The organism is Psychrobacillus sp. MER TA 171 (genome assembly GCF_023713305.1).
Taxonomy (GTDB): domain Bacteria; phylum Bacillota; class Bacilli; order Bacillales_A; family Planococcaceae; genus Psychrobacillus.
Genome location: NZ_JAMAWN010000006.1, coordinates 1 through 195,141 on the forward strand (window position 1 = coordinate 1; position 195,141 = coordinate 195,141).

General features: G+C 37.0%; 182 protein-coding genes, 2 pseudogenes, 1 riboswitch and 1 other annotated feature. Of the genes and pseudogenes, 65 read left to right on the forward strand and 119 right to left on the reverse strand.

Going from position 1 to position 195,141, the window contains the following annotated elements; translation table 11 throughout:
* Positions 1–522: 522 nt before the first annotated feature.
* The 10 genes from M3627_RS07375 to M3627_RS07420 form a co-directional block, all read right to left on the reverse strand.
* Complete coding sequence (locus M3627_RS07375; RefSeq protein WP_251553484.1) at positions 523–1,713, reverse strand: glycine C-acetyltransferase; 1,191 nt, start codon at positions 1,711–1,713, stop codon at positions 523–525.
* A 126-nt stretch (positions 1,714–1,839) separates the two neighbouring features.
* Entirely contained in the window at positions 1,840–2,925 is a 1,086-nt protein-coding gene (locus M3627_RS07380) for a hypothetical protein (protein WP_251553485.1), read from the reverse strand.
* Between the two features lie 52 nt (positions 2,926–2,977).
* Entirely contained in the window at positions 2,978–3,625 is a 648-nt protein-coding gene (locus M3627_RS07385) for a YczE/YyaS/YitT family protein (protein ID WP_285841662.1), read from the reverse strand.
* Between the two features lie 103 nt (positions 3,626–3,728).
* Positions 3,729–4,220: a Cys-tRNA(Pro) deacylase gene (ybaK, locus tag M3627_RS07390; protein ID WP_251553486.1), complete on the reverse strand. Its 492-nt coding sequence runs from the start codon at positions 4,218–4,220 to the stop codon at positions 3,729–3,731.
* 10 nt (positions 4,221–4,230) lie between these two features.
* The gene (locus tag M3627_RS07395) at positions 4,231–4,893 is read right to left on the reverse strand and encodes a hypothetical protein (protein ID WP_251553487.1); all 663 of its coding nucleotides are present in this window, start codon (positions 4,891–4,893) and stop codon (positions 4,231–4,233) included.
* Positions 4,894–5,107: 214 nt separating this feature from the next.
* Positions 5,108–5,434, reverse strand: coding sequence for a four-helix bundle copper-binding protein (locus tag M3627_RS07400; RefSeq protein WP_169360873.1), 327 nt, complete (start codon positions 5,432–5,434; stop codon positions 5,108–5,110).
* A gap of 77 nt (positions 5,435–5,511) precedes the next feature.
* A complete protein-coding gene (locus M3627_RS07405) occupies positions 5,512–6,060 on the reverse strand; it encodes a YdhK family protein (protein ID WP_251553488.1) in 549 nt (182 codons plus the stop codon).
* A gap of 95 nt (positions 6,061–6,155) precedes the next feature.
* Positions 6,156–8,573 carry a heavy metal translocating P-type ATPase gene (locus tag M3627_RS07410; RefSeq protein ID WP_251553489.1) on the reverse strand — a complete coding sequence of 806 codons (2,418 nt, stop codon included), beginning with the start codon at positions 8,571–8,573 and terminating at the stop codon, positions 6,156–6,158.
* A 78-nt stretch (positions 8,574–8,651) separates the two neighbouring features.
* Positions 8,652–8,861: a copper chaperone CopZ gene (gene copZ, locus M3627_RS07415; RefSeq protein WP_169360864.1), complete on the reverse strand. Its 210-nt coding sequence runs from the start codon at positions 8,859–8,861 to the stop codon at positions 8,652–8,654.
* 11 nt (positions 8,862–8,872) lie between these two features.
* Positions 8,873–9,202, reverse strand: a complete 330-nt coding sequence (locus M3627_RS07420) for a metal-sensing transcriptional repressor (RefSeq protein ID WP_205964123.1) — start codon at positions 9,200–9,202, stop codon at positions 8,873–8,875.
* A 154-nt stretch (positions 9,203–9,356) separates the two neighbouring features.
* Here M3627_RS07420 and M3627_RS07425 point away from each other — a divergent pair, with 154 nt between their 5' ends.
* The gene (locus M3627_RS07425; RefSeq protein WP_169360863.1) at positions 9,357–9,512 is read left to right on the forward strand and encodes a hypothetical protein; all 156 of its coding nucleotides are present in this window, start codon (positions 9,357–9,359) and stop codon (positions 9,510–9,512) included.
* A 95-nt stretch (positions 9,513–9,607) separates the two neighbouring features.
* Here the strand turns inward: M3627_RS07425 and M3627_RS07430 are convergent, their stop codons facing one another.
* From M3627_RS07430 to M3627_RS07455, 6 genes are all read right to left on the reverse strand, one after another.
* Positions 9,608–11,797, reverse strand: coding sequence for a DNA topoisomerase III (locus tag M3627_RS07430; RefSeq protein WP_251553490.1), 2,190 nt, complete (start codon positions 11,795–11,797; stop codon positions 9,608–9,610).
* A 261-nt stretch (positions 11,798–12,058) separates the two neighbouring features.
* Positions 12,059–13,060, reverse strand: a complete 1,002-nt coding sequence (locus M3627_RS07435; RefSeq protein WP_251553491.1) for an SPFH domain-containing protein — start codon at positions 13,058–13,060, stop codon at positions 12,059–12,061.
* Positions 13,061–13,097: 37 nt separating this feature from the next.
* Positions 13,098–13,874 carry a TPM domain-containing protein gene (locus tag M3627_RS07440; protein ID WP_251553492.1) on the reverse strand — a complete coding sequence of 259 codons (777 nt, stop codon included), beginning with the start codon at positions 13,872–13,874 and terminating at the stop codon, positions 13,098–13,100.
* The gene (locus M3627_RS07445; protein ID WP_251553493.1) at positions 13,868–14,896 is read right to left on the reverse strand and encodes a TFIIB-type zinc ribbon-containing protein; all 1,029 of its coding nucleotides are present in this window, start codon (positions 14,894–14,896) and stop codon (positions 13,868–13,870) included. Before M3627_RS07445 ends, M3627_RS07440 begins: the two co-directional genes overlap by 7 nt.
* Positions 14,897–14,973: 77 nt before the next feature.
* On the reverse strand, positions 14,974–15,693 hold the full coding sequence (locus M3627_RS07450) for a PspA/IM30 family protein (protein WP_251553494.1): 720 nt from the start codon (positions 15,691–15,693) through the stop codon (positions 14,974–14,976).
* Between the two features lie 234 nt (positions 15,694–15,927).
* On the reverse strand, positions 15,928–16,686 hold the full coding sequence (locus M3627_RS07455; protein ID WP_169360857.1) for a glucose 1-dehydrogenase: 759 nt from the start codon (positions 16,684–16,686) through the stop codon (positions 15,928–15,930).
* A 152-nt stretch (positions 16,687–16,838) separates the two neighbouring features.
* Between M3627_RS07455 and M3627_RS07460 the strand changes: the two genes are divergently transcribed.
* The gene (locus M3627_RS07460) at positions 16,839–17,429 is read left to right on the forward strand and encodes a TetR/AcrR family transcriptional regulator (RefSeq protein ID WP_169360856.1); all 591 of its coding nucleotides are present in this window, start codon (positions 16,839–16,841) and stop codon (positions 17,427–17,429) included.
* 120 nt (positions 17,430–17,549) lie between these two features.
* On the opposite strand, the gene M3627_RS07465 is transcribed toward M3627_RS07460, so the two are convergent.
* The 5 genes from M3627_RS07465 to M3627_RS07485 form a co-directional block, all read right to left on the reverse strand.
* Positions 17,550–18,848, reverse strand: coding sequence for an arsenic transporter (locus M3627_RS07465; RefSeq protein ID WP_251553495.1), 1,299 nt, complete (start codon positions 18,846–18,848; stop codon positions 17,550–17,552).
* Between the two features lie 481 nt (positions 18,849–19,329).
* Positions 19,330–20,640, reverse strand: coding sequence for a DUF4179 domain-containing protein (locus tag M3627_RS07470; protein WP_251553496.1), 1,311 nt, complete (start codon positions 20,638–20,640; stop codon positions 19,330–19,332).
* Positions 20,633–21,151 (reverse strand): sigma-70 family RNA polymerase sigma factor, encoded by a 519-nt coding sequence (locus M3627_RS07475; RefSeq protein ID WP_251553497.1) that lies wholly within the window; start codon positions 21,149–21,151, stop codon positions 20,633–20,635. Before M3627_RS07475 ends, M3627_RS07470 begins: the two co-directional genes overlap by 8 nt.
* Positions 21,152–21,347: 196 nt before the next feature.
* Positions 21,348–21,914: an NADPH-dependent FMN reductase gene (locus M3627_RS07480; RefSeq protein ID WP_169360854.1), complete on the reverse strand. Its 567-nt coding sequence runs from the start codon at positions 21,912–21,914 to the stop codon at positions 21,348–21,350.
* 206 nt (positions 21,915–22,120) lie between these two features.
* A complete protein-coding gene (locus M3627_RS07485; RefSeq protein ID WP_251553498.1) occupies positions 22,121–22,876 on the reverse strand; it encodes an oxidoreductase in 756 nt (251 codons plus the stop codon).
* A gap of 110 nt (positions 22,877–22,986) precedes the next feature.
* Between M3627_RS07485 and M3627_RS07490 the strand changes: the two genes are divergently transcribed.
* The 3 genes from M3627_RS07490 (at position 22,987) to M3627_RS07500 (ending at position 25,962) form a co-directional block, all read left to right on the forward strand.
* Complete coding sequence (locus M3627_RS07490) at positions 22,987–23,991, forward strand: hypothetical protein (protein ID WP_251553499.1); 1,005 nt, start codon at positions 22,987–22,989, stop codon at positions 23,989–23,991.
* A gap of 47 nt (positions 23,992–24,038) precedes the next feature.
* Positions 24,039–24,221 carry an SE1832 family protein gene (locus M3627_RS07495; protein ID WP_169360851.1) on the forward strand — a complete coding sequence of 61 codons (183 nt, stop codon included), beginning with the start codon at positions 24,039–24,041 and terminating at the stop codon, positions 24,219–24,221.
* 178 nt (positions 24,222–24,399) lie between these two features.
* Entirely contained in the window at positions 24,400–25,962 is a 1,563-nt protein-coding gene (locus M3627_RS07500) for an ABC-F family ATP-binding cassette domain-containing protein (protein WP_169360850.1), read from the forward strand.
* Between the two features lie 83 nt (positions 25,963–26,045).
* Here M3627_RS07500 and M3627_RS07505 read toward each other — a convergent pair whose 3' ends face one another.
* Positions 26,046–26,321: a hypothetical protein gene (locus M3627_RS07505; RefSeq protein WP_251553500.1), complete on the reverse strand. Its 276-nt coding sequence runs from the start codon at positions 26,319–26,321 to the stop codon at positions 26,046–26,048.
* A gap of 256 nt (positions 26,322–26,577) precedes the next feature.
* On the opposite strand from M3627_RS07505, the gene M3627_RS07510 reads away from it, so the two are divergent.
* Positions 26,578–27,051 (forward strand): hypothetical protein, encoded by a 474-nt coding sequence (locus M3627_RS07510; protein WP_251553501.1) that lies wholly within the window; start codon positions 26,578–26,580, stop codon positions 27,049–27,051.
* Here the strand turns inward: M3627_RS07510 and M3627_RS07515 are convergent.
* Entirely contained in the window at positions 27,048–27,215 is a 168-nt protein-coding gene (locus M3627_RS07515; protein ID WP_251553502.1) for a hypothetical protein, read from the reverse strand. The genes M3627_RS07510 and M3627_RS07515 overlap by 4 nt on opposite strands.
* Before the next feature lie 81 nt (positions 27,216–27,296).
* A complete protein-coding gene (locus M3627_RS07520; RefSeq protein WP_169360847.1) occupies positions 27,297–27,845 on the reverse strand; it encodes an RNA polymerase sigma factor in 549 nt (182 codons plus the stop codon).
* Positions 27,846–28,045: 200 nt separating this feature from the next.
* On the opposite strand from M3627_RS07520, the gene M3627_RS07525 reads away from it, so the two are divergent.
* Positions 28,046–28,522, forward strand: a complete 477-nt coding sequence (locus tag M3627_RS07525) for a hypothetical protein (protein WP_169360846.1) — start codon at positions 28,046–28,048, stop codon at positions 28,520–28,522.
* A gap of 98 nt (positions 28,523–28,620) precedes the next feature.
* On the opposite strand, the gene M3627_RS07530 is transcribed toward M3627_RS07525, so the two are convergent.
* From M3627_RS07530 to M3627_RS07555, 6 genes are all read right to left on the reverse strand, one after another.
* Positions 28,621–29,886: a hemolysin family protein gene (locus M3627_RS07530; RefSeq protein ID WP_285841663.1), complete on the reverse strand. Its 1,266-nt coding sequence runs from the start codon at positions 29,884–29,886 to the stop codon at positions 28,621–28,623.
* Between the two features lie 289 nt (positions 29,887–30,175).
* A complete protein-coding gene (locus tag M3627_RS07535) occupies positions 30,176–31,462 on the reverse strand; it encodes an ABC transporter permease (protein ID WP_251553503.1) in 1,287 nt (428 codons plus the stop codon).
* Positions 31,463–32,560 (reverse strand): ABC transporter permease, encoded by a 1,098-nt coding sequence (locus M3627_RS07540; RefSeq protein WP_251553504.1) that lies wholly within the window; start codon positions 32,558–32,560, stop codon positions 31,463–31,465. It lies immediately after the preceding gene.
* Positions 32,561–32,570: 10 nt separating this feature from the next.
* Positions 32,571–33,443 (reverse strand): ABC transporter ATP-binding protein, encoded by an 873-nt coding sequence (locus tag M3627_RS07545; RefSeq protein ID WP_251553505.1) that lies wholly within the window; start codon positions 33,441–33,443, stop codon positions 32,571–32,573.
* A gap of 163 nt (positions 33,444–33,606) precedes the next feature.
* Positions 33,607–34,512 carry a cation diffusion facilitator family transporter gene (locus tag M3627_RS07550; protein WP_251553506.1) on the reverse strand — a complete coding sequence of 302 codons (906 nt, stop codon included), beginning with the start codon at positions 34,510–34,512 and terminating at the stop codon, positions 33,607–33,609.
* A gap of 201 nt (positions 34,513–34,713) precedes the next feature.
* A complete protein-coding gene (locus M3627_RS07555) occupies positions 34,714–35,400 on the reverse strand; it encodes a cyclase family protein (protein ID WP_251553507.1) in 687 nt (228 codons plus the stop codon).
* A 224-nt stretch (positions 35,401–35,624) separates the two neighbouring features.
* On the opposite strand from M3627_RS07555, the gene M3627_RS07560 reads away from it, so the two are divergent.
* Both M3627_RS07560 and M3627_RS07565 read left to right on the forward strand, forming a co-directional pair.
* On the forward strand, positions 35,625–37,022 hold the full coding sequence (locus tag M3627_RS07560; protein ID WP_169360840.1) for a dipeptidase: 1,398 nt from the start codon (positions 35,625–35,627) through the stop codon (positions 37,020–37,022).
* 105 nt (positions 37,023–37,127) lie between these two features.
* The gene (locus M3627_RS07565) at positions 37,128–37,895 is read left to right on the forward strand and encodes a hypothetical protein (RefSeq protein WP_251553508.1); all 768 of its coding nucleotides are present in this window, start codon (positions 37,128–37,130) and stop codon (positions 37,893–37,895) included.
* A 47-nt stretch (positions 37,896–37,942) separates the two neighbouring features.
* Here the strand turns inward: M3627_RS07565 and M3627_RS07570 are convergent, their stop codons facing one another.
* Complete coding sequence (locus M3627_RS07570) at positions 37,943–38,524, reverse strand: nitroreductase family protein (protein ID WP_251553509.1); 582 nt, start codon at positions 38,522–38,524, stop codon at positions 37,943–37,945.
* A gap of 168 nt (positions 38,525–38,692) precedes the next feature.
* Here M3627_RS07570 and M3627_RS07575 point away from each other — a divergent pair, with 168 nt between their 5' ends.
* Together M3627_RS07575 and M3627_RS07580 are read left to right on the forward strand one after the other, a co-directional pair.
* Positions 38,693–39,277 (forward strand): glycerol-3-phosphate acyltransferase, encoded by a 585-nt coding sequence (locus M3627_RS07575; RefSeq protein ID WP_251553510.1) that lies wholly within the window; start codon positions 38,693–38,695, stop codon positions 39,275–39,277.
* A 68-nt stretch (positions 39,278–39,345) separates the two neighbouring features.
* A complete protein-coding gene (locus tag M3627_RS07580; protein ID WP_251553511.1) occupies positions 39,346–40,197 on the forward strand; it encodes a DegV family protein in 852 nt (283 codons plus the stop codon).
* Positions 40,198–40,273: 76 nt separating this feature from the next.
* On the opposite strand, the gene M3627_RS07585 is transcribed toward M3627_RS07580, so the two are convergent.
* The gene (locus M3627_RS07585; protein ID WP_169360835.1) at positions 40,274–40,762 is read right to left on the reverse strand and encodes an amidase domain-containing protein; all 489 of its coding nucleotides are present in this window, start codon (positions 40,760–40,762) and stop codon (positions 40,274–40,276) included.
* Positions 40,763–40,879: 117 nt separating this feature from the next.
* Here M3627_RS07585 and M3627_RS07590 point away from each other — a divergent pair, with 117 nt between their 5' ends.
* On the forward strand, positions 40,880–41,902 hold the full coding sequence (locus M3627_RS07590) for a DUF2804 domain-containing protein (RefSeq protein ID WP_169360834.1): 1,023 nt from the start codon (positions 40,880–40,882) through the stop codon (positions 41,900–41,902).
* A gap of 145 nt (positions 41,903–42,047) precedes the next feature.
* On the opposite strand, the gene M3627_RS07595 is transcribed toward M3627_RS07590, so the two are convergent.
* Positions 42,048–42,521 (reverse strand): hypothetical protein, encoded by a 474-nt coding sequence (locus M3627_RS07595; protein ID WP_251553512.1) that lies wholly within the window; start codon positions 42,519–42,521, stop codon positions 42,048–42,050.
* Positions 42,522–42,914: 393 nt separating this feature from the next.
* Entirely contained in the window at positions 42,915–43,952 is a 1,038-nt protein-coding gene (locus tag M3627_RS07600) for an NAD(P)/FAD-dependent oxidoreductase (protein ID WP_251553513.1), read from the reverse strand.
* A 118-nt stretch (positions 43,953–44,070) separates the two neighbouring features.
* On the opposite strand from M3627_RS07600, the gene M3627_RS07605 reads away from it, so the two are divergent.
* The 4 genes and pseudogenes from M3627_RS07605 (at position 44,071) to M3627_RS07620 (ending at position 47,852) form a co-directional block, all read left to right on the forward strand.
* Positions 44,071–44,871 carry an ABC transporter ATP-binding protein gene (locus M3627_RS07605; protein WP_169361511.1) on the forward strand — a complete coding sequence of 267 codons (801 nt, stop codon included), beginning with the start codon at positions 44,071–44,073 and terminating at the stop codon, positions 44,869–44,871.
* Positions 44,868–45,788 carry an iron-hydroxamate ABC transporter substrate-binding protein gene (locus tag M3627_RS07610; protein ID WP_169361512.1) on the forward strand — a complete coding sequence of 307 codons (921 nt, stop codon included), beginning with the start codon at positions 44,868–44,870 and terminating at the stop codon, positions 45,786–45,788. The genes M3627_RS07605 and M3627_RS07610 overlap by 4 nt, the downstream gene beginning before the upstream one ends.
* 59 nt (positions 45,789–45,847) lie before the next feature.
* Positions 45,848–46,846 (forward strand): FecCD family ABC transporter permease, encoded by a 999-nt coding sequence (locus M3627_RS07615; protein WP_169361513.1) that lies wholly within the window; start codon positions 45,848–45,850, stop codon positions 46,844–46,846.
* Positions 46,843–47,852: pseudogene (locus M3627_RS07620) on the forward strand (FecCD family ABC transporter permease). The gene M3627_RS07615 and the pseudogene M3627_RS07620 overlap by 4 nt, the downstream one beginning before the upstream one ends.
* A 151-nt stretch (positions 47,853–48,003) precedes the next feature.
* Here the strand turns inward: M3627_RS07620 and M3627_RS07625 are convergent.
* Both M3627_RS07625 and M3627_RS07630 read right to left on the reverse strand, forming a co-directional pair.
* Positions 48,004–48,726, reverse strand: coding sequence for a glycerophosphodiester phosphodiesterase (locus M3627_RS07625; RefSeq protein WP_251553515.1), 723 nt, complete (start codon positions 48,724–48,726; stop codon positions 48,004–48,006).
* 1,270 nt (positions 48,727–49,996) lie between these two features.
* The gene (locus M3627_RS07630) at positions 49,997–50,857 is read right to left on the reverse strand and encodes a hypothetical protein (RefSeq protein ID WP_169359005.1); all 861 of its coding nucleotides are present in this window, start codon (positions 50,855–50,857) and stop codon (positions 49,997–49,999) included.
* A gap of 102 nt (positions 50,858–50,959) precedes the next feature.
* Here M3627_RS07630 and yidC point away from each other — a divergent pair, with 102 nt between their 5' ends.
* Entirely contained in the window at positions 50,960–51,718 is a 759-nt protein-coding gene (gene yidC, locus M3627_RS07635; protein WP_251553516.1) for a membrane protein insertase YidC, read from the forward strand.
* Positions 51,719–52,085: 367 nt separating this feature from the next.
* On the opposite strand, the gene M3627_RS07640 is transcribed toward yidC, so the two are convergent.
* The 4 genes from M3627_RS07640 to M3627_RS07655 form a co-directional block, all read right to left on the reverse strand.
* Positions 52,086–52,982: a GNAT family N-acetyltransferase gene (locus M3627_RS07640; RefSeq protein WP_251553517.1), complete on the reverse strand. Its 897-nt coding sequence runs from the start codon at positions 52,980–52,982 to the stop codon at positions 52,086–52,088.
* Positions 52,983–52,991: 9 nt separating this feature from the next.
* A complete protein-coding gene (locus tag M3627_RS07645) occupies positions 52,992–54,812 on the reverse strand; it encodes an ABC transporter ATP-binding protein (RefSeq protein ID WP_169359008.1) in 1,821 nt (606 codons plus the stop codon).
* Positions 54,796–56,532 (reverse strand): ABC transporter ATP-binding protein, encoded by a 1,737-nt coding sequence (locus M3627_RS07650; RefSeq protein WP_251553518.1) that lies wholly within the window; start codon positions 56,530–56,532, stop codon positions 54,796–54,798. The genes M3627_RS07645 and M3627_RS07650 overlap by 17 nt, the downstream gene beginning before the upstream one ends.
* A gap of 140 nt (positions 56,533–56,672) precedes the next feature.
* Positions 56,673–57,590, reverse strand: coding sequence for a DMT family transporter (locus tag M3627_RS07655; protein WP_251553519.1), 918 nt, complete (start codon positions 57,588–57,590; stop codon positions 56,673–56,675).
* A gap of 146 nt (positions 57,591–57,736) precedes the next feature.
* On the opposite strand from M3627_RS07655, the gene M3627_RS07660 reads away from it, so the two are divergent.
* Positions 57,737–59,767: a sensor domain-containing protein gene (locus M3627_RS07660; protein WP_169359011.1), complete on the forward strand. Its 2,031-nt coding sequence runs from the start codon at positions 57,737–57,739 to the stop codon at positions 59,765–59,767.
* 113 nt (positions 59,768–59,880) lie between these two features.
* On the opposite strand, the gene M3627_RS07665 is transcribed toward M3627_RS07660, so the two are convergent.
* The 4 genes from M3627_RS07665 to M3627_RS07680 form a co-directional block, all read right to left on the reverse strand.
* Positions 59,881–60,612 carry an MBL fold metallo-hydrolase gene (locus M3627_RS07665; protein ID WP_169359012.1) on the reverse strand — a complete coding sequence of 244 codons (732 nt, stop codon included), beginning with the start codon at positions 60,610–60,612 and terminating at the stop codon, positions 59,881–59,883.
* Positions 60,613–60,770: 158 nt separating this feature from the next.
* Positions 60,771–61,223 (reverse strand): threonine/serine exporter family protein, encoded by a 453-nt coding sequence (locus M3627_RS07670; RefSeq protein WP_169359013.1) that lies wholly within the window; start codon positions 61,221–61,223, stop codon positions 60,771–60,773.
* 12 nt (positions 61,224–61,235) lie between these two features.
* Positions 61,236–61,979, reverse strand: a complete 744-nt coding sequence (locus M3627_RS07675) for a threonine/serine exporter family protein (RefSeq protein WP_169359014.1) — start codon at positions 61,977–61,979, stop codon at positions 61,236–61,238.
* A gap of 274 nt (positions 61,980–62,253) precedes the next feature.
* Positions 62,254–64,356 (reverse strand): beta-propeller domain-containing protein, encoded by a 2,103-nt coding sequence (locus M3627_RS07680; protein ID WP_251553520.1) that lies wholly within the window; start codon positions 64,354–64,356, stop codon positions 62,254–62,256.
* A gap of 176 nt (positions 64,357–64,532) precedes the next feature.
* Here M3627_RS07680 and M3627_RS07685 point away from each other — a divergent pair, with 176 nt between their 5' ends.
* Both M3627_RS07685 and M3627_RS07690 read left to right on the forward strand, forming a co-directional pair.
* Positions 64,533–65,849, forward strand: coding sequence for a short-chain fatty acid transporter (locus M3627_RS07685; protein WP_251553521.1), 1,317 nt, complete (start codon positions 64,533–64,535; stop codon positions 65,847–65,849).
* Between the two features lie 393 nt (positions 65,850–66,242).
* Complete coding sequence (locus M3627_RS07690) at positions 66,243–66,746, forward strand: GNAT family N-acetyltransferase (RefSeq protein ID WP_169359017.1); 504 nt, start codon at positions 66,243–66,245, stop codon at positions 66,744–66,746.
* 379 nt (positions 66,747–67,125) lie between these two features.
* Here the strand turns inward: M3627_RS07690 and M3627_RS07695 are convergent, their stop codons facing one another.
* The 4 genes from M3627_RS07695 to M3627_RS07710 all read right to left on the reverse strand — a co-directional run bounded on the left by M3627_RS07695 (position 67,126) and on the right by M3627_RS07710 (position 71,929).
* Entirely contained in the window at positions 67,126–67,902 is a 777-nt protein-coding gene (locus M3627_RS07695; protein WP_251553522.1) for a DUF7683 domain-containing protein, read from the reverse strand.
* A 184-nt stretch (positions 67,903–68,086) separates the two neighbouring features.
* A complete protein-coding gene (locus M3627_RS07700) occupies positions 68,087–69,280 on the reverse strand; it encodes an acyl-CoA dehydrogenase family protein (RefSeq protein WP_251553523.1) in 1,194 nt (397 codons plus the stop codon).
* On the reverse strand, positions 69,277–70,440 hold the full coding sequence (locus M3627_RS07705; RefSeq protein WP_251553524.1) for a saccharopine dehydrogenase family protein: 1,164 nt from the start codon (positions 70,438–70,440) through the stop codon (positions 69,277–69,279). Before M3627_RS07705 ends, M3627_RS07700 begins: the two co-directional genes overlap by 4 nt.
* A gap of 13 nt (positions 70,441–70,453) precedes the next feature.
* Positions 70,454–71,929: an aldehyde dehydrogenase family protein gene (locus tag M3627_RS07710; RefSeq protein ID WP_169359021.1), complete on the reverse strand. Its 1,476-nt coding sequence runs from the start codon at positions 71,927–71,929 to the stop codon at positions 70,454–70,456.
* Positions 71,930–72,607: 678 nt separating this feature from the next.
* Between M3627_RS07710 and M3627_RS07715 the strand changes: the two genes are divergently transcribed.
* Positions 72,608–73,405 carry a TIGR00266 family protein gene (locus M3627_RS07715; RefSeq protein WP_251553525.1) on the forward strand — a complete coding sequence of 266 codons (798 nt, stop codon included), beginning with the start codon at positions 72,608–72,610 and terminating at the stop codon, positions 73,403–73,405.
* Between the two features lie 276 nt (positions 73,406–73,681).
* Positions 73,682–73,882 carry a C4-dicarboxylate ABC transporter gene (locus tag M3627_RS07720; protein WP_169359023.1) on the forward strand — a complete coding sequence of 67 codons (201 nt, stop codon included), beginning with the start codon at positions 73,682–73,684 and terminating at the stop codon, positions 73,880–73,882.
* Positions 73,883–73,998: 116 nt separating this feature from the next.
* Here the strand turns inward: M3627_RS07720 and M3627_RS07725 are convergent, their stop codons facing one another.
* Complete coding sequence (locus M3627_RS07725) at positions 73,999–75,150, reverse strand: hypothetical protein (RefSeq protein ID WP_251553526.1); 1,152 nt, start codon at positions 75,148–75,150, stop codon at positions 73,999–74,001.
* Positions 75,143–75,658 carry a sigma-70 family RNA polymerase sigma factor gene (locus M3627_RS07730; protein WP_251553527.1) on the reverse strand — a complete coding sequence of 172 codons (516 nt, stop codon included), beginning with the start codon at positions 75,656–75,658 and terminating at the stop codon, positions 75,143–75,145. The genes M3627_RS07725 and M3627_RS07730 overlap by 8 nt, the downstream gene beginning before the upstream one ends.
* Positions 75,659–76,444: 786 nt before the next feature.
* Here M3627_RS07730 and M3627_RS20790 point away from each other — a divergent pair.
* Together M3627_RS20790 and M3627_RS07735 are read left to right on the forward strand one after the other, a co-directional pair.
* The gene (locus M3627_RS20790) at positions 76,445–76,567 is read left to right on the forward strand and encodes a hypothetical protein (RefSeq protein ID WP_285841665.1); all 123 of its coding nucleotides are present in this window, start codon (positions 76,445–76,447) and stop codon (positions 76,565–76,567) included.
* 35 nt (positions 76,568–76,602) lie between these two features.
* The gene (locus M3627_RS07735) at positions 76,603–76,785 is read left to right on the forward strand and encodes a hypothetical protein (protein ID WP_251553528.1); all 183 of its coding nucleotides are present in this window, start codon (positions 76,603–76,605) and stop codon (positions 76,783–76,785) included.
* 178 nt (positions 76,786–76,963) lie between these two features.
* Here the strand turns inward: M3627_RS07735 and M3627_RS07740 are convergent, their stop codons facing one another.
* Genes M3627_RS07740 through M3627_RS07750 form a run of 3 tightly spaced genes read right to left on the reverse strand, consistent with a single transcriptional unit; the run spans position 76,964 to position 81,736 of the window.
* Positions 76,964–78,778, reverse strand: a complete 1,815-nt coding sequence (locus M3627_RS07740) for an ABC transporter substrate-binding protein (protein WP_251553529.1) — start codon at positions 78,776–78,778, stop codon at positions 76,964–76,966.
* Between the two features lie 27 nt (positions 78,779–78,805).
* Positions 78,806–80,296 carry an ABC transporter permease gene (locus M3627_RS07745; protein WP_251553530.1) on the reverse strand — a complete coding sequence of 497 codons (1,491 nt, stop codon included), beginning with the start codon at positions 80,294–80,296 and terminating at the stop codon, positions 78,806–78,808.
* Between the two features lie 15 nt (positions 80,297–80,311).
* Positions 80,312–81,736: an ABC transporter permease gene (locus M3627_RS07750; RefSeq protein ID WP_251553531.1), complete on the reverse strand. Its 1,425-nt coding sequence runs from the start codon at positions 81,734–81,736 to the stop codon at positions 80,312–80,314.
* A gap of 241 nt (positions 81,737–81,977) precedes the next feature.
* Here M3627_RS07750 and M3627_RS20795 point away from each other — a divergent pair, with 241 nt between their 5' ends.
* The 3 genes from M3627_RS20795 to M3627_RS07770 all read left to right on the forward strand — a co-directional run bounded on the left by M3627_RS20795 (position 81,978) and on the right by M3627_RS07770 (position 85,511).
* Positions 81,978–83,714: an ABC transporter ATP-binding protein gene (locus tag M3627_RS20795; RefSeq protein ID WP_285841666.1), complete on the forward strand. Its 1,737-nt coding sequence runs from the start codon at positions 81,978–81,980 to the stop codon at positions 83,712–83,714.
* Positions 83,715–83,786: 72 nt separating this feature from the next.
* Positions 83,787–83,889, forward strand: a riboswitch (SAM riboswitch).
* A 115-nt stretch (positions 83,890–84,004) separates the two neighbouring features.
* Positions 84,005–85,111: a 5-methyltetrahydropteroyltriglutamate--homocysteine S-methyltransferase gene (locus M3627_RS07765; protein WP_251553532.1), complete on the forward strand. Its 1,107-nt coding sequence runs from the start codon at positions 84,005–84,007 to the stop codon at positions 85,109–85,111.
* A 100-nt stretch (positions 85,112–85,211) separates the two neighbouring features.
* Positions 85,212–85,511: a hypothetical protein gene (locus M3627_RS07770; protein WP_251553533.1), complete on the forward strand. Its 300-nt coding sequence runs from the start codon at positions 85,212–85,214 to the stop codon at positions 85,509–85,511.
* Between the two features lie 139 nt (positions 85,512–85,650).
* Here the strand turns inward: M3627_RS07770 and M3627_RS07775 are convergent, their stop codons facing one another.
* The 4 genes from M3627_RS07775 to M3627_RS07790 all read right to left on the reverse strand — a co-directional run bounded on the left by M3627_RS07775 (position 85,651) and on the right by M3627_RS07790 (position 87,602).
* On the reverse strand, positions 85,651–85,833 hold the full coding sequence (locus M3627_RS07775) for a DUF6019 family protein (protein ID WP_251553534.1): 183 nt from the start codon (positions 85,831–85,833) through the stop codon (positions 85,651–85,653).
* 14 nt (positions 85,834–85,847) lie between these two features.
* Positions 85,848–86,546, reverse strand: a complete 699-nt coding sequence (locus M3627_RS07780) for a DUF3169 family protein (RefSeq protein ID WP_251553535.1) — start codon at positions 86,544–86,546, stop codon at positions 85,848–85,850.
* Positions 86,546–86,746: a helix-turn-helix transcriptional regulator gene (locus M3627_RS07785; RefSeq protein WP_251553623.1), complete on the reverse strand. Its 201-nt coding sequence runs from the start codon at positions 86,744–86,746 to the stop codon at positions 86,546–86,548. The genes M3627_RS07780 and M3627_RS07785 overlap by 1 nt, the downstream gene beginning before the upstream one ends.
* Positions 86,747–86,852: 106 nt before the next feature.
* Positions 86,853–87,602: an HAD-IIB family hydrolase gene (locus M3627_RS07790; RefSeq protein ID WP_169359034.1), complete on the reverse strand. Its 750-nt coding sequence runs from the start codon at positions 87,600–87,602 to the stop codon at positions 86,853–86,855.
* A gap of 81 nt (positions 87,603–87,683) precedes the next feature.
* Here M3627_RS07790 and M3627_RS07795 point away from each other — a divergent pair, with 81 nt between their 5' ends.
* Positions 87,684–88,376 (forward strand): Crp/Fnr family transcriptional regulator, encoded by a 693-nt coding sequence (locus M3627_RS07795; RefSeq protein ID WP_169359035.1) that lies wholly within the window; start codon positions 87,684–87,686, stop codon positions 88,374–88,376.
* Positions 88,377–88,402: 26 nt separating this feature from the next.
* Here the strand turns inward: M3627_RS07795 and M3627_RS07800 are convergent, their stop codons facing one another.
* Positions 88,403–88,750 carry a DUF3147 family protein gene (locus M3627_RS07800; RefSeq protein ID WP_169359036.1) on the reverse strand — a complete coding sequence of 116 codons (348 nt, stop codon included), beginning with the start codon at positions 88,748–88,750 and terminating at the stop codon, positions 88,403–88,405.
* Positions 88,738–89,157, reverse strand: coding sequence for a MarR family winged helix-turn-helix transcriptional regulator (locus M3627_RS07805; RefSeq protein WP_251553536.1), 420 nt, complete (start codon positions 89,155–89,157; stop codon positions 88,738–88,740). The genes M3627_RS07800 and M3627_RS07805 overlap by 13 nt, the downstream gene beginning before the upstream one ends.
* A gap of 227 nt (positions 89,158–89,384) precedes the next feature.
* On the opposite strand from M3627_RS07805, the gene M3627_RS07810 reads away from it, so the two are divergent.
* The 5 genes from M3627_RS07810 to M3627_RS07830 all read left to right on the forward strand — a co-directional run bounded on the left by M3627_RS07810 (position 89,385) and on the right by M3627_RS07830 (position 92,559).
* On the forward strand, positions 89,385–90,290 hold the full coding sequence (locus M3627_RS07810; RefSeq protein ID WP_169359037.1) for an AEC family transporter: 906 nt from the start codon (positions 89,385–89,387) through the stop codon (positions 90,288–90,290).
* Positions 90,291–90,519: 229 nt separating this feature from the next.
* Positions 90,520–90,738 (forward strand): hypothetical protein, encoded by a 219-nt coding sequence (locus tag M3627_RS07815; RefSeq protein WP_169359038.1) that lies wholly within the window; start codon positions 90,520–90,522, stop codon positions 90,736–90,738.
* On the forward strand, positions 90,735–91,001 hold the full coding sequence (locus tag M3627_RS07820) for a spore coat protein CotJB (RefSeq protein ID WP_169359039.1): 267 nt from the start codon (positions 90,735–90,737) through the stop codon (positions 90,999–91,001). Before M3627_RS07815 ends, M3627_RS07820 begins: the two co-directional genes overlap by 4 nt.
* A 13-nt stretch (positions 91,002–91,014) precedes the next feature.
* Entirely contained in the window at positions 91,015–91,584 is a 570-nt protein-coding gene (locus tag M3627_RS07825; protein ID WP_169359040.1) for a manganese catalase family protein, read from the forward strand.
* A gap of 246 nt (positions 91,585–91,830) precedes the next feature.
* Positions 91,831–92,559, forward strand: coding sequence for a polysaccharide deacetylase family protein (locus tag M3627_RS07830; protein ID WP_169359041.1), 729 nt, complete (start codon positions 91,831–91,833; stop codon positions 92,557–92,559).
* Positions 92,560–92,660: 101 nt separating this feature from the next.
* On the opposite strand, the gene M3627_RS07835 is transcribed toward M3627_RS07830, so the two are convergent.
* The 4 genes and pseudogenes from M3627_RS07835 to M3627_RS07850 form a co-directional block, all read right to left on the reverse strand.
* Positions 92,661–94,757 carry an MMPL family transporter gene (locus M3627_RS07835; RefSeq protein ID WP_251553537.1) on the reverse strand — a complete coding sequence of 699 codons (2,097 nt, stop codon included), beginning with the start codon at positions 94,755–94,757 and terminating at the stop codon, positions 92,661–92,663.
* 86 nt (positions 94,758–94,843) lie between these two features.
* Positions 94,844–95,434 (reverse strand): TetR/AcrR family transcriptional regulator, encoded by a 591-nt coding sequence (locus tag M3627_RS07840; protein WP_251553538.1) that lies wholly within the window; start codon positions 95,432–95,434, stop codon positions 94,844–94,846.
* A gap of 104 nt (positions 95,435–95,538) precedes the next feature.
* Positions 95,539–97,023, reverse strand: coding sequence for a D-alanyl-D-alanine carboxypeptidase/D-alanyl-D-alanine endopeptidase (dacB, locus tag M3627_RS07845; protein WP_251553539.1), 1,485 nt, complete (start codon positions 97,021–97,023; stop codon positions 95,539–95,541).
* Between the two features lie 155 nt (positions 97,024–97,178).
* Positions 97,179–98,441, reverse strand: a pseudogene (locus M3627_RS07850) (erythromycin esterase family protein).
* 86 nt (positions 98,442–98,527) lie between these two features.
* Positions 98,528–98,788, forward strand: a binding site (T-box leader).
* Positions 98,789–98,850: 62 nt separating this feature from the next.
* Here M3627_RS07850 and M3627_RS07855 point away from each other — a divergent pair.
* Positions 98,851–100,056 carry an MFS transporter gene (locus tag M3627_RS07855; RefSeq protein WP_251553540.1) on the forward strand — a complete coding sequence of 402 codons (1,206 nt, stop codon included), beginning with the start codon at positions 98,851–98,853 and terminating at the stop codon, positions 100,054–100,056.
* Here M3627_RS07855 and M3627_RS07860 read toward each other — a convergent pair whose 3' ends face one another.
* Positions 100,057–100,794, reverse strand: a complete 738-nt coding sequence (locus tag M3627_RS07860) for a class I SAM-dependent methyltransferase (protein ID WP_251553541.1) — start codon at positions 100,792–100,794, stop codon at positions 100,057–100,059.
* Positions 100,795–100,927: 133 nt separating this feature from the next.
* Here M3627_RS07860 and M3627_RS07865 point away from each other — a divergent pair, with 133 nt between their 5' ends.
* On the forward strand, positions 100,928–101,614 hold the full coding sequence (locus M3627_RS07865; protein ID WP_251553542.1) for a TVP38/TMEM64 family protein: 687 nt from the start codon (positions 100,928–100,930) through the stop codon (positions 101,612–101,614).
* Positions 101,615–101,893: 279 nt separating this feature from the next.
* On the opposite strand, the gene M3627_RS07870 is transcribed toward M3627_RS07865, so the two are convergent.
* On the reverse strand, positions 101,894–103,009 hold the full coding sequence (locus tag M3627_RS07870; protein ID WP_251553543.1) for a hypothetical protein: 1,116 nt from the start codon (positions 103,007–103,009) through the stop codon (positions 101,894–101,896).
* Between the two features lie 194 nt (positions 103,010–103,203).
* Between M3627_RS07870 and M3627_RS07875 the strand changes: the two genes are divergently transcribed.
* Positions 103,204–103,941 (forward strand): metallophosphoesterase family protein, encoded by a 738-nt coding sequence (locus tag M3627_RS07875; RefSeq protein ID WP_251553544.1) that lies wholly within the window; start codon positions 103,204–103,206, stop codon positions 103,939–103,941.
* A 197-nt stretch (positions 103,942–104,138) separates the two neighbouring features.
* The gene (locus tag M3627_RS07880; RefSeq protein WP_169359051.1) at positions 104,139–105,176 is read left to right on the forward strand and encodes a PTS sugar transporter subunit IIC; all 1,038 of its coding nucleotides are present in this window, start codon (positions 104,139–104,141) and stop codon (positions 105,174–105,176) included.
* A 91-nt stretch (positions 105,177–105,267) separates the two neighbouring features.
* On the opposite strand, the gene M3627_RS07885 is transcribed toward M3627_RS07880, so the two are convergent.
* The 6 genes from M3627_RS07885 to M3627_RS07910 all read right to left on the reverse strand — a co-directional run bounded on the left by M3627_RS07885 (position 105,268) and on the right by M3627_RS07910 (position 114,275).
* Positions 105,268–108,387 (reverse strand): hypothetical protein, encoded by a 3,120-nt coding sequence (locus M3627_RS07885; protein WP_251553546.1) that lies wholly within the window; start codon positions 108,385–108,387, stop codon positions 105,268–105,270.
* Positions 108,388–108,392: 5 nt separating this feature from the next.
* Positions 108,393–109,814: a glycosyltransferase family 2 protein gene (locus M3627_RS07890; protein WP_251553547.1), complete on the reverse strand. Its 1,422-nt coding sequence runs from the start codon at positions 109,812–109,814 to the stop codon at positions 108,393–108,395.
* Positions 109,814–110,863 carry a HEAT repeat domain-containing protein gene (locus M3627_RS07895; protein ID WP_251553548.1) on the reverse strand — a complete coding sequence of 350 codons (1,050 nt, stop codon included), beginning with the start codon at positions 110,861–110,863 and terminating at the stop codon, positions 109,814–109,816. The genes M3627_RS07890 and M3627_RS07895 overlap by 1 nt, the downstream gene beginning before the upstream one ends.
* Positions 110,854–111,726: a response regulator transcription factor gene (locus M3627_RS07900; RefSeq protein WP_251553549.1), complete on the reverse strand. Its 873-nt coding sequence runs from the start codon at positions 111,724–111,726 to the stop codon at positions 110,854–110,856. The genes M3627_RS07895 and M3627_RS07900 overlap by 10 nt, the downstream gene beginning before the upstream one ends.
* A 327-nt stretch (positions 111,727–112,053) precedes the next feature.
* On the reverse strand, positions 112,054–112,908 hold the full coding sequence (locus M3627_RS07905; protein ID WP_251553550.1) for an effector binding domain-containing protein: 855 nt from the start codon (positions 112,906–112,908) through the stop codon (positions 112,054–112,056).
* A gap of 869 nt (positions 112,909–113,777) precedes the next feature.
* On the reverse strand, positions 113,778–114,275 hold the full coding sequence (locus M3627_RS07910) for a flavin reductase family protein (protein ID WP_169359057.1): 498 nt from the start codon (positions 114,273–114,275) through the stop codon (positions 113,778–113,780).
* A gap of 136 nt (positions 114,276–114,411) precedes the next feature.
* On the opposite strand from M3627_RS07910, the gene M3627_RS07915 reads away from it, so the two are divergent.
* Positions 114,412–114,738: a YflT domain-containing protein gene (locus M3627_RS07915; protein WP_169359058.1), complete on the forward strand. Its 327-nt coding sequence runs from the start codon at positions 114,412–114,414 to the stop codon at positions 114,736–114,738.
* Positions 114,739–114,758: 20 nt separating this feature from the next.
* On the opposite strand, the gene M3627_RS07920 is transcribed toward M3627_RS07915, so the two are convergent.
* Complete coding sequence (locus tag M3627_RS07920; protein ID WP_285841668.1) at positions 114,759–115,976, reverse strand: MFS transporter; 1,218 nt, start codon at positions 115,974–115,976, stop codon at positions 114,759–114,761.
* 282 nt (positions 115,977–116,258) lie between these two features.
* Between M3627_RS07920 and M3627_RS07925 the strand changes: the two genes are divergently transcribed.
* The gene (locus tag M3627_RS07925; protein WP_251553552.1) at positions 116,259–118,400 is read left to right on the forward strand and encodes a type IA DNA topoisomerase; all 2,142 of its coding nucleotides are present in this window, start codon (positions 116,259–116,261) and stop codon (positions 118,398–118,400) included.
* Positions 118,401–118,470: 70 nt separating this feature from the next.
* Here M3627_RS07925 and M3627_RS07930 read toward each other — a convergent pair whose 3' ends face one another.
* Both M3627_RS07930 and M3627_RS07935 read right to left on the reverse strand, forming a co-directional pair.
* A complete protein-coding gene (locus tag M3627_RS07930; RefSeq protein WP_251553625.1) occupies positions 118,471–119,517 on the reverse strand; it encodes a DmpA family aminopeptidase in 1,047 nt (348 codons plus the stop codon).
* A 12-nt stretch (positions 119,518–119,529) separates the two neighbouring features.
* Complete coding sequence (locus tag M3627_RS07935) at positions 119,530–120,921, reverse strand: bifunctional metallophosphatase/5'-nucleotidase (RefSeq protein ID WP_251553553.1); 1,392 nt, start codon at positions 120,919–120,921, stop codon at positions 119,530–119,532.
* Positions 120,922–121,060: 139 nt separating this feature from the next.
* On the opposite strand from M3627_RS07935, the gene M3627_RS07940 reads away from it, so the two are divergent.
* Together M3627_RS07940 and M3627_RS07945 are read left to right on the forward strand one after the other, a co-directional pair.
* On the forward strand, positions 121,061–121,558 hold the full coding sequence (locus M3627_RS07940) for a TspO/MBR family protein (protein ID WP_251553554.1): 498 nt from the start codon (positions 121,061–121,063) through the stop codon (positions 121,556–121,558).
* Positions 121,559–121,656: 98 nt separating this feature from the next.
* Complete coding sequence (locus tag M3627_RS07945; RefSeq protein ID WP_251553555.1) at positions 121,657–122,097, forward strand: restriction endonuclease subunit S domain-containing protein; 441 nt, start codon at positions 121,657–121,659, stop codon at positions 122,095–122,097.
* Between the two features lie 358 nt (positions 122,098–122,455).
* Here the strand turns inward: M3627_RS07945 and M3627_RS07950 are convergent, their stop codons facing one another.
* On the reverse strand, positions 122,456–124,105 hold the full coding sequence (locus M3627_RS07950) for a glycerol-3-phosphate dehydrogenase/oxidase (protein ID WP_251553556.1): 1,650 nt from the start codon (positions 124,103–124,105) through the stop codon (positions 122,456–122,458).
* Between the two features lie 158 nt (positions 124,106–124,263).
* On the opposite strand from M3627_RS07950, the gene M3627_RS07955 reads away from it, so the two are divergent.
* Positions 124,264–124,827 (forward strand): glycerol-3-phosphate responsive antiterminator, encoded by a 564-nt coding sequence (locus tag M3627_RS07955; protein WP_251553557.1) that lies wholly within the window; start codon positions 124,264–124,266, stop codon positions 124,825–124,827.
* Here the strand turns inward: M3627_RS07955 and M3627_RS07960 are convergent.
* The 4 genes from M3627_RS07960 to M3627_RS07975 are packed head-to-tail and all read right to left on the reverse strand — an operon-like array spanning position 124,822 to position 129,486.
* Positions 124,822–125,604, reverse strand: a complete 783-nt coding sequence (locus tag M3627_RS07960; protein ID WP_342567461.1) for an HAD-IIA family hydrolase — start codon at positions 125,602–125,604, stop codon at positions 124,822–124,824. The genes M3627_RS07955 and M3627_RS07960 overlap by 6 nt on opposite strands.
* Positions 125,605–125,613: 9 nt before the next feature.
* Entirely contained in the window at positions 125,614–127,317 is a 1,704-nt protein-coding gene (locus M3627_RS07965) for an ABC transporter permease (protein WP_251553559.1), read from the reverse strand.
* A complete protein-coding gene (locus tag M3627_RS07970) occupies positions 127,314–128,444 on the reverse strand; it encodes an ABC transporter ATP-binding protein (RefSeq protein WP_251553560.1) in 1,131 nt (376 codons plus the stop codon). The genes M3627_RS07965 and M3627_RS07970 overlap by 4 nt, the downstream gene beginning before the upstream one ends.
* A 16-nt stretch (positions 128,445–128,460) precedes the next feature.
* Entirely contained in the window at positions 128,461–129,486 is a 1,026-nt protein-coding gene (locus tag M3627_RS07975; RefSeq protein WP_251553627.1) for an ABC transporter substrate-binding protein, read from the reverse strand.
* 396 nt (positions 129,487–129,882) lie between these two features.
* Here M3627_RS07975 and M3627_RS07980 point away from each other — a divergent pair, with 396 nt between their 5' ends.
* Complete coding sequence (locus M3627_RS07980; protein ID WP_251553561.1) at positions 129,883–133,173, forward strand: DUF6359 domain-containing protein; 3,291 nt, start codon at positions 129,883–129,885, stop codon at positions 133,171–133,173.
* Between the two features lie 56 nt (positions 133,174–133,229).
* Here M3627_RS07980 and M3627_RS07985 read toward each other — a convergent pair whose 3' ends face one another.
* The 5 genes from M3627_RS07985 to M3627_RS08005 form a co-directional block, all read right to left on the reverse strand.
* Positions 133,230–134,081, reverse strand: coding sequence for an MBL fold metallo-hydrolase (locus M3627_RS07985; protein ID WP_251553562.1), 852 nt, complete (start codon positions 134,079–134,081; stop codon positions 133,230–133,232).
* A gap of 293 nt (positions 134,082–134,374) precedes the next feature.
* Entirely contained in the window at positions 134,375–135,322 is a 948-nt protein-coding gene (locus M3627_RS07990) for an exonuclease domain-containing protein (protein ID WP_251553563.1), read from the reverse strand.
* Between the two features lie 60 nt (positions 135,323–135,382).
* Entirely contained in the window at positions 135,383–136,231 is an 849-nt protein-coding gene (locus M3627_RS07995) for a YflT domain-containing protein (RefSeq protein WP_169359073.1), read from the reverse strand.
* Positions 136,232–136,542: 311 nt separating this feature from the next.
* Entirely contained in the window at positions 136,543–136,980 is a 438-nt protein-coding gene (locus M3627_RS08000) for a YusW family protein (protein WP_251553564.1), read from the reverse strand.
* 82 nt (positions 136,981–137,062) lie between these two features.
* Positions 137,063–137,311, reverse strand: a complete 249-nt coding sequence (locus tag M3627_RS08005; RefSeq protein ID WP_205964018.1) for a hypothetical protein — start codon at positions 137,309–137,311, stop codon at positions 137,063–137,065.
* 427 nt (positions 137,312–137,738) lie between these two features.
* Between M3627_RS08005 and M3627_RS08010 the strand changes: the two genes are divergently transcribed.
* Positions 137,739–141,500 (forward strand): S8 family serine peptidase, encoded by a 3,762-nt coding sequence (locus M3627_RS08010; protein WP_251553566.1) that lies wholly within the window; start codon positions 137,739–137,741, stop codon positions 141,498–141,500.
* A 107-nt stretch (positions 141,501–141,607) separates the two neighbouring features.
* Here M3627_RS08010 and M3627_RS08015 read toward each other — a convergent pair whose 3' ends face one another.
* The 5 genes from M3627_RS08015 to M3627_RS08035 all read right to left on the reverse strand — a co-directional run bounded on the left by M3627_RS08015 (position 141,608) and on the right by M3627_RS08035 (position 147,392).
* Positions 141,608–142,594: a YecA family protein gene (locus M3627_RS08015; protein ID WP_169359076.1), complete on the reverse strand. Its 987-nt coding sequence runs from the start codon at positions 142,592–142,594 to the stop codon at positions 141,608–141,610.
* 114 nt (positions 142,595–142,708) lie between these two features.
* A complete protein-coding gene (locus tag M3627_RS08020; RefSeq protein ID WP_169359077.1) occupies positions 142,709–144,091 on the reverse strand; it encodes a sensor histidine kinase in 1,383 nt (460 codons plus the stop codon).
* Complete coding sequence (locus tag M3627_RS08025) at positions 144,088–144,762, reverse strand: response regulator transcription factor (protein WP_251553567.1); 675 nt, start codon at positions 144,760–144,762, stop codon at positions 144,088–144,090. Before M3627_RS08025 ends, M3627_RS08020 begins: the two co-directional genes overlap by 4 nt.
* Before the next feature lie 280 nt (positions 144,763–145,042).
* Positions 145,043–145,264: a hypothetical protein gene (locus tag M3627_RS08030; protein ID WP_251553568.1), complete on the reverse strand. Its 222-nt coding sequence runs from the start codon at positions 145,262–145,264 to the stop codon at positions 145,043–145,045.
* 25 nt (positions 145,265–145,289) lie between these two features.
* On the reverse strand, positions 145,290–147,392 hold the full coding sequence (locus M3627_RS08035; protein ID WP_251553569.1) for an MMPL family transporter: 2,103 nt from the start codon (positions 147,390–147,392) through the stop codon (positions 145,290–145,292).
* Between the two features lie 192 nt (positions 147,393–147,584).
* Here M3627_RS08035 and M3627_RS08040 point away from each other — a divergent pair, with 192 nt between their 5' ends.
* Positions 147,585–147,983, forward strand: a complete 399-nt coding sequence (locus M3627_RS08040; protein ID WP_169359081.1) for a hypothetical protein — start codon at positions 147,585–147,587, stop codon at positions 147,981–147,983.
* Positions 147,984–148,285: 302 nt separating this feature from the next.
* On the opposite strand, the gene M3627_RS08045 is transcribed toward M3627_RS08040, so the two are convergent.
* From M3627_RS08045 to M3627_RS08075, 7 genes are all read right to left on the reverse strand, one after another.
* Positions 148,286–149,050 carry a 3-hydroxybutyrate dehydrogenase gene (locus tag M3627_RS08045; protein ID WP_240949656.1) on the reverse strand — a complete coding sequence of 255 codons (765 nt, stop codon included), beginning with the start codon at positions 149,048–149,050 and terminating at the stop codon, positions 148,286–148,288.
* Positions 149,051–149,066: 16 nt separating this feature from the next.
* Complete coding sequence (locus tag M3627_RS08050) at positions 149,067–149,831, reverse strand: SDR family NAD(P)-dependent oxidoreductase (RefSeq protein WP_169359083.1); 765 nt, start codon at positions 149,829–149,831, stop codon at positions 149,067–149,069.
* Positions 149,824–150,771 carry a 3-hydroxyacyl-CoA dehydrogenase family protein gene (locus M3627_RS08055; RefSeq protein WP_251553570.1) on the reverse strand — a complete coding sequence of 316 codons (948 nt, stop codon included), beginning with the start codon at positions 150,769–150,771 and terminating at the stop codon, positions 149,824–149,826. The genes M3627_RS08050 and M3627_RS08055 overlap by 8 nt, the downstream gene beginning before the upstream one ends.
* A 77-nt stretch (positions 150,772–150,848) precedes the next feature.
* Complete coding sequence (locus M3627_RS08060) at positions 150,849–152,171, reverse strand: GntP family permease (RefSeq protein WP_169359085.1); 1,323 nt, start codon at positions 152,169–152,171, stop codon at positions 150,849–150,851.
* Between the two features lie 26 nt (positions 152,172–152,197).
* A complete protein-coding gene (gene hisD / locus M3627_RS08065) occupies positions 152,198–153,475 on the reverse strand; it encodes a histidinol dehydrogenase (protein WP_251553571.1) in 1,278 nt (425 codons plus the stop codon).
* A 112-nt stretch (positions 153,476–153,587) separates the two neighbouring features.
* The gene (locus tag M3627_RS08070; RefSeq protein ID WP_251553573.1) at positions 153,588–154,580 is read right to left on the reverse strand and encodes a LacI family DNA-binding transcriptional regulator; all 993 of its coding nucleotides are present in this window, start codon (positions 154,578–154,580) and stop codon (positions 153,588–153,590) included.
* A 112-nt stretch (positions 154,581–154,692) separates the two neighbouring features.
* A complete protein-coding gene (locus M3627_RS08075) occupies positions 154,693–155,829 on the reverse strand; it encodes an MFS transporter (RefSeq protein WP_251553574.1) in 1,137 nt (378 codons plus the stop codon).
* Positions 155,830–155,961: 132 nt separating this feature from the next.
* Between M3627_RS08075 and M3627_RS08080 the strand changes: the two genes are divergently transcribed.
* A complete protein-coding gene (locus tag M3627_RS08080; RefSeq protein WP_340886985.1) occupies positions 155,962–156,288 on the forward strand; it encodes a nucleotide pyrophosphohydrolase in 327 nt (108 codons plus the stop codon).
* 187 nt (positions 156,289–156,475) lie between these two features.
* On the opposite strand, the gene M3627_RS08085 is transcribed toward M3627_RS08080, so the two are convergent.
* A complete protein-coding gene (locus tag M3627_RS08085) occupies positions 156,476–157,276 on the reverse strand; it encodes an SMI1/KNR4 family protein (RefSeq protein ID WP_251553576.1) in 801 nt (266 codons plus the stop codon).
* A gap of 115 nt (positions 157,277–157,391) precedes the next feature.
* Here M3627_RS08085 and M3627_RS08090 point away from each other — a divergent pair, with 115 nt between their 5' ends.
* A complete protein-coding gene (locus M3627_RS08090; protein ID WP_251553577.1) occupies positions 157,392–158,300 on the forward strand; it encodes a DL-endopeptidase inhibitor IseA family protein in 909 nt (302 codons plus the stop codon).
* A 152-nt stretch (positions 158,301–158,452) separates the two neighbouring features.
* Here M3627_RS08090 and M3627_RS08095 read toward each other — a convergent pair whose 3' ends face one another.
* Together M3627_RS08095 and M3627_RS08100 are read right to left on the reverse strand one after the other, a co-directional pair.
* On the reverse strand, positions 158,453–159,826 hold the full coding sequence (locus M3627_RS08095) for a DUF4179 domain-containing protein (RefSeq protein ID WP_251553578.1): 1,374 nt from the start codon (positions 159,824–159,826) through the stop codon (positions 158,453–158,455).
* On the reverse strand, positions 159,819–160,340 hold the full coding sequence (locus M3627_RS08100; protein ID WP_251553579.1) for a sigma-70 family RNA polymerase sigma factor: 522 nt from the start codon (positions 160,338–160,340) through the stop codon (positions 159,819–159,821). The genes M3627_RS08095 and M3627_RS08100 overlap by 8 nt, the downstream gene beginning before the upstream one ends.
* Before the next feature lie 413 nt (positions 160,341–160,753).
* On the opposite strand from M3627_RS08100, the gene M3627_RS08105 reads away from it, so the two are divergent.
* The 4 genes from M3627_RS08105 to M3627_RS08120 all read left to right on the forward strand — a co-directional run bounded on the left by M3627_RS08105 (position 160,754) and on the right by M3627_RS08120 (position 164,099).
* Positions 160,754–161,191, forward strand: coding sequence for a hypothetical protein (locus tag M3627_RS08105; protein WP_169359092.1), 438 nt, complete (start codon positions 160,754–160,756; stop codon positions 161,189–161,191).
* A 326-nt stretch (positions 161,192–161,517) separates the two neighbouring features.
* Positions 161,518–162,546 (forward strand): sensor histidine kinase, encoded by a 1,029-nt coding sequence (locus tag M3627_RS08110; RefSeq protein WP_251553580.1) that lies wholly within the window; start codon positions 161,518–161,520, stop codon positions 162,544–162,546.
* A 216-nt stretch (positions 162,547–162,762) separates the two neighbouring features.
* Positions 162,763–163,872 (forward strand): sensor histidine kinase, encoded by a 1,110-nt coding sequence (locus M3627_RS08115; RefSeq protein ID WP_251553581.1) that lies wholly within the window; start codon positions 162,763–162,765, stop codon positions 163,870–163,872.
* Between the two features lie 77 nt (positions 163,873–163,949).
* Complete coding sequence (locus M3627_RS08120; protein ID WP_169359095.1) at positions 163,950–164,099, forward strand: YfhD family protein; 150 nt, start codon at positions 163,950–163,952, stop codon at positions 164,097–164,099.
* Positions 164,100–164,146: 47 nt separating this feature from the next.
* Here the strand turns inward: M3627_RS08120 and M3627_RS08125 are convergent, their stop codons facing one another.
* The 8 genes from M3627_RS08125 to M3627_RS08160 all read right to left on the reverse strand — a co-directional run bounded on the left by M3627_RS08125 (position 164,147) and on the right by M3627_RS08160 (position 170,635).
* Positions 164,147–165,244: a Ger(x)C family spore germination protein gene (locus M3627_RS08125; protein ID WP_251553582.1), complete on the reverse strand. Its 1,098-nt coding sequence runs from the start codon at positions 165,242–165,244 to the stop codon at positions 164,147–164,149.
* Positions 165,237–166,316 (reverse strand): GerAB/ArcD/ProY family transporter, encoded by a 1,080-nt coding sequence (locus M3627_RS08130; protein ID WP_285841674.1) that lies wholly within the window; start codon positions 166,314–166,316, stop codon positions 165,237–165,239. Before M3627_RS08130 ends, M3627_RS08125 begins: the two co-directional genes overlap by 8 nt.
* 14 nt (positions 166,317–166,330) lie before the next feature.
* Positions 166,331–167,803 carry a spore germination protein gene (locus M3627_RS08135; RefSeq protein ID WP_251553584.1) on the reverse strand — a complete coding sequence of 491 codons (1,473 nt, stop codon included), beginning with the start codon at positions 167,801–167,803 and terminating at the stop codon, positions 166,331–166,333.
* 123 nt (positions 167,804–167,926) lie between these two features.
* Positions 167,927–168,343, reverse strand: coding sequence for a pyridoxamine 5'-phosphate oxidase family protein (locus M3627_RS08140; RefSeq protein WP_251553585.1), 417 nt, complete (start codon positions 168,341–168,343; stop codon positions 167,927–167,929).
* A 71-nt stretch (positions 168,344–168,414) separates the two neighbouring features.
* Complete coding sequence (locus M3627_RS08145; RefSeq protein ID WP_251553586.1) at positions 168,415–169,287, reverse strand: patatin-like phospholipase family protein; 873 nt, start codon at positions 169,285–169,287, stop codon at positions 168,415–168,417.
* Positions 169,288–169,429: 142 nt separating this feature from the next.
* On the reverse strand, positions 169,430–169,594 hold the full coding sequence (locus tag M3627_RS08150) for a hypothetical protein (protein ID WP_169359100.1): 165 nt from the start codon (positions 169,592–169,594) through the stop codon (positions 169,430–169,432).
* Between the two features lie 148 nt (positions 169,595–169,742).
* Positions 169,743–169,886, reverse strand: coding sequence for a hypothetical protein (locus M3627_RS08155; protein ID WP_251553587.1), 144 nt, complete (start codon positions 169,884–169,886; stop codon positions 169,743–169,745).
* A gap of 29 nt (positions 169,887–169,915) precedes the next feature.
* Positions 169,916–170,635, reverse strand: coding sequence for a gamma-glutamyl-gamma-aminobutyrate hydrolase family protein (locus M3627_RS08160; protein WP_251553588.1), 720 nt, complete (start codon positions 170,633–170,635; stop codon positions 169,916–169,918).
* A gap of 147 nt (positions 170,636–170,782) precedes the next feature.
* On the opposite strand from M3627_RS08160, the gene M3627_RS08165 reads away from it, so the two are divergent.
* Entirely contained in the window at positions 170,783–171,658 is an 876-nt protein-coding gene (locus M3627_RS08165; protein ID WP_251553590.1) for an SDR family oxidoreductase, read from the forward strand.
* A 68-nt stretch (positions 171,659–171,726) separates the two neighbouring features.
* Here the strand turns inward: M3627_RS08165 and M3627_RS08170 are convergent, their stop codons facing one another.
* Together M3627_RS08170 and yhbH are read right to left on the reverse strand one after the other, a co-directional pair.
* Positions 171,727–173,121 carry a SpoVR family protein gene (locus tag M3627_RS08170; RefSeq protein WP_251553592.1) on the reverse strand — a complete coding sequence of 465 codons (1,395 nt, stop codon included), beginning with the start codon at positions 173,119–173,121 and terminating at the stop codon, positions 171,727–171,729.
* Positions 173,121–174,275: a sporulation protein YhbH gene (yhbH, locus tag M3627_RS08175; protein WP_251553629.1), complete on the reverse strand. Its 1,155-nt coding sequence runs from the start codon at positions 174,273–174,275 to the stop codon at positions 173,121–173,123. Before yhbH ends, M3627_RS08170 begins: the two co-directional genes overlap by 1 nt.
* A gap of 27 nt (positions 174,276–174,302) precedes the next feature.
* Between yhbH and M3627_RS20800 the strand changes: the two genes are divergently transcribed.
* From M3627_RS20800 to M3627_RS08180, 4 genes are read left to right on the forward strand one after another with little or no spacing between them, the layout of a single operon-like run.
* The gene (locus tag M3627_RS20800; protein WP_285841669.1) at positions 174,303–174,428 is read left to right on the forward strand and encodes a hypothetical protein; all 126 of its coding nucleotides are present in this window, start codon (positions 174,303–174,305) and stop codon (positions 174,426–174,428) included.
* On the forward strand, positions 174,425–174,553 hold the full coding sequence (locus tag M3627_RS20805) for a hypothetical protein (RefSeq protein ID WP_285841670.1): 129 nt from the start codon (positions 174,425–174,427) through the stop codon (positions 174,551–174,553). Before M3627_RS20800 ends, M3627_RS20805 begins: the two co-directional genes overlap by 4 nt.
* Positions 174,550–174,678, forward strand: coding sequence for a hypothetical protein (locus M3627_RS20810; protein ID WP_277347109.1), 129 nt, complete (start codon positions 174,550–174,552; stop codon positions 174,676–174,678). Before M3627_RS20805 ends, M3627_RS20810 begins: the two co-directional genes overlap by 4 nt.
* Complete coding sequence (locus M3627_RS08180) at positions 174,675–174,866, forward strand: hypothetical protein (RefSeq protein WP_251553594.1); 192 nt, start codon at positions 174,675–174,677, stop codon at positions 174,864–174,866. Before M3627_RS20810 ends, M3627_RS08180 begins: the two co-directional genes overlap by 4 nt.
* 51 nt (positions 174,867–174,917) lie before the next feature.
* On the opposite strand, the gene M3627_RS08185 is transcribed toward M3627_RS08180, so the two are convergent.
* Both M3627_RS08185 and M3627_RS08190 read right to left on the reverse strand, forming a co-directional pair.
* On the reverse strand, positions 174,918–176,813 hold the full coding sequence (locus M3627_RS08185) for a PrkA family serine protein kinase (RefSeq protein WP_169360167.1): 1,896 nt from the start codon (positions 176,811–176,813) through the stop codon (positions 174,918–174,920).
* 139 nt (positions 176,814–176,952) lie between these two features.
* On the reverse strand, positions 176,953–177,840 hold the full coding sequence (locus M3627_RS08190) for a DUF4349 domain-containing protein (protein ID WP_251553596.1): 888 nt from the start codon (positions 177,838–177,840) through the stop codon (positions 176,953–176,955).
* A 199-nt stretch (positions 177,841–178,039) separates the two neighbouring features.
* Between M3627_RS08190 and M3627_RS08195 the strand changes: the two genes are divergently transcribed.
* The 7 genes from M3627_RS08195 to M3627_RS08225 all read left to right on the forward strand — a co-directional run bounded on the left by M3627_RS08195 (position 178,040) and on the right by M3627_RS08225 (position 182,319).
* On the forward strand, positions 178,040–178,252 hold the full coding sequence (locus M3627_RS08195; RefSeq protein WP_251553598.1) for a hypothetical protein: 213 nt from the start codon (positions 178,040–178,042) through the stop codon (positions 178,250–178,252).
* 119 nt (positions 178,253–178,371) lie between these two features.
* Positions 178,372–179,850, forward strand: coding sequence for a histidine ammonia-lyase (hutH, locus tag M3627_RS08200; RefSeq protein ID WP_251553631.1), 1,479 nt, complete (start codon positions 178,372–178,374; stop codon positions 179,848–179,850).
* Between the two features lie 190 nt (positions 179,851–180,040).
* On the forward strand, positions 180,041–180,376 hold the full coding sequence (locus tag M3627_RS08205; protein ID WP_251553600.1) for a L,D-transpeptidase: 336 nt from the start codon (positions 180,041–180,043) through the stop codon (positions 180,374–180,376).
* A gap of 392 nt (positions 180,377–180,768) precedes the next feature.
* Entirely contained in the window at positions 180,769–180,909 is a 141-nt protein-coding gene (locus M3627_RS08210) for a hypothetical protein (RefSeq protein WP_169360170.1), read from the forward strand.
* Between the two features lie 441 nt (positions 180,910–181,350).
* Positions 181,351–181,479 carry a sporulation histidine kinase inhibitor Sda gene (sda, locus tag M3627_RS08215; protein ID WP_169360171.1) on the forward strand — a complete coding sequence of 43 codons (129 nt, stop codon included), beginning with the start codon at positions 181,351–181,353 and terminating at the stop codon, positions 181,477–181,479.
* 100 nt (positions 181,480–181,579) lie between these two features.
* A complete protein-coding gene (locus M3627_RS08220; RefSeq protein WP_251553602.1) occupies positions 181,580–182,041 on the forward strand; it encodes a hypothetical protein in 462 nt (153 codons plus the stop codon).
* Positions 182,029–182,319, forward strand: a complete 291-nt coding sequence (locus tag M3627_RS08225) for a DUF2653 family protein (protein ID WP_169360173.1) — start codon at positions 182,029–182,031, stop codon at positions 182,317–182,319. Before M3627_RS08220 ends, M3627_RS08225 begins: the two co-directional genes overlap by 13 nt.
* A gap of 499 nt (positions 182,320–182,818) precedes the next feature.
* Here the strand turns inward: M3627_RS08225 and M3627_RS08230 are convergent, their stop codons facing one another.
* Positions 182,819–183,019 carry an alpha/beta-type small acid-soluble spore protein gene (locus M3627_RS08230; protein WP_251553604.1) on the reverse strand — a complete coding sequence of 67 codons (201 nt, stop codon included), beginning with the start codon at positions 183,017–183,019 and terminating at the stop codon, positions 182,819–182,821.
* A gap of 247 nt (positions 183,020–183,266) precedes the next feature.
* On the opposite strand from M3627_RS08230, the gene M3627_RS08235 reads away from it, so the two are divergent.
* Positions 183,267–183,569, forward strand: coding sequence for a YunC family protein (locus M3627_RS08235; RefSeq protein WP_169360175.1), 303 nt, complete (start codon positions 183,267–183,269; stop codon positions 183,567–183,569).
* A gap of 227 nt (positions 183,570–183,796) precedes the next feature.
* Here the strand turns inward: M3627_RS08235 and M3627_RS08240 are convergent, their stop codons facing one another.
* The 4 genes from M3627_RS08240 to M3627_RS08255 form a co-directional block, all read right to left on the reverse strand.
* Positions 183,797–184,366: a hypothetical protein gene (locus tag M3627_RS08240; RefSeq protein WP_169360176.1), complete on the reverse strand. Its 570-nt coding sequence runs from the start codon at positions 184,364–184,366 to the stop codon at positions 183,797–183,799.
* A gap of 127 nt (positions 184,367–184,493) precedes the next feature.
* On the reverse strand, positions 184,494–188,888 hold the full coding sequence (locus M3627_RS08245; RefSeq protein ID WP_251553633.1) for a S8 family peptidase: 4,395 nt from the start codon (positions 188,886–188,888) through the stop codon (positions 184,494–184,496).
* 774 nt (positions 188,889–189,662) lie between these two features.
* Positions 189,663–190,418 (reverse strand): YqjF family protein, encoded by a 756-nt coding sequence (locus tag M3627_RS08250; protein WP_169360177.1) that lies wholly within the window; start codon positions 190,416–190,418, stop codon positions 189,663–189,665.
* 422 nt (positions 190,419–190,840) lie between these two features.
* Positions 190,841–191,569, reverse strand: coding sequence for a LysM peptidoglycan-binding and 3D domain-containing protein (locus M3627_RS08255; protein WP_169360178.1), 729 nt, complete (start codon positions 191,567–191,569; stop codon positions 190,841–190,843).
* Between the two features lie 262 nt (positions 191,570–191,831).
* Here M3627_RS08255 and M3627_RS08260 point away from each other — a divergent pair, with 262 nt between their 5' ends.
* Positions 191,832–191,981, forward strand: coding sequence for a hypothetical protein (locus M3627_RS08260; RefSeq protein ID WP_251553606.1), 150 nt, complete (start codon positions 191,832–191,834; stop codon positions 191,979–191,981).
* Between the two features lie 566 nt (positions 191,982–192,547).
* Here the strand turns inward: M3627_RS08260 and M3627_RS08265 are convergent.
* The 3 genes from M3627_RS08265 to M3627_RS08275 are packed head-to-tail and all read right to left on the reverse strand — an operon-like array spanning position 192,548 to position 194,507.
* Positions 192,548–193,180, reverse strand: a complete 633-nt coding sequence (locus tag M3627_RS08265; RefSeq protein ID WP_251553608.1) for a phosphotransferase — start codon at positions 193,178–193,180, stop codon at positions 192,548–192,550.
* Positions 193,181–193,189: 9 nt separating this feature from the next.
* A complete protein-coding gene (gene lepB, locus M3627_RS08270; RefSeq protein WP_251553610.1) occupies positions 193,190–193,978 on the reverse strand; it encodes a signal peptidase I in 789 nt (262 codons plus the stop codon).
* Positions 193,965–194,507 carry a sigma-70 family RNA polymerase sigma factor gene (locus tag M3627_RS08275; RefSeq protein WP_251553612.1) on the reverse strand — a complete coding sequence of 181 codons (543 nt, stop codon included), beginning with the start codon at positions 194,505–194,507 and terminating at the stop codon, positions 193,965–193,967. The genes lepB and M3627_RS08275 overlap by 14 nt, the downstream gene beginning before the upstream one ends.
* Between the last annotated feature and the right edge of the window lie 634 nt (positions 194,508–195,141).

Consider the following 195,141-nt stretch of genomic DNA (forward strand, 5'->3'; position numbering starts at 1 on the left):
TATCTAGGTTAAACTTTAATTGGGTCATCTTAATTCCTCCACATTGTTTATCGTCGTTGAAAACATTGTACCCAAGAGGGATTAATTTGACCCTTTTACTTTTTACACAATTATACGGACTTAATCCTTTATGGGACACTCTCATCCTTTTATAGGACACTTCTAACCTATTTATGGGCGCCTTCCGCTCATTTATGGGACACTTTTTGGAGTTTACGGGCGCCTCTACTTTTTATGGGACACTCTCATCCTTTTATGGGACACTTCTAACCTATTTATGGGCGCCTTCCGCTCATTTATGGGACACTTTTTGGAGTTTACGGGCGCCTCTACTTTTTATGGGACACTCTCATCCTTTTATGGGACACTTCTAACCTATTTATGGGCGCATTCCCCATGTTTATGGGTGGTCCAACATCCCCCCTAGCTCCATTCCCCTATGACTTGCCCAGTCTTTTATTCCAGCTGCCACCTCACCGCACAAAAAAAGCTACCAAATCAATTGGTAGCGGTTATTCGTTCTTATTTAATTACGCCTAGTTCTTTTCCTACTTTTTCATAGGTAGCGATGGCTTCGTCTAGCATTTCTTTTGTATGGGCTGCTGTTGGCATGTTGCGCACTCTGCCGGTTCCTTTTGGTACTGTTGGGAACACGATAGATTTTGCGTAGACACCTTCTTCAAACAGTCGTTTAGAGAATTGTTGCGTTAGCTTTTCGTCTCCGATGATGCATGGAGTGATTGGTGTTTCAGAATCACCGATGTTAAATCCAAGCTTCGATAGGCCAGATTTAAGGTAGTCTCCATTTTCCCATAGCTTGTCATGAAGCTCTGTAGAATCGATAATCATTTGGACTGCTGCAGTGATTGCTGCTACATCGCCAGGTGGTAAGGCTGTAGAAAATAGGAATGGACGTGAACGAACTTTTAACCAGTCGATTAAGTCCTTCTTCCCTGCAACGTATCCGCCAACAACTCCGATTGCTTTGGAAAGAGTACCGATTTGGAAATCAATTTCTTTTTCTAGTCCAAAGTGCTTCACTGTACCTTTACCCTTACCTGTCACACCAGAGCCATGTGCATCATCCACATAGGTGATTAGGTCAAACTCTTTTGCTATTTCTACGATTTCTGGAAGCTTCGCGATGTCACCATCCATAGAGAACACACCATCTGTAATGACCATTACTTTGTTGTATTGGCCTGATTCTGTTGCTTCTTTTGCTTTCTTGCGAAGATCCTCCATGTCGGAGTGATTGAATGGAATGATTTTTGCTTTAGATAGACGACAGCCATCGATAATAGATGCGTGGTTTAATTGGTCAGATAGAATCGCGTCATTTTTATCCATTACCGCGGATATAGCAGCCATATTACAGTTAAAACCAGATTGATAAGAGATTGCTGCTTCTGTTCCTTTGAATTCGGCAAGCTTTTCCTCTAGCTTTACGTGTAGGTCTAGCGTTCCGTTAATCGTACGTACCGCTCCTGCTCCAACACCATATTTATCTATAGTTTCTTTTGCAATACGCTTTAACTCATCATTTGTAGCTAGTCCCAGGTAATTGTTTGAGGATAGATTGATTAGCTCGTTACCGCCAACTATAATTGTTGGTCCGTTCGCTCCCTCTACTGGATCGATTTCGTTATATAGACCTTGACTCTTTAGTTGCTCTAGGTTTTCTGTCAGAAAACTATTTAATACTTTAGACAAGTTCATCTTCCTTTCACACAAATATTCCACTTTATTTTACCATTGTTGTAGAAGAAAGACTAAGATATGTCCCTTTGAAAAATCCGTACTCCCCGCAAATAAAGAAAAGCGAGTAGGAAACCCTACTCACTCAACTGTTTCTAGCATTCTATTGTGAATCTCTCTCCATTTTTCCTCATCTATTGCAGAGTCGTAAAGCGATTTAATAAGCTTCGCCTCTGCAAAATAAGTACTGATGTAGTCTGTAGCAAGCTCCATTTCACCTGTATAAGTCTCTCGGATTTTCGTCAATTCATCTTCATCCCATTTTGTTTGGTCAATATATGGGAAGAAATCAACAATGTCATCACCCTCGCGTTCTGGATCGTAGACATGAGGACTTGTTGCATCAACAATGCTCAATTGAAGCTCTGGAACCACAACCCCGTCAATACTATTTGCATCGAGTCCGCACCAAATGTATTGAACATCTAGTCCGTGCGATTTCGCTTCTTCTCCAAACTTTTTCATAAAGGAGGACTTTCCGCTCCCTGGCAGTCCCTTTATATACAAGCGGGTTTTTAAATTTTTGGAAATGGAAGCAAACGTATCTTTTGCTCCTAAAGGTGTGAGCGAACCCATTAAACGATGAGTCAGCTTAGGGTTTTTTTGAAGCTTTACGAATCCTATATGCTTCTTTTGAAGTTCCTCTAATAAAGAATTAATGCCGTTCCAATCCATCCCCGGCTGGATGAGCTGCTCCCAATCATCATGGATGAGCTTAGCTCTGGATAGTGCTTGCAAGCCCTTCGCTAGCCAAGCCTCTCCCTCAAGGTGCTTATCACGGACAACTAGTCCCACATCACGAAGTCTGTCCGGTTGATAGGCGTCATAGTAAGTTACCCATTCATGACCAGTCCCATAGAAGAAGGGATCAATAGTATTTGTTTGAAGATAAAGTGTTTTTGTATCCACAATATAAACAGCCTCTACTGCGTCCTCATCTAGCGGATCTAAAAACCATTCCATATCATTGCCTCTCCGTATCGCTGCGTATCCAATTTCCTTCAACGTATCTGAGAGTCTAGAACTTGCTGGCCCTTTAAAAAAATATACCTTTTTTGCTTCCTGAATGATCTCCTTATAGAAGTTTTTAACACCTTGTCCTGTATAAGATTTGCCCATAAAGTGCGTAATTGTTCCGTTCAAATAGTCACCCTTTCTATGGTTCATTCAATAGATAATGTATGCTCCGCTAATTTAAAATATGAAAAAGCGCTGAGAATCATATATGCTTCTCAGCGCTTTTGTTCATGAAGGGTAGTGTATAGCCACTTATCTTTTGTAAATATTTTTGTGAGGCGGGTAATGTGTAATGCACGAGCTGGCCAAGACCAAAAGCAATAAGGATAGTTCCAATCCCCACCGGTCCACCAAGCAGCCAACCGGCAATAGCTACGATAACTTCAATGCCTGTCCGCACCTTCTTTAAGCTCCAGCCTGTTTTGTCCATTATAAAAAGCATTAAAGAATCCCTTGGTCCAGCGCCAAGATTCGGTGATACATAAATCCCGATCCCGATGCTCATAACTATTACCCCTAATATAAATATCACTGCCTGACCCAAGAATTCTGTCGGATTAGGCAAAAGCCAATTAAACAAATCGATGAATGATCCTACAAACAAGATATTAAGCCATGTACCTAATGCAGCAATTTTTTTAGTGCTGATCATTGTAATGAAAACAATTATAATGCCTGTCAAAATAGCCCATGTACCAATGGATAACCCTAGATGATTAAAAAGACCAACGTGTAAAACATCCCAAGGTCCTATACCAAACAAGTATCCTTTAATAGTCATTGAAATTCCTAATGACATAATCGTTATGCCCACTATAAAAAAGGCCCAACGCAAACCAAGTTCCTTCATAATTCAGTCCTACTTTCCTTTAACGAAAAAACCATTCTCAACTAAACAGTTGGAATGGAATCATTTCTAACTATATCTATTATAATCGCTTGAAGGAAGAATGCTAGTCCATTTTGGAATTGGTAATTAAAGCCGTTTTGCCTTTCGTCATGTGAAGTAAGTCAGTTAGTGCCAGCTTCACCTGAAGCCCTATCCTGCCTCCACTAACAATGATATAGTCATTATTTTCTGCGCTACTGTCCACAATGGTTGGAAATAACTTTTTCATTCCGATGGGAGAGCAGCCTCCTCTTATGTATCCAGTCGTCGGGAGGAGATCCTTTAGATGTAGCAGCTCCACCTTTTTCTCTCCAACCTCCCTTCCCACTCTTTTGAGATGTAACTCCTGGTCCACAGGGATAATGCAGACATAATATTTGTTTGGTCCAGCTGTCACAAGTAGTGTTTTATACACGACAAAAACGGGGTAGCCTATTTTATTTGCTACAGTTACCCCATCCACTTGATCGCCAGTCAGCTCATATTCAATTAATTCAAATGGTATTTTTTGCTGCTCCAGCATGCGGACAGCATTGGTTTTTTGTTTTTTAGCCATTCAATTACTCCTATGCTATCTGGAAAAAGCTTGGTTGTTGATCAGAAAAGCCATACATTTTTAAATGAACCTGATAAGAATATTTGGCAATTGCCTGCTCCTTTAATCGCCTCGCTTGTAGATTTTGCAAATCATCCTCCAAAACCTTTGGTGTTTGAAAATCTACCTGCATAGAGCGATTAAACACTTCAGACTCTATATCCTTTTGTCGTTGAACCTCAATCTTGATTTGTCTATTCGCCATTTCATTTAACGTAAGTTGGGCTTGCTCTTGTCTAATTTTCGAGGTTGCACTTGCAGCGACCAATAAATGCTGTGGCGTTGCAGGTGTTTCTGCAAGAGCTTGACTGCGAACTTTTTCCAATAGTTCTATTGTCTTTTCAGGTGTCGGTCCTCCTATGCTTTGTATGGGAATACCCGGCCCCTTAATATCCATTATAGATTGCTTTTCCATTTGCTGAAACTCACGAATAGCAGCAGAAAGCTCTGGTGTGTCTTTCTCTTTTTCTTTATTCCCCAGTAAAAGTTCTTCTAAATCATTTAAAGAGGGAGTTTTTGGCAGGAAATACTCTGCGTGCCTTCTATATGCCTGACCTGCATCCTTACGTTGTACTGCCTTTATACTAGCCGTAAAATTAGACATCCCATTGCCAGTCGCTTTAACTAAGCTCATCCTAATCACCATCCCTTCCGTACCTTATTGTTCTTTATAGTTTAACTAATTTGTCAAAATAATTAAATAACCTTTAGTCATAAGTTGATATGAGGCATAATAATCAATTAAAATTTATGTATTTTTTCTATCAATTAGTATAAAATACCTAATTTTACGAATAAAAATAAGACAGCTATAAAAAGATATAGCTGTCTGGTAATTTTCCCTTTTTTTACGCGACCATTTGACGACAAATTTCAGCACATTTACGACAAGATTCTGCACATTTCTGACAGTGTTCATGATCGTGTTTGGCACACTCTTCACCACACGCATCACAAATTTGAGCACAAAGCTTACAAATTTCCTGCACAAACGGGCTATTTCTTGTCATAGCCTGGACTGCATATGCACAAATATCTGCACATTCACGATCTAAACGTATGCAACCTGCCATCATTTTTACATGATCTTCCTTGAGACAAGCGTCATAACAATGATTGCAAGCCTCTAGGCATTCTAAACATGCCTTTATACATTCTTCATACTTCGTATTCATCATTAGTCCTCCTCAAGTTTTACGTAACTTTTATTATTTTTCCCTAACAGTTAAGATTTAAACAATAGAGCTTTCGGTCACTTAGCTTCTGATAGTTCATCCTCTGTAACCCATTTATGATTCTTAACCTCAGTATCATCGGTAGTCGAAACGTAATCAATCATGTAAACTGTCGTGTCCTCAGACGATTCAATGATAGCCTCTGCTCCGTCCATTCCCTCCATGTGTTTAGCATTTAGTATCACATTAGAGCCAACTATTCCCTTGCCATCCGTAGCTTCTAATTCCTCATGTATTACCCATTTATGGTTCTCTACTTTTTTACCGTCCGTTGTAGACTCGTAAGTAACCGCATATACAGTAGTATCGAAGGCACCAACAATAGTAGCCTCTGCACCGTTCATGCCTTCCATATGATCTGCTTCTATTATGGCCTTGCTTCCTACTTCAAATTTAGGGTTCTCCGCCTCAGCCAAGCCCTCCGGAATTACTCCACCGTCGTCCATATGATCCATATGAGCATGCTCCTGCTCTGTATTTGTGTCTTTTGCAGCTTCCTTACTATCATCACCACAGCCTGCCAGTAAAAATAATGAGCATAACCCTGTTATAGCTATCTTCTTCATCTATCTCGCTCCTCTTCATGCATAGTCTATATTTAATAGTATTTTTCTTATGTAAAGAAAACGACCGCCACTCAGCAGCCGTTTTCCTTATTACTCTATTTATCCAATTTAACTCGTTGTAAACGTAAAGCGTTCAAAACTACCGAAACAGAACTAAATGCCATGGCTGCTCCAGCAACCCATGGTGCGAGCAATCCAACTGCTGCGATTGGGATCCCTAATACGTTATAAGCAAATGCCCAGAAAAGGTTTTGCTTTATATTTCTCATTGTTTTGCGACTCATTATAATAGCATCCGCAATACTGTTTAAATCTCCGCGAATTAATGTAATATCAGCTGCCTCCATGGCTACATCTGTTCCTGTGCCGATTGCCATTCCTATATTGGCAACTGCTAATGCAGGTGCATCATTGATGCCGTCTCCAACCATCGCTACTTTTTTCCCCAAGGATTGCAGCTTTTTAATTTCCTCAGCCTTGCCTTCAGGAAGCACCTCCGCTATAACATGGTCAATTCCAGCCTGTTTTCCTATTGCAGCAGCTGTTAGCTGATTATCCCCTGTGATCATCATGACCTCAATGTTCATATCCTTCAATCGTTGAATTGCCTGAATGGAAGATTCCTTAATGGTGTCAGCAACAGCTATCATACCAGCGTACTTCCCATCTATACTTGCGAGCATAGCTGTCTTTCCTTGTGCCTCTAGTTCCTCCATTTGATTAAGAATGGCCACTATTTGGACATTGTTTTGATTCATTAATTTTTTAGTTCCAACCAGTACTTCCTGATCATTGATCATTGCTTTTACACCGTAACCAGGAATTGCCTCGAAGGATGTGACTTGCTGCAGCGTTATTTCACGTCCTTTAATGCCATCCACAATCGCCTCTGCCAGAGGATGTTCAGACTGTTTTTCAGCAGCCCCGATATATGAAAGAAAGTCGAGTTCTTTTATTTTCTCTGCCACCATTACATCTGTTAGCTTTGGCTTTCCATAAGTGACTGTACCGGTTTTATCTACAACTACCGTGTCAATATGGTGTGTCGTTTCTAAATGTTCGCCACCCTTAAACAATATTCCAAACTCTGCAGCACGACCAGAGCCAGCCATTATCGAAGTGGGTGTTGCAAGGCCTAACGCACATGGACAGGCTATGACGAGTACCGCTATTAACGCTTCCAGTGCTGGCGTAATCTCTCCGGGATCGACGAAGAGGAACCAAATGAGAAATGTAACAATTGCAATTCCTACTACAATGGGAACGAAAATCCCCGAGATTTTATCTGCCAAACGCTGAATAGGAGCTTTTGATCCTTGAGCGTCCTCTACTACTTTAATAATTTGAGCAAGCGCGGTGTCTCTTCCAATTTTTGTTGCCTGCATTTGAATGGATCCGTTCTTATTGATAGTAGACCCAAACAATGAAGCTCCAGGTACTTTATCAACAGGTATACTCTCTCCGGTTAGCATGGATTCATCCACTGCACTATTTCCTGTGAGTACTTCTCCATCCACAGGGATTTTTTCTCCAGGTTTTACTAGAATGGTATCTCCAACTAATACTTCCTCAATAGGAATTACAAATTCCGCTCCATCTCTAATGACTAAAGCCGTTTTCGCCTGTAGCCCCATTAGTTTTTTTATAGCCTCTGAAGAACGCCCCTTTGCCTTTGCTTCGAATAATTTCCCTAATAAAATAAGCGTAATAAGAACAGCACTTGTTTCAAAGTAAAGCTGAGCGGAATGGTGTTCACCGACCGTTATAATAGCTTGATAAACACTATAAAAATAAGCCGCCGATGTACCTAACACGACAAGGACATCCATATTAGCACTACCATTTTTCAATGCTTTGTAAGCACTAATATAAAACTGTCCCCCAATGATAAATTGAACAGGTGTTGCTAGTGCCATTTGCACCCACGGATTCATCAAAAATTCAGGTACATAAAGAAATGTTGTAAAAGAAAAATGACCGACCATCGTCCATAGAAGTGGCAAAGAAAATATCGCTGCAATAATAAACTTTGTCTTTTGCTTCTTGATTGCTTCCTCTCGGTAGTCAACCGTCTCTTTATCCTCAGATTTTATAATTGCTCCATACCCTAACTTTTCTACCTTTTCGATAATGTCATTTACCGTAAGAGTGGAAGGGTTAAATTCTACAGTTGCTCGCTCCAGCGCTAGGTTCACATTGGCAGAGCTTACACCTTCTAATCTATTTAAACCTTTTTCAATACGGGCTGAGCATGCTGCACAAGTCATGCCGGTAATAGCAAATTCTTTTTTCTCTTTCACCACGCCATAACCAAGTGCCTCAATTTTTTTCTCAAAATCTTCTTCTGTTACTTTCTCCGGGTCATATTTAATGACAGATTTCTCTAGTGCCAAATTAACATTAGCTTCTTCTACACCATCCATTTTGTTAATAACCTTTTCAATTCTCGCAGAGCATGCTGCACAGGTCATACCTGTTATCTTGTAGCTGGTCTGCTTTATGTTGTTATCCATTTTCATTACCTCTCCTCACATACGGCTGGGGGGTATATTCAGATTAAATAAAGAGAGTGCTAATTAGCACCCTATCTATTATTGAACATCGTAGCCTTGCTCATCGATCGCATCTTTAATTTTAGCTAGAGTAACTTTATCTTCTTCATAGGAAACATCTACTTTGCCTGATTCCAAATAGACTTTTACTTGCTCTACGCCATCAAGCTCACCTACACTAGTTTCTACTGACTTAACGCAATGTCCACATGACATACCTTTAACTTCTAATGTAACTTGATTTAACATTTCCATTCCTCCTATTTTCTCATTAGTTTTTGAATCGTCACAAGTAATTCATCTAATACTTCTTCATCGCCTTCTGCTAGCCTATCAGCTACGCAGCCTTTTAAATGCCCTTGCAAAAGAACTTTAGCGACGCTGTTTAAAGCCGACTGAGTTGCCGACAGCTGAGTGATAATATCATCACAATAGATATCCTTCTCAACCATTCCTTTAATACCCCGGATTTGACCTTCCACCCGATTCAGTCTATTGGTTAAATCTTTTTTTACATGCTCAGGATGGTGACTTTTCCTACAGGACAAATCAGTTGGTAATATTGTATTTTCCTCTATTACATTGTCCAAGTAACCAACCTCCTATTCTTATTTACAGTATATGATACCCTTTAGGGGTATGCAAATGAAATGATTTTAAATTTTCGAGAATAATAAATTCAAGTCGGATGAATAAAATGAAATAGAATAGTTCATGCTTCTAAAAAAGAAAAAGGAGAACAAAATGATAAACTTAAACGATTTTTATGTAGACATCCTTAATGACCTAGTAAAACAATTTAATGAACTCATACCTGAAAATGCACCTTATTCCTATTCCTCACAGGATGTTATTGAATTACTTATCATTCGTGAACATGTAAATAGCGAACTGAAATGACTAGACCTTGAAGAAGGTCTTTTTTGTGTTTTAATGAGCACTTTTTTTGTACAAAAAATGAGCTGGTCAAATATGATCCAACTCATCTTTTGTAGTTATTTATCGAATTTTATACCTTTTAATAAATCCGCAAATGCATTATTAATCGGTTCTTCTTCTTTATTTTGCTTTTTCAAGTACTGCTGCACTGATTTTTTATCTACTTTACCGCCGCCTTCTTTTTTGCGACGAGCCTCAAAAGCAGATAGCTTCTCACGGTGACCACATTTACATACGAAGATTTGACCATCGCCTTCCCCGCGAAGCTCTAACTTTTTCTTACATTGTGGGCAACGAGCGTTAGTCACGCGTGCCACATTTTTACGGTGACCACATTCCCGATCTTGACACACAAGCATTTTACCTTTTTTGCCGTTCACTTCAAGCATAGGTTTTCCACAGTCAGGACAAGTTTTAGTGGATATATTGTCGTGCTTATATTTTTTATTACTGCCTTTAATATCAGAAACGATTTCTTTCGTATAGTTCTTCATTTCCGCTATGAAAACTTCTTTTTTCAATTTCCCTTTAGCGATTGCTTCCAGCTTTTGCTCCCACTCACCAGTTAATGTCGGAGATTTTAACTCTTCAGGCACTAGGTCAAGCAGCTGACGGCCTTTTGATGTAATATGAATATCCTTCCCACGCTTCTCAATTAAAAATGAGTTGAATAGCTTATCAATGATATCCGCACGAGTTGCAACTGTCCCTAGTCCACCAGTGGATTTTAACGTGTCCGCGAGCTGTTTATCCTGCGTTTCCATATATTTTGTAGGGTTTTCCATTGCAGTTAGTAACGTAGCTTCATTGAAACGTGCAGGTGGTTTTGTTTGACCAGACGTTTGAGCTATTAACTTAACATGTAAAGAATCTCCCTTTTCGATACGTGGTAAAATCTGTTCCTTTAAATCCTCCGTTGACTCATCTTCCATATGATTTTGATAAACTTCTTTCCAACCACTCACTAATATCGTTTTTCCTCTAGCAACAAAGTTCTCGTCACCAATTTTTGCACGCAACGTTAATTGTTCGTACTCAAATGCAGGGAACATCACCGCTAGGAAACGTTTTACAACTAAATCATAAATTTTACGTTCCTTATCATTGAAGGCAGAGAAGTTTACATAACCTTCCGTTGGTATAATTGCATGGTGATCCGATACCTTGCTGTCATCTACAAATGATTTAGAGGCCTTTATAGGCTTGCTTAAAATTTTATTTGCTAATGGTCGATACTCACCCACCGCGCAGGCTTTCAAACGTTCTGGGAGAGTGCTCACAATATCGGATGAGATAAAACGTGAATCTGTACGTGGATAAGTTAATACCTTGTGTTGCTCATACAGCTTTTGCATGATATTCAACGTATCTTTTGCAGAGTAGCCAAAGATTTTATTGGCATCACGTTGCAGCTCAGTTAAATCATACAGGCCAGGGGCGAATGACTTCTTCGGCTTTTTCTCAATTTCTGTTACGGTAGCGTTACCTTTACCAAGCTTTTTCACGATCACGTCTACTTTTTCTTTTTCAAAGCTACGACCATTTCCTTTTGCATCCTGCCAAGTAAGCTTTAAATTATCTACTGTTTGTGCTTCAATTCCATAGTAGGTTTGCGCTTTGAAATGCTTGATCTCATCCTCACGTTTTGCAATAATCGCCACTACTGGAGTCTGAACTCGTCCACAATTAAGCTGTGCATTAAATTTGGTAGATAGTGCACGGCTGGCATTAAGCCCAATGTACCAATCTGCCTCAGAACGGGCTACTGCAGAAGCATAAAGATTTTCATATGCTTTACCTGGTTTTAAGTTTGCAAAGCCATCCTTGATCGCTTTATCTGTTACGGATGAAATCCAAAGACGTTTAACCGGCTTATTCACCTTTGCTTTAGCGATAATCCAGCGCGCAACTAGCTCACCTTCTCGTCCAGCATCGGTAGCAATAATAATCTCATTAATATCACCACGTGTAAGCTGTGATTTAACAGCATTATATTGTTTACCTGATTGTTTAATCACAGTCAGTTTAAGGTTTTCTGGTAACATCGGTAAATCTTCTAAATTCCATGTTTTATATTTAACATCATAGCTTTCTGGGTCTGCTAATGTTACGAGGTGCCCTAGAGCCCAAGTCACTACATAATCTTTACCCTCTATATAGCCATTTCCTTTTTTATCACATTTAAGTACTCTTGCAATATCTCTTGCCACAGATGGTTTTTCTGCTAATACTAAGCGTTTTGCCATTCCAAACATCCTTTCGTAAATCCCTATGAATAATATAGCATAGGTTTTCGTTAGATTCAGTTAGCAGCGCAAGAGTTACTTGGTTTTATCACCGTTCGTAGGGGGTTATCACCGTTCGGAGCCGTTTTATCACCGCTTAACGATTTTTATCACCGCTTATCGAGATTTATCACCGTTCACAGTAGTTTTATCACCACTTAGCTTAAACTAACCCACAATAAAGGGATAATCTACCCAACACAGGTTGATTATCCCTTTTGATTAAACTAGCTTTTGTCCACAGTTCGGACAGAAATTGGCACCTGTTGTTTTTTGTCCGCAGTTAGGACAGAAGTTTGGCATTTGACCATTGCTTGAGCTTCCACTGCTCGAATGATTATTTTGTGATGAAGACTGACCTTGACCTTGGCTAGAGTTACTTTGGTTCATGTTTTTCATCATTTCATTTGCCATGTTCATACCCATCATCATTCCTGCCATGTCTGAAGCCGTGCCTGATCCAGAAAGCTTTCCAGAGGCCATTGCATCTGTAACAGAAACCTGCTGATATTTAGAGAGATCTCCAATCATGCCATGAGAAGCATTTTTAGTAATCATATCTTGAATCTCCTTAGGATAATTGAAGCTCATAATATGGAAGCCAGTGATTTTCATCCCCATATCCATGATTTGCATGTCTAAATCGTCTTTAATACCGCTAGCTATATCTGAGGCATTAGCCTGAAGGTTGAACATATCCTTGCCTTCTTTGCTAATCCATTTCATTAATAGCTGATCTAAAACAGAGGTAATACGAATTTTAATATCCTCTACTAGATAGCTTGTGCGAACGCCAGCAATCTTGTCGATTAGGGCCATGTAGTCATTTACTTTAAAGTTGAATGTTCCGTTCGCTCGAATAGGCATTCCACCTGGCATCTGAGGCGTTGGAATATTAATTGGATTCTGTGTTCCCCATTTTACAGTAAATTCCTTCGTATTGACGAAAAGAACCTCCACGCGCATCCCACTATTAAATCCAAATCTAAACCCTTTTAATGTAGAAAGAAACGGTATGATTTGAGACTCAATATCATATTCGCCGTCGTCCTCGAAGACTCCTTCGATGCGTCCGCCATTGAAAAACACAGCGTCCTGACCAGGTCGAATGATTAGCTTACTCCCTTTCTTAATTTCTTCATTGCTCCACTTCCAAAAAATCATATCTTCTCTGAATTCTCGCCATTCCACCACATCTGAAAATTGATTTCTAAAAAAAGACATATCCTCATTCCCTTCATGATTAAGAAAGCTTTAAGCGTTAAAATTTCCCGCTACTTCCGCTAAATGATCTACCACCACTTGTAACACCGCCACCACTGCTTCCTCCGCCATTATTATTGTTCGTAGGCTTCTTTACTTTGGAAACCGTTTGATTGACGAAGACATCACGCTTACTGTTTATTCTTGAATTATTTTCTTCAAAGTAGGTTCTACTATTTACTGTTACCCTACCTCCCGAGTTAAATGCCATCATACCAACAATTATACCTCCAAGAGCTAGAGAAGCTCCAAGCTGGAACCACCATTTGAAAAGGATACTTTCAGGATTTACACCAGGATTATATTCCATATATTTATCCGCGGTAAGGATAAAATTACTAAATGCATCGTAATAGCTTCCTGCAGATAACTCAGGCGTAATTTTATCTCTGAGTAGGTCCATTCTTTGATTATCAAGGTATTCCTCAGCTTTATCGAAGCCCCTCAATACAACATCTCTATTGACCATATCTATGCCTACTATGGTAGCACTGCCATTGTGCTTACCGTAGCCAATTCCTGTACGATCTGCAAAGTCTTCTACGTAAGTATCTAGTCCCTTATCATCTGCTCCATTAGTTGTAAGAAATACAAAATCTGTTTCGTTTTTCTCGCTATATTCGGATGATAGCTTCTCTAATGCGTCTATTTCGCTAGCAGTCAATAGCCCTGCCTCATCAAAAACGCGTTGCTTTGTGTCGGCTGCTTCGGTTAGTCCTATAGGAAGCAATAAAAGGAATAGTGCAATGAATAAAATAGAATACTTTTTCACCATAGAACACCACCAACTGCAAAGGAAATGCCCTTCAGTATAATAAAGGACGCGGCAGCTATACCACTAAACCAGCCAGCAACCTTGCCCATACTAAGCGGTGGCTTTCCTACTACTTTTCCTGTCTGGCCATTCATAGCAAAAATATGCTCTTTATTGCCAAAATCATAATAAACCATCCAAACTGGTAAAAGGACATAGTGTGCCGTTTTCTTATTTGTATTAATTTGTTTATTTTTATATTGAACGGAGGAGTAACCAGCAACTGAAGAGCTAATATAACTGTCTATGTATGGCTGCACCTTCGTTTTGACTCTAGAGAATAGTTCCTGGTCTGTATAATTGTATTTTTCCGCAATATAACCTGCTAAATAAGGGGTTTTAAAATCCTTTAGACTGTTGTAATCGTATGGCTCCAGCTTATCCATTAGCTCATCGTCCAGCTTTTCAGATGCATCAACAGGCACCTTTACATACCTAAGATCTAAATCTCGATATACATCATAGAACTTAGTTTCCGTATAAATATAGTCTCCTCTTGTATATGTTCTCACCTTTGTACCAACTGCATCGACTTTTGCCTTTGTATCTAAATCATACAGCCAAAAGGGCACATAGATTCCAGTGATCCCTTTTACTCTGTCCGCAGTCATAAATCCAGCTGGTGTTAGCCGACCGTTCTTACACCATTTACGAAATGCTTCCATCGCCTGTTCCTTATTAATGGTAAAGGGAATAACCTTAGCAGGAGCAAGATCACCGGACAATCTGTCCCCTAATACTACAGCCGCTCCACAAAAACTGCAGCTAGTGGCTGTCGTATCTGCCTCCGTGATAATAACAGCTCCACAGTTGTTGCAATTGTATTGCTTTGCTTCGTCCTCCTCAAATGTCGTCGTAATATATTCATCTGAGAAGTCCTCTATGTTATCCTTTCTACCACAGCTATTACAGGACAACATACCTGAAGTGCTGTCAAATTCCATATCAGATCCACAGTTTGGACATTTATAATGGATAACCATCTTTTCGCTCCTCGCCTTTTCGTACTATTTTTTAAATAGGCTGCAGCGTATGCCACAGCCTATTTATTGTATCTACTCTATTCTTCTTTCGTTTGTAGCTGTTCCTTTAAAGCTGCCAGCTCATCATCTACGTTTAATTGAGCCTTCAGTGCAGAAAGTTCGTTTTCCACATTTGAATCTGTATCATACTTAGAAGCAAGATCCTCAATGTTTTCACCTGTGCCTTTGTTTAGCTCAGCCATTGCATTTGCTTCATCTAGCTCCTGGTTTATTCTAGCTTCCATTTTATCAAATGCAGACATTGAACGAGTTGCCCCTCCCACGGAAGTTGCAAATTCGTTGACCCTCTTCTGAGTCTTGGCTACAGAAGCTTTTCCTTTAAGAATGGATCTTCTAGATTCCAGTTCTCCAATATCCTCTACTAGCTTATCGTGCATTTGTCTCATTTGAACCGTATTCGCGGAGGCTAATTCTTTTGCAGTTTTTAAATCGGTTTCCTTCGCCGTGTATTCTGCCTTTTTGCTCAGGAATTTCCTTGCATCCTCTTCATTACCTGCTTCTAATGCCTTTATTGCATACTTTTGCATATTTGCGATATCTTTTTGACACTCCTCTAGCTCGCGTGTCGCACGTTTTTCAGCAGCCATAATTGTTGCTGTTTCAGATTTTACTTTACCAAGATCTCTATTTAGGTCGCGTAAGTATTGGTCAATCATTTTTTCTGGATCCTCTGCCTTATCCAATAAAGCATTGATGTTACTCGACATAATGTCACGGAATCTTCTTAAAATTTCCATTACGCACTCTCCCTTATCGTTTTATATTATAGTTTAACAATTGGATATAACTCCTACAACTGTAAGGGATTTCTTTTCTTATCACCATTTTAAATTGGAGCTATTTTAAGCTACCTTACCTATGAGTTATATCTTTTATACGAGAAAATGCAACCAAAGGTTTCATCCTATTTACAAATATAAAAAACCACTGAAGTTAAAAGTAACTTCAGTGGTTGAGAATTTTTTTACCTATTAGTAAGTAGTCCAACCGCCATCAGCTGTTACTACTACACCATTGATGAAGCTAGCATCTTCAGAGCCTAAGAAGATAGCAAGTTTTGCGATTTCTTCAGGTTGTCCAGCACGTGGGTTTAATGGCATACCTAGCTGTTGTTTTCCAGCTCCGTATGGGCTCACGTTGTTCATAGTGGAAGAGATATTTGTTATTACTGCACCTGGTGCAATTCCGTTACAACGGATTCCTTTGTCAGCAAACATGAATGCTGTGTTTTTCGTCAAACCAACAACTGCATGCTTAGAAGCTGTGTATGCTGCTCCAGCACGACCTCCATAAAGACCACCAGCAGAAATGTTGTTTACAATTACCCCGCTTCCTTGTTTTAAGAAAAGGTCAGTTGCAATACGCATTGTTTTCATTGTTGCTGTAGTATTCACTGCAAATACCATATCCCAGCGTGCATCTGAAATTTCATTTACTGGCTCCATGCCATCCATAATTCCAGCGTTATTTACAAGGATATCTAGCTTGCCATACGTTTTAACCGTTTCATCAAATAAACGAGTAAGATCGTCGTCCTTAGTTACATTTGTGTCAATTGCAAAGGCAGTTCCACCATTAGCTATGATTGCTTCTGCAACCGCTTTCGCACCTTCTAAATTCATGTCCGATACGACAACTTTTGCACCTTCTGCTGCATAGCCTTCTGCGATTGCTTTACCCATACCGGATGCTGCTCCAGTTACGATAGCTACTTTGTCTTGTAATTTCATGATTTTTTCCTCCTTTAAGGATATTTTATTGTACACCTGTTCATTTAAAATTATACTTAATCTAACTACTTTTCACAAACAACACAAAATCTAAAAATGTACATTATAGGACGAAATCCAAAAATATGTTTATTATCATTTGGAGGAAAATAATGAAAACTGATTTACGGATTATAAAAACACAGGAAAGCCTGCGAAATGCACTTCTAATACTACTTAAAACTAAACCGTTAGAATCCATTAATATTGCTGAGCTTTGTCGGTGTGCCAAAATTAATAGAGGCACCTTTTACCTTCACTATCAAAATGTACATGGTGTTTTTGAAAGCTATTTCGAGGAAATCATAGACGATTTAAGAAAGTCTTACGAAGAGCCATATCATCAAACTGACTTTAATATACAAAATTTAAAATCCGATATGATTATTATCTTTCATCACGTAAAAAGGTATGAAGGGTTTTACCAAATCATTTTTGATGAAGCCAATCCCGTTAAGTACTATTACAAGTTATTTCACGCGATCCGAAAAATGATGAAGGAAATGACGATGAATTCCATCGACTACCTTCCAGATGAAAAAATGGAGTATTTTGTTAGCTACCAAACCAACGCCATTATGGGTATTTTAGTGGAATGGCATAGCAATCAATTTGCTACCTCTCCTGACGAGCTAAACGAGTATCTCTACTCTTTTTCCAATTCACTCAACTGGTTCCCGAATAAGCAAGGGGATGCAAACTAAATCATGCATGGGCTAAGAATTGGGAAAACTCGTTAAGCGGTGATAAATTCTGATCAACGGTGATAAGCCTCGCAACACTCCATACAAAAAAACGTCTGAGCGATAAACTCAGACGTTTTTTTATAAAATAATGAGTAGCCAAATATAGAGACCTACCAGCGTTATAAAAAGGGTTGGTACAGTAAGAACGATTCCTACTTTAAAGTAGGTGCCCCAGGAAACTTTTACTCCTTTTCTAGAGAGCACATGCAGCCATATCAATGTGGCAAGCGACCCAATTGGAGTAATTTTTGGTCCAAGATCAGAGCCTATAACGTTAGCATAAATAAGAGCTTCACGCATAATTCCAGTTGTGGATGTTTCCGCAATGGCTAACGCATCAATCATGACTGTCGGAAGGTTATTCATTACTGAAGAAAGTATAGCAGCTATAAAGCCCATCGATATTGTTCCAACAAAAAGACCCTGGTCTGCTGCTGACTGTATCACATCCGCTAAAATCGACGTCATCCCGACGTTTTGTAGTCCGTAGACAACAACGTACATTCCAATTGAAAAGAAAACAATATTCCAAGGTGCTCCCTTAATAATTTTACCGGTTTCAATTGAAGGGCTTCTTCTAGCCATAATTAAGAAGAAAATCGAAATAACTCCCACTACAAAGGAAACAGGTACTCCAATAAATTCGCTAGAGAAGTAGCCTATCAGTAAGATCGCTAATACATACCAGGATAGCTTGAACATTTTCACATCTTTTACTGCTTCCATCGGACTCTTCAAATCAGCGGTGTCATAATTTTTGGGAATACTTTTTCGGAAGAATAAATAAAGCACGATGATACTAGCTACCAATGAAAATAAGTTAGGCACAATCATTCTGGATGCATACTCCACAAATCCAATTCCGAAAAAGTCAGCAGATACAATGTTGACTAGATTACTTATGACAAATGGAAGTGACGTAGTATCTGCTATAAATCCACTCGCCATGATAAACGGAAAAACCATTTTTTCATTGAAGTTCAAGTTGCGTACCATCGCTAGAACAATTGGAGTTAAAATTAGTGCAGCTCCGTCATTCGCAAACAAAGCGGAAACTACCGCACCTAAAACAGTTACAAATATAAACATACGGACTCCATTACCTTTTGCAGCTCTCGCTACATGGAGTGCAGACCACTCAAAGAATCCTATTTCATCTAAGATTAAAGAGATGATGATGATTCCTATAAAGGCAAGAGTCGCATTCCATACGATACTTGTCACATCGAGTACATCCTGTAAATCAACTACTCCAACTAGAAGGGCTACTAACGCTCCCCCGCATGCAGACCAGCCGATGGACAAATTTCTAGGCTGTAAAATAACTAATGCGAGAGTGATAATAAAAATGATAATTGCTAATACAGTTGAAACCATAAAAACCCTCCACTACGAACGAATCAAATAATATTACTATAATCGGTTGAGTGGATATAGTAAATAGGATTATCCCTAAATCTAATGCTAAGTTAAAAAGGGTCTGGAACAAAACCCACGTTGGAAAACGAAAACTCCTTAAAATTTAATCATATGCCACTGTTGTTTTCCGCTATGGTGGACGCTTTCCGGGGGGACAGCCTCAAGCCTTCTCCCTCGCACCGCTCAGTCCGGGTGCTTCAGCTTGTCCTGTTCCCCCTGGAGTCGTCACCTGCGCTCCAAACAACATTTATTCATACTTTTTTACAAGTATTCCATTATCAATAGACTATAGTAAAATTACACCTAAATGGTATTCCTTATCCAGCTATTACTGTATTAAATAGAAAAACATACTTTCAGTTGCAATTTATGTGTTCATCTATAGAGGCTAGTTATATCCCTAGCCCCTTTAATAACGAGAAACACAGCCTAGTAATTATCACTTTATCCTGATGGATGCTGAACCCTTTAAATAGTTCGGGTAGGCATAGAAGGGTAGTTTTACCGGGTTAAACATGTTTCCTTCCAATTGAATATCTTCATATTGGTATTCTACGTCCTTCCAGCTTCGTTGCAATGGTATATATATATCTTCACCTTTCTCATTCTCTCCCTGAGAGAACAAAGAATAGGTATGGTTGTCTCTCATAGGTTTATACCTAACCTCTAGACCCCCCGGTAAAATCTTCGTAATTTCTATTTTTCCAAAGGATGGTTGTTCTAATATTTCTTTTTTATCGAAGTCTATTAACAGATAGCTTTCCTCTTTCGGAAGCGCCTGAACCTTATCAAATTTTAAATATAGCTCCTTTGGCTCTTTAAAATAGTTACTTTGTAGAAAGTACGTTTTCTCTAAATCCCCAACTCCGCCAAAGCCGGAGGAACCATTTCGTATAGAGCTCCATACCTCTCCTTTTTCATCCTCCAACCGAATATCCTCAAATTGAAGTATTTCCATCGTATTCTTTTCATCAAAGTGAATGTTAAGTGCTACTCGAAGAGGATAAATGTTTACTTCTTCTATGAAAATCTTTTGACCATCTATTATTACTTCCTTATTTACCTTATATTCTTTTCCGCTCATTAAATCATTTTTAATCGTAAATGGAACTTCAAAGGCTGTTGTCTTGTCTCTTCCTTCCATTATTTCAAATTTAATTTTAAAATCCTTCGTTTTAAATTTCTCTATGTCACTAAAGGTAAAACTAAATTTGTCTAATTTCCGATTCTCTTCTTCTTGATTGGGAGAATTGTAACTAATAGAGCTTACCAATTCTTTATCACCATTGAAGAATTTTATATCACCATAATCGATATTTTTTATAGAGTAGGGTGCTTCTAGCGTATAAAAAATCTCTGCACCCGTTTCGTCTATAATTACACCATCTAACGTGAAAGTAATATTATTCTCCGTTTGACTAATACCAACTGGCTCATAATATTCCTGATCAATGATGGCTTCTAAACCTTTATCAAACTCTGGCTGAAGTATTTCGACAAATCGTTCCAGCCCAGGAATAGAGGCTACTGCAGTTGCAAATGTAGGAGAAACCCGTATAGAAGTTGTAAAAGTAAGCATGAGGATAACTGCCACTCCAATTGTCCATATTGATTTTCTACGGTTGCGCCTTTTTGCTTTTGCTTTTAACAGACCATGTTGAATCGCATGGTTTACTGATTCCTCAGGAATAGACATTTCCTCTAATCGTTTCTTCGATTTGCTTATCATTTCTTCCTCTTTCTCAAACATGGTCTGCTCCTCCTTTCTCCGATAAAAAACTCCTTAATGATTTGAGTGCTTTATGAAGCCGAGACTTCACTGTTCCTTCAGGAATATTCTCTAATACTGCAATTTCCTTAATCTTAGATTCTTGATAGTACTTCATATAAATAAGCTGCTGTTCTTTCTCTGACAGAGACAAAATTGCTTCCTCTATTTCCAAATAAGAGCTGTTTTCGTCATACCCTTGCACTTGAAGGGCATCAGTAGATATGAATCTTTTATTTTTCTTTAGCTGAGTCTGACAGTAATTGATCATAATTCTGATTAACCATGTTTTTATATATTTTGGTTCCTTTACTGTATGTATTTTTTGATAGGCACGAAAGGTGACCTCCTGCATTGCCTCCACTGCCTCATGCTCACTTTTCAAAAATGCATATGCCGTTCGGTAAAGAGCGGCTTTATGCTCCTGCATTAATTGCAAAAAAGCCTGCTCATCTCTTTGTATAGCTTTATTTGCAATTTCTAACTCCTCCACATGGACACCCCTTTTTAGCTTTCTTCTATACATTAGACACACGAACACAGAAAAAGTTCATCGAAAACATTATTTTTTTCTGAAAATTAACTGAGTAGGTAAATGAAAATGAGTATAAAAAAGACTATAAACAACTATGAAAGATTGTTTACAGTCTAGGTCTGTCTTCCCCATTACTAGAGCATAGGGAAAGCAATTAATTTATTCGAATCGTTGCCTCTTTTGTTAGGCTGTTGCTCATATCTGCATATAAAACAAATACGCGAGCAAGCTCCTTTAATCGAGCATGGACATCTTTATCAATGATTTTGTTGTTTTCATCAAAGTGACTCGTTTGCGTGTACACGTAGTTTGGAGTAACTAAGCATTTAAAATAATCTAGAATAGGCTTCAACTGGTTTTCAACCACTAGATGATGCTGAAATGTACCTCCGTTAGCTACGATGGAAACCGGCTTGTAACGCATAGATTTTGGATGCAAGAAGTCGAAGGTATTTTTTAATACGCCTGGAATAGATCCTTGAAAAATAGGCGTCGCAAAAATAAACCCGTCTGCTTGATCAAATTTACTAACCAATAGCTTCATGTCATCGTTATATTGTTGAAATGGTCGCCCGTCCACAAATTGATGCTCATAATTAGAAAGCTTGATGATTTCCAATGTATAGTCTTTATTGATTTCTTCTATATATTCTTTCACTTGTTCTAATAATACACCTGTTTTTGTTCCGATAATTGTTCCGTCCACCAATAGAATTTTCACCTTAACAGAACCTCCTTTTTCCGTTCTTATTATATCAAAAAAATAGATCCATTTTAGTAGAAAAGTTCCTGTTTGATGAAGTTCATCCTTTTGACTGAAATAGCTCCCTTCTGGGCTACACCCAGTTTTATCCCTGTAAATACGGGATTACCTAGTTTAATGCAGTATATGCACTTCTTGCATGAACGACAATAGCATCTTTCTTACTAATCCTTTTTTTCCTTATCAACAAAAATACCTTCTCTTTTCTCCCAATTAAAAAGGTCTTCTCTAGAAATAGGCTGCTCTTCCTTCACTTCGATTTGTTTAGCATTTAAAATATCTATGTTTTGATAAATATTCACCTTATTCCTCTGACCATGAAGGGCGTAATGATACATAGCAAAGGCAAGCTGGTGTCCTTCGACTGCCCTCATCTTTTTAAAGGGACCTGTCAGCACTGGGTTTAACACTTTAAATAAACCTTCGGATAGACGTTCACCTAATCTGAATTCCTCTCTCCCACCGATTATTAGAGATGGCTTAAAAATGGAGAGACTCGGCATATTTAGTGCTATTAACTCTTCCTCTAGTTTGCCCTTTACCTGACTATAGAGAAAAGGAGACTTTTTGTTTGATCCAACCGCAGAAATTACATGAAAATTAGGTATACCTCTCTTTTTTGCTAGGGAAGCAATTTGTAGAGGGTACTCAAAATCCACTTTTTGAAAATTTTCTTTCGACTTAGCTTTTTTTATCGTAGTCCCTAAACAACAAAACAAGTCATCTGCAATTTCTAGATCCTTTTCCTCCAGTTGCTCAAAATCCTTTACCCTTACGTCAAGCTTTGGATGATTAAAATCAGGTTTCCTCCTAGCAATAATTGAAATTGCTGTATATTCATCACTCTCACAGAGCTGCTTTACTAAAAATTGACCTGTAAAGCCCGTCGCTCCAACTACTATAGCTGTTCTTTTAGTCACTTTTATACCTCCTCTTAAATGTAGTCATCACTTTCCTAGCCAAATTGTCATATCCCCCTGCCCGTCCCCATACAATAGAAGGAATATGTCTGAAAGGAAGATGATGAAATTTGAAACTTGCTTATTTATTAAACACGCTGCCTCATCGTGGATTGTATCCTGCCGATCGTGCAAATAGCCTTCTTTCTGTAATGAAGATGAAGGAAAACAAAGTTTTTGTTCCTTCTACTAATACAAGCCTCATTTACTACTTAGAAAAAAAGCAGATTAAACCTTTCTTGTATAAAACAAATGCTCAATTAGTAGCAGAGATGGACTCCTTCCAGCCGGATTGTATCATTCACGATAGTGGTAATTCTGAGAAAGACCTCATTAAAAGATTAAAAAAGGATAACCGATGCCTGGTTCATTTTGATGATCATGGAGATGGCGGATTACTCGCTGATATTGTCTTTCAGGCACTCTATGAAACTCCTAAAGAAGTTTCCAAGGAGAATTATGTATATGGGCCAACTGGCTACATTCCTGTACACAAGATCGTTTATAAAAATAATAACATGCCGGACTTGCCTCCGCATATAGTGGTTGCTTTTCCACATGAGGATCCCGAAAACTTAACGTACCGAACACTTCGGCATCTAGTACAGCTCCATATTCCATTGCGCATCAGTGTACTTGTGAATGATCAATATAAGCATGATGTAACGGAGCTAAAACGTTTCGCTCTCACAAGGAAATCTATCGGCATTATTAAAACGAATGAACCGGAAATTTATATTCCATTAAGCGATATCGTGATTAGCTCGGGATCCTATGTGCCTTATTTAGTTTCACAATTCCAGGTACCATGTATTGTCCTATGTGCGCATGAGGAAGAGGTTAACTACGGTTTTCCTACTGAGAAGCATGGTTTTACAAATCTGGGACTCGGAAGAAAGATAAAACAATCCTACTTGCAAAATGCAATAATGGAAATCATTCTCCACGAGAATCGCAAAAATGCCTACAAATATAAACAAAAGCAACTAGATTTTAGCAATCACCTTACAGATGTAGTGGAACTCATAGAACAATTGATAGTCTCCAAAAAAGAGGAAGAAGAAATTGCGCATTAAGTTAATTTTTGTGCTACAATGGAGCAAAAAGCTGAAGGTGAACATTCATGACAAAACAACAGCTGCAGACACAAATCGCTGAGTTAAAAATGGACTATATTCGATTACAAGGTGACATGGAAAAGCTTGAATCAAATGGACACCCTACTCAAGTCGAGAATGCTGAGCGTAGACTAGCACAAATGGAAGAAGACCTTGCTAAACTAAACAAACAGCTCGCTGAACTGTAAAACGTATTTTTCTGTTTGCAGATAGGGGAAAGAGACGTATGGAAACCCGTCCTTTGGTAGGGTTGGAGTATGTTAACTGCCCCGTCTGTAATCTTTGCGATGCTTTTTTAAGCAAAGATACAGAGAAAATTATCGTTTTATCAGTTTTGCGAGCTTTCTTTTTGGAGGAAAAAATCATATGTTAAACGTAGTAAATTTGGGACATACATTCGGTGATCGTACATTATTTAAAGAGGTTTCATTTCGCTTAGTTGAGGGCGAACACGTAGGGCTAGTTGGGGCAAATGGTGTTGGAAAATCAACATTGATGAGCATTTTAACGGGAGAGATTATATATGACGAGGGTCGAGTAGAATGGCTTCCAGGTACGCATTATGGATATTTAGATCAGCATACACGCTTACAGCCAGGGCGTTCCATGTTCGATACACTTCGTGATGCCTTCTTGCCTCTATATAAAAAGGAAGAAGAGCTTAACGAGATTATTGGAAAAATGGGTGATGCTACACCTGAAGAGCTTGAAGTGTTACTCGAACAAATGGCAGAAATTCAAGATGCACTGGATGCTGGAGACTTCTATTCACTAGATATGAAAATCGAAGAGGTTGCTAGAGGACTTGGTCTAGATGCAATCGGACTAGACCGTCCAGTAGAGGCATTATCCGGTGGTCAGCGTACAAAGGTTTTACTTGCCAAGCTTTTATTGGAAAAGCCAAAAGTTCTTTTACTAGATGAGCCTACTAACTATTTAGATGAAGAGCATGTAAATTGGTTATCCAACTATCTTAAAAACTATCCACATGCATTCTTATTAATTTCTCATGATACAGAATTCATGAATGGAATTGTAGATGTCATTTTCCATTTAGAATTCTCGAAGCTTACACGCTACACAGCTTCCTATGAAAAATTCTTAGAGCTTGCGGAGCTAAATAAAAGACAGCATCTGGACGCTTATGAAAAACAACAGGATTTCATCAAAAAACAAGAGGAATTCATCGCTAAAAACAAAGCACGCTACTCTACAACTGGACGAGCTAAGTCTCGCCAAAAACAATTGGATCGCATTGAGCGTATTGACCGTCCTGAGACTGCAGCGAAGCCAGAGTTCGGCTTTAAGGAGTCTCGTAGCTCTGGGCGTTATGTCATTGAAGCGGAGCATTTAGAGATTGGTTACGACAAAGCACTTCTTCCCCCTTTAACGTTTACGATAGAGCGCGGAGAGAAAATTGCCCTTGTAGGGATGAATGGTATTGGTAAATCTACCTTACTAAAAACCATGCTAGGGAAAATCCCTCCAATTGGTGGAAAAGTAATCCGAGGCGACTTCCTCTTCCCTTCTTACTTTGAACAAGAAGTAAAAGCTGGTAACATTACACCAATTGAGTCTGTATGGGAAACTTATCCAAGCATGGAGCAAAGCCAGGTTCGAGCAGCATTGGCACGCACCGGACTTAAAAGTGAACACATTACTCGCCCTCTTTCCAGTTTAAGTGGTGGTGAGCAAGCGAAGGTTCGTTTATGTAAGCTAATGATGGAAGAAAGTAATTGGCTAATTTTCGATGAGCCAACTAACCATTTAGATATTCATGCAAAAGAAGAGTTGAAACGTGCAATGAAGGAATTCAAAGGCACAATTGTTCTTGTCAGCCATGAGCCTGAATTCTATGAGGGCTTAGCGACAAAGGTTTGGAACGTTGAAGAATGGTTCTCTACAGGGAAAGAAATTATTGAAGAGTAAAACTTTAACCTGATAAACATTAAAAAGCTGATCGTGAGAAGTATCGCGATCAGCTTTTTTGCATATTCTTTTGACTGGAAACGTTAGTTATCTCCCATATCGACAGTTAACTCTAAGTCTATCTCTTTTTTCATAGCATGCCATTTTGCTTGATATTTGGCTTTTGGAATCCCAAGATGTTGCTCATAACGGCACATCCAACAAGAACAATGAACCTTGCCTTTGTTAAACTTACCTCTTACGGGCGTATATTTTACTCCTTTGTCGTCCCAATTAAAAACGTTTCTTACGATTCCTATCTTTTTTTGAATGGCTCGCTCTCGCTGATGGCGAGTGTAAGATTTCGAACGATTTTTCATATTGTATCAGCTCCCTTGAGAAACCCGAGCTTGCAAGGTGCTTCAAGGAATGGCAATAGCGCACCCTACAAGCTCGGCATGTAGCTGAACAATTGGATTATATAATTCATAGTGTCTTACCCCTCTATTTTTTTACAATAATAGCATATCTCAAAGCAGACACTAACAGCTATTTCTATAACATATTGCATAGAAATTTTTTTGTTCATCGTGTATAAAGTTATAAAAGAGATTATTATTTAAGGAGATTAATAAAGTGAAAACCAATGCTCTATTTTATAAAATACAAAAAAGAACTGTGACCACTAAGGACTATGTGAATTGGTCCCATAACTTATTAGCAAACGATATATCATCATCATCCGTAAATATAGTTTCTTCCATCTCATATAATGAGAGTATTTTCGAAGTGGAAGTTTATTTCAAAAGGGCTTTACAAGAGTTATCAATACAAGCACCAACCATTGAAACATGTACAAGAGATTATTTAGGTCATTTAGCAGCTAAAATACTAGAGGCTAATAGTCATTCTGCGATATTTGATTTGGCTTACATGATGTATCGGATTATTGCATCTGATTTAGAGTATCCGGACGATTTGATGGAGTGGTATGAGGTAAGTGAGCTCATCGATCAGCTGCGCTATAGCGTTGAACCTACTGAGCTTAATGAAGAAGAAGTAATATCAAGGATTAAAATTGAGGCTAGCAATTATCCCGTCAAAGACTAATTAAAATAGAAAAACGAACTTGGGTTTGCTATTCCAAGCTCGTTACCTTTTAATAAATATAACGTACGTGTCTTATCATTCTTCCCATTGGAGTCGCAGCCTACTGCTACAATCGGCACAAATAAAAAGTTCATAATAATCACCGCTTTTGTCATCGATTTCATTCAATTGAATTTATTGCCTAACTAAAAAATACTAAAACGTGAAACCTTCATCAAGATTTCACGTCCTTATTTATACATATTTTACGCAAAAGCTAATGATTCTTTTGCTAGATCGTCATTCATAATCATTTCTTTTAGACGTTGTTTTGCTCGGAATAAGCGTGATTTTACAGTTCCTATAGACACTTTCATAACCTCTGCAATTTCATTCAGGGAAAATTGATGTACATAGAAATACATGACAGTCTTTTGATAAATAGCATCTAGTTCAGAAATCTTAGTGCGGACAATTTCACAAACGTCTTCTTTTTCTAGCTGCTCCTCTACTGATAAAACATCTGAAGCAATGAGGTCCAGCAATGAAATATCTAACTGATCAGGTTGATTTGCAACGTATTTACTGCGTCTTACTTGCTTACGGTAACGGTCGCGGAATGTATTCATACAAATAGTTGTTAACCATGCTTTTACGTGGTCTACTTCCTTCATATAAGACTCGTACCTTACAACTTTCATCCATACCTCTTGCATTAAATCTTCTGCTTCTACAGGGTTTTTAGTCAGTTTCAGACATAGGTAGTATATGTAACGGTTATATTCTTCATATATATTCTCAATTGTAATTTGCATTTTTAATATCCTCCGGTTGGCTTTTCTTATAACTATATAATGCCAAATCCTAACCTTACCCTCCATCGGATTCTCTTTCAGAAAAATTACAAACGTGTAAGAAACAAGAAAGGTATCATGTAGTAAAGTACGCATCAACCAACCTACACTATCTACTAGCGGCCAAAGCCAACCACTAACTTCCTAGGAGGAATATAATTTTGGAAAATGGAAAATTAATAACTTGGGAACCAATACAAAACAATCCATTTGACCGTTTTAAAGAACCAATGGACTTAGTATCCATGCATTATGATTTTGAAAAATTCGAATTAACATTCGCAACATGTACACTCAACAACCCTGTACAGGAATTTAAATTCACATATAAGCAAGACGAGAATTATTTTTATCCAGTTCGTCATTTTCGCATTTTGGAAGAACATATAAGATCGGATTTGGAAAACCTTTTTGGTGAAATTTACAAGGAAAGAAAAGACGCTGCTTTGCCAAATCACTTGTACGATTCTACTTTTTACAAAATAGAAAATTCAAGTTTTGAATCCTGGTATAAAAGTATTGACGGTAGTCTTCCGTTACCAGAAGATTCTACTCTTGAACATCACTTATATGTAACAGGCAATCATTTTATTGATGTATTAAGTGAAGTACAACCCACAATTACTAAAATAAAATAGATAATATAACCACTGTATACTTTTAGTTCGATCTATTGCATTGTCTTCTATAAAAAACCAATTAAAAATGGCACCTAAATAAAAAAACACAAGAGAATTTAATCCTCTTGTGTTTCGGTAGTATCTTCCTCTGAATCCTTTGTAATCGTTACTCGTACAATTCTATTGCGATCCATTTCGTTTATTTCTATATACAGGTTTTCAAAACGGAACTTTTCATTTTCTTCTGGTACATGACCGAGTTGTTCTAAAACGAGACCACCTATTGTATCATTTTCTGTTTCAATAGAAAGCTCGAACATTTCATTTAGGTCTTCAATTTCAAAACGTCCGGAGCATACCAGATGGTTTTGCGATTGTTCAAACAGAAGGATTTCTTCATCCTCATCCGTCTCATCCTCAATTTCTTGGCCAATCATTTCTTCTATTAAATCTTCATGCGTAACAATACCAAGTGTACCCCCGTATTCATCTAAAACGATGGCCATATGCTTTTTCTTGTTGAGCATTAACTTAAATACTTTTTCTACACTTAATGTTTGCACGACAAACAATGGTTCTTTGTCCACTATTTCCTCTAGCGTAAGTGACGGTTCTATTGACCATTCTATTAGCATTCTCGAATAGAACATCCCAACAATTGTGTCTAAGCTCTCTTCATATATAGGATAACGTGTATATGAGTGTTCTAAAATGATGTCTCTTACTTCCTCATAGGTAGCTTCGATTGGGATTCCTACCACATCTGTTCTATGTGTACAGAGCACATCGGAGACATCCTTGTTCGGAAAATCAAGAATTCCTCTGATTCTCTCCGATTCCTCTACCTCAAACGTACCATCACTTGATGCAAGATCCACCATGGAAAGCAATTCTTCCTTCGTAATCATTGTTTCTTTTACTGCCCCATTAGAGCCTATTCTGATGAGCATATTTGTAAACTCTGAAATCAAGATAGTAATAGGACGAAGAATTGCAACTAAGAAACGTATTAATGGTGCTACTATGTAAACAATCGTTTCAGAAAATGTTGCTGCAATTGTTTTCGGCAATACCTCACAAAATAATATTATAAATGCTGCCACAACTACAACGGACCAACCAATATGCCAATCATAGTGATCTGCTATTAATATAGCTAATAACGTCATAGATGTATTAGCTACCGTGTTACCAATAAGAATCGTTATGATCATTCGGTCCGGCTTCATTAGCTGGGCAAGTAATTTAACTGCAGCAACCTCCCCTTGCTCTGCTTTCAGCTGGACCTTTGTCCTATTTACTGTCATTAAGGCTGTTTCACTTCCGGAAAGGAAAAAGGAAGCTACAATGGAAACAGCTAAAAGTACAAATTCTATGTACAATTTAAAATCCTCCTATTTATTCACGTTCATATATTTTAATTATAAATATAGCATACCGTCATTCAAGTTGTCACAAAATTAACACAACTCCAAAAACTAAGTGTAACTTAACAAAGAAAAGGAATACTCTATCATTATACTCTATAATTATTTTTCCATGCCAATTAATGACCAAAAAATCCCTCTCTATACTAGTAATTTAAAATTTCTAGTATAGAGAGGGATTAAAGGCTAAGGAGAATCATGCATATATAGTTGCACCTAGATACACAAATGAAAGGCTTCCTATTCAAGTTACTTGTCTTTTAAATCGAAAAGTTAGATAACCCAAAATGGTTAGAATAATGCCTAAGGCCAGAGAGATATATAAACCTGTATTAAATGTAAAACCAGAATTAAATGTACGGGTAGCTATTTCTCCAGTGATAATTCTATGGATATCTGTATATACAAAAGGATTAAATTCAGAAGCAAGAATGTTCATCCCAATATAAGTAATCGCCCCTGACAAAACCATGGAAAGGCTCGCATTTTTGGTCAAAAGGGCAAATAAGAAATAGATTGAGTATATAAAGAAGGAAAAAACGATTAAGAATATGAAGACCTTCCAAAAATACTCTTGGAATTCTATAAAGTGAAATTGGTCTTCTCTAGGATTCAACGAGTTACCAAAAATACTTGTTGATTTTGTACCTTCATATACAAGGATTGGATTTTTTAAAGTACCTAGCCCTTTGGTGAAGAGGCTACAAACTAATGGAATTGCTAACATAAGTAGAGAAAAAATAAGTAGATATATGTATCCACTAATATATTTTGCGAAAAATAGTTTCCATCTAGAATAAGGCAATACTCTATAGAAATTCAGCCCCCTCTTCTTTTTGGTTGTTTCGGATGCAATGCTATTCCCAAAAATAAAGCAACCAATCAATACAACTGCAGGAATATAAAATAACTGAATGAGTTGAACTAAGAAGGAAAAGCCTTCTTGACCATACCTTTTGGTTGTGATTTGATACTGTTCCAAAGACGTCCCAGTAAAATCATCATATATTGTCGCAAGAAGAGGCAGAGATGTCGTATTTTGAACAAAAGGCTTACTGTTGATATCCTTTAGCAGTTTTAATTCCTCGTAAGTGGCTCTTAAGGTAAAATAAGAGACCAATTGTTCCTCAATGCCGTATGTTGCGGCCTCTGGTTCGTTTACAAATATCTGTAAACTATCAATATCTTTTTCATGTAAGAACATCCAATCTTCTTGCTCATAGGCTTCTATCATTTTTTCATAGTTGGCAATGGACTCTAGATTCCTATGGATGAATGAATCCATCTCTTCCGCTTTGGCGGTATCCCCTGCCTCGATGGCCTTGTCTTTTTCTGCTCTAGATTCATTTACGAAATTTGTGAACAATTCAGGATAACTTTCTAGCCTGGTAATATTTCCTTCGTGAATTTCTTCTGCTACCGCATAGTTAAAGATATAAAGACCAACGGCAGCGAGAAAGGAGAGGAAAATCGAAATTAATATCGTCTTCTTTTTAAGTACCTTTTTAGACTCAAATAAAAATCCTCTCATCTAGGTTCCTCTCCTTTTACTCATATATATAGCAACCAGGATTAAAATGATGGATACTCCTAATAAGAGACTTCCTCCAAAAAATACCTTAGTTTTATCATTCAACACAGCGAGATCAATCATACCGTATGTAAATGGGTTTACCTGATAGACAAAATCATTCACCAATACGATGTAGTTTCCGATGTGTAAAAAGATAATAAGCAAATAACTTATGATTGTATTCCTTACTAAAAAACCCGTTAGAGTGATTAAGGCAACGGAAAAAATCATATAGACGAAACTATAGGAAAACGCTTCTCGGAGGTAATTGCCGGATGTAAGAAAATTTCCTTCGGTTGTAGCCAATGGATAAGAAAAACCATTTTCCATGTTGTCAGTAAATAGATAAGGAAGTAAAAAAGAAGTCAAAAACACGATGGACATCCAAAGTACACCTAATACAAAAAAGCTAACGAACTTATTCATTAAATAATAGTGTCTCGACAAGGGTAAAACATATACCATTTGTATGTTTTTCTCCTCAAACTCTCTCGTAATGGATGTCCCAAGAATCAATAAGAGAACCAAAAATCCAAAAGGATTTAATAGGAGAGCAACTACATTTTTCATAAAGAGGGATGTCTGAATAGAAAGGTTTAAACCCTCCTTTGGCAGTCCTTCCTTTAACAGCTCTTCATTGAGCGAAATTGTATCCAACATGTCTGCCTTACTCTGTCTGAAGTTACCATTCATATCTTGATAAGCGATCGCAGATTGATAGACTTTAATTTCTGTTGCCAGTTCTACTTCCCATTTTTTATCTTGTACAGCTTGAATGAGTTCAGTTATTTCATCATATAAGTTTAGGGCAGCGTTTAATTTGTTCTCCGCTTCTGGATCTGAGGCTGTTTCTAGTTCCTGTCTGTTTCGCTCGATTTCCTGAAACACATTGCCTCTATGTTCGGAGAATTGCTGTACCTTAGTAGCACTGATCATATCTTGCTGAAGAACATTCCGGGTATATAATCCACAAATAAATAACACAGTTAAGAGAATGAAGATGGTAAATGCCTTTGCATGGAGTATTTTCTTGATCTCAAATAGGAATATTTTCACATTGAGCTCCTCACAGTCCAAATAATTCTTCATATAGTTTTTCTGAACCCGTTATTTCCTTTTCGATGTCGTAGATTTCTACTTGGTGTTCCTGAAGAATGCTTATTACTGTGGATAAGGACTGCTCTTTTAACTCAAATTTGAGTTTGTCGTGTTGTTCGCTGACTAAAAAGCCATTTTTACTAAGAAAGGACTTCCCCTTTTGAGAATCCGACAAAGTGAGATAATAGGTAATAGATTCGTGGTCTGCCATATTGACTTGGAGTATTTTTTTGTCTTTTAAAAATAGGATTTGTTTGGTCACACGGTCTATTTCCGCAAGATTATGGGAGGAAAGAATAATAGTTGTACCCTTCTCTGCCAACTCTAGCAATATCTTTCGCATGAGAATGGCACTTGTCGGATCTAAACCATTTAATGGCTCGTCCAGTAATAATAGCTTTGGCTTATTCACCAAAGCCATAGCTAGCAATAGGTGCTGCTTCATACCAAGAGAATAATTCCCCACTACCTTTTTTACATAATTGGTCATGCCCACATATTCCGCTACTTCATTTATTCGAGTTTTACTTATTTTATTTACCTCACATATGTATTTTAAGTGATCATAGCCTGTTAAATATTCGAACAGCACGGAACTATCTTGTAGATAAGCAACCTCTTTGAACACTTTATAATCTTTATTTGATTTACCGACCAATTCTACGCTTCCTGAACTAGCGGAAAGTATGTTAGTAATAACATTTAAGAAAGTAGTTTTTCCCACTCCATTTGGTCCAACTAAGGCCCAAATTCCCGGCGAATCGATGGTTAAACTAATATCATCTAGTACTTTTTGTTTCTTATAGCTTTTTGAAAGATTTTTAATCGCTAATCTAAACATTCTTTTCAATCCTCCTCCATAAATTACAGAATATTCATTATTTTTAATCAATATAACATTATAAACTATATTTTTCAAATCAAGGTATGACATATATTTTTACGTTATAAAAAAAGTCAAAACCCTATTAAATCAGGGTTTTGACTTTTTTCTTCTGTGCTGGCTAAAAATGATAATCATCTTCCGAAATAACCATTTCCTTCGGGTCATACGGTTCAATGTGGACAAATGTAACGGCCTCACTGTTAAGAGATTGTATATGTTGTTCAATTTTATTAGAAATATCATGCGATCGGCGAACGTTTAAGTTTGGATTAACACTAATGGTTATATCAATTAGCATCATACCGCCATGCTGACGACCTCGAATTTCAGTAATTTCACGTACTTGTGGCATTCTTTCTATATCTGCACGGATTTTAGCTAAAAATTTACTGTCAAAGCCATCTGTTAATAAATATACAGCCTCTTTAAATATATCAATTGCAGTCTTAATAATGATAATACCGATGATAAAAGCTGTTATCGTATCAATAATCGGGAAGCCTATTATTGCGGCTACAATCCCAACAGCTGTTCCAATACTTACAAAAGCATCGGATCTATTATCATAAGCAGCGGCCTTTACGGCTGTACTTTTAATCCTTTCAGCCAAATTGTAGTTATATTTGTAGACACCAAACATAATGACTGCGCTTATTAGGGCGACAAATATTGTTAGTATGTCGGGGGTTACTTCCACAGGATTAGTCATACTCTTTACCGCAGATATCAATACCTCGATTCCAACGTATATCATAATAAAGGAAGCAATTAGCGAGGCTATTGTTTCGGCACGAAAGTGGCCGTATCGGTGGTCATCATCTGGTGGTCGCTGTGAAATACGTAACCCGATTAACACTGCAACAGAAGCAATGATGTCTGTCGTATTATTAAGACCATCTGCCCTTAAGGCTTCTGAATTTCCTAGATATCCTGCTGTTAGTTTAAAAATACTTAGGACAATATAAGTCACTATCGATAAGTAAGCACCTTTTTCACCGGCGCGCAAGTTTGTGTAAAGCTCCAAAATGTTTCCCCTCCGCAACTTCCCTTAAAACACGAAAGAGGCTACCCATTGCCTAAACTGGCAATTGGGTAACCTCTATACTGAGTTTTTTTATTATATCATTCATTTGATCTTAAAGAAAGATTTACACCGAACAGGTTAGTAATTTAACTATTCACTATTCTCGCTTATATATTGATTCTATTTCAAAAAGTCTAATCTCTATTCCTCCACTTGTACGATGACATTAACTACCGATGCATCATGGTCTTTGATACGTAGTGGTGCGGTGAAGGCAGAAATAAGTCTTTTGCCTATTAAAGGTTCAGGGTTAATGTCTTCGTAAATAAGCATGGTCGGTTCTTTGTACCTTTCATGGTCTAAGAAAGCATGGTGTACGAAATAGCCATTCTCTTTTGCTTCTGTTAAGTTTTCAATGCTTAGCGTATCAATAGCGACTGCTTTACAGTTCGGCAATTTTGTCCGAATATATTCGGCTGCTTCTGGTGAGACAGTCGGAAAGTTATTAGCATATTTTTCAAAGTCAGTTCCGCGGTGTTTCCAGTTTCCTGTATTAAAGATAAGAATATCAGCAGTCTTAAGATCTTCATATTTTTCAAGTAGCTCAATTGTTATAAAACCATTAGGACCAACTGGACAATCAATTAATAGTGGATTTTCGTAAATGAAGTCTTCAATGGGAATAGCATCTATCCCCTTCCCATTATTTAAATGGTGATAAGGTGCATCTACATGGGTGCCCGCATGAAGATACATACTAAGAACGCTACCGTTCCAATCATCTCCTTTTTCCAAACGCTCTCTTGGCTCTAATTTAACTTCTGGTAAACCAGGATAAACAGGCATCCCTTCATAGATTGGATAACCAATTTCAACATATTTCTTCATTCCTATCCACTCCCTCTATCATTTTGATTTTTTTGTAATAGCCTATCTTCTATTTGAGTTAATCGTAGTTAGTATTCTTTATACATAAGCTAAAAACCTTTATAATTTACATAGTGATTAATTCGTTAATCTCTATCTTTAACAAACTTTTCTAATGATTTAGTTACCTTGAAATTGTGATATACTATTTTTACTAAACTATCTTTGGAAAGAAGGATAAATCTATGAGCCAAATAACTAATTTAGATAACTATTTTGCAGAAAAAAGAGAACAACATTTAGAAGAATTAAAAAAATTCCTTAGCATACCAAGTATTTCTTCCTTGTCAGAGCACAAAGCGGATATGCAAAAAGGTGCAGAATGGCTTGCAAACTCCTTTAAACAAGCGGGACTAGAAAATATTGTAATTGATGAAACGAAAGGTCATCCCGTAGTATATGCTGACTGGTTACATGCGGAAGACAAGCCAACGGTACTGATCTATGGACATTATGATGTTCAGCCTGTAGATCCATTAAACCTTTGGGAATCAGAGCCATTCAAGCCTGAGGTACGTGATAATAAGCTATATGCTCGTGGTGCCAGTGACGATAAAGGACAAGTTTTCATGCATGTCAAAGCTGTGGAAGCACTTCTCCAATTAGAAGGTTCACTACCAGTTAACGTGAAGTTTCTAATAGAAGGTGAAGAAGAGGTTGGTAGCCCTAACTTAGAGGAGTATATCGAGAATAATAAAGAAAAGCTGGCAGCAGATGTAATCGTTATTTCTGATACAGGAATGCAGGGACCTGGACAGCCTGCTGTATGCTACGGTCTACGCGGCCTATGTGGTGTACAAATTGATGTAAAAGGAGCTAAGGGTGACCTTCACTCTGGGCTTTATGGTGGAGGAGTACAAAACTCTATCCATGCATTAGTTTCTATTCTCGAATCTTTCCGCAGCGCAGAAGGTACAATCGAAGTGGAAGGCTTCTACGACAATGTTCGTCCATTAATGGATGAAGAACGTGAAGCATATGCGGCACTTGGCTTTAATGAAGAGGAATTAAAACAAGAGGTCGGTGTAGATGAGTTATTTGGAGAAAAGGGTTATACACATTTAGAACGAGTTTGGGCTCGTCCAACTCTTGAAATTAACGGGGTATTTGGTGGTTTTTCTGGGGAAGGCATTAAAACGGTTTTACCTAGCGAGGCAGGAGCTAAAATTACTTGTCGCTTAGTACCAGACCAAGATCCAGATGAAATAGTTGAAAAGCTGAAGGCTCATATTGAAAAGCATAAACCTGCAGGCGTGACCGTAACAGTAACTGAATTTGATAAAGGTAAACCTTTCATCACTCCTTTCGACCATCCGGCTATCCAGGCTGCAGGACGTAGCTATGAAAAAGTATATGCTGTCCCAACGGCTTATACACGCGGTGGTGGATCAATCCCAATCGTAGCAGCATTTGATGAAATTCTTGGACTTCCAGTAGTATTAATGGGCTTTGGATTATCCACTGAAAACTTCCATGCTCCTAATGAGCATTTCCATCTAGAAAATTTTGATAAAGGATTACGAGTTATTGGTGATTACTATAGTGAACTCGCTAGCCTATCAAAAGATGAATTAAAAAAATAAACAATAAAGCACATGAAGTCTTTTAGATTCATGTGCTTTTTATTATGTAATTACTGTATAATTCTTACAACAAGAGTTAATATTCCAATGAAAAGGTGGAGATGAATGAAAGACCAAGTGATCAAACTCATCACTAGAAAAGTTGTTACTACTCTTATCACTGTCATGCTTTTTGCTTTAAGCTTTTCTTCTTATGGCCTGATTGGCAACGCTTCTCTTTCACCATATGATCGTGGAGAAGAATTTATCGGCTGGGCTATTCTAATATTTTACTACGGTGGTATCATCATTTTTATATACGGGACAGCCGTTTCTATTGTTTTAGAATTAATGCTAAGAAAAATATTACCCAAGTATAATTGGTTATATATTTTGTTACATGGCTTATTTGGTGGTATTTTCTTATTCCAGGATCTAGACATACTATTTTTAGGAATAGTTCCGGCCTTCCTATACGGCCTAGTGGATAGATGGCTATACACTCAAAATATGGATGGTCGCCATATTAAATTCGGACTTCTTATACCGATTGCCCTCACTCTAGTACTATGGGCAATTTTCTCCCTCACGTCTGAGACACGACCCTCTATTACTAGTGAAGAGGCAATTGAGCGTGCTACATCAGGAGAAGGTACTATTTCTAGTAACTTTCCAAAGGATAAAAAGAAATGGAATGGGGAAATTGAAGGCTTTCAGGTATCTAGAAAATCCTCTGCAAGAAAAAGAGGCGATAATGAGTATATTGTTACCCTCACAGAAAGCTGGGAAAAGGGGTATTTGAACGGAACTTACAAAATTCATTATATAGTTGATCGAAACACTGTATCTCTTCATAGTAAAAGCGGCCTAGTTCCCCCCTACTATAAAAAATAAGGCAAGCAAAATCAGGGCTTCCCCTCTTTTTGCTTGCCTTTTGCATTTTATTTTTGATTTCCAAAAAATGTTACTACTTCATCAATACTCTTACGTGGTTTTGGTTGAGGTGCTTCATTGAAATAACCGACCTGGAACATGCTGATAATACGTTCTCCAGATTGAACTCCTAAAGCTTCACGGAACTTTGGATTGTCTAGGAATCCTGGTGTCTTCCAGCATGATCCAATACCCTTTTCCCAAGCTAGAAGTTGGATGTTCTGAACAAGCATACTAGCTGCTGCATAATCCTCTAAACGTTCCTTTTGACGTGCATCTTCCGGAACAATGACAAATAGGTATGCTCCAGGATTTTTAAATTTTTGCATTTGTTTCTCTAGAGCATCCTCTGAAAGCTCTTTCCATTTTGGAATACCAAATTCTTTTAACAGCTCATGTAATTCTGTTAAACCTTCCTCGCCACATGCTGCGATAAAACGCCATGGCTGTCTCATCTGATGATTTGGAGCCCAGAGAGCATCCTCCATAATAGATACTAATGTATCTCGATCAACTAGCTCTCCATTAAATAATTTAATAGATCTTCTTTGGATAATTGCGTCACGTACTGATAATGATTGTTCCGTCATATTAACACCCTCTTAATTGTCAGTCTTTTTCATCCTTCTAATCATACCAATTTCTATGAAACTTTAAAAGTCTTCAGTTACTGCTAGAATTATGTATGCAGCAGGTATACTTAGTGTAAAATATAGTATAAATAGGAAACAATACAAATGTTATTTTGAGGTGATTTGTTGGTTCTCTACTGGATTTTCAGCTATTTTGTCGGCAATATTCTTACAGCCTGGTGGATTGGCAAATGGAAGAAAACTGATCTTCGGCACATGAGAAGTGGGAACCTCGGTGCTAGAAATGCAGGCGCTGTTCTAGGTAAGACTGCCTTCATCTTAACCTTTCTTGGAGATGCTTTAAAAGGGGTTCTCGTTCTTTATATTGGACATTATTTAGATTTTTCGATTTTGGTTATTTCGATTGCAGCATTCTTTGTTATTATAGGGCACCTATATCCTGTTTGGTTAAAAGGAAAAGGAGGCAAAGGAATAGCTACGTTCATTGGGGTATCCCTAGCACTTAATCCATTTTTATTTGGAATGCTAGCTATTATTTTTTTATTTTTCTTAGGTCTTTTCAGAAGTGCAACCTTAAGCATGATTTTCGCCTTCAGTGCATATGGTGTTTTATGCTTAGTTATACCTGAATACCGGGAGCTTGCCCCCTTATCTCTAGCTATTGCCATTATTCTTTTCCGTCATCGGTTTGATATAGTTGATTCCTGGAATGAACGTTGGTGGAGCAAGTCAAAAGAAACTAACAACTAGTCAATATAACACTTACATTTGAATATGCTACATTATTATCGTAAATATATATAGATAGGATGTACAGAATGATTCCACATAAAATTGCATGGGTTATTGATAGCAGCGCATATATAAATAATTATTTACAAGAACATCCCGATGTCTTTACAGTTCCGATTAATATACATTTCGGTACGGAGCAGTTTGTAGATGGTGTAGACTTAACGTCTGAGCAGTTATACGAACGAATTCGTAATGGTGCGGATTCTATAAAAACCTCCCAGCCATCAGCAGGTGAGTTTGCTCAGCTTTACTCGAAGTTAAGTAAAGAGTACGAATCCATCATCGCCATACATGTATCAAATAGTTTAAGCGGGACCCTTTCATCGTCTGTTGCCGGAGCACAAATTGCTCAAGTGCAAGTAGATTGTATAGACTCCCTATCACTTTCTGCTGGAATTACTGGTTTAGTTGAAAAGGGTATTAAACTACAACATGAGGGACTGCCCTATACCGAAATAGTGGAACACCTAAAATCAGAGGCTACTAAGTTTAAAAACTACATCTTAATCGGTAATCTTACTCAGCTATATAAAGGTGGACGTTTAAGTAGCGCCCAATTTTACTTAGGCAGTCTCTTAAAAATAAAACCAGTTATCCAAATAAATAATATGGGACAGCTACAGGAGCTAGATAAGGTACGCTCCCATAAAAGAGCAATTCAATATTTAGTGGATAAAGTTGTAGACTCTGTTGAAAATGATGGTATCGAGACTGTTTATATTATGCATGCCAACGCTCTTGGGCAAGCGGAAAGCTTAAAAGAAACTATTTTGCTTTCTTGTCCAATTTTAGATGTAACCATAGGTGAGATAAGCACCTCTCTTGCAGTACATGCAGGTGAGGATACAATAGCAGTCCTATGGTATTTGCCTTAAGTAAGAAAGACATTTTAAATATCAATGCTCCCGAGTAGGTTCGGGAGCTTTTATTGTTCTGGTATGCGTAATTTACTTAAAAATCATCCTTTACATGAAAGAATACATACTTCGTATTAGGGGTGTACGCATAGGAATCCTGATATTCCCAATATCTATTTCTACTGTTGTTTGTATGAGCATTCACGTACGGCACCCCGTCTTCAACCCTTGTAACAATTGTAGAATGATCCCACCTTCCATCCCCTTGGAAATCATAAAAGATTAAATCTCCTATTGTTAGCTGGCTTGCGGAATTAACCTGTGTTGCCTGCAATCCAATTGTAGATCCAGCTAAGTACCACCGTAACGAATGGGGTGTCGTCCAGCTTAAGCTCCATGAATTGTTACTTAACCACCACCCTTTTTCCCTATTTGCCTGCCCTCTCATAGGGGCCCCGCCTGCCAATAAACATTGTGAAATATAATTTGTACAATCCACATCAAATATAGGGAAATTAGGATTATAGCTGTTCCACCATTGATCCGCATAATGAATGGCAGCGTTTCTATTATATTTTGCCATTTTTACCACCTCCTCTTATCTTGTTTATATGTATTTAAGAAGAATATATGCTAGTATGAAGTTAACTGAACAATCTTTTATCTTTTATTCTATATTTTTGGGAAAGGAAGTTGGCTGATGCGACAACATGCAGAAAAGGAAATCTTAGTGCCGACTTTGCTCTGCGATGATAAGGGAAATTTAAATCCGAAGGCAATTGGATTCGCTAGAAGACCTATAATTGAAAGTAATCTTAAAGGTCACTATATGCGAAAGAAAAAATGGAATTATTGGTGCATCTTTGGAGATGAAGTCTTATTTTCAGTAACTATTAGTCATTTAGATTATGCTGCTGTCTGTTTTGTTTATTTCCTAAATTATGAGACGCAACGCTTTGTCGAAAGAACGGTAACTATTCCTTTAGGTACAAAGGTGAAAATGCCAACTAATGTACTGGAAAGCGTTCGATTACAGTCTGAGGAAATGTCCATTCAGCTCCTATATCTTCAAAACGAAACTCATATGACAGTTACAGTTCCAGATTTTGATGGAGAAGTTTTGCATGCTGATTTGGTTATTTCTCATCCACCAGATGAGGATTCTTTAAATGTGGTTATTCCATGGAACCGAACTCAATTCCAATTTACTGCGAAGCATCACCTCCTTCCTGCTAAAGGCTTTGTGAAGATGGGTAGTTCCTCTTATTCCTTTCAAGGCGAAGATAACTTTGCAGTACTCGACTATGGAAGAGGCGTTTGGCCTCGCGAGGCAATTTGGAACTGGGGCTTTGCATCTCAACGTGTAGGGGCAAGAAAAATTGGGCTTAACTTTGGAGGTAAATGGACAGATGGCACTGGGATGACAGAAAATGCTGTTATTGTAGACGGTCATTTGTCAAAGATTCATGAGGATTTAGTGTTTCAGTATCAAAATACTGATTTCATGGTCCCTTGGAAAATTAAGACTAAGTTTTCTAAAGACGTTGATCTCACCTTCACTCCTTTCTTCCATCGAGTAGCGAAGACAGATGTTAAGTTGGTTTCCTCGGAAGTAAATCAGATGATGGGGTATTATAATGGCAAGATTCATTTAGAAGACGGAACTATTCTAACGATCCAGCAGATGTTAGGATGTATTGAAGAGCACAAGGCTAAATGGTAAAAAACTTTTCTTTCAGATCAAAAAAGTAGACCATTTTATTTTAAGTAGTTCAGCTAATGGAGAAAACTCGAGCTATCCATAGTAATAACATTTAAATAATAACAAATAAAAACGCTTGGACATATCCAAGCGTTTTTATAGTGATTTATTGAACTTCGTTTGCTAGTTTAATTAATTCATCAATTTCTAATTTGTATTCTCCTAATTCAGTTGTATTACCATTAATAAAGTAAATATATCGAGCAAGAAACCCATCTTCTGTTTCCCACCATAAAGATTGGGAAGTTTCCCCCTCTTCATAAAATGCGAGTACACCATTTTCAAGTTTGTATTCTGTCATGTTATCATTAGATACTTTTTCGGGTTTTTCTAATACTTTACTGAGGATATAGTTGATTTGTTGAGTAGTTTCAATGTTACGATAATGAAAAATAAATTGATGAAGGAAGTCTGGAGCTTCTAAATCAATATTCGTAGAAACATCATTTACTTCAAAAGGAAATTGTGTAGGTTCTTTAAATTCATACCTAATTGTTTCAACCTTCAGCTCGGGATTCTGGTTGCAAGCATTTAAGAAAACAAAAGCAGAACATAGTAAAATTAATAATTTTATTTTCATTTTTTCTCCTTTTCATTAAGATGGAAGTATCTACGATTTTATCATATAATTCACTTTTTATTATTAAGAAAAAATAGCAACATTCATTGGAATGTTGCTACCTAGATAAGTTATGTTATTTTAACTTAAATTCTTTGTTAGTAGTTCCTAATCATTGGATAGGTTCACCTTTTCCCCACTTTTTGTTAGGTAACACTTCTCCAACCTTTAGGTGTGCTTTTCACTTCTTTAGGTGACACTTTCCGATATTTAGGTGTGGTGTTACCACTTAGGTAACACCGGCTCCTTTTTAGGTACCACTCCCACATCCTTTAGGTGCTCTTTTCTCTCCATTTAAGTCGACATCTTCTACACCATCATCACTTGTCTTAGACAGGCGTAGGCCCTCACTTCTTAGATAAGCTGTTTTTGCATTTGTTTGTTCTTTTCCTTAAACATGTCGTTATGAGAGGATACCATGGCAAAGCTATGTGCATCTGGTTCAATGAATTGTTTCGCTCGGTTTACCGCATTTGCCGCATCTTGGAAAGTACCTGCAATTAAGTGCAGTTTTCCTGGATGAGCTAATATGTCTCCGGCTGCGTAAATACCTGGAACGGACGTCTCACTTTTACTGGTGCCAGCTACGTAATATTCATCCTTCACTGCTATATTTACCGTACTTTTTTCAATCAACTCGGCATCTCTTTCGTAGCCATGATTGATAATGACTTCATCCACTTCAAGATAAGTAATTTCCCCTGTTTCATTGTTTGAGAGGGCTACCTGTTCAATAATGTCACGGTTATTAGACGCGATCAGCTTAGTGATAGACGTATTGAATAAGCAGGTTACTGAGCTATTCATCAATTGAGTTATTTGAGCTTCATGTCCATTTAACGCATCCTTGCGGTAAGTAACAAATACTTTTTTGGCAATTGGCTCCAGTTCGTTTGCCCAATCAATCGCAGAATTCCCTCCACCTGAGATGACGACGGTTTTATCCTTAAAGCGACGAATAGATTTGATCGTATAGTTTAGGTTACTAACCTCAAAGCGATCTGCTCCACGTATATCTAGTTTAAGAGGGTTTAGGATTCCTCCCCCGATTGCAAGGATAATGGTTTTGGAATAATGAATTTCTCCAGAAGCTGTAGTTAAACAAAAGACATTGTTATCCTTACTAATTGCTTCTACCTTTTCGTTTACTACTACTTCCGGATTAAATGTTAACCCCTGCTCTACTAGCTGATGGATTAATCGTTCACCCGAGATTGGAGGCTGTCCCCCCACATCCCATATCATTTTTTCTGGATAAACATGAATTTTACCACCTAGCTGGGGTTGGAATTCAATAATCTTTGTTTTCATTTCTCGTAATCCACTATAAAAAGCAGAATATAAGCCTGCTGGGCCACCACCAATTATCGTTACATCAAATATTTCACGCATACTGTAATCCCCTTTGAAATTTATTGTTGACTTCTGCCCAAAAATTCCATATGCTTTCTTTATGATAATGATAATCGTTTTCATTTATTTTATCAACTGTTAGTTTGGAGGTTTTTAAATGGTTCGCCTTTATACGGAAGATTTGTCTATAGGCTATGGAGAAAAACTTATTGTGAAGGAGCTATCTATACAAATTCCTGACCAAAAAATTACAACAATTATTGGCCCTAATGGCTGTGGCAAATCCACCCTTCTAAAAGCAATTACGCGGATTATTCCACACCAATCAGGATCTATATTGTTAGATGGGAAAACAGTTTCAAGAGAAAACACAAAAGTGCTTGCTAAGAAGATGGCGATTCTCCCCCAAACTCCGGAAAGTGCAAGTGGACTTTCAGTTGGTGAACTAGTATCCTATGGTCGTTTCCCCTACCAAAGCGGTTTTGGACGTCTCACCAAAAGAGATTATGAGGTAATAGATTGGGCAATGGAAGTGACTGGAACCCTTGGGTTTAAATATCTACCAGTAGATTCCCTTTCAGGAGGACAGCGTCAAAGAGTCTGGATTGCTATGGCGCTTGCACAGGAAACGGAAATCATCTTTTTGGATGAACCAACCACCTATCTCGATATGGCCCACCAATTAGAAGTACTAGAGCTTTTACAGAAGTTAAATGTTCAAGAAAAAAGAACTATTGTTATGGTTTTACATGATTTAAACCAAGCTGCACGCTTTGCTGATTATATTATTGCTCTCAAAGATGGCCATATTATTAAGGCTGGTAATTGTAAGGAAGTCATCACAAAAGAAATATTAAGAGATGTCTTTCAAATTGATGCTGAAATAGGCTTGGATCCAAGGACAGAAAAACCAATGTGCATTACATATAACCTACTAAAGGGAGAATATAAAAAATGAAAAAGCTTCTTATACCAATATTGTTTTTACTTATCTTATTAATGAGCGCGTGTAATAATGACGAAACAAATGGAACAGCTAATGAAAGTCCCAAAGAGTCTACTACTATTACATATAATTCAGAGGAAGGTCCGATTGAAGTTCCTGCTGATCCGAAACGTGTTGTGGTGGTATCTACCTATGCGGGGAATGTAGCCGCACTTGGAATCAATATAGTAGGTGTCGATGCTTGGTCGAAATCTAATCCTCAGTTTGATAAGTATTTCGCAGATGTAGAAGAGGTTTCAGAGGATAACCTAGAAAAAATTATTGAGCTAGACCCGGATTTAATCATTGGACTTTCCACTGCTAAAAATTTAGACAAATTAAAAGAAATTGCACCAACTGTTACCTTTACGTATGGAAAAGTAGATTACCTTACTCAACATTTAGAAATTGGAAAACTATTAAATAAAGAAAAAGAAGCTCAGGAATGGATAGATGATTTCAAGAAACGTGCACAAACAGCAGGTGAAGAAATCAAAACCAAAATAGGTGAAGATGCAACTGTCTCTGTTATCGAGAATTTTGACAAGCAATTATATGTATTTGGTGATAACTGGGGTAGAGGAACAGAAATTATCTATCAGGAAATGAAGCTAGCAATGCCTGAAAAAGTAAAGGAAATGGCATTAAAAGATGGGTTTTATGCTTTATCGCTCGAAGTATTGCCTGAATATGCAGGAGATTACATTATTTTCAGTAAAGCAGGGACACAGGATAACTCCTTCCAAGAAACTGATGTATACAAAAATATTCCTGCCGTAAAAGAAAGTCGAGTTTTTGAGGCTGTTGCTGAAGAATTCTACTTCAATGACCCAATTTCTTTAGACTATCAACTAGCGTTCTTTAAGGAAAATTTTTTAAACAATAAATAGTGTACTGGAGGGATTCATATTGGAATTCCTCCTTCTTCATGTCAGAAAGGAACTAAAATATGAACTCTTCTCTGCATTTTAGTATTAAATTAATAATAAGTTGCTTCCTGCTTATCATTATGTTTGGTTTTGCTATCATCTTTGGAGCTGCAGAAACTAGCATTGTAGATGTGTGGAACGCAATTTTCACATTCCAAAACAACGATTCAATAAATATTATTCGAGAAATACGTCTTCCTCGTGAGGTGGCTGCAATTATGGTAGGTTCAGCCTTGGCTATATCGGGAGCTATCATGCAAGGGATGACAAGAAACCCTTTAGCCGATCCTGGTCTACTTGGTCTAACCTCTGGGGCAAATGCAGCTTTAGCTGTAACTCTTGCCTTCTTACCGGCTACCAACTATTTAGGTATTACATTTGCTTGCTTTGTTGGTTCTGCGTTAGGGGCTATATTAGTCTTTAGTATAGGGGCTGCTAAAAAAGGCGGATTCTCGCCTTTGCGTATCGTTCTTGCAGGAGCTGCCGTCTCTGCCTTTTTATATGCCATTGCAGATGGAATCGGTATATATTTTAAAATATCAAAGGATGTTTCTATGTGGACCTCCGGTGGTTTAATTGGTACATCGTGGAGTCAGCTACAGGTCATTGCTCCATTTGTTATAGCAGGCGTTATTGTCTCACTTTTACTATCTAGACAGCTTACTATTTTAAGCTTGAATGAAGAGGTAGCAGTTGGATTAGGGCAAAGAATTTTTTTAGTGAAGACCATTCTATTTTTAGTAGTTATCTTATTAACCGGCGCATCCGTAGCATTAGTTGGTAACATGGCTTTTGTTGGTCTTATGGTTCCTCACATCGTTCGGGCCATTGTCGGCACTGACTATCGATTTATTATCCCTATGTCCGCTATTTTAGGAGCTATACTAATGCTTTTAGCTGACACTATCGGTCGTACGATTAATATTCCATATGAAACCCCTGTGGCGGCAATCATTGCAATAATGGGTCTACCATTCTTTTTATTGATTGTTCGAAAAGGAGGGAAAATATTTCAATGATTCATCCCAAAGTTATAAAAAAACAACGTATATTATTTGTTAGCTTTCTAGTTTTAATTTTAGTGACTGCTTTCGTGAGTGCGGGAATTGGCTATTCTTCTCTATCCTTTGACCGCTTGATTCCAACTTTATTAGGAGATGGCTCCTTTAAGGAAGAGTTTGTACTATTTTCTATCAGGCTCCCACGAATTATTATTACCTTACTTGCAGGCATGGCTCTTGCTTTATCAGGAGCTATACTTCAGGGGATTACTCGAAACGATTTAGCGACCCAGGGATAATTGGTATCAATTCTGGAGCAGGTGTAGCAATTGCTTTGTTTTTTTTATTTTTCCCTATAGATCCTGGTTCATTTATTTACCTTTTACCTATTGTGGCATTTTTAGGAGCTTTACTTACAGCATTTCTAATCTATATCTTTTCCTATAATCGCGAAGTTGGACTCCAGCCAGTACGTTTAGTATTAATAGGTGTGGGCTTTTCCATGGCGCTTTCGGGCTTAATGATTGTTCTCATTTCTTCTGCTGATACTAAAAAAGTTGATTTTATAGCCAATTGGTTAGCAGGAAACATTTGGGGCGCGGACTGGCCCTTTATTTTAGCCTTACTACCTTGGTTGATCGTACTGGTTCCTTTTACCATGTATCGAGCAAACCGGTTAAATCTATTAGGACTCAGTGAGCCTGCTGCAATTGGAGTTGGAGTTTCCATTGAAAAAGAACGTATAGCCTTCTTAATGGTGGCAGTAGCTTTAGCAGCTGCTGCAGTTAGTGTTACGGGTGGTATTGCATTTATTGGTTTAATGGCTCCACATATCGCGAAATCGCTAGTAGGTCCAAGACATCAGCTATTTTTACCAATTGCCATCCTATTAGGCGGCTGGTTATTGTTACTAGCTGATACAGTCGGACGAAATATACTTGAGCCTAGCGGGATACCAACCGGTATTGTAGTTTCCCTTATTGGTGCTCCTTACTTTATGTATCTCTTACTTAAGAAATCTTAAGTACAGATAAAGGAGCACATTCCTGAGCCACAACTTGGAGCTGTCCAGTGAAAAAAATGAAAACGTGAAATCAAGTAGTGATTTCACGTTTTTGTACTTTAATGACTAATTATTGCCCACTCTATTTTAATTGTGTTTAGACTTCCGCATACTACCTTTTATTTAAATACTCGTACATTTTTTTCGGGTAGTCAGTAAAAATGGCATCGATCCCAATCTCTTCTAACATGTCCACATAAGCTTCCTCATTTACTGTGAAAACACGTACCTTTTTCCCGCTTGCTACTGCGTCATGACCCATCTTTCTTATAACTGTTGGGAAAAACGCATGTAACGCATCTGCTCCTACTAAATCTGCATATTTGTGAGGAGCAATCATTACTTCCATAAATAAAATGGCTGTTTCTATATTTGGTGCCTTTCTTTTAAAACTTTGAATTACCTCGTGATTAAAGGATGACACGACGACACGATTTGTGAGCCGGTAATCTTGGAGCATTTCAATTACCTTGTCCTCCATCCCTTCATAAGGGAATATATCTGATTTCAATTCAATGTTTATATGATGATGAGTATCTTTAAACACATATAATACTTCTCTTAAGGTTGGTATTTTTTCTCCTCTACACTTTTGAGAATACCAAGCTCCAAAGTCATACGCTTCTAGCTGGGAAAGAGTCATATCTTTGATAAAGCCTTGTCCATTAGAAGTACGATCAATTTTTTCATCATGAATGACGACAAGTTCTCCATCCTTTGTCATATGAACATCAAATTCTACTCCGAATATAGGTAAAGCCGCCGCTGCTTTAAATGCTGAGATTGTGTTTTCTGGATGAGTTCCAGCCGAGCCTCTGTGTGCATAAATTTTCATGGAATGCCCCCCTCATATAGATACATTAAGTATATCTTCACGTAGAATATAATGGAAATAAATTTTCTAAAAATTTCAAGAAAAGCGCAACCGCCTATCCCTGCCCCGACAGGCAAATGGAGAAAAGCGAGGAGGCAGCTCCTCAGCCACCGCAGTTTTTATCCATTTGACCCCGAGGGGCAAGGCGGTGGAGCTAGACATCAAGAAAAGCGCAACCGCCTATCTCTGCCCCGACAGGCAAATGGAGAAAAGCGAAGAGGCAGCTCCTCAGCCACCGCAGTTTTTATCCATTTGACCCCGAGGGGCAAGGCGATGGAGCTAGACATCAAGAAAAGCGCAATCGCCTGTCTCTGCCCCGACAGGCAAATGGAGAAAAGCGAGGAGGCAGCTCCTCAGCCACCGCAGTTTTTATCCATTTGACCCCGAGGGGCAAGGCGATGGAACTAGACATCAAGAAAAGCGCAAGCGCCTATGTCTGCCCCGACAGGCAAATGGGAAAAAGCGAGGAGGCAGCTCCTCAGCCACCGGAGCTTTTATCCATTTGACGCCGAGGGGCAAGGCGATGGAGCTAGACATCAAGAAAAGCGCAACCGCCTATGTCTGCCCCGACAGGCAAATGGGAAAAAGCGAGGAGGCAGCTCCTCAGCCACCGGAGCTTTTATCCATTTGACGCCGAGGGGCAAGGCGGTGGAGCTAGACATCAATTTTTCCACAGGTTCAGAACTTTATAATTTCTTAACAATAAAAAAATCGTGATATCGACTACTATCACGATGAGGTCTACTAATAGCCACGGCTAAAAGAAACTAGAAAATGGTTCCTTACTTATGTTTTGACGGAATAGAGTTCCGTCTGGGGATTGCTATGTATTTGTGCTTGGGTGGTCGCGTTTTCTTTAAAATCATCCACTGTAACGTTAGTTGAATTTTTTGTTTTACATGGGTAATACGCATAGAATGTAACCTTTTGTCTGAATTCTTCATTGTTACATGTTGATCGTTTAACCCCAATAAGATCGCTCCTTTACGATTGAATGTTTCTACATTCATCTTATAAAGATATTATGAAAATAATATAGGCGTTATGTTTAGAGTTTGTAAATGTTTTCTTTAGCCAATTTTATTGTAAAAGCAATGTGCGAATTAAAACGCATCAAGATAGTTCAAAATGCACTAAAAAAATGAGCTGAGATATTTTCTCCAAGCTCATTTTAATATGATTTCCTTTTTACTAAATTAACCTCCATTAGTTGAAAAAGGATATATATTTTTTAAGATTTTTTGGTTAAAAGTGCGAATTCTTTATATAATAGTTCTTTAGTATCCTCATCTTTATAGATGGTCAGCAATTGTTGTATTCTTTCTAATTCACATTCATAGGGGCGCTCCAAATAAAAAAGACAAATTGCTTTTCTTTCAAAAAGGAGTGCGGATGTTTTCGGACGCATTTTATGTAAGAAGTTAATTTCGGTTTCTTCAAGTAAAATCAAACACTCTTCAAACATACGCATTTCAATATAATGCAATGAAAGGTCAATGCGAAAATAAACATATAAATATGATACATCGTAAGGAAAATTATTATATTTTTCGAGCCTTCGTTCCGCAGTTTTTGTTATCTCTATTGCAATTTCGAACGGAAAAAGAAATAGAATGGCATTTAATAATTCAAAATCGTTAATATACCAATCATCTAAAATTTGCAACTGTTCCCATATAGGTGATACCATTTGGCGGGCTTTTGCTAAGTCATTTTCTTGTTGTAATACAATAAATGTTTCATAGATAATTTGTAAATAGTAAATATATTGATCCTCAGGATATTTTGTTAAGTAACCTTTTACTTCACTTAGCATTTGTTCTAAGTTTGGAGTATTAGCTATTTCTAAGGAAGTAAAAGCTTGAATAAGTGTTTCTCTATCGGTTAATTGATAGTTATTTAGGATATATGAAAACTCTTGTAAACTAATATTCACTTTTGAGATCAATGGGATAAATTGATTGAAATTTATGGTTAGTTGCGACTTCTCAATTTTACTGTACGCACTTTGAGTCATAATACCTTTTACAATATTTGCTTGTGTAAGCTGGCGGCTTTTCCTAATTTTCTGAAGTGTACGACCAATATCCAATTATCCACCTCCAATATTCTATATGGAATAAATTGCTTTAAGTCTATTGAACAACCTTATACTAAAAATGTAAAGAGAATTCAATAGAAACAAGGTGAGCAAATGAGAAAGTACATTATATTGTTAGGGAGCGTTTTATTATTAGCGGGATGTTCAGAATTTAATCAACCTATTTCAAGTGAGCATGAAGGTATTTGGAATCAATATATAGTGTGGCCGATTGTAAGTGTAATTCAAATTGTAGCAGAGTTTACAGGCAGTTATGCGGGGGGCATAATACTCGTTACAGTGCTAGTGAGAATTTGTATATTACCGTTATCATTAAAACAAATGAAAAGTTCGCGAGCTATGCAGGCATTGCAACCTCAATTAAGGGAACTTCAAAAGACCTATTCACCCAAGAATGAAGAGACGCAGCGACAATACCAACAGGAAATGATGAAGTTAATGCAAAGTACAGGTGCTAATCCAATAGCTGGGTGTTTGCCAGTACTTATTCAAATGCCGGTATTACTTGGTCTTTATCATGCAATTAGTCGAATGAACGTCACACCTATGTATGAGTTAGGTTCTATTTTTAATGTTCCTTTAGCAACCTCAAGCATCATTTTTGCGATTTTAGCAGGAGTTATGCAATATATAGTAGTGAAAACGGGACCAACATTAAAGGCAAATTCTCAAATGTCTTTTATGCAATATCTACTACCAATCATGATTATGATATTTGGTTTTATAGCTCCAGTAGCAATCACATTATATTGGATTATAAGTAGTTTCATTTCAGTCTTACAGAATCTTTATCTATACAAAATTCTTTATCGTGAAAACAAAGATGTATCTTTAATAAGTGAAACTAAATAGCATAATAAGTATGAAAAATAGTCGTTTTAGAAAGTTTTCAAAGACTATTTTTCTTTATTAGAGATTCTATAATTTGTGGAATTTTTTCAAACCCTCGTGTGGTAATATGTCATTACTTACTGTTGTTAATCTAACGTTAGTCCTTGTTGCACTAACTGCGTAATTTAGTTCAAGTGAACATTCATAAACAATACAACCTCGCGAAATATCCATCCTAGTTCTCTAACATATCCATAAAAAAAAGATTGTAGACATCTCGAATTTCTCCAGAGCTGTCTACAATCTAAATATTTTCCCACCTTTAAATCTGGTGGCTTTAAGACTATTATCTCCTACCTCATTAAAACTAACAAAATACAAAATATATCTAGTTTTCTTCTGACTCCACCACGTCATTCTTTCTATAAAACAACGTATTAGCTACTGTTTGGAAGCCTTGTTTTTCGTAAATAGAGAAGGCAATATCATTGTCCGTTTCTACGTCCAAATAGACTTGTGTCTTCCCAAGTTTATAAGCTTCATGCTTACACCAGCTCAATAATGCCTTGGCTACTCCTTTGCCCTGCGCCTCTTTATGCACACCTAAGCCAGTTATCCAAAGCTGATCTTCATTTTCTACAATGGTAGTTGTGCCTAAAACCTTTCCTTCTTGCTTAGCAAGCATTAGCTTGCGGTTCGGTGTTTGCAGGTTAAAGGCAATCATTTCCTGTGCCTCTTCTGCTGTATCCCCAAAAGCATTTTCTAGAACTTCTATTAGCTCTTCACCTTCATTTTGAAAAGGCGTCACTTCAAATGGACTATCCACTTGTATTGAATCTGCATTAGCAACCATCGTAATTTCGGAAAGCTCGTATGAATAACCCCGAGTTGCCAGCATATATTGTCCCGTCTTTGCAACGCTTGCAACTAACGCTATATCTCTAGAGGCTCCTCTTAGCTCTAAATTTCTTTGTAGTTCTTGCAGCAGTTTTCCTCCAATACCTAATTTGCGGGCACTTGGAAGAACGACAGCGCTCCATTCGTAATCTAAAGTAGCTAATCTATCAACAGCAGTTAATACTCCAACCAATTGATCCGATTCGTCGCTATATGCTAAAATACAAAATCCCTTTAAGAAATAATCTGTTAGCTCTGACGTATTTAATAAATGATTGTAATCAATTAAATCGATATGAGCAGCTTCCTCTATTAAGTTTTCCATCTCTTCCCGTGTTTCCATATCAATTGGAATCGACACAGTCATGACTGATATGTCCAAGTCCATACTTCCCTTCTAAATCTTTGAATTCATAAGCATACTATAAAAACGACCTTGCGCATTTATAAGATCCTCTTGTGAACCTGATTCTATCAGCTTTCCATTTTCCATGACAAATATTAAGTCTGCTTTTCTTACCGTATTTAATCGGTGTGCAATCACAAAGCTTGTTCTGCCTTCCATTAATCTCTCAAGAGCCTCTTGTATTTTCAATTCCGTAACTGTATCAATACTTGAGGTTGCCTCATCCAACAGCAAAATTGCTGGATCTGCGACTAATGCTCGTGCAATAGAAAGTAGCTGTTTTTGACCTTGACTGATTTCTCCACCGTCTGCCGAAAGAATTGTATCATATCCATTTGGAAGCTTGGCAATAAACTCATGAGCATTTGCTTCTTTAGCAGCCTGGATAATCTCTTCATCTGTAGCATTGAGTTTTCCATAACGAATATTTTCTTTTACACTCATTTCAAAAAGGAAAGGGTCCTGCAATACAAAAGCCGTTTGGCTACGTAACGTATAGCGAGGCATTTGGTCGATTGCGATACCATCAATTATAATTTTCCCTTCATTTGTCTCGTAGAAGCGGGCTAACAGCTGCATAATAGTTGTTTTCCCTGCTCCGGTGGCTCCAACTAGCGCCGCTGTCTTTCCTGCCTCTACATGAAAGGAAACTTTTTCAATCGTAGGCTTTTCATCTTTTGTATTGTATTTAAAAGTTACATTCTCAAAAGTTACATTACCCTTCAATTTCAAGTCTTTATTTTCCATTACTGTATCCTGCTCTTCTGGCTCATCAATAATAGCAAAAACACGCTCCGCACCAGCAATTGCAGAAAGTACAGTGTTGAATTGATTGGCTAAATCGTTTAGAGGTCTTGTAAATTGGCGGGCATACTCTGTAAAAATAACTATCTCCCCGATTGAAACATATCCGTGGTATGCAAGGACACCCCCAGCAGCGGCAACTAATGTAAAACTTGTATTGTTCAGCAGGTTCATTACTTTAGGTATGAATCCTGAGTATGTAAGCGCCCAAAACCCTGTTCTTTTCAAGCGTTCACTTTTTAAAGCAAAATCCTCTAGCATCCGCTGCTCCTGTGAAAAGGCTTTGACGATTCGCTGGCCAGAGATTGTTTCTTCAATCATCCCATTCAATTCTCCAACCGCCTGCTGCTGCTCCTTAAATAATTTGGATGTTCGCTTAGTAATCCATTTCATTGCAAAGAACATCACTGGAACAATAATTAGCGTAACCAAGGTTAGTAATGGACTCAACATGAGCATCACCACAGTTGTTCCTACTAATGTTAGTAAACTAGAAAATACTTGGATAAAGGAAGAGTTTAAGGTTTGGCTGACATTTTCAATATCATTTGTCATTCGACTCATCAGCTCTCCGTGCTGACGCTTATCAAAAAAAGAAACAGGTAGCTTCTGAAGCTTATTGAATAGTATAGTTCGTAGACGATAAATAGTTTGCTGCGCTACACCAATCATCCAATAACTTTGTAAGTACATAGAAATAGATAAGAATATATAAACAACAATTAGAATGCCTATTAAGCGTGCTAAGCCTTCAAATACACTTACTGTAATATATTCATCAATAATTCTCCCTACTAAATAAGGGCCTAACAAGGATAATGCAGAACTTACTACTACTAATAGCAAGACAACGATTAGTAAAAATCGTTGTTCATCTACTAGCTTCCATAACCTGCTAAGTACTCCTTTCCAATCAGATACCTTTTCTACTTTCTTTTTGTTATTTTTCTTCAAATCTTCCTTTGTAATAACCGGTTCATAGCCAAAAGGTTTACGAATGAAGCTCATCTTGTTCGTCCACCTCCTGTTGCGATTCTGCAATCTCTCTGTACAGCGAAGATTTTTTCATAAGCTCCTCATGCGTACCATATGCCGATACCTCTCCATTCTCTAAAAGAAGAATTTGATCTGCTCCTTTAGCAGTTCTAATTTTTTGAGTAATTACGAGCATAGTGGCATTTTCTCCTTCTAATGCTTCCCACAATGCATTTTCTGTAGCAATATCCAATGCACTAGTACTATCATCTAATAGTAAAATTTCTGGTTTACGTACTAAGGCCCGCGCAATAGAAAGTCTTTGCTTTTGCCCTCCAGACAGATTAACGCCTTTTTGACCAACTCTAGTGTTGTATTGCTCTGGGAAGCGTTCAATCGAATTGTGTATCTGTGCTTGCTTTGCAGCTTCCCTCAATAGATCCTCCGTAGCAGTGGAGTCTCCCCATCCAAGGTTTTCCTCTATACTACCGGTAAAGAGAATAGATTGCTGAGGAACTAACCCAATCACCTGTCTAAGTTCTTTTAATGGCCATTCCTGTACTTCTTTTTCATTGATAAGAATTCGGCCTTCTGTTGCATCAAAGAAGCGAGGAATTAGATTTAGCAGGGTCGTTTTTCCCGAGCCAGTGGCTCCCATAATGGCAAGTTTAGATCCTGGTTCAACAGTAAAGGAAACGTTTTTAAGTACTGGTGCGTTCGTTCCTGGGTATGTAAAGGAAACGTTTTGAAATTCTAGCTTACCAATAGTAGAAAGATGCTCAGTCATTCCACCTTCAAAATTTTCTATCCCTTCATTCACCAGCAGTACCTCCTCCATCCGTTCTGAAGAAGCTTTTGCTCGGGAAAAGAATATAATGATGAAAGAAAACATAGAGAATGCACCTGTCATTCGCATAGCGTAATTGACGATCGCTACTAACTCTCCAATTTGTGCTCCACCCGTTTGGATTTCCTTAGCGCCAAACCAGAGAACTGCCATTAAGCTTATATTCATAACAAATAGCAGGACTGGGAGGATCAATTCCATAATTCTAAAGGCCTTCACATTATCCACCTTTAAAATGTTAGCTACCTTTCCAAAACGACTAGCTTCAAAATCTCCTCTTAAATAAGCTTTAATCAATCTTACTGCTTGTAAGTTTTCTTGAATCTTACGAGTTACATTATCTACACTTTTTTGTACCTTAGAGAACAAGGTCAGTCCTTTTCTGCTCATAAAATAAAGAAAAATTAATAGAAAAGGAGCACCAATTACTAGATATAGGGCAAGCTTTGGATGAACAATGAACGACATGATAATACTTCCTATTACTAACAACGGTGCTCTAAGCATGATCCGAAGACCCATAAAGAGAAGATTCTGAGTAATAGTAACATCACTTGTTAATCTAGTAATTAAACTAGAAGTCGGAAACTTTAAGAATGTAGTCATTGTAAAAGATTGAACTTTTCTAAACAAAGCCTGTCGAATATCAAAGCCATAGCTCTGTACAGCATGCGAAGCTATAAAAGTATTAATGATACCAGCTAAAAAGGCAACGAAAGAAAGCCCTAGCATGATACTTCCCCAGAAAATAATAGATGATTGATCTCTTCCAACAATTCCTTCATCTATAATAACTGCAATTAACAGTGGCTGAATGAGCTCTACGGACAACTCAATCAACATAAAAAGTAAAGCTGTTACTACAAGCCATTTATAAGGCTTTAAATAAGAAAATATGGTCTTCACATAAAACACTCCTAAATTCTTCGTCACTCGAACTAATTACTGTAAAACCTATTATGCCACATCCCTACTATAATAAATAGAAAAAAATTAATAATCTGTTTATTTTAAAGATAGGGTACTGTAATACCCTAATGTTAGATTTATTTCTTCTTTTTAAAACGATCCCACTTAAGATCACCTGCTACTGAGAGCCAAGTCACAAATACTAGCATGACTAATACCCCTGTATACTGCCAGCCTCCTAATATTTGCCCAAACCAAAATACCGAGATAATCATTGCTGTCAAAGGCTCTATGCTGGATAAAATACTCGTTTCTACCGCTGTTATGTATCTCATACTTGATAGGAACATAACAAAAGCAATCGTTCCCATTAAAACTATAATTACTACAAATATGATAATAGGATAACTCACCAATTCGCTCCATTCATTACTATTCCAAACTTGAGAGAGTAATGCTAAAACAATACCTCCAATAAGCATTCCCCAGCCTACTACAACTAGTACCCCCCACTCCTTCATAAGTCTTGCTGGATATACCGTGTATATAGAAAAGGTAACCCCCAGCAGCAGTCCCCAAAACAATGCTTCATTACTTATTAACAGCTGGTTTATGTTCGCATTGGTCAGCAATAAAAATAAGCCTAGCAATGTTCCTATTATTCCAACCACCTGGTATTTCGGAGGAAAAGTCTTACCCTTCCAGGAAACATATATGATGATGTAAATAGGTCCAAGAAATTGAAGCAGGGTTGCTATAGATGCATTACTGGCTTCAATCGCAGCTATAAAAGTATATTGCACTCCGAGCATACCCAGTAAAGCGAAGATAAACAATTGCTTCAACCAGACGGGTTCTTTCCATATAATAAATACCTTTTTCTTTTGAAATTTTAAAAATCCTAAAATACTAGTCCCTGCAACAATTAGCCTTACAGTTAAGAAAAAAGACACACTTAATTCGCTATTATGTAGGACCCATTCCATCATGGGACCTGTTGCGCCCCAAAGAATAGACCCAATAATAATTAAAATTATTCCCTTTGACCTTTTCATATTGATTTCCTCCTTCATAACTCAAATATTTAGTAGGTATTTTAGTCTATATTTAATTATTTTGTGAATATATTGTTCTATGCTAATGACTATATTATCTATATTCTGTATAATTACTATTAGATAATTTTTATGGGGGACTGACGATGTATCTGCAGGAAAAACAACTGGATTTAAGTGAAGCTGTGTTAAATCATATACCATACCCAACCTTTTTAACAGATGAGGATGGTCATATCGTTTGGTGGAGCCAAGAAGCAGAAAAGCACTTTGGATATACTTCTGAAGAAGTAAAGGGTTCAAATTTACCATTTTTTAATGATTATACTCATGGTCACCTTATTGCCAAATGGGACAAAATTATCGCGAAAGAAGAACCAATTCGCATTAATTCAGTAACATTGTATAAAAAAGATAAACAATTATTAAAAACATCGCTTATACTAAAATCCCTAACTATTCATGATATAACGTACGTCTTATTTCAATTTGATACCGATCAAATAAAAAGTTCAGATCAAACAGCATCATTTGAACTTGAAATCTTGAAGAAAGCTTTATCCCATAGCTTTATGGTTCTCTACCTTGATAAGGAAGGATTGATCATGCACGCAAACGATCTTTTTCTTAAAAAGAGTAATTGGACCCCTAAAAGAATCGTGGGTAAATCCTTTTGGCAGCTCTTTCCTAACACGTCTGAGCATATTGCCGTAGCAGATGAAATAATGAACTCGATTCAAAAAGGCAGTACTTATCAAGGTACAGTAGAAAAAATGACTAAAGACGGGCTCAGCTATTGGGTCGACCTTATAGCCATTCCAATTACGGATATTGAAAATAATACGCTTTACTATATTCTTTTGGAAGAAGAAGTTACAGAAAAAAAATTACTACAAACCCGCCTAGAAGAAATTGCTTATGTAGATGCAGAAACAGGTCTGATGAGTAGACATCGTTTAGAACAAGTTGTTAACGAGCATATCGAGGAACAAAAGAACTTTTCATTTGTTTTTATAAGCATCAATCAATTTTATACGTTAAAAGAAATACTAGATGTTGAAACAGAATCCTTCCTAATGATAGAGCTAACAAAAAGATTAAAAATCTACTTTGAAGATTCTATTATAGCTCGAGCGGGCAGAGATGACTTTGCCGTAATCACTCCACTAAGCGATTGGTATATTGAAGGGTTCATACATTTCTTAAAACAAAACCCAATTTATGTGGAGAACAAGGTTATTCCAATAACCGTAAGTGGAGCAATCACTAGATTCCCTGAAGATCAACAGACCTATTTACATCTTTTAAAAGCAACAAATACAACGCTTCAAAAAGTAAAATTAGAGGGCGGGGGAATCATTTCATCCCTTTCTCAATCGGATCATCATAAGCTTACCAGATCCCTACAAATTGAAAAAAGATTAATAGAAGCACTCAACCATAATGACTTTCATGTTATGTATTTACCTCAACGTGAAGTGACTTCTGGGAAAGTTACTTCCGTAGAAGCTTTAGTTCGTTGGGAAGATGAAGTTCTTGGAGTTATTAACCCAGACGAGTTGATCCCAATAGCAGAGGAAACCGGACTTATAAATGAAATAGGTATGTTTATGCTAGAAAAATCCTGCGAACAAGCTGCAATCTGGCAAGAAAAAGGCTTATCCGTTAAGGTAAGCTATAACTCTTCCATAAGAGAATTTAGAGATAAAAATATGGTCAAAGCGATACGTGCTGCGTTAAAAAAATATAATTGTTCCCCAGAATTATTACAATTAGAGTTTACAGAGAAGTTTGCCTTGGAAGCTGAGGCAGAAAAAAATATTGTGAAGCAAATGCAGACGCTCCATCAAGAAGGAATAACTTTTGCATTAGACGATTTTGGTACGGGCTATGCTTCCTTAAGATATTTACAGTTGCTACCAATAGGCAAACTGAAAATAGATAAATCTTTTGTAAATTCCATCATGCAACAAGAAAAACTTCAGCAACTGATCCAAGGTTTAATCCATTTTGGACAGTCTCTTGGCGTGAAGGTTGTTGCAGAAGGCGTAGAATCTAAGGAACAATATAATGCACTAAAGGATATGGGTTGTGATGCAGTTCAGGGCTACTATATTAGCGAACCAATTACTGCAGATCAAGTTGAAAAGTTAATTAGATCTACAGAAAATGTATAATAGTAAATATAAAGAAGAGGTCTTGAATTGCTCAGGACCTCTTCTTCTATAGTATAGCAACATAGATAATTACACCTTAACCTTATTATATGGATCGTCATACGCTCCCCTACTTACAGCTCTATAAGCATTCCAGAGGTAGCTAGATCAATATTTTCATTTCCTTCATTTCTAGCACTTTTCAGTAGGTTTTCTAAATCTCCGTAGTGTGGAAGATGTGTTAAGATCACTTTTTTTGCTTTAGATTGACTAGCTAGAAGCCCTGCCTCCTTTGAATTCATATGTCCAGATGAACTTCCATCCATATCCTCATATAAACTACTTTCTACAATTAGTAAATCAGCTTCCTCAGCAAAATCAATTAGCTCCTTCATATAACTTGTATCTGATGTATACACTATTTTTGTATTTTCACTTTCAATTTTGATGCTATATGTTTCGACCGGATGGATATTTCTCAAAAAGGTGAAAATAAAAGGTCCAATCTGTAGCTTACTTCTTTCATCAAATGAGGAGAATTTCGAGTATTCTACCTCCTCTACTCTTCTTTTCATCTCCTCATCATAAGGTCCATAAATTTGCAAATGCTCATTTGCTCTACCAATCTTCGTGTTAACTAATCTTGAAAACAAATACGCACCAAGATCACTATAATGATCATAATGATAATGAGACAAAACGACATGATTTATATCATTGAGGTTTATATATTTCTGAACTTCCATTAATACTCCACTTCCACAGTCTACTAGCACAGAAAAATCGTCTTGTTCAATCAGATAGCCTGAGCAAGGTCCATTTTCTTTTGGAAACCCTCCCCACATTCCAATTATTCTACATCTCATATGAAGCTCCCCCGTTTCTTTTTCGTCCTATACTTTTTCGTCACTTCTCCTCACACTTCCTCTTTTATAAAAAAAAGCAGCTCCCAAATATATAATCTCGGGAGCTGCTTTGAGTAATCTTCTTATCCACGCCCTTACAAACTGGATGGATTATTGGTTCAGCTAGGGTTTACTTTCTTCTTCCTCAAAGTCTGTAGCCATATTTGCGTTATGATTTCAGCGAACACAAGCCCCATTGCAACCGCTCCGGAAATCATTAAGGCAAGCGCAGCATATTCAACAGCTGTTCCGTAATCTTCCTCGACTACATTTCTCATTGCGTTATAAGCAGAACCACCTGGAACAAGCGGTATAATACCCGCAACACTAAATATAATCATTGGCATTTTAAATTTTTTCGCCATTATATGCGCAACAAATGCAATAGAGAATGCACCTGCAAAGGTAGAAACAATGGGATCATCGTTGTAATATCTCATAGTCGAGAATACAAGCCAACCTACCATACCAACTAATCCACAGTAGATGAGGGATTTTCTCGGCGCATTAAAAATCACCCCAAATGCAGCAGCTGCTATAAAACTTATGATACCTTGTAGAACAAAAGTCATCTCGATCCCTCCTTATAAAGATAATATAAACGCCACTCCTGCTCCAATAGCGAAAGCAGTTAAAAAAGCCTCTGCTCCCTTGGATAGTCCCGACATAAAATGTCCTGCCATTAAGTCTCTGACTGCGTTTGTTATAAGTAAACCTGGAACAAGAGGCATTACCGAGCCAATAATAATCTTGTCGATTTCAACGCCATATCCATACCGAACGGAAAGTGTGGCAATCGTACTAATAATGAGTGCAGCAAAAAATTCGGCAAAGAATTTGACTCGCGTTTTTCTCTCCAATAAATCAGCAACGGCAAAACCTATTCCTCCAGCAACCATCGCATGAGGCACATCTATTAAAGACGCCCCAAATAACCATAGGAACGCTCCTGATGCAACGGCCGATGCTGCAATTCGAATCCAAAAAGCAATCATTTTATGATCTTCATCTATCCTTTTTAATTCTTTATATGCTTCTTCCAAGCTTATTTCTGCCGTGGCCAATTTACGAGAAACGGCATTTACAAGAGCAATCTTTTCCAAATCTGTTGTTCTATTATTCACTCTAACTAATCGTGTTGGAAGATTGTCTTTTCCACTAAAGAGGATTCCAGTTGGGGTAACGAAACTTTGGGATTGGGTTAAATCCTGAGACAAGGCCATTCTGTCCATTGTATCCTCTGCTCGGTATGTCTCTGCCCCACTTTCCATCATCAATTTACCAGCAAGTAAACAGCATTCTACCGCTAGCTCATAATCCGTTTTCATTGCCGTTCACCTTCCTTTGTCTTCAAACCTTTTTTTGTTATTTATTTCCCTTATAAGAAATGTTTAATCTAATATAACATTTACCTTAGTTAATTTCATAAATAGCCTACTAATTCTTTCAACTTGGAGGGCATTACTTCATAAAAAAATGAAGTAGGCCAAAGAAAAAAGTGTTAAATTGACTAATGTCGACTTAACACTTTTTTCTATTTTACCACCACTATGCACCACATTAGAGCCACAATTTGTGAAGGTATTACACCATTTATTAAATTTAATAAGAAAGAACACCCGTTTCTTTGAATGTATCCAATTGATAGCTTTTCATTTCCTTCATTCCAATTGTAAAGATGGAGTTATTCGAGTAAATCAGTCTGTGGATCATCGTTCCCCATTCCTCATATTGCTGTGCTTGGTTATCCTTGTTAAGTAAACTTGCCTTTAGAACAATTCCTTTTTCGGGCGTTATTTCATAGATGAATGCCCCATCCTGTTTATAGCTACTATATTCCTGACCTTCTTCTTTTTCATAAATAGTCACTGGGAAACCATAAAGATTCTTTTCATTATGTTGGAACAAGGCATGGTGATCATATTGAATAGGAGAATAAGTTCCTTGTCCTCCAATCACCTCTGTATCTACTTCCTTAGGGCTGTCAAAATCACTAACATCAAATAAAGAGATTTTCATACCTTCCGTTTGTATAATAGGCTCCTTACTACCAACAGGTACTATAGATGAAGTTTCGTAACCAAAGCCGATTAAATGCTTTTCCCCTAGAGGGTGTAAATAATTACTAAATCCAGGAATCTTTAATTCACCTAGCACTTTTGGGTTAGTAGGATTGGCAACATCAATCACAAACAATGGGTCCGTTTCTCTAAATGTCACCATGTATGCTTTGTCCCCCATAAACCTTGCCGAATAAATTCTTTCTTCCTTTGCTAATCCTGTAATAGACCCTACCATGTTCATTGTTTCATCTAAAATGAATAGATTATTCTCGGAGGGATTATTTTGATCCCAAAGGTTTCCTGTCGTGGTAACTGTTCTAAAGTAACCGTTATGCTCATCCATCGAAAATTGGTTAAGAATTGTTCCGGTTAACGTAGCAGATCCTACAAAATCAACTATCGTATCTTTAATCGAAAATTTATATACCATTGTATCCAATTGCCCTGGTCCCCATAACCTTTTACTCATAGTAGTGGCCTCGTCATTCTTATAAATGGCAGAAGTTAGAAACAGGCTTTCCGTGGACATATATAATTCCTGGCTACCTCCAAGAAAGCTCCTTGTTTTAACCTCGTTCACTAATGGTTCCGAAATGTTTAGAGCTGTAATAACGGTGTAGTTACCATCCAATGAATCAGGTAATATCGATATTTGCTCATAATCCAACGGTTGAGCTTCTTTGTCAGTCTTTGAATCATACGTAAATGGTCTTAACTCCATATCATCATTTTCTTCCATCGCCCAATATCTAGGCATAATAGTAGAAACGATATAAAGCATATTTCCCTTTAAACGAACCCCATTCGTATATCCCTCAGAGGCTAGCTCCCTGATTAGCTTAGGAGCTTTAGGATTAGAAATATCATAAAGAAAAACCCCTGTCATACTTTCCCAATCAGGATCTATTCGTGGTGCCGAATCTGTAGCTTCCAATGTATGGTACATGTTCTTTTGTCCAATCACTAATAACAGTTCTTCTTTTAATAATAGCTGACTTGGATAAAAGGATTCTGTAAATTGGATTTTACTTTCTTGCTTCATATTAGAAGGATTTTCAATATTATTAATAACAACTTTGTTCTCACTAATTACAAACACATGAGAACCGTTTGTCTGAACAATATCCGCCTCTTCCACTCCTTTTACCTGGTTATTAGTAGTGGAGTAGTCTGCAGTTCCACTTGATTTGTCTTCTGCTGCTGACATTTCCATGGTTTCTTCCGTGACTACATTTTCTCTTGTACTCATAACTAGCTTAAAATAATCCTCAAGCTCTCCTCGCGAATGTACCACTGGGAGGCTTTCTTGCACCTCAAATGTGTATTTGCTTTTTCCTAGACTAAACTTTTCATCGACATGGAGTGTATACTTTCCGTTTGATAGTCCGGATATTTCAAGGGACTTCCCATTGTTTTTTAGCTGAAAGTCTGCCTCTATCCTAGCATTCTTATCATCGGTTACATACACCTCTCCTTTTTCCAATACATCTTTACTTACACCCTTTGAAAATTCTGCTCTAAAAACCTGATTGGATAACACAAAGCTTTGTGCCAATACTTTTTGATTGGAAAAATAAACCCAAGCCGAACCCGCTGTTAGACAAAGGGCAATAGCTATAAATGTCACGATCCACCTTCTCATTTTCAACTTCCTTTCTTTTACATTAATTAATATATTAGACCGTTTTTCTGGTTATTAGTTACAGGTCATGTTTTAGTATTTTTTGTCGAAAAATGTTAATTAAAATATAGAGAATTTTCTCTCTTTCCTATAACATAGATTAATAGGGGATGTAAAAAAACAAAGGGGGAAATAAATTGAAAGCGTTAACAAGATTTTCAAACACTTTAATGGTCAGATTCTTACCTGATCCATACATATTTGTTGCAATACTTACTCTACTTGTATTTTTACTAGGGGTGTTCTTAACTGATTCCACACCATTAGAAATGGCAACCTACTGGGGAGATGGTTTTTGGGGTTTACTATCGTTCACTATGCAAATGGTTGTTGTTCTCTTGGCAGGTCATGTATTAGCAAGCAGCCCGTTTTTTAAAAAAGTATTAAGTTCCTTAGCAGGAATAGCTAAGACACCTGGTTCAGCCATTCTATTAGTTTCTGTTGTTTCTTTAATCGGATGCTGGATTAACTGGGGGTTTGGTTTAGTAATTGGTGCTCTTTTCGCAAAGGAAATTGCCAAGCAGGTTAAAAATGTGGATTACCGCCTATTAATTGCTAGTGCTTATTCAGGCTTTATCATATGGCATGGAGGCCTCGCAGGTTCAATACCACTTTCTATTGCAACCGAGGGACATCCATTTGCTGATATCATGGGAGTCGTTCCAACTTCTGAAACATTATTTACACCGTACAATTTAATTATTGTTATTGCACTATTTATCTCCGTACCTCTTTTAAACAGGTGGATGATGCCAAGTAAGGAGGATACTTTCTCGATAGACCCAGCTTTGTTAGAAGAGGAAAAGGTTGAGGAAAAATCAATAGAAAAGCCCACTCCTGCGCAAAGACTGGAAGGAAGCTATATATTGACCGGTTTAATCGGACTACTTGGTTTAGTTTATTTAGTTAACCACTTTGTCACTAAAGGTTTTGACTTAAACTTAAATATCGTTAATTTGATCTTCGTGACACTTGGAATTATCTGTCACGGCACACCAAAAAACTTTTTATTAGCCGTTAAAAATGCTGCTAGCACAGTTGGGGACATTGTTATCCAATTTCCCTTTTATGCAGGAATCATGGGCATGATGGTTGCTTCTGGTTTAGCTGGAGTTGTTTCTGAGGCATTTATTAGTATATCGAATGAGCACACGTTTTACTTGTTCACGTTTTATGCGGCTGGAATTGTTAACTTCTTTGTTCCTTCTGGAGGAGGACAATGGACAGTACAGGCACCAATCATGATAGAGGCTGCATCTGCGCTTAACCTTAGCTATGCAAAAACGGCCATGGCTATTGCATGGGGAGATGCTTGGACGAATATGATTCAACCTTTCTGGGCATTGCCAGCACTTGCTATCGCAGGTCTAAAGGCGAAGGACATCATGGGCTACTGTGTGTTCGTCCTGTTATTAAGTGGTGTCATTATTAGTATCGGCTTGTTCTTTTTCTAAATAAATTTTATTATACATTCCCTGAAATATGAAAGAGAACCCTTCTCATAAAGGGGGTCTCCTTCTTTAGAAAAACGCAATAATATAGACGCAAATGATGCTGGGACATAACTAGAGAATAATTAGAAAACGTGAAATCGACAAATTGATTTTATGTTTTTTTATTTTCACGAAAAATATTCTGTATAAAATAATTATTCTATTAATGGAATGATTTACATGAGATTTCTGAAATGATAAACTTTAGGAACCATTTAATATCGGATTGCAAAGTTTGATGCATCCTTTACTTTGGATTAAATGTAACGGGAGTAGCTGCCAATAATATATACCTATTTTAAAATTTGTGTCTGTCTATAAAATGACGTACAAAATTATGATAGGAGTGTAATAATGATTGAATTAGACACAGAAAGATTAAGATTAATTCCACTAAGTGCAGAAAATCTAAGATTACTAATTGATAATCCACAGAAAATGGAACTAAGGTTATCTTTAAACGATTCAGACAGATTTCTTAGTCCAGAACTTAAACAAGCTATGGAAATAAGACTTTCAAAGTTGTTAGGTGATGAGGAAAATTATGTATGGTATACCAATTGGTTAATCGTGTCGAAAGACAAAAACTGTAGTGTTGGAGGAATAATGATAAAAGGTCTTCCTAATGAAAATGGTGAAGTAGTAATAGGTTACTATACTCTCCCTGAATTTCAAGGTAACGGCTATATGACGGAAACCATTAATAATTTGAAAAACTGGTTGTTAAATCAGCCCGATGTTATGTTTGTTATTGCTGATACAGATAAAGATAATATTCCATCACACAGGGTTTTAGAAAAATCAGGGGCGAAAATGTATAAAGAAACAGATGAATTATACTTTTGGAGATTTGTCTGAGATTAATCTCTGAATAAAAGTCATCATTTTATTATGGTGTCTTGTTTTTCTGTATAGGTACAATGTTACCCAGAGAGTGCAAATCCTTCTTCAACTGACTGGTACTTTAATGAAAGATTGTTGAGCTGCTTAGGTAGCTTTTTTTCTTATCGAACTAATCTATTTGTTGTTTGAAGTGGAAGCGGCGACTCCTGGGGGAACAAGCGAGCGCAAAAGCCCCGCAGGAGCAAAGCGACGAGGAAATTGAAGCCTCCCCCGGAAAGCGTCCGCTGGAACGGAAAACAACTTCAGGAATTTAAATAGAAGCCTCAAAAACTTTACCAGATTGTAAAATTTTCAAGGTTTATTATTTGGAGGAGATTTTTGTCCCAAAATATTCTTAATATCCGCCCCAAAAACTATACTCATATTTATCAAAATCCATCCTATGCTTCAAAAATGATTGAAAGAAATTTATTTGATTTTTATTTACAATAAAAGAGCCAATCACTGGATGTTCTTGGGTCAAATAGAAAATCCTCTGATACTCATTTAGTGGAACATTTTTAAGTTCCTCTTCACCGACAATTATTTTCGTTTCATCCCCAATCTCACTCCATTGAATTTGCCTTGTAGTCTCTTCTTCAGAGAAATAATATGGTGACGCACATTGTTTAACAAACAATCCATTGTTAGAGGCAAACTCGATAGCGGAAAGACAATTTACTTTGGACCCAATATACATATAGTAATCCCAACCAAAATGTACAAAGAAATTGTTCTTACTATATAATTGACACCATATAAAATTTCTCAAAATCATTTTGCAAATTAAGCGTATATCGTTTTTGTTTACCAGTGCATCTTCTTTAAGAACCAGTGTTTCAAATTCTTTTTCGTATAAAGAAGAAGTCTTGTCTTCTTCTGAAATAGTGCATTCTAACTGTAAGGTTCGCAATGAATCAATGCTGGTTTCCTCTATAAATTTGATTACCGAATTAATATAAGCAGCCTCAACTTGGAGATATTCATTCAAAGTGAATTCATTTCCGTTAATGATCTTTCCGATTTCAGAAGGACAAGTCCATTCCTCCCTTAACGTATAGTAACCATTTTCATCCCTAAATTCAGGGTTGTACTTTGTGACTCGCCACTGAAAATCTATGTAAATACTCAACCAATCTACCCCTTCATCTAGCTTATGTATATGATTTTCTTACTTGTATCTTAACGCTAATTTTCATTCATTATTAAAAGGATTTCAACATAAAACTTATATACAACAAAAAGACAGACCAGTAAATAGCTAATTGGTCTGCCTTAATAGTGTATTTTTGAGGATAACCTAATCCTCTTTTTGGTTATTCTTCAAAAGGCCAGTTTGGAAGCATTTTGTTCAATTTTTTATCTTCTCGATATCCGAGGACATATTCCGCTTGCATAACGGTATGGATTTCTCTCGTTCCTTCATAAATGACCGGAGCCTTTGAATTCCTTAAATAACGTGCTACCGGGTATTCATCTGAATAACCATACGCACCGTGGATTTGAACCGCATCATCTGCAGCTTTATTCGCAAAATCACAAGCTTGCCATTTTGCTAAGGATGTCTCTCGTGTATTCCGGACTCCTTTGTTCTTTAGCTCACCAACACGATAAACTAGCAAACGACTCATTTGAAGTCCCGCTTCCATCTTTGCAATCATTTGCTGTACAAGCTGGTGACGTCCTATTTCTTTACCAAAGGTTTCACGTTCCTTGGCATACTTTACACTCGCTTCAAGACAAGCAAGTGAAAGACCTGCTGCTCCAGCAGCCACAGTGAATCTACCATTATCTAAAGCAGACATGGCAATTTTAAACCCTTCTCCTTCTTCTCCTAGAAGGTTTTCCTTTGGAACCTTCATGTTTTCAAAGAAAATTTCTCCGGTATTCCCGGATTTTATACCATATTTGCCTTTAATCGCTTTAGAAGAAAAGCCTGGCATGGAACGCTCCACGATAAATGCGCTTATTCCATGGTGCTTTTTAGCCTTGTCCGTATAAGCAAATACAATAAAATGATCAGCAGCATCACATAAAGAAATCCATGTTTTTTGTCCATTTAACATATAATGATCTCCATCTGCAACGGCAACTGTCGACATCGCTGCTACATCTGAACCTGCTCCAGGCTCAGTTAGACCGAACGCACCAATTTTTTCTCCCTTTGCTTGAGGCTCCAGGTATTTTTTCTTTTGCTCCTCAGTACCCCATTGTAGTATGGTCATGGAGTTTAAGCCTGTATGAACGGAGACAGCCGTTCGAAAAGCGGTGTCTCCTCTTTCTAGCTCTTCACAAACAATAGCAAGAGAATTATAGTCCATACCGCTACCGCCATACTTCTCCGGTATACATACTCCCATTAATCCTAAGCTAGCAAGTCTCTCCCAAATGATAGGGTCAAATGCCCCTTTTGCCTCCCACTCTGCGATATGTGAGATAATTTCATTATCGACAAACTGCCTCACTGTTTTACGTAGTAGAACCTGCTCCTCGGAGAATTCAAAATTCACACCGTTTCACCTCTTGTTACATATTCTTTTATCTCGACGCCTCTAGCAGACATTTCTTTAATGTATAACTCCCCTGGTACAATTAGCTCCGGTGTAGAAACACCTGGTTTTGTAATAACACCATTTCCAATCATTTGTGCAACAACTGAAATGGTATTCGCAGTTGCGCGAGCCATAGCAGTTTCGCCAGATAAAGGATCCTTTTGAGTTGCCATTTCATACGTGTAAATTGTTTCATTTCCCTCTTTTTCACCTTTAACAATAACCCTTAGTAGCACTGCGTCCTCTTTATCTCCTAAGAGAAGAGACGGTGTCAGCACTTCTTTCAATACTTCCCGAACGTTTACAATATTTCCTCCAGCGTTAACTGTTTTATTTTTATCTGTAAGACCTAAATCTACCAGTAGCTTAAATTTCTCTGCATGGCCTTTATAGCGAATCGTCTTATATTCTAATGTTTGAACGTTTGGAAATGATTTAGTTAGAGTGGACGTCCCCCCTGCTGTATGGAACGCCTCTAATTCCTCATATCCGTCAAACTCGATTGGCTCAACCTCTGTTAAAGAGTCTATTTCCTCTAATTGACCATTTCTTATTACATGAGAAGGATCGGTATAGTGATCAAATACTCCTTCTAATGAAAACACGATATTATACTTGAATATCCCTTCTGGTTCTACAGGTATTCCCCCAACATATAGGTGAATATCTGTAACTTCATCTAATTTACTAGCACCATAGCCTGCAAGAATATTGATCATCCCAGGAGCGACTCCCAAATCCGGAATAATCGTTACCCCTTTCGCTTGTGCCTTTTCATCCAACGAAAGCACAGCATCTGTAGCTCCTCCAATATGACCACCAAGATCAATGGAGTGGACTCCAACATCTACCGCAGTTCTAGCCACTTTCTCATTGAATGAGTAAAACAGCGCATTGATCACGACATCTGCCTTTTTCATAACTTCTATTAAATTGGCATCATCATTTGCATCTAATCTTAAAACCTCAATTTTAGAGTTCTGCATTTTTTCCTTAAACATATTGGCTTGCCCAACGTCCAGGTCACATAAATATACTTTCTCCACATTTGGACTCAAGATTAAATCTCTTGCCGCTTCCTTCCCCATTAAACCTGCACCTAATACAGCTACCTTCATATCGACTTCCCCCTTATTCTGTGTCTATTTGAGCTCTTTGTAACTTCCCGCTGTAATCTATATAAATACTCTTCCACTCTGTATAAACGTCTAGAGCCGCAACTCCAGAATCTCTGTGGCCATTCCCTGTACCCTTTGTTCCTCCAAACGGAAGATGTATTTCAGCACCGGTCGTTCCAGCATTAACATAGACAATCCCCGTATCTAAATCTCGTTGCGCTCTAAATATTTTATTGATATCTCTAGAGAAAATAGAACTGGATAACCCGAATTTCACTCCATTGTTCACTTCAATTGCTTCTTCTAATGATTCCACTTCAATTAATGAAACAACCGGACCAAATATCTCTTCTTGAGCAATTCTCATATTCGGTTTTACATCTGTAAAAAGAGTGGGAGCATAGTAATTTCCTTTAGCTAAATCACCATCCTGAAGGATCGTACCACCTACAACAAGGTTAGCCCCCTCCTCTTTTCCAATTTGAATGTAGGAGTGGATTTTCTCTAATGCTGCCTTATTGATAACTGGACCAACCTTGACAGTCTCATCCATCCCATCACCAATTGTCAGCTTCTCCATACGTTCTAGAAGCATTTTCTCCAGTTCCTTCTTCACATCTTTATGCACAATCACTCGACTACATGCTGTGCAGCGCTGTCCAGCTGTACCAAAGGCACTCCAAAGAATTCCGTCTACTGCAAGATTTAAATCTGCATCCTCCATAACGATGACGGCATTTTTTCCGCCCATTTCTAAGGAGACCTTCTTTAAATGTCTACCGCCAAGCTCAGCAACCTTACTTCCCGTATCTGTTGAGCCAGTAAACGAAATAACTTTTACGTCCTTATGCTCAATCATCGCTGTTCCCACCTCTGATCCGGAACCAAATACGACGTTTGCAACACCACTTGGCAGACCAACCTCTTCAAATATTTTAGCCATCTCAAACGCCATCATTGGTGTCTCTGTAGCAGGCTTCCAGATAAATGCATTGCCCGCCACTAAAGCAGGAAATGACTTCCAAGTAGCAATGGCCACAGGGAAATTCCAAGGTGTAATCAGTCCGACTACTCCTATTGGTGCTCGAACACTCATGGCAAACTTGTCTGCTAGCTCAGAAGGGGTCGTTTCTCCGAAAAGTCTTCTTCCTTCACCTGCCATGTAAAAGGCCATATCTATGCCTTCCTGAACCTCTCCACGTCCCTCTTCTATTACCTTCCCCATCTCTTTTGTCAGTACTTGAGCTAAATGCTCCTTTCTTTCTTTCATCAGTCTACCAATTTCATATAAATAGTCCGCTCGTTTTGGAGCCGGAACTAATGCCCATTTCTTTTGTGCCTTCACTGCAGCCTCTACTGCAACGTCTACATCCTCTTTTGTAGACATTCTTACTTCTGCTAGCTGCTCACCGTTTGCTGGATTCAAAACGGCAGTATACGAAGCCTCTCCCTCTTGCCATTTTCCATTAATAAAATTTGTTAGTTTCATATCCTTACCTCTCTCTCTTAAAATTGAAAACGTTTACATATATAATAAATTCTATAATTACTAATAAAACCCTTTAAAAATTTAAAAATTAAAAGAAAAATTTAATAAAATTCTTTTATAAAAGGCTATGTTAAAGGGTAGGGTTGATTTATAATGCAAAGAAATCTTAAATCAGAGAGTAAAATTGATTTCCGCACCAGCCGGACGCTTTCCTCGGGGTGAGCGATAAGCCATCACCCATCGCTTACGCGCGTGGTTGTGATGTCTTATCTGTCTCACTCATCCCGTAGGAGTCGCCGTCTGGCGCTCCAATCAATAAACGGGAACAGCTTTAGCATCGATAAAGCGCTAATCAACTTACTCGCATAAACAAAGCTAAAAAACTGTCACCAAACCCAATTTCATCATCTATTTATGTTCTTAATAGCCATTTGAATGTTCCTTTGTTTATGTTTACAGTCACTTTAAAAAAGAATGGTTAGTCAAAATCAACCAATAACCTTAACAAAGCTTTATAAAACTAGAACCACGATGCAGGAAATCATGAAACTACGAATACAAAAGCCTAATAAGTGGCTTCGACACGTCGTAGTAATGAAGGTGTTGCTCTATAAAAAACAGGAACCTTTTATTTTATCATTCGTATAGTTATTTAATTACACCGAGGAGGAAAAAAGAATGAATAATCATGAAATAGATTACAAGTTGTATGGGGACGATATGCAGTTTGTTGAAATTGAACTGGATCCACAGGAAACGGTTGTAGCTGAGGCTGGCAGCTTAATGATGATGGAGGATGGCATTTCTATGGAAACTATCTTTGGAGATGGCTCCGGGGGTAGTGGCGGTGGGATTATGGGTAAATTAATGGGCGCAGGAAAACGGTTAATCACAGGTGAGAGTCTGTTTATGACTACTTTTACTAACGTAGGTAGCGGTAAAAAACACGTTTCCTTTGCCTCCCCTTATCCAGGAAAGATTATTCCAATGGATTTAAGCGAGTATAGAGGAAAAATTATTTGCCAAAAGGATGCATTTTTGGCCGCAGCTAAAGGAGTTTCCGTGGGAGTTGAATTCCAACGTAAGTTAGGTACTGGATTCTTTGGTGGTGAAGGATTCATCATGCAAAAGCTCGAAGGAGACGGTCTAGCGTTTGTTCATGCTGGCGGAACGATACACAAAAAGGTTTTACGACCTGGAGAAGTATTACGAGTGGACACGGGTTGCCTAGTAGCTATGACTTCAGATGTTGACTATAACATTGAGATGGTTAAGGGAGTTAAAACAGCTCTATTTGGGGGTGAAGGATTATTCTTCGCTACTCTTCGTGGCCCTGGAACAGTGTGGATTCAATCCCTTCCATTTAGCCGTTTAGCGAGTCGAGTGTTTGCTGCTGCTCCCCAAACTCCAGGTGGAGGATCTAAAGGTGAAGGAAGCATAACTGGTGGGCTTTTTGATCTTTTAGGCGGGAAATAATATAAGTCTATCTCTTATGGACTGAAGACAAATTAAAAGAAATTTGTCTTCAGTTCTTTTTTATATCGAAAAAAAACTAGAAAACTCATCGATTTAATATTACACGTGCTATACCTTTTACGGGGCATGGCTCTATCGCTATACCTATTTAATGGTCTTACTAGAAAGACCCCTAGCATATTGCTCAACAGTCTTAGTATCCCCCTTCATATACTAGTTTATAAGAACAGCTGTGTAGTTCGTTCTCATAACACGACATGATAAGGAGGGTATAAAATGGTTAATAACGCAGGATTATGGATAGGGCTTCTTGGTATCGTGCTAGCAATCGTAGGCTTTTTCTTCTACCCAATTTGGCTAGGCTTAGCTGCAATTGTTTTAGGATTCGTAGCATTGTATCACTACAAGCAGCTTATTGTAGGATGGCTTTCCATTATTTTAGGTGTAATTGTGCTCATACTTTATTTTTTCTTCTAAGCTATTGTTGATAATTATTGAAAAAGGCAACTGGATCGTAGAAACCAGGTGCCTTTTTATATGCAGAAATAATTGGATACTTACATACGTTACCAGTAAAAGAGATAGTGTAAAAATTAATCTGGATATTGTTCCATCGCTTCAAGAAAATTTGGAATTTCATAGAGGCTAGGATCAGCATTCGATAGATAGAGATGTAGCTCCTGGTTAGGAGTTTGTGTTGTTGCTTTTATTATGGTATTCGTCTTTTTCGAGTAGATAAAACAATCCTTATCGTCTTCACTAGAAGCAGAAACAAATTTAAATCCTTCATAGCCATTAAATAATTGATCAAAGTAGTCTTTATCAACTTTTGTTAGTGCTACTGTTATTAGCTTATCTTCGTAAAAAGAAAAGCTCGCTTGCTTATCATAATTTAAAACGAAGTCGGAGCTATCTCCATCCACTTGACCAATTAGATAATCATTACCAAGGCGTTCAAGTACTTTTGATGATGAGTCACCCAATGTTACTCCATTAAGGTGAAGATGCCCTTGCTCCTCAAAGACTGTTGGATTAACTAAATCAATTTTAATGTCTGATGGAGAATGCTGTTGATTATTAAGTTTCTGTTCTATTTTATATAGATATTCAGCATTTAGGTAATTCTGATCGTTATAGGACAAGGATAATTGAAATTTCCCTTCAGAAGTCCCCGTTATGGCTTTTATTATTTGTTTTGTCTCATTCGAGTAGAAATAATGACCATCATAGTCTGTATAAATAGATGTGAAAAATTTAAATCCATCGTAATCTTTAAATACTTGGTTGAAATAGTTTTTATCTACATTCATGAAAACTGCTGAATTCAATTTATCATCATCGAAGTAGAATCTGGACTGACCGCCATAGTCCATGATGAGGTCTGCTTCGCTATCATCCTCTTGTACGATTGTATAATTTTCGCCTAAGACCCCTATAACCTTTTTATGCGAGTCACCTATTGTTATACCCTGAAGAAAAAGGGTTCCTTGTTTATCTGTAAATATAGGCTTTGCTAAATCTAAATGGTGCTCTATTGGAGCCTGTAGTTTGTTTGATGGTAGTTCATTTTCAATGTTAAAGAAAAAAAACATTGTACTCACTAGTAAAACAAAAGAAACCACAACAAATCGCCATTGATATTTTGGTCGTTTGGAGTTGTTTTCAACATCACTTACTACATTTTGCATCACCCGTTGTTTACTTTCGGTTAAATCTCGCATTTTAGTTGGGATAAATTTATTCATTTAATAGCGCCTCCCATTCTATTCCTTTCAGTTGATTTCTTAATAGGTCTCTTCCACGACTTAACCGAGTTTTTACTGTACTTTCAGGAATGGATAATAAATGTGCTACTTCCGAAATAGTCATTTCATTAAAATAAAAGTGTATGAGAACTTCCCTATCTTTGAAGGGCAGTTCAAGAATTGCATCTCCAATAATGGCTTCTTCATCTTTTTTCACGAATTCGTCCACATATTGTTTGCCTGCTGTTGAGAAGATTTTGCTTTGTATGCGAACTTTCCGATAGGTCCAACTTTTTAAATAGTCTTTGCTTTTATTAACAGTCATCTTCATTAAATAAGCTTTTAGCTCACCACGTTCTTCATAATAATTCTGATGATAAAACTTGATGAAAACTTCTTGTACAATATCTTCTTCCGCTTGAAGATCCTTTACATAACCATAAGCTAAACGTATTAAAGGCTCTGTATATTGAAACATCAATTCTCTTAGTTCATAAACAGTCAACAAAATCGCAAGCTCCTCTCTCTATATAGTAAACGATTCCCAAACACCCAAAGTTTGAATTTTTCTAAAAATATTTCAAATAGCCGAAGAGGACACGTAGGTCTTTGTAAGCTTATATATTGTAAGGAGGATAATAGCTTGATCGAAAAAGATTTGTTAATGTTTAGTCTCCGTAATACACTTGTATCTTTTAGAACAAAATATAGCTTATCCTATGTGAAAAAAAATAGGATTTAATCGGTGAATATTAGTAGAAAAATAATCAGCAACAAATTGGGATGTGAAGCTACTTAGCTTTGGACGCTGATATCCTAAAATCAGTACATAATATTCAGAAATATGTTGACATTCAGAAATAATTAATGATATCCTCTAGTAGTTAGATATTTAAATTAGAAATGGAGGCACGGAAAATGACTACATTTAAAACTTCAAAAAATAATCGTATATTCATTTCGTGCCCAACCGCTAATTATTTTTTTTGTAAATAATTAATACTGACGGCATGTTATGCCGTTTTTTTCTATGAGCCCACGCTTATGTAAAGAAGCGTGGGCTCTTTTTTGTGCATTTTTAATTACTTTGGTGTTTTCACGCATTGCGTGTTGCATATATAAACAAAATAATAAGAAAAGGAGTGCTGGTGATGATGATCATGGAACAGCGAAGAAAGTTATTAAAAAAGGAATCTCTCGAAAGTGGATAGCTTGGTTGGGGAGAGAAAACCCCAGTCGACTAAAATGATGCTATTGGTTTAATCGGTAAACAATAAATAAAGGAGGAAAAGAAATGATGATATCAAAAAAGAGTGATAAGCAGATTAATAAATTTGTAGATAAAAATAAATTGGAGTTGCCAACACACTATTTAAGTGAAAAGTGGCTAACAGGAATGGTGCTAGCCACACCTTAACAATATAATTGGACTTCTCCTTAAGGAGAAAAATAATGATTTCGATTAATGATATAGAATATGCAAAGCAACGAATGGCTGACTTGGAAAAGGAAGTAAGACAATCTAAATTAGGACATAACTACCTATCTAGAAAAAAGAAAGTCCGAAAACCTTTTTTGAAAAGAGTCTTGAGTTCTTTTACACGCGTAAATTTAAAAGGCTCTGTTAAAAGCTAGAGTTGATTTTTCATGAGCTTAGTTTTTTTTTGAAATGTTACGCCTAAACTAACTGTTGCGTTAGTCAAAGACAATATTAAAGGAACATGAGCTAGGAAAAAATATTCTAGCTCAATTTTAAAAATAAAGTTAACAAAAAAGGCATACCCGCTTACACGAGTATGCCTTTTAATATTATTTATTTACCTGCTTTAAAAGCCTCTAAGTACTCATTTACCTTAGCAGCATCTGCCTTAAGCTCGTTACCCGTTTCTACAAGAGGACTTACAGTTGATACTGCTTTTTTCTTGTTTCCTTGGTAATAGTTAATGATTTCATCCTGGTTGATCGAGTACAGAATCGCTTTACGTAAAGATTCGCTTTCTGATACATCACGACCTTTTGTATTAAATAGCAGATAACTTACAGCATTGCTATCGTTTTTCTGAAGAGTTAGCTTGCTATCATCTTCTACTAATTTGTATTTTGTTTCAGGAACTCCATTAAATATATGAATCTCTCCGTTGCGAAGAGCCGATAGCGCGCTATCTGCATCTGCAATGAAACGAACGGTTACGTTTGCAATCTTCGGCTCGTTTTCAGTTCCTTGCATATAAGCTGGGTTTTTTACGAATACTGCCTCATAATCATTTTTGTGGGATAAGATGTAAGGCCCACTAGCATATAACGTATTATTGTAAGAAGCACCTTCCGTTACTGTATTTTGATCCCCGTAAGGAATATCTTTGTTTACATCGAAGGTAGCAACATCGTAAGTGTTGATGCTCTCTACTTGTTTTTTAGACACAATCCCTGCAGATTGATGAGCCAAATAATTTAAAACTTGTGGGAATGGATTAGTCGTTGTAATTTTAACTACTTGGTATTTCCCTTTAGCTGCATCTGCTTGTGTTTTATCTGTCACTAGCTCTGAAATTGCTGTATCCACATTATTTTCTAAAGCTTCCTTCACTGTAATATCACTGCCAGATTGCTTCACATCAAGCTCTGAAAGATCTGATACGATTTCAATCTTTTCCATGCTTTCGTGTAAGCTATATGTGCGATGGTCTGGAACTGATTTGCTGTCTTTTGCACGGTTCATCGAGAATACGACATCCTCTGCCCCTACGCGTTCTCCCGTATCAACTGCTTTTTTATCTGTTACTGCTGCAAAGTTAATATCATCTCTTAGTAAGAAGTAATAATCTTTATTGCCATCTGCGATTGCATGGTTCAATGAAAGAGAACCGTCGGAAACTACTTTATCATCGTCTGTTAAGTTAACTAAACGAACGTACATATTTGTATTTAGTGTATTAATAGAACCATCATTTCCTTTAATAGGATCTAATGAAGTTAAGGATGCCATTCCCTGTTGCATGATCAGTGGTGCAGAATCTCTTTTAGAAGCATCTACAAAGTCAATTGTTTCCCAAGCGATTGCACGAGATTTAGCCAATCTCACAGTATCCGCATTCAATACTTCTTTATTTACTCCTTGCGCTTTAAAAGAATTATATAACGGTGCAATATATGCTTTTTCTAGGACTAAAAGATCCTCGAACTCTTTATATGTTTTTGTGTACTCTTCCGGTGTTTCTGTGCTAGCCTCTTCAATCAGCTCATCGATTTTTTTGTCAGACATAATGCTGTTATCACCGTCTGTTTTAAAAAGCGCACGTACTGCATAGTCGGGGTTACCCGTTACAGTCGTCCAGCTAGATAAAGCTAAATCATAGTTTCCTGCATCTTTTTGCGCAGTGAAGCTACCGTAGTCTGGTTGAATATTTAATTTCACATCGAAGCCATTTTTGATTAACTGGTCACGTACAATATTCATGTCCGCTTCCCCAGTGCTCATCCCTAACAGCTCAATTACTACCTTACCCTGCTCTGTTTTAGAATCAGATTTGTCTGTTGCTTTATCTACGTCTGATTTTGTGTTTACACAACCTGCCAATATTAAAACTAGCGTTAACAATAAAGCCAATAATGCTTTTGTATTCTTCATTACTTTTTCCTCCTTGTTGAGCTTGCTTTAATCCATTCTCGGATCAAATGCATCTCTAAGTCCATCGCCTAAAAAGTTAAAAGATAATACGAGACCTATAATTGCAAGGCCAGGTATAATCGCCAAATAGGAATTAGACTCTAAATAAGTACTACCTATTTTTAAAATATTGCCCCATTCAGGTATATGTGGCTCTACTCCAAGACCTAAGAAGCTCAAGCTACTCGTTGCAATTACTGCTGTACCTATTGTAAGTGTAGCTTTGACAATCATAGGTGCAAGGGAATTTGGAACAATTTGCTTAAAGATGATCGATAGATTGGAAGCCCCTAAAGCCCGGGCAGAATCTACATATTCGTAATTCGAGACCATCATCACATTCGCTCGCATTGTTCGAGCATATGTCGGAATAGAACCAACACTCAAAGCTAGTATAAGATTCGTAGTATTTGCTCCGAATGCTGCAATAATTGCAATGGCAAGTAATATCCCTGGAATTGCGTACAAAATATCAAGCAAACGCATAATGATGTTATCTGTACGTTTGCTGTAATATCCAGCCAATGCTCCTAATGCCCCTCCCACTATGAATGGTATTAACGTAGAAGCAAAGCCTACAATTAGAGAAATTCTCGCCCCGAAGATAATTCGAGAAAATACATCTCTGCCATAATTATCTGTACCGAACGGATATTCCAAGCTTGGCGACTGAAGCAGTGCCTCATAGTTATTCTCTACTGCCATATCATAGTCAAAAGTAAAACGGCTAGACACTGATAACGCGAACATAAGAACGATAAAGAACATTCCTAGTATAGCTGTAGAATTACGAGTGATTTTATCCCACATTGTGTTCCACTTCACTATTCGTGACAGACTGTTACTACGCGTTTTAATGATTAAGCTAACGCCAAGCAGTAAGTTGAAAATATTACCTGTCAGCGAAGTGATAATTAATACAATCGCTAAGCCTTGCATCCACCCAGGCGCGCCTTCATCACTGACATACCTAGCTACAGCCACCAAAGTAAACACTTGGATAATTAAAATGACGAGTAAAGCACCCATTGCGGGTAAAAAAGTGTCCGACACATACGGTTTAAAGAGATTTAATGCAGAAATAACTAGAATAAACAGCTGGGTGAAAATCATCCAAATGCTGAATGTGTATTCTGGTGTTTTCTTCTCCTTGATCAAATTAAAACCGAATGATGCTATGAAGATATTACCAGTTAATAGAGCGGTTACTTGGACATAGCCAAGCCTTCTAGTAGCATTTTTTAAATGCCCTAAACTCAAAAGCTCTCGCTTCATTCTCCAGATTATAAAATACTGAATCGCTGTAAAAAATGCATATATAGCTGAAACACTACTAGCAATTGGCTTTAACGTACCCATATCAAAATTAAAGCTATTAAACAATAAAACTATTGTCAGTAGAAGAGATAATACTCCAGCAAAGTTTGCCTGAGTATATTCTCGTGACAGCTTTAGTGCATGTTGTTTTTTAGATACCACTTTTACACCTACTTCTTACAGTTGCTTCATCTTAGATTTTATACGCGGATCAAAAAATGCATATAAAATGTCGATGAGCACGTTCACTAAGGAAATGGTTATTGCAATATAAATAACTCCACCCATAATGGCTGGGATATCGGGTATAAACTGTTTGTCGACAATATAACTCCCAATACCACTAATATTGAATACTTTCTCTGTAACAGCTGCTCCACCTAGCATTCCACCAAACAGTAGACCGATAACCGTAATGATTGGAATCATTGCATTTCCTATTGCATGCTTCCAAAGCACTTGGCGTTGGTTTAAGCCTTTTGCTTTTGCAGTAATTATATAATCCTCATTTATAATTTCTAATACGGATGAACGTGTCATTCTCGCTACCGAAGCAGTAAGACCTGTTCCGAGCACAACTACAGGCATAATAATCGACAAATAGTTTTGAGGACTATAGGTTGCAGGAAGCCATTGTAGCTTAATAGAAAAGTTCAAGATGAAGATAAGCCCTTGCCAAAAGTTAGGGATGGACAAGCCGATCAAAGCAATGAACATAAAGGAATAATCTAAGAACGAGTTTTGTCTTGTTGCAGATATGATTCCTATTGGGATCGCGATCACTACAGCCATCACTAAAGAAAAGATAGCAATCATTAGCGTAACTGGAAACTTGTTTGCAATACTTGTAGCGACATCTTCATTTCCCGTAAAGGATGCTCCTAAATCAAATGTTACGATACCTTTTACCGAATTCCATAACTGATGTAAATAAGGTAAGTCTAACCCGTGCATTTGGTTGAATGCAGCAATCTGATCCTTCGTTGCACTTTCCCCTAAAAGATTGGCAGCTGGATCAAATGGTGACAGGTATAAAATAGTAAATACTAGAATGGAAACACCCGTTATCACAAAGACACTCATAATAAGTCTCTCAAAAATAAATTTACTGAACGCATTACTATATATACCTAACAAAAGGTACATCAGTAAGCCTGGTATAAATGAAATAATGAGAAATGTTGTATTTTCTAACAGACTTTGAAAATAGGATGTATAAGTAAGAGGCTTCGTGCCTTTTAACTGATGTATTTCTTCCATTTCAGTAGATACAAGCTTTTCTATTCGATCTTCTACTAGTTTATTTACTTCCGCCGTCATTTTTTCTTTATTAATTTTTTCATTAAAAAAGGCATGCTTTCGTTCATATTGTTCCTTATACTCTTCGTACAGTTCCTCTCGCACTCCCCTTGTCCCAAGTGCAGACTTTAAATCACTTTTTAAGGAAGAATGAGGATCCTTCTGTTTTTTTAAGTAAAAGAGTATAAAAGTAATGACATGAACCGGCAAACCAAGTAAAAATAACAAAATACTATAGAAGGAATGATGTTGTAGTCTTCCGTAGGTAAAACTAAATGCGTTGGAAGAAAGTTTTCTTCCCATACTAAATCCCCCCTCTCCATATTGTATAAATCCGAGTGGTATAGTATAGTATAGATTCGAACTACCATTAAGTCAACGCAAATTATTTAGTCTATTTAGAGTAGGGTTAAATGCGCCACTAATGTGCGTGTTTAGTCTTCTTTTTTGTAGAAACCGCTCATATTACTTTAAATATACGCTCTCTAACAACAGAGCATGAATCATAAACAATACGAAGATTTCATTCAGATAGGTGGTTTTCATGGAAACTATTTTAAAAGTAGAGGATTTACAGATTTCCTTTTTAACAAATGACAATGAATTCGAGGCTGTTCGAGGTGTTAGCTTTGAGGTTAAAAAAGGAGAAACATTGGGCATAGTCGGAGAATCTGGAAGTGGAAAAAGTGTCACGGCCCGTTCCATTATGCGCCTTTTACCTTCTCCTCCCTCCTTCATGAAAAATGGTTCCATTGAGTTTTTAGGGGAACAACTCCACACAAAAACAGAGAAGGAAATGGAAGCTATTAGAGGAAGAGATATCAGTATGATTTTTCAGGATCCAATGACCTCTTTAAATCCAACCATTCGTATCGGCGTTCAAATAGCAGAAAGCCTTATTAAGCACCAAAAGCTCTCGAAAAAAGAGGGAAAGGCACAAGCTATTGAGATACTCAAGCTTGTAGGAATTAAAAATAGTGAAGAACGTTATAACCAATATCCGCATGAGTTTTCTGGTGGTATGCGTCAAAGAGTTATGATTGCCATTGCTTTAGCATGTAAGCCTACTCTACTTATTGCAGATGAGCCAACTACTGCGTTAGACGTGACCATTCAAGCTCAAATACTAAATTTAATGAAGGATATGCAGAAGCGCTTTGGGACCTCTATTATTTTAATTACTCATGACCTTGGAGTTGTCGCTGGAATGTGTGACCGTGTAGCTGTGATGAAAAATGGAGAAATCGTTGAAACAGGAACTACCGAAGAAATTTTTGCTAACCCAAAGCATGACTATACGAAAAAACTATTAAATGCCTTACCTCGTTTAGACGAGAAGAAAAAGCCGAAGAAACCTCCTCTTCGTTCTATTGGATTAGAAAATGGAAAGCCACTGCTGGAAGTTAAATCTTTAAAACAGCATTTTCAAGTAAGTCGCGGGAATGTCTTAAAAGCGGTTGACGATATTAGCTTCTTTATAAAGCCCGGGGAAACTCTTGGTCTTGTAGGAGAATCAGGCTCAGGTAAATCTACTACCGGTCGGGCGATTCTTCGATTGCATGAGCCTACAGATGGAGATGTGCTATATCAAGGAATGGCCATTAATCGTTTAAGTAAAAATGAGCTTAAAACGATGCGTCGGCATATGCAAATCATCTTCCAGGACCCCTACTCTTCCTTAAATCCTCGTTTAAAGGTGCTAGACATTATTGGGCAGGCATTAGATATTCATCGTCTGAGCAAAAATGCAGAGGAGAGAAAGAAGCGGGTAGAGGAATTACTAGAATTGGTAGGCTTAGAGCCCTCGCATGCATTACGTTATCCACATGAGTTCTCTGGTGGACAGCGACAACGTATAGGTATCGCTCGAGCACTTGCGGTTGAGCCTGATTTTATCGTCTGTGACGAACCTCTATCGGCTTTAGATGTTTCTATACAAGCACAGATTGTAGAGCTTTTGGAGGATTTACAGCACAGACTAGGCCTGACATACTTATTTATCGCACATGACCTGTCCATGGTAAAACATATAAGTGATCGCGTTGCTGTCATGTATTCTGGAAAAATTGTAGAGCTAGCAGAAAGTGAGGAGCTTTATACTAATCCACAGCATCCGTACACTAAGTCTCTCTTAGCAGCCATTCCAATCCCTGACCCAAAAGTAGAGGCCAAGAAAAAGCGTGTGCTCATGGAAGAGTCTAATGTTACTGACAAGTATCAATTAAAGAATTCTGAGCTGGTAGAGGTATCCGACGGTCACTGGGTAGCTATCCCTAAGTAAGGTAGCCCTTGAAATTGTTTAAAGCCCATGTTAAACTTATTTTTATTATATTTAGATAATTTAATATTTTATTTCTTATCAAGAGAGACGGAGGGATTGGCCCTATGATGTCTCAGCAACCAGCCTTTTAGGTGTGGTGCTAAATCCAATAGACATTAAGTCTTGAAGATAAGAAGAATGACTTCAATATATATTGAGGGTTCTCTTCTTATGAAGCGAGCCCTCTTTTTATTTGATTTTATAGACAGTAGTAATCGCAACATAATATAAATAGAAGGTAGGAATTTAATATGACAAATCAATTACTTGTAAAAGCACCTTTCAAAGCAGATCACGTTGGAAGCTTCCTGAGACCGGAACGTTTAAAGCAAGCAAGGGCTCAATTTGAACAAAAAGAAATTTCCCAAGAGCAGCTAACTCAAGTGGAAAATGAAGAGATTATTAAACTCATAGAAAAACAGAAGGAAGCTGGATTACTTTCTATCACAGATGGAGAATTTCGTCGAAAATGGTGGCATTTCGATTTTTTAAGCGGACTAGATGGCGTGGAATTTTATGAAACCGATCAAGGACTATCATTTAAAGGGGTGCAAACAAAAGCGCATGGTATTAAGGTGACAGGAAAGATTGGCTTTAGTACCCATTACATGATTGAGCATTTCAAGTTTTTAAAAGAAGCAGCTGGGGATGCTGTTGTAAAATTTACTATTCCTAGTCCGAACATGCTTTATTACCGAGCTGCAATTGAGGAAGGTGTGTATAACAATGATGAGGAATTATTTTCTGACTTAATCACAGCTTATCAAGGGTTTATCCAAGCAATCTATGATGAAGGCTGTCGTTATCTTCAAATTGATGATACTTCATGGGCTACCTCCTTTTCCGAGGAAGGCCTCGCTTCCTTAAAGGACAGGGGGTTATCGCTAGAGCAAGCCTTATCCCTTTCTGCAAGGGCTATTAATGAGTCTATTTCTAAAAGACCAGCCGATATGCTAGTGACCATGCATATTTGTCGGGGAAATTTCCGATCCACTTATATCACAAGCGGAAGCTATGAGTTAGTTTCAGAAACTATATTCGGTGGATTACATGTGGATGGTTTATTTTTAGAATTTGACGATGAGCGCTCTGGTGGTTTTGAGCCTTTACGACATGTTAATCGAAAGGATTTAAATATTGTCCTAGGGCTGATTACCTCTAAGCATGGGGACCTAGAGGAAGAAGAATTAGTTAAAGCTCGCATCGAAGAAGCTACTAAATATGTACCAAAAGAACAGCTTTGCTTAAGTCCTCAATGTGGATTTTCTTCTACTGAGGAAGGAAACATATTAACTGAAGAGGAACAATGGGCAAAAATTCGCCATGTAGTCCAAATAGCAAAGGATGTCTGGAACTGACTTACCCACATGTGGATAACGTTAGTAGAAATGTTTTTACATTTGCCTGTTAGGGTATCTATTTAAATAAGATATCAGTTCTATATGGGAGGAATGTTTGATGAGTAAAGTTTATGAATATACAACAGATGATGTCGTAGAAGAAACTGGTAATTATACGTGTGAGTCTGGGACAACTAGAACTTTAGAAAAGGGTTCGAAATTCCCTTCCTGTCCCGATACAGAAGTAGTTACGTATTGGAAACGCTCTGAAAGTCATACCCACAGCTCAGGGCAGGAAGTATTAACATCCGGTCGCTATGTGGATGAAGATGGAGATGAAGCTTTCCTAGAGGCTGGCTCTACTTTTCCAAACTGCCCAAAAGCAGGAACCCCTACTACATGGTCCCATGCAGGATAACTAAGTTGCTGATACTTGTCTTATTTTATAGACAGGTATCAGTTTTTATTTTAATAAACAAACAGCGAGCAAGTATAAAAAGATAAGCCATCATAGCCGCTTGGATTTCTGTGGTGGTGGCTTACCGAAATAAGAAATCTTAGTTCTTTAAATCGTCTATGGACCTTTGCACCTTGTCTTCTTGTTCTTGTCGATATTTCCTTCTAGCTTCCTCTGAGACTAACATAGACTCATTAATCCCATTTTTTACTCCCCACTTGATAATAAAATATAAAAGTATAGATAAACCTATTATCCATAAAAGCAATTGTCCGGTTGTCATTTTTAAAATCCCCCTTATTTATTGCGTACAACTACTAAATAGCTTGTGTTCACTACCAGCAAGACTAAGCACATTACTGCTATAGAAAAAATTTGCGATTGCTCGCTAAAGTAAGAAAATGCAACAGCTAAACTAATACCAGTGAGCATAAACAGATTGAATAATCGATGCGATTTATAAAGTCCTTGTAAGGTCACGTACTTCTCCCCATCATCCATAGAGTCCATAAGCCGTTGCTCATAGTCCTTTGATTGGATGCTCGGAAGGTTTCTTTCTGGATAACTTGTCTTTATAAAATTTGCACTAAACATCGGAATGGTCCAGCTAGCTATGAACAAAAGTATAAAACCAATTTGTAAAATTGTATTGTTTGTCATTAGAATAGAAACTGCAACCGCTAATATAGATAAGACCTGTGAAATATTAGCAGCTATACCCAAATCAGCGACCTTTTTGTATTTGTACTCTTCCATTAAATCCTCTTGTTCCCCATCAAATGTTTGGGAATTAACTATTTTTATCTTCCTTATAAACACAAGACCGATTACTAAAAGAGTTAGAATCATAGCCAAAACAATATATAAAATCAGATTTACAGGATGGTCCCATGCCTCGCGACCCTGATCTTTGCCCATCATGATAGCATAGGTGATCGTAAAACCAGCTACCCCTCCGAGCAGTAAACTAACAATTGTTGTGAACATCTTTTTCATTATTCTTCCTCCCCTATTAAAAAGACATTTTCTACAGGCTCATTAAAAATTCTAGCTATACGTACAGCTATTAATATAGAAGGCATATATTCTTCTCGCTCTATTAAGCTAATAGTTTGCCTAGAAATCCTAGCTAACTTAGCTAGTTCAGTCTGATTGAGTCCATCTCTTGCTCTTAACTCCTTTAAACGGCTTTTCACCATTCCCCGCCTCCTCTCTTCCAATATATACAATTATAGTCATTTTGACAACTATAATTGTCAAAATGACTATAAAAAATGTCAATTAATTCAAATGTGTTTTTGTCTACAATTCTTTTGCAATTTCTTTTAGTTTATTCAAAACAAGCGCTTCCTCATTTGCCACCTGTGCTGTAGCAATCTTAATTAGCTCTTCATAATTTCCAATGCAAACAGAGCTTTGTGCCTGGAGAAACATAGGAATATCATTTGCATCATTTCCGAATGCTATAAATTGCTTACTTAGGACTCCAAGCTTTTGGAGTCCATTCCATTTATCAACACCCAATGGACTTATATCTAAAATTCCTTCCCGGCCATGGTTACAAATTTCTACTGGGAGCTGTTTAAGTTCATGTAATAGGTTTTCTTGATTGTTGCTATGTAAAATGACTACTTTTACTACTTTATTCAACTTATGTAATTCCACTTTTTCAGCTTGTTGTAATGTATCTAAATTCATCCTAATTGGATGGTTTTCGTCTCCTGTATAGGCGTAGTCCCACTCGCTGTCCACTAGGTACTGAGCTTTATATTTTTCTATGAGCTGAATAATTTTTTCCGATGTTTGCTTATCAAAATGAGTACTTGAAATGATTTGTCCCTCCTTGGCTACAAAAGCTCCATTTCCTCCTACCATAGGCAACTGATAGAAATGCCTAGGAAGTATCGGCAGTAAATCTCGGATCGGTCTTGCTGAGGCTAGAATTACCTCATGCCCCTTTTCCAATAATTCTTCCAATGCCTGTACCATCGCATTAGATAAAGGCTTCCCTTGAAAGCATATCGTTCCATCTAAATCAAAAATAAACTTCATTTCATTAACCCCCTCTATAAAATAATCATATCGCTTTGCTATATAATTAAAAAAGGACATATGTCCAAAAAGGAGGAAAAGATGAAAATTATCAAGACCTTAGAAATCATTGATCAGTATTTATCCCAATTTAATATGCAGGAGAAAGTTACGTCTCTCCAAAATCTGTCCTTTCACCTTCGTTCCTATAGTCCCAGTGAAGTTATTCTTAAAGAAGAAGATGAATTGGATGGAATTTATTTTCAAGTAAGTGGTAAGACAAAGGTCACCACTAGCTTAGAAAATGGAAAATCATTATTATTACGCTTTTGTCATCCTCAAGCAATTTTTGGAGATATAGAACTCTTTCAAAAGGTAGAAATACAATCACAGGTGGAAGCAGTAGAAGAAACCTCTTTATTATTTTTAGACAAGCAAACGATAGAATTATATTTAATGGAGGATCCTTTATTTTTAAGGGAATTATCGAAGCATTTAGCCTATAAACTACAAACGTGTACAACAGCTTCTAGAGTAAACTTGTTAGCTACAGTAGAAGCTCGGTTTGCAAGCTACTTATTAACTACTAGAGATAACCATAATCATTTTGGTAGAGAGATAACGACCAACCAAACAGAGGAAATTGCCTCCCTTATTGGAACAACTCAACGGCATTTAAATCGTATAATCCATTCATTCATAAAGAAAAAAATAATTGTAAAAGAAAACAAAACTTTTATAGTATTAGATTGGGGTATATTAGCAGTTCTTTCTAATGGTGTTCGATATGAATGAGGGGCTGGTTTAACACCAGCCTCTCATTAGACGATGTGCTTAATGTAAGTAACCACGGTTTCTTGTATGTATAAGAAGAACAGCCACCCAGCAATCCCTAGCAAAATGGAAACAAAAAGATGCAACGAATTTTGTAATGCCAGATATACAATCAGTAGCATTACAGCGGTAGCTGGGAATCCCCAAAGCACTCCTAAAGCGAACTTGCTCAGCGTAGAGGATTGCTCTCCTTGAACATACAACCAAACAATACTAAGCAAGCTCACTAAAGGCAATGCTGCAATAATACCTCCATAGGTGGGGAATCTCCTCGAAATCTCCGTTACCATAGCTATGATAATAGCGGATATAATAACCTTCATTAAAATGTACATTTTTTTGCTACCTCACTTAAGGTTTGAAATGCTTTTTCAATTATTATTTTTTCTTCCTGCGAGAGTTGATCTAAGGCTTTCGATAATTTTTGATCATCCAGACTTGTGTTTCGATATAAAACATCGGATCCTAATTCCGTTAAGCGAAGGTTAACTCTTCTTTGGTCCTCTCCACTTTTCTCTTTAACTATGTAATTTTTCTCAATTAGCCTTTTAACATGCTCGGAGGCCGTGTTATGTGAAATCTTTAAAACCTTTGCTACCTCATTAATTCCAGCATCCGAATGTTTATCCAGAAGTTGAAGTATTCGTACTGCTTGATGAGTTATTTTATCCACATGTGGATAATGTAAATAAAAATAAATGTCAGTCCAATATTCATTTAGCTGATTTGATTGTATACTCATTTTTTATTCCCCCATTTTTATATCGTATAATACGATATAATTTTAACATACCCGTAAAACTATTTCAGAAAAAAGATTCCACAAATGATATAGTTATATATATTACGGATACCGGACTAGTTTTTTGTTTTTTTGTCTTTGTTTTTGACTTTGTGTCTTTGTTTTGTTTATGTTACAAGTGCCTGGCACCTGTAATATTTGAAGATATGGTTAAGGGGTGGGTTTGGATGGATTTATTGCTGATTATTTTGCCGGTTTTTATTATCTTTTTTATTGGTTTTATAGGACAGAGGTTGATAGGGTTTGATATTAAATCTATTTCTTCTGCTGCGCTTTATCTTATGTCTCCTTTCTTAGCATTTCGTACGTTTTATACGCATGAGTTGTCGATTGATTATGTATATATTCTAGGAGCATGTCTCCTTTTAACCTTTTGCTTATTGGGAGTCGTGTGGCTTTCTTCGCTTTTTATGCAGACTACTCGTCCTCAGTTAGCAGCATTAATTTTAGGGAGTGTTTTTCCTAATAGCGGGAACTACGGAGCACCAGTTGTTCTCTTTGCTTTAGGGGCTGTTGGATTTGATTATGCTGTTGTGATAATGGTTTTCCACGGTTTGATCATGAACACCATTGGAATCTTTTTTGCCTCTTTAGGTGGAGAGGAGAAAGCTACCTGGCAGCAGGCTGTACATAAGGTTTTAAGAATGCCATTAGTTTATGCATCCTTACTGGGAGTTCTCCTTCAAGTGCTACATGTGACTGTGCCTCAGTCCGTAATGGAAGGTGTGGGACTAGCTGCAGATGCTTCTATTCCGACCGTCATGCTTGTGCTCGGTATGCAATTGGCAGTAATCTCAAGAAAAAAAGTTGCATATCGATTTGTTACGACAGCAACGGTTGTTCGAATGTTTGTTTCACCTTTACTGGCAGCAGCCATTATGTTTTTTCTACCGGTAAATGACTTACTTAAAACGGTTTTTATCATTCAAGCTGCCATGCCAACAGCTGCAAACACCACGATGCTTTCTTTACAATTTGGAACTGAACCAGATTTAGTATCCTTTACAACCTTTATAACTACTATTCTCAGTATCCTTACCATTCCATTCGTTTTGTTTTTTCTCGGAATTTAAATTCTAAAGCTTTTCTAAAGCCCGTTTACCGACTACCTTTCTTAGGTGGTCTTTTTTGTAAAAGTATCTAAAGAATCGAGAATGTTACAGGTGCCAGGCACCTGTAACATTTTTTATATCCCTTGCCTCACCGAGACCTGCAGTGGTTATTAAAAATTGTTTTTTGGGTTGTCCCTCTAGTCTTATTTCATTTTTTTTTACATAGGTTGGTTTGAAGGAGTGATTAAAGATGGAAAATTGGCAGTTTCGGGGTAGTTATAAGCCATACGTTTCTCCACGGGATCCTTGCCCCCCTATTTTAGTTAGAAAGTTTGTGCTTCCTCCACAGCTATTCACTAATTTTCAACAACCAGGATTACCGCAAAATACACCAGCAGATGCATTAATGCAAGGCTCTTTATGGCCACAGTTTGTCGACGGATTTTATAGGGAGGAGGGAATATCATGACATCCAGCGATCACCAGTGGAATCTATTAAAACAAGTACAGCAAATGGATTTTGTTGTCGTAGAGCTGACTCTCTACACCGATACACATCCAGATGATTTAGATGCTTTGGAGCAATGGCGTATGGCTATAAAAAATGCAGCTGCAGTAAGGAAGAAATATGAAGCTCAGTATGGTCCGCTTTCATTAATGACTACTCCCTCCAAGCAAGCATTAGATGTTGGCTGGCGCTGGAACTCTACTCCATGGCCATGGCAAATTTGAAAGGAGAAAACTAATGTGGGTTTATGAGAAAAAACTGCTTTATCCTGTAGAAGTTACGACATGCAACCCAATGCTTGCTAGATATCTTATGGAACAGTACGGTGGAGCCGATGGAGAGCTCGCCGCTGCTTTGCGCTATATGAACCAGCGATACACGGTTCCTGATAAAGTAATTGGAATTCTTACCGACATTTCAACAGAAGAGTTTTCTCACCTAGAAATGCTTGCTACCATGATTTATAAATTAACTAAGGATGCAACTCCTGAGCAATTAGAAAAAGCTGGCCTTGGACCTCATTTTGTTAATCATGGACATTCTTTATTCTATGAAAATGCTGGTAACGTTCCTTTTACCGCTGCATACATTCAATCTAAGGGTGACCCAATTGCAGACTTATATGAGGATATTGCCGCAGAAGAAAAAGCTCGTGCCACCTATCAATGGTTAATCGACATTTGTGATGATCCAGGTGTAAGTGATGCTCTTCGTTTCCTTAGAGAAAGGGAAAATATTCACTCCTTAAGATTTAGAGAATCGGTAGAGCTACTTATAGAGGAAAGAGACCAGAAAAAAATATTCTAAATAGAAATGCTTGGTGACTAGTCAAATCTAGTTCCCAAGCTTTTTCTATTTAGGTTACATAATGATTACAGGTGCCTGGCACCTGTAATCATTATGTAACGCTCGAACTTGTAAGCATTATAAAATCATCGTACCTGTAGTCATCTTGCATTTAATGGGAGTGTTTGGTCTGGTATATTCTTATTTGCTAGGGCAACAATAACTTAAATAATACTTCCGCCAAATATGCTACAAGGAGGAATATAAATGAAGTCACTTGTCATTAAAATTGGAGTAATATTCCTTGTGCTTTTTGGCATTGGTTATACTACCTCCGCCATGGATAAGGGGCGACCTTATTACGAAGAGAAGGGATATGTTATGTGGGAGATAAAAACAGACGAGAAGGTGATCGCCCTTACCTTTGATGATGGTCCCCATCCTACATATACACCGCAGGTTTTAGATTTATTAAAAAAATATGATGCAAAAGCAACTTTTTTTGTTATCGGTGAAAGAGTTGAGAAGTATCCAGAGGTTGTTTCTAGAATGGGGACAGATGAACATGAGATTGCCAACCATACGTATACACATCCACTAACTATTTCCCCAGCTAAGCTAAAGGAAGAATTAGAAAAGACAAATGATATCATTCATAAAATAACAGGAACCTATCCCATTTTTTATCGGCCAGTAGGTGGCCAGTATAATGACAAAATTATTAATACTGCGATTGATGAAGGTTATAAAGTAATTATGTGGTCTTGGCATCAGGATACAGAGGATTGGAAAAGACCAGGTACAAAGAAAATTGTTAAAAAGGTATTATCAGGTGTTAAGCCAGGCAACATTGTTTTATTCCACGATTCTGGAGGGGACCGTTCTCAAACTATTAAAGCACTGGAAGAAATACTTCCTGAGCTTCAGCGTCAGGGATATCGGTTTGTAACTGTCTCAGAGCTTATTGAAATACACTCAATGTCTTTGCATCCATAAGTGTCTATAGTATGGGTAAGGATGATTTTTTTACTCCTCCATCCATGTAAAAAGCTTGAACCATTAGAATCCCTAACGGTTCAAGCTTTCATTATTTCTACTTATTCTTTTTTATCCTTTTCAAACAAGACAATTAAAGCCGGTAATAAAATACCTCGAATTAAGAAGGTATCGAGAATAATACCTACCGCAACAATGAAGCCGAATACGAACAGTAATTGAATTGGCTGAGTCATTAAGACAGCAAATGTAGCTGCCAATAGAATCCCAGCAGAGGAAATTACTCCTCCTGTATGAGAAACTGCAATTTGAACAGCATCCTTTACTGAATGCTTTTGACGTTCCTCCATAAAACGAGATATTAAAATGATATTGTAATCTATACCAAGCGCAACTAGGAACACAAAGGAATACAATGGAACTCGATTACTGATAGTATCAATATCAAAGAATAAGTTAGATAAGAACATTCCTAAGCCCAATGCAGCTAAGAATGATAAAAGAATGGTTCCCATCATGTAAATAGGCATTTTAATAGACTTTGTCAACACGATTAATAGAATGAAGATCAAGATCGTTTCTAATACAACGATAATGATTAAATCACGATCATTAACTGCTCGATCATCCACTTGAGCAGCTGTCTCACCTGCAAAATAAAGATCGCCATTAGCATCCAATGCAGAAACAATATCCTCTTTCTCTTCTATCATTTTCTCGAGAGCATCCATTGATTCAGTAGAATATGGACTGTCCTTAAAGGTTAATTGGTATTGCACTGCTAACCCATCCTCTGATACACCAGTAGGACGTACTGAGTTTACAAGTTCTTGATTTTGAAGCTGCTCCAAAATACTTGCTTGAACTTCCTCCGTTACTTCTTCCTCTGATTCAAAAAGAACAGTTGTTGGTGCTAAATCACCTTTCGCAAACTCTTCCTCTATAATCTCATAGCCCATACGTGATGGCATATCCTCTGGGAAGGACTTCATCGTATCGAACTCATACTTAAGGTTAAACATGTTTAAAGCAGATCCCACTAAAATAACAAGTATGATTAGAGCCGCTACAATTGGTTTCCCTACAACGAATGCACCAATTTTGCTCCATAGTTTACTGACCTTCTCTTCCCCTTCACCGTACTTAGGAATGCGTGGCCAGAACGACTTGCGACCAAATAACGTGAACAATGCAGGTATTAATGTTACAGAAGCAAACATAATAACAAACATCGTAGTACCAAAGATAGGAGCGAAGTTTCTATAATCTCCGAAGCTGGCAAAGAACAATACTAGCATTGCTGCAAGAACAGTACCACCTGCAAAGAATACAGGTATTCCTGTTTCTCTCATTGCCCACTTCATCGAATCGAACTTACTCTCATAATTCTTCAGTTCCTCACGATAACGAGAGAAAACAAATAAAGAATAATCAATGGTAGCTGCAAACAATAGAATAGACATAATAGATAATGACTGAGCTGCTAAATCTAGACCTCCTGCTCCGAGAATACCTAACAATTGATTAACTACCTGATATACAATCCCTGCAGCCAATAATGGAATAATTGCTAATAAAGGAGATCGATAAATGACGATTAATAGAATTAAAATGATACCAACAGTAGCTAAAATCAATACTAAATCTGCTCTTTCAAACAAATTAGTCGTGTCTACCGCAATACCAGCTGGGCCAGTAATATAAACATCTGCTCCCGTATCTTCCAAAACTATATCTCTTATTTCTTCTAGTGATTTTTCTAATTCAGCAGTTTCTAAAGAGGTTATAAAATTTAACGGAACAACGGCTGTCTTTTGGTCCTCTGAGAAGAAACCAGCTAGAGCCTGAGGTGGCAGGCTGCTAAAAGGAACAACTTCCTTTACACCTTTAATATTTGCTGCACTTACTTTATCTAATGCTTCTCCAAGGGCTTTTACATCAATTTCTGTATCCTTGGATTGTAGTACTAAAATAGCTGGAAGACTTTCTGCATCCTTAAAGTGCTCGTCAATATGCTTTTGAGCCACTACGGATTGAACATCCTCAGGAAGAGACGTGACGCTTGATACTTTATGGTCTCCCGCTCCAGGTGCAAATATTGTTAGTAAGACCATAATCGCTATCCATGCACCGATTGTAATCCACATACCCTTTTTAGTGGCTACAAAATCAGTGACACTTCCTAATAACTTTTTCAACAATTCCACTCCCTACTTGGTTTATTAAGTGACACTAGTGTCACTTTGGATAAAAAAACATTTTACTTTTTCATTATCCTTTTCTATCATTTTCCTGTCAATGAATCGACCTTGAACATTCCACTGCTCAAGATTTCCTTAATAGAAGCCACCCACTCGCCTTCAGGAATATTAAAATGGTTGGGGATTGCGATAATTTGAAAGATCATCCCAAGTAAAACTGCTGTAGGCAAATGCTCCTTAATAAGACCTTCTTTTCTCCCTAGTTCAATAAACCCTTCAAATTGCTGGTACATACTAATATAGTATTCGCTTATTCTAGATTTATTATTCAATGCCCGTTTTGTCGTCGGTGCAGGAATTTGACCAATGATATCCAGTATCTCGTAAATATTATTATGCGCAAAAATAAAATCAATCAGCTCATTAAACTGAGTTTGGAAATCAGAACTTTTATTCAACTTATCAAAATCCGATAAAAACCTAGCCATCTCATACATTAGAAACTCAGAAATTAACTCATCCTTATTATCATAATATTTATAGAGACTTCCTCTTGAAACACCCAGACGTGAAGCCAGCTTACTAAACGTAAAAGCCTCATAGCCATCATGAATAATTAATTCCTTTGTTTCCTTAAACAAATGCTCATCAGTAAATTTTCTTTCACGAGCCATATCCAACACCTCACTATCCCACTCATTATATTACAAAAACCAACCTACACAAAATGACAGCAATGTTACAGGTGCCTGGCACCCGTAACATTACTGTCATTGTTTTATTTGTGGTTTGTTATGGCAGTTGCTATTTGGTCAATAGAAGGTACGGTGCTCGCTTTATTGTCTTCTGTAAGGACTGTGAATATGAGTAGCTCTCCGTCCTTTGTTTTCGCATAGCCTGCAAGTGCTTTAATGTTTTTAAGGCTCCCGGTTTTCGCCATTACGTTTCCAGCAGCTGGTGCTGTTCCTAGTCTGTGGCGCAGTGTACCACCAACGTAGCGATCTTTAGATCCAGCGATAGGCAGACTCTTATAATAAGTGTTGTACCAAGGCTCTTTTCTGATTACATACAATAATTGTGAAAGCTCTCTTGATGTAATTTTGTTGGAGTAGGATAGTCCAGAAGCATCCTCGAACTTCCATTGGGAAGTGTCTATACCAACAGAGAAAGCATAATCTCGCATGACTTGAAGTCCTGCATCCCAGCTTCCTTCACCATAAACCTTTTTTCCCATTTCCTTCGCTAAAATCTCAGCGTGTACATTGTTGCTCAGCTTCATGAATGGAATGATTAAATCCTTTAAAGGTTGTGACTTTCTTGTAAGGAGGGTCTTAGCGGTAGCTGGTGTTTTCCCTTTCACTAATTTACTAGATTTCCCAAGGGTAATCCCCTTCTCTGCTAAGGATCTTTTGAAAATGTCCAGTGCATACATCGTTGGATCTGTGACGGCAATCCATTCCTTGGATCCAGAAGTTCCTATAGGAGAGTTTCCAGTAATAATGACTTTGTTTGTTCCAACCTCACGAGTGATTTTCAACGTGTTTTTACTTCCTTTTGGAACTGTCTTAGATTTATTGACTACCTTTAGTACATTTGTATTCGGAGATAGCGTTACTCTGGCTGCTTTTCCATTGCTTGTCGGTTTAGCTTCCACAATGACAGACCCTGCATCAAAATCTCCATTTGGAGATAAGGTCAATGCCGAAATAGGGGCAGCATAATAATAAGGCACGTCCTCCGCCATAATCCCCGAGGACAATCCAACGCTGTCATACCATGTATCATCTCCAATTAGGTTACCTGATATATGCTTAATACCTTGTTTGGAAAGTCCTGCGGCAAAATTGTCAAAATGGCTTTTTAATAAAGTCGGATCCCCTTGCCCTTTAAGATAGAGATTACCATTCAAGGTACCCTTACTTACCTTTCCATTCGTTAATACAGCAGTAGAAAACCGGAAATCCTCTCCCAAAGTTTCTAACGCTGTAGCTCCGGTCAATAGCTTTAAGGACGATGCAGGAGTAATTCCTTTATTTCCATTGCGTTCATAGATGATTTCTCCTGTAGAAGCCTTGCGAACTGTAATACTGGAAGTTGCATTTTTCATTCGATTGTCTGCCATTATGGTATTTAATTTATTCGTTAAACTAGTATAGGTTGAAGCAGCCTCAACCGATGAAATGGACGGAGTAGGTACAAATATAGCGCTTCCTGTTAAGATGATAGCTACTAATGTAATAAGTACTTTTCTGCAAGCCTTCAATTCTCTACCTCCAAATTATCTATTTTTTGTTAGTTTAACATGAAATAGTAAAATAATAAGTTCAAATTGTATATATTTCTAAAAACCTGTCTTTTTTCCTACTACAAAATAAAACGAGGTGTAAAGTCACTGACCTTATCACCTCTTCTAACTTTCTACTTTAAAGGTTTTAAAGCATTAGTTTGCTCTAAGTAAATAAACGCATCATATCTTTCACTTATTTTAGAAGGAACGTAATTACCATAGGCCTCAAAAGAGGGATTATAAACGACTCCTATGGCTCGATGACCTATCCACTCATTGAACAGAGCACGATTATCTTTATTAAAGAGTAATAGCTTGTCTCCACCTCCAGCATCGTGGAGCACATCCTCCCAGGAATCCTTCCTCGCTGGAGGAACTTTTTCTTTTTTGTAGGGGGTGTCCCATTCATCTGCAGCTATTACTGTTCCTGAATGAGTACCAAAGCCTAACGCAAATACATTGTCTCTTCTATTTTAAAGACGAAGGATTTGTCCAACATTCAACATACCTGCATCCTTCATATCTGTAGCTGACGCATCACCAATATGCGTATTATGCTCCCAAATAATGATTTTTGCATCTTTTCCATGGTAATCCATTATTTCATTAATGGCCTCTACCATATGCTCATCTCGGACATTCCATGATAGATCATCACTTCGAACCATTGCTCGGTAATATTCCTCTGCATTTTGGGCCACTAAAGCGTTTATCTTCAAATTTAAGTCATTTTCTTCTTCGTCTTTAAAGTTATCTTCGTGTTCTCTGATGGACTTGATAAGCTTTGATACCTCTTCTATGCACGCCTCCGAGATGTCTAACGTGGAAAGTGCGTATGTTTCCGGATGGCGATTAAATGGTTCAAAGCAAGAAATAGCTCTTTGTGCAAATTGTAATTCCGTTCCGTTTGGATCAGTTTCCTTTAAATATCGAATAACCTCATCCAACGATTCCCATAGGCTATATACATCGATTCCATAAAAGCCAATTTTATCTTCCTTATGGCCATTATAATCCTTTAACCATGTAGAAAATTCAGCAATTTCTTCGTTGGCCCACATCCAGGTTGGCCAACGCTCAAATGCAGCCTTAAGCATTTCTTTAGCATCCGAGTACTTACTATAACCCTTTATGAATCGATTAATGTGCTGTGTGGATGGCCAATCTCCCTCCACCGCTATTAAAGTAAAACCCTTTTCCTTTATTAATCTTTTGGAAATTTCAGCTCTTACCTTATAAAACTCCGAGGTACCATGACTCGCCTCGCCAAGTAAAACAATGTTAGCTCCCCCAATTGCCTCTAATAAAGGATTTAAATCTTCATCCGTGGACATCGGCAACGCAAATTGCTGAATAGACTCCTTTAATTTCTTCAATAATTGCACTCCTCTCATGTAAAGTTTGAGTAATCTAAATTATTTTTATTCTATTTTATATGCCGAGCTAGAAATTAACCAAATATATGGTATGATATTGTAAATTAAATGCGATGAAGAGAAGAGTAAGTAATTTAAAGTCTTCCAAAAGAGAGTCCTGGTAGCTGAAAAGGGATGTAGAAGGAATTACTGAAACAAGCCTCTGAGCTTCACATAGGACTCGTATAAAACGGGGTATGATGTGACGGGTGCTCCTGTTATAGAGCTAAAGTATAAGCATTTTCTATGCCGTACTTGAAAAGGCTCCTTTGGTGACAATGGGGCAAACTGGGGTGGCACCACGACATGTTAATCTCGTCCCCAAGACAATCGTCTTGGGGGTGGGATTTTTTTATTTGTAGTAATAAACATGTCGGGAGGAATATAAATGAATAAGCGGAAAGTTAGAGCTCTTTATTTAGGTGTAGTCGGACTAGCTAACATTGGAGGGTGGATTTATTTACTTGCCCTTAATCTAATTATTTTGGACAAAACAGGGTCTGTATTAGCTGTAACTGGATTATATATAATTAAACCCTTCGCTAGTATGTTAATTGGACCTTGGGCTGGAAGTATGATTGACCGTGTTTCTACTAAGCATTTGATGATATTTTTAGATATTATCCGGGCTATTCTCGTAGGCTCTCTGCTTTTTGTAGATTCCTTATGGGTTATCTATTTGATGGTGTTATTTATACAAATGGCAGGTGCCATATTTGAAACAAGCTCATTTACTTATATGACTTTATTGTTACCAGAAGAGGATCGAAACAAGTTTAATGCTGTGTTAACCTTTGTTCATTCGGGTGCCTTTGTGACAGGACCTTTTCTGGCAGGTATATTATTTATGCTTGCACCACTTGAATTTTCATTAGTTATAAATGTGTTAATCTTTATTTGCTGCGGTATATGGACTATATTCCTGCCCAATATACTCAATACGATTCCTGAGGTGAAAAAACACCTCCACGTAAAGGAGGTGCGAGAAGATTGGTATGCTGTTTGGAACTTCAGTAAAAAATACTTGTCCTTTTTCTTCATTTATATGACCTTCCAAGGGACGATGCTAGTAACTGCAGCATTAGATTCCACAGAAGTTGCTTTTGCAAAGGAGGTGCTCTTATTGACGGATGCTGCCTATGGATCCCTTGTTAGTATAGCTGGACTGGGATTTCTACTAGGTGCAATATGTACAAATTTGTTAGTAAGGTTTCTTTCGCCTAAAGCAATGATGGGTATAGGGACGTTTTTTGTAGCAAGTGGATATTTTATTTATAGTCTCTCAACTTCCTATTTTGCAGCAAGTATTGGGTTTTTCGCATTATCATTCAGTCTTTCCATCGCCAATACTGGTTTTATGACATATATCCAATCACGAATTCATTCTAATATGATGGGACGCATCACTAGTTTATATGAGATTATTTCTAGTTTTGTTCAAATAGTAGCAGTTCTTCTATTCGGACTAGTTGCTAGCTTGGTATCCGTCAAAGTAGTGGTCATAGGCGGCTCCATTCTCATGCTACTTGGTTCATGTTATTTAATCCTTATTACATGGAGAATATCTAAAACAAGAGGTTTTGAAGCCCTTTGACTATTTACTTTTTTCACACGCAAAGGCTAATACCACAGGAATTCTTTGTCTTCGTTTAAATTCTTCTTCACTAGAAAAGTGTTGACGTTTAGGAGTACCTTCACGCAATTCTAAAATAGTAAAGCCATTGTCTCGTAATGCTGTAAAGTATTGCTCAATTGTACGGTGAAATTTTACGACTATGTGATCGATCCAAGGTTCTTCTCTTTCTCCATCTAGAAAATAATTGTCCACTATCCAATTCTCACGTTTCTCTCCAGATTGCTTGCTTAAAAAGGAAGAAGTCGTGAGAGGATGCTGGACACTAAATATGAATTTACCATTATCCTTTAAACTTTTATGTATAGAGTCGAATAGCTGATTTATATCTGACACATAATGTATAGCAAACCTAGAAGTCACTATGTCGTACGCTTTGGCTGGGTAAGGATATGACTCCATTGTATCCTTAATCACCTTGCCATTTAACGTCTTTAAATTCACTTTGGCTGCTTCCACCATTTTTTCGGAGCCTTCCACACCTATATATTCAGTAGCTCCATTCTGTATCAAATCCTTACCAAATGAGCCATCACCACAACCTAAATCTAGTATGGAATTACCAGTAATATCTCCTAGCATTTCAAAAATCATCGGTCCTTCAATCGCATTATTCGGGCTGTCCGAACGGTCTCTCCTCTTAAAGTAATTCGTGAAAAATTGTTCTTGGTTGTAGGCGTTAAATCCTTTATGTGACATTAAGTAACCTCCATTTAGTTATAGTTATAGTTATAGTAATATAGCGATGCATCAAAGTGTTGAGAATAGGCAAAGAATGATACCATAAAAGAATAAAATATCAGCACTTCGAGTTAGAAAGAACAGGTGAGTTATGAAAAAAAAGAAAACTACTCTCTCCAAAAAACAATGGATCTTAATCGGTGGATTTCTGTTCCTTTTATTCTTTTTCTTAATAAACCAAGACCTAATTAGTATCCTTTTAGATGGAGATGTAGATAAAGCCAAAACATTTCTAGATAAAAATATTGCTTATGCATTGTTTTTTATGGCATTGGTCATGGTGATACAAAACTCTTTTACTGTTTTTCCGCTAATATTAGTAATTACTATAAATATTGCATTGTTTGGTTTTGTAAATGGCTTTTTATGGAGCTGGTTTACTAGTGTTCTCGCTTCTATTATCGTTTTTTATGGCGTTCGCTACATATTCCAAAGCATGATTATTCATAAGTTTGATGCGAAAATAATCGAAAAAGTAGATGCAAATGGCTTTGCTTACGTATTCCAAGCAAGACTCTTTCCTTTTGTCCCAACTAGCCTCGTAAATATTTTAGCTGGACTTAGTACGATCCGAATTTTGCCTTTTACAATTGCTACTACTTTTGGCAACTTCATATACTTCTTTATCCTTGCATTAATCCCTGCTGGCATCTTATCCTCTGATTTAGATGAATATTTGATTCTAAGCATTATTTTTGTGACTATTGCTCTTTATTACGTTATAAAACTCATTAAACATAAACGTAAGCCTGTTTCGGATTCTGAAAACGTAAAATAACTTAGCCACCAATATATATGCATCACTTGAGGATGGTCCCTCCTATTTCCTGAGACCATCCTCTTATTTATTTTCCTTGTGCTGCAATAGAAACTGCTTTATTACAAAGCCGAGACAAAATGGCTCTCCCGTGAGATAGGGTCACCACACAATGTATCATGGACTATCACGACCTAGCTTCTTTTCCAGGATCCTTCTTCATTAGTTCTGAGAGATTTCCCTTCTGAGTCTATACTGTAGTCCAAAAATCACATTAGATCATCCTCCATTTTATAACCTTTAAACCGTGGAAATATACATATTCCAATAAGCTTCAAGCTGCTTTTCCTGGAAGATGGTTAAGCTACTCATACTAAGTATCTCTTCTTTTAAGACCTGAACCTTGTCTTGCTGCTTTATGTTATAAAAACTCTTACCAAGTTCAACTCGTAATCTATTTTTTACCGATAAATTGCCAAAAGGATCGAAATAAGAGTCAATTCTAGATTTATCTTTTACACCTGTGTAGGTAAATCGTTGGTAGTAATTTAACCCCTTCTCTAGCTCAATATATCTTTTAATAGCTTCGGTATCCGTGATTGTTTCCTTTAAAAGCTCTAGCTTAACTTCTAACAGCTTTACTTCACTTGTATAATCATGTTCTCTTAATGTATCTAGATTTTCTTCTACCCATTTCATATCTATTTCATGATTAGCCTGCAAACCTAGTATATTAAAGGAACATACGGCGTAAGCGTCATTAACTTCTTTGTGCTGACTAATTTCCTCATTAGTTGGATAACCAAATTTAGATGGCTGTATAATTTCCATGGAAGCGTTATTGGATAATATACTTTCAATATCTACCTTGTGCTTATGCTCAACTATGATTAATATAGTTTTTCCTGGATGACTCTCAGCAATTGACTTAATACTCATCGCTTGCATATAGGTTCTATATTGAAATAATCGTCTCGCAAAATCCTTTTCCCCTGATGATTTCGTTTGTATCCATTCATTATTTTGTTTTATAACTTCTTTGCATTCTGAGTAAAAGAAATCTTCCTGTAAATTAGAGAAAAAAGTGAATTTCTTGAGGGAGTTTTCTCCTCTAAAAAAGGCTGGCTGATCACTATCATTTATACCGTATGCTAATAGTTGATCATTCGAAGATGCATTCCAATCAAACGGAAAAATAGGTACGCCTTTTTGAAGTGCATAGGGTAATATTATTTCTTTTTGCTCGTAAGCATATTCCTGTAAATCCATACGCGCATATTTTTCAGGGGTTCTTTGAATCCCTATTAAATCTGGATTTACTCTATCAAAAAATGCTCGATAAACGGCAGGTTGACAATCTCTAGAAACGAGCTGATAAGCATGATTTACCCCTAGTATGATTAAATTAGATTTCAATGAGCCCTACCTCCTTCACAATTACATTACTTAAATATTCAGTAAATTTTTGGAATATACTTATTTTAACATGTTTTTGTTAACTATTTAGATTCAATTTATTTTATTTTTTATAAGTGTAGATTTTCCTTTTCCAACCATTTACTATAATAAAAAAGAAGGAAAAATCCAATCGAATATAGGAGATTATAGCTATGAAACTTGCCATAATTACAGATATCCATGGAAATGAACTTGCCTTAAAGGCAGTTTTAGAGGAAATTGATAGACAACACGATATCGATGAGATTTGGTGCCTTGGTGATATGATTGCCATGGGTCCTGATACGAACGAAGTATTAGATTTATTATTTTCTCGACCAGATATCCAAATGATTACAGGCAACCATGATGAAGCCATACTTTCGCTCAAAAAAGGGGAGGGTCATCCGGAAAGCTATAGCCATACGTTCGAACATCATTCATGGATTGCTAATCAGTTAAGCCAAAAAAATGTTGAAAGACTTACAAGCCTCCCACGTGTACTGGAAAAAAATTTAAATGGTATTCGTATACTCGGCATCCATTATCATATCGAAGAAGAAAAAAGATGTGCTCATATTAAGGACGAACCTTTTCATAGTATCTTAGAAGGCACTTTAGAAAATATGGAGAAAATGTATTCTACCTATCCCGCAGATATTATCTGCTTTGGTCACCATCATCCACAGCATCTTTTTTCAAATGAAAAACAAATCTACTTAAACCCTGGTGCTTTGGGGGTGTCAAAAGATACTACAGCTCCTTTTGCAATTATAGATGCTTCCTCTAAAGAACCATCTATATCAATCCGTCATGTAAAATATGATAAAAAAGCCTTTCTGAAAAAGTTTGAGGAATTAGAGGTTCCTCAAAGAGAAATTCTATTTAAGTTGTTTTATGTGAATCAATAAATATTAACTATACGGAAAGACCTTAATCTCCTGAACTACTGTTTAGGGGATTTTTATATATATCATTTTATTATTAAAAAATGATAATATAATGATTAACTTTTGTTATATATCACTTTAAAGTAATAAAGTGTATTGACCCTATTCTGAATAGTTTTTATAATTAACACCAATCTGTAAGGATGGAGGAAAGAGAAATGAAAGAATTTATGAGTAAATTACTTACTGGGATGAGCATTGGAATTGTTGTAGCTCTTATACCAAATGCTTTACTTGGAGAGATATTAAAACTATTAATACCACATTTTCCGTTTTTACAGCCATTATTTGATATAACCGTTTACTTAATGAGTATGCTTTCTATTTTAATCGGGATTATGGTAGGTATTACTTTTAAACTAACCCCTATTCAGACAGCTAGCGTTGGGTTAGCAGCAATGGTCGGTAGTGGGGCAGTCATGAAAACTGCTGACGGTCTTTTTGCATTGAATGGGATCGGGGTTGTTCTTAATACAGGAATTACGGCAGCTTTAGCAGTATTATTTGTGACAATGATTGGAGATAAACTAAAAGCCTATGCAATTCTTCTCATACCAACACTTACTATTATGATTCCAGGAATGGTCGGTTATCTTATATTGCCATTCATGAAGAAGTCTACTGGTTTATTAGGCGAAGGAATTGCTTATTTGACTACCTTACAGCCGGTAGTGATGGGCGCAGTAATTGCTGTGGCATTCTGTCTAATTATTTTATCGCCTATTTCGACGGTCGGTGTTGCGACTGTTATCATGCTCTCTGGAGTCGGTTCAGGTGCAGCCAACTTAGGGATAGTGGCAACCGGGGTCGGATTGGCAATTGCAAGCTACAAAGCAAATAATTTAGGGACTGCATTAGCACATGTACTCGGTTCCCCTAAAATCCAAATGCGTAACTTTTTTATGAAGCCAAAAATTGTTTTTCCGATGGTTATTAGTGCCGCCATATTGGGAGGATTAGCAGGTGTCTTAAATATACAGGGTACTCCCATGAGTGCAGGCTTTGGCCTATCTGGTCTCGTAGGTCCACTAAATTATATTAATCTAGCCGAAGGAGGTTGGAACCTTAAGAATATAACTATTATGCTTAGTACCTTTCTTATTCTTCCGATTGCATTAAATGTAGGATTGATATACTTATTCTCACGTAAACTTAAAATGATTAAAGCCCAGGATTACAAACTGGATTTCGAATAAGTGAGTTTGCGATGAATAAGACGCTGGTAAATAACTAGTCAGTAATTTAAAAGACGTGAAATCAATATAAGATTTCACGTCTTTACTTAATTTATTTATATCGACCAAATAGATCTTGTACGATGGTATAAGACTCTTTTAAGCGCTCCTCGTATTCAGGTAGATTCCACTTATCCCAAGTATAGCTATTTAGCTTTGGTAAAACATTTGCTTCCATGGAAGGCAACGTATCCTGAAGTATGTCTTGCTCATTCAGTAACAAGGCACCTACAAATATTTCATCCACAAACTTGCTGGCCTCTATTCCATCCTTGTATAAATCCCCCATGAACTCTTTTTGACTAGGGTCTTTGGCACGTAGTAATAGCCAAGGAATTCTAAGCTCGATTTTACCATCGGCTATGTAATAATCCGCTAGTGAATTATAATCACTAGCTTCTGGATTTCCATTTCCCCGTTTTAGCTTTCCTGCTTCATAGGATTCAAAGGGAAGCGTTGTTTTTTGTTGTGGCAAGTATAGTTCCTTATTTAAGGCATATTGCTCTTTTACAAATTTCCCGCTATCCAAAGAAGGAGTTGCTGGCTTTGGCTTTAGTAAGTTTAATACATGACCATATTGATAGGAGAAAAAGTCGTAATATTGATCGACGAGTAAACGAGATTCACTTTCCTTTAAATTTACTATAAAGTCTATCCCGTTTGTAAAAGATATATTAGGCAAGCCTTCAAACTTAGTATTTCCTTGATCCGGAACGACATCTAGAAGAATCATAGGGTATCCAGTAAATGACGTATCATAATCTAATCTTATATATAAATATCTTTCATCATGGTCTACATATAAAGATTGTATACTTCCGTCTTTCTTTTCATAGATCGGCTTCCCCTTCCATTCCTCTGTTTTTCCATCGACTCTAATCTTATGGCGATCAAAGCTCAAAAGACCAAACTGTTGCTCATTAGTTTGCGCATTGGACCAGTAAGGGCGTCTATCTGGATTATCATAGTCCACGGTATTCCACGTACGCTTAAACCATTCATCTTGCCAGGTGAAAACTAAGCCTCCTAAGAGCTTTTCTGCCATAATATCTTCAAATAGACGGCTAATTATTTTACCCTGCTCCTCTTCGGAATGAAAACCTTGATTCCAACCAAATGGATTTTTATGCGTTAGCCCCCTAGAGCCTGGCACTCCAAATTCCGCAATTAGTATTGGCATACGATGCACCTCGTGTAGCTCTTTTAAGTAAGCAGCATAGCTATTAAATTCACCACGGTGATCTACAAATTTTTGATAGGACTCCTCATAATTAAAGAAGTCAGGATAATAGGGGTAGACATGGTAGGAAGCGAATTGCTCAGTTAGCTTCATTTCATTTTTTGTGTAGATGACGTTAGGATCTACACCTACCAGATCCTCCTGTTCAGCTGGCTCTGCGGGATGCTCTAAAATATCCGTTGTCACCCAGTTGGTAAAGCTCATTGGTCTTACCCAGTTATAGCTCGCTTTTTCATACTTAACGATAGTATCCATTTGCTCTGCCAACCAATATTCAAACGGCCTTGCTCCCTTCGTCTCAAAATATGTACCGTCATACTCTCCTATGGAGCTGTGCTTTTCATTTGTATTTAGTACCATGTAAGGGTACCATTCGATGCCTAGAACCCATCCTGCGATATACTCAGACACATCAGCGTTGTAAACACCCGAAGCATGCCCTGGCCTTTCTTTGACTATTTTGTTTCCATGGATAACATCGACAATTGTCTTCATTTCCGTTTGAAAATCTTTCAAATTTTCTTCCTCAAAAGCGTCTAATGATTCCTCCAGCTTTTCTTCATTGATCCAAACGCCATGAAGAACATAAATTTTATTTTCATGTTCCTCGTTATAGCGTTTCAAGGCATTATAAAAGCCGGGAGGATGTAATGTATAAACGCGCACCATGTTAGCGCGCATCTCCCCTATTTGTTTGAACCAGCGATAATATTCTTCCTCGGTAATAGCTGCTTCACCGGGAAAATAGCCTGGTTTTCCCATACCGATGTTTACCCCTTTAATGGTTAAGGGCTTCCACTGGTCATTCTCATACACTTCAAATGTTTCGCCTTTTACTCTAGCGTTATAGCCCAAGCCATCTTCCATGTTGGTCCCCTCACTTGTATGGAAATCTTCCAATATTACCTCCATCATAGGAGCATACGTAGACCAGTAAAAAGCATTATCAGCAAATCTCTCAGCAAATTTATAGATGTTTGCTAGCCCCTTTAGCTGATAAAAAGCAGGAACCTTTGCTACATCATTGAAGTCACCTGCAAAATAATAACTAGATGAATTTGACTGTTCTCTTGCCAAAACTGCAGCAAATTCTGTTGGGATTGAATACTCCTCAAGTAAACTCTTACCCGCCTCTGTTAAATCCCATTGATAATTAGCTAAAACCTTTGTTCCCTCTTGCGGCACTACTATGTCAAACCAATATTTGTAATCCGCACTTTTCTCGAGATCAAATTTGGCTTTTCCATCCTTCGTAAAGGATACTTGAATTCCTTTTTCGCCAAAATGCTGATCACTTTCTAAAACAATGACATCATTTTTGTCGTTTACTAACACAAATCCTTCTCCGGTGTAGCTCCAATCTTCTACAGAGTCATACACCCAATTTGGAATCTCTTCATTGCTAGTTGGATCCAAATCTTCAAAATATCTTCCTGTCCAGCCAGTCCACTGGAGTCCTAAATAATTTTCCACACTCTCTCTAACTGGAGGTTCAGTAGGATAGGCAAAAGTATTAAATTCCGCGATTAACATGCTTTTGTCTCGATCATTTAATCTCTTTAGAATATTGTTCCACTCTTCTTGCTCCAGTCCGCCATAAGCTTCGCTACTACCCTCATGAACACCGTAAGTATCAGCCAAGTAAATGACATCATAATTCGAATAGTCATCAGGCAATGCCCGTATTTTTTCCTTATTATTTGGCGTAAACCCAAAGTAATCGGATGATGCATCATATGCTTCATCACCATTCGAATATTTTAGATGATTGAGTAGCCAAGTTAGTCCTAAATGCTCTCGGTAAGAATCATCTGATACTGTCTTATCAATAATGGCGATACTCACCTTTTCATTTGGTTCTAAAAACCACAGCATAATTGGTAGAAGTAAAATACAGAGGATAGCAATACAAACTAAATAAAATCGTTTCATCTCCACTATCCTTTCTGCGATAAGCCTTTACGCTGCATAGTTCCCCATACGTTTTTACCTAGTATAAAATGGAGCAGCCCTTCACATCTCCAAAATAACGTTAACGGCTTGTACCAAAAGATTTCCGAAAGGGATACAACGATTAACCTAAATACATCTCTAACTTTCGGGAATGCATTTGTACTCCATGCTTCTAATAATATGGATAACGCTGAAAAAATGGCTCCATAAACAACAAATAACAGCGCAAGAAGTATAGCAATCTCGTAATAGATATCTCCTAAAAAGAAGGCAATAACAATATAAATATATCCTCCCAATTCAATAACAGGTCCCAAGCATTCGACAATCCAGAAGTAAGGAAAAGAAATCATACCGATTCCTCCGTACTTTGGATTAAAGGTCATTTTTCTATGCTTCCATAAGCTTGTTATTAACCCCTGGTGCCATCTTCTTCTTTGCTTCCTTAACGTTGATAGGTCTTGAGGAGCCTCCGTCCAGCAAACCGGATCAGGCACAAATTCAATGCGTTTCTTTGATTTTTTTTCTTTAAGTAGGCGGTGAATTTTAACGACCAGCTCCATATCTTCTCCAATATTATGCTTGGAATATCCACCCGCCTCTATGACCCATTGCTTGGAGAAAACGCTAAAGGCTCCAGATATAATCAGTACTAAATTAAATTTGCTAAGTGCAATTCTTCCCATAAGAAAAGCTCTTAAATATTCTACAACCTGCATCACAACTAAGAAGTTATTCGATAGACCAGTTTTAAATATAGATCCTAATTGAATATCTGATCCATTTGCTATTCGAATATTACCTCCCGTTGCGATAACCTCACCGTTAGATAAAATAATAGGTTTCATCACCCGAAGCAAAGAAGTCTCTTCTAGGATAGAATCTCCATCAATAGAGCAAAAGTAAGGGTATCTCGAGACATTAATGCCTGCATTTAAAGCGTCAGCCTTTCCTCCATTTTTTTTATTTACCAACAGTAAGTTGGGGTGTATAACTGATTGATAAATATCGATTATAGGCTCTGTAGACAGCTGATCTCGTATAATTTTTGTTATCTTTTTCATTTTAAATTGTTCAATTACCTTCTGCTGAGTGGCATCGGTAGACCCATCATTTACTACAATTAACTCTGTTTGAGGGTATCGCAGACTTAAAAGAGAATGGATGCTATCAATCACACCTGCTTCTTCGTTGTAAGCTGGGACAATAATCGAGACGGGCTTGGAATAAATCACATCTATATAATCATCGTCTAATTCATCCTTATCGAGTTTGGATTGCTTTTTTAGCTGATGGAAAGCCATGAAAAGCATAATACTATACGTTAAAATAACGATGACCATATAAAACAATACGATTCCGGCAAAAAACAAAAGTATATAATCTAAAATATTGGCTAAGCCCATTATGGTTTAAGTCCTTTCCCTAGTGCCTCATTGGCCATATCAATTGCATACCGATCACTTGAATGCTCTATATACTCTTCTAGGCTAGTCCTGCCGCTTTTATCCCTCATCATTGTTTTGGCAGCCTGAGAGCGGACCCACCACGATTCATCCTCTAAAAGTATTTCTAAATGAGGGAGCGTATAAGAAAGTGGTAAAAGCTGAAACAATTTAGCTACCATTAGCCTTTCCTCCCAAACTGGAGATTTCACAAAAGCTAAATAATTTTCTGGATTATTAATAAATCCAATCTCATAGATCGCCCTAAGGGATTTTATTCGAATCTCAATATCCTCTTGCTGTAGTTGTACTTCTAGATGAGGCAAATACTCTATATCTCTTTTAAGCCCCAAGGTATCAATTAAGGCATAGCGGCATGTTTTAGGTAAATCTGTAATTTTATCGGTTAAGGTATCCAAAAGCTCTGCCGGAAGATTTAAAAGTAGTTTTTTATACTCATATTCTGACAGTTGAACATTACTGATCAGGATATGCTGTAAAAATAAATTCTTATTAAATAGCGAATAGATTTTCAAAAGCTGAAAGTATTCTTCTCTTGAAATCCTCTTTTTCCCGAGCTTTTCGCAATCTTTTTCAAGAGAATCAATCTTGAAATCTTCTATATGAAACATAGCATTCATTCGTTTACTCCAGCTTTTACTTTGCAGAAGCTTCAAATAGAAGTCCTTTAAGTATTCATTAGAAAATTGACTAATTTTCTCTTGAATGGATTCGTTAGAGAGATTCTTTAAGTAGGTCGAAAATATTACTTCTATGCCTATTATCTCTTCTCTACTTTTAGGAATGACCTCCGGATTAAAGGGTACCCCTTCTATTAAGTAGCGACGCCAATTCTCTTCATGCTTGCTGACATAAGATGCTATTTCCGCTTTTATTTTTACTTCTTTGACTCTCTTTATAATTAAGTAAAGACCGATAGAAACGAGTAACAATGTTAAGAGACAGATCAGTAGAAGGACAAACTTAATGGAAATTTGAATCATAGCCATAACCTTTCAAAAGTCCTTCTTATCTGTGCCTCAAAAAGTCTAATATTAAATGGTTTTATCAAATACTCATCTACCCCTATTTCGTAGGCATAGAGCATGTCCTCCTCCGATTTCTTCTTGGTCATCATGTACGTTATAAATCGTTGTTCATTAGGGAGCTGTTTAACCATATGCAAAACTTCGAGCCCATTTTTTCTAGGTAAAATATCGTTCATAATGATGATATGTGTATGGCTAGAACGATACCAATTAGATTCTAAAAAATCATACCCATCAGAGAAAGCTTTTATCTCTAATTCGAACATATCAACATTCATATTTTCCATGGAAGAGCTTAGGACATTCCGAAATATTTCATTTTCCTCTAGAATACTAACCTTAATTTTTTCTATGTCTTTTTCTTTAAATTGTGATATGTATGTTACTTCAAAGGGACTTCCAGTACTAATGACCTCATCTAAAGCTCTGTTTCCAACCTCTAATAATTCCTCAAACTCTACGCGATTGTTCCCTATCTCTATAATAGTTGCCGATAGAGTCAGAGAAGAGACAATGTTAGTGTCTGCAAACAACCTATTAAGAAAGGCTTGCGCTTCCTCCTCGCCACTTTGGGATAGTATGATACACCATTTATGAGGCTCCTTAAGCTCAAAAAGAAAATCAGTTTTTCTAATTTTGCTTCCAAGATAGGATGTTAAATCCTCTTGCTGAAATCCTAACCTTTTAAAAGAAGCCGATAAAAAAACAGCAGTAATTGTCGTACGAGAGCGAACAACATTTGCTTTTAAAACGTTAAAAAAATCTTTTATTTGATCAAAGGCTTGTTTAGAGTCATACTCGCCGTTATGTATAGTTAAGCTCATTTTAATCCCCCTAAAATTTTCCATTATTTTATTTTTGTTTACAAATAATATAATTTTACCATTTATATACCCAATTTATAGAAGATTAGACAATTTAAAATTTTCAATTGAGTAATTTCTCACAAATGTTTTTTAACAAGTATACCTAGTAGTCCAAAAGACCTCACGAACTATACCTTTGGTACAGTTTGTGAGGTCTTTTCTATGGGCTATGTAAGAAACTAATTGAACTGTAAATTATTAGGTTGAAGAAGAAAGTATATCTTGCCTCCATTCAAAAATCCCACTAGTCGTTTTGGCGTCGACGAATGGGACCTCTATTTCAAATTATTTTAATGGAATCCAAATTTCTGAATAGCAATCTGGACTGAATGGATCATCCTCTGTATACCTTTCGAACTCTGGAGTTCCTGCATGTTGATATCCGTTAGCAGGGAACCATTCAGAGAAAATTTGTTTCCAAACTTTTGTCATTGCATCAGGCATTGGACCATGTACTTCAAAAACACCCCATTTAGAAGCTGGAAGTTCGATTACTTCAAATCCTTCTTTAACGTCACCTGCATATTCTGTAGCAACCCAATAGTCAATTTTCTCATGAGGTTTTTCTACACAAATACCGAGCATTCCTTTAATTTGTCCATTATTAATTTGTACTAGCTTGTCAGTAGTGCCATCCCCATTTAATTCATCCCACATTTTAGGAATTCCGATTAAATTTCCCTCATTCTCAAGTAAAAATTCTTTTTTTATACCTATTGCTTGAAAGCCTTCACGTTCTACGATTTGATATTTCATTGGTTCTGCCCCTTTCAATCTCACCTCTATCACGAGGCGGTTATATGATTTGATCTTGCCAATATTTTTTCTAGCGTCACTTGGTGAAACCTCATGCTGACGCCTAAAGGCTTTTGAAAAAGCCTCAGGAGTATCATAGCCGTACTTAAATGCAAGGTCGATAATCTTACTGTCTGTTCTTTTTAACTCATCTGCTGCCAAAGTCAATCTTCTCCGTCGAATATATTCACCTACTGAGGTTTCTGTTAATAATCCAAATGCTCGTTGAAAATTGTATGCTGAAGAGCTTGCTTCCTTTGCAATGTCCTCTATCGAAATTTCTTCTAATAAGTTTTCTTCGATATAGTTAATTGCTTTTTGTAATGATTCTAACCAAGTTGACATGCTATTTCCTCCTTAAGTAAATAGTAAATTTATTTCAGTTTAAATACCTGTCTTTAAATGCTAGGTTCTGTCAGAATTTATTTCTATAAATAATTTTATCTTTTAATTCACCAAAATAAAGGGGCATCCTAAAAGTTACAGGGAAGTAAAACTCTTAAGTAATGTGAAATAAAGAATCTACTAGCTTTTCACTGGGAGGCAACGTGTGCTGTTTTAGCAGGAATCCCACAAAGATTGCAAAATGCAGCGTTCGAAATCCTTCAATCATTCGCTGGTGAGAATTCGATGGGGCGTTTAATGAGTGGAATAGAAGAATTGATAAAAAAAGATGCACTTAAAGTAAGGGGGGCTTTAGTAAAAAACAATAATAAAAGGCTATGTTAAAGGTTATGGTTGATTTAGGATGCAAAGAAATATTAAATCAGAGAGTAGAATTGATTTCCGCCCCAGCCGGACGCTTTCCGTGGGGTGAGCGATAAGCCATCACCCGTCGCTAACGCGCGCGGTTGTGATGTCTTATCTGTCTCACTCATCCCACTGGAGTCGCCGTCTGGCGCTCCAATCAATAAATGGGAACAGCCTTAGGATCGAAAAAGCGATAATCAATTTACTCGCATAAACAAAGCTGAAAAACTGTCACCAACCCACATTTACATCATCTATTTATGTTTTTAGCCATTTGAAAGTTCCTTTTTTAATTTTTACAGTAACTATAAAAAAGAATGGTTAGTCAAAATCAACCAATAACTTTAACAAAGCTTAATAAAAAATGAGTCAGGAAAAAAATATCCTAACTCATTTTTATGTGTATTATAAAACCAACTTACCTTTAACATATCGTATTTATTTCTTCTCTAGCCATCGAATACTTATTTATAAAATTCTTTAGGAATAGCCCCGACAAAGCGACGGTGGTATAGTAAAGGATTTTTTTCCTCATTCTTTATATCCTTAACTTCTCCTATTAATATAGTATGGTCTCCAGCGTCTACTTGTTTAAATAATGTACATTCTAAAACAGAAAGACTATTTGCTAATATCGGCTGATTTAATTCGGATGCTCGCCATTCACAGCCAGAAAAACGATCTTCCACTCGGCTGGCGAACAAATTACAAAGGTCACTTTGATCCTCTGCTAATATGTTCACCACAAACTTGTCCGCTTTTAAAAATTCTTCATATAAGAACGCTTTTTTATCAATAGACCAAAGAACAAGTAATGGATCCAAAGAGACAGAGGCAAAGGAGTTAACAGTCATTCCCATCGGCTTACCTTGTTGATCTAAAGCAGTTACCACGGTTACTCCTGTCGGGTAATTTCCCATTGCAGTCTTAAAACTTTCTATTCGTTTAGATTGGTTTTCCATCCGGCAACTTCCATTCTATTTTTCTTTCATCATAACAAATACCATTTATTGTTTCACATAATACGTTTTGTATTTAGTTTAAATTTATTTAGGACGGGTAAAGTATGAAGGAGAACAAATACTGGAGGGATTTTATATGACAGTCAAATTAACTGTAGAAAATGCCGTACAGGCTAAGCAAGAAATCGAACGATTAGAAACTCAAGGGTACCATAAAGACCATATTCATATTTTTGCACATTCAAAAGATCGTGCAGACGACGTAAATGACGCATTAGATACTTCTGATGTTGGAGTGAAGGAGATGGGATTCCTTCAATCAATGAAGAATATGTTCTCTTCACGTGGAGATGAACTACGAGCTAAAATGAGCGGTGCAGGATTAACCACTCAAGAAGCAGAAGCTGCAGAAAAAGAATTAGATCAAGGTAAATTAGTAATTATTGCTCATGATCCTAAATAAGAAGTAGAAACAGCCTCTTGTTAGACAAGGGGCTGTTTTTTAGTGTTCCAATATTGTATGAGCATTACAAAAACTACATAAATCACGGGAACTACGGCTGTAAATGTAACAAGTCCACTCCATCCAAGTCGCTCCCATAGCGGTCCTAATAAGGTACTTCCCACCCCTACCCCTATATAGTAGGAAACGAGATATAGACTGGAGGCACTTCCTTTATGATGACTCGCATCTCTACTAACGGAGGACGCTGCCAAGGAATGGGCTGTAAAAAATCCTAAGCACACTACACATAAGCCAACTACAATCATCCAAACTGAACTACTGTTTGTAAGTAAAATACCCAAACTCAGCATAAAAATTCCAGATATGAGGACCTTTCTTTGTCCTATTTTTCCTGCCATCCAGCTAGCTAACGGGGAGCCAATTACCCCAAGCCCATATGCGAAAAATATATTTGAAACAGCATCAATTGAAAGTGAAAAAGGTGAATCAGTCAGATGGAATGGTATATATGTCCAAATTCCAGTAAAAGAAAGCTGAAGCACGATTCCCAATCCGAACATTAACATCAGGGAAGGATTTTTAAAATGATAAGCAAATCCATCTAGATCATCTCTAAAGCTCGCTTCCTGAGGCTGGAAATTTCTTGAGTTAGGTAAAGTAACCAATACTAATATAAAAACAAATATGCCACTAACCGCTAAAATATAAAAAGCTATCTCCCAAGAGAAATGCTCTGTTGCATAACCTGTCACGACGCGCCCTATCATTCCTCCTAAAGCATTACAGGATATATATAGGGCGGTTGCTACACTCAAAAATTTCCTATCTATTTCCTCACTTATATAGGCTAACGCTGCAGCTGGCACTCCAGCAAGTAGGAAGCCCTGGATAAATCGTAAAATAATAATCCACACAAAATTATCCGAAAGAGTCATAAGAAAAAAAGGTATCACCGAGCCAATTATAGAAAATCTAACGAAATTAGTTCTGCCAATCCGATCAGAGAAAAAACCTAAAACGATTAAACCAATTATAAGACCCACTGTTGTTAAGGACATCATCATACTAGAGTAAGAAACCTTAACGTCAAACTCCTTCGTAAACATCGGAAGTATTGGTTGAACTGAATACATAGAACCGAATATAAACATGGACGCTAAGCCCAGGCTCCCTACTATTTTCCAAAATTGAAAATCTCTAATAGAATATCCTTTAAAATTACTTGAATCACTCAATATTATCCCATTCTTTCAGGAAGCTTCAAAAATAGCTGAAGCAACAAGAACCCCAACTTTTTCTTAATCAAAACCCCTCACTACAATTCCCTCAAGTGAGCAGTCAATACTAGCTCCATATTAATTGTCATAATTATAGCAAAATTCATTAGGTTAATGTTAAAGAATATCAACAACGTCAATTAAACTTTCTCCCAACTGAAAATTTAAGATACGTTAGCCCTTTGTATTTTACTCCAATTTAATGCACAATAAATATATGAATCTTGAAGAGGTGAAAATGTGAAACCAGTCATACTCGCTGAGAAGCCAAGTCAAGCGAAGGCATATGCAGACGCTTTTTCAGTAAAACGCCATGAAGGCTATATTGAAATTCTCCCCTCACCTATCTTTCCCGAAGGAGCTTTTATTACTTGGGGAATTGGGCATCTAGTAGAATTGAAGGAACCTAAAGCATACGATCCTAAGTGGAATAGATGGTCACTCGCTAGCCTTCCGATATTACCTGAACGCTATGAATTTCAAGTAGCTAAAGGAAAAGCAAAGCAATTTACGATAGTGAAAAAACTCATCAAATCTACCGATACAGTCATTAATGCATGCGATGTTGACCGCGAAGGCTCTAATATCTTTTATAGTATTTATAACCAAACAGGCGCTAGAGGGAAAACGATTAAACGTTTATGGATTAACTCACTAGAAGTAGATGAAGTTCGTAAAGGCTTTACTAACCTGCAGAACAATCAAAAGGACTTACTCATGTATGAAGAGGCAAAAGCTAGACAAATCAGTGATTGGCTTGTTGGTATGAATGCTTCTCGCCTATACTCCCTTTTATTAAAGGAACAAGGCATACAAGACGTATTTCCCATAGGACGCGTTCAATCCCCTACACTATATTTGATTTATCAGCGTCATATGGAGATCGAGAACTTTGTTTCAGAGCCCTTTTATGAAATAGAAGCATTATTTACTGCAGAGCATGGAAGCTATAAGGGAAAAGCAAAAGCAAAAGAGCCTAAAAGGGAAATTATTCGAGCGCTTTTAGCTAAGCATGATATTCAGCCTAATTCGCCAGGTGTGATTACCTCTGTAGTAAAACAGGACAAGAGAATTCCACCGCCACAGCTACATTCATTATCGACATTACAGGCTACAGCTAATAGATTGTGGAAAATCAGTCCAGCAGATGTGTTAAAAACGATGCAGGGACTATATGAAAAAAAGTTAGTCACTTATCCTAGAACTGATTCTCGTCACATTACTCCAAATGAGTTTGCCTATATCGTCGGACAAGTGGAGGAGTACCAAAAACTAATAAATAAACCGTTCCCAATAGCCTCTCGCTCTCCAAAAAAACGTTATGTGGATAGCTCAAAGGTACAGGAGCATTATGCTATTATCCCAACTAAAAAGATTCCATCTCAATCTGTACTTGCCAGACTGTCACCGATAGAGAGAAATCTTTACGAGGAAATTATTCGTACGACGCTCGGGATGTTTCATACGGACTATCTTTATACAGAAACAAAGGTTACCACTGAGGTAAACGGATTGCTATTCTTTACAATAGGCAAAACAGAGGTCGACAAAGGCTGGAAGGCTCTTTTTATTCAGTCATCTAATGAAAAGGAAAAAGAAGAACCAACGCTTCCTCCTTTAACCGAGCAGGAATCAGTAGCAAGTAAGATTGAAATTAAAGAAGGCAAGACAACTCCTCCAAAACCATATACAGAGGGTCAATTAATCGCAATGATGAAAACCTGCGGTAAGCTAATAGAAGATAAAGATGAAACGGAGATTTTAAAGGAAGTAGAAGGTCTAGGAACCGAGGCCACGAGAAGTGGAATTATTGAAACCTTAAAAAGACATAACTATATAAAGGTAACCAAAAATATAGTTTCTATTACTGATAAAGGGCGTGTTCTTTGTCAGGCTATTGAAGGAAACCTTCTCTCCAGCCCTTCTATGACTGCTAAATGGGAAAACTATTTACGGAAAATAGGAAATGGGGAAGGCTCTCAAGATCGTTTTCTTGGTAGCATAGCTAAGTTTATCTATAGCCTGATTAATGAAACACCTACCCAACTTAAAACCAAAAACATTACGATCAAGCTTCCTCCAAGAGAACCAAGTTCGAAATATGCAAAGTTTAAGCAGGAACCGATTGCTCCATGCCCTAAATGTGGACAAGGATCCATTGTAGCACGTAAAAATTTTTACGGCTGTACCAATTATAAAAATGGGTGTACTCAAACATTTAATGGATTTTTCTTAAAGAAAAAAATTACTCCCAGTCAAATCAAGCTGCTTTGTACAAAAGGAATAACAAACACTATCAAGGGGTTTGAAGCTGAAAATGGTCAAAAGTTTGATGCAAAGCTTGCTCTAGAAGAAGGCAAAGTAAAACTAGAGTTTAAATAACCCAGACTGTTTATATGTTAAAGAGTGAAAGGAACCGAGCCATTTACCTCGATTCCTTTCGCTTTTTCTTTTATTCAAATGGATAGGCGTACGCTGTCTCACCAAGACGTCCTTTTGTAGTAACGGCTTGAGATAAGGAGTTTACAATCGCCTCCTCTGTCACTTCTGCTGCAGCTTGGAACAGATCATTCATGACAGCATGATCATCCCTTAGGACACTCCTTGGTTCCACGCTGTTTTCGGAGACATGTGGTATTTTATGAGCAGTTGAAAATGCAATAACAATATCGCCACTTCCATTGCTAAAGTGACTCCCTGTCCTTCCTAAGCCAATACCACAACGCTTGGCCACTCGCTTGAGCTGACTATTTCCTAGAGGTACATCTGTTGCTAAAACAATTATTATGGAGCCATCTGCAGGTGTAGGATACGACGGTACGGAACTATCTTCCTTTGCTTTATACCGTTCTGCCTGGAACTCTTCTTTCTTTCCAAAGTTACTTAGCACCATGCACCCAATGGTATAGGCGGTATCGCTTGATGTATCATACACTATCCTGGAGGATGATCCTATCCCTCCTTTGTGACCGAAACAAATCATTCCTTTACCAGCTCCAACTGCTCCTTCTATAGAAGCCTCTGAAGTAGCATTTTGGATTGCATCTATTGCATGTTTAGGTTCCACTGGAAGTTCACGTATAGAATTTAGCCTACCATCGTTACACTCTCCGACCACAATATTAATTGTCCCAGTAGAGACCCCGATATCGGGATTTTCTTTTAGCATATACGCCAAAGTACCTTGAGTGACCGCTGGGACGCCAAATGTATTGGTGAGCATAATAGGAGCCTCAATCACCCCTAACTCATCCACCTGCACTAGACCAGTTGTTTTACCAAAGCCATTTAATATATAGCTAGCTCCGATAACTTTTTGATGAAATAGGTTTTCGCCATGTGGAAGTATAGCAGTGACTCCTGTACAAGCATGCTCACCCTCTTGAAGTTGATGATCAAGCGTTACATGACCCACTTGGACACCCTCTACATCTGTAATACAATTTTTTGGGCCCACTGGTAGCTTTCCGATTGTCACACCACGTTGTCGTATTTTCATTTGCTTCATATTTTATCCCCTTATTTTAGCTACTTCCATCCACCTATTTTGATAAGCAGATTTTATGAACTCAGGTTTTTCTCCATATATTTGAATGATATCCTTAATCTCTTCTGCCCAATAGGTTTCGTTTTGATTAATGGCCAGACTAGGATAACCTGATCCCCTTTGTAAATAGTCGGAGCTTGCAACTAAATACCATTTTTCATCTTCCATTGGAATCTCTTTTAAATAGATAGTTTTAATATGTTTACCATCGTGCTCAATTTTTAGTCCAGACACGTGTAATCTGCCCACAAATCTCCCCCTAAAACCTGGACCTCTACCCTCGGCCAAGCAAACCTGGGCATCTAAGGATGATTGCAGTGCTTCCTGAATATGTTTTCCTTGAATCTCAAAAAGAGTAGGATTCAAGGGAGAAGGACAAATTTCTATTAGTTTTTTTCTAGACATCTCATGGAAGATACCTGCATTACAAATACCACTGTTAATAAGTCCAATGTCTGCCTTTAGCATATCCTTCACTCCATCAGCAATCAGATTACTAATAGGATTCTCCTCCACTACATCGTGCCAAAGAGGATTCTCTAAGGTATATAGCGGTCGACTTAATACGTTAACTGCCTTTGTTTTATTCACTTTTAAAACTGAAATAACCTGAGGGTCCTCTTGTATTTCTTTCGTTGATATAGTCTGTGAGTGGATTAGGTCGACCTTTCCTCTTGTCACTTCTATTTCAACTATTCCTAGGTACTCCCCATAGTTACCAGCACTATTCATAATCGTATTATTAATTAACTTCGCTTCAGTGAATAGTTTATGGTCATGAGCTGATATGATAATATCAATTTCCTCTATTTCATTGGCTAACGGTTCATCTGCAAATGTGCCCACGTGGCTTAACAGAATACATACGTCATATTTCCCTTTGTTTCTTTGAATCTCTTCCTTGATAGCAACCGTATAATCACTCATGTAGAGGCCAAGACCCTCGTTAAACACTCCCATATCAGGGGAAGAGCCTGTAATGAGGAGACGCAAACCGTTCTTTTCTAGAATCGTACTCTTACATACTCCCTTTATAGCTGTTAAATCTTTTTTCACTAAATTGTTACTTATAAAAGGAATTGAGCTATTACTAGCCATATGTTCTAGCGTATCGACTCCGTTGAACATTTCGTTGTTACCGATTGTAATTGCATCATAACCACCAGCCTCTAGTAGCTCGAGGGCCGCTATCCCCCTAGTCCCCTGTAGCTCGATGCTTTTAAAATCTGCAAAATCTCCTCCATCTAATACAATCGTATTTTCATCTCGATGCTTTCGAATTAAAGAAACGATCTTTTTATAATTATCAAATTGACTATGTATATCATTCGTATGTAAGATTTTTAATCTTGTCATGAGCTATGTCTCCCCCTAATTATTCTCCTATCATATCATATTCTAATAATTCCATTAACTCTAATATTTTCAAAATTTAAGCGTATTCCAATGTAATTAGGGAATAATTTTTACATAAGACTATTTAGGAGGTAATCAAATGGAAGTATTAAAAGTAAACGGTGAGTTAGATAAGAAAAAACTAGCTATTAGCATTCTAGTACCTGTTATAGGAGGTTCTATTACAGGCTGGTTAGCCAATCGTAATGCACAAAAAAAATACAAAAAGCTTAAACAGCCTTCCTTCGCTCCCCCTGCTCCTGTCTTCCCTATAGTATGGACGTCCTTATACGCAATGATGGGACTAGCCAAATATCGAGCTGATCAAAAAGTTCAACAAGGGGATAAGGAATCACCTGCAATTCCTCTCTATGACTTACAGCTAGGTTTAAATTTCTTATGGTCTTTCTTGTTTTTCCGTTGGGGTCTTAGAGGAACAGCACTTATTGAAATGACCATTTTATTAGGTGCCATAGCCATGACAGCATATGAATTCCAAAAGAAAGATACTACTGCCGGCGCATTAATGGTACCGTACATCGGATGGGTAACCTTTGCCTTAGGATTAAACTTTGCAGTATGGAAGTTAAATAAATAACTAATAAACCCCAAATTGTATAAATCAATCTGGGGTTTGTTTGTTCATTTGTTTTGATATACTTAATGCAATAGATAAACACATTAGGGAGTGACAATATGAAAAATATAAAACTATCAATGATGGAAGCAGTTTTACTAGAATCCTTACGAAGTAATGGCGTGTCCAATCAGGAGCTACTTAATAATTTGGATGGTCGTTCCTGGGAGGAGACTTTTTCTACCGAATATGAAGCACTACTTAATATTTATAGCCAAGATAAACAACAATTTATTGAGCTCTTGGAAAATGGCTACTCCGTCAAATTTATCACTTTTAATGGGTTAAAGAACTTACTTAAAATGAAATTCAACAAACTAGAGGAACAGGATTATAAAATTGTCGATAATACGTTTGAATTATTAGAGCTTAACCCACAACAATTAAGTACTCTAAGGCAGCTTCTTTCTATCAACTGGACAGTAGAGGAGCACGAACGAGAAGGTTTAGACACTGACTCGATTCTGGTTAAATTAAAGCCTGTTGTGGTGTCTGAATAATTAGAAATAAGTGACTCCAAGTAAGGAACTGTAATTTTCAGTTCTTTTTTTAGCTATGGTGGATGAGTGAAACAAGTATAAATTCATAAATTAATAAGTAGATTTGATTTCCGCGCCAGCCGGACGCTTTCCGCGGGGTGAGCGATAAGCCATCACCCATCGCTAGCGCGCGTGGTTGTGATGTCTTACCTGTCTCACTCATCCCGTAGGAGTCGCCGTCTGGCGCTCCAATCAATAAATGGAATCGGCTTTCATTCGTCGATAAACTCTATTTATATAAAAAAAATCACATAAACAAAGTCGGAAAAAGGACTTCAACCAAATTACTTAATCTATTTATGTTTTTAATAGTCATTTTTTAATTACTATAGTTGGTTGCTTGATGTAGTTTCAACTCCAAATCAGCCCACATATACTCTTTTGTTTTTTCATCCCAATTGAATATTAAAGCCATATATTCAATAATCTCTAGCTTCCATTTTTGTACAGAAGAAACGTTAAATAAGATGCTTCCTGTCCTTCTTAATAAATAATCTACTGGAGTCATAGCCATCTCATGCTCAATAGCATATTGAAGAGTTAGTTTAATAACCAATGGTAAATTTGTTTCTTTAAAAACCTTGTCTGCTAATCGTAAAATTTCATCCGTGTTAGTACCATACATTGCAGCCAGCTTAACTGCCTCTTTATTGGTTAAGCCAAGATCTACTAAGTCTTTTGCTTTCTTTGCTGTATAACTAGCATAGTCCATTAAATTATCAAATTCTCCGCCAGATAGTTTTAAATTTTTGGTTATAGAATGGCCAACTATAATACCTTCATTCTTCAAATCCTTACATAATATATCAGTAATAGTCTCGGCCATTTTTCGGTATCCAGTCAACTTTCCACCTGCAATCGTTATAAGACCAGTTTCAGATGTCCAAATTTCATCCTTCCTTGAAATTTCAGAAGGTCCCTTTCCTTCCTCTCGAATCAATGGTCTAACTCCTGCCCAACTAGACTCAATGTCATCTATCGTTACTTTTATATCAGGAAACATAAAATGAATACTTTGAATTAAATATTCTTGATCATTCTTTTCAATACACGGATTAACTAAATCACCCTCAAATATAGTATCTGTTGTCCCAACATACGTTTTACCATCTCTAGGAATAGCAAATACCATTCTTCCATCTGGTGTATCAAAGTAAACGGCCTGTCTTAATGGAAATCGTTGCTGATCTATTACTATATGAATTCCCTTTGTATGCAACAAACCTTTACCTGCTATTTTTTTATCTAAACTAATTACTTTTTCAACCCAAGGTCCTGATGCATTAACTATTTTTCTCCCGAAAATATTTATTTTAGTTTCTGAAAATTGATCTATCACAGTTATTCCACGAATCTTTCCATCATCCGTATAAATCATCTTCTCTGCTTTTACATAATTAAGTAAGTCTGCTCCTTTTTCAAAAGCCTTTTTTGCAACTTCTATCGTAAGCCTTGCATCATCAGTTCTATATTCGACATAATACCCTCCACCTAATAAACTTTCTTGCTTAAGTAAGGGTTCTTTTTGAATAGTCTCATTCCTATTTAACATTTTTCTTCTTTCATGTCTTTTAACTCCTGCTAAAAAGTCATATACCAATAATCCGACAGAAGTCGAATATTTTCCAAATGTCCCTTTTTTATAGATAGGTAATAGCATCCACTCTGGATGAGTAACATGAGGGGCATTTAAATAAACAATTTCTCTTTCCTTACCAACATCAGCAACCATTTTTACTTCTAACTGTTTTAGGTATCGAAGACCGCCATGGACTAATTTGGTTGACCTACTGGAAGTTCCTGCAGCAAAATCCTGCATCTCTACTACTAATACCTTTAAACCCCTCGTGACACAATCTAAAGCTACTCCAGTTCCAGTAATGCCTCCGCCAATAACTATGACGTCATATGTAGTTCCCTCAAGGGTTGATAATAGTACGTTTCTTTCTTCATATGAAAATTTCTTCATTTTTATCTCCTTCACATTAAAAAGACCATTACAATAAACTTGCCCTAGGCAAGTATTGTAATGGTCTTCTCTGAATTCTCTGACCAATTTTATATTATTTAGAAAAATTTAAATATGATATAATCATAATAACCAAAAGATAGAAAAGGTGAGCACTTATGAGTTTAGTAGACATGGTAGAGTCCCAAATAATTGCTGCAGTGACTAATGAGCAGGATTTAAAGCAAGCAATTACCAGTAAGGCGAATATTGTCTTTCTTCTTACTGGAAATCTGATGACAGCAGGCGAACACATAAATAAAATAAAGCAGGCAAACAAATACGTTTTCATTCACTTAGATTTCATAGATGGCATTTCTAGCTCAAAAACGGCTTTAACCTTCGTAGCAGATCAATGGAAACCGACTGGTATTATTACTACAAAGAGCCATGTAGTAAAGTTGGCTAAAGAAGTAGGACTAATGACAATCCAACGTATTTTTTTGCTCGATCGTAATGCAGTTACTAAAGGAATAGAAATGGTTAATTCCTGTCGTCCAGATGCTGTAGAAGTGATGCCTGGTATTATGCCAAAGGTAATTGACCAGCTTTGTACAAGTCTTACTTTCCCTATAATAGCTGGTGGCCTTATAGATAACATTTCAGAGGTACATCAAGCCTTAGAAAATGGAGCTTTAGCAATTTCCGCTGGAGTACCGGAGATGTGGAATTTTAATTTATAAAGAAAGTATATTCCTTACACTCTCTAAAATATATTTAGGTTTATGTTCAGGATTTTCTAACATGGTTGGTGTTGTAATTCCTGTCATAACTAAAACAGATTGCATCCCAGCATCATTTCCCATTTTTATATCAGTTTCTAATCGATCACCAATCATAAAACAATTGCAAGCTTCCATCTGCAAAACGTTATTTAGTACATAATCTGCCATAAGTGCGGACGGTTTTCCCGTGATGATTTTGATCGGCTCTCCTGTTGCTCCTTCTAGAGCACCGATCATTGCTCCACAGTCAGGTATTTCCCCTCCACTAACGGGACAGGTTCGGTCAGGATTCGTAGCTATAATTTTTGCTCCATTTCTCCACGCTTGATATGCCTGGTTTAGCTTGTCGTAATTAAACTCCCTGTCCCATCCTAAAACGACATGGGAAGCTTTAGCGGAGAAATCCGCTAATTTTATGTTTCCTTCCCTAAGTTCTTCAAATAGTGGTGCTTCTCCAATTGCATATACCGAGTCTTCTGGTTTCATAACCTTTTTTAAATACAGAGCAGTAATATAATTTGAGTTAATAACTTCCTCTAATCTCACTTCAATGTCTAAAGCTTTTAACTTTTCTACATAATCTTTTCTACTTGCAATAGATTTGTTTGTAAGAAATACTACTTTGTCCCCTCTTTCCTTCAAACTTTTAATAGCCTCTGGGACTCCAGGGATTATCTCATTATCAATATAAATAGTTCCATCTAAATCAAAAATATATCCATTCAAATTTTTCACTCCAATAACCTATAACTGTTGTTTTCTTGATAAGAAGTTAGCTACACCTTGTAGTAGAAGCACAAGTACAATAAGAACAATCGACATCGCTGCAGCTGAGTAATACTCAGCACGAAGAATATTTTGGAATATAGCTAAGCTCATTGGTGCCCATTCAGGAGGAGCCAGTAGTATGGATACGCTCGCCTCTTTAATTACGGTTATAAATACTAAAACGGATCCAGCAGCTATTCCAGGGAGCATAAGCGGTCCAACTATAGTTATAGCAGCAGTTAAAGGTGTTGCTCCAAGATTGATAGCGGCCTCCTCAATGTCCTGCTTAATTGCTCTCATCGCTCCCATAGTAGACCTAACCATATAGGGCAGTCTTCGGATCGTATAGGCAATGATTAGTAGAACGGCAGTACCAGTTAACTGCAATGGAGCTGTGTTAAATGTTTGAATCAAAGCTATCCCAAATGCAATACCAGGGACAACTAAAGGTATTGATGCCATGAAATCTAACTTAGATGAATTCTGTCTTACTACAAAGTAAGATACAAAGGTTGCTATGATAACACTTAATACAAGTGCTCCGGTCGCTAGCATAATACTGTTTTGTATATTCCCCATAGAGGTTGAAAAAATTGTTTTATAGTGATTAAGGGTATAACCGTTAGGCAGTAAATCTTTTCCCCAAGTAGTAGCAACAGATTGTAATGCTACAGATAACATAGCGAAAAGAGGGATTAAAACTACTAAAAAAGAGTAACCCGACAGTAATCTTGTTAATAATTTATTTTCTATTAATTTTTGTTTTTTTGGTTTACCAGAAACAGAACCATAATTTCTACTTTTCGTAAATAGGTGTTGAAGCCAGAAAAAGAATGCTGCAACAATGACCATGACTACTGTTAAAATAGCAGCACCACCCCAGTTGAAGAAGCCGGCTATTTCTCGATAAGCCTCTACTACCAAAAGGTTTAACTCTTTCGGAGCTAGCACAATCGGGGTTCCAAAATCTGAAAAACTCACCGTAAAAATTAATAATGCACTAGAAATAATGCCTGGTAGTGCTAATGGGAAAGTTACAAAGACAAATGTGAACCAATTCTTTGCTCCTAAGTTTTGCGAAGCTTCTTCTAAACTAATGTCGCTTATTTTAAAAGCGGCAACTAATGGCCACAATGCGTAAGGGAAGAAGAAAAACACTTGTACCATGACTACTCCTGTCATAGAATACGGGTCGATTAACATTCCTTCTCCACCTAATAGGTTGTATATTTCAGTTACCCAACCCGCTCTGCCAAACATTATAATAAAAGCATAAGCAGATATAAAAGTAGGTACGATTAACGGAATTGTACATAATGCGGAAATTGTCTTTTTAAAGGGCATTTTAGTCCGTGCGATCCCATAGGCCATAGGAATGCAAAGGGTAATGACAATAACTGTTACTAAAAAACCTAAATATAAACTATTTTTTAAGGCATCTAAATACCCAGAGTTTGTAAAAATCTTTTTATAGTTCTCTAACGACGATCCTTTTAACTTTTCAATAGTTGAACTAAAAATTGAAGGGTCTGTTATAGAACCCAAAATATTTATTGGCTGTCCTGTGAAGCTTACAAGAAACACTGAAAATAATGGTAGTAGCATGAAAAGGCCAAAAAAAACGTATATAAATATTTTTACTACTGACAAGCCACTGAAATTTTTTAATGACTTCTTCATATCAATAGCACCCTTTCAAACTCTACTGTTAGCTTTACTTCTCTTCCTTCTTCGAATATATTAGCACCTGTAGAATAAGTTGTATCCACGATTAATTGATATTCTCCAACCTTGACATCGTAGCGAACAATCGACCCTAAATAAGTTGACATAATCACCTTTCCAACTACAACATTCGTTGTTGAAGAATCTACTAAACTATGAACAGGCTCTACCATTACGTGTTCCGGACGTATAATAATATCTACCTCTTCCTTAGCAGACTTATTGGAGGATTTCAATTGAAAACCATCTCCACTAACAATAAGCAAGCCATTTTCTTCCCCTATAACTTTCCCCTTTAATATATTGGAAGTACCAACAAAGTCAGCTATAAAAGGTGTAGATGGATTACTATATAAATCTGTTGGTGTTCCAATTTGCACGATTTCCCCTTTGTCCATCACTGCAATTCGATCGGCCATACTCATCGCCTCTTCTTGGTCGTGTGTAACAAAAATAGTTGTGATTCCTAAATCCTGTTGTATGGATCTAATCGTATTCCTCATCGAGTGACGTAGCTTTTGATCAAGATTTGAAAGTGGCTCATCCATCAATAACACGGCTGGCTCCATCACCAATGCCCTAGCCAGGGCAACCCTTTGCTGTTGCCCCCCAGAAAGCTCACTAGTTAGACGATTCGCATATTTATCTAACTCAACGTATTGTAGAATTTTCATCACTTTCTCATGTATTGCTTTTGGTGTCTTTCCTAATCTTTTATTCAATAACCGGGCGTAAATCCCTAACTGTTTAACAGGATTACTAGAGTTTAGCTCTTTAATATTTAAACTGTAGGCAACATTGTCAAATACATTCATATGAGGAAATAATGCATAGCTTTGAAAAACCATGCCACAATTCCGCTTATTTGCAGGAATGTTCTCTACTTCATTGTCCCCTATGTAAATTTTTCCTGAAGTAGGGCTTTCAAAACCGGCAATACATCTCATAGTGGTCGTTTTCCCACATCCCGAAGGACCAAGAAGAGCGAAAAACTCGCCCTCCTTGATTTCAAGGTTAATATCATGAAGTGCAGTAACGTCCCCAAATTTTTTCGTGATGTTACTAATTTTTACTGATCCCATTTATATTCACCCTTATTTATTGAAATTTATCTTTCCATTCGTTTCTTACTCTGTCGTAGTTTTCGTTAACCCAATCTATATCTAAATCTACCGCTACCTCTTTAACTTTTTCTAAATTCAATGGTGTTTTAGATTCTACATTCGGATTAATTGGGATATGATACCAGTCTGCCATAATTTGCTGAGCATCCTCTGATAACAAGAAGTCAATAAATTTCTTACCGCCTTCAGCATTGGGACCTCCTTCTATTAAGGAAGCTGGGTTTACAAGAACTGGTGTCTGATCAGGAACAATGAAGTCTACACTTTCTCCCTTACTTTTTTGTTCATAAGCCATAAAGTCAAAGCCAATACCAATATGAGCTTCTCCCATCGCTACCCCCTTAGTTGGGGCGGAACCAGAGTCTGGCATAGAGTTAGATTGCTTAACTAATTGCTCAAAGTACTTCCAAGCCTCATCCTCACCCTTTCTCATCATTTGGTCCATAACCATTAATGTTGCAGTCCCAGAAGCTGCTGGATTAGGAAATTGAATTTTTCCTTCCCACTTAGGATCTAACAGATCTTCCCACGTTTTTGGCGCTTCTTCCTCAGTTACTAACTCCGTATTATATGAAAACCCTAGAACGAAAATTTCGATTCCAACATACTTTCCATCTTCATGCTTCATCTTAATGCCATCTTCAACTATGTCCCAATCTGCTGCAAAATCTGGAATATATTCTGCCAAAATACCACGCTCTACAGCTGCTTCAAAAGGTAGTATTCCTCCTCCTCCATACCATACATCAGCTTTTGGATTATCTTTTTCTGCTAGCATTTGATTCACAAGAACGTTGGTGCCAGCGTATTGAACATCAACTTTATCACCGTGAACTTCTTCATATTTAGCTGCTAATTCTTTAGTAAAATCAGGTGTTTCAGGAGAATAAAGAGTTATTCGTCCTCCTCCACTTCCTCCTTCACTTGAATCGTCCCCTGCACAACCAGCTAAAATACTTCCCGCAAGCAACATACTTGCAACTAGCCCCGTCATTTTCATCACCTTAAATCCCCCTTTGTTGTGTTAATGGCAAAAAAATAAAGATGAACGCCAAATGTAAGCCTTTTCAAAAAGGCTTACATTTAGGCTTTCATCTCATCGTCTCTGCCTAGTTATTTAACTAATTTAAATTATACAATAAATTCTGATGATTACAACTATTAAAATTCGAAATAGATAAATATAGTACAATACTATTTAATTATTCCACGTGAGTTCTAAAGATTCTTTATTACCATTTAACAATAATCCTTTTATACCCCTTACTTTTCCTCAATCACTACTTCTCTCCTGTTTTTAATAAAAAAACTAAAAATTTATGGAAATTAAATAATTTTGCAATAATCCTCTGCTATACTCCTTTTGAACTTAAAATATTTTCCTAGGAGTGAATGTATGATAAAAAGAGTGAGCGATAAAAGTGCAGTTAGCAAGATATTCCTTTCGCTACTGTTAATTGTTTCCATGGTTATTCCTTTTCTCTCTGTATCCAAAGTCGAAGCAGCTGAACCTATTTCTGTAGCGGAAGCTATCTCTAATAACACTGGTAATGCAACTGTTCAAGGATATATAGTAGGTACCGCATCCTCTGGAAGTTCTTACGACCAAGAAGCTCCTTTTACTGTAGCAACCAATATTGGTTTAGCTGATTCTCCGGAAGAGACTAATCCAGCTAATATTCTCCCAGTACAGCTTCCGACAGGTACTGTACGTGCTGGGCTAAACTTAGTAGACAATCCAAGCTTGTTCCAAAGTGAGGTTACGGTAACAGGAACTTTGGCTGCCTATTTCTCAGTTCCTGGCATGAGAAGCGCAAGTGCCTATACTATAATTTCTGAAGGAGAGACCCCTCCGACTGACGTTGAAAAAGTAGATAATATTGCAGAAGCGCGATCTATTACAGACCAAAATAAAGTGATACGTGTGACCGGAACTGTGACAACTGGTCTTGGCTATTGGGGAGGTAAAGCTTTCTATATTCAAGATGAAACAGGTGGTCTCTATGCATATACTAGCTCTGCTGATGTAAATCCAGGGGATATCGTTGAATTAGAAGGAAAGGTTAGCCCATATAGTGGAGAGTTGCAAATTCAGCCTACTACTATAAAAAAACTCTCTTCTGGTAACCCTTTACCATCTGTTCAAGAAATAACACCTGCTGGAGTCAATGAACAGACACAAGGCGAGAGAATACTATTAAATAATGTAACGATTTCTAATTTAACAGCGGTTAATGATTTTGGAACTTTTGAATTCACCGTCACACACGAAAACGGTGAATCCATCATTATTCGCAATGATAATCGCAACGGTCTTGATTATGAAACCTTTACTAAGCAATATAAAAACGGTGATTTAATTAATGTATCTGGTATTGGGTCCATTTTTAACACTACTTACCAAGTTAAAACACTTGGTTTAGAAAGCTTTGAGCAAGTAAACAAGCCTGCCGTGTATCCAAATATCTACCCTGGAACCGTCTCTGAAGGAACAGAAATTACATTAACGACTCCTTGGGATAATGCAAGTATTTATTACACACTAGATGGCTCTGCCCCAACGGTATCAAGTACAAAATATACCGAACCAATTACATTAACAAAAGATACAACGATTAAAGCAATCGCAATTGGAGACACTACCTCTGAAATTTTTTCATTTACGTATAACGTTTTAAAAACACAGAACCTTTCTATCCGTGATATCCAAGGACAAGGTCACTTTTCTGATTATGAAGGTGCGACTGTACAAAATGTTACTGGTGTAGTAACACACTTGTATAATTCAGCTAATTTTGTTATTCAGGATATTAACCCTGATGATAACCACCATACATCTGAAGCAATTATTGTTAATAAAAGCTCTAATGGTGTAATGGTTGGCGACTTAGTAACAGTTGACGGGACAGTGGAGGAATGGTATTACGATGGCTATTCTGACATGAAAGCAAACGACCTACCAGTCACTAGAATCAGAGCTACTGAAACACTTAAAACAGGAACTGCAGAGCTACCAGAACCATTAGTAATCGGAGAGGATATTCATCCTCCAACAGAGCTTATTGATAACGATGGTCTGACTTCCTTCGATCCTTTTGAGGATGGAATAGACTTTTGGGAATCCGTGGAGTTAATGCGCCTAGCTGTGCCAAATGCAAAAGTCGTTGGACCTCAAGATTATGGTGAAATTGTGGTCGTGGCTGGCAACTCGGTTAATACTACATTTAATGCTCTAGGTGGTATTAATATTTCTGCTGATGACTATAACCCTGAAAGAATTACAGTATTAATCGATAATGAGAACTATGATGCAAAATCTGGTGATTATTTTACAGAGGAGATTGTCGGAGTCATGGGCTTTGGTTTTGGAAACTTTAAGCTATGGACTGATGAGGAATCGCTCCCTCCTATCACTCGTGTTGAAAAACCTATTACGATAACAGAAATCGTTCCAAGCGAAGAGAAGCTGACGGTCGCTGCTTATAATATAGAGAACTTCTCCGCTAACATCGAAAGCACACCAAACGAGAAGGTTGTAAAAATTGCACGATCATTTGTTGAAAATATGAAATCCCCAGATATTATTACATTAGTAGAAGTTCAAGATAACGACGGTCCTACTGACTCTGGAAATTCCGATGCTTCTGCGAGCTATGAGCGGTTAATTGCTGCCATTGTGGAGGAAGGCGGACCTGCGTATGCATGGACGGATATTGCACCTGAATATAATCGTGATGGTGGACAACCTGGGGGAAATATTCGAGTTGGCTACCTATACAACCCGGAAAGGGTAACACTTTCTGAGGGTACGAAAGGAAGTTCAACTGATTCGGTTGCTTGGGATGAGGGAGGAAATCTCACTTTAAATCCTGGACGTATTTTAGACTTACCTTTGGAAAATACCCGTAAGCCCCTTGCTGCACAATTTGAGTTCCAAGGTGAAAAAGTAGTTGTAATCGGTGCTCACTTAAATTCTAAGGGTGGAGATCAACCTTTATTCGGGAAAAACCAGCCACCTTTGTTAGGTTCAGAGGCTGAGCGAATCGAGATTGCGACTATGATTAACAATTTCGTAAAAGCAGGACAAGCAAAAGACCCTAACTTGAAGGTGATAGTGGCCGGAGATATGAATGACTTTGAATTTACTCCTGCATTAGCAGCTTTAAAGGGTGGAATATTAACTAATATGGTAGAGAAGGTTCCTGCAGGTGAACGATTCTCCTATTACTATCAAGGGAACAACCAAGTCTTAGACCATATTTTAATAACAAATAATTTAGTAGAAAAAACAGCAGTGGATATGATTCATATCAACGCTAACTATATGGAAATTCATGGACGTGCTTCTGACCATGACCCAATTATTATTCAAGTTGACTTGAAGGAACAAGAGTCACCACCATCTCTGCCTAAAATCCTTAATCTAAAAGTGGATAAAAAGCATATTAAAATAGATGTTAATAAATCATCAACATTTAAGCTTACAGCTATGTTAAATAACAAAGGGAAGAAAAATTCTACTATTGATGTAACTGCAGATGCAGAATATAGTGGCTATGATAAAAATATCGTTTCTGTAAATGAAGGAGTAATTACGGCTAAATCTGCCGGAAGCACTACCATTAAAGCTACTTATAGTAACAAATCTGTTACTATTAAAGTAACTGTACAAGCAGCAAAAAAGTGATACCCATTCACAAAAGAATCCTATCCCTTTTCAAAGGTGATAGGATTCTTTTATGTTTATTCATGGTCTAAAAATTTCCCGTGGCTTGGTTTGGCAATTCGTTTAAATTCACTAACTAATAAATGAAGATTGCTTTTAAGTATTTCACCGCGCATTGGAAGTCCGTGACCAGTTACCGCTATATCAGGCTTCAAGGAATCTAGAAGTTTTACGGAGTATTCTGCATCCTCCCAATTTGTTGTCAAATAACGAGGGGGTCCACTTATTTCTTGTTCTTGTGTAAACACCTTGTATAAATACTCTTGTTTGACCGTAACAAATGCATCACCGGCGATCAATAGTCCATCTTCTTTTCTAAATAGCGAAACATGCCCTGGGGAATGACCTGGAGTATGAAACCACTTAAAACCTGGCATAAAAGGAACAGAGCCATCCTCTGGTAAGATGTGTACATGATCTCTCAGGTCTATTGCTTTAACAGGAAACATCCCAGACATTTTGGAAACCATTCCTCCTTCTACGGAAGTATCCGGATCTGGGTAATCCTGCGCTCCCGTTAAAAAAGGAAGTTCCAGTGGATGAGCATATACAGGGACATTCCACTTTTCAACTAGCTCTTTAATAGCTCCTACATGATCAAAATGTCCATGTGTTAAGATGATCGCCCTTGGTTTTTTATTCTCACCAAAACGTTCCTCCACTATCTCTATAATCTTATCAGCAGACTTAGGCATTCCAGCGTCTACTAAAACGAAATCATCTGTACCTGGCTTCCCTACTAAACAAACGTTTACAATTTGAATGGTGTAACAAAAGACATCTGGTAGAATCTCTAAACCTACACCACTACCAACAGATGTCGTCGGTATATACTTATAATCGTCTCCGTAAGATATCGAATTGTCCATAATATTTAATCCCCTTCCATATTATCTTAGTTTCTCTTCCCTCCCCAAATTTATACTTTATTATCGTTTACACTTTTACCCACCACTTTAAACCTTCTATCTCTTTATTTTGTATAAATAACATATAGTCCCTGCAATAGCCTCGATATATATAGCTTCTCTTCTTACATTAATACTTTCCTATGGGGAAACAATAATCCAACCTCTCTCCCAATGATTAAAGAATAATTTAGTGTACGTATAAAAAAACAAAGGATGGCTTTTATAATCATCCTTTGTTTTTATCATTATGTTTAATGTTTAACTAACCTTAAAAAATCCTGCTCTCCAACTATTTCTAAAGGAATCCCCTTTTGGATTAAGTCCTCAGCTTTTTGCATTTTGGAGCTTTTTACACCCTCTACATACTTCATAAGTGCTTGATCTCCAACTACTAAAAAGTTTGTATCTATGTCTACGGCCCCTTTACAGGTAGCTCCACGGTCAGCAGCATATTTAGCTGCATTCGATCTTGTCATAGAATCCATTTTCCCTGTAAAAACAATATTTGCACCATAAAATGGATGACGAGTATTTTTCTCAATATTGTCTGGAACTATAAAAGGAAGGGCCATGTCTTCCTTGCTCTTTTTTACTCTGGAAGGGGCTTTCTTAGTATCAAGGGAACTATTAACTTTGATCTTGTGTAAAAGAGACATTTCTTTTAATGAGCTCGTTCTTGTTTTTTTCATTGCTTCGATTGTAATTAATGCTGCAGCTCTTGCATCCTCCAATGCATCATGATGTTTGAATTGGATACTTAAATAGTTGGCTACTGTGGATAGTTTATGGTTGTACAAATCCGGCCATATTTTTTTAGCAATTCTATAAGAACAAGCATATTGGAATTGAGGTTGTTCTTCGTAGCATCTATTAACCGATTCTTTTAGTACGCCAATATCGAAACTTGCATTATGGGCTATAATCGTTTGTTGATCTATATAAGGTTTTAGCTGCGGCCAAAACTCTTGAAATGTTGGTGCATCCTGAACCATGTAATCTGTAATTCCATGAATTTTTGTATTGTAATAATTAAACTCACTAAGTGGATTAATAAGCGTTTGAACTTCTTCTATTATTTCACCATTTCTTACTACTACAATTCCAACTGAACAAGCACTAGTTCGTAAACTATTGGCAGTTTCAAAATCTATTGCAACAAAATCCATGTTTACCACCTCTAATTTTTCGTATGCTACCATTATCTCATACTAGTAGCTTCAGACATAGAAAAACCCTCTAAATAGAGGGGATTTCAATGTTTAATATAATCTATTGACTGGTGAATGTTCATCTAGTTTTTTTTGACGTTCTAGTTTTTCTTCCTGCTGCTGTTGATTAACTCTTCGTTCTTCCTCATTCAGTTCCGCCTGATCGTCTCCAAAAGCTGCTGGACCTAAATTTGGATCTGAACCTGGAGACTGCGACCCATAAGATTTTTCTTCTACAGTTATACTCTCCTCAATGGTAGGACGCTTGTTCTGTACTAACTTGTCCTCTTGCATGGTATGTCCTACATGATTCTCATCTCTTACAAGCAATGGGTCTGTAGCAAAGGTTTCTCCTCTAACAAATTTATCCTGTGGCTCATCTAAACGGCCATCCGTTTCGTTCACCATATTATTTGTAGAGGGAGTAAAGCCACTTTCCTTAGCATAATCTGAGATTGGTGCTTCTCCTTCTGTAAATCGATTTTGCACTACATCTGTTCCTACTGTATCTGTATAATCAGTGGTTGCAGCTGCCTCATCATTCGCGCTAGCTCCTAGGGAATCCCCTTCAGGCACAGCGTCTGTATATAATACAATACTTCCTGAAGCTACCTCTTTTGCATATTGTTCTGCTTCCTCTTCAGTTAAGTCTAGCTTTTTTAGTCCCTCTACAATTGCAGATTCTCCTGTAAACCACGATTTAAATTTGTCTATGAATGTGCCAGCTTCGTGCGTGGTTACATCCGAATAGCGATTTAACGCATTCAAGTGAGTACTCTCTGATGAAATTACATGAATATCACTCTCTTCATATCCCTGTTTTTGCAGATGTTCTAATTTTTCGTACATATCTTCCTCAGTCCGAGCAATTTCAATCTTTCTGTTTGAATTTAAGTTCATGTGTATTCCTCCTGTTTTTTTAGTTTTTATTTAATGTGTTATTGCTTGAATACCCACGTTACAAACTTTCTAACCTCCCCCTCTATTTTTTAACATTAATTTAATATTTTACATATTATATTAATTACGTTATTTCTAATTCTCTACACACGTTCAATCAAGAAAGAACAAGATAATATTGATTTCCGCTTTTACAAATACCTTCTGAAGAGTAGCCTCATTCCACTGGTAAAATTAATTAATTGTTTTTAAAATAAAAAAGGTATCGGAGTTAATCTCCCGATACCTTTTCTCACATTCATAAACAAAATTTATTTATTATCTCTATACTCAATTTCTTGACCATCCTCGTAAAGAATCTCTAGGTCAAATTCAGTATAGTCACTGATCCCAAATGCTGTATTAACTTTCTCTATTACTTCTTCCTTAGTCATATCTTTTGTTAAAGCTAAGTCAGTAAAGATTGGCTTTAAGAATTCGTAAGCTTCATCTCCGTGAAGTTTTTGAGAGTCTAGTGAATTCACATACTCTGCTTCCACTCCGTTTGTTTCCACTTCAAAGGAAGCTTCTACTGCATCTCGCTGTTCAGCAGTATCAATATCTAAATCAAAAGAAGTAAAACCAAACTCGCTTTCTGCTGCTTCAGTGGTAGGCGGATCGCTTACCTCCTCCTTGTCTCCACATGCCCCTAAAAGAAGAGCCGATGATAAAAAAACGCTACTTAGTATTTTACCTTTAGTACTAATCATATATAAGTCACTCCTTACTAATTTATTACTATTACTATTACTAGCATTGTCTAGAAAATGATTTCTTAAACATTAGTAAGAATTATCCTGGATATCGTTTATCTGTTGCGGAAGTATTTTTAGTCTTACTATGGTTACTTTCATCTTTTACTTTTTGATTTAATTCCTCCATAGGAATGGGATCTACATTTTTCATCGCTTCATCTCTATCAAAAATACTTTCCTTTTCAGTGTCTAGAAGATCAGGATTGTCTAATATACGTCCAGGAATATCTTGTTTTTCTGAATCCTTATGGTTTACGTTATGGTCATTTACATTCTTTTTGTCCATTTTTATCCACTCCTTCTTCGTTTATTTATGTATATCCTTTTTGACAATCACTAAACATTTTCGACAAGTTTCGCCAGGATAACTGAACTAAAAGACCTAACCGTATATATTTAGCACTATTTTTACAAAATAGGGGTTTTTTTTATTTTTTTCATCAAAGCATGAAATAATCTTGTAAGAATCATACTCCTTTAGATTTATCACGATTTTCTTTGCAAAAACAATCATAAATACCTAAGCCTTTATCAATCAAATCCAAGACTATGAAATTACTAAAAAAACAAATTAGTGCGACATATCGATTATTTTCCTTCCATATCCTCTATTTACACGTCTCACGTATACTCTCTCACTCTATTTTAAATGTTCTGAATATATGGTAAGTTCTAGTAGATATATTAAACATATTTAAGAGGAGGAAAAGGGATTGGGAATTAAGAAAAAAACTACTATTCTAGCTGTGGTAACATCGCTAATGTTTAGCTCTGCATCATTAGGATTAGCAAGTCCTGTAGCTGCAAAACAGATAGAAAAATCTATCACCAATACTCAAGTGCAGAAAACACCAAGAGTACCAGAAAGGCTACGAGTTCCAGAGAATCCTAGCGAAAAGGTGCGAATCATTGTGGAACTGGAAAAGGCTCCAGCCATTGAGACAGCAACCAAAAAAGGGGTTTTATACAAGAACCTATCGAAATCTGAAAGAAAATCAGTTGAATCTGCTATTGAAACTGATCAACGTAATGTAAAAGACAAAGTTAAAAGAGTTTCAAAAAACATACAATATAAAGAAGAGTTTACTGCAATATTTAATGGATTCTCTGCTGAAGTAGATGCTAGAGACGTTGCAGGGATTGGCCTAATTGATGGTGTCAAAAGAGTCTATGAATCTACAGAATATGACCGCCCCAAAATAACACCTCAAATGGTGCATTCTAAGGAACTTGTACAAGCCCAATTGGCTTGGGAGAAATATTCCTTTAAGGGTGAAGGTATGGTTGTTGGTGTCATCGATACAGGAATAGATCCTAACCACCGCGATATGGTCCTATCGGATGAAAATACGGGAGAGATTACTTCTGCAGAAGTAAATGCGTTATTAAATGACGGATCTATTGAACCTGGTTTATTTTTCACTCCAAAGGTTCCATTCGGTTATAACTATATGGATGAAAACACAGAGATTCGAGACATTGGTCCTGATGCTTCCATGCACGGAATGCACGTATCCGGTACAGTAGGTGCTAACGGAGATGAAGAAAATGGCGGTATTAAGGGGGTTGCCCCAGAAGTGCAGCTTCTTGCACTGAAGGTATTTGGTAACGACCCATTATTCCCTTCTACGTATGGAGACGTTTATGTAAAGGCAATGGATGATGCAATTAAACTTGGTGCGGACGCGTTAAACATGTCCCTTGGTTCAACTGCAGGATTTGTAAATAGTGAAAGCCCAGAACAGCAAGCCGTAACTCGCGCGCAAAATAATGGACTACTTGTAGCTATTTCTGCCGGTAATTCTGACATGTTTGGCTCAGGCACTTGGTATCCATATGCTTCTAACCAAGATTATGGTTTAACAGGTTCCCCTTCTGTTTCAGAAGATTCATTTGGAGTAGCTTCCTATGAGAATGATTCAATAACTGCTTCTAGCTTCCAATATGCTTTTGATGGAACTGATGCTGGACGAGCAATGTTCTTACTGGCAAATGATAAGGAGCCTGCTGATTTACCTGGCGATTCCTATGAGGTTGTTGAAGCTGGATTAGGTACACCAGAGGAGTTTGCTAGTAAAGATGTAGCGGGTAAATTTGCTTTAGTTTCTCGTGGCAGCATCTCATTTGTCGAAAAGGGCTTAAATGCACAAGAAGCTGGCGCGGTTGGAGTTATTGTATATAACAATGCTGCAGGAACTATTAATATGGCTTCTGACCCTGCGATTCGTATTCCATTTATGTCTGCTTTACAAGCTGACGGACTAGCTATCAAAGCTGGAATTGATGCTGGTCAAACAGTAACTGTTTCATTTGATGGCAAATATATTGATACACCAAACCCTACTAAAGGTAAAATGAGTTCATTTACTTCTTGGGGTCCAACTCCTAACTTAGATTTTAAACCAGAGATTACTGCTCCAGGTGGCAATATTTTCTCTACATTAAACGATGATAATTACGGATTAATGAGTGGTACATCCATGGCAGCTCCACACGTTGCAGGTGGTACCGCATTAGTATTAGAGCGTGTAAATGAAGAATTTGGACTAACTGGCGCAGAACGTGTTCAATTCGCTAAAAATCTAATGATGAATACAGCTAAACCAATTGAGTTAAAAGCTGGTGAGTACGTATCTCCTCGTCGTCAAGGTGCTGGAATTATGCAACTTGCTAATGCTTTAGAAACGGATGTCGTAGTTACCAATAGTGCAACTGGTGAAGCTAAAGTAGCATTAAAAGAAATCAGTGGAAATCAATTTAACTTCTCTTTAAAAGCTAAGAACTATAGCAATGAAGCAAAAACTTATAATGTAGATGTACAATTACAAGTAGACCGTCCAGTTAACGCTGGAGCTAACTATGTAACGATTCCAAATGATTCAACTTATGGCTCTTATGTTTTAGATGAATCAGATGCAAACGTGTCAGCACCAACAACTGTCACAGTTCCTGCAAATGGAGAAACTACTATTCAGGTTTCAGTAGACGCTTCTAACTCTGAGTGGTTAAAGCAATACTTCTCTAATGGTTACTTCATCGATGGATTCGTGCGTTTAGTCGATCCTTCTGAAGAAACTTCTGGAAATGTACCATTAACAGTCCCATTCTTCGGGTTTAATGGATCTTGGGACGATGCTTCTATTTTTGATGAATTCCTATGGGAAGATTTAACGTACTGGGGATTCCAAGGATTAGCTGATGATAAAGGTAACTTTATCAACGGATCTACTTTAAGTGAAGAGTTCGATCCTACTAAGTTTGCTTTCTCCCCTAACGGAGATGGAAATTTAGACAAAGTAATTCCTGTGTACTCATTAATGCGTAACGTCAAGGATCTTCAAATTAATGTGTTAGATGCAAATGGGAAAAAACTACGTACCATTCGAACAGAAAAGTATTTAAGAAAACATTATATTGCTTCCAACGCATATACATTCTCAAATGCAAATGCATGGGACGGCATGATTAACGGTAAACCTGCTGCTGATGGTCAATATAAAATTCAGCTAAGAGGTGTCATCGATTATGCAGGTGCTGAGTGGCAAACGATTGAGTACCCTATCATCTTAGATACAAAAGCTCCTACAGCTGAAATTGCATTTGACTTGGAAACAAAAACACTTACTGTAGCTAATGCAAGCGATCAAGGTGTTGGAATTGATCGTATTGAAGTGTACTTGAATGATGAAGAAATTACAGAAGCAGCAACACTTGAAAGCTATGTAATAGAACAGGCTAAAGCTGGAGATAAGGTAACCGTTAAAGTATGGGATATCGCTGGTAACTCAACCGTAGAAGAAATTACTGTTGAAGAAGCACCTGAAACGGAACCAGCTCCAGAAAAAGAAACAAAAGAACCTGTCATCTACATCCAATCACCTGAGTTTTTCGGTTACTATAAAACAGGTGAAGTTTTAGTACAAGGTACAGTTGAAGATGATTCTAAGATTAAATCATTAAAAATTAATGGAGTACCAGCTAGCTCATTTGACGGCAAAGCATTCTCTCATACGTTATCGCTTAAAGACGGGGTACAAAGTGTGAATGTAGAAGCTATAGACGAATTTGATAATAAAATGGCTATTACTCGCAAAATTATTGTAGATAGTCAAAAACCGACTGTAGAAGCTGTTAAAAAGTCTCTTCCAAAAGGTAAACTAGAGGCAGATGCAGAAAATCCTGTCATCCAAGTAAAGGTTGGAGACAACTTTGATGAAGTTCGCCTTTATTTAAACGATAGCGAAGTCTTCTATCGACCTGTTTCATCTCCGTACGCAATGAACGGCTATAGCGAAACAGTTGATGTAGAGCTACCTTTAGAGCCAGGAAAAAATGAATTTGTTTTAAAAGTTGTAGATTTAGTAGGCCATGAAACTACTCAGACCATTACAGTGGAGAAGAAAGAAAACGGTAATGGCAATGGCAATGGCAACGGCAACGGAAACGGAAATGGTAACGGAAATGGAAAGAAGTAATTCTTCCTAGTCCTTAAGGGTTTCACAAACCTTCCCACATAAAAGAAAGCTCCGAAAATTTACAGTTCGTAAATTTTCGGAGCTTTATTGTTTTTACCTTTACTTTTTTACTGTTTTTCTTCGTAATACGCTAGCAGATCATTATAGTATTTGTTTAAAGAAGATGTTGAAACTTCAAATGTCTCAGCAATTTCTTTAACCGTTAAGTCTAATGGCTCAAAGAAACCTTTATCTTGTCCAAATCTTATGGCACCTGCAGCTATTGCTACTTCTTTTCTAGCATTAGGCTGTTGCTCAAATAAATAATCTTCTACGGCTTCTATCAATTTAGTATAGTCACGTTGATTTTTTTCTAGAAAATCCATCGCTTGCTGAAGTACCCCTGCTTCAAAGAAGGTATACTCTCCACCCTGATAGCCATTTTTACCAAGGGCAACCCAAAGTTTCAAGCCATTTTCTTTAAGGAATTCTTTGTCTGTTGTATCCTTGCCTGATTTAAATTCTTTCGTAAACTCCTCAAATACTACCTTATGATCCGTAGGGAAAAACACAAGACTTGAAACAGCCAAGTAATGGTTGTCTCCTTGGCCATCCGGCAATATAAAGCAATATATATGCATGCCAGTCGGAACCGGCTTATCATTTTCTCTTCTGAGTAAGATTACTTCATTGGTCAATATATGCTTGACAGTTAAATACTCCGCCTCCACAACCGTTACCTCTCCAACAAAAGCACTTGGCTCATTCCAGCTATCTAACACCTTCAACGTCGAAGGGCGAGCTATTTTCTTACGTTGCTTTTCTAAATAACCTGTCCAAATATCTAAACGTTGGTGAAAGAAGAATTCATCCATTGCTATTGCTTCTATCATTTCCTGCTCCATAAAGCCTTTTAAGGATTTAATCCACGTTGCAGCATAATCTCCAAAAGCTGTATAATCTTTTCTTTCTGGATATTCATCATAAAACGTCTGTAACACTCGTTCTAATTCTTCCGTTTTAACTTCCTCTATAGAAATAGTCTGTTTAGACTCACAGCATTTTTTATATTTTTTCCCACTACCACATGGACAAGGATCATTTCGTCCTATCATTTAAAACACTTCCTTCTTATATGCTAAGTGCTTATTTTAACACGAATTTCATCCTAAATTAAGTTCTCCCCACAATAAGCAATGAAATAGTTAAATGGAACGTTTAAATTCGGTTTAAAAAGCTATTTGTTTAGGTAACAAAATAACAAATAAGGTCCCCTCGTTTATATTGCTTGTCACTTCTATTTTGCCTTTATGCAATTCAACAATTTCTTTTACAATCGCGAGACCTAGACCGGAGCCTTCCTTTGTTCTAGATGAATCTATACGGTAGAATCTCTCAAAGATTTGATCTATCTCTTCTTCCTTCATACCAATTCCGCTGTCTTGGAAGGAAATTCTTACATAGTCACTACCGTCTATCACTTTAATAGAAATTTCACCTTCTGCTACATTATATTTAATAGCATTCGTTAGCACGTTATCCCATACGTTTTCCAACAAATCTATATCTCCATAATACATAACAGGTTCCATCTCATAAGAAAGATCCATATTCTGCTCTTCTATTCTCCATCTATACTTGTAAATGACCTTCTTAAGCTGTTCGTCTAATCTAAAATCAGATTTCCTTACTGGTCTTGCAGATTGATCCAGAGAGGTTAACAACAAAAGTTGCTTGGTCAGATTGGATAATCTTTTCGCCTCCTGATCAATCACCTGAATATAATTTTCTCTTTCTTCCTTACTAAGGTCGGTTGATTTTAAAAGGTCGGCGTACCCTTGTATATTCAAAAGAGGCGATTGGAAGTCATGGGACACATTACTTATAAATGCCTTTCTTGCCTCATCGTTAAGCTCAAGCTGTTTAACCATGTTAGAGAAATTTCTAGCTAGCTGCCCAAGCTCATCGTTACGGGTAATATCTAATTCCACTCGATAATTCTCCACCATTACATGTTTGGTTGCGTCATTCAATTGTTTAATTGGTTTAACTAGTTGCTTAGCCAGTAATAGCATAGAAGTAAGAATTATTACTGCCAGTGCGAGTAGGAAGCCTAACAGCAATAAATGCATATCAGAGAACAGTAGCTGGTTATTTGGACGAATAAATAAACCGTAAACTATTCCTTCATGCTCGAAGGGAATACCAACAGTATTTCTAACACTATTTGCATAATGATTAAAGATAAAAAACTTACCTTGATAATCACGCATCCCATGATAAATATTTCCATTTAAGACTTCCAAACGAATTTCTTCTGGTAGCTCAGTATCTTGGAATGGTTCACCATAAGAATATTCTTCTTCATTTTCATTAATGACATATGCCTGATACCCCAGCTTAGTTATGGATTCTAGATAGTTATTGAAGCCCCCTCCATGCATTTTTTCTAAGACGGAAGTAATTTCTATAGCCACTCCAACGTTTTTCTCATCATTCTTTTCTTTAATTTGTAAATTATAAACGATACTTACAATTAGAAAACCAGCAAGAATACTAATCCCAATAATAAACAAAGTGGCTAAAGTATATTGTCTATACAAGGATCTCATGGTTCTATCACATCCAGCTTATAACCAAGACCTCGCACTGTCTGAATCTCTATCTGAGCCTTCGCTTTCTCTAGTCGTTGTCTTAAACGCTTAATATGTGTATTTAATGTTTGGTCGTCTCCTTCATAATCGTAACCCCACACTTTTTCCATTAAACTAGTTCTTGTGAAAACTTGTTCTGGCTTAGAGGATAATACACTTAAAAGCTCGAACTCCTTTAAAGGCAGTAAGAGGGTTTGTTTGCCTACGGTGACCTCATGGGTAGAGCGATTAATAGTTACGTTACCAATTACCATAATTGGCTTAAAGGTCTTGTCCAGTCTACGTAATATAACTGCAATTCTATAAAGTAATTCCTTTGGCTCAAAAGGTTTTACTAAATAGTCATCTGAGCCTGCTAAAAAGCCTTGCTCCTTATCTTCTAATGCTCCTTTAGCAGTCAATAAAATTACCGGGATATCATATTCTTCACTTAAAATTCTCGTCAAAGCAAAGCCATCCATCCCCGGCATCATTACATCGACCACAGCTAAGTCTGCCCAATCATCCTTTAATAAAGTAAGGGCCTCTTCTCCATTTTTAGCTGTCATTACTTCATAACCTGCCCTCTTTAAATGAATCATAACTAATGTCTGTATATTTACATCATCATCTACTACAAGGATATTCATGGATCTACGCCACCTTCTTTAATGCCTGTTTTAAAAGAGGGTGTTTTGTAAGTTACCTTACGAAACACCCTCTAATTGTTTTAAGTTATTATATCAGCTTACAGCTTGCCTGTCGGGGCAGGGATAGGTGCCTTCTCTTTTCTCGGTGTCTAGCTTCAGCGCCTTGCCCCTCGGGGTCAAATGGATAATAGCTCCGGTGGCTGGGAAACTGCCTCCTCGCTTTTCTCCATTTGCCTGTCGGGGCAGAGATAGGTGCCTTCGCTTTTCTCGGTGTCTAGCTTCAGCGCCTATGTCTGCCCCTCGGGGTCAAATGGATAATAGCTCCGGTGGCTGGGGAAACTGCCTCCTCGCTTTTCTCCATTTGCCTGTCGGGGCAGACATAGGCGCTTGCGCTTTTCTTGGTGTCTAGCTCCGGCGCCTTGCCCCTCGGGGTCAAATGGTGAAAAGCTCCGGTGGCTGAAGAGCTGCCTCCTCGCTTTTTCCCATTTGCCTGTCGGGGCAAAGACAGGCGCCTCCGCTTTTCTATATTACTTCTTATCTTTTTCGAATAGGAGTATTAGAGCTGGGAGAAGCATTCCGCGAACTAGGAATGTGTCTATAATGATCCCTATTGATACGATGAAGCCAAAGACGAATAGATCTGCTATTGGCATTGTTGTTAGTGCTGCAAATGTTGCCGCAAGAATGATACCAGCTGAAGAAATTACTCCACCTGTATTACGGATCGCTATTTCCAGAGCGTCTTTTACCTTGTAGTTTTTACGTTCTTCTATGAACCTGGAGACTAAAATTATATTGTAGTCGATCCCAAGTGCAACTAAGAAGATGAAGGAATAAACTGGAACTCGTGTGCTTATTGCCTCGTAACCAAATAACACATCTACAAGGAAAATCCCTAATCCTAATGCTGATAAATAGGAAAGAAGAATAGTTGCCATCATGTATAGAGGCATTTTCCATGATCGAGTCAAAACAAATAATAGAACTACTATTAATAATGTTTCCAATAACACTATCTTATAGATATCACTGCTGTTAGTTTCCCGCTCGTCTACAAGCTTAGCTGTAGTGCCAGCAAAATGAATATCTCCATCAATTTGTGCAGCCTTGAGTATATCCTTGCCACTTGTGCGCATATCACCCATATGATCAATTGCTTCAGTCGAATAAGGATTGATATCAAATGCTAGGCTATATTTTACTAAGGATTGTTCTTCATTAGCGTTAGTTAACCGCACAGAAGCTACATTCTCTTGCTCCTCAAGTAAGACTCTTAAGTCTTCTACTTGATCATCTGAAAGGTTTGAATTACTTTCTACTAAAATAGACGTAGGAGCAAGCTCACCTTTGTCAAAGTTAGATTCAACTATTTCATAACCCTCACGAGAAGGTAGGTCTTCTGGGAATGACTTAACGGTATCGAATTCAAATTTTAGATTAAACATATTTAATGCAGTGATAACCATCAATACAAAGACAAGACCACCTGTCAAAAATGGTTTGTTAACAACAAATTTAGCAACTGGCCCCCATATGCCATGTTTTACTTCTTTTTGATCTCCATACTTTGGTACTTTTGGCCAAAATGCTTTGCGACCAAACAAAGTAAATAAGGCAGGCACTAATGTAATGGAAGCAATCATAATAATAAATACAGCTGTCCCAAAAATTGGTGCAAAGTTTTGATAATCACGGAAATCAGCAAAGAATAGAACAAGCATAGCAGCTAGGACTGTTCCTCCAGCGAAGAATACTGGCTCACCAGTAGCACGCATCGCATATTTCATTGCCTCATATTTACTTTCATAATGATTCAACTCTTCACGATAACGTGAGAATACGAATAACGAATAATCAATTACAGCTGCAAACAATAAAATACTCATAATCGAAGTAGTAGAGTTATTAATTTCTAACCCACCTGCTCCCAAAAGAGCAATCGTTTGGTTTGCTACCTGATAAACGATAACAGTTGCTAACAATGGGATAAATGCCAGCAATGGTGATCTATAAATAACTATTAATAATATTAAAATAATAACTATAGTAGCAAGTAACAATTGGATATCTGCCTGTTCAAATAGCTTTACAGTATCTCCTGCAATACCCGCAGGACCAGTAATATAGAATTGTGTATCCCCAGTGCTTTTAGCTATGTCGTTCCCAATCTTGGAAGCTTCATCATTAATCTCAGCATATTGATCATTTCCTAATCCAGCCTCGAGATTCATAGGTACAATCATAGTTGTACCGTTCTCAGAGATAAAAGATGCTAGTGCTTGTTCTGGTAATGAAGCAATATCAACGATGGTGTCAATCCCATCAATATTTGCTTGTTGAATACCTTCAAGAATATTTTTTACACTTTCAACATTTACTTCTCCATCCTCGTTATGAAAAACTAGGATTCCAGGGGTCCCTTGATCATTAGGGAAGTATTCATCTAATTTTTCACTGGCAATTATAGAAGCTGCATCGTCAGGTAAAGATTGAAAATTAGTTACCTTATACTCTCCAAGTTGTGGCCCAGCACTTAGTCCAATCATGAGGACTAACCAAGCAATAATGGTAATCCACATGCCTCGTTTAGTTGAGACCCAGTCAGTAATTGGGTGTAATAGTTTTTTCATATGAGCGTTTTTCCTCCTTCAAAATTTCTATCAAATAGTTAGTTTACAGAAGGTATATGAACTCTCTATGAACTTTCCTTTTACTTTTATATTCTTTCTAATCAAATTTGAAATATTCAAGTCAAAGTAAATTTACCACTTGTGGAAAAGATATTTAATCATTAAACTGAGGTTTTGAGAGGAGAGATAATAATGGAAAAAACTTGGAGTATACGATTAATTCGTTTTGCAGCATTATTTGGACTGATTGGAACTTATATTGGTTCGCATATGGCGGGCCAGATGGACTACTCACTAAGACCAATCCACGCTCACATACTTTTAGTAGGATGGTTATCTGTCTTTGCATGGGGGATTTTTTATCAAGTATTTACAGTCAAACATAAATGGATGGTAACTGTACAAAGTATTAGTGCCATGATAGGCGCATTAGGATTAACATTGGGCATGTGGATGTATAATCTAAATCCCTTTGACTTAAATGAAACATTGGTTATGGTCTTCTTTATCGTAGGGGGAACTGTTTTACTTTTTGCATTCTTTATGTTCTTAGTTATCACCTTCTTTACCGAAAAATCAAGTAAAGCATAATTTAGATTATTATATAGAAAAGAGCCTGGGACAAAACCCACCTTAAAAATTCAAAAGCCCTGAAAATTTTACTGTTTGTAAATTTTCAGGGCTTTTTTTGCTACTTCATCATCGTTGTTCTCCGCTTCAGCGGACGCTTTCCTGGGGGCACGTTGCCTTAGCCTGTAGTCTCTCCCACGCGCTTGTCCCCTAGGAGTCGCCGCTTTCGCTATGAACAACTAGTGTTTCCCTCTATATTTAGTAAATTTCAAAACTATTCCAAGTACCCAAAAGTGAGACTAATTATGTCCCAATCTCTTTTATTATTGGGCTGTATAACCACCATCTAAAACGATTGCCTGGCCTGTCATTCCTTTAGCAGATTCACTTGCCACGTACAAAGCTAAGTCTGTAATTTCTTGAACGTCTAATAATCTTCTTTGGGGAACTAGGGGATACAATACTTCTTCCAGTACCTGTTCCACCTTGATATTTCTCGTTCTAGCTAAATCTTCAAATTGGTTGCGTACAAGCAATGTATCCACATAGCCTGGACATATTGCATTCACTGTAATTCCATCAGCTGCAGCCTCTAATGCGGCAACCTTTGTTAACCCAATCACCCCATGCTTAGCCGAATTATAGGCGGCTTTTCCTGCAAATCCTATCAAGCCGTTTATAGAAGCCATATTAATAATCCGGCCAAATTGTTGCTTTTTCATGTGTGGTAATGCATATTTCATAGCTACAAAAGGAGCTGTTAGCATTATTTTTATTAATAGCTCGAACTTTTCTGTCGGGAAATCTTCTATTAATGAAACATGCTGCATGCCTGCATTATTTATCAATATATCTATTCTTCCAAAGGAATCTACTGTAGATTCAATGGCGTTCTTTATGTCCTCTTCTTTCGTTACATCACAGACAATACCCTTTACTTGCCCATTTAGAGTGGAGACAGCCTCGTCTAATGCCACTTTATTCAAATCTGAAATAACTACGCTTGCTCCTACCTCTAAAAATGCCTTAGCGACATCATAGCCAATTCCTCTGGCAGCCCCAGTTATAAATACTACTTTACCCTTCAATTGAATTCCTCCAATCTTAAATTGCAGTCCATCCACCATCAACCTTTAAAGTTTCGCCAGTCACGAAATTCGCCAAATCAGAGGCTAAATACAACACTGCTCCAGAAATATCCTTTGGCTGCGAAAGTCCCTTTAAGAGAATTCTATTTTCGACATCCCTTTTAAAATCTTCATCTTCAAACATTTTGGCAGTTAACTCTGTTTCTATAAAGGTAGGTGCCACCGCGTTAACGTTAATACCAAGCTTAGCCCATTCAACTGCCAAAGCCTTTGTTAGTTGAACTAGACCTCCCTTACTAGAACAATATGCCGCTCTATTGTAATAGCCTACAAAGGCCATTTGAGAGGCTATATTTATAATTTTACCATTTTTTTGTTTACTCATAAATTTAGCCGCTGCCTGGCTTGTAAAGAATGCAGACTTTAAATTCAAATCTAAGACAGTATCCCAGTCATTCTCCGTTACTTCTAATGCAGGCTTTGCAATATTAACTCCTGCATTGTTGATAAGTACATCAATTGTTCCAAACTCTTTTACTGTCGTCTCTATTAAATTATTAATGTTCTCCATTTTACTTAAATCGCCTTGAACAGAGATGCATCGATCGTTATAGCCTTGTAGTTCTTTCAGCGTTTCCTCTAATGCTATACCTTCTCGTCCGGAAATCACCACATTAGCTTTTAGCTTAGCAAATGTATGGGCTATATCTTTCCCTATTCCTTTGCTACCCCCTGTTACAATTACAGTTTTATGCTCTAACTCAGAAAAGAAATTATTCATCGCTACCTCCTAAATTCATGTCTCCCTTAAGAAAATGAATTAACATCTGTTCACGTTCTACATTTTTAAGCTGAGAAAATTGCTCGTCCCATGTATAGAAGCCTTCTCCACTTTTGTCTCCAAGCTTATTCTCTTCCACTAACTGTGTAAGCACTCTACCGGATTTTTGATCGGTGCTCAAGTCCTCAAAAAGATAATTTGAAATAGCAGAAAAAACATCCAGACCTCCCATATCCGCAGTCATTAAAGGACCTGTTACCGGAAGACGACGCCCAATACTATATGTTACTGCTGCATCGATGTCCTCTTTAGTTGCTACCCCTGCATCAAGTAGGGATTGTGCTTCCCGAAATAACGCGTACTGTAAGCGATTCCCTATAAATCCTGGAATCTCTCTGTTTAATAAAACCGGTTTCTTCTTCATATGCTGAAGTACTTGCATAGCTCGCTGAACCGTACCGTTATCTGTCTTTTCACCCTTTACTACTTCAACTAAAGGAATTAGATGACCGGGATTCCAAAAGTGTGTAACAACAAAACGATTAGGGTGATCCATTCCCTCTGCCAATAAACTTGGCATAAAGCCAGACGTATTGCTTGCTATAATAACATCCTTATCCACTAGAGCCTCTAATTTTTTATACATATTTTTTTTAAGATCTAGTACTTCAGGTATTACTTCAATAATAAAGGTTGTCTCTTTTACAACCTCTTCTAGAGATATAGATAACTTAATGAGGTCCATAATGCGTGCTGCTTCCTTTTCATCAAACAATCCATTATCCTTCATTACTTTTATTTTATTTTGAAGGCCTTTTTTAGCAATCTCCAGATCCTGCTCACTAACTCCATATACTTTTACATGTAACCCTGCCCACGCTGCGGATAAAGCAATGGAGTGTCCCATTGTCCCACAACCTAAAATTGATACATTTTCCATTTGTTCACACCCCTAATATGTATTTTAATAACCAATACCCAACAAGCAAATGCACCACTGCTTGTTGGGTATTGTGATTATATCCCTATGCCAAAAGAGAAAAGAATAACTGCTAATATTACACCGAGTATCGGCACAACAACGGTTAAAGCCCCAAAGGCCGGATAAGCATCCTTATGTGTTTCTCCACAGATTGAACGAATAGTCGTAACTACATAGCCACCTTGTGGCAATGAATCTAGAGACCCAGAAGAAATGGCAACGGATCTGTGAAGCGCTTCTGCATTTACACCTAAATCTAAATAATGTGGTGCTAAAAGCGGTAAGGCAATTGCCTGTCCACCTGAAGATGAACCGGTTAAACCCGCGATAACAGCTACGGCTAACGCGCCACCAATTAGTGGACTACCTGGTATACCAGTCATTACATCAACTGCTGATTCAAATGCGGGAGTAACCTTTACTACACCACCAAAGCCCACAACAGCCGCGGTATTGGCAATGGCGATAACAGCACCCATAGCTCCTTCAGCAACAGCACCACTGAAATTTTGAAAATACTTTTTGTTTATTAGATAGGTAGCAATAATACCACCGGTCAATGCAAGGATTAATGCCGAAGTTTCCAATTCCTTATGTAAGACAAATGAAATAATTAATACTACACCTAAAGGGATCATACTTAGTAATGGATTGGGCAATTCTTTACGAGCAGCCGTGGTTACATCAGATTCCCTACTCACAAATGACTCGCCATTATCCATTGCTTTCTTAATCATCTTTTTCAGCCACCAATAACCAAATGCCATCATGAAAACAGCTACAATAATGCTTACTTCCCAACCTGCATAAGGAGATGTTTTTAAGAATGGGATAGGAATCCAGTTTTGAATTTCTGGTGAGCCCGCTGACGTCATTGTAAAGGTTGTAGAACCAAAGCCAAGAGCAGCTGGTATAAAGCGTCTTGGCAAATCTGCTTGCTTAAATAAACTCAAAGCCATTGGATATACCGAGAAGGCTACTACAAATAAACTTACTCCCCCATAAGTTAAAACAGCACAGGCAATTACAACAGCTAGCGCTGCACGCTTAATACCAATTTTACTAACAATCCATTGGGACACGCTATCTGCTGCCCCACTATCCTCCATGACTTTACCAAAAATGGCACCCGCTAAGAACATTAACCACCAAGAAGCTATGAAGCTAGTAAAGCCTCCCATATAATTAGTTAAGAAATTATCAGCACCCTTCTCTACAAGCTGTGGAAACAATGGAAGTCCATTAAATACCCCAACGAACAGAGCTGTGAGTGGTGCGGCAATGAGAAGGTTCATCCCCTTCATAGTTAAATAAATCAATAACGCGAGACCACCAAATAATCCTATGAAACCTAACATCCTTTTTCCCCCTTCACCCCTACGAACTATTTATTTCCGTAACGTCTTACTCTTAATAGTGCCTGCTCGGCGTGTCCAGCAAAGTTCTCTAACTGACATAAACGTGCTGCATATTCCCCAATATAAGCACTTGCCTCCGGTGTTACCTTTTGATAGGTTACTGTTTTAATAAATTTGCCTACCCATAAGCCGCCCGTATATCTTGCCGCACCTTTTGTCGGCAGTGTATGATTCGTTCCAATTACTTTATCCCCGTAAGCTACATTCGTTTCTGGCCCTAAGAAAAGGCAGCCATAGTTCGTCATATTTTCTAAGAAGTAATTAGGATCTTCCGTCAAAATTTCCACATGCTCAAATGCTAAACGATCAGCCTCTACTCTAGCTTCTTCAATAGAATCTACCAAAAGAATTTGACCATAATCTTCCCATGAGACTCTCGCTACATCGGCCGTAGGTAAAGTTTGTAACTGACGCTCAATCTCTATTAACGTTTCCTCTGCCAATTTTTCTGAAGTAGTTATTAAAGCTCCTGGAGAAGTTGGACCATGTTCTCCTTGTCCTAGAATATCTGTAGCAACCATTTCTGCATCTGCTGTATGATCTGCTACTACCAACGTTTCTGTTGGACCGGCAAACAAGTCAATTCCAACACGACCATAAAGCTGACGCTTCGCCTCCGCTACAAACGCATTACCAGGGCCGACAATCATATCCACTGATTGAATAGTTTCCGTTCCAATTGCCATGGCACCCATTGCCTGAATACCGCCTAGTAAATAAATTTCATCTGCTCCCGCTAATGACATAGCTGCAATAGTAGCATAAGGAATTTCTCCATTAATAGGAGGAGTACATGCAATTACTCTTTTAACCCCGGCAACTTTTGCAGTTAATACGCTCATATGAGCTGAGGCAACCATTGGATATCGTCCGCCAGGTATATAACAACCGACGCTATTTACAGGAATATTTTTATGCCCTAAAATAACTCCTGGAATATTTTCTACTTCTACGTCATTTAGTGAAGCTAGTTGGGCTTCTGCAAACTCACGAATATTCTTTTGAGCAAACTTGATATCCTCAATTACCTCTGTTGGTACTTGTGCTACCATTTCTTCAATTTGTTTTGTTGATAGACGAAATGATTCAGGTGACCATTTATCAAACTTCTCGGATAATTCACGAACCGCTTGATCCCCTCTTGACTCTACATCCTTTAAGGCCTCTGACACTATTTGAGATACCTTTAAATCATTAGCACTTACTTCTTCTTGTGACTTTCCAGACTTAATTACTTTTACCATTTGTAATTCCTCCCCTTTGTTTGAAAACGCATTCATAAAAATACAATCCTTCTTTGCATACGTATGCAAAATATATACAAGTAAGATTATTCTAAAAACATTAATTAGTCAACTATTTATATGTTGAATTACGAACAATTAGTTTTCCATCAATCTCTATATTTTGAGCCTGACCAGAGTATTCGCTGATTTCCGTGGTTAAATAGTCCACTGTTACGTTTACCATTTCATTTATTGGCTGCTCCCAAGTAGTTAAACTATAAGAAGGCCAAGCGGACATCTCAATATTGTCGAATCCCACCACCTTCACTTCATCCGGAACAGCTATATGATGTTTTTTTAAGGAATCCATCACTCCTAGAGCCATAATATCATTCGCCACGAATATCGCTTCGGGTACTTTTCCCTGAGCCACTACTTTCTCGATTGTTTTATACCCACCCTCGTAAGTAAAATCAGAAATATATTTTTTATATTCTACTTTATTTTCCTTTAATACTGTTACAAAGCCTTTTTCTCTCTCTATACTAGTTGATGTGTTTTCATTGCCAGAAATATAAATCATATTAGAGCAACCTGCCTCCAATAGGTACTGTGCAATTTGTTTACTCGCCTCTAAATTGTTACAGCATACCGAATAAAACTTATTACCATCAATCTTTCTATTAAACAAAGCTAAAGGAATTCTGTTATTAAATAGATCCTCGTTTGCCTGCAAAGACAACGTGGCATCCGTAATAATGACACCCGCAACGTTATAGTTAAGTAATGTATCAATATCCTCTTGTTGAATCTCATCGTTATTTGTATACACAAATAAAATGCTGTAGCCCAACTTTTTAAATGCAGTTGTAAATTGCTTTAATACCTGTGGATAAAAAGGATTCTGGACCCCCTTCATAACTAAACCAATTATTTTCGTTCTATTTGTAATTAAACTACGGGCAAATTCATTTGGTCTATAACCTAATTCCTTAGCAGCAGCCAATACCTTCTCACGAGTTTTTTGAGACACAGTCGCCCCTTTAAAATAAACACGTGAGACAGAAGATTGAGAAACGCCAGCAAGCTTCGCCACGTCCTTAGCTGTAACTCCTTGATTCATCTTACTCACTACCTCCTTAAAATTTTAATTATTTCAAACTATACAATAATATTGTTTTTTTGGAAATAATAAACACTAACCTCTATTAAAAGATTAGCGTTTATCAACAGCTTTAATCTTCTTCACCTTTCTTCCCCTTAAACAACAACGATCCTCCAACTAGAAAAACACCACTAAAAAGAAATACGCCTGCCATTCCAACAGAGCCTCCAATAACACCAAAAAAAGCTGGTGCAATGAGCTGAAATAAGCGATTTATCGTTATTCGTAGTCCTAAAATTTCCCCTGTCCTTTCTGGTGGAGATGCATTATAAGTCGTTGTCATGGAGATTGGCTGTCCGCACCCTAAGCCTAACCCCATCATAATTGCGAGAAAAGCAATTACAAGGACGGAGTTTGTCAAAGGCAACAATAAAAAGGCAATCCCTGCGACAAATATGGATACGAATAAGATAAACTCCCTCTTATATATTTCTAAAAGCTTTGGTAACACAAAACGGACAAACATGGTTGCTAATCCCTGGAGCGCTATGATCCAACCTATTGTAGATGTAGACAAGTCCATTTGTTTTCCTAATAACGGAAAATAGGCAACAAAGATGTCTTTTGAATAAAGAACTAAGGCACTGGAGAACAAGGCCCTTCTTATTAACGGGCTTTCTAATAGCTTGATAGAGTCAATCATTTTAGTTGGCTTTCTATGTATTTGTTGCTCTGCCTTAGGGATTTTTAAAGAAAAGATAATACCAGCTAATCCTATCCCCACGCATACTATATAAACAATTTGAAAGGATATATGTTCAGACAAGTATCCACCCATGAGAGGACCTACTACAGCTCCAAAAGCAACACACAAACTGAACATACTGAAATAATAATCTCTGTTTTTCTTAGTCGTTTGGTGACCTAACTGATTTTGTAAGGCAATAGGTATACTTATATTCCCTATCCCTAACAGTAACTGACTTGCAAACAAAGACCATATAGTAGAAAAAGCAGCAGGAACAATCATACCGGCTATAAGGCTAACAAACCCGATAATAATAGGGAGCCTATCTCCTATTTTATCTATTATTTTGCCGGCATGAATTGAAAATATTAATGGTAAAAAGGCAAATGTAGAGGTTAGAATACCAATGATCCAAATAGATGCCCCATACTCGTCGGCTGAGAGTGTAATGACTGGCCTAGTTGCGTTTACTACAGTATGAAATAAGAATATTAATAGCAAAACTCCTTTTAGATTCATATATCTCCCCTCAATCGCATTATGTATAGTTCAATATTATATCAATATATAAGCCGCTATGTTTAAAAGATTATAGACCATTTGTTTATCAGCTTGGCTATAATAATGGTAGACATACAATACATTTAAACCATTTTATGGTTACAAAAGGGGCAGAAGAATATGAAGGAATTAACAGAAGAAATTTTGGAGTTTAACCAAAAAAGAGGTTGGGTTCGCAATACTGATGCTCGTAGTCTCGCGATCTCTATATCTTTAGAAGCTAGTGAACTATTAGAGCACTTTCAATGGCGTACCCCAGAAGAAGCTATAGCAAACGACAAACAAGGCATTGAAGAAGAAGCGGCAGATGTTCTAATCTACCTCCTACAACTCGCAAACCTATTAGACATAGATTTAAAGGAAGCAGCTAAAAAGAAAATACAAAAGAATGCTATAAAATATCCTTTACCTAACTAGAGACAATGAGGCTGAGACAACCAGATAGAAGAAATAAAGCTCCTTTCCTTTTACTTTAAAAAATGGAAGGAGCTATTGTTTTTCGTTACGCAGCACGCTTTAGGGTGAGATACGAGCTAGCTATCTCCATGTAATCTTTTATATTGTGACGTCTTTTCTAGTGCCAAAATCCCAGCATGTTATGAACTCACTTATTAAACGTCCGGATTACATCTTGAACTAACGACCAAATCTCATAGTTGTAATCTGGATCGACTATATACCAGTACTGTATGTCCCTAATAAAAGCCTGCTTTTCTTCCAAAGTTGCCTCTTGAAGAAATTGATGCATTCTTAATAACTCTTTTGAATCACTTATTCTACTCTCCAAAAATTCATATCTTTTCCCACCAGTTTCACCTACAACTCCTAAACCATCAAAGGTTTCGATAACTATTTTTTCCATCCTTTTTTCTTTTGCTGCGGAAATAGTAGCTATAATATCTACCTTTTTTCCTTCTGGATAGATGCCTTTTAATGCTGAGAAGACTTTTTCTTGTTTTATTTTCCATGAACTTGGTAGTTCGGACATATATTCTTCTAATATAGCCTTTTCTTGTTCTTTATTTGAAATAGTAGCTAATTGCTCAAGCAACTCCACATGGGGTACGGAACATACTAGACTTATAAACTCGTAGAAGTTATTCGCCAAGTAACGAACTGGTGGGGCGTTAGTAGGTGATATGCATACAATAGCAGCTTCCATTACATCTCCAACTTTATGAAAGTCAGTCAAAAAACCAAAGTGAATGCCATCCCCTCCAGTTTCTGCAAAGGGTATTAAATCAGGCGGTGTAATTGAGTAAGGCGACAGCTCGGTGGCTGGTATGCATCCGATCATACTTAACGATAAATCTTCCTTGTTAAGGTTCTCCTCTAGCTGAATGAGCTGTAAGATTTCTTTCGGGATTAAGTAATTTCCATAAGCTTCTTTTAAGTCAGCAGACATAATCTTTGCTCCCTCTACATAATATTTATTAGTCTCCTATTCTATAATCTCAACAAAATACCCTTTCAACTATTTATATTTATAGCTCTAACAAACTCAAATTGGAGGAATTAGGATGAAAACTAAAACTACAAAGTTTTTAATTGCATTTACGGCCCTGAGTCTATTAAATACTTCCTTTGTAAATGCTACAGAGGCACAAACCAAAAACCCAACTGTTCAGTCAGCTACACAAAATAACCATTACCTAACTGACAAAGTAGCAATTGACTTAGCGGCTAAATATCATGAAGCATATCTATTTATAAGTAGTGGAGGGGGGTATCAGAATCGGGAATATAATACATTCCTTTTTAATGACTTAGCTTACCGTTACTTATCCAGTAAGATTGATACTAAAGGTAAACTTATGGCCTATCTAACTCAAACAATGACTTCTCAAATAGCTGAACAGCTAATAGAAGATTTAGAAATCATAGAATATAAAGGGAAGCTTGCACAACAAGAAACTGACATTGGCTCCCTCGAGGACTGGGGAAAAGCGAATGCAGAAATTGTTAAAAAAGAAAAAAACAAAGTTAAATATCGGATAACGGTTCCCCTAGGAGAATCTATCGATAAGATCATGTACATTGTAGAATACCAATTCGTTGAAAACATAGGTTGGAGAGTGAATAAAAAACCAGTGGTTGACCTTAATATCCCAGATAAAATCAACCCAATTCACACTCTATTTGCCAATCTAACGACAAATTCTTCAATTGCTCAAAATCAGTTGCTGCCAACATCCTATTTTGATGTTAGCAAATTTAAGAAGGGTATTAAAAAAATGGAGTTATCTAAACTAAAAGAGGTAGACAGGGGCTCATACCACGTAGAGTTTGTCGCAACGGTTTTTGTTGAGCTTGAAAAGGACTATAATGGCCCTCTAACTTCAGGTGAAAATAAAATGTATTTTGTCGTAGAGCCTAATGGATATATGGACTTTAAAATTCATCAGGTCGGTCAAATTAGTATGTATTAATTAGGGAGAGTTTACAAACTTAGCGAAATGAGAACAAAATTCAAGAAATATAATATGACGTAGTATAGCCAGCATAGAACAAAGCTAAAGGCAAGAATACTATTTAGTAGTATTCTTGCCTCCTTTAGATATATTTTTTCGTGATAAATGATTTATTGAATGGAACCGTTTTTTGGAAGTATTTCTACTTTGACATCATCTTCAATCCAGTTAGGATAATAGAGAATATCAAGTCTAATAGGATTTGTTATTGGTTCTTCAGGCAGTTGAAACTCGAGATCTAGCCCCCTGGAATTTTTCGTCCATGAGCCACTTACATACTTGTTTCCTGGTCGAATATTAGTATATTGATCCTTAATCAAAAATTCTTTTCCCTTACTATCAACAAAGGAAGAAAAAATGGTATATTGTCCTTCTCCTATGTGAAAACGGATATTTTCATTATTAATATTTAGATCGCTGAAGATAGAATTTTTAGGTTGCTTCAAGAACTCGCCTGATTCTGTATCAATGAGTATATAGGCTTCATCTTTGTCTAATGCTGCTATTTTTCCAAATGTTAGATACAAGTTATCTGTTTGATTATAATAAGGACTTTGAAGTGTAATGTTCCACTTAGCCCCATCTATACTTCTAAACAACGTCCCACCGTTGTCTATTACCCATTCATCTCCTAAATCATTTCTAAGTTTGAGATTATCTAAAGAATATATCTCCATCGAGTTACTAGGATCCACTTCAATTATAAGTTCAGCTCGAATAGGATTTATTAAAATTTCCTTAACCTTCATTTTTTGTCCCTCTATAGAAATGTCTTTATTTAATACAATTTTCTTACTCTCTACTTTTGATCTCTCAAAAGTAAATGGAATTTTGAAATTATCAACTTTGCCATCGTATTTTAGACCTAAAGTAAATAAAAGCTCGTTTTTATAAACCCAATGACCTGGCATATATTCAACGGTCATCTTAGAACTAAATTCGGTTTCTTTTATGATATTGCTAGCCCCTCCCCAAAAGGTGGTACTATAAGCAGGCAGATACTTGTAATCCTGCGTTAACAATTCTAATCGTTCGATTTCCATTGGAAGACGCTTTTCTTCTGATTTAACTGTATAAAAAATAACCATTCCTTTTTTATCTGCAATTACTCCATCCAGCGTAACGGTAATACCATTTTGGGATTCAGAAGCATTTATAGATTGATAAAAATCATTTTCTACAGCAGCTACAAGACCCTTGTCATTTTGAATAAGAGCTACTACCCGCTCCATGCCTGGTATCTCAGACACTTTGTTAGCAAAAGCTGGAGAAACGTTTACCGAGGTTACAAATGCTATAAATAAGATGGCCACCATTGCGACAGACCACGAAGTACGCTGAGTAATTTTTCTTTTCCTAATTTTCTCTTGTTTTGCTTTTTCAAAGCCATTTTTTACAGACATCTGTAGCCTGTCCAAAGGAATTTCGACCTGATCGATTAGACTTTTTCGTTTTTCTAGTTTCTGTTTTTCCTCTTCAAACACGCTTCATCTCCCCTTTCTCCTCAAAGTGATATCGCAATGAACGGAGTGCCTTATGTAATCTCGTTTTAATCGTCCCTTCAGGCGTCTTCCACATGACCGCAATATCTTTTATTTTTATGTCTTCAAAATATTTAAGGTGGAGTAGCTCTCTCTCGTAGTCAGTCAAGTGGCTAAGTGCCTCCTCTATTTCTAAAAAGGTAAAATCTTCATTTTTACCGTATAGGTGTAGTTGGCTCTCCTCAAATGTCTCTCTCTTGCCTTTTTTAATAACATCCTGACAGTAGTTCATCATAATCCGTATCAGCCACGTCTTAAAATAAGCTGGCTCTTTAAGTTTTTTTAGATGCTTAAAGGCCCTATATGTTACTTCCTGAACCGCTTCTAGTGAAGCATCTTCATTTTTCAAATAGGACATAGCAGTCCTATATAATGCCTCTTGATGAAAATGCATAAGATTTAAAAAAGCCTCCTCGTCCCCCTTTATTGCTCTTGTTACTAATTGATGCTCGCTCAAAACATCACCCCATTTCTTATGTCTCTATTAATTAGACCGTCTAAAGCGAAAAAAGTTTTACAAATTTTCTTATACGTGTATTTTGATGTATTTTCCTATTGGAGTCTTTAACCAATAGTTGAGTCAGTTTCATTAATAGATCTTTACCGATGAAACATGGAATATTTATGAACTGCTTGTGTTTTTATCCACTAAAAACGAATTATTTAGTAAATAATTTTAATAAAAAAGGAATTAAGTGTTTCTACTCAAAATATACTTAGTAGGAAGGCCATTTTTATATTTTTTTTGGTTTTTTTTACGAAAAATCAGTAAATTATTAATTTTATTATGCTTAACTTAAGATATTAATGAGAAAATGGGGTATACTTAATAGTAATGAGTTTGTGGATTTGTAAAGGAGGCACTACTTTATGTCAGTCGCTAGTGAAGCATCACAAGTAAATCTCGATTTTTTAATTAACGAGTTAGGTCTACAACAAGTTTCTAATACTTCCGTGTTTCGTAAAGGAAATATATTCGTCATTTCGCCATCGGTTCAAAATAAATCAAACACGTTTGAGCTAGGTGAATCACTTATGAAAAAGTTTAACCCTGAAACAGATGATGGATATTTACTCATACGTCTAAAAGAAAAATTCCTTATGTGTAAGTTACATCCCTTCCAACGTAAAATGATGACTTCGGATACCGAAAAAAGCACGAAAAGTAAGCCATCTTTTTGGAAGTTCCATGTAATAGAATCCATCATCCCACGTATTGAAAATAGCGGTGATAGAGAGCTAACGTTTAAAATCCAAGCTCCTACTAATAAGCAGCTAATTTCTTTTTTTAATAAAGAAACCCTATAGTAAAAACCAGATCTAGCTTATAGATCTGGTTTTTATTTACTTTCATTTTATTAAATTTTCCAAATAATTAAATAAAAACTTGAATACCCTTCGATTTAAAGATAATATAAATTTATAATCTTAAGGTGAGATGAGGTATTAAATTGGAGCTTATTACCGTTAATTTTCTATTCAATTTATCCTTAATTATCATCTTGTTTTTCCTTTGTTTCACTAACTTAAGAAAACCTGGTAGCCTGCTTAAAAGAAAAAAAACCTCTTTAATATTTTTTGTTATTACATTACTTCTGTGCTATTTGTTTTCCTATCATTTAACGGATGAATTAATGTTAGATTTACGAATGGTCCCTTTACTTATAGGAAGCCTCTATTTTAGGTTGAGTCCAATTTTGTGCGCAATCGTCATTTTACTAAGAGGTCTACATGGAATAGATTTAGGTTTCTATATGACTCTTACGATCAATGGCATACTAAGTATTGCATTATGGATAGTATCTCCTTATTTTATGCGATTAAAATCTAAATATCGTATAATTTGTTCCTCCTTTTTAGCTCTTATAATGAGCCTTTTTATATTATTAGTTGTACTAAACACTAGTGGGAGCGCACATACTTTAGATTTATATATAGCATATATAGTTATTCCCCCACTTGGCATTGCCATCATTACATATATTATTGAAGCCTTTGAAAAAATAAATACCCAAAGGAAGCTTTTAATAAAAGTAGAAAAAAAAGAAGCCGTAGAACAAATGGGTGCGGCTATATCACATGAAATTAGAAATCCTTTAACTTCAGCAATTGGATTTGTCGAATTATTAACTAGAGAACCCCTAGATTCTGAAAAAAGCAAGCAATACCTTGCTATTTTAAAAGACGAACTTGATTTGGCAGAGAAAATTATTCAAGATTATTTAACTTACTCTAAGCCTATAACAGAACATACAAAAGAATTAAATATTCAAGAGGAACTCCCTATTGTTCTAAAGCTTTTACAACCATTAGCCAACTATTATTCGGTTAAGATTGTCTCTGATTTATCGTCTACTAGTTTAATAGATGGAGATCGTGCAAAGTTCCAGCACACATTCATAAATATCATTAAAAATAATATAGTTTCCTTAACAGATGGAGGCGTTATATCTATCACAACTAAGGAGACTAAAACCAAAATTCTTATTACAATAACTAGTCCTACCACAGAAAATCAAATGGAATCTAAAGTACTAGACACATCCATTGATTTCGGTATTATAAGAAATATAAAAGGTACTGTTCGAACGAAGAGAACCGAACAGGAAACTACTTATTACTTTACCTTCCGCAAACAAAAAACTTCATATATATTCTGGTAAAGTTTTAATTCACATTCAATCTTTCTGAAAAGAGGTAATACTATGGAGCTGACGCTACATTTTTTTTTCAACCTATCTCTTTTAATAGTATTACTTTTTTTCAGCTTGATTTGGCTTGAAAATACGAAAAAGGTACAATTCATTGCGACGTTGTATTGTTTCGCCAGCCTCATAATTTGCTACGGATTTAGCTATCCTTTATCTGAAAATATCTTATTGGACTTAAGAAATATTCCTTTTGTAATTGGTGCGCTTTATATTGGTCTAGGTCCATACCTAGGTCTAACAGCAATTATTATTAGAGCCTTTTTTGGAATAGATTTAGGATTTTGGGTAACAGTATCTTATTATGCTATTTTCTCTCTTATTTTATGGAAGATACACCCTTGGTTTTTGGGAAAAAATAGAGAACAACGAATTTGGATAGCAATAGGCTTTATTTATATCGTAGGAATTTATCAAACCACTCCCTTACTTTTTATGTTAGATGGTTATGACATACTTGATGTAAGTTTTGCATTTTTATTTTTACAACCTTTAGGAGTAGGGATGATCACCTATTTTTTAGAGGAGGTTGATAAATTTACAATCTACAGACAGCAACTTGTAACTTTAGAAAGGCAAGGAGTTGTGGAAAAGATGGGTGCCGCTATCTCTCATGAAATACGCAATCCATTGACTGCTGCTATAGGTTTTGTCCAACTTTTACATAACGACTCAATTTCAGCAGACACAAAAAGGCAGTATTTATCTATCGTTAAAAGTGAGCTTCAGTCAGCTGAAAGAGTTATTCAAGATTATCTTACAATTTCTAAAGTTGATCCAGAAACTGAAAACACTATTCTCATCAACAAGGCATTAAATCAAGTCATACAAATGCTTATACCACTGGCACAAAATAGGTCTGTGGAAATAATTACATATTTCGCAGAGGAATCCATAATTATGGGTGACAGTCAAAAATTTCATCAAAGCTTAGTTAATATTATGAAGAATGGAATAGAATCTATGTCTTCAGGAGGAATTTTAACTGTGGGGACAGAAGCTACGCCTACGAACGTCGTCATCACGATCAAAGATACTGGTTCAGGAATGACTGATGAGCAATTAAGTCGTTTAGGAGAGCCGTATTACTCTACAAAAGGGAACCAAGGAACTGGTCTTGGTATATTGGTTGTTTTTAGTGTTATCCGTGCAATGAATGGAAATATTCATGTAGAGTCCGAGGTAGGCGTTGGAACTACATTCGAATTAAATTTTAGATCATCATTAGCTTACATTCCACCTGTAGTGGAACAAGAAAAAGGAAAAATGATTTCTAAATAAGTTTTATTCCCAGGAGTAAAATTACCTTTTCTTCTCATCTTAATAAAGAGAAAATTTTAGAAAGGGAGTATAACATCATGGGTAGAGACGACAAAAAGGGAAGTAGTAATAACACTGGTTCCTTACCTCAGACACCAAAGAATATGAAGATTAAGCCTAAGGATGTCCGAGAAGAATTTGCTCGAGAATTTGCAGAACTGAGACATTCCTCTAGAAAAAATAAATAGTATGATTTAAGGAGGACTTGATATTCATGTCCTCCTTAAATCATCTTCTAGTGAAGTACACCTGTACTTAAAATAGACATATCAACCTCAATATCCCACTTCATTTTACTTATAGTTTTACGGGTAAGCTCGGTATCCCACTTAACTCGCTGATGTCGACGTACGTTTTCTGTCAATCCAATGGGATCGACCTCTAATTTTTGCATTTCTTCTAAGAAATCATTGATTTTTTTTTTCAAATCCTTCTCTGCATCTTTTTCTAATCTTTCCATGATTTCTGGGTCTTTAAAGGAAATATTTTTACCTTTATACTCTGACATCGTTCCCTCTATTTTAAGTATAATTTTTAATCTTGGGGATTCTAAGCTTTTATTACTTATAATTTTTACACTGTTATCAATGAAATCAAGTAAGAGTGTATCTCCTCCCCCCACATTTAAGGTAAAGGGAGATAGTTTTTTCTTCCCCTGTATTGCTTGAATATATAAGGCATCATCTGGATGAAGTACGTTTTCCATATGATCCCCTTTAAATAAGGCGACACCAGTTAACTCCAACTTTTTCCCTTTAAGCTCAATTACAGGCATAATTGAATCTATATTAGGATTAGTTTGTGTATACATCAAGTCATGTATATTAGTATTTGGGTTAAATGCTAAGTTTACACTTGGCTGGAGCAGGTCACTGACATAGTTTATGACGCTTGCCTTGTCAGTATAATCCTGTCGCATTAACTCCTCAGCACTACCTTTTACAATAGCCAGCAAAACCTCATTGCCTACTTGTGTGTTTCCGTATAAATGCTTGATTACTTCTTCAACCTTTCCACTAGTAGCAAATTCCTCACTAAATAAAATGACACGTAATTGATTTAAAACTACTTTTTTCTCTGTTTTTTTCTCAATGTCAACCATTCCTGTTGTGACTAATTCAGTTGTAGTTGTATAGATTTGTGTTCTTTCATTAGCATACTTGGATTTTTGAGGAATGGCTGCAGTTAGTTTATAAGTGCCTTCTCCCTCATAGTCAAATCCAAGAATTCCTACCATATCAATACCTTCAATCGGGACCTTCTTTTCATTCAAATTGCAGCCCGTCAAAAAAACCATTCCTATTAATAATATTACAATGATTTTTTTACTCATGATTCCACCTGCTTTTTTTAATAAAGTGAAGGGCAATTAAAATAATTGGCCACAGTAATAGTCCATAACCAATTCTATAACTTACAATAAAAGCCCTCTCTAAATTTTCATGAGAAAGTGGTAGCGTAAGGATTACGAAAATGGTAGTAGCTATTATATAAACGTGGGAACTTTTTCTTTTGGTTATAATAGAATTTACACCTTTCATAGAAGCCCAGATATATCCTGACACAGATGAAAGCACTAAAAATACCCACAAGGTAATACCAAAAATATCTATTCTCTCCACAAAAGAAAATCCCCCTGCTTTAAATAGATGTAAAACAGAGTACTGAACATTACTTAGCTGCCATTCAGAAAAATACATGACACTTACCAGGGTAGTCAAGAAGAACAAAGATACACTAATCCAAATACCTATTAATCCATGCTTAAACGCTTTTTGTTTATTAATAATATAAGGAAAGAATATTAATATTACCTCATATCCGAATACAGTATTAAAGCCTTGGTCAAATGCCACAAAAAAATCATTCCAACTATGATTAAACAAAGGGAAAACATGGCTTATATCACCTTTATTTATAGACCATTTTAAAAAATAAACCATCGGTATTGTAATAAAAAATGCCATTATACAAAATCTAGCAACATTTTTTATACCACCATTAACGATATACAATACCAATAGCAAAACTAAAATAAGAGGTATGCTTGTCGTTTGTTCTTGGAGAGCCGTGCTTTGAATCAGCTGTACATAATTACTGACCTTTGCAGTTGCTAGTAAAATTAACTGAATGACTATAAAGGCGTTAATACACTTTCCTAAAGACTTACCTAATATTTCTTCATTAATCTCAAACAAGTTTTTTGCATGATATTTTGAACATATCCAGATCATTGGCCATAGAGATATACTTGCAATTACTCCAAATAGGATTGGCATCAATGCCTGGCTGTACCCTAGACTACTCAATCTTTCAGGCAGTGACAGAACTCCTGTACCAAACATAATACTCTGTACCAAAAAAATGACATGATAGCCTTTTAAACTCTCTTTATTAGCACTCAGGTATGTTCACCTACCTATATACTTCGTTTTTTGGAACGAGAAATCCCGCTTTTCCTCTTTAAGAAAGATATTGGAAAACGTACAACACTGTCCATCAAATCAGACATCCTTCTCGGTATAACAGGTGACATAAAAGGCGTACCGAGGGATTTTACTCTTAATAAGTGGGCAATTAGCCATGCAAATGCGAGCATTTGACCAAACAAACCAAAGATACCGGCTGAAAGTATAAAGACATAACGAATAGTCCTGCTCGTATTACTCATATGGAAAACCGGTGGAAGGAAGGACAACAGAGCAGAAGTAGCCACAATAACGATAAGAATATTACTTACAAGACCTGCTTCAACTGCTGCAGTACCAATAACAATCCCTCCAACAATCCCTATCGTTTGGCCAATTTTCGCTGGCATCCTGGCCCCTGCTTCTTTTAATACCTCTACAATTAGTTCAATAAATAACACCTCAAAGAGAGGAGAAAAAGGCACTTTCATTCTAGATTCTTGAAGATTTAAAAGGAGCTCATAAGGAAGCACCTCCTGGTGAAAGGTTAATGCGGAAATATAAGTTGGAGTAATCATAATGGTTAAGAAAAAACCAAAAAATCGAAGAGATCTAACTAAGCTAGCAGATGGCCAGCGATTATAATAATCCTCCGCACTAATGAACATTTCTAAAAAGGAGGTTGGGCATACAAGAGCTGCTTGACTGTTATCCATTAAAATAACTATTCTGCCATCTGCAAGGTAATGTGATGTGGTATCCGGTTTTACAGTCATATAATATTGAGGAAATAGTGAATAGGGATTATCTTCTATTAATTGCATAAGAGTAGAAATATCAAAGAACTTTGGATAATCAAGCTTGGTTAAGCGACTCTTTAATTGCTCGAGAGATGTTTTATCTACTAAATCATCTATATATATAATAGTGATTTTGGTATTAGAAACGCTTCCTATTGTTAAGTCTTCATTTTTAAGCATTGGATTAACTATTCGTCTTTTAACAAGCGAAAGATTTGTCTGTATGGATTCAGTAAATACATCTTGAGGGCCAATGAATGTACTCTCCATCTCTGAAGTAGTTACTTCCCGCTCCTTTACACTATACGTATGAATACTTAACAGTTGGTTTGTCTCATGGAAGTATAATAACGTTTCACCAATAGCAAGTTTTTGTGTAATCTCATCAATATTGGAGGGGTTCATATATTCTGCCACCTGATGTATTTGGTGAATATAATTTGCTAAAGGAATTAAAACCATTATTTCTAAAGTTTTGATATCTGTTAAGGATTGAGAAAAAATAATCGTAACAATGCCTTCGTTAGTTGGGATATTTTTATATAAAACGTCATTATTATCTTTAGTAATCTTTTTATAATACCTAATCCTTTTTTCAACTAAAGCATTCGTCGATGTGGTACCATCCATAAAATATGCAAGCATCGGCTTTTTTACTAATTTCATCTTTGTTATAAGAATCACTTGCCCTTCCTATAGATTTGATTAGTTTGTCCATTTATATTTTATGTATGCAAGTGAATCTATTGGATTCTTTACTAGCATATAAAAACACTCAAAACTTTGTCGTTTTGAGTGTTTTAGAGTTTAAAATTCAACTATTTCTGGACCTTCGCCTTGTGTATTCATAACTCTAACTTGTGTTGGAGTAATTTTCAAAATGATTAAATCCGGATCATCTGGACCTTTAAACCATCCTTTTAAAGCATCATTCCAAACCTTTTCTTTCATCGATTCGTCATCCGATTCCTCGACCTTCCCTTCAATTTCCAGGAAGGAATCACCTAATCCTTTTCCATCGTACCCTAGGAGGATGTGTGTGTATGGATTATGTTCAATTTCTTCTACTTTATGCGTTTTCTTACTTGTTGCGGTATAGAGGATAAAATCGTCATTAAAAAAGGTCATATATCGGGAATGTGGCTTATTTTGCTGCACTGTCGCCATAGTACCAATCATATTACTATTTAATATTTTTAGTGCTTGTTCTTTTGCATTAGTCATATCAATCTCCCCTTCCCTTTATGTCTTTACTATTCCTTTTTTAGAAATAAACTAAACATTCTTAAATGCAATTACCAGGTTTTCAAAAATCGAGTAGTTGATTCTCTTCCCTTTTGCAATAAATCCAATTTAGAATCATAGTCTAATTCAAATTGGGTCGCACTATATTCATCTGCAGGTATAAAAATAATATTTCTTTCAATCTTTCGCGATATATACCTTGTGTCATGTGCATCTTTCATTGTTGTAAATAGGCCCTCAAATAAATCGAGTCCATTTTTTATTTTTTTTGGTTGCGGCTCTTCAATATTTGCACTAAGTCGAATACCTAAAACTGGTCTCTCCTTTATACCGTTTTCAAATATCCACATTGGAAAATTGCTGAGCACGCCGCCATCTACCACCACTACGTCTCCAATATTCGATTTTAATTTGATTGGTTCAAAGAAAAAGGGAATGCCACAACTCATGCGCAAGGCTCTACTTACTAAAAAGGTATCTGGCTCTATGTCATAATTTTTTAAGTCATCTGGTAGGACAATCATCTTTCCATTTGTTAGGTCGGAGGCAACTAGCTTTAACGAGCCAGGAGGTAGGTCCCCAAAAGTATAAATACCTTTAGCAGCCAATTTCTCTAAAAACCAATCCTCCAATGCCTTTCCTTGATACAAGCCTAAACCCCAATATAAATTTAACCACTTTGTAAACGGAAGTGGAATTACTGTCTTCCGTGGATCCAATAGCTTTTGGAAGTTTTGACTCATCATTAGCTCTTCCATTTCTCTGCCGTTATAGCCTGCAGCTATAAAGCAGGCAAGTATTGCTCCTGCACTAGTTCCCGCCACACGCTTTAGACGATATCCTTTCTCTTCCAAAACTTGATATGCCCCAACTAGGCCGATCCCCTTCATCCCACCACCTGAAAATATCCCATCTATATACATACTGCACCCTTCTCTCTAAAAAAGTTGTTATATCACTCTAAGAGAGAAGCAATCGAATTAGAACATATATCGACAAATAAGATGAACAAAAATGTTGATATGTATATATATGGAATAGAGGTGGTGACCATAAAGTGATTAATTATTTGTTTGAATTATTTTTTGTTTCCTTTTGTTGGCTGTTATTGTGTTTTTTTGCTTCTGTATTCTGCCCTATCACACCCATATCATTTGGACTGATGTCATATCCATAACCATACTCTTCACGATCTAACTTATTTTTATGATTTTTCTTTTTATCATTCATGAGATTTCACCTCCATGAGAATAAGTTGTACTATTAAATAGTTATTATGCTTAAAATAAGTTGAGAAAATTAAAGAAGGACCGTTGTGACATACGCCATAACGATCCTTCTTTTATTAGTATTTTTGACCTTCTATATACGATATTAACTATTTATTATTTTTATTTTCTTCTTTCTCACCTGGTTTAGTTATATCTTTCTTATCCGCATTTTTCTTATCTGTCTCTTTAAAATCGTCAGGATTCAAATTAGAATTGTATTCCACATCATTATCCTTCTTATCTTTACCCAATATTTTCACCTCCTATTTTAATAGGCATGCTATTCGTTAGTTTTTCTTTCAATTGCAGCTTCTATAAATTTTCTAAACAACTTTTGTGAAGGCTCATCACCAACTAGAGCAAATTCTTCAGGATGCCATTGGAATCCATAGATAAATGAATGATTTTCACTTTCTACTGCTTCTACTATACCGTCTGGTGCACTAGCCACTACTTTCAATCCTTCTCCTAGCTTATTTACGCCTTGATGATGAAAAGAGTTGATCTTAAACTCTTCCTCCTGAAAGATTTGATATATTTTACTTTTTCTATCTAACTTAACCGGATGTGATCTATGCGTTCTTATTGCATTTTGCCTATGCTGTAAAGTATACTCTTCTCTTTGCTCATGAATAGACTGGTGTAAAGATCCACCCATCACTATATTAAGCATATGCAAGCCTCTACAAGTCCCAATGTATGGCTTGTCTAACTCTAGAAATTTTTGCACAAGTGCAAATTCCATTTTATCGAGTCGTGGAGTAATTCGTTGCAAGTGAAGATGTGGCAACTCACCATAATAAGAAGGATCAATATCTTCTCCTCCAGTTATAATCAACCCGTCTATTTGCTGACATAACTGGTCTATATCTTTATCAGGAATGAGTGGTATAAGTAAAGGAATACCTCCTGCTTGTAGAACTGTATCTGAATATACTGAAGACAAGTAATAACTTTTATCATCTTTAACTTCAGCAGTAATACCTATTATTGGTTTCATATTAGATTCCCCATTTTTTTAAATTTCATGCTCTATATTAATACCCTTGTTTGAATTTGCTAAACTTGTGTCAGTCTTTTTATCTAACGTTTGTTTTTATTTCATCTGGGAATACATTTATTAGAGATCAATAAAGGAGGACTCAACATGAGTAATGACAAATTCGAAAAAATGGAAGAAAATATTAAAGGACAAACACAGAATCGTCAACCAGGTTTTGAAAATGAAATGAGTCCAAAACCTATTTATGATGATGAGAATTATAAAGGTTCTGAAAAGCTAAAAGGAAAAGTTGCTTTAATCACAGGAGGAGATAGCGGTATTGGTAAAGCAGTTGCAATCGCTTATGCAAAAGAAGGTGCAAACGTCGCTATTGCGTATTTAGATGAACATGAGGATGCAAAAGAAACAGTAAAGCTAGTTGAAAACTATGGAGTTAAAGCAAAAAGTTTTGCTGCAGATATTAGCGATGACGAAAACTGCGAAAAGTTAATAGAGCAGGTTATTGAGGAATTTGGCCAGTTAAATGTTTTAGTAAACAATGCAGGAAAACAGTTCCCAACGATGAATTTCTTAGAGATTACTCCGGATCAATTACAGGAAACTTTCTCTACTAACATATACTCTATGTTCTATCTAACACAGGCTGCTCTTCCGCATATGTCTAAGGGGGACACTATTGTAAATACATCATCAGTGACAGCATACCGAGGTTCTGCTGAGTTAATCGATTACTCGGCAACGAAGGGAGCAATCACTTCCTTCACACGCTCCTTAGCATTAAATCTAGTTGAAAAAGGAATTCGTGTAAATGCGGTAGCACCTGGGCCAATATGGACCCCACTTATCCCAGCAACTTTTGATGCCGAGAAGGTAGAAAACCATGCTGAAAGCAATCCAACTGGCAGAAGAGGTCAGCCATCAGAAAATGCACCTGCCTATGTCTTCTTAGCATCTAATGATTCGACTTATATTACAGGACAAACTATTCATGTTGATGGCGGAGACTTCGTCGGTTCATAAAATCTATATAAAATTTAAAGAGGATGATCGTATTATTTACGATCATCCTCTTTTTCATATTAAAGTATTTACATAAGGCTCTTTGAAACTTTTTTTCCATCATAAGTATAGAGCACTGGTTTTTTCTCGACAAAGGTTTCCATATGAATAGAACGCCCCCACAGCTGGTAGATATATGGAAGCACATGCTCCAAATAATGCGCATCTAATTCCACGCCTTCATAATTGTGTTTTAGATGCAGCTCCCCGTTTCTAGAGAAATCACCATTTTCTACTACAATGTAGGGGTATCCACCATTTTCACGGCTCGCTATTATTTCATCTCTGACATTCTCATAATCCTTATCAGTTATTTCATAGTTCCCATTTTTCTTTTCAAATAAGTAAAGGTCCTCTTGTTTAACTAACTCTTTTGTCAAATAATTTCTGATAAAGGAAATATCAGACTCTATTTCCCGCACTTCAAACAACTTTTCTCTCCCTAGCCCTGGTTCAATTCCAATTCTTCTCATTTCAGCTGTAGGGGAGTCATACCTTTTCTCTATATCCTCAAAAATTTTGAGTCCTAAATAATACGGATTTATGGACGTCTTGGAAGGTTGCACAACATTTGCATTTAACTTGGCAAATTCAATGGTTTCATCTGAAGTCAAATCCATTTCTCGGAGAATTCGCTGATGCCAAAAAGTTGCCCATCCCTCATTCATAATTTTTGTTTCGAGCTGCGGCCAAAAATAAAGCATCTCTTCCCGCATCATCGTTAAAATGTCACGTTGCCAATCTTCAAGTTCCCGACTATACTCCTCTATAAATAAAAGCAAATCTTTTTCCGGTCTGGGCGGGAATTTTATTCGATAAGGCTGAACCAACTTATTTTTTTTCTTTTCGTCTAAATCCCATAAATCATCATACTCACTTTTTCTTTTTTCCTCTATTTCTTCTTCCTCTAAGTCATAACTAGGAAGCTTAGGACGGACAATCGAAGAATCAATATGTTCTTGAATAGCTAATACTGCGTCTAAAAATTGTTCTACCTCTTCTTTTCCATGAACCATTTCATAGTGTGCAATTCTCTCGGCAGTGGCAGTCATGCTTTCTACCATATCTCTCCGTGTGTTAGAGAAGCGAACATTATTCTTGAAAAAATCACAATGCGCAAGTACATGAGCAATAATTAGCTTGTTCTGAATAAGGCTATTCGTATCTAATAGAAATGCATAACAAGGGTTCGAATTGATCACTAGCTCATAGATTTGACTAAGCCCAAAATCGTATTGCATCTTCATTTTATGAAATTGCTTCCCAAAGCTCCAGTGTGCGAAACGAGTTGGCATCCCATATGCGCCGAATGTATAAATAATGTCTGCAGGACATATTTCGTATCTCATAGGGAATGTATCCAATCCAAAACCAGATGCAATCTCAGTTATTTCGGCAATTGCATATTGTAGTTTTGTGTCCATCACTTTACTCCCTTTTTAAAAATACTTTTTAACGCAGCATATACATCTTTATTGTTTCTAATTACGTGGTGTCTAAATTTTGGATTTTCTATTGTCTTATATGTGTTCATCAAAGTGGAATAACGATTGTGCTCATTAACTTCCCCATACCCAAATATTTGAGATACCTTCATTAATTCATTAACTAGTTTCATACATTTTTCATTATCACTCGTCATATTTTCTCCATCTGAAAAATGAACTGGATAAATATTATACCGAGAAGGTGGATACTTTTCCTGTATTAACTCTAATGCCTTCTGATAAGCAGAGGAACATATGGTACCTCCACTCTCCCCCTTTGTAAAGAACGCTTCCTCAGTAACTACCTTTGCTTCTGTATGGTGAGCAATAAATTCAATATCTAATGCTTCGTATTCCATTCGTAAAAATCTAACCATCCAAAAAAAGAAGCTACGTGCACAATACTTTTCAAAAACTCCCATTGAACCACTTGTATCCATCATAGCGAGAACGACTGCTTTTGATTCGCGCTTAACAACTTCATCCCAAGTTTTAAAGCGCAAATCATCCTGATGAATAGGTGCAATTGCCGCTTCTCCCTTAAGAGCATTTCTCTTAATAGCTGTAATTAATGTCCTTTTCTTATCAATATTACCCATAAGACCTTTTTTCCGAATATCATTAAACTCAATATGCTCGGTTACTATTTCGGATTTTTCTTTATCCTCTAGACTAGGTAGCTCCATGTCACTAAAAAGAGCATTTTCAATCTCTTCCATGGAAACCTCTGCCTCATAGTAATCTTGCCCTGCCTTGTCTCCAGCTTGCTTACCACTTCCTGTGGCCTTACCTTCCCCAGGTCCCTTAGCGACAACATCACCTATCTGACTGTCTCCCTTACCCTGGCCAACATGCTTAGAAGAGTCGTAGTTATATCTTATTTTATATTCATCCAGGGATCTAATAGGGATTTTTATAACGTCTCGTCCATTTGACATGATAATACTTTCATCACTTATTAAGTCTGGTAAGTTGTTTCTAATTGCTTCCTTGACCTTTTCCGTGTGGCGTTGCTGATCTTGATGTCCTTTGCGATGGAGTGACCAATTCTCTTGTGAAATAACGAAGGGATTTTTCTCTTTTTCATTCAACCTCAACACCTACCTATTTTTTATCATATGCCGGTGCAACAAAGTTATTGCCAAAGTTTCAAGAAAAGCGCAGGCGCCTATCTCTGCCCCGACAGGCAAATGGGGAAAAGCGAGGAGGCAGCTCCTCAGCCACCGGAGCTTTTATCCATTTGACCCCGAGGGGCAAGGCGCCGGAGCTAGACAATAAGAAAAGCGCAGGCGCCTATCTCTGCCCCGACAGGCAAATGGGAAAAAGCGAGGAGGTAGCTCCTCAGCCACCGGAGCTTTTATCCATTTGACCCCGAGGGGCAAGGCGCCGGAGCTAGACAATCAGAAAAGCGCAGGCGCCTATCTCTGCCCCGACAGGCAAATGGGAAAAAGCGAGGAGGCAGCTCCTCAGCCACCGGAGCTTTTATCCATTTGACCCCGAGGGGCAAGGCGCCGGAGCTAGACAATCAGAAAAGCGCAGGCGCCTATCTCTGCCCCGACAGGCAAATGGGGAAATGCGAGGAGGTAGCTCCTCAGCCACCGGAAACGCTTTTGTTTGCGACGAGCTTGCGCAGGAGCAGCTTTTATCCATTTGACCGCGAGTATAGTTACAATCCAAATTAGTATAAAAAAAACAAGACCAATGAAGCATATTAGTCTTGTTTTTTCATGGCTTTATCGATTAAGAAGACTTCCTACATAACGTAATAATTCATTGGCTGAAGTAGAATTATATCCGTGCTCATCAATCAATCTAGCAACAACTTCGTTTATCTTTTTCAAATGAGCTTCATCTGGCGTTTTCGTAGATGTAGTAATTTTCACTACATCTTTTAAATCAGCAAATAGTTTCTTTTGAATTGCTTCTCTTAGGCGTTCATGGGAATTATATTCGAAACGCTTCCCTTTTCTTGCATAGGCTGAAAGGCGAATTAATATCTCTTCTCGGAATCCTTTTTTTGCATTTTCAGATATGCCTATTTGTTCTTCTATGGAGCGCATTAATTTTTCATCTGGGTTCATCTCTTCGCCAGTTAATGGATCTCTCATTTTGTTCTTGTTACAAAATGCTTCAACATTGTCCAAATAATTATTCATTAGCGTTATTGCCGACTCCTCATATGAGTAAACAAAAGCCTTCTGAACTTCTTTTTTAGCAATCTCATCGTATTCTTTTCGTGCAATAGCAATATAGTTTAAATACTTTTCTCGATCCTCTTCAGAAATAGAAGCATGCTGATCAAGACCTTCTTTTAACGCACGTAAAACGTCTAATGCATTTATAGAAGGGATTTCTTTTCTTATAATGGCGGAGGAAATGCGGTTGATCACATATCGCGGATCAATTCCATGCATTCCTTCCGTAGTAAATTCTTTTTTAAGCTCTTCAACATCAATTTCATTAAAACCTTCAATGTTTTCCCCATCATACAACTTCATTTTCTTCACTATATCGATTCCTTGTTTCTTTGGATCCTCTAATCTTGTGAGTATAGAGAATATAGCTGCCGCCCTTAAGGCATGGGGAGCGATATGGACATGGTTCATATCACTTTCTTTAATCATCTTTTCATAAATTCGTTCTTCTTGGCTAACCTTCAAGTTATAAGGAATTGGCATTACAATAATACGTGAATGTAGCGCCTCATTTTTTTTATTAGAGATAAACGAACGATATTCCGTTTCATTGGTATGGGCTACAATCAGCTCATCTGCACTGATAAGCGCGAAACGACCAGCTTTGAAATTACCCTCCTGTGTTAGAGATAGTAGATGCCACAGGAATTTTTCATCCAGCTTCAGCATCTCCTGAAATTCCATCATTCCTCTATTAGCCTTATTTAGCTCCCCATCAAATCTATATGCTCTTGGATCAGATTCAGACCCAAACTCAGCAATTGTTGAAAAGTCAATGCTTCCAGTTAAATCAGCGATATCTTGAGATTTTGGATCAGATGGAGTAAAAGTACCTATCCCTACCCTTTTGTCCTCTGAAAAGAAAATCCTCTCCACTAAGACATCTTCTACTTTACCGCCATACTCCTGCTCCAGCCTCATCGAGTTCAGAGGTGATAGACTACCTTCTATTCGAATTCCGTATTCCTCAAAAAAGTCTTCTCGAAGATGAGTTGGGATTAAATGAAGCGGATCCTCATGCATAGGGCACCCTTTAATAGCATAGACAGCACCCTTATCAGTTCTTGAATATTCCTCAAAACCTCTCTTCAACAATGTAACAATAGTAGATTTACCACCACTCACGGGACCCATCAACAATAAAATTCTTTTCCGAACATCTAAACGCTTTGCTGCCGGATGGAAATACTCTTCTACCAGACGCTCTAACGCTTCGTCTAAACCAAACATTTCCTGTTCAAAAAACTTATAGCTTTTCTTTCCATTTTCATCCGAATGCCCCGCACTTTTAATCATGCTGTATACTCTTGCATGTGCAGTTTGAGCAACTTCTGGTCTTTCTTTCAGAATCTCCAAGTATTCCCTGAACGTACCTTCCCATTTCAGCTGGTTTTCCGCTTCTCGATAACCTTTAACCTTACTTAAGATATCCATGTTTCCCTCCATTCAGGGGCATCTTTTATACATAATATGACGGGAAGGAATTAATGATACATATAACTTTGTAGTTGTCTCTTATTTGTTTATACCTATCGCTATTTCATCTCCTTAAATTTTTTCTATTGAATGAAGGTCATTCTTTATCTTTCCTTCTTTTTCTTATAAACCAAATACTCAAAAAGGAAACAATACCTATCACTAATAAGACTGGTAAATTGCCTAATAGAAACACTATAATCCAAGATCCAATCATTAATAGCGCATTCACACTTTGAACAAATTGCTTCTTTGTCTTCTCCCATGTGTTTAATTCCTTATTTTCAATACTTGGTACGATTACGCGATCCTCATAAAAGTTCAGCTCTATTGTGGAAAAGGAAGTTTGATTATCCAAATATTTAATCTTCCCAACTATTACTTCTATTTCTTCTTGTACTTTTGCCAAGTCAGCTGAAATCTTTAAAAGATCCTCCGTTTTTTCTGCACTTTCCATAAATACTAGCAATCGAGCTTCTACTGCTCTTTTTGATTTTAATCGGGACTCTAAGTCTACATACTGCTCTGTTACGTCTTCCCCCGTTATATTCCTCTCTAATACCTTAGTTACCTGTCCTTCAGCTTCTGATAAAAAAGTCTCAAAATGCTCCTCAGGTACTCTGACAACCATACGTCCATGACTACGAGAATCACTTTCTTGAAAATTATTAGATTCTACAATATATCCGTTATATTTACTTACTTTTTCTGTGATTTTTTCTTGAGCTACCGTTAGTTCTTTGACGTTTGCACTAATATTAGCCTTATGAATAATTTTCCTTTGAGAAATAGTTGGGTTCGTTGTACTTTCCTCTGCTTCAGTAATACTCTCTTCCTTTGAAGAGTCCTCTGCCTCACCGATATCATTTGAATACTCTACATCCTTCATAGACTCTGTTACAGCTGCCTTTTCCTCGTCTTGTGCACTGCAGCCAGCTAAAAAAATGAGAGACAAATATAAGAAAACGATAATAAACCTAGTCATTACCAAAAACCCCCTTTACTTTAAATAAATAGACGTTTGTGAAGAAACTTTGTTACAATCCTCCCGTTTAGCACACTATCAAGACACTCTACTAGCATATGAGAAATTTTTACTTTTCTTCTAAAAAAGCTTAATAAAATGGAATATTCCGATAGAATATAAGAAAAGCGCAGGCGCCTATTACTGCCCCGACAGGCAAATGGGAAAATGCGAGGAGGCAGTTCCTCAGCCACCGCAAACGCTCTTGTTTGCGACGAGCTTGCGCAGGAGCAGCTTTTTCCCATTTGACCCCGAGGGGCAAGGCGCCGGAGCTAGACACCAAGAAAAGCGCAGGCGCCTATTCCTGCCCCGAAAGGCAAATGGGGAAAGCGAGGAGGCAGCTCCTCAGCCACCGGAGCTTTTTTCCATTTGACCCCGACGGAGCTAGACATCAAGAAAAGCGCAGGCGCCTATTTCTGACCCGACAGGCAAATGAGTAAAATACATCAAATAATTGATTTGAAAGCTATAAAAAAAGTAGGAGTGGAAAATATGATTTACTTAAAAGGATATGGCCTTACATTGGAACAAATGAGAGCCATTCTTTATAAAGACGAGAAAATAACATTAGATAAAGAAGCTATAAAAGCTGTACAAAACAGTAGAAGAGCCGTAGAGAAAATTGTTAGTAGCGGAGAAATCGTGTATGGAATTAATACGGGCTTTGGAAAATTTAGCGATGTAAGTATAAACGAGAAGGATGTTCATGCACTTCAATTACATTTGATACGTTCTCATGCTTGTGGAGTTGGAACTCCTTTTGAAGAGTTAGTTTCAAGAGCTATGGTCATTCTACGTTTGAATGCTCTGATGAAGGGTTTTTCAGGCATACGTCTCGAGGTATTAGAAAGACTGGCCTATATGATAAACCATCATATCCATCCCGTAATACCTTCCCAAGGCTCTCTAGGTGCATCTGGAGATTTAGCACCTCTATCACACTTAGCCCTTGTATTAATTGGCGAAGGATTTGTTTGGGAAGCTAACAAGCATATTCCTGCTGCAAATGTATGGAGTGAACATGGACTACAGCCAATTGTACTTGAAGCTAAGGAAGGGTTAGCCTTAATAAATGGAACTCAGGCAATGACTGCTCAAGGAGTGATTAACTGGCTAGAAGCTGAGACTCTTGCGTATCAAAGCGAGTGGATTGCTGCAATGACAATGGAAGCCCTCCATGGGATTACAGACGCCTTTCACCCTTCTATCCATGAAGCACGAGGTTACCTGGAGCAAATAGACGTCGCTAAACGAATGCTGTACTGGTTGGAAGGAAGTCAACTAGTCACTAAACAAGGGGAACAGCGAGTGCAGGATGCCTATTCCATAAGATGCATACCTCAAATACACGGAGCCACATGGCAAGTGCTTTCCTATGTAAAAGAAAAACTTGAGATAGAAATGAATGCAGCCACGGATAATCCATTAATCGTAGAAGACGGAAATATAGTTGTTTCCGGGGGAAACTTTCACGGTCAACCAATAGCCTTTGCGATGGATTTCTTAAAGGTGGGAATGGCCGAGCTTGCTAACGTTTCCGAACGTCGGGTAGAAAGACTCGTGAACCCACAATTAAATGTTGGTCTCCCACCATTTTTAAGCCCAGAGCCTGGCCTACAATCAGGAGCAATGATTTTACAATATACTGCCGCTAGTCTAGTATCTGAAAATAAAACACTGGCTCACCCGGCATCTGTCGACTCTATCCCATCCTCCGGAAACCAAGAGGACCATGTCAGCATGGGAACCATTGGGGCTAGACATGCCTATCAAATCATTCAAAATGCCCGTGGGGTAATCGCTATCGAGGCTATTTGTGCAGTACAAGGAGTCGAGTATCGTAATGAGTTGTTGATGGCTCCAAAACTGCTAAAAAAGTGGAAGGAGATCCGTACATTTATTCCATCCATAACTGAAGATCGGGTTTTTAGCAAGGATATCGAGTTAATGCAAAATTATTTGAGGACTTGAATATCTCTTAAGTGCCCTCTTCCTTTGTTTTAACAGTTTGCTTCTACTTGGAGGAAGTGTATAGGCTACACCAAGGGAGCCCCTGCTTCCTCTATACACTTTTTCATAATGTATATAACCATTCATTTTTGGTTATCCATCTTACGAATCAACTCATATAATAAGAAATAATATATCGGGAGTTGATTTTTTGACACTTTGGATTGATGTATCAGTCACTAAACGTCAGTTGAAGCTTTATGACGGAAGCAAACTGTTAAAAACATACCCTATTGCAGTAGGAAAAGTCTTAACCCCTACTCCAACAGGTAATTATATGATTATAAATAAGGAAGTAGATCCAGGAGGTCCATATGGGGCATTGTGGATGGGATTATCTAAGCCTCATTATGGTATACACGGGACAAACGATTCAAGCTCAATAGGAAAAGAAGTATCACTTGGTTGTATAAGAATGTACAACAATGACGTTATAGAATTATCCTCCCAGGTACCTTTGCAGACAAATGTTTACATCCACAAGTAATGGTTCTTATAGCTCTCGCTAATAATTCTAAATTTGTTAGATTGCCTCTGTATAACTGAAATCACACATTATAGAATAGATTTAAAATTCTCCACACCAAGTATCCCATTTCACCTGCATATATCACTCTCCAAACTCGTGATCAACTCCATACAACCGCTCTTTCTACTTTCTAACCTTATAGTCAATATCATTTCTTCTTATAATTATTTCTATCTTATACACTATGGTTCCTATTCCTCTTTATAAATTTTAATTATAAGATGATGCTTACCCATCCTACTTACAATAGCTTTCAACTACATTTTAGATGTTTATTTCCTTCTTCCAGAGGTATGTATTATTAAGATAAATTCTTTAATGAAAAATTATAAGGCACGGAGGTAACAAATATGTTTACTGAAAAAAATAAAGCAAAAATCGGAGCAGCTACATTCATCTCTTTAGGTCTACTTGGAGACGCCAATTATGCTGTAGACCACGATGACAATCAAGTTGACGACAAGGAAGAACAAGAAAAAGAAGAATTTTAATTAAATTTTTAAAAAATTTAATTATTTTATGTTTAAGCACATATTTTAACGGGTATTGATAAAAGGAAATATTTTGTTTTTCCATGTAATTAAGTAAAAAGAAAACTAAAAATTTATTAGATAGTAGGAAAAAAAATTATCATATAACATATGCGTTAAAAGAGAAGCTTAGATGTTAAAAATGATTTTTATTCCAAAAAGGTTTCGACAAAATTCGCCTTTTTCATTCTTTGTGGATAAGTTTACACACAGAATTCACACTAGATAAATATGATTTTGACAAACATGTAAACAACTTATTAACATCTTATACCCATATACTGTGGATAAAAAGAACGATTGTTCTTAATAGTACTTTTTGGTAAAGTAATGTTAATAACAATTATTTAATCTTAAAGCCCTTTCACATATAAGAACATTTAACTATTAGGAGGAAATGAAATGAGTAAAATGTCGGATGATCTATTATTAGAATCATATTTTACTGCTAAGGAACTTAACCTTTGCCCTGACTTTTTAGCTTTATTGAAAAGTGAGATTCAACGTCGCTCTCTTCAAGTTGAACTATAATCTTTTATATAAATGAAACTTTCTTTCCATTCTTTCGTAAATAGTATAAGGTAATACTGTAAGTCTAATCTAATAACTATTTTACGGAGGGTTTTAAATTTTGAAGAAAATTCTAGTCGCACTACTTACTATCACGCTTGTTTTTTCTTCAGTGGGCAATTTTGTCTTTCAAGACGATATAACTGCTGAAGCTAAGAAATACAAGTCAGGAAAAAAAGGTTTTAATTCTAATAATAATTCAAATGACAATACGAATAATTCCAATACGAATTCTAATATTCAAAAAGATAAAGATAATTCTACAACAGCTACAAATAAATCATCTAACACAAACTCCAAAGGTGGATTTACGGCTGGTGGATTGATGAAAGGTCTTTTCATAGGTGGTCTCGCTGGATTACTCTTTGGTAGTCTTTTTGCAAACATGGGTATACTTGGTTCCATATTAGGTTTCTTAATTAATGCTGCTGCTATCGCAGTAATTGTTATTCTTATCCTTAAGATTATCAACATCTTTAAAGACAAGAAAAAGAAAGAGGAACCACATACATGGAAAAACTAGTAGTACCAGAACAAAATATTATTAATGCTATTTGCGTTCACTTTGGTCGTAAAGTAAATGCTAACCCGGAAGCAGTTGAAGTAGAGTTAATGTATGATGACGAAACTGGCTTTTCCGCTGAGGCATATGTAAATAATCAACAGTATAATTTAAGTACACTAGACATTATTGAATCTTTACGCCAAACAATGAGAGAATTTTTAAACCTAGATCCTATCTCTACCGGTATAGAGCTTGTATTAGATGAAAAAGAAGGAATAATTGCAGTTGTAAGTTAAAAAAAGGTAACGAAGAATTTTCTTCGTTACCTTTTTTCTTACTTTTTTAGGCTATGTTAAAGGGTAGGGTTGATTTATAATGCAAAGAAATCTTTAAATCAGAGAGTAGAATTGATTTTTCGCACCAGCCGGACGCTTTTTCGCGGGGTGAGCGATAAGCCATCACCCATCGCTTACGCGCGTGGTTGTGATGTCTTATCTGTCTCACTCATCCCTGCTTATGTCGCCGTCTGGCGCTCCAATTCAATACATGGAAACAGCTTGAGCATCGATAAAGCGCAAATAATTTCCTCGTATCAACAAAGCTTAAAACTGTCCCCAACCTCAAGTTTATAATCTATTTATGTTCTTAATAGCCATTTGAATGTTCCTAAAGAATTATTAGTCAAAATCCACCAATAACTTTAACAAAGCTTTTTTTATGAGAAAGTATTCGGTATTACAAAACATAATTCAAAAACAAAAAACCGATGGCATAAAGCCACCGGTCTCAATTTAATTATTTTTGAAAACCGCTCATTTGTCCTTGAGCTTGAGCTACTAAACGCTTAGTAATTTCTCCGCCAACGGATCCGTTAGCACGCGCTGTAGATTCTCCTCCAAGTTGTACTCCAAATTCTTGAGCGATTTCATATTTCATTTGGTCAAGAGCTTGTTTAACACCTGGTACAAGTAGTTTGTTGTTGTTGTTGTTTGACATTTCTCTCACCTCCTTGTGAGATTATATTGTGCCAAATCTTTTGATATATACAAGAAATAAAATTTTAGACAAAAAACTTTTTCAAACCTTTTAACTGCATTGTTCTAATGATTATGGTTATCCTTTATATCAAAACCAAAATTTTAAATGAAATATTTTAGGCTCCTTAAACTTTAGCTCGTTAATATTCACCTATTTCCTACTTCTTACATAATCTGAAGGGAAAGCTTAAAGGAGTGAATATTTATTGATTAAAGTGCACCCAGTTGACATTGACGGAAACACATTTATAGCTGTTTCAGTTGAGCTTCCAAAAACGACTTTGCTAACCGTTTCCAATGACAAAGGTTACATTATGTGTGGAGCATTAGATGTTGGCTTGCTCAATGAAAAGTTAAAAGATAGGAACATAATTGCAGGCAGAGCTGTAGGAGTAAAAACAATTGAACAGCTTATAAATGCTCCGCTGGAATCAGTTACTTTAGAGGCAGAGAAATTAGGTATTGAGACTGGAATGATTGGAAGAGAAGCATTACTAAGAATGCTTTAAAGCTGCCCTTCCAGCAAAAAGTAAAAGCCATATCTTAAACTTCTCCTTAATTTCAGCACTCTTTAGGACATCATATCTAATACATGTACTTGTAAGAGGATGACCGTGTTTTTATGATCATCCTCCTTTTAGTTAGTATGTAGTTAAATTATATAAGTATTTATTTTTCAAGGTTTTTGATAAAAGGAAAACACTGATAACAAATAATCATAATTCCATAAGCGCTATTATTCATTCCAAGTTTCTACATGCTCAATAGGAACCTCAGCTGCCTTTACCCTCCACCTGATGCTTGATGCTACATCTAATACATGAGTGTTCTCTTTAATCGTAAACTTTTCTCCATTATTAAAGTAAAAGCTGTAATAAGGAAGTTCCTCAGATTTTTCGTCTACCATATAATAGGAAACCTTATTTAACTCTTCCCACTGATAAATTTCTTTTTCTGTTGAAAACATTTTTCTATAAGAAATTTGGTCCTCATTAAGTGAAATATATGACAAGGAAGCATAATAAAACGTTACCACGCTTAAAGCAAAAGCAATTAATGCGGTTGGAATAGAGATCTTCCAACTTTTTAATAACCCCAGAAGAACAAAGCACAAAGCAAACGTAAAAACACTTATCCCCAATACCCAATAATTAATAGATGGTACATAAGTAAGCCATGAGTTTCTATCATAATAGATAGTATCGGCTACAATATTTGGCATTAATAAAATATAAATTGGTGAAAATAAAACCACGCATGCAGCAATTACTAAAAAAATATGTTTTATATTATATTCCCTTCTCATACCTATCCCCTTTGTTTACATAATTTGCTATTACCTAATATTATCATATTTTACCGAATGTTATGAATATTTTTAAAAACAAAAAAGTCAGTGAGATATCTCACTGACTTTTTGTGTTAAATATTTCTTAGTTCTCTTCTGTTTCTTTTACAGGCTCCTCTAATTCAGCTGGTTTTTCTACCGCTGGCTGTGAAGAGGTTGGAGCATCAACATTAATAAACAATTTACCTGCTGCTTTTTGACGTGTTTCATTTCCAAAGCCATCAATTGCTATTACTTCGATTACTGCTCCATTTGCTACTGTATCTGCTGGCACTGTCCAATAACCAACATAATGGCCATTACCAGTTTCCATCATTGGTAATTCTGTAGCATTTTGTACATCTCCAACATTTGTAAGTGGCATATGAATAACAAATGTAGGTTTTAAACCAGGCTCACTGTCAAATTCAATTTTAACACTACGGCCAGTTTTAAGATTTAAATCTGTTGCTGGTTTTAGGTTAGAGATTTCTGGAGCAATGGAGTCAGTAGTAACCTTAATTGTCTTAGTTTCTACATTTCCTGCTGCATCCTTCGCCTCTACAGTAATTTCATTTAATCCTTCTTCTAAAAGGATACGTTTAGAGAATTTGCCGTTAGTTACTGTTGCTGGTTGTCCATTTACATGAACATATTCCAAATTAGCATCTGCAATAGTACCTTCTACAGTAACACTTTCACGATTTGTTTTTTCTCCATCAACTGGTTTTGTAATAGTTAATTCAGGCTTTTGAGTGTCTAAAGTAACTGTTACTGGTGCAGACTCTCCAGTTTCACGACCATCTAAAGTAGATACAACTGTAAATTCATTTTCACCTTCTGTTAATACTGCATCAAGTGCGAATTTACCGTCATTACCAACCTCAGTAGATCCTACTACTTCACCATTTTGCTTCAACTCTATAGTTGTAGTTGGTGACGCAGATCCTTCTATTGTAATGTTTTCTTCGTTAGTCACTAAACCTTGTTCAGGTGAAGTGATAACTGGACCTACAACCTCGTAGCTTACACGAGCTCGGATCATATAGTTACCCTCAGCAGCAGGTGCAGGAGTCCATGCACCTGAAACTCCTTGGTAGCTTCTACCAGCATTTGGTCCATCTTCATCTGTAGCTAGACCTGGAGTGTTAGGGTTTGCAAATGTTTGGCGATACACCATATGGAAGTCTCCATTTACAACGATGTTGTGTTCCGTTAAGTCAACAACCGTCCAATCACCATTACGTAATGCTGTTGCATTAACAGGACCAGCAATCATTTTCCCTGGTGCTCCATCAATACCACTTGCATCCCAAACTTCTACTGCGAATGCTGTTCCACCTGGTACTGGCCATTCTGTTGTCCAGAATTTAAATACTCCATCTGTTACAATTCCACTTTCCTTACCTTCAGGAAGTGACATTTTTACAGACCATGCATTTCCAGCTGCGTTAAATGCTCTTGCATTTTCTGCAGTTCCATCATCGTAACCAATTTCCCCACCTGGATAAGTGTAAAAAGGTTCTAAAGCAATATCTTTTGTAATTGGCTCACCGTCAATTGTTACAGGAACTTCTTGACCATGGTAGCCACGAGCGATAACTTTTAACGTGTACTCTCCTACATATGCAGTAATCTCATAGTTACCATTTTCATCAGTAACGACTGGTGAGATATTTGCATCCTCTACTAGAAGAATAGTTGCTCCAGCAATTCCTTCTCCTGTAGAAGCATCTGTAATTGTACCGCTAATCGTATTTTGTTCAACTTCATCTAAAGTAAAATTTGCAGTTGCTGTTTCATCTGCTTCAATCACTACTGATTTTTCTTCAGACTCGAAACCATAAGCTTCTGCTTTTACTGTAAATGTACCTGCAGCATGGGTCATTGAGTAAGAACCATCTGCTGGGTTTGTGTAAACAGAGCGATTTGTTTCAAGTACGCTAACTTGTGCACCAAGTGGTAGTAATGCAGGAGCATTTGTATCTTCCACTACTGGTGGCGCTGCCTTTACTTCAGGTAAAACAGGTTTAATTTTATTTGGATCTACTGCCGGTTTTTTCACGTCAATATCTTTTTGATTGTTATTTCCTTTACCGCCTGTGATAGCTGAATTTCCATTGTTGCTATTTCCATTGTTATTACCTTTTCCTTTTGAAACAGTACCAGTTTGAGAAACATCCGTTAAAGCTACGTCATCAATATACCAACCGTCTCTTTGTACACTTCCATCAGAAAATGCATTAAATCCAAGATAGATACGTTGACCCGCATATTCAGAAAGGTCTACCTCTACCTCTCCCCATGCTGTAGATATTCCTGTAACCCTTAATAACTGTGTCCAGTTTACTTGGTCAGTAGAAACAACTATATGTCCATAATCCCAAGCTGTACCAGATGAAGCTTGTTCAAAATTATGCCACTGCTTGAACTGAAGATATGAATTTCCTTCTGGCAAATCAATTGGAGGTGCCACAAGTGTTGCGTTCATATTATTTGCATACTGACCAGCTAGATTAGTAGCATATACCTTTTCTCCAGATGCTGCATTTCCAGGACCAGATGTTGGTACGCCCCACTCCCAGCTGTTTTGGTTCCCAAAAGAGTACCATCCAGTTGGTTGTGCTTCAAAATCTTCTGAGTATCCTACAGTAACGCCAGGTTTTACTTCTATTGTATACTCTTCACTTGTTACTTCGTTGTTACCAAAATCTGTTGCAGTCCAAGTGTATTTAAAGGAAGTGCCTGTGATTAGATCTCCAGGGACCACTACTGTGTATACTCCAGACTTAAAGTCACCAGATGAGCGCCCAGCTTCGATTTCTTGCCAAGCTCCGTTTTCATCTTGATATTTTAATACTACAGAAGAAACACTAATATCATCTGTAACATTTGCAGTTAAAGTTAAAGCCATACCTTCATATGTTTCAGAAGGAGCAGAGTGTTCAAGAACTGGCGCTTCATTATCCTCGCCCTCTTTAGTTACTTGTCCTTTTAAAGTACCAAGTCCAGTAAGAATAGAAGACACTGCAGCTTCAGCATCTACTAAACCATATCCATAGCCATGGTTTGGTACTGTTGTATATTGGGTATCTGTTAAAGGAATAGCTGTATTTAATAAAATCTCTTCCATTTGATCTACGGTAAGATTTGCATTTACCTGTCTAAGTAATGCAGCAACACCAGATACAGCTGGTCCTGCCATAGAAGTTCCATTCCAACCACCTTCATATCCGCCACCAGGGATAGAAGATCGAATGTTGACTCCTGGAGCTGAAATGTCAGGTTTAATCTCAGCATATGGAGATGGACCGCGAAGAGAGAAACTTCCAACTATATTGTTAATATCCGTTGCGCCAGTTGCGAAAGACTCAGGATAGTTAGATGGTGCCGCTACTGAACCAGGCCCACCTGGGTTAGAAAAAGTAGTATTTCCTGCAGAGAATTCTGGGAATATTTCAGCAGCACGCCAGTTGATTACAACATCGCGGTACCACTCATCTAGTCCTGCTCCGCCACCCCATGAGTTGTTGACAACATCTGGAGCTAAATCTACTCGTGTATTTCCACTTGCATCAGTAGGAGCTAATATCCACTGTGCAGCTTCTAATAAATCAACGTCAGAACCACCGGAAGCTGTAAATGCTTTAACAGCAATAAATTTAGCACCTGGAGCAACACCAATTTGATTAGAACCGTTTGGCTCACTACCTACCATCGTTCCAGTTACGTGCGTTCCATGATCTTGATCATCGAAAGGTGTTGGACTTGCTGAAGAAGTCGCATCAAACCAGTTAAAGTCATGTGATACTTGACCTGTTGCTTTGTTGTACCCACGGTATTTTTCTTTAAGGGCTGGATGATCCCATTGAACACCCGTATCAATACTTGCGACTACAGTACCAGATCCATCAATGCCCATTTCCCAGACTTGTGGTGCCTTAACTCGATCAATATTCCATTCTACATTTGCGACCTCTGCTTTAGGTGCTACTGCATCTTTTGTTTTAGTAACAAACAGTTGTCGTGTCTCATTGGGAAGTATCTTTTCTACCTCAGGAAAAGTAGCTATTTTTTCAGCAATTTCTTTTGTCGTTGTTACAGACATCCCATTTACGATATAATAAGATTCTAAATCGCTAGCATTTCCTTTGGAAACTTCTTGTTCAAGAAACTCCATCACAGTTTCTTGTGATTCCATGGAAGTGGTTTTTAGTTCTGACACAACTGCTGACCTCTGAATCAGCTTTGTGTTATGAGCTGAAAGATTTTTCGACTCGGCATTTTTTCTAGCCTCTGAAGCTACTTTTGCCGAGTCAGCCTTTTCTTTAAACTTTATCAAGAAAGTAACCTTTTCATCTTCTTTAAAGTCTTCTAGTAATCTACTGCTCATTTTATCCTTGACAGAAATACTGTTCGGACTTGAATCTCGCAATGACTGGTGCAATTTGCTGCTTGCTTCTGCACTAACTACATTGGGAGCGATCAGTGAAAATGTCATAAGTAAAGTTGCTGCGATACTGACGGCCTTGTTTCGTTTAGTTCGTCTACTGCTCCTACTCAACTTTCATTCCTCCTCTGATTTTAGCTGGATCTTTTACTCCTACTAATCTAGGTTCTTTACCACATAGGAAACACAAAAACACCCTTTCCCCCTTTCCTAATTGTAAGTTTAGGTAAACAGATTCCATGGTGTCTGAACAAAAGCTCTTGATGTATTTACAACTATATACTATAATTCAAAGGATTTTTGTCGAATTTTGACGCTAACTAGTTCAAATATTCCAATTTGATTGTATACGCCTACTTTACGCTTATTTTTTGTAGGTATTTAGATCTTTTCGGGAGAGACAAAATTTTAAAAATAATTCTTAAACCCTTTATTCTCAAAGGACAAGGTTATTTTAAAATTTCAGTAAGAATTAGTTTATTCTGAAAAATGAATAAATTAACCTAAATAGAGATCTTTTTTATTGCTTAATCACTCCATTTAATACCTTCTAGGTATATATACTTTTCATTATTAAATTAAAAAAGGGCATATATGAAAGGTTTCTTATGCGTTTTAATTATTTACAACGATTATTAAGAACCATTTTTTAATCATTACTTAATACCCAACACAAATTAATGTTTAACTATTTTTCTAAACAACTCTTTTTGCGTGAATAGTGCCTTTTAAACATTTCCACTATTTTGCAGAGAATCCGACATTTTAAAAAAACACAAAAAAGGAAGCAAATGGAGTTATTTGCTTCCTTACACATTATTCCTTCTAGGGATTTACAAGTGACCATATACGGACCTTCTTCCTCTTAGAAAAATGAAGAATAGGTGTATTGTTTTCTACAAAAATAGATTGATGAGATAACATTGTATTCAAATTAAAATTTGCTTCAGCTTTTTGCAATTGCCATGGCTCATGCAAAATGTCACACCGTTTGACTTCTTCACTTCCATTTACCGTGTATAGACAATAGCGTTCAGCCATCCATTCGTCAAATGAACCTTTTTGTGGATAATAAGGATCTGAAATTGGCTTATAGCTACAATTTAAAAGAGCTCCACTATCATCTAATCTTTTACTATCATAATTTACAAATTCCTCTTTATAACTGACATTCATATCAGCTACTACGTAAGGCAAATGATATAAGGTTCTTGCTCCACTCACCGCCAGTAAATTGGTGGTATCCATGCTTATGAAATACACACCTGGCTTACCATCTACTGAGACGTACGTTCTTACATTAAGTTCAGGAAAAGCTGATATTCCAGGAATCGGGGGTACTGCCTTCATCCTGCTTTTGGTAATTTGGAAAGGAACAATGCCAATCCATCCGACATCATCAAAAGAATCAATTGTTAAGGCCTCTGGGACTAAGCTTCGTAGTTTATCCATTTTAATCGGGTAGTGTGCAAATAAGAGATCGTTCCAAGTTTGTTGCATTACCCAGGGCAGGCTTGGAAGCGGCCACTGACGGTGACTGTCATCCCAACCACCTTCTTCTATTTTTGAGTGATATTTCATACTTTTATCACCTCATTAACATTTATTATTCTGTATAAGTACCCTGCTGAGTTTAAATTATTCGTGAGTTAGGGTATCGATTTATTTAATACCTAATTACTCCAATCAATATACTTATCTTGTTTAATTTTTAATATAAAAAAAGCCCCACTTCTTCAACAGTGGGGCCCGATTTTTTATATAAAATCGGATGAGAAAGACGAAGGGAGATCTTCTTCAGCTATCAACTGTTTCTCATACCAATATTATACCCATTATGAGCATTTTTATTTACTAGTAATTAATTACATTTAGTAATTAATATGGAATAAAAGGGTTTGAAATTACTTTATGTGTAATTATTATCCTTTGAATAACAAATACCTACCTATAATATTCCTCTTTTAACCAATAAAATAATATTTTTGTTTATCTTTAAAACTTTAGTCAAGTATTTTAACTTTCACCGATTGACGACCCCAGTTAATCGCATCATTATAAGAAGGCATGTAAACATCTATCTTATTTCCTTTTATTGCGCCTCCAATATCTCCAGCAATGGCTTCCCCATAACCTTCAACCCAAACTTTGGAACCAAGAGGTATGACAGTAGGATCTACTGCAACCACTTTTTGATTGGGGTTCGCATTTAAGTCGATCCCCGTTGAAGTAATTCCTGAACAGCCTTCACAGGAAGCAGTGTATGCAGTAGCGGTTACGGTTAATTCTTTTACATCCGTTGATGCTGCTGGTTTACTAGGGGTTGAGCTATTAGCTGAACTCTGAGATGCACTCACTTGTGGCTGCACCTTATCTCCACTAACGACTAGCTTATCACCGGGGTGTATTAAGTCATCTATAAGTTGGTTACTTGTCATTAGTTCGGTAACGCTCATCCCATACATAACCGCAACACCATAGATAGTGTCTCCCGAAACAACTGTATAAGTTCCTGTAGATTCCTCTACCTGTAATTGTTGTGATGGGTATATAATTGTTGAATCTAAATCGTTCCATACTTGTATATTTTCTACACTGACATTATTCTCTTGTGAAATTGACCAAAGAGTGTCACCTTTTTCTACCGTGTGAACACTTGATGCAGAAGCTTGTCCTGCTGTCCCTACTGATAGTGCCGCAATAGCAGTTAGTGCTACAATGTGTTTTTTCATAAAATGAATTTCCTCCTTTTCACTAACGACCCCTAGCTTAACATGTTAAGATGACAAAGGTATTTCAGGATAGTGTTAGGGAGATAATAAATTTATGACAGAAAAAAACTGCATGTTACAAATGACTACTCGCTGAAATCTTTCTAAAAATTTTAATTGTTCCTTCATATTCATTTGCTGTCGATGACATATTTCCCCTTTATTGCTTTTCTTTATCTAACACAAGAAAAGCGCAAGCGCCTGTCACTGCCCCGACAGGCAAATGCGGAAAAGCGAGGAGGCAGTTCCTCAGCCACCGCAAACGCTTTTGTTTGCGACGAGCTTGCGCAGGAGCAGCTTTTATCCATTTGACCCCGAGGGGCAAGGCGGTGGAGCTAGACATCAATTTATCCACAGGTTCAGTATTTTATAATTTCCTAAACAACAAAAAAACACCCTTACCATCTCTGGTAAGAGTGTCTATATATCTTGCTATAAAATTCTTATTAGGAAGCCGCCTTTGCCGTATCTTATATGAAAGTTTTAAACCACCACTCCTCAAATGTGGTGGAAAAAACTAAAAACCCTTTAGTAGGGCTTGATTTAATACTATGTTTTATAATCAAATATGGTCATTTAATATAGTTTTCTACCGATTTTAACACCAAAATAACACCAGTTAACATCAATTAAAAAAGTTTTATTTCAGGTGGAGCCACCCTTGGCTGTTAAGCTATTATATAACTCATTCTTTGATCAACATATAGAAAAAACCTATCTCTAAAATGAGATAGGAAAGATAGTAATCAAAAAATATTAGTATGTTTCAACTTAAAATGATCAAGTAAATTTACATAATGATAATTCTTATACTGATTAGGCAATGTACGTAAAGGATGGTTGATAGAAGCTAAAGCTTTACTAACTTTTATCTGTTCGTTATTAAAATTCTGATATTTTGATAAGGTTAATTCCAAAAGATCCATCAGATTCAACTTCTTATGAAACCTTTACCTCACATGCTAAGTAAGCATCTATATATTTCTTATGCTTTTCAACTTTCCTTGAATACCACGAAGAGATATGGTCTGGGGCAGATAATTGATGCATTTTTCTTAATTCTTTTCCTGCATCAATACCAATATTATATTGTTCTTGGTCCGAGTATTTTGAGATTTCATCCTCAGCATCTTTACCTTCTATGTATGATGTAATCATATACCCCCGATTTGCTACCTCACCAATTGAAATCGGTTGTGAACAAGTAACGTGATAATCCTGCATCCTTTCCATAATAGAGTATTCTGTCTTCCTTAATTCCAACTCTTCTAAATTAAATATCCGAAGCAATAGCTTTTTATTGCCATCGTGCATATGTATTACATATTTTTCATCAATGGAAAAACCCTTTTTAATTTCCATTACTTCTTTATAATTACTTATTAAAGGAATCTGTTTTATTAGTGCTTTACTCACACTCTCACCCCTGTTCTTAAATTTTAAATTCAACTCAATAATCCTAAACTTGTATATTTCTATGGAAAAACTACATTTCCTTCTTTCACTAAACTGCTGCTTTAGTTCAATAAGTTCTATAAATAGAGCGTCAATCCCTTTTAGATCAACGCCCAAACATGAATATCATTCTTTTAAATAACCTAATACTTTCCCTTCTATTTTAGATATATTTAAAGGACCAAAATGGATGCTGCTAGTCCCCCTTATCCAGTCGTCACTTAAAACGAAAACAGCATTTTTAGGGATTTTAATAGGGTCCAAATTCACTTTGAAATCTTTTTCAGTTAACATAGAACCCTCAGAAGGTGTGGTAAAATAAGTTTCCATATCCATACCTAATCTTGAGCTTTTACCGTAAAATGTTTCAAGTTTCTGATTATCAATAAACACCTGACCATCAATTATTTCTACGGTTTCTCCCGGAAGACCAACAATTCTGGATAAATAATACTCAGGAGGATCATATGATACACTATCTCCTGGATATTCGTAATAGATGATGTCCCCCCTTATTAAATCTTCTTCTTCATTCTTTTCTATTATTATGGGACGTTCCCCATCAATAGATAGAAAATCATGATTTCCTCGATCCATATTGTCATATCCATATTCTATGATAAATGTATTTTCATTCGGTTCAACAAATTCAATTGTAGGTTTCGTTATTTCATCTGTCATTACTTTTGCCTGCTTATTCGAAGCTGGGTCTGTAGTAATTGAAATAACAAAAACACAAGCGACAGTCATGGCAATCGCAAACAATAAACTTAAACTTAGTTTATTAATGATTATTCTCTTTTTTTGCTTTTTTCCTAACGAAGTAACTTCATTCAAAATTCTATCCTCTAAGGAAACTGTAAATCGAGGAGTATCTCCTACAAAATGATCTAATCTTTTTTTAATATTGTTCATCCTTGTTACACCCCCATTCAATTTCATTCAGGTTTCTTTTAAGAATCGTCTTTGCACGAGATAGTCTTGTTTTCACGGTATTCTCTGAGCAGTTGAGTATTTCACTTATCTCCATTATTTTTAATTCGTGATAATAATATAATAGAATAACTTCTCTATATTTTATGGACATCTCTAATATCTGCTGAACCAATTTATCATTTGTATCTTTTTGAATCATTAGATGCTCTGGAGAATTCTTAGTTGATACTGATCTGTTAGCAAACGGATTGGAGTAGAGATTTATTTTATTCTTCCAACTTCGTAAATAATCATGACACTTATTCACGGTTATCTTTGCTAAATATGTTCTAATCGAAGATCTACTTTCGAATTGGCCAGACTTTTCGTAATATGTGACGAAAACTTCCTGTACAATGTCTTCTGCAGTAGACCAGTTCTTAACATAATAAAAAGCTAAGCGAATTAAATATTCCCCATTATCCTTCATGACCTTTTTAAACTGAATGGATTCTGTCTCGTTATCCATATCAACACAATTCCCCTTTCCCAAATCACCCTATTGACGTATCTTTTTGAATAATGGTTTCAAAAAAATTAAAATAAAAAATCCAAGGGGTACCTGGATTTTTTATAATTATTAATATTGTTATTGAACTAAACTGCGACTTTAGTTCAATAAGAAAAAGAGTTTACCCCATCTTGATACAGATAGGTAAGCTTTTGAATTTATCACCAGCTTTTCCCCCTGTTCACACCGTACGTGCGACTTTCACCGCATACGGCGTTCCAACTAATCCAATTCTATTTCATCATCAACACGGTTAATGTCAAATGAACTTCCGTGTCTCAATTCTTCCGTTTTAATAAGTCGGTGCCATCCGTTGGAAGGTGAACCTCTATTAGTCTTACGAGAACCTTAATAATCGATAAAGATTTGTCTTGCATGATTCAATATATCTTTATTAGTCTAGTGGCTATCCCTTCACGTTCATTACACGCTTCGTCGGTACTATGCCACCACTTTCACTGATACAAAGGCAAGTTATACAACTACTAATATCATAATTATTTTCCTTGCCAACGTTTCGTTGGGAGTAAGCCCTCCACGTTATCAGCTTACAACGTTGAATTATATCTATTTTAGAATGAACTTAGGTGCT

Coding starts and splice junctions, on each gene's coding strand:
- M3627_RS07380 (WP_251553485.1), bottom strand. CDS start 2,925: ATGAACCATAGAAAGGGTGACTATTTGAACGGAACAATTACGCACTTT.
- M3627_RS07385 (WP_285841662.1), bottom strand. CDS start 3,625: ATGAAGGAACTTGGTTTGCGTTGGGCCTTTTTTATAGTGGGCATAACG.
- ybaK (WP_251553486.1), bottom strand. CDS start 4,220: ATGGCTAAAAAACAAAAAACCAATGCTGTCCGCATGCTGGAGCAGCAA.
- M3627_RS07395 (WP_251553487.1), bottom strand. CDS start 4,893: ATGAGCTTAGTTAAAGCGACTGGCAATGGGATGTCTAATTTTACGGCT.
- M3627_RS07400 (WP_169360873.1), bottom strand. CDS start 5,434: ATGAATACGAAGTATGAAGAATGTATAAAGGCATGTTTAGAATGCCTA.
- M3627_RS07405 (WP_251553488.1), bottom strand. CDS start 6,060: ATGAAGAAGATAGCTATAACAGGGTTATGCTCATTATTTTTACTGGCA.
- M3627_RS07410 (WP_251553489.1), bottom strand. CDS start 8,573: ATGGATAACAACATAAAGCAGACCAGCTACAAGATAACAGGTATGACC.
- copZ (WP_169360864.1), bottom strand. CDS start 8,861: ATGTTAAATCAAGTTACATTAGAAGTTAAAGGTATGTCATGTGGACAT.
- M3627_RS07425 (WP_169360863.1), top strand. CDS start 9,357: ATGATAAACTTAAACGATTTTTATGTAGACATCCTTAATGACCTAGTA.
- M3627_RS07430 (WP_251553490.1), bottom strand. CDS start 11,797: ATGGCAAAACGCTTAGTATTAGCAGAAAAACCATCTGTGGCAAGAGAT.
- M3627_RS07435 (WP_251553491.1), bottom strand. CDS start 13,060: ATGTCTTTTTTTAGAAATCAATTTTCAGATGTGGTGGAATGGCGAGAA.
- M3627_RS07440 (WP_251553492.1), bottom strand. CDS start 13,874: ATGGTGAAAAAGTATTCTATTTTATTCATTGCACTATTCCTTTTATTG.
- M3627_RS07445 (WP_251553493.1), bottom strand. CDS start 14,896: ATGGTTATCCATTATAAATGTCCAAACTGTGGATCTGATATGGAATTT.
- M3627_RS07450 (WP_251553494.1), bottom strand. CDS start 15,693: ATGGAAATTTTAAGAAGATTCCGTGACATTATGTCGAGTAACATCAAT.
- M3627_RS07455 (WP_169360857.1), bottom strand. CDS start 16,686: ATGAAATTACAAGACAAAGTAGCTATCGTAACTGGAGCAGCATCCGGT.
- M3627_RS07460 (WP_169360856.1), top strand. CDS start 16,839: ATGAAAACTGATTTACGGATTATAAAAACACAGGAAAGCCTGCGAAAT.
- M3627_RS07465 (WP_251553495.1), bottom strand. CDS start 18,848: ATGGTTTCAACTGTATTAGCAATTATCATTTTTATTATCACTCTCGCA.
- M3627_RS07470 (WP_251553496.1), bottom strand. CDS start 20,640: ATGTTTGAGAAAGAGGAAGAAATGATAAGCAAATCGAAGAAACGATTA.
- M3627_RS07495 (WP_169360851.1), top strand. CDS start 24,039: ATGACAAAACAACAGCTGCAGACACAAATCGCTGAGTTAAAAATGGAC.
- M3627_RS07500 (WP_169360850.1), top strand. CDS start 24,400: ATGTTAAACGTAGTAAATTTGGGACATACATTCGGTGATCGTACATTA.
- M3627_RS07505 (WP_251553500.1), bottom strand. CDS start 26,321: ATGAAAAATCGTTCGAAATCTTACACTCGCCATCAGCGAGAGCGAGCC.
- M3627_RS07515 (WP_251553502.1), bottom strand. CDS start 27,215: ATGAAATCGATGACAAAAGCGGTGATTATTATGAACTTTTTATTTGTG.
- M3627_RS07520 (WP_169360847.1), bottom strand. CDS start 27,845: ATGCAAATTACAATTGAGAATATATATGAAGAATATAACCGTTACATA.
- M3627_RS07535 (WP_251553503.1), bottom strand. CDS start 31,462: ATGAGAGGATTTTTATTTGAGTCTAAAAAGGTACTTAAAAAGAAGACG.
- M3627_RS07545 (WP_251553505.1), bottom strand. CDS start 33,443: ATGTTTAGATTAGCGATTAAAAATCTTTCAAAAAGCTATAAGAAACAA.
- M3627_RS07555 (WP_251553507.1), bottom strand. CDS start 35,400: ATGAAGAAATATGTTGAAATTGGTTATCCAATCTATGAAGGGATGCCT.
- M3627_RS07560 (WP_169360840.1), top strand. CDS start 35,625: ATGAGCCAAATAACTAATTTAGATAACTATTTTGCAGAAAAAAGAGAA.
- M3627_RS07565 (WP_251553508.1), top strand. CDS start 37,128: ATGAAAGACCAAGTGATCAAACTCATCACTAGAAAAGTTGTTACTACT.
- M3627_RS07570 (WP_251553509.1), bottom strand. CDS start 38,524: ATGACGGAACAATCATTATCAGTACGTGACGCAATTATCCAAAGAAGA.
- M3627_RS07580 (WP_251553511.1), top strand. CDS start 39,346: ATGATTCCACATAAAATTGCATGGGTTATTGATAGCAGCGCATATATA.
- M3627_RS07585 (WP_169360835.1), bottom strand. CDS start 40,762: ATGGCAAAATATAATAGAAACGCTGCCATTCATTATGCGGATCAATGG.
- M3627_RS07590 (WP_169360834.1), top strand. CDS start 40,880: ATGCGACAACATGCAGAAAAGGAAATCTTAGTGCCGACTTTGCTCTGC.
- M3627_RS07595 (WP_251553512.1), bottom strand. CDS start 42,521: ATGAAAATAAAATTATTAATTTTACTATGTTCTGCTTTTGTTTTCTTA.
- M3627_RS07600 (WP_251553513.1), bottom strand. CDS start 43,952: ATGCGTGAAATATTTGATGTAACGATAATTGGTGGTGGCCCAGCAGGC.
- M3627_RS07605 (WP_169361511.1), top strand. CDS start 44,071: ATGGTTCGCCTTTATACGGAAGATTTGTCTATAGGCTATGGAGAAAAA.
- M3627_RS07610 (WP_169361512.1), top strand. CDS start 44,868: ATGAAAAAGCTTCTTATACCAATATTGTTTTTACTTATCTTATTAATG.
- M3627_RS07615 (WP_169361513.1), top strand. CDS start 45,848: ATGAACTCTTCTCTGCATTTTAGTATTAAATTAATAATAAGTTGCTTC.
- M3627_RS07625 (WP_251553515.1), bottom strand. CDS start 48,726: ATGAAAATTTATGCACACAGAGGCTCGGCTGGAACTCATCCAGAAAAC.
- yidC (WP_251553516.1), top strand. CDS start 50,960: ATGAGAAAGTACATTATATTGTTAGGGAGCGTTTTATTATTAGCGGGA.
- M3627_RS07640 (WP_251553517.1), bottom strand. CDS start 52,982: ATGGACTTGGACATATCAGTCATGACTGTGTCGATTCCAATTGATATG.
- M3627_RS07645 (WP_169359008.1), bottom strand. CDS start 54,812: ATGAGCTTCATTCGTAAACCTTTTGGCTATGAACCGGTTATTACAAAG.
- M3627_RS07655 (WP_251553519.1), bottom strand. CDS start 57,590: ATGAAAAGGTCAAAGGGAATAATTTTAATTATTATTGGGTCTATTCTT.
- M3627_RS07660 (WP_169359011.1), top strand. CDS start 57,737: ATGTATCTGCAGGAAAAACAACTGGATTTAAGTGAAGCTGTGTTAAAT.
- M3627_RS07665 (WP_169359012.1), bottom strand. CDS start 60,612: ATGAGATGTAGAATAATTGGAATGTGGGGAGGGTTTCCAAAAGAAAAT.
- M3627_RS07670 (WP_169359013.1), bottom strand. CDS start 61,223: ATGACTTTTGTTCTACAAGGTATCATAAGTTTTATAGCAGCTGCTGCA.
- M3627_RS07675 (WP_169359014.1), bottom strand. CDS start 61,979: ATGAAAACGGATTATGAGCTAGCGGTAGAATGCTGTTTACTTGCTGGT.
- M3627_RS07680 (WP_251553520.1), bottom strand. CDS start 64,356: ATGAGAAGGTGGATCGTGACATTTATAGCTATTGCCCTTTGTCTAACA.
- M3627_RS07690 (WP_169359017.1), top strand. CDS start 66,243: ATGATTGAATTAGACACAGAAAGATTAAGATTAATTCCACTAAGTGCA.
- M3627_RS07705 (WP_251553524.1), bottom strand. CDS start 70,440: ATGAAGGTAGCTGTATTAGGTGCAGGTTTAATGGGGAAGGAAGCGGCA.
- M3627_RS07710 (WP_169359021.1), bottom strand. CDS start 71,929: ATGAAACTAACAAATTTTATTAATGGAAAATGGCAAGAGGGAGAGGCT.
- M3627_RS07715 (WP_251553525.1), top strand. CDS start 72,608: ATGAATAATCATGAAATAGATTACAAGTTGTATGGGGACGATATGCAG.
- M3627_RS07720 (WP_169359023.1), top strand. CDS start 73,682: ATGGTTAATAACGCAGGATTATGGATAGGGCTTCTTGGTATCGTGCTA.
- M3627_RS07725 (WP_251553526.1), bottom strand. CDS start 75,150: ATGAATAAATTTATCCCAACTAAAATGCGAGATTTAACCGAAAGTAAA.
- M3627_RS20790 (WP_285841665.1), top strand. CDS start 76,445: ATGATGATATCAAAAAAGAGTGATAAGCAGATTAATAAATTTGTAGAT.
- M3627_RS07735 (WP_251553528.1), top strand. CDS start 76,603: ATGATTTCGATTAATGATATAGAATATGCAAAGCAACGAATGGCTGAC.
- M3627_RS07740 (WP_251553529.1), bottom strand. CDS start 78,778: ATGAAGAATACAAAAGCATTATTGGCTTTATTGTTAACGCTAGTTTTA.
- M3627_RS07750 (WP_251553531.1), bottom strand. CDS start 81,736: ATGGGAAGAAAACTTTCTTCCAACGCATTTAGTTTTACCTACGGAAGA.
- M3627_RS20795 (WP_285841666.1), top strand. CDS start 81,978: ATGGAAACTATTTTAAAAGTAGAGGATTTACAGATTTCCTTTTTAACA.
- M3627_RS07765 (WP_251553532.1), top strand. CDS start 84,005: ATGACAAATCAATTACTTGTAAAAGCACCTTTCAAAGCAGATCACGTT.
- M3627_RS07770 (WP_251553533.1), top strand. CDS start 85,212: ATGAGTAAAGTTTATGAATATACAACAGATGATGTCGTAGAAGAAACT.
- M3627_RS07775 (WP_251553534.1), bottom strand. CDS start 85,833: ATGACAACCGGACAATTGCTTTTATGGATAATAGGTTTATCTATACTT.
- M3627_RS07780 (WP_251553535.1), bottom strand. CDS start 86,546: ATGAAAAAGATGTTCACAACAATTGTTAGTTTACTGCTCGGAGGGGTA.
- M3627_RS07790 (WP_169359034.1), bottom strand. CDS start 87,602: ATGAAGTTTATTTTTGATTTAGATGGAACGATATGCTTTCAAGGGAAG.
- M3627_RS07795 (WP_169359035.1), top strand. CDS start 87,684: ATGAAAATTATCAAGACCTTAGAAATCATTGATCAGTATTTATCCCAA.
- M3627_RS07800 (WP_169359036.1), bottom strand. CDS start 88,750: ATGTACATTTTAATGAAGGTTATTATATCCGCTATTATCATAGCTATG.
- M3627_RS07805 (WP_251553536.1), bottom strand. CDS start 89,157: ATGAGTATACAATCAAATCAGCTAAATGAATATTGGACTGACATTTAT.
- M3627_RS07810 (WP_169359037.1), top strand. CDS start 89,385: ATGGATTTATTGCTGATTATTTTGCCGGTTTTTATTATCTTTTTTATT.
- M3627_RS07815 (WP_169359038.1), top strand. CDS start 90,520: ATGGAAAATTGGCAGTTTCGGGGTAGTTATAAGCCATACGTTTCTCCA.
- M3627_RS07820 (WP_169359039.1), top strand. CDS start 90,735: ATGACATCCAGCGATCACCAGTGGAATCTATTAAAACAAGTACAGCAA.
- M3627_RS07825 (WP_169359040.1), top strand. CDS start 91,015: ATGTGGGTTTATGAGAAAAAACTGCTTTATCCTGTAGAAGTTACGACA.
- M3627_RS07830 (WP_169359041.1), top strand. CDS start 91,831: ATGAAGTCACTTGTCATTAAAATTGGAGTAATATTCCTTGTGCTTTTT.
- M3627_RS07840 (WP_251553538.1), bottom strand. CDS start 95,434: ATGGCTCGTGAAAGAAAATTTACTGATGAGCATTTGTTTAAGGAAACA.
- M3627_RS07855 (WP_251553540.1), top strand. CDS start 98,851: ATGAATAAGCGGAAAGTTAGAGCTCTTTATTTAGGTGTAGTCGGACTA.
- M3627_RS07860 (WP_251553541.1), bottom strand. CDS start 100,794: ATGTCACATAAAGGATTTAACGCCTACAACCAAGAACAATTTTTCACG.
- M3627_RS07865 (WP_251553542.1), top strand. CDS start 100,928: ATGAAAAAAAAGAAAACTACTCTCTCCAAAAAACAATGGATCTTAATC.
- M3627_RS07875 (WP_251553544.1), top strand. CDS start 103,204: ATGAAACTTGCCATAATTACAGATATCCATGGAAATGAACTTGCCTTA.
- M3627_RS07880 (WP_169359051.1), top strand. CDS start 104,139: ATGAAAGAATTTATGAGTAAATTACTTACTGGGATGAGCATTGGAATT.
- M3627_RS07885 (WP_251553546.1), bottom strand. CDS start 108,387: ATGAAACGATTTTATTTAGTTTGTATTGCTATCCTCTGTATTTTACTT.
- M3627_RS07890 (WP_251553547.1), bottom strand. CDS start 109,814: ATGGGCTTAGCCAATATTTTAGATTATATACTTTTGTTTTTTGCCGGA.
- M3627_RS07895 (WP_251553548.1), bottom strand. CDS start 110,863: ATGGCTATGATTCAAATTTCCATTAAGTTTGTCCTTCTACTGATCTGT.
- M3627_RS07900 (WP_251553549.1), bottom strand. CDS start 111,726: ATGAGCTTAACTATACATAACGGCGAGTATGACTCTAAACAAGCCTTT.
- M3627_RS07905 (WP_251553550.1), bottom strand. CDS start 112,908: ATGTCAACTTGGTTAGAATCATTACAAAAAGCAATTAACTATATCGAA.
- M3627_RS07910 (WP_169359057.1), bottom strand. CDS start 114,275: ATGGAAAACCAATCTAAACGAATAGAAAGTTTTAAGACTGCAATGGGA.
- M3627_RS07915 (WP_169359058.1), top strand. CDS start 114,412: ATGACAGTCAAATTAACTGTAGAAAATGCCGTACAGGCTAAGCAAGAA.
- M3627_RS07930 (WP_251553625.1), bottom strand. CDS start 119,517: ATGAAAATACGACAACGTGGTGTGACAATCGGAAAGCTACCAGTGGGC.
- M3627_RS07935 (WP_251553553.1), bottom strand. CDS start 120,921: ATGACAAGATTAAAAATCTTACATACGAATGATATACATAGTCAATTT.
- M3627_RS07940 (WP_251553554.1), top strand. CDS start 121,061: ATGGAAGTATTAAAAGTAAACGGTGAGTTAGATAAGAAAAAACTAGCT.
- M3627_RS07945 (WP_251553555.1), top strand. CDS start 121,657: ATGAAAAATATAAAACTATCAATGATGGAAGCAGTTTTACTAGAATCC.
- M3627_RS07950 (WP_251553556.1), bottom strand. CDS start 124,105: ATGAAGAAATTTTCATATGAAGAAAGAAACGTACTATTATCAACCCTT.
- M3627_RS07955 (WP_251553557.1), top strand. CDS start 124,264: ATGAGTTTAGTAGACATGGTAGAGTCCCAAATAATTGCTGCAGTGACT.
- M3627_RS07965 (WP_251553559.1), bottom strand. CDS start 127,317: ATGAAGAAGTCATTAAAAAATTTCAGTGGCTTGTCAGTAGTAAAAATA.
- M3627_RS07970 (WP_251553560.1), bottom strand. CDS start 128,444: ATGGGATCAGTAAAAATTAGTAACATCACGAAAAAATTTGGGGACGTT.
- M3627_RS07975 (WP_251553627.1), bottom strand. CDS start 129,486: ATGAAAATGACGGGGCTAGTTGCAAGTATGTTGCTTGCGGGAAGTATT.
- M3627_RS07980 (WP_251553561.1), top strand. CDS start 129,883: ATGATAAAAAGAGTGAGCGATAAAAGTGCAGTTAGCAAGATATTCCTT.
- M3627_RS07985 (WP_251553562.1), bottom strand. CDS start 134,081: ATGGACAATTCGATATCTTACGGAGACGATTATAAGTATATACCGACG.
- M3627_RS07990 (WP_251553563.1), bottom strand. CDS start 135,322: ATGGTAGCATACGAAAAATTAGAGGTGGTAAACATGGATTTTGTTGCA.
- M3627_RS07995 (WP_169359073.1), bottom strand. CDS start 136,231: ATGAACTTAAATTCAAACAGAAAGATTGAAATTGCTCGGACTGAGGAA.
- M3627_RS08000 (WP_251553564.1), bottom strand. CDS start 136,980: ATGATTAGTACTAAAGGTAAAATACTAAGTAGCGTTTTTTTATCATCG.
- M3627_RS08005 (WP_205964018.1), bottom strand. CDS start 137,311: ATGGACAAAAAGAATGTAAATGACCATAACGTAAACCATAAGGATTCA.
- M3627_RS08015 (WP_169359076.1), bottom strand. CDS start 142,594: ATGATAGGACGAAATGATCCTTGTCCATGTGGTAGTGGGAAAAAATAT.
- M3627_RS08020 (WP_169359077.1), bottom strand. CDS start 144,091: ATGAGATCCTTGTATAGACAATATACTTTAGCCACTTTGTTTATTATT.
- M3627_RS08025 (WP_251553567.1), bottom strand. CDS start 144,762: ATGAATATCCTTGTAGTAGATGATGATGTAAATATACAGACATTAGTT.
- M3627_RS08035 (WP_251553569.1), bottom strand. CDS start 147,392: ATGAAAAAACTATTACACCCAATTACTGACTGGGTCTCAACTAAACGA.
- M3627_RS08040 (WP_169359081.1), top strand. CDS start 147,585: ATGGAAAAAACTTGGAGTATACGATTAATTCGTTTTGCAGCATTATTT.
- M3627_RS08050 (WP_169359083.1), bottom strand. CDS start 149,831: ATGAATAATTTCTTTTCTGAGTTAGAGCATAAAACTGTAATTGTAACA.
- M3627_RS08055 (WP_251553570.1), bottom strand. CDS start 150,771: ATGGAAAATGTATCAATTTTAGGTTGTGGGACAATGGGACACTCCATT.
- M3627_RS08060 (WP_169359085.1), bottom strand. CDS start 152,171: ATGTTAGGTTTCATAGGATTATTTGGTGGTCTCGCGTTATTGATTTAT.
- hisD (WP_251553571.1), bottom strand. CDS start 153,475: ATGGTAAAAGTAATTAAGTCTGGAAAGTCACAAGAAGAAGTAAGTGCT.
- M3627_RS08070 (WP_251553573.1), bottom strand. CDS start 154,580: ATGAATCAAGGAGTTACAGCTAAGGACGTGGCGAAGCTTGCTGGCGTT.
- M3627_RS08075 (WP_251553574.1), bottom strand. CDS start 155,829: ATGAATCTAAAAGGAGTTTTGCTATTAATATTCTTATTTCATACTGTA.
- M3627_RS08085 (WP_251553576.1), bottom strand. CDS start 157,276: ATGTCTGCTGACTTAAAAGAAGCTTATGGAAATTACTTAATCCCGAAA.
- M3627_RS08090 (WP_251553577.1), top strand. CDS start 157,392: ATGAAAACTAAAACTACAAAGTTTTTAATTGCATTTACGGCCCTGAGT.
- M3627_RS08105 (WP_169359092.1), top strand. CDS start 160,754: ATGTCAGTCGCTAGTGAAGCATCACAAGTAAATCTCGATTTTTTAATT.
- M3627_RS08110 (WP_251553580.1), top strand. CDS start 161,518: ATGTTAGATTTACGAATGGTCCCTTTACTTATAGGAAGCCTCTATTTT.
- M3627_RS08120 (WP_169359095.1), top strand. CDS start 163,950: ATGGGTAGAGACGACAAAAAGGGAAGTAGTAATAACACTGGTTCCTTA.
- M3627_RS08125 (WP_251553582.1), bottom strand. CDS start 165,244: ATGAGTAAAAAAATCATTGTAATATTATTAATAGGAATGGTTTTTTTG.
- M3627_RS08140 (WP_251553585.1), bottom strand. CDS start 168,343: ATGACTAATGCAAAAGAACAAGCACTAAAAATATTAAATAGTAATATG.
- M3627_RS08145 (WP_251553586.1), bottom strand. CDS start 169,287: ATGTATATAGATGGGATATTTTCAGGTGGTGGGATGAAGGGGATCGGC.
- M3627_RS08150 (WP_169359100.1), bottom strand. CDS start 169,594: ATGAATGATAAAAAGAAAAATCATAAAAATAAGTTAGATCGTGAAGAG.
- M3627_RS08160 (WP_251553588.1), bottom strand. CDS start 170,635: ATGAAACCAATAATAGGTATTACTGCTGAAGTTAAAGATGATAAAAGT.
- M3627_RS08165 (WP_251553590.1), top strand. CDS start 170,783: ATGAGTAATGACAAATTCGAAAAAATGGAAGAAAATATTAAAGGACAA.
- M3627_RS08170 (WP_251553592.1), bottom strand. CDS start 173,121: ATGGACACAAAACTACAATATGCAATTGCCGAAATAACTGAGATTGCA.
- M3627_RS20800 (WP_285841669.1), top strand. CDS start 174,303: ATGCCGGTGCAACAAAGTTATTGCCAAAGTTTCAAGAAAAGCGCAGGC.
- M3627_RS08185 (WP_169360167.1), bottom strand. CDS start 176,813: ATGGATATCTTAAGTAAGGTTAAAGGTTATCGAGAAGCGGAAAACCAG.
- M3627_RS08190 (WP_251553596.1), bottom strand. CDS start 177,840: ATGACTAGGTTTATTATCGTTTTCTTATATTTGTCTCTCATTTTTTTA.
- M3627_RS08195 (WP_251553598.1), top strand. CDS start 178,040: ATGGGAAAATGCGAGGAGGCAGTTCCTCAGCCACCGCAAACGCTCTTG.
- hutH (WP_251553631.1), top strand. CDS start 178,372: ATGATTTACTTAAAAGGATATGGCCTTACATTGGAACAAATGAGAGCC.
- M3627_RS08210 (WP_169360170.1), top strand. CDS start 180,769: ATGTTTACTGAAAAAAATAAAGCAAAAATCGGAGCAGCTACATTCATC.
- sda (WP_169360171.1), top strand. CDS start 181,351: ATGAGTAAAATGTCGGATGATCTATTATTAGAATCATATTTTACTGCT.
- M3627_RS08225 (WP_169360173.1), top strand. CDS start 182,029: ATGGAAAAACTAGTAGTACCAGAACAAAATATTATTAATGCTATTTGC.
- M3627_RS08230 (WP_251553604.1), bottom strand. CDS start 183,019: ATGTCAAACAACAACAACAACAAACTACTTGTACCAGGTGTTAAACAA.
- M3627_RS08240 (WP_169360176.1), bottom strand. CDS start 184,366: ATGAGAAGGGAATATAATATAAAACATATTTTTTTAGTAATTGCTGCA.
- M3627_RS08245 (WP_251553633.1), bottom strand. CDS start 188,888: ATGACATTTTCACTGATCGCTCCCAATGTAGTTAGTGCAGAAGCAAGC.
- M3627_RS08250 (WP_169360177.1), bottom strand. CDS start 190,418: ATGAAATATCACTCAAAAATAGAAGAAGGTGGTTGGGATGACAGTCAC.
- M3627_RS08255 (WP_169360178.1), bottom strand. CDS start 191,569: ATGAAAAAACACATTGTAGCACTAACTGCTATTGCGGCACTATCAGTA.
- M3627_RS08260 (WP_251553606.1), top strand. CDS start 191,832: ATGCGGAAAAGCGAGGAGGCAGTTCCTCAGCCACCGCAAACGCTTTTG.
- lepB (WP_251553610.1), bottom strand. CDS start 193,978: ATGAACAATATTAAAAAAAGATTAGATCATTTTGTAGGAGATACTCCT.
- M3627_RS08275 (WP_251553612.1), bottom strand. CDS start 194,507: ATGGATAACGAGACAGAATCCATTCAGTTTAAAAAGGTCATGAAGGAT.